This is a genomic window from Nocardia sp. NPDC127526, assembly GCF_042672265.1.
Lineage (GTDB): Bacteria > Actinomycetota > Actinomycetes > Mycobacteriales > Mycobacteriaceae > Nocardia.
This window is the reverse complement of record NZ_JBHXVO010000007.1, coordinates 1-230686: the sequence shown is the minus strand read 5'-3', so window position 1 is coordinate 230686 and position 230686 is coordinate 1. Positions and strand designations below refer to the sequence as shown.

At 68.8% G+C, this 230686-nt stretch carries 182 protein-coding genes, 1 tRNA gene and 1 pseudogene (1 of these 184 cut by a window edge); 92 read left to right on the top strand and 92 right to left on the bottom strand.

Translation table 11 applies throughout. From position 1 onward, the window contains the following. The 4 genes in view from ACFVIV_RS15785 to ACFVIV_RS15770 are tightly spaced (at most 11 nt apart) and all read left to right on the top strand, a layout consistent with a single transcriptional unit that may run on beyond the window. Positions 1-233, top strand: the 3' portion of a protein-coding gene (locus tag ACFVIV_RS15785) for an acyl-CoA dehydrogenase family protein (RefSeq protein ID WP_379196715.1). 928 nt of this gene lie to the left of the window's left edge; only the last 233 of its 1161 coding nucleotides appear in the window; its start codon lies beyond the left edge, outside the window; its stop codon occupies positions 231-233. Beyond that, positions 230-715, top strand: a complete 486-nt coding sequence (locus tag ACFVIV_RS15780; protein ID WP_379196713.1) for a MaoC family dehydratase — start codon at positions 230-232, stop codon at positions 713-715. Before ACFVIV_RS15785 ends, ACFVIV_RS15780 begins: the two co-directional genes overlap by 4 nt. Continuing rightward, positions 712-1539, top strand: a complete 828-nt coding sequence (locus tag ACFVIV_RS15775; RefSeq protein ID WP_379196711.1) for an HpcH/HpaI aldolase/citrate lyase family protein — start codon at positions 712-714, stop codon at positions 1537-1539. Before ACFVIV_RS15780 ends, ACFVIV_RS15775 begins: the two co-directional genes overlap by 4 nt. Positions 1540-1550: 11 nt before the next feature. Then, positions 1551-3485, top strand: a complete 1935-nt coding sequence (locus ACFVIV_RS15770; RefSeq protein ID WP_379196709.1) for an acetoacetate--CoA ligase — start codon at positions 1551-1553, stop codon at positions 3483-3485. A 22-nt stretch (positions 3486-3507) separates the two neighbouring features. Here the strand turns inward: ACFVIV_RS15770 and ACFVIV_RS15765 are convergent, their stop codons facing one another. Together ACFVIV_RS15765 and ACFVIV_RS15760 are read right to left on the bottom strand one after the other, a co-directional pair. Beyond that, positions 3508-4146 (bottom strand): LuxR C-terminal-related transcriptional regulator, encoded by a 639-nt coding sequence (locus ACFVIV_RS15765; protein WP_379196707.1) that lies wholly within the window; start codon positions 4144-4146, stop codon positions 3508-3510. Next, positions 4143-5339, bottom strand: a complete 1197-nt coding sequence (locus ACFVIV_RS15760; RefSeq protein ID WP_379196705.1) for a sensor histidine kinase — start codon at positions 5337-5339, stop codon at positions 4143-4145. The genes ACFVIV_RS15765 and ACFVIV_RS15760 overlap by 4 nt, the downstream gene beginning before the upstream one ends. Before the next feature lie 92 nt (positions 5340-5431). Here ACFVIV_RS15760 and ACFVIV_RS15755 point away from each other — a divergent pair, with 92 nt between their 5' ends. Further along, positions 5432-6481 (top strand): ABC transporter permease, encoded by a 1050-nt coding sequence (locus ACFVIV_RS15755; protein ID WP_379196703.1) that lies wholly within the window; start codon positions 5432-5434, stop codon positions 6479-6481. Between the two features lie 26 nt (positions 6482-6507). Continuing rightward, positions 6508-7239, top strand: a complete 732-nt coding sequence (locus tag ACFVIV_RS15750) for an ABC transporter ATP-binding protein (RefSeq protein ID WP_379196701.1) — start codon at positions 6508-6510, stop codon at positions 7237-7239. 2 nt (positions 7240-7241) lie between these two features. Here the strand turns inward: ACFVIV_RS15750 and mraY are convergent, their stop codons facing one another. After that, positions 7242-8303 carry a phospho-N-acetylmuramoyl-pentapeptide-transferase gene (gene mraY, locus ACFVIV_RS15745; protein WP_379196699.1) on the bottom strand — a complete coding sequence of 354 codons (1062 nt, stop codon included), beginning with the start codon at positions 8301-8303 and terminating at the stop codon, positions 7242-7244. A 76-nt stretch (positions 8304-8379) separates the two neighbouring features. Continuing rightward, entirely contained in the window at positions 8380-9342 is a 963-nt protein-coding gene (locus ACFVIV_RS15740; RefSeq protein WP_379196697.1) for a helix-turn-helix transcriptional regulator, read from the bottom strand. 62 nt (positions 9343-9404) lie between these two features. On the opposite strand from ACFVIV_RS15740, the gene ACFVIV_RS15735 reads away from it, so the two are divergent. The 3 genes from ACFVIV_RS15735 (at position 9405) to ACFVIV_RS15725 (ending at position 11893) form a co-directional block, all read left to right on the top strand. Continuing rightward, positions 9405-10547 carry an epoxide hydrolase family protein gene (locus ACFVIV_RS15735; protein WP_379196695.1) on the top strand — a complete coding sequence of 381 codons (1143 nt, stop codon included), beginning with the start codon at positions 9405-9407 and terminating at the stop codon, positions 10545-10547. A gap of 30 nt (positions 10548-10577) precedes the next feature. Beyond that, complete coding sequence (locus ACFVIV_RS15730; protein ID WP_379196693.1) at positions 10578-11339, top strand: SDR family NAD(P)-dependent oxidoreductase; 762 nt, start codon at positions 10578-10580, stop codon at positions 11337-11339. Between the two features lie 128 nt (positions 11340-11467). Next, positions 11468-11893 (top strand): DUF4254 domain-containing protein, encoded by a 426-nt coding sequence (locus tag ACFVIV_RS15725; RefSeq protein WP_379196691.1) that lies wholly within the window; start codon positions 11468-11470, stop codon positions 11891-11893. Between the two features lie 275 nt (positions 11894-12168). On the opposite strand, the gene ACFVIV_RS15720 is transcribed toward ACFVIV_RS15725, so the two are convergent. Next, a complete protein-coding gene (locus ACFVIV_RS15720; protein WP_379196689.1) occupies positions 12169-12753 on the bottom strand; it encodes a Uma2 family endonuclease in 585 nt (194 codons plus the stop codon). 105 nt (positions 12754-12858) lie between these two features. Between ACFVIV_RS15720 and ACFVIV_RS15715 the strand changes: the two genes are divergently transcribed. The 3 genes and pseudogenes from ACFVIV_RS15715 to ACFVIV_RS15705 all read left to right on the top strand — a co-directional run. Further along, positions 12859-13284, top strand: coding sequence for a PPOX class F420-dependent oxidoreductase (locus tag ACFVIV_RS15715; protein WP_379196687.1), 426 nt, complete (start codon positions 12859-12861; stop codon positions 13282-13284). Between the two features lie 35 nt (positions 13285-13319). Continuing rightward, positions 13320-14078 (top strand): precorrin-4 C(11)-methyltransferase, encoded by a 759-nt coding sequence (cobM, locus tag ACFVIV_RS15710; RefSeq protein ID WP_379196685.1) that lies wholly within the window; start codon positions 13320-13322, stop codon positions 14076-14078. 239 nt (positions 14079-14317) lie between these two features. Beyond that, positions 14318-37177: pseudogene (locus tag ACFVIV_RS15705) on the top strand (non-ribosomal peptide synthase/polyketide synthase); the annotation flags it as partial. Between the two features lie 75 nt (positions 37178-37252). Here the strand turns inward: ACFVIV_RS15705 and ACFVIV_RS15700 are convergent. After that, positions 37253-37390 carry a hypothetical protein gene (locus ACFVIV_RS15700; RefSeq protein ID WP_379196882.1) on the bottom strand — a complete coding sequence of 46 codons (138 nt, stop codon included), beginning with the start codon at positions 37388-37390 and terminating at the stop codon, positions 37253-37255. On the opposite strand from ACFVIV_RS15700, the gene ACFVIV_RS15695 reads away from it, so the two are divergent. Then, positions 37337-59203: a non-ribosomal peptide synthase/polyketide synthase gene (locus ACFVIV_RS15695; RefSeq protein ID WP_379196880.1), complete on the top strand. Its 21867-nt coding sequence runs from the start codon at positions 37337-37339 to the stop codon at positions 59201-59203. The genes ACFVIV_RS15700 and ACFVIV_RS15695 overlap by 54 nt on opposite strands. A 57-nt stretch (positions 59204-59260) precedes the next feature. Here ACFVIV_RS15695 and ACFVIV_RS15690 read toward each other — a convergent pair whose 3' ends face one another. Further along, on the bottom strand, positions 59261-59542 hold the full coding sequence (locus ACFVIV_RS15690) for a GNAT family N-acetyltransferase (RefSeq protein WP_379196684.1): 282 nt from the start codon (positions 59540-59542) through the stop codon (positions 59261-59263). 509 nt (positions 59543-60051) lie between these two features. Between ACFVIV_RS15690 and ACFVIV_RS15685 the strand changes: the two genes are divergently transcribed. Beyond that, positions 60052-61470, top strand: a complete 1419-nt coding sequence (locus ACFVIV_RS15685; RefSeq protein ID WP_379196682.1) for a hypothetical protein — start codon at positions 60052-60054, stop codon at positions 61468-61470. 15 nt (positions 61471-61485) lie between these two features. Here the strand turns inward: ACFVIV_RS15685 and ACFVIV_RS15680 are convergent, their stop codons facing one another. Continuing rightward, entirely contained in the window at positions 61486-62619 is a 1134-nt protein-coding gene (locus ACFVIV_RS15680) for a GDSL-type esterase/lipase family protein (protein ID WP_379196680.1), read from the bottom strand. A 110-nt stretch (positions 62620-62729) separates the two neighbouring features. Between ACFVIV_RS15680 and ACFVIV_RS15675 the strand changes: the two genes are divergently transcribed. Then, the gene (locus ACFVIV_RS15675; RefSeq protein ID WP_379196678.1) at positions 62730-63203 is read left to right on the top strand and encodes a MarR family winged helix-turn-helix transcriptional regulator; all 474 of its coding nucleotides are present in this window, start codon (positions 62730-62732) and stop codon (positions 63201-63203) included. 1 nt (position 63204) lies between these two features. Here ACFVIV_RS15675 and ACFVIV_RS15670 read toward each other — a convergent pair whose 3' ends face one another. Continuing rightward, positions 63205-64155, bottom strand: coding sequence for a helix-turn-helix transcriptional regulator (locus ACFVIV_RS15670; RefSeq protein ID WP_379196676.1), 951 nt, complete (start codon positions 64153-64155; stop codon positions 63205-63207). Positions 64156-64218: 63 nt separating this feature from the next. On the opposite strand from ACFVIV_RS15670, the gene ACFVIV_RS15665 reads away from it, so the two are divergent. Beyond that, complete coding sequence (locus tag ACFVIV_RS15665; RefSeq protein ID WP_379196674.1) at positions 64219-65379, top strand: epoxide hydrolase family protein; 1161 nt, start codon at positions 64219-64221, stop codon at positions 65377-65379. 1 nt (position 65380) lies between these two features. On the opposite strand, the gene atzF is transcribed toward ACFVIV_RS15665, so the two are convergent. From atzF to ACFVIV_RS15640, 5 genes are all read right to left on the bottom strand, one after another. Then, on the bottom strand, positions 65381-66997 hold the full coding sequence (gene atzF, locus ACFVIV_RS15660) for an allophanate hydrolase (RefSeq protein ID WP_379196672.1): 1617 nt from the start codon (positions 66995-66997) through the stop codon (positions 65381-65383). Between the two features lie 214 nt (positions 66998-67211). Continuing rightward, a complete protein-coding gene (locus ACFVIV_RS15655; RefSeq protein WP_379196670.1) occupies positions 67212-69518 on the bottom strand; it encodes a 5-oxoprolinase/urea amidolyase family protein in 2307 nt (768 codons plus the stop codon). Next, a complete protein-coding gene (locus ACFVIV_RS15650; RefSeq protein WP_379196668.1) occupies positions 69515-70126 on the bottom strand; it encodes an urea amidolyase associated protein UAAP2 in 612 nt (203 codons plus the stop codon). Before ACFVIV_RS15650 ends, ACFVIV_RS15655 begins: the two co-directional genes overlap by 4 nt. Further along, positions 70123-70872 carry a DUF1989 domain-containing protein gene (locus ACFVIV_RS15645; protein WP_379196666.1) on the bottom strand — a complete coding sequence of 250 codons (750 nt, stop codon included), beginning with the start codon at positions 70870-70872 and terminating at the stop codon, positions 70123-70125. Before ACFVIV_RS15645 ends, ACFVIV_RS15650 begins: the two co-directional genes overlap by 4 nt. A 77-nt stretch (positions 70873-70949) precedes the next feature. After that, complete coding sequence (locus ACFVIV_RS15640) at positions 70950-72479, bottom strand: amino acid permease (protein ID WP_379196664.1); 1530 nt, start codon at positions 72477-72479, stop codon at positions 70950-70952. A 213-nt stretch (positions 72480-72692) separates the two neighbouring features. Here ACFVIV_RS15640 and ACFVIV_RS15635 point away from each other — a divergent pair, with 213 nt between their 5' ends. Then, positions 72693-73346 (top strand): TetR/AcrR family transcriptional regulator, encoded by a 654-nt coding sequence (locus ACFVIV_RS15635; protein WP_379196662.1) that lies wholly within the window; start codon positions 72693-72695, stop codon positions 73344-73346. On the opposite strand, the gene ACFVIV_RS15630 is transcribed toward ACFVIV_RS15635, so the two are convergent. Next, a complete protein-coding gene (locus tag ACFVIV_RS15630; protein WP_379196878.1) occupies positions 73343-74851 on the bottom strand; it encodes a TerD family protein in 1509 nt (502 codons plus the stop codon). The genes ACFVIV_RS15635 and ACFVIV_RS15630 overlap by 4 nt on opposite strands. Before the next feature lie 86 nt (positions 74852-74937). Beyond that, positions 74938-76671 carry a thiamine pyrophosphate-dependent enzyme gene (locus ACFVIV_RS15625; RefSeq protein WP_379196660.1) on the bottom strand — a complete coding sequence of 578 codons (1734 nt, stop codon included), beginning with the start codon at positions 76669-76671 and terminating at the stop codon, positions 74938-74940. A 247-nt stretch (positions 76672-76918) separates the two neighbouring features. Between ACFVIV_RS15625 and ACFVIV_RS15620 the strand changes: the two genes are divergently transcribed. After that, the gene (locus ACFVIV_RS15620; protein ID WP_379196658.1) at positions 76919-78598 is read left to right on the top strand and encodes an MFS transporter; all 1680 of its coding nucleotides are present in this window, start codon (positions 76919-76921) and stop codon (positions 78596-78598) included. Between the two features lie 20 nt (positions 78599-78618). Here the strand turns inward: ACFVIV_RS15620 and ACFVIV_RS15615 are convergent, their stop codons facing one another. The 7 genes from ACFVIV_RS15615 to ACFVIV_RS15585 all read right to left on the bottom strand — a co-directional run bounded on the left by ACFVIV_RS15615 (position 78619) and on the right by ACFVIV_RS15585 (position 83792). Continuing rightward, the gene (locus tag ACFVIV_RS15615) at positions 78619-79017 is read right to left on the bottom strand and encodes an NUDIX domain-containing protein (RefSeq protein WP_379196656.1); all 399 of its coding nucleotides are present in this window, start codon (positions 79015-79017) and stop codon (positions 78619-78621) included. A 31-nt stretch (positions 79018-79048) separates the two neighbouring features. After that, the gene (locus ACFVIV_RS15610) at positions 79049-79579 is read right to left on the bottom strand and encodes a hypothetical protein (RefSeq protein ID WP_379196654.1); all 531 of its coding nucleotides are present in this window, start codon (positions 79577-79579) and stop codon (positions 79049-79051) included. 618 nt (positions 79580-80197) lie between these two features. Then, the gene (locus tag ACFVIV_RS15605) at positions 80198-80995 is read right to left on the bottom strand and encodes a family 1 encapsulin nanocompartment shell protein (RefSeq protein WP_379196652.1); all 798 of its coding nucleotides are present in this window, start codon (positions 80993-80995) and stop codon (positions 80198-80200) included. Between the two features lie 3 nt (positions 80996-80998). Further along, positions 80999-82000, bottom strand: coding sequence for a Dyp-type peroxidase (locus tag ACFVIV_RS15600; RefSeq protein ID WP_379196650.1), 1002 nt, complete (start codon positions 81998-82000; stop codon positions 80999-81001). Positions 82001-82070: 70 nt separating this feature from the next. Then, entirely contained in the window at positions 82071-82397 is a 327-nt protein-coding gene (locus ACFVIV_RS15595; protein ID WP_379196649.1) for a cupin domain-containing protein, read from the bottom strand. A gap of 82 nt (positions 82398-82479) precedes the next feature. Beyond that, a complete protein-coding gene (locus ACFVIV_RS15590) occupies positions 82480-82965 on the bottom strand; it encodes a dihydrofolate reductase (RefSeq protein WP_379196647.1) in 486 nt (161 codons plus the stop codon). Beyond that, on the bottom strand, positions 82962-83792 hold the full coding sequence (locus ACFVIV_RS15585) for a thymidylate synthase (RefSeq protein ID WP_379196645.1): 831 nt from the start codon (positions 83790-83792) through the stop codon (positions 82962-82964). The genes ACFVIV_RS15590 and ACFVIV_RS15585 overlap by 4 nt, the downstream gene beginning before the upstream one ends. Before the next feature lie 20 nt (positions 83793-83812). Here ACFVIV_RS15585 and cobF point away from each other — a divergent pair, with 20 nt between their 5' ends. Together cobF and ACFVIV_RS15575 are read left to right on the top strand one after the other, a co-directional pair. Then, positions 83813-84586 (top strand): precorrin-6A synthase (deacetylating), encoded by a 774-nt coding sequence (gene cobF, locus ACFVIV_RS15580; RefSeq protein ID WP_379196643.1) that lies wholly within the window; start codon positions 83813-83815, stop codon positions 84584-84586. Between the two features lie 51 nt (positions 84587-84637). Continuing rightward, positions 84638-85504, top strand: a complete 867-nt coding sequence (locus ACFVIV_RS15575) for an Fpg/Nei family DNA glycosylase (RefSeq protein ID WP_379196641.1) — start codon at positions 84638-84640, stop codon at positions 85502-85504. Positions 85505-85508: 4 nt separating this feature from the next. On the opposite strand, the gene ACFVIV_RS15570 is transcribed toward ACFVIV_RS15575, so the two are convergent. The 4 genes from ACFVIV_RS15570 to ACFVIV_RS15555 are packed head-to-tail and all read right to left on the bottom strand — an operon-like array spanning position 85509 to position 89939. Next, positions 85509-87020, bottom strand: a complete 1512-nt coding sequence (locus ACFVIV_RS15570; RefSeq protein WP_379196639.1) for a carboxylesterase/lipase family protein — start codon at positions 87018-87020, stop codon at positions 85509-85511. 46 nt (positions 87021-87066) lie between these two features. Further along, positions 87067-87312: a DUF2630 family protein gene (locus tag ACFVIV_RS15565; RefSeq protein WP_379196637.1), complete on the bottom strand. Its 246-nt coding sequence runs from the start codon at positions 87310-87312 to the stop codon at positions 87067-87069. After that, a complete protein-coding gene (locus ACFVIV_RS15560) occupies positions 87309-88718 on the bottom strand; it encodes a PLP-dependent aminotransferase family protein (RefSeq protein ID WP_379196635.1) in 1410 nt (469 codons plus the stop codon). The genes ACFVIV_RS15565 and ACFVIV_RS15560 overlap by 4 nt, the downstream gene beginning before the upstream one ends. A gap of 57 nt (positions 88719-88775) precedes the next feature. Beyond that, a complete protein-coding gene (locus ACFVIV_RS15555) occupies positions 88776-89939 on the bottom strand; it encodes an alpha/beta hydrolase family protein (RefSeq protein WP_379196633.1) in 1164 nt (387 codons plus the stop codon). An 82-nt stretch (positions 89940-90021) separates the two neighbouring features. On the opposite strand from ACFVIV_RS15555, the gene ACFVIV_RS15550 reads away from it, so the two are divergent. Next, a complete protein-coding gene (locus tag ACFVIV_RS15550; protein ID WP_379196631.1) occupies positions 90022-90711 on the top strand; it encodes a pyridoxamine 5'-phosphate oxidase family protein in 690 nt (229 codons plus the stop codon). Between the two features lie 22 nt (positions 90712-90733). On the opposite strand, the gene ACFVIV_RS15545 is transcribed toward ACFVIV_RS15550, so the two are convergent. Continuing rightward, positions 90734-91984 (bottom strand): hypothetical protein, encoded by a 1251-nt coding sequence (locus tag ACFVIV_RS15545; RefSeq protein ID WP_379196629.1) that lies wholly within the window; start codon positions 91982-91984, stop codon positions 90734-90736. 30 nt (positions 91985-92014) lie between these two features. After that, complete coding sequence (locus tag ACFVIV_RS15540) at positions 92015-92788, bottom strand: crotonase/enoyl-CoA hydratase family protein (protein WP_379196627.1); 774 nt, start codon at positions 92786-92788, stop codon at positions 92015-92017. A gap of 53 nt (positions 92789-92841) precedes the next feature. Here ACFVIV_RS15540 and ACFVIV_RS15535 point away from each other — a divergent pair, with 53 nt between their 5' ends. Together ACFVIV_RS15535 and ACFVIV_RS15530 are read left to right on the top strand one after the other, a co-directional pair. Then, a complete protein-coding gene (locus tag ACFVIV_RS15535) occupies positions 92842-93468 on the top strand; it encodes a TetR/AcrR family transcriptional regulator (protein WP_379196625.1) in 627 nt (208 codons plus the stop codon). Positions 93469-93476: 8 nt separating this feature from the next. After that, positions 93477-95099, top strand: coding sequence for an acyl-CoA dehydrogenase family protein (locus tag ACFVIV_RS15530; protein ID WP_379196623.1), 1623 nt, complete (start codon positions 93477-93479; stop codon positions 95097-95099). A gap of 16 nt (positions 95100-95115) precedes the next feature. Here the strand turns inward: ACFVIV_RS15530 and ACFVIV_RS15525 are convergent, their stop codons facing one another. After that, positions 95116-95304 (bottom strand): DNA-binding protein, encoded by a 189-nt coding sequence (locus ACFVIV_RS15525; protein WP_379196621.1) that lies wholly within the window; start codon positions 95302-95304, stop codon positions 95116-95118. Between the two features lie 101 nt (positions 95305-95405). On the opposite strand from ACFVIV_RS15525, the gene ACFVIV_RS15520 reads away from it, so the two are divergent. Beyond that, on the top strand, positions 95406-96482 hold the full coding sequence (locus ACFVIV_RS15520) for a CaiB/BaiF CoA transferase family protein (protein ID WP_379196619.1): 1077 nt from the start codon (positions 95406-95408) through the stop codon (positions 96480-96482). A 54-nt stretch (positions 96483-96536) separates the two neighbouring features. Here the strand turns inward: ACFVIV_RS15520 and ACFVIV_RS15515 are convergent, their stop codons facing one another. The 5 genes from ACFVIV_RS15515 to ACFVIV_RS15495 all read right to left on the bottom strand — a co-directional run bounded on the left by ACFVIV_RS15515 (position 96537) and on the right by ACFVIV_RS15495 (position 102594). After that, positions 96537-97796, bottom strand: coding sequence for an SGNH/GDSL hydrolase family protein (locus ACFVIV_RS15515; RefSeq protein WP_379196617.1), 1260 nt, complete (start codon positions 97794-97796; stop codon positions 96537-96539). Between the two features lie 61 nt (positions 97797-97857). Continuing rightward, entirely contained in the window at positions 97858-99318 is a 1461-nt protein-coding gene (locus ACFVIV_RS15510) for an ABC transporter ATP-binding protein (protein ID WP_379196615.1), read from the bottom strand. Further along, positions 99315-100148, bottom strand: a complete 834-nt coding sequence (locus ACFVIV_RS15505) for an ABC transporter permease (protein WP_379196613.1) — start codon at positions 100146-100148, stop codon at positions 99315-99317. Before ACFVIV_RS15505 ends, ACFVIV_RS15510 begins: the two co-directional genes overlap by 4 nt. After that, positions 100145-101134: an ABC transporter permease gene (locus ACFVIV_RS15500; RefSeq protein ID WP_379196611.1), complete on the bottom strand. Its 990-nt coding sequence runs from the start codon at positions 101132-101134 to the stop codon at positions 100145-100147. Before ACFVIV_RS15500 ends, ACFVIV_RS15505 begins: the two co-directional genes overlap by 4 nt. Beyond that, positions 101131-102594: an ABC transporter substrate-binding protein gene (locus ACFVIV_RS15495; RefSeq protein ID WP_379196609.1), complete on the bottom strand. Its 1464-nt coding sequence runs from the start codon at positions 102592-102594 to the stop codon at positions 101131-101133. The genes ACFVIV_RS15500 and ACFVIV_RS15495 overlap by 4 nt, the downstream gene beginning before the upstream one ends. A 192-nt stretch (positions 102595-102786) precedes the next feature. Between ACFVIV_RS15495 and ACFVIV_RS15490 the strand changes: the two genes are divergently transcribed. From ACFVIV_RS15490 to ACFVIV_RS15480, 3 genes are all read left to right on the top strand, one after another. Further along, complete coding sequence (locus ACFVIV_RS15490) at positions 102787-103767, top strand: epimerase (protein ID WP_379196607.1); 981 nt, start codon at positions 102787-102789, stop codon at positions 103765-103767. A gap of 98 nt (positions 103768-103865) precedes the next feature. After that, positions 103866-104216 carry a DoxX family protein gene (locus ACFVIV_RS15485; RefSeq protein ID WP_379196606.1) on the top strand — a complete coding sequence of 117 codons (351 nt, stop codon included), beginning with the start codon at positions 103866-103868 and terminating at the stop codon, positions 104214-104216. Positions 104217-104326: 110 nt separating this feature from the next. Beyond that, entirely contained in the window at positions 104327-105472 is a 1146-nt protein-coding gene (locus ACFVIV_RS15480) for an NAD(P)/FAD-dependent oxidoreductase (RefSeq protein ID WP_379196604.1), read from the top strand. 21 nt (positions 105473-105493) lie between these two features. On the opposite strand, the gene ACFVIV_RS15475 is transcribed toward ACFVIV_RS15480, so the two are convergent. Both ACFVIV_RS15475 and ACFVIV_RS15470 read right to left on the bottom strand, forming a co-directional pair. After that, positions 105494-108202 carry a LuxR C-terminal-related transcriptional regulator gene (locus tag ACFVIV_RS15475; protein WP_379196602.1) on the bottom strand — a complete coding sequence of 903 codons (2709 nt, stop codon included), beginning with the start codon at positions 108200-108202 and terminating at the stop codon, positions 105494-105496. Positions 108203-108258: 56 nt separating this feature from the next. Continuing rightward, entirely contained in the window at positions 108259-111018 is a 2760-nt protein-coding gene (locus tag ACFVIV_RS15470; RefSeq protein ID WP_379196600.1) for an AAA family ATPase, read from the bottom strand. Positions 111019-111180: 162 nt separating this feature from the next. On the opposite strand from ACFVIV_RS15470, the gene ACFVIV_RS15465 reads away from it, so the two are divergent. From ACFVIV_RS15465 to ACFVIV_RS15455, 3 genes are all read left to right on the top strand, one after another. Beyond that, positions 111181-112773, top strand: a complete 1593-nt coding sequence (locus tag ACFVIV_RS15465) for a cytochrome bc complex cytochrome b subunit (protein ID WP_379196598.1) — start codon at positions 111181-111183, stop codon at positions 112771-112773. Beyond that, positions 112770-113009 carry a hypothetical protein gene (locus ACFVIV_RS15460; protein WP_379196596.1) on the top strand — a complete coding sequence of 80 codons (240 nt, stop codon included), beginning with the start codon at positions 112770-112772 and terminating at the stop codon, positions 113007-113009. Before ACFVIV_RS15465 ends, ACFVIV_RS15460 begins: the two co-directional genes overlap by 4 nt. Positions 113010-113094: 85 nt before the next feature. Continuing rightward, the gene (locus ACFVIV_RS15455) at positions 113095-115791 is read left to right on the top strand and encodes a LuxR C-terminal-related transcriptional regulator (RefSeq protein WP_379196594.1); all 2697 of its coding nucleotides are present in this window, start codon (positions 113095-113097) and stop codon (positions 115789-115791) included. 21 nt (positions 115792-115812) lie between these two features. Here the strand turns inward: ACFVIV_RS15455 and pgi are convergent, their stop codons facing one another. Beyond that, positions 115813-117450, bottom strand: coding sequence for a glucose-6-phosphate isomerase (gene pgi / locus ACFVIV_RS15450; protein WP_379196592.1), 1638 nt, complete (start codon positions 117448-117450; stop codon positions 115813-115815). Between the two features lie 130 nt (positions 117451-117580). On the opposite strand from pgi, the gene ACFVIV_RS15445 reads away from it, so the two are divergent. Then, a complete protein-coding gene (locus tag ACFVIV_RS15445; protein WP_379196590.1) occupies positions 117581-119032 on the top strand; it encodes an NAD-dependent succinate-semialdehyde dehydrogenase in 1452 nt (483 codons plus the stop codon). 82 nt (positions 119033-119114) lie between these two features. Here ACFVIV_RS15445 and ACFVIV_RS15440 read toward each other — a convergent pair whose 3' ends face one another. Continuing rightward, positions 119115-119474, bottom strand: coding sequence for a chorismate mutase (locus ACFVIV_RS15440; RefSeq protein WP_379196589.1), 360 nt, complete (start codon positions 119472-119474; stop codon positions 119115-119117). A 319-nt stretch (positions 119475-119793) separates the two neighbouring features. On the opposite strand from ACFVIV_RS15440, the gene pcrA reads away from it, so the two are divergent. The 3 genes from pcrA to ACFVIV_RS15425 all read left to right on the top strand — a co-directional run bounded on the left by pcrA (position 119794) and on the right by ACFVIV_RS15425 (position 124741). Continuing rightward, positions 119794-122253: a DNA helicase PcrA gene (gene pcrA, locus ACFVIV_RS15435; RefSeq protein WP_379196587.1), complete on the top strand. Its 2460-nt coding sequence runs from the start codon at positions 119794-119796 to the stop codon at positions 122251-122253. A gap of 278 nt (positions 122254-122531) precedes the next feature. Then, positions 122532-124037 (top strand): mannitol dehydrogenase family protein, encoded by a 1506-nt coding sequence (locus ACFVIV_RS15430; protein WP_379196585.1) that lies wholly within the window; start codon positions 122532-122534, stop codon positions 124035-124037. Then, positions 124034-124741 (top strand): HAD family hydrolase, encoded by a 708-nt coding sequence (locus tag ACFVIV_RS15425; protein ID WP_379196583.1) that lies wholly within the window; start codon positions 124034-124036, stop codon positions 124739-124741. Before ACFVIV_RS15430 ends, ACFVIV_RS15425 begins: the two co-directional genes overlap by 4 nt. Before the next feature lie 145 nt (positions 124742-124886). On the opposite strand, the gene ACFVIV_RS15420 is transcribed toward ACFVIV_RS15425, so the two are convergent. Further along, the gene (locus ACFVIV_RS15420) at positions 124887-126263 is read right to left on the bottom strand and encodes a M23 family metallopeptidase (RefSeq protein ID WP_379196581.1); all 1377 of its coding nucleotides are present in this window, start codon (positions 126261-126263) and stop codon (positions 124887-124889) included. Between the two features lie 508 nt (positions 126264-126771). Here ACFVIV_RS15420 and sucC point away from each other — a divergent pair. From sucC to purH, 6 genes are all read left to right on the top strand, one after another. Then, a complete protein-coding gene (sucC, locus tag ACFVIV_RS15415; RefSeq protein ID WP_379196579.1) occupies positions 126772-127938 on the top strand; it encodes an ADP-forming succinate--CoA ligase subunit beta in 1167 nt (388 codons plus the stop codon). 14 nt (positions 127939-127952) lie between these two features. Further along, positions 127953-128867, top strand: a complete 915-nt coding sequence (gene sucD / locus ACFVIV_RS15410) for a succinate--CoA ligase subunit alpha (RefSeq protein WP_379196577.1) — start codon at positions 127953-127955, stop codon at positions 128865-128867. A gap of 433 nt (positions 128868-129300) precedes the next feature. Continuing rightward, positions 129301-130269, top strand: a complete 969-nt coding sequence (locus ACFVIV_RS15405) for a DUF5336 domain-containing protein (protein ID WP_379196575.1) — start codon at positions 129301-129303, stop codon at positions 130267-130269. Between the two features lie 163 nt (positions 130270-130432). Beyond that, positions 130433-131959, top strand: a complete 1527-nt coding sequence (locus tag ACFVIV_RS15400) for a DUF6350 family protein (protein ID WP_379196573.1) — start codon at positions 130433-130435, stop codon at positions 131957-131959. A 214-nt stretch (positions 131960-132173) separates the two neighbouring features. Beyond that, positions 132174-132806 carry a phosphoribosylglycinamide formyltransferase gene (gene purN, locus ACFVIV_RS15395; RefSeq protein WP_379196876.1) on the top strand — a complete coding sequence of 211 codons (633 nt, stop codon included), beginning with the start codon at positions 132174-132176 and terminating at the stop codon, positions 132804-132806. Continuing rightward, complete coding sequence (purH, locus tag ACFVIV_RS15390) at positions 132803-134386, top strand: bifunctional phosphoribosylaminoimidazolecarboxamide formyltransferase/IMP cyclohydrolase (RefSeq protein WP_379196571.1); 1584 nt, start codon at positions 132803-132805, stop codon at positions 134384-134386. Before purN ends, purH begins: the two co-directional genes overlap by 4 nt. A gap of 126 nt (positions 134387-134512) precedes the next feature. Here the strand turns inward: purH and ACFVIV_RS15385 are convergent, their stop codons facing one another. Continuing rightward, the gene (locus ACFVIV_RS15385) at positions 134513-134980 is read right to left on the bottom strand and encodes a hypothetical protein (RefSeq protein WP_379196569.1); all 468 of its coding nucleotides are present in this window, start codon (positions 134978-134980) and stop codon (positions 134513-134515) included. A 218-nt stretch (positions 134981-135198) separates the two neighbouring features. Between ACFVIV_RS15385 and ACFVIV_RS15380 the strand changes: the two genes are divergently transcribed. After that, on the top strand, positions 135199-135753 hold the full coding sequence (locus ACFVIV_RS15380) for a LysM peptidoglycan-binding domain-containing protein (protein WP_379196567.1): 555 nt from the start codon (positions 135199-135201) through the stop codon (positions 135751-135753). A gap of 72 nt (positions 135754-135825) precedes the next feature. Here ACFVIV_RS15380 and rpsR read toward each other — a convergent pair whose 3' ends face one another. From rpsR to rpmB, 4 genes are read right to left on the bottom strand one after another with little or no spacing between them, the layout of a single operon-like run. Then, positions 135826-136080, bottom strand: coding sequence for a 30S ribosomal protein S18 (gene rpsR, locus ACFVIV_RS15375; RefSeq protein ID WP_040695439.1), 255 nt, complete (start codon positions 136078-136080; stop codon positions 135826-135828). 35 nt (positions 136081-136115) lie between these two features. After that, positions 136116-136421, bottom strand: coding sequence for a 30S ribosomal protein S14 (gene rpsN, locus ACFVIV_RS15370; RefSeq protein ID WP_379196565.1), 306 nt, complete (start codon positions 136419-136421; stop codon positions 136116-136118). A 1-nt stretch (position 136422) separates the two neighbouring features. Then, positions 136423-136593, bottom strand: coding sequence for a 50S ribosomal protein L33 (gene rpmG, locus ACFVIV_RS15365; RefSeq protein WP_067533445.1), 171 nt, complete (start codon positions 136591-136593; stop codon positions 136423-136425). A 12-nt stretch (positions 136594-136605) separates the two neighbouring features. Then, the gene (gene rpmB, locus ACFVIV_RS15360) at positions 136606-136842 is read right to left on the bottom strand and encodes a 50S ribosomal protein L28 (RefSeq protein WP_201947482.1); all 237 of its coding nucleotides are present in this window, start codon (positions 136840-136842) and stop codon (positions 136606-136608) included. A gap of 112 nt (positions 136843-136954) precedes the next feature. On the opposite strand from rpmB, the gene mrf reads away from it, so the two are divergent. The 3 genes from mrf to rpmF are packed head-to-tail and all read left to right on the top strand — an operon-like array spanning position 136955 to position 138717. Then, entirely contained in the window at positions 136955-138259 is a 1305-nt protein-coding gene (mrf, locus tag ACFVIV_RS15355) for a ribosome hibernation factor-recruiting GTPase MRF (RefSeq protein ID WP_379196562.1), read from the top strand. A gap of 4 nt (positions 138260-138263) precedes the next feature. Then, the gene (locus tag ACFVIV_RS15350) at positions 138264-138542 is read left to right on the top strand and encodes a type B 50S ribosomal protein L31 (RefSeq protein WP_379196560.1); all 279 of its coding nucleotides are present in this window, start codon (positions 138264-138266) and stop codon (positions 138540-138542) included. Between the two features lies 1 nt (position 138543). After that, positions 138544-138717 carry a 50S ribosomal protein L32 gene (gene rpmF, locus ACFVIV_RS15345; RefSeq protein ID WP_379196558.1) on the top strand — a complete coding sequence of 58 codons (174 nt, stop codon included), beginning with the start codon at positions 138544-138546 and terminating at the stop codon, positions 138715-138717. 61 nt (positions 138718-138778) lie between these two features. Here the strand turns inward: rpmF and ACFVIV_RS15340 are convergent, their stop codons facing one another. Both ACFVIV_RS15340 and ACFVIV_RS15335 read right to left on the bottom strand, forming a co-directional pair. After that, the gene (locus tag ACFVIV_RS15340) at positions 138779-139003 is read right to left on the bottom strand and encodes a hypothetical protein (protein WP_379196556.1); all 225 of its coding nucleotides are present in this window, start codon (positions 139001-139003) and stop codon (positions 138779-138781) included. Between the two features lie 229 nt (positions 139004-139232). Continuing rightward, on the bottom strand, positions 139233-140267 hold the full coding sequence (locus ACFVIV_RS15335) for a DUF1906 domain-containing protein (RefSeq protein ID WP_379196554.1): 1035 nt from the start codon (positions 140265-140267) through the stop codon (positions 139233-139235). 217 nt (positions 140268-140484) lie between these two features. Here ACFVIV_RS15335 and ACFVIV_RS15330 point away from each other — a divergent pair, with 217 nt between their 5' ends. After that, positions 140485-141267 (top strand): VOC family protein, encoded by a 783-nt coding sequence (locus ACFVIV_RS15330; protein WP_379196552.1) that lies wholly within the window; start codon positions 140485-140487, stop codon positions 141265-141267. Here ACFVIV_RS15330 and ACFVIV_RS15325 read toward each other — a convergent pair. Genes ACFVIV_RS15325 through ACFVIV_RS15305 form a run of 5 tightly spaced genes read right to left on the bottom strand, consistent with a single transcriptional unit; the run spans position 141211 to position 146505 of the window. Further along, positions 141211-142047 (bottom strand): hypothetical protein, encoded by an 837-nt coding sequence (locus ACFVIV_RS15325; protein WP_379196551.1) that lies wholly within the window; start codon positions 142045-142047, stop codon positions 141211-141213. The genes ACFVIV_RS15330 and ACFVIV_RS15325 overlap by 57 nt on opposite strands. A 59-nt stretch (positions 142048-142106) precedes the next feature. Further along, positions 142107-142814, bottom strand: a complete 708-nt coding sequence (locus tag ACFVIV_RS15320) for an ATP/GTP-binding protein (RefSeq protein ID WP_379196549.1) — start codon at positions 142812-142814, stop codon at positions 142107-142109. Continuing rightward, entirely contained in the window at positions 142795-143169 is a 375-nt protein-coding gene (locus ACFVIV_RS15315; RefSeq protein WP_379196547.1) for a DUF742 domain-containing protein, read from the bottom strand. The genes ACFVIV_RS15320 and ACFVIV_RS15315 overlap by 20 nt, the downstream gene beginning before the upstream one ends. 10 nt (positions 143170-143179) lie before the next feature. Beyond that, positions 143180-143587 (bottom strand): roadblock/LC7 domain-containing protein, encoded by a 408-nt coding sequence (locus ACFVIV_RS15310; protein WP_379196545.1) that lies wholly within the window; start codon positions 143585-143587, stop codon positions 143180-143182. Continuing rightward, positions 143584-146505, bottom strand: coding sequence for an ATP-binding protein (locus ACFVIV_RS15305; RefSeq protein ID WP_379196543.1), 2922 nt, complete (start codon positions 146503-146505; stop codon positions 143584-143586). The genes ACFVIV_RS15310 and ACFVIV_RS15305 overlap by 4 nt, the downstream gene beginning before the upstream one ends. Positions 146506-146834: 329 nt before the next feature. On the opposite strand from ACFVIV_RS15305, the gene ACFVIV_RS15300 reads away from it, so the two are divergent. From ACFVIV_RS15300 to ACFVIV_RS15260, 9 genes are all read left to right on the top strand, one after another. Continuing rightward, positions 146835-147521 (top strand): response regulator transcription factor, encoded by a 687-nt coding sequence (locus tag ACFVIV_RS15300; protein WP_379196541.1) that lies wholly within the window; start codon positions 146835-146837, stop codon positions 147519-147521. A 74-nt stretch (positions 147522-147595) separates the two neighbouring features. Then, positions 147596-148987 (top strand): ATP-binding protein, encoded by a 1392-nt coding sequence (locus ACFVIV_RS15295; RefSeq protein WP_379196874.1) that lies wholly within the window; start codon positions 147596-147598, stop codon positions 148985-148987. 553 nt (positions 148988-149540) lie between these two features. After that, a complete protein-coding gene (locus ACFVIV_RS15290; RefSeq protein WP_379196872.1) occupies positions 149541-150725 on the top strand; it encodes a S1C family serine protease in 1185 nt (394 codons plus the stop codon). Positions 150726-150751: 26 nt separating this feature from the next. After that, a complete protein-coding gene (locus ACFVIV_RS15285) occupies positions 150752-151318 on the top strand; it encodes a molybdenum cofactor biosynthesis protein B (protein ID WP_379196870.1) in 567 nt (188 codons plus the stop codon). Next, a complete protein-coding gene (locus ACFVIV_RS15280; RefSeq protein ID WP_379196539.1) occupies positions 151315-151530 on the top strand; it encodes a hypothetical protein in 216 nt (71 codons plus the stop codon). The genes ACFVIV_RS15285 and ACFVIV_RS15280 overlap by 4 nt, the downstream gene beginning before the upstream one ends. Before the next feature lie 342 nt (positions 151531-151872). Next, positions 151873-152550 (top strand): MspA family porin, encoded by a 678-nt coding sequence (locus tag ACFVIV_RS15275; RefSeq protein ID WP_379196537.1) that lies wholly within the window; start codon positions 151873-151875, stop codon positions 152548-152550. A 61-nt stretch (positions 152551-152611) separates the two neighbouring features. Then, the gene (locus ACFVIV_RS15270) at positions 152612-153286 is read left to right on the top strand and encodes an MspA family porin (RefSeq protein ID WP_379196535.1); all 675 of its coding nucleotides are present in this window, start codon (positions 152612-152614) and stop codon (positions 153284-153286) included. 338 nt (positions 153287-153624) lie between these two features. Beyond that, a complete protein-coding gene (locus tag ACFVIV_RS15265) occupies positions 153625-154305 on the top strand; it encodes an MspA family porin (protein WP_379196533.1) in 681 nt (226 codons plus the stop codon). A gap of 61 nt (positions 154306-154366) precedes the next feature. Beyond that, a complete protein-coding gene (locus ACFVIV_RS15260) occupies positions 154367-155038 on the top strand; it encodes an MspA family porin (protein WP_379196531.1) in 672 nt (223 codons plus the stop codon). Positions 155039-155107: 69 nt separating this feature from the next. On the opposite strand, the gene mscL is transcribed toward ACFVIV_RS15260, so the two are convergent. From mscL to ACFVIV_RS15240, 4 genes are all read right to left on the bottom strand, one after another. Then, on the bottom strand, positions 155108-155515 hold the full coding sequence (gene mscL, locus ACFVIV_RS15255) for a large conductance mechanosensitive channel protein MscL (RefSeq protein WP_379196529.1): 408 nt from the start codon (positions 155513-155515) through the stop codon (positions 155108-155110). Positions 155516-155618: 103 nt separating this feature from the next. Beyond that, a complete protein-coding gene (locus ACFVIV_RS15250; RefSeq protein WP_379196527.1) occupies positions 155619-156278 on the bottom strand; it encodes an SAF domain-containing protein in 660 nt (219 codons plus the stop codon). 204 nt (positions 156279-156482) lie between these two features. Further along, positions 156483-156782: an FmdB family zinc ribbon protein gene (locus ACFVIV_RS15245; protein WP_379196525.1), complete on the bottom strand. Its 300-nt coding sequence runs from the start codon at positions 156780-156782 to the stop codon at positions 156483-156485. Between the two features lie 70 nt (positions 156783-156852). Next, positions 156853-157503, bottom strand: coding sequence for a 5-formyltetrahydrofolate cyclo-ligase (locus tag ACFVIV_RS15240; RefSeq protein ID WP_379196523.1), 651 nt, complete (start codon positions 157501-157503; stop codon positions 156853-156855). A gap of 98 nt (positions 157504-157601) precedes the next feature. Between ACFVIV_RS15240 and ACFVIV_RS15235 the strand changes: the two genes are divergently transcribed. From ACFVIV_RS15235 to glpR, 5 genes are all read left to right on the top strand, one after another. Further along, complete coding sequence (locus ACFVIV_RS15235; protein WP_379196521.1) at positions 157602-158039, top strand: hypothetical protein; 438 nt, start codon at positions 157602-157604, stop codon at positions 158037-158039. Positions 158040-158280: 241 nt separating this feature from the next. Next, complete coding sequence (locus ACFVIV_RS15230; RefSeq protein WP_379196519.1) at positions 158281-159234, top strand: UTP--glucose-1-phosphate uridylyltransferase; 954 nt, start codon at positions 158281-158283, stop codon at positions 159232-159234. A 51-nt stretch (positions 159235-159285) separates the two neighbouring features. Beyond that, positions 159286-160545: a gephyrin-like molybdotransferase Glp gene (gene glp / locus ACFVIV_RS15225; RefSeq protein WP_379196517.1), complete on the top strand. Its 1260-nt coding sequence runs from the start codon at positions 159286-159288 to the stop codon at positions 160543-160545. A 9-nt stretch (positions 160546-160554) separates the two neighbouring features. Beyond that, positions 160555-161205, top strand: coding sequence for a GNAT family N-acetyltransferase (locus tag ACFVIV_RS15220; RefSeq protein WP_379196515.1), 651 nt, complete (start codon positions 160555-160557; stop codon positions 161203-161205). Positions 161206-161376: 171 nt separating this feature from the next. Beyond that, the gene (gene glpR, locus ACFVIV_RS15215) at positions 161377-162525 is read left to right on the top strand and encodes a gephyrin-like molybdotransferase receptor GlpR (protein WP_379196513.1); all 1149 of its coding nucleotides are present in this window, start codon (positions 161377-161379) and stop codon (positions 162523-162525) included. Between the two features lie 59 nt (positions 162526-162584). On the opposite strand, the gene ACFVIV_RS15210 is transcribed toward glpR, so the two are convergent. From ACFVIV_RS15210 to ACFVIV_RS15200, 3 genes are all read right to left on the bottom strand, one after another. After that, positions 162585-162968, bottom strand: a complete 384-nt coding sequence (locus tag ACFVIV_RS15210; RefSeq protein WP_379196511.1) for a hypothetical protein — start codon at positions 162966-162968, stop codon at positions 162585-162587. Between the two features lie 210 nt (positions 162969-163178). Next, positions 163179-164063 carry a hypothetical protein gene (locus ACFVIV_RS15205; protein ID WP_379196509.1) on the bottom strand — a complete coding sequence of 295 codons (885 nt, stop codon included), beginning with the start codon at positions 164061-164063 and terminating at the stop codon, positions 163179-163181. Next, positions 164063-164809 (bottom strand): ParA family protein, encoded by a 747-nt coding sequence (locus ACFVIV_RS15200; RefSeq protein ID WP_379196507.1) that lies wholly within the window; start codon positions 164807-164809, stop codon positions 164063-164065. Before ACFVIV_RS15200 ends, ACFVIV_RS15205 begins: the two co-directional genes overlap by 1 nt. Positions 164810-165100: 291 nt before the next feature. Between ACFVIV_RS15200 and ACFVIV_RS15195 the strand changes: the two genes are divergently transcribed. Next, positions 165101-166012, top strand: coding sequence for a C40 family peptidase (locus ACFVIV_RS15195; RefSeq protein ID WP_379196505.1), 912 nt, complete (start codon positions 165101-165103; stop codon positions 166010-166012). Between the two features lie 9 nt (positions 166013-166021). On the opposite strand, the gene ACFVIV_RS15190 is transcribed toward ACFVIV_RS15195, so the two are convergent. Next, the gene (locus ACFVIV_RS15190; RefSeq protein ID WP_379196503.1) at positions 166022-166645 is read right to left on the bottom strand and encodes a TetR/AcrR family transcriptional regulator; all 624 of its coding nucleotides are present in this window, start codon (positions 166643-166645) and stop codon (positions 166022-166024) included. Positions 166646-166894: 249 nt separating this feature from the next. Between ACFVIV_RS15190 and ACFVIV_RS15185 the strand changes: the two genes are divergently transcribed. From ACFVIV_RS15185 to ACFVIV_RS15175, 3 genes are all read left to right on the top strand, one after another. Beyond that, positions 166895-167605 carry a helix-turn-helix domain-containing protein gene (locus ACFVIV_RS15185; RefSeq protein WP_379196501.1) on the top strand — a complete coding sequence of 237 codons (711 nt, stop codon included), beginning with the start codon at positions 166895-166897 and terminating at the stop codon, positions 167603-167605. A gap of 63 nt (positions 167606-167668) precedes the next feature. Beyond that, on the top strand, positions 167669-168535 hold the full coding sequence (locus ACFVIV_RS15180) for an alpha/beta fold hydrolase (protein WP_379196499.1): 867 nt from the start codon (positions 167669-167671) through the stop codon (positions 168533-168535). Next, positions 168522-169121, top strand: a complete 600-nt coding sequence (locus tag ACFVIV_RS15175; RefSeq protein WP_379196497.1) for a TetR/AcrR family transcriptional regulator — start codon at positions 168522-168524, stop codon at positions 169119-169121. Before ACFVIV_RS15180 ends, ACFVIV_RS15175 begins: the two co-directional genes overlap by 14 nt. An 8-nt stretch (positions 169122-169129) precedes the next feature. Here ACFVIV_RS15175 and ACFVIV_RS15170 read toward each other — a convergent pair whose 3' ends face one another. From ACFVIV_RS15170 to ACFVIV_RS15150, 5 genes are all read right to left on the bottom strand, one after another. Continuing rightward, positions 169130-169948: a hypothetical protein gene (locus ACFVIV_RS15170; protein WP_379196495.1), complete on the bottom strand. Its 819-nt coding sequence runs from the start codon at positions 169946-169948 to the stop codon at positions 169130-169132. 63 nt (positions 169949-170011) lie between these two features. Next, positions 170012-171637, bottom strand: coding sequence for a flavin monoamine oxidase family protein (locus ACFVIV_RS15165; RefSeq protein ID WP_379196494.1), 1626 nt, complete (start codon positions 171635-171637; stop codon positions 170012-170014). A gap of 153 nt (positions 171638-171790) precedes the next feature. After that, entirely contained in the window at positions 171791-172024 is a 234-nt protein-coding gene (locus tag ACFVIV_RS15160; protein ID WP_379196492.1) for a hypothetical protein, read from the bottom strand. Positions 172025-172070: 46 nt separating this feature from the next. After that, positions 172071-172946, bottom strand: a complete 876-nt coding sequence (locus tag ACFVIV_RS15155; protein ID WP_379196868.1) for an alpha/beta fold hydrolase — start codon at positions 172944-172946, stop codon at positions 172071-172073. Positions 172947-173025: 79 nt separating this feature from the next. Beyond that, positions 173026-173829: an SDR family oxidoreductase gene (locus ACFVIV_RS15150; protein WP_379196866.1), complete on the bottom strand. Its 804-nt coding sequence runs from the start codon at positions 173827-173829 to the stop codon at positions 173026-173028. Positions 173830-173895: 66 nt separating this feature from the next. Here ACFVIV_RS15150 and ACFVIV_RS15145 point away from each other — a divergent pair, with 66 nt between their 5' ends. Next, positions 173896-174723 carry an SDR family NAD(P)-dependent oxidoreductase gene (locus tag ACFVIV_RS15145; RefSeq protein ID WP_379196490.1) on the top strand — a complete coding sequence of 276 codons (828 nt, stop codon included), beginning with the start codon at positions 173896-173898 and terminating at the stop codon, positions 174721-174723. Here ACFVIV_RS15145 and ACFVIV_RS15140 read toward each other — a convergent pair. Together ACFVIV_RS15140 and ACFVIV_RS15135 are read right to left on the bottom strand one after the other, a co-directional pair. After that, positions 174720-175673, bottom strand: a complete 954-nt coding sequence (locus ACFVIV_RS15140; RefSeq protein ID WP_379196488.1) for an endonuclease/exonuclease/phosphatase family protein — start codon at positions 175671-175673, stop codon at positions 174720-174722. The genes ACFVIV_RS15145 and ACFVIV_RS15140 overlap by 4 nt on opposite strands. A gap of 26 nt (positions 175674-175699) precedes the next feature. Continuing rightward, positions 175700-176266: a TetR/AcrR family transcriptional regulator gene (locus ACFVIV_RS15135; RefSeq protein WP_379196864.1), complete on the bottom strand. Its 567-nt coding sequence runs from the start codon at positions 176264-176266 to the stop codon at positions 175700-175702. 100 nt (positions 176267-176366) lie between these two features. Between ACFVIV_RS15135 and ACFVIV_RS15130 the strand changes: the two genes are divergently transcribed. Continuing rightward, positions 176367-176801: a DoxX family protein gene (locus ACFVIV_RS15130; RefSeq protein ID WP_379196486.1), complete on the top strand. Its 435-nt coding sequence runs from the start codon at positions 176367-176369 to the stop codon at positions 176799-176801. 60 nt (positions 176802-176861) lie between these two features. Here ACFVIV_RS15130 and ACFVIV_RS15125 read toward each other — a convergent pair whose 3' ends face one another. Both ACFVIV_RS15125 and ACFVIV_RS15120 read right to left on the bottom strand, forming a co-directional pair. Further along, entirely contained in the window at positions 176862-177851 is a 990-nt protein-coding gene (locus tag ACFVIV_RS15125) for an alpha/beta hydrolase (protein WP_379196862.1), read from the bottom strand. A 114-nt stretch (positions 177852-177965) separates the two neighbouring features. Beyond that, the gene (locus ACFVIV_RS15120; protein ID WP_379196860.1) at positions 177966-178502 is read right to left on the bottom strand and encodes a TIGR00730 family Rossman fold protein; all 537 of its coding nucleotides are present in this window, start codon (positions 178500-178502) and stop codon (positions 177966-177968) included. 78 nt (positions 178503-178580) lie between these two features. Here ACFVIV_RS15120 and sigJ point away from each other — a divergent pair, with 78 nt between their 5' ends. Further along, on the top strand, positions 178581-179468 hold the full coding sequence (gene sigJ, locus ACFVIV_RS15115; RefSeq protein ID WP_379196484.1) for an RNA polymerase sigma factor SigJ: 888 nt from the start codon (positions 178581-178583) through the stop codon (positions 179466-179468). 69 nt (positions 179469-179537) lie between these two features. After that, positions 179538-180668, top strand: coding sequence for an NAD(P)/FAD-dependent oxidoreductase (locus ACFVIV_RS15110; protein WP_379196858.1), 1131 nt, complete (start codon positions 179538-179540; stop codon positions 180666-180668). Between the two features lie 22 nt (positions 180669-180690). Here the strand turns inward: ACFVIV_RS15110 and ACFVIV_RS15105 are convergent, their stop codons facing one another. Beyond that, positions 180691-181548, bottom strand: a complete 858-nt coding sequence (locus ACFVIV_RS15105; protein WP_379196482.1) for a helix-turn-helix transcriptional regulator — start codon at positions 181546-181548, stop codon at positions 180691-180693. 156 nt (positions 181549-181704) lie between these two features. Here ACFVIV_RS15105 and ACFVIV_RS15100 point away from each other — a divergent pair, with 156 nt between their 5' ends. Continuing rightward, the gene (locus ACFVIV_RS15100) at positions 181705-182349 is read left to right on the top strand and encodes a TetR/AcrR family transcriptional regulator (RefSeq protein ID WP_379196480.1); all 645 of its coding nucleotides are present in this window, start codon (positions 181705-181707) and stop codon (positions 182347-182349) included. A 37-nt stretch (positions 182350-182386) separates the two neighbouring features. Here the strand turns inward: ACFVIV_RS15100 and ACFVIV_RS15095 are convergent, their stop codons facing one another. Both ACFVIV_RS15095 and ACFVIV_RS15090 read right to left on the bottom strand, forming a co-directional pair. Continuing rightward, positions 182387-182533 (bottom strand): hypothetical protein, encoded by a 147-nt coding sequence (locus tag ACFVIV_RS15095; protein WP_379196478.1) that lies wholly within the window; start codon positions 182531-182533, stop codon positions 182387-182389. A gap of 69 nt (positions 182534-182602) precedes the next feature. After that, positions 182603-182675 (bottom strand) — tRNA-Ala (locus ACFVIV_RS15090). A 105-nt stretch (positions 182676-182780) separates the two neighbouring features. Here ACFVIV_RS15090 and ACFVIV_RS15085 point away from each other — a divergent pair. Beyond that, positions 182781-183734 carry a phosphotransferase family protein gene (locus ACFVIV_RS15085; protein ID WP_379196476.1) on the top strand — a complete coding sequence of 318 codons (954 nt, stop codon included), beginning with the start codon at positions 182781-182783 and terminating at the stop codon, positions 183732-183734. On the opposite strand, the gene ACFVIV_RS15080 is transcribed toward ACFVIV_RS15085, so the two are convergent. Beyond that, complete coding sequence (locus ACFVIV_RS15080; protein WP_379196857.1) at positions 183710-184342, bottom strand: TetR/AcrR family transcriptional regulator; 633 nt, start codon at positions 184340-184342, stop codon at positions 183710-183712. The two genes, ACFVIV_RS15085 and ACFVIV_RS15080, sit on opposite strands and share 25 nt — an antisense overlap. A gap of 171 nt (positions 184343-184513) precedes the next feature. Further along, positions 184514-185230: a uracil-DNA glycosylase gene (locus ACFVIV_RS15075; protein ID WP_379196474.1), complete on the bottom strand. Its 717-nt coding sequence runs from the start codon at positions 185228-185230 to the stop codon at positions 184514-184516. Between the two features lie 114 nt (positions 185231-185344). Here ACFVIV_RS15075 and ACFVIV_RS15070 point away from each other — a divergent pair, with 114 nt between their 5' ends. From ACFVIV_RS15070 to ACFVIV_RS15040, 7 genes are all read left to right on the top strand, one after another. After that, entirely contained in the window at positions 185345-186007 is a 663-nt protein-coding gene (locus ACFVIV_RS15070) for a trimeric intracellular cation channel family protein (protein WP_379196472.1), read from the top strand. Positions 186008-186243: 236 nt separating this feature from the next. Then, positions 186244-186687, top strand: a complete 444-nt coding sequence (locus ACFVIV_RS15065) for a GyrI-like domain-containing protein (RefSeq protein WP_379196470.1) — start codon at positions 186244-186246, stop codon at positions 186685-186687. Then, entirely contained in the window at positions 186684-187124 is a 441-nt protein-coding gene (locus ACFVIV_RS15060; RefSeq protein WP_379196468.1) for an effector binding domain-containing protein, read from the top strand. The genes ACFVIV_RS15065 and ACFVIV_RS15060 overlap by 4 nt, the downstream gene beginning before the upstream one ends. Before the next feature lie 254 nt (positions 187125-187378). Then, positions 187379-188125: a hypothetical protein gene (locus ACFVIV_RS15055; RefSeq protein WP_379196466.1), complete on the top strand. Its 747-nt coding sequence runs from the start codon at positions 187379-187381 to the stop codon at positions 188123-188125. After that, positions 188122-190266: an Rv1355c family protein gene (locus tag ACFVIV_RS15050; protein WP_379196464.1), complete on the top strand. Its 2145-nt coding sequence runs from the start codon at positions 188122-188124 to the stop codon at positions 190264-190266. Before ACFVIV_RS15055 ends, ACFVIV_RS15050 begins: the two co-directional genes overlap by 4 nt. 67 nt (positions 190267-190333) lie before the next feature. After that, the gene (locus ACFVIV_RS15045; protein WP_379196855.1) at positions 190334-192139 is read left to right on the top strand and encodes a putative bifunctional diguanylate cyclase/phosphodiesterase; all 1806 of its coding nucleotides are present in this window, start codon (positions 190334-190336) and stop codon (positions 192137-192139) included. Between the two features lie 160 nt (positions 192140-192299). Next, positions 192300-193160 (top strand): SDR family oxidoreductase, encoded by an 861-nt coding sequence (locus tag ACFVIV_RS15040; protein ID WP_379196462.1) that lies wholly within the window; start codon positions 192300-192302, stop codon positions 193158-193160. 136 nt (positions 193161-193296) lie between these two features. Here ACFVIV_RS15040 and soxR read toward each other — a convergent pair whose 3' ends face one another. After that, a complete protein-coding gene (gene soxR / locus ACFVIV_RS15035; RefSeq protein ID WP_379196460.1) occupies positions 193297-193821 on the bottom strand; it encodes a redox-sensitive transcriptional activator SoxR in 525 nt (174 codons plus the stop codon). Positions 193822-193896: 75 nt separating this feature from the next. Here soxR and arcA point away from each other — a divergent pair, with 75 nt between their 5' ends. Beyond that, positions 193897-195126, top strand: coding sequence for an arginine deiminase (arcA, locus tag ACFVIV_RS15030; protein ID WP_379196458.1), 1230 nt, complete (start codon positions 193897-193899; stop codon positions 195124-195126). Positions 195127-195132: 6 nt separating this feature from the next. Continuing rightward, positions 195133-195507, top strand: coding sequence for a GntR family transcriptional regulator (locus ACFVIV_RS15025; protein WP_379196456.1), 375 nt, complete (start codon positions 195133-195135; stop codon positions 195505-195507). Positions 195508-195605: 98 nt separating this feature from the next. Here ACFVIV_RS15025 and ACFVIV_RS15020 read toward each other — a convergent pair whose 3' ends face one another. Continuing rightward, positions 195606-197213 (bottom strand): dolichyl-phosphate-mannose--protein mannosyltransferase, encoded by a 1608-nt coding sequence (locus ACFVIV_RS15020; protein WP_379196454.1) that lies wholly within the window; start codon positions 197211-197213, stop codon positions 195606-195608. 270 nt (positions 197214-197483) lie between these two features. Here ACFVIV_RS15020 and rsmI point away from each other — a divergent pair, with 270 nt between their 5' ends. Further along, the gene (gene rsmI, locus ACFVIV_RS15015; protein WP_379196453.1) at positions 197484-198338 is read left to right on the top strand and encodes a 16S rRNA (cytidine(1402)-2'-O)-methyltransferase; all 855 of its coding nucleotides are present in this window, start codon (positions 197484-197486) and stop codon (positions 198336-198338) included. Between the two features lie 227 nt (positions 198339-198565). Here rsmI and ACFVIV_RS15010 read toward each other — a convergent pair whose 3' ends face one another. From ACFVIV_RS15010 to ACFVIV_RS14980, 7 genes are all read right to left on the bottom strand, one after another. After that, positions 198566-200710, bottom strand: coding sequence for an MMPL family transporter (locus ACFVIV_RS15010; RefSeq protein WP_379196451.1), 2145 nt, complete (start codon positions 200708-200710; stop codon positions 198566-198568). Positions 200711-200771: 61 nt separating this feature from the next. Continuing rightward, a complete protein-coding gene (locus ACFVIV_RS15005; protein ID WP_379196449.1) occupies positions 200772-201959 on the bottom strand; it encodes a peptide synthetase in 1188 nt (395 codons plus the stop codon). Between the two features lie 25 nt (positions 201960-201984). Then, positions 201985-203028, bottom strand: a complete 1044-nt coding sequence (locus ACFVIV_RS15000) for an NAD-dependent epimerase/dehydratase family protein (protein ID WP_379196447.1) — start codon at positions 203026-203028, stop codon at positions 201985-201987. After that, complete coding sequence (locus ACFVIV_RS14995; RefSeq protein ID WP_379196445.1) at positions 203025-203294, bottom strand: hypothetical protein; 270 nt, start codon at positions 203292-203294, stop codon at positions 203025-203027. The genes ACFVIV_RS15000 and ACFVIV_RS14995 overlap by 4 nt, the downstream gene beginning before the upstream one ends. Then, positions 203291-205114, bottom strand: coding sequence for a fatty acid CoA ligase family protein (locus ACFVIV_RS14990; RefSeq protein ID WP_379196443.1), 1824 nt, complete (start codon positions 205112-205114; stop codon positions 203291-203293). Before ACFVIV_RS14990 ends, ACFVIV_RS14995 begins: the two co-directional genes overlap by 4 nt. Next, positions 205111-206022, bottom strand: a complete 912-nt coding sequence (locus tag ACFVIV_RS14985) for a hypothetical protein (protein WP_379196441.1) — start codon at positions 206020-206022, stop codon at positions 205111-205113. The genes ACFVIV_RS14990 and ACFVIV_RS14985 overlap by 4 nt, the downstream gene beginning before the upstream one ends. Positions 206023-206030: 8 nt before the next feature. Beyond that, positions 206031-207083 (bottom strand): 3-oxoacyl-ACP synthase III family protein, encoded by a 1053-nt coding sequence (locus ACFVIV_RS14980; protein ID WP_379196439.1) that lies wholly within the window; start codon positions 207081-207083, stop codon positions 206031-206033. A 286-nt stretch (positions 207084-207369) separates the two neighbouring features. On the opposite strand from ACFVIV_RS14980, the gene ACFVIV_RS14975 reads away from it, so the two are divergent. After that, a complete protein-coding gene (locus ACFVIV_RS14975) occupies positions 207370-208299 on the top strand; it encodes an SMP-30/gluconolactonase/LRE family protein (protein WP_379196437.1) in 930 nt (309 codons plus the stop codon). A 4-nt stretch (positions 208300-208303) separates the two neighbouring features. Continuing rightward, positions 208304-209086 carry a helix-turn-helix domain-containing protein gene (locus ACFVIV_RS14970; RefSeq protein ID WP_379196435.1) on the top strand — a complete coding sequence of 261 codons (783 nt, stop codon included), beginning with the start codon at positions 208304-208306 and terminating at the stop codon, positions 209084-209086. 235 nt (positions 209087-209321) lie between these two features. Here the strand turns inward: ACFVIV_RS14970 and metG are convergent, their stop codons facing one another. After that, positions 209322-210893, bottom strand: a complete 1572-nt coding sequence (gene metG / locus ACFVIV_RS14965) for a methionine--tRNA ligase (RefSeq protein WP_379196433.1) — start codon at positions 210891-210893, stop codon at positions 209322-209324. A gap of 66 nt (positions 210894-210959) precedes the next feature. Between metG and ACFVIV_RS14960 the strand changes: the two genes are divergently transcribed. Together ACFVIV_RS14960 and ACFVIV_RS14955 are read left to right on the top strand one after the other, a co-directional pair. Next, entirely contained in the window at positions 210960-211787 is an 828-nt protein-coding gene (locus ACFVIV_RS14960) for a TatD family hydrolase (RefSeq protein ID WP_379196431.1), read from the top strand. 232 nt (positions 211788-212019) lie between these two features. Further along, positions 212020-213147 (top strand): transglycosylase family protein, encoded by a 1128-nt coding sequence (locus tag ACFVIV_RS14955; RefSeq protein ID WP_379196429.1) that lies wholly within the window; start codon positions 212020-212022, stop codon positions 213145-213147. A gap of 18 nt (positions 213148-213165) precedes the next feature. Here ACFVIV_RS14955 and ACFVIV_RS14950 read toward each other — a convergent pair whose 3' ends face one another. Next, positions 213166-213930 (bottom strand): SDR family NAD(P)-dependent oxidoreductase, encoded by a 765-nt coding sequence (locus ACFVIV_RS14950; RefSeq protein WP_379196853.1) that lies wholly within the window; start codon positions 213928-213930, stop codon positions 213166-213168. A gap of 136 nt (positions 213931-214066) precedes the next feature. Between ACFVIV_RS14950 and ACFVIV_RS14945 the strand changes: the two genes are divergently transcribed. The 4 genes from ACFVIV_RS14945 (at position 214067) to rsmA (ending at position 217533) form a co-directional block, all read left to right on the top strand. Then, positions 214067-215230, top strand: a complete 1164-nt coding sequence (locus ACFVIV_RS14945) for a lipase family protein (protein ID WP_379196427.1) — start codon at positions 214067-214069, stop codon at positions 215228-215230. An 84-nt stretch (positions 215231-215314) separates the two neighbouring features. Then, a complete protein-coding gene (locus tag ACFVIV_RS14940) occupies positions 215315-216475 on the top strand; it encodes a lipase family protein (RefSeq protein WP_379196425.1) in 1161 nt (386 codons plus the stop codon). A 13-nt stretch (positions 216476-216488) separates the two neighbouring features. Next, a complete protein-coding gene (locus ACFVIV_RS14935) occupies positions 216489-216623 on the top strand; it encodes a hypothetical protein (RefSeq protein ID WP_379196423.1) in 135 nt (44 codons plus the stop codon). Between the two features lie 28 nt (positions 216624-216651). Further along, positions 216652-217533, top strand: a complete 882-nt coding sequence (rsmA, locus tag ACFVIV_RS14930; protein ID WP_379196421.1) for a 16S rRNA (adenine(1518)-N(6)/adenine(1519)-N(6))-dimethyltransferase RsmA — start codon at positions 216652-216654, stop codon at positions 217531-217533. Between the two features lie 58 nt (positions 217534-217591). Here the strand turns inward: rsmA and ACFVIV_RS14925 are convergent, their stop codons facing one another. The 5 genes from ACFVIV_RS14925 to ACFVIV_RS14905 form a co-directional block, all read right to left on the bottom strand. Further along, positions 217592-218122: an LpqN/LpqT family lipoprotein gene (locus tag ACFVIV_RS14925; protein ID WP_379196419.1), complete on the bottom strand. Its 531-nt coding sequence runs from the start codon at positions 218120-218122 to the stop codon at positions 217592-217594. A gap of 306 nt (positions 218123-218428) precedes the next feature. Continuing rightward, positions 218429-220669 carry a heavy metal translocating P-type ATPase gene (locus ACFVIV_RS14920; RefSeq protein ID WP_379196417.1) on the bottom strand — a complete coding sequence of 747 codons (2241 nt, stop codon included), beginning with the start codon at positions 220667-220669 and terminating at the stop codon, positions 218429-218431. Position 220670: 1 nt separating this feature from the next. Then, a complete protein-coding gene (locus ACFVIV_RS14915) occupies positions 220671-221576 on the bottom strand; it encodes a hypothetical protein (protein ID WP_379196415.1) in 906 nt (301 codons plus the stop codon). Next, positions 221577-221783: a heavy-metal-associated domain-containing protein gene (locus ACFVIV_RS14910; protein WP_379196413.1), complete on the bottom strand. Its 207-nt coding sequence runs from the start codon at positions 221781-221783 to the stop codon at positions 221577-221579. It lies immediately after the preceding gene. Between the two features lie 122 nt (positions 221784-221905). Next, on the bottom strand, positions 221906-222517 hold the full coding sequence (locus tag ACFVIV_RS14905) for a TetR/AcrR family transcriptional regulator (RefSeq protein WP_379196411.1): 612 nt from the start codon (positions 222515-222517) through the stop codon (positions 221906-221908). A 79-nt stretch (positions 222518-222596) separates the two neighbouring features. On the opposite strand from ACFVIV_RS14905, the gene ACFVIV_RS14900 reads away from it, so the two are divergent. The 3 genes from ACFVIV_RS14900 to ACFVIV_RS14890 all read left to right on the top strand — a co-directional run bounded on the left by ACFVIV_RS14900 (position 222597) and on the right by ACFVIV_RS14890 (position 226340). Then, on the top strand, positions 222597-223349 hold the full coding sequence (locus ACFVIV_RS14900) for an SDR family oxidoreductase (protein WP_379196409.1): 753 nt from the start codon (positions 222597-222599) through the stop codon (positions 223347-223349). 64 nt (positions 223350-223413) lie between these two features. Then, a complete protein-coding gene (locus ACFVIV_RS14895) occupies positions 223414-224352 on the top strand; it encodes a 4-(cytidine 5'-diphospho)-2-C-methyl-D-erythritol kinase (RefSeq protein WP_379196407.1) in 939 nt (312 codons plus the stop codon). A gap of 185 nt (positions 224353-224537) precedes the next feature. Continuing rightward, complete coding sequence (locus ACFVIV_RS14890; protein ID WP_379196405.1) at positions 224538-226340, top strand: ABC-F family ATP-binding cassette domain-containing protein; 1803 nt, start codon at positions 224538-224540, stop codon at positions 226338-226340. Between the two features lie 6 nt (positions 226341-226346). Here ACFVIV_RS14890 and ACFVIV_RS14885 read toward each other — a convergent pair whose 3' ends face one another. Both ACFVIV_RS14885 and ACFVIV_RS14880 read right to left on the bottom strand, forming a co-directional pair. Further along, positions 226347-227219: an Abi-alpha family protein gene (locus tag ACFVIV_RS14885; RefSeq protein ID WP_379196403.1), complete on the bottom strand. Its 873-nt coding sequence runs from the start codon at positions 227217-227219 to the stop codon at positions 226347-226349. After that, entirely contained in the window at positions 227216-228493 is a 1278-nt protein-coding gene (locus ACFVIV_RS14880; protein WP_379196401.1) for a hypothetical protein, read from the bottom strand. Before ACFVIV_RS14880 ends, ACFVIV_RS14885 begins: the two co-directional genes overlap by 4 nt. A 390-nt stretch (positions 228494-228883) precedes the next feature. Between ACFVIV_RS14880 and ACFVIV_RS14875 the strand changes: the two genes are divergently transcribed. Together ACFVIV_RS14875 and ACFVIV_RS14870 are read left to right on the top strand one after the other, a co-directional pair. Then, complete coding sequence (locus ACFVIV_RS14875; RefSeq protein ID WP_379196399.1) at positions 228884-229765, top strand: DUF4393 domain-containing protein; 882 nt, start codon at positions 228884-228886, stop codon at positions 229763-229765. 128 nt (positions 229766-229893) lie between these two features. Further along, on the top strand, positions 229894-230418 hold the full coding sequence (locus ACFVIV_RS14870) for a nuclear transport factor 2 family protein (RefSeq protein ID WP_379196398.1): 525 nt from the start codon (positions 229894-229896) through the stop codon (positions 230416-230418). Positions 230419-230686 lie beyond the last annotated feature (268 nt).

Here is a 230686-nt window from a genome sequence, read left to right as displayed (position 1 = left end):
CCGCGCTCATGCTCACCGGAAAACCGTTCAAGAAACAGGCCGCCATCGCGAAACTCGTCGCTTCCGAGGCCGCCATGGACAATGCCCGCGACGCCACCCAGATTTTCGGCGGCTACGGCTTCATGAACGAATATGCTGTGGCGCGGCACTATCGCGACAGCAAGATCCTGGAAATCGGTGAGGGCACCACGGAGGTGCAGTTGATGCTGATCGGGCGGGAGCTCGGGCTGTGACCGACGACAGCCCGCGCCGAGTCGTACAGCGCGGCCTCTGGTTCGAGGAATTCGAAACCGGCGTGGTGTACGAGCACCGGCCCGGCCGCACCATTACCGAGGCCGACAATGTGCTGTTCACGACGCTGACCATGAATACCCAGGCGCTGCATCTGGATGCCGCGTTCGCCGACGCGCTGCCGCCGTTCCACGCGCGGCTGGTGAATTCCATGTTCACGCTCTCGACGCTGGTCGGGTTGTCGGTGGCGCAGCTGACCCAGGGCACCATCGTCGCCAATCTCGGCTTCTCCGAGATCGCCTTCCCCAAACCGCTTTTCCACGGCGACACCCTGTACGCCGAAACCGTGGTGACGGAACTGCGGGAATCCAAGAGCCGTCCAGGCGAGGGCATCGTGTCCTTCGCACATACTGGACGCAATCAGCATGGCGATATCGTCGCCACCGCCGTTCGCAAAACCCTCGTCAGGAAGCAGCCTTCATGAGCTGGGAAATGCCCGGACCCGCCTGGTTGTTCTGCCCCGCCGATCGCCCCGAACGCTATGGAAAAGCCCTCGCGGCAGCCGATGTGGTGATCATCGATCTGGAGGACGGCGTCGCTGAGGCGGACAAGGCCGCGGCCCGCGAGGCGTTGATCGCCAATCCGCTGGATCCCGAACGCACCGTGGTGCGCATCAATGCCGCGGGCACCCTCGACCACATGCTCGATGTGGACGCCCTGGTGCGCACCGAATACCGGCGCATCATGCTGCCGAAATGCGAATCCGCCGAACAGATCACGCGCCTGTCGGACTACGAGGTGATCGCACTCGTGGAATCCCCGCTGGGCGCCATGGCGGTCGGGCGCGCGGTCATGGTGCGCAATGCCATCGGCGTCATGTGGGGTGCGGAGGACCTGGTGGCGGCGCTCGGCGGCAATTCCAGCCGGCACGCCGACGGCAGTTATCGGGATGTCGCACGGCATGTGCGCTCGCAATCCCTGCTGGCGGCCAAGGCCTACGGGAAATTCGCGCTCGATTCGGTGTATCTGAATATTCCGGATCTCGACGGGCTGGCCGCCGAATCCGAGGATGCGGTCGCCGTCGGCTTCGACGCCAAGGTCGCCATTCATCCCAGCCAGATTCCGGTCATTCGCCGCGCCTACGCGCCCGCCGCCGCGGAGGTCGACTGGGCGCGCCGGCTGCTGGCGGAGGTGCCGAATCAGCCGGGTGTGTTCACCTTCGAGGGCAGGATGGTGGATATGCCGGTCATCCGGCATGCCGAGCGGATCGTGGCGCGGGCGCAGCGCGCCGGCAGTCCGGCATCGTAGGAGGTAGCGCGATGGAACCACAGTGGACGCCGACCGATCTGGACATTATCGAGGCGGATGTCACCAGCTTTGCCCGGTTCGTGGAGAAGCGGACCGGGGAGTCCCTGCCGGATTATCAGGCGCTGTGGCGGTGGTCGGTCGACGACCTCGCCGGGTTCTGGGGTGCGGTGTGGGACTACTTCTATCTCGGTGAGCGGCCGGACCAGGTATTGGCCGGTACGGAAATGCCTGGAGCACAGTGGTTTCCGGGTGCACGGCTGAACTACGTCGACCAGGTCGCGCGGCAGGCGCGCACGGATCGCCCGGCCATTGTCGCCGTCGACGAGGACGGCACGATTGCCGAACTCTCCTGGGCCGAATTGCTCGGCAGCACTGTGGCTTTCGCCAAACGGCTGCGCGAGCTGGGTGTCGGGCCGGGCGACCGCGTGGCCGGATACCTGCCCAATATTCCGCAGGCCGTGATCGCCTTCCTCGCCACCGCGAGCCTGGGCGCCATCTGGAGTGCCTGCGGCCAGGACTATTCCGCCCAGGCGGCACTCGACCGGCTCGGTCAGCTGGAGCCGACGGTGCTCGTCGCCGCCGACGGCTACCGCTTCGGCGGCAAGGTGCACGACAAGACCGCCGATATCGAGGCGCTGCGGGCCGGGCTGCCGACGCTGCGCGCCACCGTGCTGGTATCGCGCTTCGGCGGCACGCTGCCGGAGGTCTCGTCCTGGGATGATCTGCGACCCGACCTCGATGTCACCGACATCGATTCCGCACAGGTGGATTTCGATCATCCGCTGTGGGTGCTGTATTCCTCCGGCACCACCGGCAAGCCCAAGGGCATCGTGCACGGCCACGGCGGCGTCCTGCTCGAACACCTGAAAGCCGTTGCCCTGCAATCGGATATCGGGCCGAGCGACACCTTTTTCTGGTACACCAGCCCCAGCTGGATGATGTGGAACTTCCAGATCGCCGGGCTGCTGGTCGGCGCCACCGTCGTCTGCTACGACGGCAGTCCCTCGGCGCCCGCCACCGACGCCCTGTGGTCGATTGCCGCGCGTGTCGGCGCGACGGTCGTCGGCACCAGCCCCGGATACGTCCTGGCCTGCGCCAAGGCCGGTTCGGTGCCGCGCGCCGATCACGACCTCTCGGCCGTCCGGCTGGTCGGGATCACCGGGTCCGCGCTGCCCCCGTCGTCCTCACTCTGGTTGCGCGACAATGTCGGCGAGCACATTCCGGTGGCCTCCATCAGCGGCGGCACCGATGTGGTCTCCGCCTTCATCGGCGGCGTCCGGACCGTGCCCGTCTGGCCGGGCGAACTCTCCGCGCCCTACCTCGGCGTCGCCCTCGACGCCTGGGACGAGCAGGGCAATCCGGTGCGCGGCGAGGTCGGCGAACTGGTCATCACCAAACCCATGCCCTCCATGCCGGTGCGATTCTGGAACGATCCGGACGGCTCCCGCTACCACGACGCCTACTTCGACATGTTCCCCGGCGTGTGGCGGCACGGCGACTGGATCACGCTGACCGAGCACGGCAGCATCATCGTGCACGGTCGCTCGGATTCCACGCTGAATCGCCACGGCATTCGCATGGGCAGCGCCGATATCTACCAAGCGGTGGAGCGGCTGCCGGAAATCGCGGAAGCCTTGGTCATCGGTGCGGAACAACCCGACGGCGGGTACTGGATGCCGTTGTTCGTGGTTCTCAGCCCGGGAGCGGAACTCACCGAGGAGCTGAAGACCCGCATCAACGCCACCATTCGCACCGAGGTCTCGCCCCGGCACGTGCCGGACGAAATCATCGAAGCGCCGGGTATTCCGCACACCCGCACCGGCAAGAAACTGGAAGTCCCGATCAAGAAGATCTTCCAGGGTGCGGAGGCGTCGAAGGTCGTGGCGCCGACCGCGGTTGACGCCCCCGAACTCCTCGAATGGTACTCGGCGCAGCGCTCTCGATAACTGGGGCAACCCCTTTGGTTGGTCAGATGGCGCCGCGTTCGCGGGCTCGGGCCACTGCTGAAGTGCGGGATTTGACGTCGAGTTTCGAATAGATGTGCACGAGATGGGACTTCACGGTGGTTTCGCTGAGGAAGAGGCGTTTGCCGATTTCGCGGTTGGAGTGGCCGTCGGCTACCAGGCGGAGGACTTCGATTTCGCGGGGGCTGAGGGTGGTGTCGGGTTTGCGGACTCGGGTCATGAGTTTGGAGGCGATGGCGGGGGAGAGGACGCTTTCGCCCTCGGCGGCCGAACGCACGGCGGCCAGGAGGTCGGCGGGCGGGGTGTCCTTGAGGATGTAGCCGACCGCACCGGCCTCGATGGCGCCGAGGATGTCGGCGTCGGTGTCGTAGTTGGTGACTACCAGCACATTGGGCGGGTCGGGCAGGGCGCGCAGGGCGGCGGTGGCGTCCGCGCCGGACTTGCCCGGGCCGAAGCGCAGATCCATGAGGACCAGGTCGACCGGGGTGGTGGAGCAGTAGGCTATGGCGTCCTCGGCGGTGGCGGCCTCGCCGATGACCTCGATATCGGCGGCGGAATCGCTTTCGGCCACACCGGAATCCAGGAGGGCGCGCAGTCCGGCGCGGACGATGGCGTGATCGTCGGCGAGCAGGATGCGAATCATTCCTGGTCCTCCAAGGGGAACGAGACGGTGACGGCGGTGTGGCCGGGTTCGGATTCCACGTTCATGATGCCGCCCTGCTGCTCCACCCGGTTGCGCATGGCGTTGAGACCGAAACTGCCGGAAGGGTTCCGGGCCAGCACGACCGGATCGATGCCGACGCCGTCGTCGACCACGTCCAGGTGGACGGCGTCGTCGGCGTAGGTGAGGGTGATGCGCATGCGCTCGGCCTTGGCGTGGCGCACCACATTCGAGACCGCGCCCTGGGTGATGCGCACCAGCGCGGCCTCGATCGGCATGGGCAGGCGCTGCGGATCGCCCTCGACGAGTACCTGGGCGTCCAGGCCGGGCGCGGCGGCGCGGCGGGCGACGCGCTTGAGCGCCTCGCTGAGGGAGTGCCCGTCCAGCGGGGCGGGGGTGAGTTCCGCGATGACGTGGCGGGTTTCGACGAGGGAGTCGGCGGCGGTCTCGCGGGCCAGCCGAATCTGGCTCAGGGCGGGGTGATCCGGGGCGGCGCGCTCCACCGCGTGCAGCAGCAGTTGAATGCTGCTCAGGCCCTGGGCGACCGTGTCGTGGATCTCCTGGGCCAAGCGCTCGCGCTCGGCCAGTTTGCCCGCGGTGCGTTCCTGTTCGGCGAGCGTGTTCCGGGTGGCGAGCAATTCGTCGATGAGGCGCTGGCGTTCGCCGGCCTCCCGGAACAGCGCCTCATAGCCGAGGCCGATGGCCACGGCCACCAGCGCGCCCAGCACCGGCCCGATGACCGCGCCCAGGGACCAGCCGCGATGCGCCGCGAAGCCCACCACCGACACCGCCGTCGCGACGGTGACCGCCAGCAGACCCCAGTAGCGCGGCAGCAGATGGAGATAGAGGAAGAAGAGCCCGAAGACCAGATAGACCGCGTCCGGGACGAAGGCCACCAGGCCCAGCCACAGCGCGGTGAGGACGAGCAGCCACACCCGGGCCGCGGTCAGATTCCGCCGGAAGCGAGCGCCCAGGAAGTAGACGCCGAGGAAGACCCCCGCCAGCACCACGATCGCGGCCGGGCGCTCCGCGGAGACGATCGCCCGCACGGCCACGACCACCGTCAGCGCCGTCACCAGCGCGTGCAGCCCCAACTGCAGGGCGGAGAAGACAGGGGTGAGCGGCGAGCGGTGCACGCCGACCAGCTTATGCCCGGCTATTCCAGCGGCATCCATCGAAAGTAGGAAACGCCGACCGTCCGTTGGCTGGTGTGCGAATGGTTCCGCGGCGCGATGGAGCCCGGGAAGATCAACGACAGAGTGGAGTCATGTTCGTCGCACTCCGAGATCTGCGGGCCGCCCGCGGCCGTTTCCTGCTCATCACCCTGGTGGTGACCCTGGTCGCGCTGCTGGTGACCTTTCTCAGCGGCCTCACCGCCGGGCTCGCGCACCAGAACATCTCGGCGATCCAGTCGCTGCGGACCGACACCGTGGTGTTCGCCGATACCGGATCGGAGCCGTCCTTCGACGCGTCCACGCTGGGCGTCGATCAGGTCCGGGCCTGGCAGCAGACCGGCGGCACCGTGGACCCCATCGGCATCAGCCGGACCCGGGCCACGCACGACGGCGGCTCGGCCACTCAGGTCGCGCTGTTCGGGGTCAGCGGGACACCCTTCGGCAATCGCACGGCTACCGAATCCGGCTCGGTCGTCTTGAGCAGCGCCGCCGCGCAGGAGCTCGGCGCCGCGGCCGGTGACACGGTCGCGCTCGGTTCCGGGAACTTCACCGTGCAGGGCGTGACCGGCGACGACTGGTACGCGCACACACCGGTGATGTGGATGACGCTTTCGGATTGGCAAGCGCTGAACCCGCGTTCGGGGGCCGCCACCATCCTCGCCGTCTCCGGTGCGGACGATCTCGCGGCCGTGAACGCCGCGGCGCACACCACCACGACCAGCACCTCGGGCTCGCTCTCGGCCATGGCCTCCTATCAGGCCGAGAACGGTTCGCTCACCCTCATGACGGTCATGCTGTTCGCCATTTCGGCGCTGGTGATCGGCGCCTTCTTCACGGTGTGGACGGTGCAGCGGCAGCCCGATATCGCGACCTTGAAAGCGCTCGGCGCGAGCACCGGGTCACTGGTGCGGGACGCACTGAGCCAGGCGCTGGTGGTGCTGCTGGCCGGGGTCGGCATCGGGGTCGGCGCGACCGCGGTGGCCGGCGTATTCCTCGGCGACAGCGTGCCTTTCGTCCTCAGCGCCGCCACCACCCTGGTTCCGGCCGCCGCCCTGATCCTGCTCGGCCTGCTCGGCGCGGCCTTCGCGCTGCGCTTCCTCGCCACCGCCGATCCGCTCACCGCGCTCAACCAGGCGCGCTGATCACCATGTCTCCCAGGAGTTTCGCCATGACCAATCAGCTCGACGTCACCGGCCTCACCCTCACCTTTCCCGATGGGGCCGAGCGCATCACGGCGCTGAACGAGGTGGGGCTGCGGGTGCGCGGCGGTGAGATCGCGGCCATTACCGGACCGTCCGGCTCCGGCAAATCCACGCTGCTGGCCGCGGTATCCACGCTCATCCGGCCGGATTCGGGGCGCATCGAGCTCGAAACCGCCTCCGGGGTCCTCGATCTGACGGGACTGAGCCGGAAAGCGGCCACGGCGTTGCGGCGCGACCACATCGGGATCGTGTTCCAGCAGTCCAATCTCATTCCCGCGCTGACGGCTGTGGAACAGCTCGAGGCCATGGTTCATCTGGGCCGGACCTGGTTCGTCTCCCCCTCCCGGCGTCGCGAAGCCCGCTCCCGCGCAAGGGATCTGCTCGCTGCGGTTGGCCTGTCCGATCACGAGCACAAGCGGCCCGCCCAGCTGTCCGGCGGTCAGCGGCAGCGGGTCAATATCGCGCGAGCGCTCATGAACGACCCGTCGCTGCTGGTCATCGATGAGCCGACCAGCGCCCTGGATCAGGAGCGCGGCGCGGCCATCATCGAGTTGATCATCGACATCGTGCGCGAGCACCACGCCGCCACCCTGCTGGTCACCCACGACAGATCCCATCTGCACCAGATGGATTCGGTGTACCGCATGGTCGACGGCGTCCTCACCCGGGAGACCCCGGCACTGGCCGCCAGCGCCTGAACTCAGGCGACCAGGTACTCCCCGTAGAACAGCAGCAGCCCCAGGGCGGCGGTGATCCCGGCCAGCACCCAGAATCGGATCACCACCGTGGTTTCCGCCCACCCGGCGAGCTCGAAATGATGATGGAACGGGGCCATCCGGAACAGGCGATTGTGCGTGGTGCGGTAGACGGCCACTTGCAGTACCACCGAGAGGATCTCGGCGACGAACAGCCCGCCGATGACCACCATGAGCAGTTCGGTGCGGGTGGTGACGGACAGCCCGGCCAGCAGCCCGCCCAGCGCCAGCGATCCGGTATCGCCCATGATGATCTTCGCCGGAGCCGCGTTCCACCACAGGAATCCGATGCACGCGGCCGCCCCCGCCGCGCACACTATGGCCAGATCCAGCGGATCGCGCACGTCGTAGCACCCCGCGCTGGGCTTGGTCCCGCACGCCTTGGTGAACTGCCAGAAGGTGATCAGCGTGTACGCCCCCAGCGCCATCCCCATCGATCCGGCCGTCAGCCCGTCCAGCCCGTCGGTGATGTTCACGGCATTGGACCAGGCCACCACCAGCAGGCACACCAGGGCCACGAACGCGAGCACGCTGAACGTCACCATTGTCATATCGCGCATATCCGATAGATGACGGCTGCCCGGAGTCCGCCCGCGCGAATCCGGGAACCGCAGCACCAGCACCGCGAAAACCAGTGCGGCGGACAGCTGCCCGATGTATTTGCCCACCGCGGTGAGCCCCAGATTGCGCCGCTTGCGGATCTTGATGAAGTCATCGGTGAACCCGACCGCCCCCAGCGCCGTGGCCAGCCCGAGCACCAGCAGACCCGAGACCGAGATCCCCGCTGACTCGTCGAACAGGTGCGAGCCCAGATATCCGGCCCACATCCCGATCAGGATCGCGATCCCGCCCATGGTCGGCGTCCCGCGCTTGGCCAGATGGCTCGCCGGCCCGTCGACCCGGATCTCCTGCCCGAACCGCTTCCTGGCGAAGATCATGATCAATACCGGCGTCACCGTGATCGACACCGCCAAGGCGATCATCGCCGCGAACAGCACTTGCCGCATACCCACCCCCATCGAACCGCCGAACCCGAATCCGGCAGTCACACCGAGACGTCGGCTCTTGTGAGCCAGTCGGATGCTAACCCGTGAGGAGGCGCTCGAGGCGAGTGTGAATGGCGCGCAGTTCGGTGATCAGTTCTGGGGGACTGTCGATTTCGAAGTCGTATCCGAGTTCGAGGAGGCGGTGGGCCAGCCAGGCCGGGGAGTCCTCCCGAGTGGATTCCAGCAGGCAGGTGCGGTCGTCGACGGCGGTGAGATCACTCGGATCCTCGCCGAGCCGGCCGGCGATCTGATCGATGGGAGCCCGAATGGTGATGCGGTAGTGCAGCGTTGGGGCTCCCCAGTCGGTTCGTTCGCCCGCCACATAGGCGGCGGGGTCGGCGGCGGGGAGGGGACGGGGGGTGAAGCGGGCTCCGGTGGGGTGGGGGCGCTCGATTCGGTCCACCCGGAAGATGCGCCAGTCGTCGCGGTCGAGATCGAAGGCCACGAGGTACCACCGGTGGCGGAGCGGGACGACGCCGAGAGGTTCGGTATTGCGGCGGGATTCGGCGCCGGAGGCGGAGAGGTAGGCGAAGCGGACGCGTTCCTTGTTGGTGATGGCCGCGGCCAGGGTGGTGAGAATCTCGGGATCGACCGCCGCGTCCCGCGCGCTGTAGCTCACCGTGGCCGCGCCCAGCACGCGGACGCGGCGGCGCAGCTTGGTGGGCAGCACCTGCTCCAGCTTGGCGAGCGCGCGCACCGAGGCTTCCTCGATGCCCGAGATCGCGGAGCCCGCCGCCGCGCGCAGGCCGACGGCTATGGCCACGGCCTCGTCGTCGTCGACGAGCAGGGGCGGCATGGCGGCGCCGGCGACCAGACGGTAGCCGCCCGTGGCACCGAGCGTGGCTTCTACCGGGTAGCCGAGTTCGCGCAGGCGGTCGATATCGCGGCGGACGGTGCGGTCGGTGACGCCCAGGCGGTCGGCGAGTTCGCGGCCGGGCCATTCGCGCGGGGTTTGCAGCAAGGACAGCAGGCGCAGGAGTCGTGCCGGTGTGTCGGTCATACCGAAAGGCTCCTCTCCAATTAGGACCAGAACAGTCCTACTTGGTTCCTAACGTAGCCCATATGACATTCCAAGCGATTCGCCCCTTCCGCATCGACGTACCGCAGGCCGATATCGACGATCTGAACGACCGCCTGGGCCGGGCCCGGTGGGCGGCGGCGCTGCCGGGCGAGGACTGGAGCCAGGGCGTTCCAGTGGGCTACCTGCGCGAGCTGGCCGAGTACTGGCGCACCGAATTCGATTGGCGGGCACAGGAAGCGGCACTCAATGAGTTTCCGCAGTTCGTGACCGAGATCGACGGCCTGGATGTGCATTTCCTGCATGTGCGCTCGCCCGAGCCGGACGCGCTGCCGCTGATCCTCACCCACGGCTGGCCGAACACCTTCGTGGAGTTCAGCAAATCCATTCCGCTGCTGACCGATCCGCGGGCGCACGGGCTGGAGTCGGCGCAAGCGTTCCATGTGGTGATCCCGTCGGTGCCCGGATTCGCGTTCTCCGAGGGCCCACGCGAGCTCGGTTTCACGACCGGCGATGTGGCGCGGATGTGGATCGAGCTCATGTCCCGGCTCGGCTATGCCCGCTACGGTGTTCAGGGCGGCGATCTGGGGGCCTATGTGGTGCAGGAGATGGCGCTGGCCTGCCCGGCCCGCATTGTCGGCGTCCACATCGACGGCGGCCTCGGCATGCCCTCGGCCGCCGACGTGCCCACCATGACACCCGAGGAGCTGTCCGAATGGGAGCTCATGCAGAAATGGCAGACGGGGGTGAACCACCATGTGCTGTTGTCCTCGGCCGCACAGACTTTCGCGCACGGCTGGACCGATTCACCGGTCGGGCTGCTGTCCTGGTTGGTGCACAAGTTCAACGAATTCTCGCCGCTGGCAGAACATCTGGAAGACGCGGTCGAGCGGGATCACCTGCTGACCAATATCTCCCTCTACTGGTTCACCAATACCGCCGCCAGCTCCTCGTGGCCCATGTACAACGGTCTCGGCGACGGCGGGTTCGTGTGGCCCGCGGACCAGAAGCTCGTCCCCGTGGGCGTGTACGGCGGTGGCTCGCCCCTCATGCGCCGCCTGGCCGAGCGCGGCAACCGCATCGCGCACTGGCCCGAGGGCAATACCGGCAATCATTTCGTCGCCATGGAACTCCCCGCGGCCCATACCGCCGATATCCAGTCGTTCTTCACTGGACTGATGGAATAGCGCGGCGCGCTCGCGGCATTGATCACCGTCATGAGCGCACGTTTCGACGACAAGGTCGTCCTGATCACCGGAGGCGCCGGCGCGATCGCCGGCGCCACCGCACAAGCCTTCGCCGATGCGGGGGCCACGGTCGTGCTGGCCGGCCGCACCGCCGAACAGCTCGCCGAGGCGGCCGCGAAGATCCATGCCCCGGCGGGCCGGATCGATTGGCTCACAGCCGATGTCACCGACAGCGCACAGGCGGCGAACATGGTCGCCGAGGTGGTGCGTCGCCACGGCGGCCTGCATATCGCCTTCAACAGCGCGGGCGTTTTCGGAAAGGCCGCTCCGGTGGCCGATTTGGACGAGAACGTCTGGCAGTCGGTACTCGATGTGAATCTCACCGGCGTCTTCCTGTCCATGAAACACGAAATCGCCCATATGCGAGCCAATGGCGGCGGCGCGATCATCAATATGGCCTCGAATATCGGTGCGCACGGCCGCCGCCCGGGGCTGTCCGCATATGCCGCGTCCAAAGCCGCGGTGAGCGTTCTGACCCAGACCGCCGCCCGCGACCACATTGCCGACGGCATTCGCATCAATGCCGTCAGCCCCGGCGCCAGTGATACCCCGATGTCTTTCCGCCCGGGGGAAACCCGGGCCGATCGCGATGCCCGGGTCGCCACTACCGTACCGGCCGGTCGAGTTAGTTCTCCGTCCGAAGTCGCCGCCACCGTTGTCTGGCTGGCCTCGCCCGAATCGAGCTTCGTGGTGGGTCACGATCTGGTCGTGGACGGCGGCGCAACGGCCTGATCCGAAATACCTGCGCGCCAATTGAATTGTGGATAACACGCAGATTGTTGCTCCGCAATACACGTTCTCGTCATCTGCGCTGGCTAATCTCCTCGGAATTCGCAGTTCGTGGTACAGGAGTAGTCGCGATGAGGGACACGCTGCCATCGAAAAACGAAGTCCTCCGGGCCTGCCGGGGAACCGGCTTTCCGGGCCATCCGCTATTGCGGGCGGCCAATCACCTGGCCGAGGTCCATGAGCGCCGATTGGCAGCGGCCCCGGAACAGCTGGTCGAACTCGAGCTACTCCGCATGGATTTGATGCACGAGATCGACCGCTGGGTCACCGCGCAACTACCGCCCTCGCACGGCGCGGCCCGGGTGCACACCGAAACCCTCGGAGCGGTCATCGACCGGCTGGCGCAGCTGACCGCCCACGCGTTCTCGGCGTTGGCCGATGCCTCCGGCCGGGAATTGACGACGGTATGGGAGCGGTTGGCCGAATTGGCCATCGGCTATGAGGATTTGGCGTCCGAAGTGCGCACCGGGCACCGCCGCCTGCCCGGTGGCCACTGAAACCAATAGTGGGACATGGCATAAGGATTCCCGCCGACTGCCCGCCATCATGTCCCACTCGTATGTCTAACGGTCAGGTCGCTGCGGACAGTCGTGTTTCACCGAACGTTCGCATAGTGCACTTGAACCTCCGGACATTCGAGGCGCTCGCGGAAGGCACGGCTTCGTCGAGGTCGGAGAACAATGGGACGACGAGGACGGCCTCGAGATCATCTACGAGATGGCCGTAGACAAGTGCTGGTGAAAGGTGATGCCGCGCGGATGTCTATCAGCGGTCAGTCGACCCAATCCTGGAGCGGTGTGGTGTCGAGGGTGATGTTCAGGGGAGCGGGAAGTGGTACCGGCCGTCCGAAGGCGAAGCGGCGGGCCTCCTCGTAGCGGGTGCCGTCGGGCTCGCTGTACACGATCACCTCGGCCTTGTCCCGATCGATCAGGAGATAGATGGGAATCTTGGATTGGGCGTAGGCGGTGGGCTTTTCGACTCGGTCGCGCTTGTTCGTGTCCGTGTCGCGGGAGGTGATCTCGACGGCCATGACTACAGGTTCGACCGGGGCCCATTCATCGGTTCCGACGAAAGCGTCCAAGGGGGCCAGAGCGCCATCGGGGCGGGCTCGGCCCTTGCCGTATGTCGCCACTTTCAGGCCCTGACCGGGATGCAGGATCAGTCCGGGACTGAACGGCATCAGGAGCAGCATCAGCCACAGGAAGATGCGATTGTGGTCACCGTCCGGCACAGCTTTGACCCCCAGTCGTCCGCCGATGTACTCGAGCTGCACACCTTCGGTTTCGCGCTCGGCCGCGCGCGCGAGGGCCTCGAAATCGTCGGTTGTGAGGTCCGGTTCCCGGTCGATGGCTGTCATGGCCTGCCTCCTGCGTCGATTCTACGGGTGGCCGGGTTCGGTGGTTCCTGTCTGGCGCGGTGTGGTGTGCGGTTGCTGAACATTCGGAGTCGTACGGTGTCGGGTATGGCCTCGCTTTCAGATCCGCGTGTGCGGGAGTTTTTGTCCGACGGGACTCGGACGGGCAAGTTGGCGCTGGTGGCGGGGGATGGGCGGCCGCTGGTGGTCCCGGTCTGGTTCATCGTCGATGGGGACGACCTGGTTTTCAATACCGGCAAGACCTCTGCCAAGGGCAGGCGGATTGCGCGGGATCCGCGGCTGAGCCTGTGTGTGGACCTGGAAGAGCCGCCCTATGCCTACGTGCAGGTGCAAGGAGTGGCCGAGGTCTCCGAGGATCTCGATGAGCTGGTGCGCACGGCCACTCTTATCGGGGGCCGCTATATGGGCGCGGATCGGGCGGAGGAATTCGGCAAGCGCAATGGGGTCCCGGGTGAGCTGGCGGTGCGGCTGAAGCCGGCGAAGGTGATCGCGCACTTCGACGTCACTGGCTGACGGTCCGGGCGGGACCGCATGACAGACTCGGCCCCATGACAGTGCACTTCATCGGGGCCGGGCCGGGGGCGGCGGATCTGCTGACCGTGCGCGCGGTCGAGCTGCTGCGGAACTCCCCGGTGTGCCTGTATGCGGGGACCTATCTGGATCCGGAAGTGCTCGGCCACTGCGCGCCGGAGGCCGAGCTCATCGATACCCAGGGCCTGGACCTGGACCAGATCATCGCGCACTGTGCGCGGGCGCACGCCGCGGGCAAGGACGTGGCGCGGCTGTGCTCGGGGGATCCCTCCATATATTCAGCGCTCTCGGAGCAGACCCGCAGGCTCGATGCCGCGGGCATCCCCTGGGATGTGACGCCCGGCGTGCCCGCCTACGCGGCGGCCGCGGCGCTGGTCGGCGCGGAGCTGACGGTGCCGGAGCTGGTGCAGTCGGTGGTGCTCACGCGCACACAGGCGCGCTCGACGGCCATGCCGGAATCGGAGGCGCTGGGCACCTTCGCCCGCACCCGGGCCACCCTGGCATTGCATCTGGCTATCACTCGAATCCGGACACTTGCGGACGAACTGGTCGCCTCCTATGGCGAAGATTGTCCGGTTGTCGTGGTCTATCGGGCGAGTCAGCCCGAACAGCGGGTCCTGCGCGGCACTCTCGCGGATATCGCCGACCAGGTCGAGGCCGCTGACCTGCGGCAAGCCGCCGTCATCCTGGTCGGCCGGGCGCTGGCGAAATCGGTGGATTGTGCGCAATCACATCTGTACGACCCGGCCCGTGACAGGACGCACATCACTCGCTGAAAGAGCGAAATGCGGTGATAGCAAAGGGCTATGGCCCTTTCTGTTTGCGGAGCCGAGGCTGGCGGTAGATTGGAGCGGGTGTGCATCCACAAGGTTCCGAGAACGGCTCGCTCCGTGCCGCTGGGCGTGACCACGCCCATGTAACAAGACTGCGCGGCTGGGCGGTACCCCAGAGGATCTCAAGAACAACAAATTACGTGAAGTGACTCCCGAACCACGGACGCCACGCTGAAGCAGCGGTGGCGTCCTGTTCGGGTTTTTCGGCGGGGAGCGCTCTGCGTGGTGTTCCGGAAGCGAGGTTAGTGTTGGACCGGCTGGATTTCGGCGGCAACGGCGAAGCTGGCAGCGAAATCGCACCGGGTTCGGGCGCGCTTTTCCCGCTGTCGCCTGCGCAGCTCGGCATCTGGTACGCCCAGCACGTCGACCCGCAGGTGCCGATCAATATCGCCCAGTTCGTGGAGCTGCGCGGTGAGCTGGACATTCCGCTGCTCGAACAGGCCATGGTGCGCGGCTCGGAGGAGTTCGGCTCCGGCTTCCTGCGCATTGTGGAACGCGACGGCGAGCCCATGCAGATGGTCGATCCCACGCTGGACCGCACCATCTACCACGTCGATCTGAGCGAGGCCGCCGATCCGGTCGCCGCGGCCCACGAGTGGATGCGCGCGGACTACTCCGCGCCGCTGAACCTCACCGCGGACCGTCTCATCAAGACCTGCATGATCCGGGTGGGTGACGGCCATTACTACTGGTACGCGCGCATCCACCACATCGTGCTGGACGGCTTCGGCGCGGTCACCTACATGCAGCGCGTCGCCGAGCTGTACACCGCCTCCGTGCGCGGCGAGGAACCCGCCCCGCACAAGCTGACCGATCTGCAGACGCTGGTCGAGCAGGAATTCGCGTACCGCGACAGCACCCGCTTCGCCGCCGATAAGGAGCACTGGGCCGAGCGCATCGCCGGTCTCGAGGACGGCACCAGCCTCGCGGGCCGCTCCGCCCCGCCCGCCGCGGTCAACCGGGTGGCCACCGCCGCCCTCAGTCAGGACCAGTCCAGCCTGCTGGACGAGGCTGTGGCCCGCCATGATTCGTCGCCCGCGGCGCTGCTCATCGCCGGTTTCGCCGCCTACCTGGCGCAGTGGACCGGCTCCGCCGACGTCATTCTCAGCCTGCCGGTGACCGCGCGCACCACCGCCATCATGCGGCGCTCCGGCGGCGCGGTGTCCAATATCGTGCCGCTGCGCCTGCACGTCGGCCCCGAGACCACGGTCACCGAACTGCTCAAGCAGGTGGCGGTCGAGGTGTCCGGCGCACTGCGCCACCAGCGCTACCGCCACGAGGACATTCGCCGCGATTCCGCCGGCGAGGGCGTGGTGACCCGGGAGTTCTTCGGCCCGTGGGTCAACATCATGCTGTTCCACAACGAGGTCGTGCTCGGCGACATCACGGGTGAGTACAGCGTTCTGTCGACCGGTTCCATCGAGGACCTGGGCGTCAACTTCTACCAGTCGGTCAAGGGCACCCGGAATCACATCGATTTCGAGACCAATCCGAACCTGTACTCCGAGGACGAGACCCGGCAGCATCACGCCCGGTTCCTGGAGTTCTTCGACCGCTTCCTGGCGGCGGGGGAGGGCCAGCCCGTGTGGGGGCTGCCCATCACCACCGCGGCCGAGCGCACCCGCACCCTGCTGGAGTGGAACGAGTCGGGCCACGAGGTGCCGACCACCACGCTGCCGGACCTGCTGGACGCGCAGATCCCGCTGACGCCGGACAATATCGCCCTGGAATTCGAGGGCGAGCAGCTCACCTACGCCGAATTCGGCGCTCGGGTGAACCAGCTGGCCCGCCACCTCGTCGCCGATGGCGTGGGCCCGGAATCGCTTGTGGCCCTGGGCATGCGGCGGTCTCTCGAGCTGGTGATCGGCATGCACGCGGTGCTGCGCGCCGGTGGCGCGTACGTGCCCATCGACCCGGACCACCCGGCCGATCGCACCGCCTACATCCTGGAATCCGCGGCCCCGGTCTGCGTGCTCACCACCGCCCGCGACGAGCTGGAACTCCCGGAGTCGGTGCGGCGCCTGGAGATCGACACCCTCGATGTGTCGGAGTACTCGGCCGAACCGCTCACCGACGCGGACCGCATCGCCCCGCTGCGCCCGGACAACACCGCCTACGTCATCTACACCTCGGGTTCCACCGGCCGCCCCAAGGGCGTCGCGGTCACCCACCACGCCATCGTCAACCAAGAGCTGTGGATGCTGGACGAGTACCAGCTCACCGCCGACGATGTGTACCTGCAGAAGACCGCGCAGACCTTCGACGTCTCGCTGTGGGGCTACTTCCTGCCGCTCATGGTGGGCGCCAAGCTGATCGTCGCCACCCCGGACGGGCATCGCGATCCGTTGTACGTGGCGGACATGATCCACCGCCACGGCGTCACCGTCACCGACTTCGTGCCGTCCATGCTGACGGTTTTCGTGGCGCATGCTTCCGCTGCGCAATGCGCCACGCTGAAGCACGTTTTCGTGATCGGTGAGGCGTTGCCGCCGGAGACCGGCGCGGGCTTCCGCGCCATTACCGGTGCGGGACTGCACAATCTGTACGGCCCCACCGAGGCCGCGGTCTCGGTGACCTACTGGGAGAACACCGCCGCCGACACCACCCACGTGCCGATCGGCGTGCCCGAGTGGAATGTCGAAGTCTACGTACTGGATTCGCGGCTGCGCCCGGCCGCCGTCGGCGCGTTCGGCGAGCTGTACCTGGGCGGACGCCAGCTGGCGCGCGGCTACAAGGGCCGCCCCGACCTGACTTCGGACCGCTTCGTCGCAAACCCGTTCTCCACCACCGGCGAACGCATGTACCGCACCGGCGACCTGGTGCGCTGGATGGAGAACGGCGCGCTGGAGTACATCGGCCGCACCGACTTCCAGGTGAAGTTCCGCGGCCAGCGCATCGAGCTCGGCGAGATCGAGACCGATCTGCTCGCGCATCCGGCCGTCAGCCAGGCCGCGGTGCTGGTCATGGACACCGCCACCGGCCAGCAGCTGGTCGCCTACGTGGTGCCCGCGCCCGGCCACACCGTGGACCCGGCGGAGCTGACCCGGTTCGTGGCCGAGAAGCTGCCGTCCTACATGGTCCCGGCCTCGATCATGGTGCTGGACGCGTTCCCGCTCAACACCTCCGGCAAGCTGGACCGCAAGGCCCTGCCCGAGCCGGTGTTCAGCGCCGACGCCGCCGGCTACCGCGCGCCGCGCACCGCCGCCGAGGAGATCGTGGCGGGCGTGTTCGCCGATGTGCTCGGCCACGAGCGGGTCGGCATCGACGACAACTTCTTCGATCTGGGCGGCAACTCGCTGGTCGCCACCCAGGTGGTGGCGCGCATCTCGGCCGCGTTCGGCACCCGCCTGGGCGTGCGCGCGCTGTTCGAGACGCCGACCGTGGCGGGCCTGGCCGCGCGCGTGGAATCCGCCGGGCCGGCCGATGTTTCGCGGCCGCCGCTGGTCGCGCAGGAGCGCCCGGACCGGGTGCCGCTATCGCTGGCCCAGCAGCGCATGTGGTTCCTCAACCAGTTCGATCCCAGCGTCCCGACCTACAACCTGCCCTTCGTGGTGCGGTTGCGCGGGCGCGTGGACATCGAGGCGCTGCAGCTCGCGCTCACCGATGTGGTGGCGCGGCAGGAATCGCTGCGCACCGTCTTCCCGGAGTCCGGGGACGGCGGCTTCCAGCGCGTGCTGCCCATGGACGAGGTCGATCTGGGGATCGAGCTCGTCGCCATCGACGAGGCCGGGCTGCACCAGGCCCTGGCCGAATTCGCCTCGCGCGGTTTCGATGTCACGCGCGAGCTGCCCATTCGGGTGCGGGTGTTCCAGGTCGGCGCGGCCGACGGCGACACCGTCGACTACGCCGTCGCGTTCGTGGTGCATCACATCGCGGCGGACGGCTTCTCCTTCGGCCCGCTCTCGCGCGATATGACCGCCGCCTACCTGGCGCGGGTGGCCGGGGAGCAGCCCGGCTGGGCCCCGCTGCCGGTGCAGTACCAGGACTTCAGCATCTGGCAGCGCGAACTGCTGGGCTCGGAATCCGATGCCGAGTCCATGGCCGCGCGCCAGATCGCCTACTGGCGTGCCGCGCTGGCGGGCCTGCCGGATCAGCTGGACCTGCCCGCCGATCGCCCGCGCCCGCCGGTGCAGAGCTTCCGCGGCAACCGCGTCACCTTCGACATTCCGGCCGACCTGCACACGCAGCTCGCCGGACTCGCACGCGCCCAGGGCGTTTCGCTGTTCATGGTGATGCACTCCGCGCTCGCGGTGCTGCTGGCCCGGCTCTCGGGCACCACCGATATCGCCATCGGCACCCCGGTCGCCGGACGCGGTGAGCAGGCCCTCGACGACCTGATCGGCATGTTCGTCAACACCCTGGTGCTGCGCTCGGAAGTGGATGGGGCCGAACGCTTCACCGACTTCCTGTCCCGCACCCGGGAAACCGATCTGGCGGCCTTCGCCAATACCGACGTGCCCTTCGAGCGCCTCGTGGAGGTGCTCAACCCGACCCGTTCGCAGGCGCGGCATCCGCTGTTCCAGGTCATGCTGTCGTTCCAGGAGATGTCGCACGGCTCCATGGAGCTGCCCGACCTCACCGTCTCCGCGGACGAGCTCGAGGTCGACATCGCCAAGTTCGACCTGCAGTGGACGCTGACCGAGCAGCGCGGCCTGAGCGGCGAGCCCAACGGCCTGTCGGTGGTGCTGTCCTACGCCACCGACCTGTTCGACGCCCGCACCGTCACCGAATTCGGCCGGCGCTACCTGCGCGTGCTCGAAACCGCCGTCGCCGCACCGGAAACCGTGGTGCGCGATATCGACATCCTGGACGAGGGCGAGCGCGCCACCGTCCTGACCGAGTGGAACCACACCGCGCGCACGCTGCCCGAAGTGGTCTCGGTGCTGGACCTGTTCGAGGAGCAGGTCCGCATCCGCCCGAACGCCACCGCCCTGATCTTCGATCCGGGCGAGCGCAGCGGCGGCATGTTCGGCCCCGCCGCCGAACTCACCTACGCCGAGTTCTCCAGCCGGGTGAACCGCCTGGCGCGCAAGCTCATCGCCGAGGGCGTCGGACCGGAATCGCTGGTGGCGGTCGGCATTCGCCGCTCGGTGGACATGCTGGTCGCCATTTACGCCACCCTGGCCGCGGGCGGCGGCTATGTGCCGGTCGATCCCGATCACCCGGCCGAGCGCACCGATTACGTGCTGGCCAGCTCCAAGCCGGTGGTCCTGCTCACCACCACCGACGATGCCGTGGAGAGCGCGGATTGCCCGGTCCTGCACCTGGATCGGCTGGAGCTGTTCGAGTTCGACGACTCCCGCATCACCCCGGCCGAGCGCCTGGGCGAGCTGCGCCCGGAGAACGCCGCCTACGTGCTCTACACCTCCGGCTCCACCGGCCGCCCCAAGGGCGTGGCCATCCGGCATTCGGCGGTGCTCAACCAGATCGCCTGGATCACCGCCGAATACGGCATCGACGACACCGATGTGATCCTGCAGAAGACGCCGGTCACCTTCGACGTGTCGGTGTGGGAGCTGTTCGGCACCCTCGCCGTCGGTGCGCAAATGGTCATCGCCGCCCCCGATGGGCACCGCGATCCCCTGTACCTGTCCGAGGTCATCGGCCGGCACCGGGTCACCATGACCTCGTTCGTGCCGTCGATGCTGTCGGTCTTCGCCTCCAGCGCCTCGGCGGCCGAATGCCTGTCGCTGCGTTCGGTTCTGGTCGCCGGCGAGGCGCTGCCGCCCGCCACCGTGACCGCCTTCCGGAAGTTCTCCACCGCGGCCGTGCACAACCTGTACGGCCCGACCGAGTTCACCGTGCACGCCACCTACGCGCCCATCGACAAGCCGGTCGTCACCTCGGTGCCCATCGGCCGGCCGGTGTGGAACGCGCAGACCTACGTCCTCGACGGCGGCCTGCGCCCGGTCCCCGCCGGTGTGCCGGGTGAGCTGTACCTGGGCGGCGCGCAGGTCGCGCGCGGCTACTACGGCCGCCCCGATCTGAGCGCGGAACGCTTCGTCGCCAACCCCTTCGGCGCACCCGGCTCCCGCCTCTACCGCACCGGTGATCTGGTGCGCTGGAGCCAGATCGAGCCCGGCGTCGTGGAATACATCGGCCGCACCGACTTCCAGGTGAAGTTCCGCGGCCAGCGCATCGAGCTCGGCGAGATCGAGACCGCGCTGCTCGACCACCCGGCGGTCAGCCAGGCGGTCGTGCTGGTCATGGACACCGTCGCCGGCGATCAGCTGGTCGCCTACCTGGTGACCGGCGGCCCGGTCGACCTCGACAGCGTCAAGACCTGGCTGCACCGCACGCTGCCCGCGTACATGGTGCCCTCGGCCTTCGTGGTGCTGGATGCCTTCCCGCTCAACGCCTCCGGCAAGCTGGATCGCAAGGCGCTGCCCGCGCCGCGCTTCGAGGTGCGCGAATTCCGCGCCCCCACAACGCCGATCGAGGAGATCGTCGCCCAGATCTTCGGCGAGGTGCTCGGCATCGCCCGCGTCGGCGTGGACGACGACTTCTTCGAACTCGGCGGCAACTCGCTCATCGCGACCCAGGTCGCCACCCGCCTCGGCACCGCCCTCGACACCCGCGTCCCGGTGCGCATGCTGTTCGAGGCCGCCACCGTGGCGGCCCTGGCCGCGCGCGTGGAATCGCATGTCGGCGACGGCGGCCGCAAGGCCCTCGTGGCCCGCGAGCGTCCGGCCGATATCCCGCTTTCCCTTGCGCAGCAGCGCATGTGGTTCCTCAACCGGTTCGACACCGCCTCGGCGGTCAACAACATCCCGGTCGCCATCCGGCTGTCCGGCGAGCTCGATATCGCGGCCCTGCAGGTCGCCGTCATCGATGTCATCGACCGGCACGAGTCGCTGCGCACCGTCTTCCCGGAGACCCCGAACGGACCGGTGCAGCGGGTCCAGGACGCCGCGCAGATCGTGCCCGACCTGACCCCGGTGCCGGTCACCGAGTCCAACCTCATCGAGCACCTCATCGAGCTGGCCACCATGGCCTTCGACGTCACCGGCGAGGTGCCGCTGCACGCCCGGCTGTTCGAGATCAGCGAGACCGAATACGTGCTCGGCATGGTGGTGCACCACATCTCCGCCGACGGCTGGTCCATGGGCCCGCTGGCCCGCGACGTCATGGTCGCCTACGCGGCCCGCACCTCCTGGGAGGCCCCGGCGTGGGCCGAACTGCCGGTGCAGTACGCGGACTACGCGCTGTGGCAGCGCGAGGTGCTCGGCTCCGAGGACGATCCGAATTCGCTGATCTTCAAGCAGATCCGGTACTGGAGCGAGGGCCTGGCGGATCTGCCGGACGAGCTGGTGCTGCCCTGGGACCGGCAGCGGCCGGCCGTGGCCAGCTACCGCGGCGGCACCTACCCGTTCGCCATCTCCGCCGAAACCCAGCAGCGCCTGCTGGATCTGGGCCGCCGGCACAATGCCTCGCTGTTCATGGTGCTGCACTCCGCGCTGGCGGTGCTGCTGGCCCGGCTGTCCGGCACCAGCGATATCGCCATCGGCACCCCGGTGCACGGCCGCGGTGAGGCCGCGCTCGACGACCTCATCGGCATGTTCGTCAACACCCTGGTGCTGCGCACCGAGGTGGACAATGACACCACCTTCGCCGATCTGCTCGCCACCGCGCGCGATACCGACCTGCACGCCTTCGCGCACGCCGATGTGCCGTTCGAGCGCCTCGTCGAGGTGCTCAACCCGGCGCGCTCGCAGGCGCGGCATCCGCTGTTCCAGGTCATGCTGACCTTCCAGAACACCCGGCAGGCCAGCCTGGAACTGCCCGGACTCTCGGTCAACGGCATCGACTACGACCCGGGCCTGGCCAAGTTCGACCTGCAGCTGACCCTGCAGGAGACCCAGGACGCGCACGGTGAGAACGCGGGCATGTCCGCCGAGTTCTCCTACGCCCTGGATCTTTTCGACGAGTCGACCGTCGCGGCGTTCGCGCACCGGCTGGATCTGATCCTGGACGCGGTCGCGACCGATCCGGAGCGGCCGATCGGCGATATCGACCTGCTGATCGGCGACGAGCGCGAGCGCGTGCTTTCGGGTTGGAACGGCACGGACTTCGAGCTGGCCCGGGTGCTGCCCGCGCTGCCCGGAACCGAGGCGGCGACGCTGGTTTCGCTCTTCGAGGCACAGGCTCTGAACAGCCCCGATGCGCCTGCCGTCAGCTTCGAGGGGACAAGTCTGTCCTACGCCGAGTTCTCGGCACGCGTGCACAAGCTGGCCCGCAAGCTCATGGCCGACGGCGTCGGCGCGGAATCGCTTGTCGCGCTGGCCATCCGGCGCTCACTCGATCTCGTGGTCGCCATGTACGCGGTGCTGGAGGCCGGCGGCGCGTACGTGCCGCTGGATCCGGACCAGCCGGAAGAGCGCATCGACTACGTGCTGGACACCGCCCGCCCGGCAGCCATTCTCACCACCGGGCGCGACGACTTCGTGACCGGCCGGAATGTGCCGGTGCTCGAGGTGGATTCGATCGATCTCGACGCCTACTCGGCCGAGCCGATCACCGATGCGGAACGCGGACAGGCGATCTCGCCCGAACACACCGCCTACGTCATCTTCACCTCCGGTTCGACCGGCCGCCCCAAGGGCGTCGCGGTCGAGCACGGGGCGATCGTCAACCGCCTGCTGTGGATGCAGCACGAGTACCCCATCGGCGCGGACGACGCGGTGCTGCAGAAGACCCCGGCCACCTTCGACGTATCGGTGTGGGAGTTCTTCTGGCCCTTGCAGACCGGGGCGCGCCTGGTCGTCGCCAAGCCCGACGGGCACCGCGATCCGGTCTACCTGGCGCAGGTCATCGCCGAGGAAGGCATCACCACCGCGCACTTCGTGCCGTCGATGCTTGCGGTGTTCGTGACGGCCCTCGGCGACCAGGCCACCTCCGTCATTCCGGCGCGCTTTTGGCCGGAATCTCGCGATGGATCCCGGCCAAATGCACGCCGGGATGACGAGGGCGGGGACTCGGGGCTGCGGCTGCGGCAGGTGTTCGCCTCGGGTGAGGCCCTGCCCGCGCCGACGGCACAGCGGTTGCGCGAGCTGACCGGCGCGCGCCTGCACAACCTGTACGGCCCCACCGAGGCCGCCGTCGACGTCACCTACCACGAGGTCACCGACGCCGACACCGTGTTCGTGCCGATCGGCCGTCCGGTGTGGAACACCCGCACCTACGTCCTCGACGCCCGCCTGCGACCCGTCGCACCGGGTATCGCGGGTGAGCTCTATCTGGCGGGCGATCAGCTGGCCCGCGGCTACCTCGGCCGCCCGGACCTGTCCGCGGACCGCTTCGTGGCCAATCCGTACGGCGCGCCCGGCGCGCGCATGTACCGCACCGGCGACCTCGTCACCTGGACCGCCGACGGCGAGCTGAACTACCTGGGCCGCACCGACTTCCAGGTCAAGCTGCGCGGCCTGCGCATCGAGCTGGGCGAGATCGAGGCCGCGCTGCTGGCCGAGCCCGGCATCGCGCAGTCGGTCGTGGTGGTGCGCAACGACCCGCACGCCGGCGATCAGCTCGTGGGCTACGTGGTCCGCGAGCAGGACGCCGCGGTGGACGCCGATGCGGTGAAGGCCGCGCTGGGCCGCTCGCTGCCCGCGTACATGGTGCCCGCGGCCCTGGTGGTCCTGGACGCCTTCCCGGTCAATGCCTCCGGCAAGCTGGATCGCAAGGCGCTGCCCGCACCGGTCTTCGAGGCCAAGCGTTTCCGCGCGCCCTCGACCCCGATCGAGGAGATCACCGCGCAGATCTTCGCCGACCTGCTCGGCGTGGAACGCGTCGGCGTGGACGATGACTTCTTCGAGCTCGGCGGCAACTCCCTGGTCGCCACCCAGGCCGTGGCGCGGCTGTCGGCCGCGCTGAACGCCGAGATCGGCGTGCGCGTGCTGTTCGAGGCCCCGACCGTGGCGGCGCTGGCCGCCCGGGTGGAATCGCATGCCGGAACCGGTGTGCGCCAGGCCCTTACCGTGCAGACCCGCCCGGAGCATCCGCCGCTGTCGCTCGCACAGCAGCGCATGTGGTTCCTCAACCGGTTCGACACCGACTCGGCCGCCAACAATATCCCCGCGGCCGTACGCCTCACCGGCGCACTGGATCTCGACGCCCTGCGCGGCGCCGTCGCCGATGTGATGGCGCGGCACGAATCGCTGCGCACCGTCTACCCGTCGCACGAGGGCGTCGCCTACCAGAAGGTGCTGCCCACCGCGCGGGCCATTCCGCAGCTCGACGTGGTCGAGGTCGACGAGGCCGAACTATTCGGCGCGATCTACGAATTCGCCGGTCGCGGCTTCGACGTCACCGCCGAGCTGCCGGTGCGGCTGCGGGCCTTCCAGGTCGCCGCCGACGATTACGTGCTCGTGCTGGTGGCGCACCACATCGCCGCCGACGGCTTCTCGATGAACCCGCTGGTGCGCGATCTCATGACCGCCTATGTGGCGCGCAGCAACGGCGAGGCCCCGGGCTGGCCGGAACTGCCGGTGCAGTACGCCGATTACGCGCTGTGGCAGCGGGAAACCCTGGGCTCCGAAGAGGATCCGCGCTCGCTGGTCACCGAGCAGCTCGACTACTGGCGCACCGCCCTCAACGGCCTGCCGGACGAGCTGCGGCTGTCGAGCAAGGCGCGTCCGGCCGTCGCCTCCTACGGCGCGGGCACGCACCGCTTCCAGGTGCCGGGTGAGCTCATCACCGGCCTGAATCGTGTCGCCCAGCAGCACGGCACCACGCTGTTCATGGTGGTGCACAGTGCCTTCGCCGCCCTGCTGGCGCGCCTGAGCGGCACCGACGACATCGCCGTCGGCATTCCGGTCGCGGGCCGTGGTGAGCAGGCGCTCGACGATCTCGTCGGCATGTTCGTCAACACCCTGGTGCTGCGTTCGCAGGTGGACACCGGCGACACCTTCGCCGAGCTGCTGCAGCAGGTGCGCGAGCGCGACCTGCAGGCCTTCGCCCACGCGGACGTGCCGTTCGAGCGTCTCGTCGAGGTGCTCAACCCGGCGCGCTCGCAGGCGCGGCATCCGCTGTTCCAGGTCATGCTCTCCTTCCAGAACCTGGGCCGCACCGCCCTGGAACTGCCGGGCCTGCGCGTGGCCGAGCTGGGCGTGGACCAGCAGACGGCCAAGTTCGATCTGCAGCTGACGCTGAGCGAGATCGCCGACGACCGCGGCATGGCCGCCGAACTCGTCTACGCCACCGACCTTTTCGACGGCGCGTTCGCCGACACCTTCGCGCAGCGGTTCGTGCGCGTGCTCAGCGCCGTGGTCGCCGATCCGGTCATGCGCGTCGGCGATGTGGAGCTGCTTGACTACATCGAGCGCAACCAGGTGCTGCACGCCTGGAACGACACCGCCTTCGATCTGGACGCGGCGCTGCCCGAGGTCGCCGAAGGCGCTGCCGCCACACTGGTCTCGCTGTTCGAGAACCAGGTCGCGCTGACGCCCGACGCCATGGCCGTCACCTTCGAGGGGACGAGTCTGTCCTACGCCGAGTTCGCCGGTCGCGTCCGGCAACTGGCGCGGCACCTCATCGCGCAGGGCGTTGGGCCGGATTCGTTTGTCGCCCTGGGCATGCGCCGCTCGCTCGACCTGGTCGTCGGCATGTACGCGGTCATCGCCGCCGGCGGCGCGTACGTGCCGCTGGATCCGGATCACCCGGAGGAGCGCAACCAGTACGTCCTGGATGTCGCGCAGCCGGTGTGCGTGCTGACGACCGCCCGTGACGGTTTCGAGCTCGATTCCTCTCGTCATCCCGGCGCGCTTCTTGGCCGGGATCCACACAATGCCGGTGATGCCGTTGCCGGTATGGATTCCGGCCAAACCCACGCCGGAATGACCGGTGGGGTACTGCGCATCGATGAGATCGACCTGTCGGGTTACTCGGACGCCCCCATCACCGATGCCGAGCGTCACACTCCGCTGCGCCCGCAGAACACCGCGTACGTCATCTTCACGTCCGGTTCCACCGGCCGCCCCAAGGGCGTGGCCGTCTCGCACGCCGCCATCGTCAACCGCCTGGTGTGGATGCACGCCCAGTACGCGCTGGCCGCCTACGATGTCGTGCTGCAGAAGACCCCGGCGACCTTCGACGTGTCGGTGTGGGAGTTCTTCTGGCCCTTGCAGGTCGGCGCGCGCCTGGTGGTCGCCAAGCCGGACGGGCACCGCGATCCGGCCTACCTGATCCGCCTCATTCAGGCCGAGCAGGTCACCACGCTGCACTTCGTGCCGTCCATGCTGGCCGTATTCGTGGCCGAGGACGGCGTCGCCGGGTGCACCTCGCTGCGCAATGTCTTCGCCTCCGGTGAGGGCCTGCCCGCGCCGACCGCGCAGCAGCTGCGCGCACTGACCGGCGCCCGCCTGCACAACCTGTACGGCCCGACCGAGGCCGCCGTCGACGTCACCTATCACGAGGTGACCGAGGCCGATGCGGCCTCCGTGCCGATCGGCGCGCCGGTCTTCAACACCCAGGTGTACGTGCTGGATTCGCGGCTGCGGCCGGTTCCGGTGGGTACCGCGGGTGAGCTCTATCTGGCGGGCGATCAGCTGGCCACCGGCTATGTGGCGCGCGCCGACCTCACCTCGGATCGCTTCGTGGCCAACCCGTTCGGCCACGGCGAGCGCATGTACCGCACCGGCGACCTGGTGGTGTGGACCCCGGCCGGTGAGCTGGAGTACCTGGGCCGCACCGACTTCCAGGTGAAACTGCGCGGCCTGCGCATCGAGCTCGGCGAGATCGAGTCGGCGCTCACCGCGCTGCCCGCCGTCGCGCAGTCCGTCGTCGTGGTGCGCCAGGACGAGCGCACCGGCGATCAGCTGGTGGCCTACCTGGTCGCGGCCGACGGGCATCTCGACACCGAGGCCGTGAAGGACGCGCTCGCGCAACAGCTTCCGGCCTATATGGTGCCCGCGGCCTTCATGGTCCTGGATGCCTTCCCGCTCAATGCCTCCGGCAAGCTGGATCGCAAGGCGCTGCCCGCGCCGACCTTCGCCGTCGCCGCCTACCGCGCCCCGGAGACCCCGGTGCAGCAGACCGTGGCCGGCGTCTTCGCCGACGTCCTCGGCAGCGAGCGGGTCGGCCTGGACGACGACTTCTTCGAGCTCGGCGGCAACTCGCTCATCGCCACCCAGGTGATCGCGCGCCTGTCCGCCGCCCTCGACGCCGATATCCCGCTGCGCAGCCTGTTCGAGGCCACCACCGTGGCCGGCCTTGCCGCGCAACTGGAATCGCGCGTCGGCACCGGCACGCGCGCGCCGCTCGTGCCGCAGGAACGCCCGGAGCTGGTGCCGCTGTCCCCGGCGCAGCAGCGCATGTGGTTCCTGAACCGCTTCGACAACCGCACCGCCGTCAACAACATCCCGGTGGCGCTGCGGCTCACCGGCGAGATCGACACCGCGGCCTTCGCCGCCGCCATCGGCGATGTGCTGGCCCGGCACGAGGCGCTGCGCACCATCTACCCGGAGGTCGAGGGTGACGGCTACCAGCGGGTGCTGGCGCTGTCCGAGATCGACTTCGAGGTGCGCGCCGAGAACGTCACCGCCGCCGAACTGCCCGCGCGCATCACCGCGCTGGCGAGCGTCTTCTTCGACGTCACCCGCGAACTGCCGTTCCGCGCAACGGTGCTCAGCCTGAGCGAGACCGAGCACGTGCTGGTCCTGGTGCTGCACCACATCAGCGCCGACGGCTTCTCGCTGCGCCCGCTGCTGCGCGACGTGGTCGCCGCCTACTTCGCCCGCAGCGGGGGAGAGGCCCCGGCCTGGACGCCGCTGCCGGTGCAGTACGCCGACTACGCGCTGTGGCAGCGCGAGGTGCTCGGCGCGGAGACCGATCCGGAATCGACGGCCGCCGAGCAGATCGCCTACTGGACCCGGCAGCTGGCCGACCTGCCCGAGCAGATCGAGCTCCCGGCCGACCGGCCGCGACCGGAGATCGCCACCAATGCCGGTGGCACCCACGACTTCTCGATCGACGCCGAGCTGTACCGGAGCCTGACCGCGCTGGCCCGCGAGCACGACGTCACCCTGTTCATGGTGCTGCACGCCGCGCTGGCCACCTGGTCGGCGCGCCTGTCGCGGTCCACCGACATCGCCATCGGCACGCCCATCGCGGGCCGCGGCGAGAAGGCCCTCGACGATCTGGTCGGCATGTTCGTCAACACCCTGGTGCTGCGCACCGAGGTGCGGCCGGACGCACCGTTCCGCGAGCTGCTCGCCCAGGCGCGGCGCACCGACCTGGCCGCCTTCGCACACGCCGACGTGCCGTTCGAGCGGCTGGTCGATGTGCTCAGCCCGGTGCGCTCGCAGGCGCACCACCCGCTGTTCCAGGTCGCCCTCACCTTCGAGGCCGCCAGTGCCAAGGACGCGGGCGCGGTCTCGCTGCCGGGGCTGGATATCGAGGCGGTCGAATTCGACGCGGGCACCGCGAAATTCGATGTGCAGCTGACCGTGGGCGAGCGCGCCGACGGCACGCTGGGGCTGTCCTGGAACTACGCCACCGACCTGTTCGACCCGGAGACCATCGCCTCCTTCGCCGAGCGCCTGGTCCGCATCCTGCGCACCGTGGCCGACGATCCGGCCGTGCTGGTCGGCGATATCGATCTGCTGGGTGAGGCCGAGCGCCACGATGTCTCGGAGCGCTGGGTGTCCGCGGGCGATGACATCGTCGCCGTGGCACGGGCCGCGCGCAGCACCGTCGAAGCGGCCGCGCGGGCGCTGGCCGAGGACGGCAACCGGGCCGACGGCGATCGGGCGAGCACGGTCGATCCGGCCGCCCTGACCGCCGCGGGCGTGGAGAGCGCCGCCGCGGCCCTGGCCCACGCCACCCGTCTGCCCGTCGGCGGTTCCGCGCTGTCCGCCGCGCGACTGAACCAGTTCGTGGATCCGGACGCCACGCTGTCCGGGCTGTTCGACGCCGCCGTGGCCGCCTACCCGGATCGGGTCGCGGTGCGCTTCGGCGAGGAAGAGCTCACCTACGCCGACCTGGACCGCCGCGCGAACGTGCTGGCGCGCAGGCTGATCGCCGACGGCGCGGGACCGGAATCCCTCGTCGCGGTGCTGCTGCCGCGCTCCGCCGATCTGGTGGTGGCGCTGCTCGCGGTGATCAAGACCGGTGCGGGCTATGTGCCGGTCGATCCGACCTACCCGGCCGATCGCATTGCCTACGTGCTGTCGGACGCGAAGCCGACCAGCGTGATCGTCGATTCGACGGTTCAGGTCGAACTGCCTGCCGAGCTGCCCGCCGTGTCCCTGGACGGCTTCTCGCTCGAGGCCGGCGATATCGAGGACGCGGCCGACGCGCCCATTACCGATGCCGACCGCCGGGCCGCGCTGCGCCCCGACCACGTCGCCTACGTCATCTACACCTCCGGCTCCACCGGCCGCCCCAAGGGCGTGGCCGTGGCGCACCGGAATGTGGTGCGGCTCATGGCCAATACCGATCGCGAGTTCGGTTTCGGGCCCGACGACGTGTGGACGCTGTTCCACTCCTACGCCTTCGACTTCTCGGTGTGGGAGCTGTGGGGCCCGCTGCTCTACGGCGGCAAGCTCGTGGTCGTCGACTACTACGTGTCGCGCTCGCCGGAGCAGTTCCTGGAACTGCTGCGCCGCGAGCAGGTCACCGTCCTCAACCAGACCCCCTCGGCGTTCTACCAGCTCGCCGAGGCCGATCGCATTGCCGCCGCGGCGAGCCGCGAATCGCATACCGCGGCCGGTGCCGACCAGGCCCTCGCCCTGCGCTACGTGGTCTTCGGCGGCGAGGCGCTCGAACTGCGCCGCCTCGCCGATTGGGTTGCGCGCCACGGCGACGGCTGTGTCGATGCGGCCACCGGCGTGCGGGCCGGCGGTCCGCAGCTGGTCAATATGTACGGCATCACCGAGACCACCGTGCACGTCTCGCACCGCGTGCTCGATGCCGAGACCATCGCCGCGGCAACGGGTTCCGTGGTCGGCCGCGCCATCGCCGGTCTGCGCGTACATGTGCTCGACGACCGCCTGCACCCGGTGCCGGTGGGTGTCGCGGGCGAAATGTACGTCGCCGGACCGCAGCTGGCGCGCGGCTACCTCGGCCGCCCGGATTTGAGCTCGGCCCGCTTCGTCGCCAGCCCGTTCGGCGAGCCGGGCAGCCGCCTGTACCGCTCCGGTGACGTGGCGCGCTGGAACCGCTTCGGCGAGCTCGAATACCTCGGCCGCGCCGACGATCAGGTCAAGGTGCGCGGCTTCCGTATCGAGCTCGGCGAGATCGAGGCCGCCGTGCTCGGCCAGCCGGGCGTGGCCCAGGCCGCCGTCATCGTGCGCGAGGACCAGCCGGGCGATCAGCGCATCGTGGCGTACGTGGTGCCGGAGGAGGGCGTCGCGCCCGCCGTCGACGCCATCCGCGATGGGGCGGCCGAACGCCTGCCGTCCTACATGGTGCCGTCCGCCCTCGTGGTCATGGACCGCATCCCGCTGACCGTCAACGGCAAGCTGGACCGCCGCGCCCTGCCCGCCCCGGCGGTGCAGGCCCGCGCCTTCCGCGCGCCGGAGACGCCGACGCAGGAGACCGTGGCCGCCGTGTTCGCGGAGGTCCTCGACCTGCCGCGGGTCGGCCTGGACGACGACTTCTTCGAGCTGGGCGGCAACTCGCTCATCGCCACCCGGGTGGTGTCGCGCATCGGCGCGGCGCTGGACACCACGGTCGCGGTGCGCACCCTGTTCGAGGCCACCACCGTGGAGGCCCTCGCCGCCCGCATCGAATCGCACGCCGACGGCGCGTCCCGCGCCAAGCTGGTCGCGCGCCCGCGCCCCGCCGGTGAACTGGTGCCGCTGTCGTTCGCGCAGCAGCGCATGTGGTTCCTCAACCAGTACGACACCTCCTCCGCGGCCTACAACCTGCCCCTGGCCATCCGCCTCACCGGCGAACTCGACACCGCCGCACTGGAACTTGCGGTCGCCGATGTGGTCCGCCGGCACGAGTCGCTGCGCACCCGCTACCCGGAGCACGGCGGCACGCCGATGCAGGTGGTCGTCCCGGCCGAGCAGGTCGCGCTCGACCTGCGCCCGGTCACGGTCGCGCCGGAGGCGCTGACCGAGGCGGTGACCGCCTTCGCGACGCTGGGCTTCAATGTCGCGGATCAGGTTCCATTGCGCGCCCGCCTGTTCCGGGTTGCCGCGCCGGTAGCGGCAGTGGCGCCGGACGACGACCCTCGTCATTCCGGCGCGCTTTTGGCCGGAATCCACACCGGCGAGGGAGATCCCGGCCAAAAGCACGCCGGGATGACGAACGGGGCTGCCGTCCATGGGGCTGTGGCCGATGGGGCTGTGGCCGATGGGGCTGTGGCCGATGGGGCTGCCGCCAACGGTGCCGCCGCTGAGGCCGAGCCTGCCACTCGCGAGCATGTGCTCGTCGTGGTCGTGCACCACATCGCCGGTGACGGTTTCTCCATGGCCCCGCTGACCCGCGATGTCATGACCGCCTACACCGCGCGCACCCTGGGCGCGGCGCCCGGCTGGGCCCCGCTGGCCATCCAGTACGCCGACTTCGCCATCTGGCAGCGGGAAGTGCTGGGCTCGGAAGAGGATTCGTCCTCGCTCATGGCCCGCCAGGTCGCCTACTGGCAGCGCGTGCTCGACGGCGTGCCGGACGAGCTGGCGCTGCCGACCGACCGGCCGCGGCCCGCCGTCGCCTCGCATCGGGGCGCGACGCTGCACCGCAGCCTGTCGCCGGAACTGCTCGCAGCGCTGGAAGACGTTGCCCGCCAGCGGGGTTCCTCGCTGTTCATGGTCATGCACAGCGCCCTCGCGGTGCTGCTGGCCCGGTTGTCCGGCGGCGACGACATCGCCATCGGCACGCCGGTCGCCGGTCGCGGCGAGGCCGCGCTGGACGACCTGGTCGGCATGTTCGTCAATACCCTGGTGCTGCGCACCGGCATCGATCCGGCCGAATCCTTCTCGGATCTGCTCGATCGGGCCCGGCACGCCGACCTCGACGCCTTCGGCAATGCCGATGTGCCGTTCGAGCGCTTGGTCGAACTGCTCGCGCCCGAGCGCTCGCAGGCCCGCAACCCGCTGTTCCAGGTCATGCTGGCCTTCCAGAACCTGGATCGCGCCAGCCTGGAACTGCCGGGGCTGACGGTCTCCGCGCTGGATCTCGAGGAGAACATCTCCCGCTTCGACATGCAGTTCACGCTGTCGGAACGGGACACGGGCGGGAGCGGGGCGGGATCCGGCACAGGCATGGCGCTGGCGCTCACCTACGCCACCGACCTGTTCGACGAGACCACCGCCGACGGCTTCGCGCAGCGCTGGCTGCGGGTGCTGGAAGCGATCGCCGGGAATCCGGAGATCGCGGTCGGGGCCATCGACATCCTGGATCAGGACGAGCGCGCCGATCTGGTCAGCCGTTTCGGCCGCCCGGCCGTTCCGGCGCGCACGCTGCCGCAGCTGCTGGCCGACGCTGTTTCGCTCAACCCGAACGCGCCCGCGGTCGTCTTCCAGGGGACGAGTCTGTCCTATGGCGAACTCGACGAGCGCTCGAACCGTTTGGCGCGCCTGCTGATCGAGCGCGGCATCGGCTCGGAGAACCTGGTCGCCATCGCGGTCCCGCGGTCCGCGGATTCGTACTTCGCCGAATGGGCGGTGTCCAAGACCGGTGCGGCCTTCGTGCCGGTGGACCCGAACTACCCGGCCGACCGCATTGCCCACATGGTCACCGACTCCGGCTCGCCGGTCGGCCTGACCGTGGCCTCGGTGCGCGCCGATCTGCCGGAATCGGTGGAATGGCTGGTCCTGGACGAACTCGACCTGGACGCCTTCGCGGCCACCGCCATCGCCGACGCCGACCGGGTGCGGCCGCTGCGGCCGGAGCATCCGGCCTACGTCATCTACACCTCCGGTTCCACCGGCGTGCCCAAGGGCGTCGTGGTCACCCACGCCGGCCTGGCCAACTTCTGCCTCGAGCAGACCATTCGCTACGAGCTCGACTCCGGTTCGCGGGCACTGCATTTCGCATCGCCGTCGTTCGACGCGTCCATGCTGGAATTCCTGCTCGCCATCGGCGCGGGCGGCACCCTCGTGGTAGTGCCGCCGGGTGTGTACGGCGGCGAGGAGCTGTCCGAGCTGATCAAGCGCGAGCGGGCCACGCACGCCTTCATCACCCCCGCCGCGCTGTCCACTTTCGGCCCGGCCGGACTGGACTCGCTGCGGGTGCTGGTCGCCGGTGGTGAAGCTGTTCCGGCCGACCTGGTCGAGAAGTGGGCGGTTCCATTGGCGGACGGCACCATGCGTGCCTTCCACAATGGCTACGGTCCGACCGAGACCACCATCATGACCAATATCAGCGAGGCGCTCGAGCCGGGTGATCTGGTCACGATCGGCGGCCCGATCCGCGGCATGCAGTCGCTGATCCTCGACAACCGTCTGCGCCCCGTGCCGGTCGGTGTCGCGGGTGAGCTGTATCTGTCGGGCATTCAGCTGGCGCGCGGCTACCACGCCCGCCCGGGGCTGACCGCCGATCGGTTCGTAGCCAACCCGTACGTCGAGGGTGCGCGCATGTACCGCACCGGTGACGTGGTCCGCTGGACCCCGGCCGGTGAGGTCGAGTACGTCGGCCGCTCCGACTTCCAGGTCAAGGTGCGCGGTTTCCGCATCGAGCTCGGTGAGATCGACGCGGCCCTGGCCTCGCACGAGACCGTGGACTTCGCGGTCACCGTCGGCCACAAGAACGCCGCGGGCGCGGTGTCGCTGGTGTCGTATGTGGTTGCCACGCCGGGTCATACGATCGATGTCGCCACCGTCACCACACACGTCGAGCAGCGTCTGCCCGCGTACATGGTGCCGTCGTCGGTGATGATCATCGACCGCGTGCCGCTGACCCCGGTCGGCAAGCTGGACCGCAAGGCCCTGCCCGAGCCGGTGTTCGCGACCGAGGTCACCTTCCGCGCGCCGCGCAATGCCGTCGAGCACACCATTGCCGAGGTCTTCGCCGAGGTGCTCGGCGTGGAGCGGGTCGGCATCGACGATTCGTTCTTCGCCCTGGGCGGCGACTCCATCGTCTCCATTCAGCTGGTGTCGCGGGCCAAGGCGCGCGGGGTGGTCTTCAGCCCCCGCGACGTGTTCGAACAGCGCACCGTCTCCGGACTGGCCGCCGTCGCGGAAACCACCGACGGCCAGGGCGATTCGGCTCCGCAGCTGACCGAGCTGCCGGGCGGCGGCGTGGGTGTCATGCCGCTGACGCCGGTCGTGCGGTTCATGGTGGAACGGCCGGGCTCGTTCGGGCGGTTCAACCAGACCATGGCCTTGGAACTGCCGATCGGCATCGATCGCGCGGGCATCGCGGCCACCGTCGGCGCGGTCATCGACCGCCACGACATGCTGCGCTCCCGCCTGCGCCGGGTGCCCGGGGCGGACTGGATCGTGGAGACCGTCGAGCCCGGCACCATCGAGGTGGACGCCCTCATCGACCGCGTCGAGTTCGATGCGGCCGTGAGCGACGATCAGCTCGTCGAGATCGCCTCCGCCGCACTGGATACCACCCTCGATCGACTGGATCCCGCTGCGGGCGTGGTCATCCGGTTCGTCTGGCTGGAGCCGACCACGGCGGGCCGTGAATCGGGCGCCGATCAGAGCCGCGCCGGTCGCCTCATCGTCGCCGCCCACCACCTCGTGGTCGACGGCGTCACCTGGCGAATCCTGGTGCCGGACTTCGTCACCGCCTGGGGTCAGCTGTCCGCCGGACAGACCCCCGAGCTCATCGCGCCCGCCACCAGCATGCGCACCTGGGCGCACGCCCTCGAGCGCGAGGCCGCCACCGACGCGCGCCTGGCCGAACTCGACTACTGGCACACCGTCGTCGACGGCCCGGACCCGCTGCTCACCGAGCGGCCCATGGACCCGGCCGTGGACGTCACCGCCGTCATCGAGAAGCATCGCGTCGAGGTCTCGGCCGAGACCACCAAGGCGCTGCTCACCACCGTGCCCGCGCTCTTCCACGGCGGCGTCAACGACGGTCTGCTGACCGCGCTGGCGCTGGCCGTCGCGAAGTGGCGCGCGGACAAGGGAATCGGTGCGGGGGAGAAGTCCGCCCTCGTCCGCCTGGAGGGCCACGGCCGCGAGGAAGAAGTCGTGCCGGGCGCGGATCTGTCCCGCACGGCCGGCTGGTTCACCGCCATCTTCCCGGTCCGCTTCGACCTCACCGGAATCGACGTGGACGCCGCCCTGGCCGGCGGCCCGGCCATGGGCCGCGCCATCAAGGCCATCAAGGAGCAGCTGCTCGCGGTGCCGGACAAGGGCATCGGCTACGGGCTGCTGCGCTACCTGAATCAGGCCACCGCCGATCAGCTGCCCAAGCAGCTGCCCGGCCAGGTCAGCTTCAACTACCTGGGCCGCGTCAACGAGGGCGATGTGCCCGAGGCGCTGCGCGGCTTCGGCTGGATCCCGGCCGCCGAGCTGGGCGACCTGGGCGGCGCGTACGACGCCGATATGCCGGCCATGGCGCCGATCGATATCAATGCCATCGTCACCGGCGACAAGCTGACCGCCAATATCGGCTACCCGAGCACGCTGCTGTCGGCCGCCGAGATCGCGGAGTTCGCGGCGCTGTGGACCAATGCGCTGTCCGCTGTCGCGCACCATGCGGAATCGGCCGAGGCGGGCGGGCACACGCCGTCCGACTTCGGTCTGGTGCACGTCACCCAGCGCGATATCGACGGCTGGGAACAGCGTTTCGGCGGGCTCCAGCAGGTGTGGCCGCTGTCGGCCCTGCAGGGCGGTCTGCTCTTCCACGCCCAGCTGGCGGCCACCTCGGTGGACGTCTACACCGCGCAGGCCGTGCTCACCCTCACCGGCCGCGTCGACGCCGACCGCCTGCGCGCCGCCGCGCAGGCCCTGCTCGACCGGCACGAAATCCTGCGCACCGCCTACGTTTCCGATGCCTCCGGCACTCCGGTGCAGCTGGTCATCGACGGCGTGCGGGCGGCGTGGTCGCAGCACGATCGCACCGCCACCGGCGATGCGAGCGACATCATCGAGGCCGACCGCATGCAGCGGTTCGACCTCACCGAGCCGCCGCTCATCCGCTTCACCCTGGTGCAGACCGCCGCCGACTCCTGGCAGCTGGCCGTGGCCAACCACCACATCCTGCTGGACGGCTGGTCCATGCCGCTGCTCATGCAGGACCTGCTGGTGCTGTACGCGACCCGCTCCGACAGCAGCGCGCTGCAGCCGGTCCGGTCCTACCGCCACTTCCTGGAATGGGTTGCGCAGCAGGATCGTTCGGCCTCACTGGAATCCTGGAAGCGGGCGCTGCGCGGCGTCTCCGAGCCGACCCTGCTGACCCGCCCCGATGCGGGCCGCGAGATCGCCACGCTGTCCGGCGAATACTTCTTCGATCTGGACGAGGCCGCGACCGCGCGCCTCACCGCCCTGGCCGCGGAGCTCGGCGTCACGCCGAACACCGTGCTCCAGGTGGCGTGGGGCATCCTGCTCGGCCGCCTCACCGGTCGCGACGACGTGCTGTTCGGCACCACCGTGTCCGGCCGTCCCGCGCAGCTGGCCGGGGTCGAATCCATGGTCGGCCTGTTCATCAACACCGTTCCGGTGCGGGTCGCCTTCGACCCGTCCGAATCGGCGCGCTCGCTGCTCGCCCGCACCCAGGGCGAGCAGGCGGACCTGCTCGACCACCACTACATCGGCCTGGCCGACATCCAGACCGCGGCCGGCATCGGCGGCCTCTTCGACACCCTGGTGGTGTTCGAGTCCTACCCGGTCGACGCCGAGGGCCTGCAGGCCCAGGCCGCCGATATCGACGGCATGGGCGTCACCGGCCTGGACGCCGCCGACGCCACCCACTACCCGCTGACCCTCATCGCCCAGCTCGACACCCGCCTGCGCATTCGCGCCGGCTACCTGCGCGACCTGTTCGACGAGGAGACGGTCCGCCGCATTGCCGACCGCTTGATCCGGGTGCTGACCGCCATCACCACCGAACCGGCTGCGGCCGTGGGCGATATCGAACTGCTCGATGCCGCCGAGCGCGAACTGGTCGTGAAGACGTGGAACGAGACCACCTTCGACGTGGACGCGGCGCTGACTGCCGCCTCGACCTCGACCGCCGCCTCGACTGCGGCCTCGACCTCGACCGCCGCCTCGTCATCCCGGCATGCTTTTGGCCGGGATCCACTCGACGCGGATGATGTCGTTGCCGGTGCGGATTCCGGCCAAAAGCGCGTCGGAATGACGGAGGGCGGCGCCCCGCAGACTGGTGCCGCGAAGACTGGTGCCCCGCAGGCTGGTGCCGCGAAGACCCTGGTGGCGCTGTTCGAGGCGCAGGCCGCGCGGACTCCCGACGCGACCGCCGTCAGCTTCGAGGGGACAGCTCTGTCCTATGCCGAGTTCGGCGACCGGGTGCACCGCCTGGCGCGCTGGCTCGTCGAGCGCGGTGTCGGCGCGGAATCATTTGTGGCGCTTGGTATGCGGCGCTCCATCGATCTGGTGGTCGGCATGTACGCCGTGACCGTGGCCGGTGGCGCGTACGTGCCGCTGGATCCGGATCACCCGGCCGAGCGCACCGAATACATCCTGGCCACCGCCGATCCGGTCACCGTGCTGACCTCCGGCGAGGACCTGGAGATCGAGACCGCGCAGGTGCGCATCGACCTGCTGGATCTGTCCAGCTTCTCGGGCGCGCCGCTCACCGATGCGGATCGCCTTGCGCCGCTGCGGGAGTCGAACAACGCCTACGTCATCTTCACCTCCGGTTCGACCGGCCGCCCGAAGGGTGTGGCGGTGCCGCACTCGGCCATCGTCAACCGCCTGGTGTGGATGCAGTCCGCGTACGGGCTCACCGCCGCGGATGTGGTGCTGCAGAAGACGCCGTCCACCTTCGACGTATCGGTGTGGGAGTTCTTCTGGCCGTTGCAGATCGGCGCGCAGCTGGTCGTGGCCAAGCCGGAAGGCCACCGCGATCCGGCGTACCTGGCCGAACTCATCGCCCGCGAAGGCGTCACGGTCACCCACTTCGTGCCGTCCATGCTCGCGGTGTTCGTGGCCGAGCCTGCCGCCGCACAGTGCACCAGCCTGCGCATGGTCTTCGCCTCCGGTGAAGCGCTGTCGCCCAAGCCCGCGCATCGCCTGCGCGAGCTGACCGGGGCCGAACTGCACAACCTGTACGGCCCGACCGAAGCCGCGGTCGACGTCACCTACCACCAGGTCGCCGACACCGATATCGACTCGGTGCCGATCGGCCGCCCGGTCTACAACACCGAGGTCTACGTCCTCGACGCGCGGCTGCGGCCGGTTCCGGTCGGCGTCGCGGGTGAGCTGTACCTGGCGGGCGATCAGCTCGCCACCGGGTACGTGGCACGCCCCGACCTGACCTCGGATCGGTTCGTGGCCAACCCGTTCGGATCGGGCGAGCGCATGTACCGCACCGGCGATCTCGTGGTGTGGACCGCCGACGGCGAGCTCGACTACATCGGCCGCACCGACTTCCAGGTGAAGCTGCGCGGTCTGCGCATCGAGCTCGGCGAGATCGAATCCGCGCTCACCACACTGGATTCCATTGCCCAGTCGGTGGTCGTGGTCCGCTCCGACGTGCACACCGGCGATCAGCTGGTGGCGTATGTCATTGCCGCGCAGGGCCGCAGCGTCGACATCGACGCCGTGCGCGCCGAACTCGGCGAGGCGCTGCCGTCGTACATGGTGCCGTCCATCCTCATGGTGCTCGACGAGTTCCCGCTCAATGCCTCCGGCAAGCTGGACCGCAAGGCCCTGCCCGCCCCGGTGTTCGAGGCCGCGGTCTTCCGCGCCCCGACCACCCCGGTGGAGCAGATCGTCGCGGGGGTCTTCGGCGAGATCCTCGGCCTGAGCCGGGTCGGCCTGGACGACGACTTCTTCGCGCTCGGCGGCAACTCGCTCTCCGCCACCCAGGTGGCGGCGCGCCTGTCCGCCGCACTGGACACCCAGCTGGGCGTGCGCGAGATCTTCGAGGCCGCCACCGTCGCCGCGCTGGCCGCGCGCGCCGAAACCCATTCCGGCGCGGGCACCCGCCTGGCGCTGACCGCGCAGCAGCGACCCGAGCGGCTGCCGCTGTCGCTGGCGCAGCAGCGCATGTGGTTCCTCAACCGGTTCGATCCCGAATCGGCCGTCAACAACATCCCGGCCGCCGTGCGGCTGTCGGGTCTGGTGGACCGCCAGGCCCTGCAGATCGCGGTCGCCGACGTCCTGGCGCGGCACGAGTCGCTGCGCACCCGGTACCCGGAGATCGACGGCCAGGCCTTCCAGGAGATCGTGCCGACCGCCCAGGTCATCCCGGACCTGACGCCGATCGAGATCACCGAAGCCGAACTGCCGCAGGCGCTCTCGCGGCTCATCGGCGCCGGCTTCGACGTCACCGCCGAGGTGCCGTTCCGGGCCGGGCTGTTCGAGATCACCCCCACCGAGCACGTGCTCGCGCTGGTGGTGCACCACATCTCCGGTGACGGCTTCTCCATGCTGCCGCTGACCCGGGATGTCATGACCGCCTACGCGGCTCGCGTCGACGGCGGCGAACCGGCCTGGCAGCCACTGGAAGTCCAGTACGCCGACTACGCGCTGTGGCAGCGCGAGGTGCTCGGCCGCGAGGACGACGAGACCTCGGTCATCGCCCAGCAGATCGCCTACTGGAACCGGACGCTGCGCGGCCTGCCCGAGCAGCTGGACCTGCCGTCGGATCGCCCGCGTCCGGCCGTGGCCTCCGGTCGCGGTGCGGTGCACCACTTCCGGATCGACGGCGACACCCACGCCAAGCTGGCCGAACTGGCGCGCGCCAATGGCACCACGCTGTTCATGGTCGCCCACGCCGCGCTGGCCGCCCTGCTGTCCCGCCTGTCGGGCGAGCAGGACATCGCCATCGGCACCCCGGTCGCCGGTCGTGGCGAGCGCGCGCTGGACGATCTGATCGGCATGTTCGTCAACACCCTGGTGCTGCGGACCCGGATCGACGGCGGCGAATCCTTCACCGATCTGCTGAACTCGGTGCGCGCCACCGATATCGCCGCCTTCGGGCACGCCGACCTGCCGTTCGAGCGCCTGGTGGAGATCCTCAACCCGGCCCGCTCGCAGGCGCGGCATCCGCTGTTCCAGGTCATGCTGTCGTTCCAGAACACCGGACCGGCCGAACTGGAACTGCCGGGTCTGACCGCCAGCGGCGTGGACCTGCGCATCGACACCGCCAAGTTCGACCTGCAACTGGTGCTCACCGAGCAGTCCGCCGTCGCCGACGCGACTGGCAACGGCTCGGCCGCGCCCGCCGGTCTGGCCGCCGAATTCATCTACGCCACCGACCTGTTCGACGCGGCGACCGTCGAGCGCTTCGCCAAGTGGTTCAACCAGTTGCTCAAGGCCGTGGCGCTCACCCCGCACCGCCCGATCGGCGATCTCGCGCTGCTCGATGTCCTCGGGGTGGCGCAGGAGGTCCGCGACTGGAACCTGACCACCATCGATGTGGCGGCAGGGCTGCCCGCCGGCGCCACCGACACGCTGGTGTCGCTGTTCGCGGCTCAGACCGAGCGCACTCCGGACGCTCCCGCCCTCGTCATTCCGGCGCGCTCTTGGCCGGAATCTCGCGATGGATCCCGGCCACAAGCACGCCGGGATGACGAAGGGGTGGCCGGCCGCGATGAGGTCGCGACGGACCGGGAGGTCCTGACCTACGCCGAGTTCGCCGACCGGGTGCACCGCCTGGCCCGGCACCTGGTCGCGACCGGTGTCGGACCGGATTCGCTTGTCGCCCTGGGTATGCGGCGCTCGCTCGACCTCGTGGTCGCCGCGTACGCGGTGCTCGAGGCCGGTGGCGCGTACGTGCCGCTGGACCTGGATCAGCCGGAAGACCGCATCGCCTACGTTCTCGAGACGGCGGCGCCGGTCTGCGTGCTGACCACCACGCGCGACGGCTTCACGGCCGCGGGTGCGGACACGCTCGTCGTCGACGCGCTGGATCTGTCGGAGTACCAGGCTGTTCCGGTCACCGACGCCGAGCGGATCGCTCCGCTGCGGCCGTCCAACGCCGCGTACGTGATCTTCACGTCGGGTTCGACCGGCCGCCCGAAGGGTGTGGCGGTGCCGCACTCGGCGGTGGTGAACCAGATCCGCTGGATCACCACCGAATACGGCATCGACGCCGACGATGTGGTGTTGTTCAAGACGCCGCAGACCTTCGATGTGTCGGTGTGGGAGTTGTTCGGGCCGTTGGCGACCGGTGGTCGCATGGTCGTGGCTACGCCGGATGGTCATCGCGATCCGCAGTATCTGGCGGAGGTGATTGCCGCCGAGCGGGTCACCATGACCTCGTTCGTGCCGTCCATGCTGACCGTGTTCGCGGGCAGTGCGAATGCCGAAGCCCTCGCCTCGCTGCGGGCGCTGCTCGTCGCCGGTGAGGCCTTCACCTCCGACAATGTCGCCGCGTTCCGGCGGATCAGCCCGGCGGAGCTGCACAATCTGTACGGTCCGACGGAGTTCACGGTGCACGCCACGTTCGCGCCGGTCGCGGAGGATGTGCAGGGTGCGGTGCCGATTGGTTTGCCGGTGTGGAATGCGCAGGCGTATGTGCTGGATTCGCGTCTGCATCCGGTGCCGCAGGGTGTCGGGGGTGAGCTGTACCTTGCGGGTGATCAGTTGGCGCGTGGTTATGTCGGTCGTGCGGATCTGACCGCGGATCGGTTCGTGGCCAATCCGTTCGGGACGTCGGAGCGCATGTATCGCACCGGTGACCTGGTGCGGCGGGCCGCTGATGGTTCGATCGTGTATCTGGGTCGCACCGACTTCCAGGTGAAGTTGCGTGGTCTGCGGATCGAGCTGGGTGAGATCGAATCCGCGCTCACCGCACACGATTCCGTCGCCCAAGCCGTCGTCGTCATGCGGTCGGACGACCGCACCGGTGACCGCCTCGTCGGCTACGTCGTGCCGTCCGCCGGCGACATCGACGTGGACGCGCTCAAGGCGCACCTGTCGGCGCAGTTGCCGTCCTACATGGTCCCGGCCGCCTTCGTGGCGCTCGACGAGTTCCCGCTCAATGCCAATGGCAAGCTGGACCGCCGCGCCCTGCCCGAGCCGGAGTTCGAGGCGCGCGAATTCCGCGCCCCGTCCACCCCGGCCGAGGAGATCGTCGCGGGCGTCTTCGCCGAGGTGCTCGGCGTGGACCAGGCCATCGGCATCGACGACGACTTCTTCGAGCTCGGCGGCAACTCGCTCATCGCCACCCAGGTCGTGGCGCGCCTCGGCGCGGCCCTCGACACCCGGGTGCCGGTGCGCGTGCTGTTCGAGGCCCCGACCGTGGCCGCGCTGGCGGCCCGCGTCGAAACCCACTCCGGCAGCGGCGCTCGCCGCGAACTGGTCGCCCAGCAGCGCCCGGCGGAGATCCCGCTGTCGCTGGCGCAGCAGCGCATGTGGTTCCTCAACCGCTTCGACACCGCCTCGGCCGTCAACAACATCCCGATGGCCGTGCGCCTGGCCGGCGAGCTGGACGCCGACGCGCTCATCGCCGCCGTCGGCGATGTGATCGAACGCCACGAGGTGCTGCGGACGGTCTACCCGCAGAACGACGAGGGCCTCGGCGTGCAGGTCATCCTGCCCGCCGACCAGGTCCGGCTGGATCTGGCGCCGGTCACCGTGCCCGAGGCCGAGCTGCGCGAGCGGATCGCCGAGATGGTCCTCACCGGCTTCGACGTCACCGCGGCGGTGCCGGTGCGCGCCGGGCTCTTCCGCGTCGCCCCGGATGGCTCCGGAAATGGGCACAGCGCCGAAGAACCCACGCACGTGCTGGTTTTCGTGGTCCACCACATCTCCGGCGACGGCTGGTCGGTGCGCCCGCTGGCCCGCGACGTCATGGTCGGCTACCTGGCCCGCGCCAATGGCGAAGCCCCGCAGTGGACTCCGCTGCCGGTGCAGTACGCCGACTTCGCGCTCTGGCAGCGCGAAACCCTCGGCTCCGAGGACCAGGCCGACTCGCTCATCTCCCAGCAGGTCGCCTACTGGTCGGACTCCCTCGCAGGCCTGCCCGACCAGATCGACCTGCCCTCGGATCGCCCGCGCCCGGCCGTGGCCTCCAACCGCGGTGGCGTGCACGAATTCGCCATCGACGCCGACCTGCTCGACGGCATGAACGCGCTGGCGCGCGCGCACGGCGCCAGCCTCTTCATGGTCGTGCACGCGGCCTTCGCGGCCCTGCTGGCGCGCCTGTCCGGCGGCGACGACATCGCCATCGGCACCGCCGTCGCGGGCCGCGGCGAAGCCGTACTGGACGATGCCATCGGCATGTTCGTCAACACCCTGGTGCTGCGGACCGCCGTCGACTCGGGCGCGCGGTTCGACGAACTCCTCGCCCGCACCAAGGACACCGACCTGGCCGCCTTCGGCCACGCCGACCTGCCGTTCGAACGCCTGGTGGAGATCCTCAACCCGGCCCGCTCGCAGGCCCGGCACCCGCTGTTCCAGGTCATGCTGTCGTTCCAGAACACCGGCGCGGCCACCTTCACCCTGCCGGGGCTGGAAGTCACGGGCGTGCCGCTGGACGTGGTCACCGCCAAGTTCGACCTGCACCTCAACCTGACCGAACGGGTCGGCGCGGACGGCGCGGTCGAGGGCATGGCCGCCGAATTCGCCTACGCCACCGACATGTTCGACGCGAACACCGTCGCGGGCTTCGCGAACCGCCTGGTGCGCATGCTGAACGCGGTCGTCACCGAACCGGATGCCATAGTCGGCGATATCGAGCTCCTGGATGATCTCGAACGCCGTCGCGTGCTGCGCAATTGGAACGCCACCGAATACGACGTGACCCGGGTGGCCCTGGGCGGCCGCACCGCCGAGGCCGATGTCACGCTCGCGTCCATGTTCGAGGCCCAGGCGCTGACCAGCCCGAACGCGCCCGCGGTCGTCTTCGAGGGGACAGGTCTGTCCTACGCCGAGTTCGCCGCTCGCGTGAACAAGCTGGCCCGCCACCTCATCGCACAGGGCGTCGGACCGGATTCGCTTGTCGCCCTGGGCATGCGCCGCTCGCTCGACCTGGTCGTCGGCATGTACGCGGTCATCGCCGCCGGCGGCGCGTACGTGCCGCTGGATCCGGATCACCCGGAGGAGCGCAACCAGTACGTCCTGGATGTCGCGCAGCCGGTGTGCGTGCTGACGACCGCCCGTGACGGTTTCGAGCTCGATTCCTCTCGTCATCCCGGCGCGCTTCTTGGCCGGGATCCACACGACGCTGGTGTGGATTCCGGCCAAACCCACGCCGGAATGACGGGGGCGGTGCTGCGCATCGACGAGCTGGACCTGTCGGACTACTCCGACGCCCCTGTCGCTGATGTGGATCGCGTTGCCCCGCTGCGCGAGTCGCACACCGCGTACGTGATCTTCACGTCGGGCTCGACCGGCCGCCCCAAGGGCGTCGCGGTCACCCACGCCGCCATCGTCAACCGCCTGGTGTGGATGCAGGCCGAATACGGCCTGTACACCGACGATGTGGTGCTGCAGAAGACCCCCGCCACCTTCGACGTGTCGGTGTGGGAGTTCTTCTGGCCCTTGCAGGTCGGCGCGCAACTGGTGGTCGCCAAGCCGGACGGGCATCGCGACCCGGCCTACCTGGCCGACCTCATCAGCGCGCACGGCGTCACCACCGCGCACTTCGTGCCGTCCATGCTCTCGGTCTTCGTCGCCGAGCCCAAGGCCGCCGAATGCACTTCGCTGCTGCACGTTTTCGCTTCCGGTGAGGCGCTGCCCGCGCCCACCGCGCAGAAGCTCATCGAGCTGACCGGCGCGCAGCTGCACAACCTGTACGGCCCCACCGAAGCCGCGGTCGACGTCACCTTCCACGAGGTCACCGCCGCCGACACGGTCACCGTGCCGATCGGCGCCCCGGTGTTCAACACCCAGGTGTACGTGCTGGATTCGCGCCTGAACCCGGTCCCGGCCGGGGTCCCGGGCGAGCTGTACCTGGCGGGCGTCCAGCTGGCGCGCGGCTATGTCGCGCGTCCGGAACTGACCGCGGATCGCTTCGTGGCCAACCCCTTCACCGCCGGACAGCGCATGTACCGCACCGGCGATCTGGTGAAGTGGACCGGCGCGGGCGAGCTGGAATACCTGGGCCGCACCGACTTCCAGGTCAAGCTGCGCGGTCTGCGCATCGAGCTCGGCGAGATCGAGGCCGCCCTCACCGCCCTGGACGCCATTGCCCAGTCGGTGGTCGTGGTCCGCTCCGACGATCGCCTCGGCGATCAGCTGGTCGGCTACCTCATCCCGGCCGCGGGTCACACCGTGGACCTGGACGCCGTGCGCACCGAACTGCACGACGCGCTGCCCAGCTACATGGTCCCGGCCGCCTTCGTGCTGCTGGAGTCCTTCCCGCTCAATGCCTCCGGCAAGCTGGACCGCAAGGCGCTGCCCGCCCCGGTGTTCGAGGCCAAGGTGTTCCGCGCCCCGTCGACCCCCATCGAGGAGATCGTCGCCAATACCTTCTCCGACGTCCTCGGCGTCGGCCGGGTCGGCCTGGACGACGACTTCTTCGAGCTCGGCGGCAACTCGCTCATCGCCACCCAGGTCACCGCTCGCCTCGGCGCGGCCCTGGACACCCACCTGGCGGTGCGCGATCTGTTCGAAGCCTCCAGCGTCGCGGCCCTGGCCGCCCGCGTGGAGCGCAATGCCGGCTCCGGCCGCACCCGCCCGCGCCTGGTCGCCGGCGAGCGCCCGGACCTGCTGCCGCTGTCCCCGGCGCAGCAGCGCTACTGGTTCCTCAACCAGTTCGACACCAGCACTTCCGCGGTGGACAACATTCCGCTGGCGGTCCGGCTCACCGGCGCGCTCGACCTGAACGCGCTCGAGCAAGCCATCGGCGATGTGATCAGCCGCCACGAGGTGCTGCGCACGGTGTACCCGCGCACCGCCGACGGGCCGCACCAGGTGATCCTGCCCGAATCGCAGACCGATCTGCTGCTGGTCCCCGAGGCGGTGACCGAGGGCGATCTGCTCGGCAAGGTCATCGAATTCGCCATGACCACCTTCGATGTCACCATCGAGGTGCCGCTGGCGGTCAAGCTGTTCCGCATCAGCGATGCCGCCACCGAAGAGCACGTGCTGGCCTTCACCATCCACCACGTCTCCGCCGACGGCTCCTCCATGGGCCCGATGGCGCGCGACATCATGGTCGCCTACGCGGCCCGCGTCACCGGCGAGGCCCCGCTGTGGGCCCCGCCGGCGGTGCAGTACGCCGACTACGCGCTGTGGCAGCGCGCGGTGCTCGGCGACGAGAGCGATCCGGAATCGCTTGCCGCCCAGCAGGTCTCCTACTGGAAGCGGGCCCTGGCGGAACTGCCGGATCAGCTGGAGCTGCCCACCGATCGGCCGCGCCCGCCGGCGCAGTCCTTCCACGGCAAGGCGCTGCGCTTCGATATCGACGCCGACCGCCACGCCAAGCTGCACGAGCTGGCGCGCGCCAATAACGCGTCGCTGTTCATGGTCGTGCACGCCGCGCTCGCGGTGCTGCTGGCGCGCCTGTCCGGCACCGACGACATCGCGGTCGGCACCCCGATCGCGGGCCGCGGCGAACGCGAACTCGACGATCTCATCGGCATGTTCGTCAACACCCTGGTGTTCCGCACCAAGGTGGACGCGAGCCAGACCTTCGCCGACATGCTCGCCGAGGTGCGCGAACGCGACCTGGAAGCCTTCGCCAATGCCGAGGTGCCCTTCGAGCGCCTGGTCGAGGTGCTCAACCCGGTCCGCTCCACCGCGCGCAATCCGCTGTTCCAGGTCGGCCTGTCCTTCCAGAACCTGGCCGAGACCGCCTTCGAACTGCCGGGCCTGCACGTGGCCGCGGTGCAGTTCGAATCGCAGCTGGCCAAGACCGATCTGCACGTGACGCTCTACGACCGGTACGCCGAGGACGGCACCCCGGCCGAGATCCTCACCGAATTCGGTTACGCCACCGACCTGTTCGACGAAGCCACGGTGCGCGCCTTCGCGGACCGGTTCGTGCGGGTGCTGGACGCCATCCTGGCGCAGCCGGGCATTACGGTCGGCGAGATCGATCTGCTCGACGCGGACGAGAACGAGCGAATCCTGCGACGGTGGAACAACACCGCGCAGGACATCGACTCGGTCGTCGACGGCGGATCGCAGGCCACGCTGGTGTCGCTGCTGGACGCCTCCGTCGCCGCCGATCCGAAGTCGGTCGCCATCGTGGCCGATCGGGCCGACGGCGAGCCGGAGTCGCTGACCTACCGGGAGCTCGACGCTCGGGTGAACCAGCTGGCGCGCGAGCTGATCGCGCGGGGTATCGGTGCGGAAGATCGTGTGGCGCTGGCCATCCGGCGCTCCACCGACCTGGTCGTCGCCATGTACGCGGTGGCCAAGGCGGGTGCGGCGTATGTGCCGATCGATCCGGATCAGCCTGCCGAGCGGACCGGCTACATCCTGGAGACCGCTGCTCCGGCGTGCGTGCTCACCACCGCGCGGGACGGATTCGATTCCGACCTCGCCACGGTGCTGCGCATCGACGAACTGGATCTGTCCGCGCATGCGGATACGCCCGTCACCGCCGACGAGCGAGTGCGGGAGCTGACCGCAGCCAACACCGCGTACGTCATCTTCACCTCCGGTTCGACCGGTCGCCCGAAGGGTGTCGCGGTGCCGCACGGTGCCGTGGTGAATCAGTTGCTGTGGAAGATGACCGAATTCGGTCTCGATCCGGCCGATGCGGTGTTGTTGAAGACGGCCGCCACGTTCGACTTGTCGGTGTGGGAGTTCTGGTCGGCTGTCGCGTGTGGTGGTCGCTTGGTTATCGCGACGCCGGATGGGCACAAGGATCCGGCGTACCTGAACGAGCTGATCGCGCGGGAGTGGGTGACCACGCTGCATGTGGTGCCGTCCATGCTCGATGCGTTGCTCACCGACGGGTTGCCGGATTCGCTGTGGCGCATCCTCGCCATCGGTGAGGCGCTGCCCGGTCCGCTGGCGCAGCGGGTGTTGCGAGAGAGCCCGCGTACCGAGCTGTTCAACCTGTATGGCCCGACCGAGGCCGCGGTCTCGATCACCAACCACCGGGTCACCGAAGCCGACGCCGTGTCGGTGTCCATCGGTGCGCCGGAGTGGAACAGCCAGGTCTACGTCCTCGACGCCCGCCTGCGGCCGGTGCCGGTCGGTGTTTCCGGTGAGCTGTACCTGGCCGGTGCGCAGCTGGCGCGTGGTTACTTCGGGCGTGCGGACCTGACTTCGGATCGTTTCGTCGCGAATCCGTTCGACAGCAACGGTTCTCGTATGTACCGGACCGGTGACCTGGTGGCGTGGAATGCCGCCGGTGAGCTGGAGTACCGCGGCCGCACCGACTTCCAGGTGAAGATCCGCGGCTTCCGCATCGAGCTCGGCGATATCGAATCGGCGCTGCTGCGCCGGGACGCCGTCGTCTCCGCCGCGGTTGTCGCGCACAATGATCCGGCACTGGGCGACCGCTTGGTGGCCTACGTCGTCGGCGTCGACGGCGAACTGGACAAGCAGGCGCTGCAGGCCGCACTGGCCGCGGAACTGCCGTCCTACATGGTCCCGTCGGTCTTCATGCAGCTGGATGCGCTGCCGCTGAACGCCAATGGCAAGCTCGACCGCAAGGCGCTGCCGGAGCCCGTCTTCGAGAAGGCGGTCTTCCGGGCGCCCGTCACCCCGATCGAGCAGATCGTGGCCGGCGTGTTCGCCGATGTGCTGCGCGTCGAGGCCGGTCGCATCGGCCTGGACGACGACTTCTTCGCCTGGGGCGGCAACTCGCTGCTCGCCACCCAGGTGGCGGCCCGCCTCGGCGAGGCGCTCAACACCCGGGTGCCGGTGCGCCTGATGTTCGAGGTCTCCACCGTGGCCGCGCTGGCCGCGCGCGTGGAACTGGATGCCGGGGCCGGTGGCCGCAAGGCGCTCACCGCCGCGCCGCGACCGGAGAACATTCCGCTGTCGCTGGCGCAGCAGCGCATGTGGTTCCTCAACCGCTTCGACACCGAATCGGCCGCCTACAACGTGCCCGTCGCGGTGCGGCTGTCCGGCCACCTCGATGTGGACGCGCTGCGCGCCGCCGTCGCGGATGTGGTTGCCCGCCACGAGATCCTGCGGACCATCTACCCGCAGACCGAGACCGGGCCGGTGCAGGTCATCCTGCCGCCGGCGCAGGCCATGCCGGAGCTGCCGGTGCACACCGTCGGCGTCGACGAGGTCGCGGCGGCGGTGCTGGAGCTGACTTCCACCGCCTTCGACGTGACCACCGAGGTGCCGCTGAAGGTCGCGCTGTTCCGCATCGAAGGGGCCCCGGGCGCGTTCGCGCAGCAGGCGGCGGACGACCACAGCGAACTGGACGCGCACGCCGCGGCCTACACCTTCGCGGCGGCCGATCCGTACGCCACGGCCACCTTCGCGGCCATCGATCCGACCGCCATGACCGCTCCGGCCGCCGAATACGTGCTGGCGCTGGTGACCCACCACATCTCCGGTGACGGTTCCTCGGTGGCCCCGCTGACCCGCGACATAATGACCGCGTACGCGGCCCGGTCCATGGGACTGGAGCCCGCGTGGTCGCCGCTCGCGGTGCAGTACGCGGACTACGCCATCTGGCAGCGCGAAATCCTCGGCAGCGAGGACGATTCCGAATCGCTCGCCGCCAAGCAGGTCGCCTACTGGAAGCAGGCCCTGGCCGATCTGCCCGATCAGCTGGATCTGCCCGCGGATCGCCCGCGTCCGGCGGTGCCGTCCTTCCGCGGCGGGAAGGTCGAGGTGCGCATCGACGCCGAGCTGCACCGTCAGCTCGTGGAACTGGCGCGCGCCGAGGGCGCGACGCTGTTCATGGTCGTGCACACCGCGCTCGCGGTGCTGCTGGCCCGCCTGTCCAGCACCGACGACATCGCCATCGGCACGCCGATGGCCGGCCGTGGCGAGGCCGTGCTCGACGACCTCATCGGCATGTTCGTGAACACCCTGGTGTTCCGCAGCCGGGTGGATGTCGGCGAGGCGTTCACCGAACTGCTGGCGCGCCAGCGCGAGACCGACATCCAGGCCTTCGCCAATGCCGATGTGCCGTTCGAGCGCCTGGTCGAGGTGCTCAACCCGGTGCGTTCCACCGCGCGGCACCCGCTGTTCCAGGTGGGCCTGGCCTTCCAGAACCTGGGCCGCACCAGCCTGGAACTGCCGGGCCTGACCGTCTCGGGCGTGGATGACGAGGTCACCACGGCGCAGTTCGACCTGAACCTGATCGTGGGCGACCAGTACGACGAGAACGGTGCGCCCGCGGGCATCATCGGCAACTTCGTCTACGCGACCGATCTGTTCGACGAGTCGACCGTCGCCGTGTTCGCGCAGCGCCTGCTGCGCGTGCTCACCGCCGTGGCCGCGCAGCCGCAGCGGCCGGTCGGCGAGATCGACCTGCTCGACGCGGCCGAGACCTCGCGAATGCTGGTGGACTGGAACGACTCTCGCCACGAGATCGCTCCGGAGCTCCTGCTCGACGGCTACCGTCGCGCGGTCGCGCAGTACCCCGACAAGACCGCCGTCGTCTACGAGGGCGCGTCGCTGACCTACGCCGAGTTCGACGAGCGGGTGAACAAGCTCGCGCGCCTGCTCATCTCGCAGGGCGTCGGCGCGGAATCGCTGGTGGGCTTGGCCATTCGCCGGTCGCTGGACCTGGTGGTCGGCATGTACGCCATCGTCACCGCCGGCGGCGCGTGGGTGCCGCTGGATCCGGATCACCCGGCCGAGCGCATTGCCCACATCCTCGACACCGCGCAGCCCGCATGCGTGCTCACCACCACGGCGGATGCGGTCGAGGTGCCCGCGGGCATCGACCTGCTGCACCTGGATACCGTTGCGCTGGAAGAGTTCTCGGGTGAGCCGGTGACGGCCGCCGAGCTGCTGCGCCCGCTGCGCGCGGACAACCCGGCGTACGCCATCTTCACCTCGGGCTCCACCGGTAAGCCCAAGGGTGTGGCGATCACCCACGGCGCCATCCACAACCAGACGGAGTGGATGCTCGCCGAGTACCCGATGGGTCCGGAGGACGTCTACTTCCAGAAGACGGCCACCACCTTCGACGTGTCGCTGTGGGGCTACTTCATGCCGCTGCGGGCGGGCTCGACCTTGGTCGTGGCCACCCACGACGGTCACCGCGACGCCGACTACATCGCGGAAACCATTGCGGCGCAGGGCGTGACGGTCACCGACTTCGTGCCGTCCATGCTCACCGTGTTCGCGACCCACACCACGCCGGGCGCGCTGCCGACCCTGCGCGACGTGTTCGTCATCGGTGAGGCGCTGCCGCCGGAGACCGTCACCCAGGTGCTGGCGCTCGGCGACGGCATCAAGGTGCACAACCTGTACGGCCCCACCGAGGCCACGGTGTCCATCACCTACTGGCAGGCCGACGGTTCCGACACCCGGACCACGCCGATCGGCGTGCCGCAGTGGAACAGCACCGTGTACGTGCTGGATTCGCGCCTGCGGCCGGTCCCGGCCGGGGTGCCGGGCGAGCTGTACCTGGCCGGTGACCAGCTGGCGCGCGGCTACGTGCGCCGCCCGGACCTCACCTCGGATCGCTTCGTGGCCAACCCGTTCGAGCCGGGTGCGCGCATGTACCGCACCGGCGACCTCGTGGTCTGGCGGAGCGCGAGCGAGGGTCGCCCGCAGCGGCTGGAGTACATCGGCCGCACCGACTTCCAGGTGAAGTTCCGCGGTCAGCGCATCGAGCTCGGCGAGATCGAGACCGCGCTGCTGGCGCAGCCCGCGGTCAGCCAGGCCGTGGCGCTGGTGCTGCCCACCTCGCTCGGCGATCAGCTGGTCGCCTACGCGGTGCCCGCGCCGGGGTACTCGATCGATCAGGAGTCGCTGCTCGAGGCCGTCGGCGAGACGCTGCCGACCTACATGGTCCCGGCCGTGATCGTCGCGCTCGACGCCTTCCCGCTCAACACCAGCGGCAAGCTCGATCGCAAGGCGCTGCCCGAGCCGGTCTTCGCCGCCCGCGAATTCCGCGCTCCCACGGGCGAAGTCGAGATCGCCATCGCCGGGGTCTTCGCCGAGGTGCTCGGCGTGGAACGCGTCGGCGCGGACGACGACTTCTTCTCCCTCGGCGGCAACTCGCTGCTGGCCACCCAGGTGGCGGCGCGCCTCGGCGCGGCGCTGGACACCCGGGTGCCGGTGCGCGCCCTGTTCGAGGTCTCCACGGTCGCCGGTCTCGCCGCGACCCTGGCTCCCGATGCGGGAACCGGTGGCCGCCGGGCCATTACCGCGCAGGAGCGGCCGGAGAACCTGCCGCTGTCGCTGGCGCAGCAGCGCATGTGGTTCCTCAACCAGTTCGACACCGCCTCGGCGGCCTACAACGTGCCCGTCGCGGTGCGCCTCACCGGCGAACTCGACGTGGACGCGTTGCAGCAGGCCGTCTACGACGTGGTCGACCGGCACGAGACCCTGCGCACCGTGTACCCGCAGCGCGACGGCGCGGCCGTGCAGGTGATTCTGGCCGCCGCCCAGGCGGTTCCGGATCTGACGCCGGTCCCGGTGGCCGCGGCCGAACTGCGCGACCGCGTGGCGGCCCTGGTCACCACGGGCTTCGACGTGACCGGCGAGGTGCCCCTGCGCGCCACGCTGTTCCGTGTCGAAGACGCGCAAAGCGCTGGGGTGGAGGACGCCGAAAACGCCGAATACGTCCTGGTATTCGTCGCCCACCACATCAGCGCGGACGGCTGGTCCATGGGCCCGCTCACCCGCGACGTCATGATCGCGTACGCGTCCCGTGCCCACGGCTCGGCGCCCGCCTGGGAACCGCTGCCGGTGCAGTACGCCGACTACGCCATCTGGCAGCGCGCGGCGCTCGGCTCGGAAGAGGATCCGCAGAGCCTGATCTCGGCGCAGGCGCAGTTCTGGCAGCAGGCCCTCGCGGACCTGCCCGACGAGCTGAACCTGCCCTCGGATCGCCCGCGTCCCGCGGTGCAGTCCTTCCGCGGCGGCCGGGTGCTGTTCCCGATCGATCAGCAGCTGCACCGCGGCCTGAAGCGGATCGCCCGCGAGGAGGGCGCGACGCTGTTCATGGTCGTGCACACCGCGCTGTCGGTCTTCCTGGCGCGCCTGTCCGGCACCGACGACATCGCCATCGGCACGCCGATCGCGGGTCGCGGTGAGGCCGAACTCGACGGCCTGATCGGCATGTTCGTGAACACGCTGACGCTGCGCACCAAGGTCGAGGGCGGCGCCTCCTTCCGGGAGCTGCTGGCCGCGAACAAGGACAGCGATCTGCGGGCGTTCGCGCACGCGGACATTCCGTTCGAGCGCCTCGTCGAGGTGCTCAACCCGGAGCGGTCCACGGCTCGCCATCCGCTGTTCCAGGTGGCGCTGTCGTTCCAGAACCTGCCCGACAGCAGCTTCGAACTGCCCGGCCTGAAGGTCGCGGCCGTCGACTTCGACGTCGAGACGGCCAAGTTCGACCTGATGCTGACCGTGCAGGAGGCCGAGGCCGAGTCCGACGCCGGTATGCACGCCGAATTCGGTTACGCCCGTGACCTGTTCGACGAGGACACCATTCAGGTGTTCGCGCAGCGGTTTACCCGCCTGCTGGGCGAGATCGTGGCGCAGCCGCGCACGGCCGTCGGCGATCTGGAGATCCTGGCGGCCGGCGAGCGCACCGATCTGACCGCCCGCACCGGCGGTCCGGCCGTCGCGCCGCGGGTGCTGCCCGAGCTCATGGCCGAGGCCGTCGCCGCCAACCCGGTGGGCGAGGCCGTGGCCTTCGACGGGCAGGCGCTCGGCTATGCCGAACTCGACGCGGCATCCTCGCGTCTGGCGCGCATGCTCATCGAGCGTGGCGCCGGACCGGAAACCCGTGTCGCCGTCGCCATCAAGCGCTCCTTCGAGTCCGTGCTCGCGGTCTGGGCCGTGGCCAAGTCCGGTGCGGCCTTCGTGCCGGTCGATCCGTCCTACCCGGCGGATCGCATCGCGCACATGGTCAATGACTCCGGCGCGGTGCTCGGCCTGACCGTCGAGGCCGAACTCGAGGGCCTGCCGCCGGTCAAGAGCCTGGCCGGGTGGATCTCCCTGGACGATCCGATGGTCATCGCCGAGGTCGAATCGCATTCGGCCGCACCGGTCACCGATGCGGAGCGCTGGGCGCCGATCCGGCCCGAGCACGTCGCGTACGTGATCTACACCTCCGGCACCACCGGCATGCCCAAGGGCGTCGTGGTCACCCACTCCGGCCTGGCCAACTTCAGTGCCGAGCAGGTCGAGCGCTACGGCCTCGACTCCGCCTCGCGCGCACTGCACTTCGCCTCGCCGTCGTTCGACGCGTCGGTGCTGGAGTACCTGCTGGCCATCGGCTCCGGTGGCACCCTGGTGGTCGTCCCGCCGGGCGTCTACGGCGGCGACGAGCTGTCGGATCTGATCAAGCGCGAGCGGGCCACGCACGCCTTCATCACCCCGGCGGCGCTGGCCACCTTCGACGCCAAGGGCCTCGACAGCCTGCGGGTGCTGGTCGCCGGTGGCGAGGCGGTGCCCGCCGATCTGGTCGCCAAGTGGGCGATTCCGTTGGCGGACGGCACTGTTCGCGCCTTCCACAATGGTTACGGCCCGACCGAGACCACGATCATGACCAACATCAGCGATGCGCTGCTGCCGGGCGATCTGGTCACCATCGGCGCACCGGTGCGCGGTATGCAGTCGCTGATCCTGGACGCGCGCCTGCGGCCGGTTCCGGTCGGCGTGGCGGGTGAGCTGTACCTGTCGGGTATTCAGCTGGCGCGCGGCTACCATGACCGGCCGGGTCTGACCGCGGATCGGTTCGTCGCGAATCCGTTCGCGGCGGGTGAGCGCATGTATCGCACCGGTGACGTGGTTCGCTGGACTCCCGCCGGTGAGGTGGAGTATGTGGGCCGCAACGACTTCCAGGTGAAGGTGCGCGGCTTCCGCATCGAACTCGGCGAGATCGACGCCGCGCTGGCGTCGTTCGAGACGGTCGACTTCGCGGTCACCGTGGGCCACAAGACCGAGGCGGGCGCGACCATCCTGGCCGCGTACGTGCTGCCGGTCGCGGGCCGCTCCATCGATATCGCCGCTCTGACAGAGCATGTCGCGGGCCGCCTGCCGGAATACATGGTGCCGACGGCCATTACGGTCCTCGACGCCATTCCGCTGACCCCGGTCGGCAAGCTGGATCGCCGGGCGCTGCCCGAACCGGTGTTCACCGCTCGCGATTTCCGGGAGCCGGTCACCGAGCTGGAGGCGACCCTCGCCGAGGTCTTCGCCGATGTGCTGGGGCTGGAGCAGGTCGGTGCGGACGATTCGTTCTTCGCGCTCGGCGGCGACTCCATCCTGTCGATTCAGCTGGTATCGCGGGCCAAGGCGCGCGGCATCGTGTTCACCCCGCGCGATGTGTTCGAGCGGCGGACCGTCGCGGGGCTGGCCGAGGTGGCCGCGCTCGGCGGCGAAACCCAGGTGCAGCAGCTGGAAGAGCTGCCGGGTGGTGGTGTCGGCGACATTCCGCTGACGCCGATCATGCACGCCATCCTGTCGAGCGGCTCGTCCTACGATCGCTTCTCGCAGACCATGGCGCTGCGCCTGCCGGAGAACATCGACCGGGACGCGCTGGTCGGCGCCATTGCGGCGGTCTTCGACCACCACGATGTGCTGCGAACCCGACTGCGCGGCAACGCATCCGAGGGCTTCGAATTCGAGGCGCTCGCGCGCGGGGCCGTGGATGTGGACGCCCTGGTGCATCGGGTCGACCTGCCCGCCGACATCTCCGACGAGGAGCTGGCGCGTCTGGGCACCGTCGAATTCGACGCCGCCCTGGGACGTCTCGATCCGGCGAATGCCGCCATGGTGCAGTTCGTGTGGTTCGCCTTCGATGGAACGCGCCGCGACGTGCTGCTCATCGTCGGCCACCACATGGTCGTGGACGGCGTCTCCTGGCGCATCCTCATTCCGGACCTGGGCCTGGCCTGGTCGCAGCTGGCCTTCGGGCAGCCGGTGGCCCTGCCCGAGAACGGCACCTCCATGCGGCGCTGGGCGCACGCCCTCGTCGAGGAGGCCCGCGCGCCGGAACGCGTTGCGGAGCTGCCGTTCTGGAAGAAGGTCGTGGAGACCCCGGATCCGCTGCTCGGCTCCCGGGCCTTCGATCCGGCCGTCGACACCTTCGCCACCGTGGAGCGGGTCGAGGTCACGGTGCCGGCCGATGTGACCGATGCCGTGCTCACCTCGATTCCGGGGCTGTACCGCGGCGGCGTCAATGACGGTCTGCTGGCGGCGCTGGCCCTGGCCGTCGCACGCTGGCGCGGCGAGACCACCGGCAGCGCGGCGCTGTTCAAGCTCGAGGGTCACGGTCGTGAAGAGGACGTCGTCCCGGGTGCGGATCTCTCGCGCACCGTGGGCTGGTTCACCGCGGCCTTCCCGGTGCGCCTTGACCTGCACGGCGCCGATCTGGCCGATGCCTTCGACGGCGGAAAGACGCTGGGCGACATCGTCAAGTCGGTCAAGGAGCAGCTGCTGGCGGTGCCCGACAAGGGTCTCGGCTACGGCATGCTGCGCTACCTGAACCCGGAGACGGGCGCGCAGCTGCGCGACGCCGGCCAGATCAGCTTCAACTATCTGGGCCGCGTCTCCGCCGGCGAAGTGCCCGAGGACCTGGCCGAAATCGGCTGGACCCCTGCGGACGACCTGGGCCGCCTGGATGCCGAGATGGACGCGGACATGCCCGCGAACGCCGTCATCGACATCAATGCCATCGCCACCGACGGCGCGGACGGCCCGCAGCTGGGCGCGGCCTTCGCCTACCCGGCCGGCCTGCTGGACCGGGAACAGGTGCAGCGCTTCGCCGACCTGTACGTGGAGGCGCTGACCGCGCTGGCCCGCCACGCCCGGCGCTCCGACGCCGGCGGCTTCACGCCGTCGGATATGGCGCTGGTCAAGGTGACTCAGCCGGATCTGGATGGGTGGGAGCGGTCCTACCCGGCCATGACCGAGGTGTGGCCGCTGTCGCCGCTGCAGTCCGGTCTGCTCTTCCACGCGATGCTCACCCAGCACACCGTGGACGTCTACACCATTCAGGCCGTGCTGGACCTGGGCGGACAGGTGGACGTGGAGCGGCTGCGCGCAGCCGGGCAGGCCATCGTGGACCGGTATCCGTCGCTGCGGACCGCCTTCGTCACCGATTCCAGCGGGCAGGCGCACCAGATCGTGCTGGACAAGGTGGAAGCGCCGTTCCGATTGGTGGACCTCACCGATCTCCCCGCGGCGGACCGCAATCCGCGCATGCGGGAGCTCATTGCCGAGGACCGGGCCGATCACTTCGACCTGGCCACCGCGCCGCTCATGCGGTTCAACCTGTTCAAGATCGACGACGAACAGTGGCACCTGGTCATCACCACCCACCACATCCTGGTGGACGGCTGGTCCATGCCGCTGCTCATGCGCGATCTGCTGGTGCTGTACGCGGTGCGCGGCGATGTCTCGGCGCTGCCGCGCGTCGCCTCCTACCGCAACTACCTGGCCTGGCTGGCCGGGCGGGACCGGGCGGAATCGCTGAAGGCCTGGACTCGTTCGCTCTCCGGCGTTTCCGAGCCCACCCAGCTCGCGCCCGCCGCCCGCAAGGACGAGCAGTACGAGGTGGGCCGCCACGCCCTGGAGATCGACGCCGAACGCACCCGCCAGCTGACCAAGCGCGCCGCCGAACTCGGCATCACGGTCAACACGCTGATGCAGACGGCGTGGGCCATCCTGGTGGGCCGCCTCACCGGCCGCGGCGACGTGGTCTTCGGTGCGACGGTCTCCGGCCGCCCCGCCGACCTGCCGGGCGTGGAGTCCATGGTGGGCCTGTTCATCAATACGGTGCCGGTGCGCATTCGCGTCGACGACCGCCTCACCATCGAGGGTTTGCTGGAGCGCGTTCAGCGTGAACAGGCCGATCTGCTGGATCACCACTACATCGGCCTCACCGAGATCCAGCAACTGGTCGGCGCCGGTTCGGAATTCGACACCCTCGTGGTGTTCGAGTCCTACCCGGTCGACAAGGACGCCATCGCGGCCGCCAGCTCCATCGACGGCATGTCGGTGAGCGGCGTCGGCATCAACGACGACACCCACTACCCGATGACGCTGGTGGTCATGGCCTCGGAGACCATCGAGGTCTCCATGCGCTACCTCGACTCCCGCTTCACCGCGGAAGAGGTGGAAACCCTGGCCGCCCGCCTCGACCGGGTCCTGGACGCCCTGCTCGGCGAACCGTCGAGCCTGGTCGGTGACATCGATATCCTCGACGCCACCGAGCGCGCCCGCATCCTCGCCGAATCCGCTGTCACCCCGGCTGATTCGACCGTGGAACCCGCCCGCGTCGGCGCCCGCACGGTAGCCAACGTGCTGGCCGAGGTCGTCGAAGAGGATCCGCAGGCCCCCGCCCTGCTCGACGACGGCCAGGAGCTGGCCTACCACGTCCTGGACCGCCGCTCCTCCCAGCTGGCCCGCCTCCTCATCGACCGCGGCGCGGGCCCCGGCGACATCGTCGCCGTGGCCCTCCCGCGCTCCGCCGATGCGGTAGTGGCCGTCTGGGCCATCCAAAAGGCAGGCGCCGCAGCCCTGTTCGCCGAAGGCATGTCCTTCGGCGACATCCTCGCCGCCGGCGCCGGCTTCGGCATCGCCCAGGAACCGGCCGCCAGCTCCGTCCGCTGGCTGGTCCCCTCCGACCCGAAGGTCCAAGCCGACCTGTCCACCCGCCCCGCCCACCCGGTCACCTACACCGACCGCGTCCGCCCCCTGACCGAGGCCGACCCGGCCTTCGTCTACCGGACCTCCGACGGCACCTGGGCCACCCTCACCCAGACCGAGGCCCTGGACCGCGCGACCACTCTGCGCACGGACAACGACGTGGACTACGAGTCGACCACCTTCACCACGGCCGCCACCGGCCCCGCCGCCATCGACGAATTCCTGGTCGCCGCAACGGCAGGAGCCCTCTCGGTCCTCCCGACCGGCGATGTGGAAGCAGACCTCGACGAGGGCGAGGTAACCCACTGGTTCACCGCCCCCGGCGAACCGACGGACGCCGCCGGCGACGGGGTGAGAATCGTGCCCAGCGCCTAGGCGAATGTGCGGATGCCGGGGTTCCGAAGCGAACCCCGGCATCGATCACCACAATTCCTATGCGGCGGTGGCTGGTTCGGGCAGGTGTGCCGCAACCATCTCCGAGTCGACCTGCCACCCGAGTGTTCGGTACAGGTGACGTCCTTCGACGGTGCTGACCAAGACCGCGGTCGTCGCGCCATGAGCCGCGGCGACCGTGCGAAGCTCGTCCATCACCACCCGCCCCAGCCCGCGCCGCCGATGATCCGGTTCGGTCACAACCTGATCCATCACCGCCGTATCGCCGTGCACCGCGACCAGACCGCGCGCGGCGTGTGCGCCGTCCTCCCGGCGAACCACGACCTCATGAAACCCGCGCTCGGCCACGACTTCACTCGAATACCCTGCGGGCGCGGGGATTCGAGCATCCCCGCCCGTGACCGGAACGCTCATCAAATACTCGGGTTCGCCAACCTGCCACGCCGAGTCCAATAGCGGCAGCACCTCATCTCGGCGCCCACATACCTTGAGCCACGTCCCCGGCTCGGTCAACGACTCCGCCCGCCGCCGCACCGACGCCGTCCCGGTCAGCACGAACCGAACCCGATGCCCGTGTTTCCCCACATCGATACGAAATCCATCGGGCTCCGCCACCGGTTCCCCGGTATCCCTGCACAACGACCATCCCCACACCCAGCCCCGTACCCGTTCCTCAACCAGCTTCATAGGTTCGATATCTACCGGCGGCCACGGATGCTGTCATGTCCCGACTGCCATTCCCGGCTACTCACACCGGATGTGCGTGCACGGGCGGATTCGGGTAGTGGACTACTGGGGCCGGGAGCGGGTTCGGCACGCAGGCTGGGGTTGTGGATCAAATACTGTATTGGAATGCGGTGGCCTTGGAGTCGGATCGCATGGCGCACACCGAGATCAAACCCGTGGAGCGGGGGGTGCGCGGGCCGGTTGGGAGTTCGCGGGCGCTCGCTATCACGCATCTGGCCATGCATGACGCCTACTTCAGCATTATTGGTGCGGCGCATGGGACTTGGCTGACGAATCCGCCGGTGGCGGCCAATGGGGCCTCGTTCGATGCCGCTATTGCTGTGGCTGCGCATACGACGTTGACCGCGTTGTATCCGGCGCAGACGGCGCGGTTGGATAAAGCGTTGCGGGAGGCCGGGTTGCATGGGCCGGGAACCGGGCGGGGTGGGGCGCACGGGCAGGCCGTGGGGGCGGCGGTGCTGAAGGTGCGAAGGGGGGATCCGGGGTTGGATGATCACGATTATGTGCCCGATGTGGGTGCGCCGAATCATCGGCCGGATCCGGTCAATTCGAAGCAGGGGCACTATGCGCCGCATTATGGGGCGCGGGCTCGATGTTTTGCCGTGACCAGCAGGTATACCCTCGATCCGCCGCCCAAGGGGAATGATCCGCGGTATTTGGCGGCCTTGCGGGAGGTGCGGGGTAAGGGGATCGCGCCGGAACCTGTTGTGGGGCTGCCCTCCGGGGTCGCCGGGCGTACTGCGGATGAGACGCTGATCGGCGTTTATTGGGCGTATGACGGGGCCAAGCAGTTGGGGACGCCGCCTCGGCTGTACAACCGGATCGTGCGTGAGATCGCGGGTGCTCGCGGTAATGACGTCGAGCAGAATGCTCGGCTGTTCGCGCTGGTCAATGCGGCGCTCGCGGATGCGGGGATTCTGTGCTGGGACGACAAGTATCGGCACAATCTGTGGCGGCCGATTCTCGGGATACGCGAATACGATCCGTCCATGGGGCCGGATGCGAGTCCGGGGCACGGGCTGGATCCGGATTGCGATCCGTTCTGGCAGCCGTACGGGGCGCCGCGTAGCAATGAGATCGCCTTCAACTTCACCCCGCCTTTTCCGGCCTATCCGTCGGGGCATGCCACCTTCGGCGCGGCGGCCTTGCAGATCGTCCGGCGCTTCTATGGCGTGCATGCCGACGGGCCCGACAATCTCACCGACGGAATGGGTTTCGTGTCCGAGGAACTCAATGGGAGCACGTCCGACAACTACGGCGTGGTGCGCAGCCGGCACAGCCGGAAGTTCCCGGGCGGGCTGTGGCAGATGATGGAGGAGAACGGCCGGAGCCGAGTATTCCTCGGCGTGCACTGGTCGTTCGACGCCTTCGCCGCCGATTCCACGGGTGGGATGGACCTTTCGCAGAACGTCGGCGGGGTGCGGCTCGGGCGGGATGTGGCGAACGACCTGTGGACGAACGGGCTGAAGCAGGCGGCGGGGGCCGGGCCCAGGCTGGCCTGAACCCGGGGGGACGGATCAGTGCAGGGCCGCGGCGACCAAGGCGAGATTCACGGACTCGGCAATGGCGCGATGACCGTCGTCATCGAGATGCATGCCGTCACTGTCGAATTCGGGGCGGATGAAGTCCGGGCGGTCCGGGTCCTCGACGGCGGCGGCGACATCGAAGACGGCGTCGAAGACATCGGTGGTGCGGAGCCAGGCATTGAGCTCGCGGCGGACCGGAATGCCCTCGGCCACATTCAATCCCGGGTAGATGGCCCCCGCGAACGGGCCGATGGTATTGATGTAGATCGGCAGGCCCGCATCATGCGCCCGGCGTGCCAGCTCGGTGTAGCCGGCGATCATGTCCGCGGCGGTCGCGGTGGTCTCGCCCAGGATCAGGTCATTGATCCCGAAGTTGGCCCACACGGCCCGCACGCCGGGCACCGACAGCACATCCCGCTCGAACCGCGACAGCCCGTGCTCGCCGACCTGATCGGTGAGCAAACGGTTGCCGCCGATGCCCTGATTCACCGCCCAGCCGTGCTCCAGCCGCGCATTGAGCCGATCCACCGACCGCCGGTTCGCGCCGTGCGTGGAACCGACCCCCTCGAACCAGGAGTCACCGAAGGCGACCAGTACCGGAGCATCGCCGTCGACGAGGACGTCGATGCCGGTCAGGAAGAAGCGCGAGGTGGTCTCCTCGGCGTCGGGCAGGGCAGCGTCGCCCGTCCGATCGCCATCCACGATCCAGCCGGTCTCCACCGGCATGTGCGCGAACGCCGGAAAACCGGTCCGCTCCGGCAGATACAGGCTCACCGCCAGTTCCGCGCCCGCCGGCACCGCCAGCTCGACCGGATCGCTGACGATATCGCCGTATGCCGCGACCTTGGCCTGCGCGGAGCCGTCGAACAGCACCGGGGTATCGGTCTCGCGCACAATCGCGCTCCCCGCCGCGCGCACCGCGATGCGGACCGCGCCGAGCACCAGCTCCTCCGCCGAGTACCGATTCGTCAACCGCACCCGCAGCCGGGATCCGCCGCCCGCCACCCGCACGACCTGCCGAATCGTCTCGTCGCCGAAGCCGCGCGGCTCGGCCAGCCGGATCTCCTCGGCCGGATTCACCAGCGGCGCACGGAAACCCGCCACCCACTGCTGCTGCGTCGTCATCGGGACCTCCATTTAGTTGCTATGCGGAATATTGCGATGACAAAAAGATACTCCATTTGTTCCGCGTGTCAACTATCCCCGGTGCAAACGATTGGTTTAGGCTGCTCAGCGTGGATCCCAAGCATCTCTTCGACGACCCCCGGCTCACCGCGGTCGGCATTCTCTTCGAGGCGCACGACGGCGTGGTGGCCCGCCTCGAACCCACGTGGAAGGACAATGGGCTCTCCGGTCTCGACCTGAATGCCCTTATGCGCCTGAGCCGTTCGCCCGGCCGCAAACTCCGCATGACCGATCTGGCCGTGCAGACCAGCCTCTCCACCAGCGGCGTCACCCGGCTGGTCGACCGCCTGGAACGCAACGGCTTCGTCCGCCGCGAACCCGATCCCCGCGATCGCCGCAGCTCGTACGCGGTCCTGACGGCAGCCGGCGCGACCCGCGTGGCCCGCATCCTGCCCGCCTATCTGGAGGGTGTGGAGCGCTGGTTCACCGGCCTGTTCACGCCCGCCCAGCTCGACGACCTCATTGCCGCGCTGCGCGTGGTTCGCGATACCACCAATCCCGAGGCCACCCACACCTCGGACTGAGTCAGCGGGTGGCGCGGTCCAGTCGGACCGAGATCTCGCGGATGCGCTCGACGAGCTCCGGCGGCTCCTCGACTCGGAAGTCGAAGCCGAAAACGCCTAGATAGAAGGCGATTTCGTCGAGCGAGTTGGCGCCGGTGTGCAGGATGCAGCTGTGCTCGTCGACGGCCTCGATGGCGCCCACCGTGGGTGCGATGCGTTCGGCGGCCCGCTCGGCCGAGGCATGCAGGGTGACGCGGGCGCGGTAGTGGTACGGGGCCGACGAGATGGCCTGGGACACAAAGGATGCGAGGTCCGTGGCCGGGGCCTCGCGCGGGGTGAAGCGCGGGCCGGTCGGAATCTTCGGCGTGAGCCGGTCCACGCGATAGGTACGCCAGTCGTCGCGATCCACATCCCAGGCGATGAGATACCAGCGGCGGCCGGTGTGCACGAGCTTGTGCGGTTCGGCGGTGCGGCGGCTGGAATCGCCTGTGTGCGTGCGGTAGTCGAACCGCAGCCGATGACGGTCGCGAATGGCCGCCGCGATGGCGGTGAGGGTTTCCGGATCGACCACCGGCCCGCCCGCGGGCAGGGCGACCGTGGCCGATTCCAGGGCCGACACCCGATGCCGCAGCCGGGACGGCAGGACCTGCTCGAGCTTGGCGAGGGCGCGCAGGGAACTCTCCTCGATACCCGCGATGGTGCCGCCCGCGGCGGTGCGCAGACCCATGGCCACGGCAATCGCCTCGTCGTCGTCCAGCAGCAGCGGGGGCAGCTGCGCGCCCGCACCGAGCCGATAACCGGCCGCACCCGCGACGGCATGCACCGGATAGCCCAGATTGCGCAGCTTCTCGATATCGCGGCGCACGGTGCGGATATCGACGTCGAGGCGTTCGGCCAGGTCGGCGCCGGACCAGTCGCGCGGGGTCTGCAACAGCGACAGCAGCTTCAGAAGTCGAGCCGAGGTTTCCAACACGGGAAATATTCTGCCGGAAAGCTAGGGCAGAGCCTGTCCTAGGTGCTTCCTATCGTGAAAGTCATGAGCACTGAAATCACACCCTTCCGAATCGACATTCCCCAGCAGCAGCTCGATGACCTCCGCTCGCGGCTCGACGGTGCGCGCCTGCCCGCGCCGCTGCCCGGCGACGATTGGGACACCGGGGTGCCGGTGCACTGGCTGCGCGAGCTGGTGGACTACTGGCGCGACGAATACGACTGGCGGGCAGCGGAAGCGGAATTGAATCGCTATCCGCAGTTCACGACCGAGATCGACGGACAGCGCATCCACTTCCTGCACGTGCGCTCGCCCGAGGAGCACGCGACACCGCTCATGCTCACCCACGGCTGGCCCGGATCGGTCGCCGAATTCCTGGATGTCATCGGACCGCTGTCCGATCCCCGGGCGCACGGCGGCGATCCCGCGGACGCGTTCCACCTGGTGATTCCCGCGCTGCCCGGCTTCGGATTCTCCAGTCCGGTCGGCGATTCCGGCTGGACCACGGAGCGGATCGGCCGGGCCTGGGCCGAGCTCATGAACCGGCTGGGCTACGAACGCTACGGCGTCCAGGGCGGAGACATCGGCGCGTCGGTGAGCCCGGAGGTGGCCCGCACCGCGCCGGATCGGGTGATCGGCGTGCACTGCAACGGGGGCCCCGCGCCCATTCCGCGCGTGCCGCTGCCGGAGGACGAGTTCGCCCGGCTCACCGAGGTCGAACAGGATCGCGTCCGGCGCATCGAGGCCTTCATGCACGAGGAGTTCGGCTACATCGCGATCCAGTCCACGCGCCCGCAGGCGCTGGCCTACGGGCTGGTGGACTCGCCGGTCGGGCAGCTGGCCTGGATCATGGACAAGTTCCGGGAATGGACCTATCCGCGGAACGTGCTGCCGGACAAGATCATCGACCGGGACCGGCTGCTGACCAATGTGATGTTCTACTGGCTGACCGGCACCGCCGGCTCGGCGGCGTACGTGGGCTACGCACAACGCGGGTCCGGTCCCTGGGGCCGGGAGCTCGTGAATTCCGGGGTGCCCACCGGCGTCATCGCCTTCGCGCACGATATCGGCATCCGGCGCTACGCCGAGACCGCCAACACCATCACGCACTGGGTCGATGCCGATCGCGGTGGGCACTTCGCGGCCATGGAGGAACCGGAACTGCTGGTCGCCGATGTGCGGGAGTTCTTCCGCTCCCTGCGCTGAATCACACCGCCCCGGCCGCCAGCGCCGCCCGCCAGCCGCCGTATTCGCTGATGTCCTTGGCGGATTCGGCGGCCGCGCCCGCGGCGCTGAAACCGGTCCGCCAGCTGCCGTCCTCGAGTTCGACCGCGCCCAGCTGCATGGGCGCGGGCAGCGCCGCGAGGAAACGGCCGAGGGCGGCGGGGGAGAGGAGCCAGCGTTCACCGGCGACGGAAACGCCTGTCTCGCCGTCGGATACGCGGGTGACGGCGGGCTTGGGCGGGATCGTGTCGAGCGCCCCGAGCCGGTACCGCGGCGAGGTTCGCACCGGACCGGCCCAGCGGGCGCCGAGCTCGATCAGCTGATGCTCCAGCGGCTGCCCGCGCAGATGCGCCCCGAAGACGATGAGCTCCTGCACGGGTGCGACCTCCGGCGGCCAAGCCGACTCTTGCGAATCCGGCTGTCCGGCAATGAGAGCGGCCACATCGAAAGCCACGGCATCCTCGAAGGCGCGCGCCAGCACGGTGACGCCGAACCGGGCCTCGCCCACCGTCCCGGCGGGAACCGCGACCGCGCACAGGTCGAACAGATTGCAGAAGTTGGTGTAGGTCCCCAGGCGGGAATTGACCCCGATCGGGTCGGCGGCCACCTCGGCGATCGTCGGGTGGCCGGGCACCGTGGGTGTGAGCAGCACATCCGCGCCCTCGAGACTTGCGAGAGCGAGCGCGCGCAACCGTTCCAGCTCGGCCAGGTCCGTAACCAGCTGGTGGGCAGGAATATCCCTGGCGGCGCGGATGATCGCACCCACGGTGGGATCGACCGCATCGGCGTGCGCATCGATGAATTCGCCTACAGCGGAGTACCTCTCGGCAACCAGAGCGCCGCCGTAGAGCAGCTTGGCAGCCGCCAGGAACGGCGCGGGATCGACCTCGGCAATGCGTGCGCCCCGATCCCGCAGCGCGGCGACCGTCCGATCGAAGGCAGTGCGCCACTCCGTATCCAGATCCGGCAACTCGCTGAAGACCGCCACTACCGGCTGCGGCGGCGCGGCCAGCCGGGTATCCACAGGCCACGGCCGCCCCGGCGCACCCGCGGCCAGCACCGCCATGGCGCGGCCCGCGAGCTCGAGATCGGCGGCGAAGACGGTCACGCAATCATAGGAACGACAAGCCGGAACCACCCCCGCCGTGGACACCACACCCACCGTCGGCTTGATCCCGACAATGCCGTGCAATGCCGCCGGAACTCGACCGGACCCGGCGGTATCGGTGCCGATGGCGATATCGGCCTCGCCCAATGCCACGGCCGCCGCGGACCCGGAACTCGAACCGCCCGAAACGAATCCGGGCCGCAGCGCGTTGTCGACCACGCCGTACGGAGAGCGTGTGCCGACCAATCCGGTCGCGAACTGATCCAAGTTCGTCTTGCCGACGACCACCGCACCGGCTGCCCGCAATGCGGCGACCGCGGCCGCATCGTCCACCGGCGTGTACGCGTAATCCGGACAACCCGCGGTGGTTGGCACGCTCGCGACGTCCACATTGTCTTTGACTGCCAGCCGCAATCCCGCGAGCGGCCCGGCCGCGGCCGCAATCTCCGCCGCCACCTCGTCCTCGCTGCGTCGGTGAATCCACACGGTCATCGAAGCCCTCCTGAAGTTCTGTGACGGCCGACAAGGTCGCCGCCGTTGCGCCGCCGCCGTTGCGTCCTGCCCATTACTCTGCGGTGCGTCACGGTGCCTCTCACTCCGAGCCCGCACGTGGTTGCGGGCCGGTTCCACCGTGCCGGTCCCGCCGCCGTCCCGCCCCGCAGGCGGCGGCCGGCAGGTGCGAGGCGGATGCCCTCATGGTCGGCTCTCACGTCGCCCGCGCCGCGAACTCGCCTGCCGCACGCCATGATTCGCGCTCGGCCGCGAACGACACGGCTTGCCGGGACCGGAATTCGGCGATCGAATCGGCGTTCTCGGCAAGGAAGCCGCGATAGTCGGCGAGCCGGAACTCGCCGTCCTCGGCTTGGAGCTCACCGCGTCCGGTGGCGAAGTCGGCGCGCATATCCGTGAGCTCTTCCGTGCTCACCGGGTACCAGCTGATCCGGTCGAAATAGCGCAGCAGCCAGGGATCTTCGCCGAGCCCGGAGGAGGCATGGTTCCACACCTGGGTGGTGCGGCCGACGAACTGGTAGCCGCCGGGGCCCTCCATGCCGTAGATGCACAGGTACGCGCCGCCGATGCCGACCGCGTTCTCCGGGGTCCAGGTGCGCGCCGGGTTGTACTTGGTGGTGACCAGGCGATGTCGCGGATCGGTCGGGGTGGCGACCGGTGCGCCCAGGTAGACATCGCCGAGCCCGAGCACCAGGTACTCGGCGGCGAACAGGATGTCGAAAACATCGTCTACCGAGGACAATCCGTTCATCCGCCGGATGAACTCGATATTCCACGGGCACCACGGGGCATCGGCGCGCACGCCGTGCATATAGCGGGTGATCGCCTCGCGCGTGGACGGGTCGTCCCAGGACAGCGGCATGCGCACGGTACGACTGGGCACCACCAGTTCATCGGCCGACGGCAGCTCCGACTCCACCTCACCCAGCAGATCGAGCAGCTTTCCGGTGGAAAGCCGATCCGGATCGGTGCGCACCTGCAAGGAGCGCACACCCGGCGTGAGTTCGGTGACACCCGGCTCGGAGCGCTCCAACAGCGCCTGGTGCAGGGCGTGTACGCGCGCCCGCAACTCCAGATCCAAAGTCATATCGCCGTACTCGATGAGCACGCCGTCATTGCCCGCCCGCCGATAGGTGACCGCGGTATCCGCGCCGTCGCGACGGCCCAGCACTCCGTCGTCCCCATCGCCGCCGGAGGACAGCACCATGGGGAACGACGCCCGGCGCGCGGCCCCCACTGCCCGCAGCGAGGCCGCCCGCTCGGCCCGCACCGGCACGAATCGCACCGAATCACCGGGAGCCAGCTGCCCCAGCTTCCAGCGATCCGCCGCCACCACCGTGACCGGGCACACGAATCCGCCCAGACTGGGCCCATCCGGCCCGAGCAGAATCGGCGTATCCCCGGTGAAATCCAGCGCCCCAACGGAATACGCCGTGTCATGGATATTCGACGGATGCAGCCCGGCCTCACCGCCGTCCGCGCGCGCCCACTGCGGCTGCGGCCCGATCAACCGCACACCGGTCCGATCGGAGTTGAAATGCACCTCGTAATCCGTGCCGATGACGGTCTCGAAATCACCGCGCGTGAAGAACTCCGGCGCACCATGCGGCCCCTCCGTCACGGCGAGCTCCCACCGCCGGGTCAGCACCGGCTGGTCGTCTCCGGTTATCCCCGCCGTCACCTTCCCCGGTACACCCAGGGCCAGCACATCATCCGCGCGCAACGCCCGGCCGCTGCCGCCGCCGAACTTGCCGAGCGTGAAAGTCGAACGGCTGCCGAGATATTCGGGCACATCGATCCCACCGGCAATGAGGATGTAGCACCGCATCCCGGGCCCCCGCACCGCGCCGACATCGAGAACGCCCCCCGCGGGCACGAGCACACTCCGCCACTGCCGCACCGGTTTCCCGTTCACCGTCACCGGCACCGGTGCACCGGTGACACACACCCACGCCGCGCTCTCGAACCGCAGCGACGGCCCACCCAGCGTGCACTCCAAGCCGGCCGCCCCCTCGGCATTCCCGAGCGCCCGATTCCCCAGCCGGAACGACAGATCATCCATCGGCCCCGACGGCGGCACCCCCACATGCCAATACCCCACCCGCCCGGGCCAATCCTGCACGGTCGTCTGCACACCCGGCCGCAGGACCGTGACGGTGGCCGAGTCGACTGCCGCGCCCGGCGGTGCGGCGCGCTCCGATGCGATGCCCGGCAGATCGACGCGGCCGTCCAGGACAGCACCGTCACCCCGGTCGTTGTCGCGGCCGTCGCCCCTACCGCCCGGAGCAGCGGTAGCGGCAGCGACCGAGGGGATTTCGGCCGTATCTCTCTGCGCCGGGCCATCGCCGCCGCCGGGCGCGCCGCTATCGCTGCTGCCGTGGGCCGACTCGGCGGCGCTCTGGTCCAGAGCCGCGGCTGAAGGCTCTGCCGCAGCCCCGGACAGCGCCGCCGTGTCGCCGGCGGTGGGTGTGCTCTGAGCGCCGTGGGACAGTGCGGCTGTCATCGGGTGACCACCATGCGGATGGGGGTGGGGTCGAAGCCGTTGCAGGGGTTGTTGATCTGGGGGCAGTTGGAGATGAGGACGAGGGTGTCGGTTTCGGCGCGGAGGGCGATCTTCTTGCCGGGGGCGGAGAGGCCGTCGACTATGCCGAGGGTGCCGTCGGGTTCCACGGGGACGTTCATGAACCAGTTGATGTTGGAGACCAGGTCGCGTTTGCCCAGGCCCCATTTCATGCCTTCGGCCAGGAAGTTCTCCACGCAGGCGTGCTGGTGGCGGGTGTGGTGGCCGTAGCGGAGGGTGTTGGATTCCTGGGAGCAGGCGCCGGCGACGGTGTCGTGGTTGCCGACTTCGTCGGCGACGACCGTCATGAGGGGGGTTCCGGTGTCGGTGAGCAGGATGCTGCCGGTGGTGAGGAAGATATTGCGCTGGGCGGTGATGGTGGTCTGGGCGCTGTAGCGGTCGGTGTGGTCGGCGGCCGAGTAGAGCAGGCAGTCCACCGCCTGATTGCCGTGCAGGTCGATGATCTCCAACTGCTCACCGGCGTGCACCACGGCCGACCAGGGCGCGCGGGCGGGGACCGTTTCGTCGCGGACGACGGTGCGGGTGATCATGCGAGGGCCTCCAGAGTGCGGGCGTGCCAATCGGTTTCGGTGTTCCGCACCGCGCGCAGGTATTCCGGATCGGTGTTGTGCTCGAGGGCGAGGTCGCCGGGGGCGGACCAGGCCACCACGTCCAGATCGGTGACGGGGGTGGGGTCGAGCGGGTGTTCGGCATTGGCGATGAGCAGGGTGACCGGGAGATGGACGAGCAGGTCGACCGTGCCGCCGGGGCCGGAGCTGCCGGTCGCGGTGAGACCGCCGTCCGGCTCTACCCGCACGCCGCGGAAGAACGAGACAGTCGGGCCGATATCGCGGGGTTCCAGGCCCTGTTTGGCGCCGGCCATGCGCAGTTGCCGACGGGCAATATCCGAAGGGCCGCAGAGGGTGTCGTGGTGGGCGGACGAATCCTCGACGACGGTGGCGAGGATGCGGCCTTGATCGGAGAGCAGGGGGTGGCCCTTGCCCAGGTAGGCCTGCCAGGGCACCTTCACGGTATCGGCCACATTGAGCCGCTCCCACGGAGATTCGGCCCGCAGGAGCAGCAGGTGCGCGCAGGCCGCGCCGTCCGGATCCGACAGCCGGACCCGAGTGCCCCGGCCGAGCACGACATTGGCGTAGCCACCCGCCGGAATCCGCTGCGCGAAGCCGACTCTCGCGGCGCTGATGTCTTCCGGAAGCACCGGCCCGCTGATCGTCGCGGCGGCCGCCTGCGATCTCGCGTGTGCCCGTGCACTCGTGGTGTCCGCTGTGCTTGTCATCGATACTCCCGTGTCTCTCGGTCTCTCGGTCTCTCGGGTCATTCCGGCGTGCTTCAGTCGGTCCGGGATGACGGCCTTCAGGCGGGTTGGGTGGCCGGACCGGCGGCGGCGTCTGCCCGGGCCGGGGTCACCGCGCGGTACACCAGCGCGCCGATCACCACGGTCAGCAGCACGAACAGCGGTGCGGCCCAGAGCATCCACCAGCCGCCGCCCGCGGGTGTGTAGATCTCCGTGCGCGGCCAGGCCAGGTTGATCGCCATGGCGAAGCCCCACAGCACGGCCCCGATATTGACCGGAATGCCCCAGCGGCCCAGGCTGAACAGCGGTGTGCCGTCGGTATCGGTCTCGGCGAAACCGGTGGTGCCCTTGATCCGGCGGATCAGCAGCGGCGTCGTCACCAGCGCGTAGGCCAGGTAGATCGTCACGATGCAGACGCTGGCCAGCGTGGCGAAGATGGCGGCATTGCCGAGGTTGACCGCGAGCAGCCCGATTCCGGCCACGCCGATCACCACGGCCGGCAGCACCGGCGTGCCATAGCGCGGGTGCACCGCCGACAGCTGCTTGCCGAACGGCAGCTTGCCATCGCGGGCCATGGAGAACATGAGCCGCGACCCCGCCGTCTGAATCGCCAGGGTGCACACCGTGACCGCCACCGCGACACAGGCGAGCACGACCTTCCCGGCCGTGGTGCCGAGTTTGGCATTGATGACGTAGGCCAGGCCCTCGGTGGCCAGCGCGCCGTCGGACAGGCTCGGCGCGGCCATGAGCGCGCCCAGCAGAATCAGCCCGCCGCCCAGCGCCGAGACGCTCAGCGCGCTGAGAATGGTGCGCGGCGCGACCTGCCGCGGATTCCGGGTCTCCTCGGAAAGCTCTCCGGCGGAATTGAATCCGACCATCACATAGGCCGCCATCAACCCGGATACCAGGAATGCCGCCCAATACGCCCCGGGCACGGCCTGATCGGTCTGCAGCACCACGGCCGGCCCGCGCTCGGCGCCGCTGAAGAACAGCGCGATCACCGCGGCCACGCCGACGATCTCGATGGTCACGCCAATGGAGTTGATCTTCGACATGATGTCGATGCCGATCACATTGATGGTGGTGGTGAACACCAGCAGGATGCTGCCGAGCAGCACCGCGTTGGAGGCCCCGTCGCGCGAGGTCAGCGCGGTATCGGTGCCGATGATCTGGAACCCGCTCCAGATGGACGGCAGCACGACCTGCAGCGCGATGGCGGCCGCCGCGGCGGTGACGATCTGCGCGATGATCATCATCCAGCCCGCGAACCAGCCCACCGCCTCCCCGCCGAGGCGGCGGGCCCACTGGTAGATGGCTCCCGAAATCGGATACCGCGCAGCCAGTTCCGCGAAGTTCAAGGCCACCAGCAGCTGGCCGAGGAAGACCAGCGGCCAGGTCCAGAAGAAGGCGGCGCCGCCGAAAGAGTAACCGAGCGCGAAGAACTGGAAGATCGTGGTGAGGATGGAGACGAAGGAGAAACCGGCCGCGAAGGAGGCGAAGCGGCCCAGTTTGCGGTGTAGGACGGGTTGATAGCCGAAGCGGGCCAGATCGTTCCCATCGGCGGTGACGTCGGGGGCAGAGGCAACCATGGCGAATCTTTCGCGAGGATGAATATCTATCGACTGAAAGTTTTGCGGGCACGATCGCCTGGGCGGTGACGCCCGTGTATCCGTCTGGTGGCCGGGCGTAACTTCTGCATTGCGGGAGTTTCTATCGAGTGACAGAAACCTCACGGGATTCCTGACATCCCTGTGACCAGCGCGGTTGGTAGGCCCCCGCGGGCGGTAGGACAGAATGAACCCGTGACCCAAGTCGGACCCGGACGTCCCCGCCTCGAACCCCGCCGCCGCGCGGGCCAGACGCCGCGGGCCGAGATTCTCGACGCCGCCGCCGAACTGCTCACCGAGAAGGGCTACGGCAGCACCTCGACGCGGATGATCGCGGACGCGGTGGGCATCCGGCAGGCGTCGCTGTACCACCACTTCGGGGCGAAGGACGATATCCTCGACGCGCTGCTCGGCGGAACCGTCGGCGCGCCACTGGAATTGGCGGAGCGACTGGCCGGGCTCGCGGAACCCGCGGCGGTACGGCTGTACGCGCTCGCCTGGTTCGACGTCAGCCAGCTCTGCGACGCGCGCTGGAATCTGGGCGCGCTGTACCTGCTGCCGGAGCTGCGCACCGAGCGTTTCGCGAAATTCCGGGAGCAGCGCGACGAGCTGCGCCGGCACTACGAGACGCTGGCGGCTGCGGTGATCGCCGAGGCGGGGAACAATGCCGTGCCGGGCGCGGAACTGATGCCGTTCCGGCTGGTCGAATCGGTGATCAATATCCGGTCCGACGAAGGGGCCGCGCCGGAGTACGCCGAGCGGCTGATCCCCGACGCGATGCTGCGGCTGCTCGGGTGGCAGGGAGACCTGGACCGGACCCGGGCAGCCGCACTCGCGCTCGTCCCTTAGGACTTGCCTTTCGACGTGCCCCACTTCAGATCCCAGCGGTAGGCCTGATCCACGGCCAGCTTGCCCCAGTAGCGGTGCCCGTCCGGCGGCCGCACGAAGACGCCCTCGCGCCGCACCACCAGTTCACCATTGATGTTCTCGATGAGCGCCAGCACCATCTCGCGCGAATCGTCCACGCAGCCGCTGACTTCCATCTCGATGGGCGGCGAATTGCGCGGGTAGAGCGTGGCGGTGGCGTGCACGCCGCGGAAGTCCTGCGCGCCTTCGTAGAGCGAGGCGAAGACCAGGATGCGCTTGAACTTGGCGGTGTGATCGAGGTTGATGGACAGGTTCTCGCCCCCGGCGCTCGCGCCGGTGCGGTCGTCCTGGTCCAGCTCGATGAACGGCGCGCGATGCAGATTGCCGAAGGTATCCAGGGGGCTGATGCTGCCCTTGGTGCCGTCGCTGAGTTCCCAGAAGCAGCACAGGTCCAGATCCAGGCCGCCATTGCCGCCGCGCTTGCGGCCGAACAGGCCGTGCGAGGCGCCGGGCACCGACCAGTTCAGGTTGACGCGCATGATGCCGCCGGTCGCGCCCTGCTTGGTCAGCGAGACCGAGGGGGCTTCCTTGGTCAGCGAGATCTTGCCCAGATTGACCGGCGGGTTGGCGGCCGGCGGGGGAGTCTGCTGGAACGGCTGCGGCGGAACCTGATTCGGGATCTGCTGATAGGGCTGCGGCGGCATCGGAGGCTGCTGGTAGCCCTGCTGCGGCGGGTATCCCGGCGGAGGCGGCGGCGGGTAGCCGCCCTGGTTGTACTGGCCGGGCGGCGGCGCGTACCCGGGCGGGGGCGCGTACTGGCCCGGCGGGGTCTGATACTGCTGGCCCTGCGGCGGCGCGAACGGCTGCTGCGGGGGCGGGGTGTAGCCCTGCGGCGGAGCGTAATTCGGCTGCGGCGGCGCGGTGTGCGACGGCTGCGGGGGCGCGGTGTGCGACGGCTGCGGGGGTGCGGACTGCGCCGGGGCGTCGTCGACGGTAATGCCGAAATCGGTTGCCAGCCCCGCCAATCCGGAGGCATAGCCCTGACCGACCGCGCGGAACTTCCAGGCCCCCTGGCGGCGGTACAGCTCACCGAGCACGTACGCGGTCTCCGAACTCGCGTCGGTGGGATCGAAGCGCGCCAGTTCCGCCCCGGACTGCGCGTCCACCACGCGCACGTGCAGCCCGCGGAACTGGGCGAAGGTGCCGCCGTCCGCGGACGCCGCGATGACGATGGTCTCGATCTGCGGTTCCACCTGCGCCAGCTGCACCGACAGCGCGTCGACGACCTGCGGCCCCTGCCGCTTGCCCTCGTGCCGCACCGCGCCCGAGGCGTGCGCCGGCTGGTTGTAGAAGACGAAATCCGCGTCCGACCGAACCCTGCCATTGACCAGCAGCAGCGCCGACGCATCGGCATCCGGACCTGATTGCCACCCCAGTTCGACCCGGACCGCAGACGCCGCTACCGGTACGTTGGAACCCTTCATCATCGACACGCACACAAACGTAACCGATTCGGACACCCGCTGTCTGCGGGCTGCGTGCGGAACCGGAACGGGCCGGGTCACCCGCGCGATCAGAGCAAACGCACGTTGTGCGTGATGTTCTTCAGCACGCTGTGGCCGTCACCTTCCATGAGCTGCTTGGCTTGGCTGAGCGTGAAGCCCATCACGGTCTCCGCCTCGACATGCTCGGGCAGTGCCAGCGCGTAGCTGTCGACCAGGACGTCGAGCACCACCGGTCCGGCCCGGTGTGACAGGGCGGCGCGCACCGCGTCCCGCAGGTCACCGGGCTCCTCCACGCGAATGCCCTTGGCGCCCATGGCCTCGGCCACCTTGCCGAAGTCCGGGTTCTGGAAATCGGTGCCGTAGGGGACGAAGCCCGCCTCCTGCTGTTCGATGTGCACGAAATCCAGGCTGCTGTTGTTGAGGATGATCATGACGCACGGCGTCTTGCGCTGCACCTGGGTGAGCAGATCGCCCAGGCCGAGCATGGTGAATCCGCCGTCGCCGCACAGCGCGATGGTCTGACGGCCGGGCATGGCCAATTGCGCGCCGAAGGCATTGGGCGCGGCATTGGCCATGGACGCCCAGGAGAACGAGCCGAACAGGCGGCGATTCGGGCCGTAGTGGATATGGTGCGAAGCCCAGATCACCGCCGTGCCGGTATCGGCGAAGAACAGGGCGTCGTCATCGGCCTCCTCGTCGAGAATGGCGGCGAGGTATTCGGGGCGTATCGGTTTCGTGGTGGGCCCGGCGTCCACGTAGTGCCGCATGCGTTTGGAGGAGCGCTCGCTGATCTTGCGGCATTTGTCGAGGAAGGCGCTGTCGTCCTTGGCCTTGACCATGGGCAGCAGCGCGTCCAGGGTGGCCGCCACATCGCCGATCACGGCCAGTTCCAAGGGAATCCGGCGGCCCAGATGGCGCGGATTGCGGTCGACCTGGATGACCCGCACCTTGCTGTGCGGCAGGAAGTTGGTGAACGGGAAGTCGGTGCCCAGCATCAACAGCACATCGCATTTGTTCACCGCGTCCCAGCAGCCGCCGTAACCGAGCAGGCCGGTCATGCCGACGGCATTGGGGTTGTCGTGCTCGAGCCACTGTTTGCCCTTGAGCGAGAAGCCCACGGGGGCATGGAGTTTGCGGGCGAGCTCGCGTACCTGCGCACCGGCCGCCGCGCAGCCGTCGCCGCCGAAGATGGCGATCTTCTTGCCGGAGTCGATGAGCGCCGCCATGGTGCGCAGATCACCGTCGACGGCAGCGGCCGCCCGGGTGGCCGGAAGCGGAACGCGCAGCTGGATTTTCGGCGCTTCCCGGACCGCCACATCGCCCGGCAGCGCGATCACCGTCGGCCCGTGCTCGGCGAGCGCGATGGTGACCGCATTGCCGACCACATGGTGCAATTGCTGCGGATTCACGATCCGGCCGATGTACTTCGCGGCGGTCTCGAAGAACCGGTACGGGTTGAGCTCCTCCAGGGCGCCGCTGTCCTGCAGCAGCGTCTCGCTGTCGCCCGCGATGGCGATGATCGGCGCGCCCTCCTTGCGGGCGTCGAGCAGGCCGTTGATGAGGTGCGTGACGCCCGGTCCGGCGGTGCCGCACACAGCAACCGGGCGGCCGGTCAGCCGGGCGTCCGCGACCGCGGCGAAGACGCCGTACTCCTCGTGGCGCACGTGCACGAAATCGATGGAACCGTTGCGCCGCAGCGCGTCGATGGTGGGATTCAGCGCGTCGCCCACAATGCCGTAGCACCGCTGCACGCCCGCCGAGACCAGCATCTCCCACATGCCGTCGGCCACGTTCTTCGCCATCAGCGCTCCTCGTGAGTCGGGCGATGAGCCGATGCGTCAAGGAGGGCAAACAGTCAGCATCGGCGGAAATGAATGATTCGACGCGCCACGCCGAGGGTGGATCCTTCTCGGATACTACCGTCGGATCGAGGCATTCACGGCACAGTCGTTGTAGGTCCGTGATCTTGAATCAGGTTTCGGTCGGTTGACCGTAGACTGAAACAGGTTTGCGGCATATGTCTGGCTAACTTGCTGGCGGGAGTGACGAATGACCGAAGCAGAGCTCGACCAGGCCCCCGAACAGGGGCGCAAGCGGTGGATCACGCTGGCCGTGCTGGCGCTCGGCCTGTCCATGGTGGTGCTCGACGGCACCATCGTCGCGGTCTCGCTGCCGGTCATCATTGCCGACCTCCAGCTGAATTTCACTCAGGCGCAATGGATCACCAGCGTCTACGCGGTGGTGCTGGCGGCGCTGCTGATCACCAGCGGGCGGCTGGGGGACCGGCTCGGGCGACGTAATCTCTTCGCCCTCGGTGTGCTCGTCTTCCTGGCGGGCAGCGTGCTCGCCGCCTCCGCCACCAGCGCCTGGCCGCTCATCTGGGGCCGGATCGTGCAGGGCATCGGCGCGGCCGGGGTGATGCCCGGGACGCTCGCCACCATGAACGCCCTCTTCCGCGGGCGGGACCGGATCATCGCCTTCGCCGTCTGGGGATCGGTCATCTCCGGCGTGGCGGCCATCGGGCCGCTGCTCGGCGGCTGGCTCACCACCTACTTCACCTGGCCGTGGATCTTCCTGGTCAATATTCCACTCGGCGTGCTGGTGCTCATCGGGCTGCTGCTGTTCGTGCCGGAAACCCGCATGGGCAAGGCCGCGCCCGGACTCGACGTGGACGGATTCCTGCTCAGCGCGGCCGGTTTCGCACTGCTGGTGTTCGCGCTCATCGAGGGCGCGACCTACGGGTGGTGGAAGCCGCTGCGGGAATTCCCCATGCCCGGATTCACCTGGTCGGCGGACGCGCCGGTCTCGCCGATCCCGGTCTTCCTCGCGCTCGGCGTGCTCGCGCTGGCGGTGTTCATCCGCTGGGAGAAGCACCGGAAGCTCATCGGTCGATCGGCGCTGCTGGATCCGGCATTGTTCAAGATCCCGAGTTTCCGGTGGGGCAACATCACCGCCTTCGCGGTGGCGCTCGGGGAATTCGGGCTGCTGTTCGTGCTGCCACTGTTCATGGTCAATGTGCTCGGATTGTCCACGCTGGGAGCGGGTTACGTGCTGGCCGCCATGGCGGTGGGCGCGTTCGCCGCGGCCGGGATCGCCGAAGGACTCGTGCGGAAATTGGGGCCGGTGCGGGTGGTGCAGCTGGGCCTCGCCCTCGAGGCGATCGCCATTGCGCTGGCGGCGCTGTTCGTCACCCCGCACATCTCCGGCTGGTGGCTGGCGCTGCTGCTCGTCGGCTACGGCATCGGGCTGGGCATGGCCTCCGCGCAGCTGACGGGAACCGTGCTCGCCGATGTGCCCGCCGCCTTCTCCGGGCAGGGCTCCGCCACCCAGAGCACCGTCCGGCAAGTCGGCGCGGCGTTCGGCACGGCGCTCATCGGCGCGCTGCTCTCGGTCGCCCTCGGCAACGATCTGCCCAAACGGCTGGACGAGGTGCGCGAACTCCCGGATCAGCCCGCGGACACCCTGGCTACCGCTACCCGGGAATCCGCTGGTGGGGCCATCTCCAGTCTGCGCGAACACGGTGTGGTCGAGCCGGTTCTGGACGCGCTGTGCCGCGGGTTCACCGATGCCACCCGGACCACGCTGCTCGCGGCGGCGTTGTTCCTCCTGGTGGGCTTGGCGGCGGCCACCCGAATCCCTTACCGCCCGGGCACTGCCGTCATCGCGCCTGCCGCGCCGGAGGACTCCGGCGCCAAGGCCGCGGACGAGCCGACGGCAGAGGACGATTAGCCGCAGCGCCTTCTCGGCGGCTATTCGTCGATCAGGTCGAGTTCGCGGAGGCGCTGGAAGACCAGCAGGGAGCCGGGGGCGACGTGGGGCATGGCCCGGTATTCGCTGAGGGTGAACCAGCGGAGTTCGGCGATTTCGCCGGACGGGGCCGGGTCGGCGGTGAGTTCGCCGAGGAAGGCGGTCATGTGCAGGCGGGTGCCGGGGGCGTGGCCGTAGGCTTCGGCCTCGAAGATGCCGAGGCGGGTGACGGCGGTGGCGCTGACGCCCAGTTCCTCGCGGATTTCGCGGTGCAGGGCTAGTTCAGGGGTCTCGCCCGGGTCGATTTTGCCGCCTGCCATGTAGAAGACGTCCTTGCCGACCGGACGGGTCTGGAGCAGACGGCGATCGCGGACATGAGCCAGAGCAGCTGTGCGAATCACCCGGATCAGCCTAGAGATCGGAGGGGGCGGGTCAGCGGGCGGGTGGGGCCAGGCGCCAATGCTGTTGCAGGGCTTCGGCGATTTCTGGCAGGACGGTTACGGGGATGCGCTTCTGGCGGAGCATGGCCCGGATTTCGTTGACCTGCTCGCGTTTGCGGTGGTCGTAGGCGTTGGCGATGGGGCGGACTACCGGTGGAATGGACAAGAGCACCAGTTCGCCGTGTAACTCGTCGCCGCCGTTCAGATCCAGGGCTAGTGACCAGCGGGCCTTGTCGTCCAATGCGAACCGGCCCGCCACCACTCGGTTCCATGCGATGGTGTCGGCGTGCCAGGGGGTTCGGCGGATGATGGAGCGGTCGGTCAAGACCACTCCATCGCGCCCGAACAAGAGCAGAAGCAGGGCCACACCCGCGGCGATCCCCAGCAGCAGCCCGGTGAACAACCGATTCAGGCCGAATACGCCGACAATCGCCAGGCAGATCAACGCTGCTACCAAGAAACCGGCCGCCCCGTACCAGGCAGCCCGCCGCCCCGGCACCACCCCGGCCCGCACCGTCGTCATACCGCCTGCACCGCCATTGAACTGCCTCCCGCTTCGTGCTGGGCGTCACCGTACCTCTCGGTGCGCTATGGCTCCAGCGGTGGCTCAGCGTGGCATCGACGGGCAGCGCTCGGCTGTCGAGGGGGAAGACGGGTTGGTCTGCGCTAGAAACGCTCGTGGCTGTGTTTAATTTGCCTCCGCTTCGCTCCGGCGGGGTTCGGGGCCTGACGGTCTCGATTTTTCCCTCCCTCCGCGCACGCCGGAGCTCCTCCGCTTCGCTCCCCCGCTCCGACGCACGCTCCACTCAGTCCAAAATCGAGACGGCCCCGAACCCACACAGTTGATGCACCGACTGTCTTCCCTGCCGTTAATTGACAGTTCGCCTGCGGCGGACCAACACACAGGCACACGGGCTGGTGACCAGACGGGCTGGTGCCCGGACCGGCCGACAATCGCACCGGCCGACAATCGCACCGGCTGGCGACTGCACCGGCTGGCGACTGCACCGGCTGGCGACCGCACCGGCTGGCGACTGCACCGGCTGCCGGCCGGACGGGCTGGGGTTGGTTTGGGGCACGGTACTCATGGGTGTGCCCCGCGCACGTCAGTGCGCGGGGCACGAGAGTTCCGAGAGGCGGCCTATGCCTCCAGGGGGACTGCGGCTTCGGCCGTGTAGACCAGGAAGGTCAGGCTTTCCTGGAAGTAGAGCTGGACCTGTTCGGCGTCGTGGGCCAGGTAGCCGATGGAGAGGTCTTGGCCGATCTGGAGGTCGAAGTCGCCGCCTCGGGTGGAGAGGACGAAGGCGCCGTCTATGGCGGGGGCCCAGATGATTTCGCCGTCGATGAGGCGTTCGATGTGGGTGCGGATGGGGTGGCCGTGGTCGGAGGTTTCGCTGACGGCGGTGTAGAGGTCGGCGGAGAGGAGAACCGAGTAGGGGCCGTCCACGCCGGCCAGGCGGAGTTTGGAGAGGGCCTGGGCTACGGCTTCGGGGGTGAGGCGAGGGTCGCCGGGGAGTTTGACCGGTTCGCAGTTGGTGGCGGCGCGGATGCCGGTGATGCCGGCGGCGGGGTAGCCCTCGAAGATGGCGCGGTCTTCGGCGAAGGCGATCTTCTTGGCGGCGTCCTTGACCGCGTCCAGGTCGGTGTCGCGGGCGCCGCGCTCGACATTGTCGAGTTCCTGGCGGGACAGGATGAAGGGGACGCGCAGTTCCACCAGGGGGACCACGATGCGCTGGCTGGCCAGGACGCCCTCGCCGGGGGAGGCGATGATCTGGGTGCGGCCCAGGCCGACGGCATTGAAATCGGCGCCGTGCGGGCCGGAGACGTCGACGACGCGGCGACCGGCGATGTGGCGCTTGAAGGTTCGGGTCGCCTCCTCCTCGATGGCCGCCCAGGCCTCGGAGGTGATCGGCGCGAGTTCGCGGTGGAGGTTGTTCATTCTTTAGCTCCTTTTCAACGTGCCGATACCGAGAGAACCGCTAGTGACAACACCGTTCGTGGCCGGAGATTCCCGGACTTCGGCCGCCGCCGGAGCATCCGGCAGGGCGTCGAAGAATCCCTCGGGCGGGGTGAAGAACAGGGTGCCGGTGACGGCTGTGGAGAAATCCAGGATGCGGTCGTAGGCCGCCTCGTCACTGCCGAGGAACATGCGCTCCAGCATCTTCTCCGGCACCGACGGGCTGGCCGCGTAAGCGATGTAATAGGTACCGAATTCGCCGTCCTTGACGCTGCCGAAGGGCATATTGGCGCGCACGATCTGGCCGAGCTCGTCTTGATCGTTCACGGCCACATGCGAATTCAGCGGCTTGTCTTCCTCGGGCAGCTCGAAATCATCGAGTTTGGTGCGCCCGATGACCTTTTCCTGCTCGGCGGTGGACAGCGCCTTCCACTCGGCCAGCGGATGCACGTACTTCTGCACGATGACATAACTGCCACCGGCGAATTCGGCGTCCTCGTCCCCGATGGTTCCGGCGGTCACCGCCAGCTTTCCCTCGGGATTCTCGGTGCCGTCCACGAATCCGAGCAGATCGCGCTGCTCGAAATAGCGGAACCCCACGGTCTGGTCGACGATGGTCGCGGCCCCGGTGAGCCTTTCGCCGATGGTCATGGCCAATTCGAAACAGGTGTCCTGCGCTTCGGCCTTGATGTGGAAGAGCAGATCGCCCGGCGTGGCGGGCGCCTCGTGCACCTCGCCCTTGTATCCCGGAAATTCGTGCAGCTCTGCGGGTTTCGGTCCGGTGAAAAGCCGGTCCCAGGCCTGCGAGCCGATGCTCGTGATACAGGCCAGCCCGGCGCCGGGAACCCGGAATCCCACGGATCGGCGCAGTCCCGGCAGGTCTGCGAGTAGATCGCGCACCACCGCCTCGCCACCCTCGTCGATGGTGACGACGAGGAAGATCGCGGCGGGTGTCAGCGGATCGAGAAACGGCTGCGGCTCACCCATGAACTCCAGCCTAGAACTCGCCGCAGACCGATCGGTCGATCAGGTAACCCTGTGTCTGCTGCGCGGCCGGCTACTTGGCGACCGTGAGCAGGAATGCCACATCGTCGATGGCCTTCACACTGTGCCGCGCGTTCGGGATGACCAGCAGGTCACCGGCCGATCCCTTCCATTCATTGGCGCCGCTGATGAGGGTGAGCACGCCGCTGAGCACGATCATGGTCGCCTCGCCGGGATTCTCGTGCTCGGCCAGCGTGTGGCCGGCCGTGAGAGCGATCACCGTCTGGCGCAGGCTGTGCGCGTGGCCCCCGTAGATGGTCACCGAACTGCGCCCGCTCGAGGCGGTGGCGGCCAGCTTCAGCTGCTGGCGGGCGACCGCGGTCAGCGATTTCTTGTCCATGGACTGCCTTTCGCCGGAGTATCCGTGAGTATGCCGGACGGGCTTCGGGCCGATCGCCTGTTTCAGCGCTTCGTTATCGGGCTTACCTCGTATAACGAAGGAACCGATATTTCAGACCGGACGAGGACTGCTGCCACGGTGCGTCCTCCGCACTCCATTCCGGGCCGATGGCGGGTGCGAAACAGTCGCCCGCAATATCGGCGCCCACTTCGGTCACTCGCAACTCGGTCGCCAAAGGCATTGCCGCCCGGTAGATTTCCCCGCCGCCCATGATCCACACCGGACCGTCGCCGGCCAGTTGCAGTGCCTCGTCCAAGGACCCGGCGCGTTCGGCGCCCTCGGCGGACCAGTCCGTTTGCCTGGTCACGACGATATTGCGGCGGCCTTCCAGCGGCCGGAAACGCGCGGGCAGCGAATCCCAGGTGCGCCGGCCCATCACCACCGGATGCCCCATGGTGACGGTCTTGAAATGCGCCATATCCTCGGGAATCCGCCAGGGAATGGCATTGTCGAGCCCGATGACCCCCGCCGAGGTCTGGGCCCACACCAGCCCGATCGTGCGGCTCACACCGCCACCGCGGCCTTGATGGCCGGATGATGCTGGTAGCCCACGATTTCCACATCCTCGTACGCGTAATCGAACAGCGTCGGCGCGGGCCGCAGCCGCAGCTCCGGGAACGGATACGGCTCCCGGGTCAGCTGCTCGCGCACCTGCTCGACGTGATTGTCGTAGATATGGCAGTCGCCGCCGGTCCAGATGAAATCACCGGGCAGCAGCTCGGTCTGCTGCGCCACCATGTGCGTCAGCAGCGCATAGCTGGCGATATTGAACGGCACGCCCAGGAACAGATCGGCGCTGCGCTGATACAGCTGGCAGCTCAGCCGGCCGTCGGCCACGTAGAACTGGAAGAAGGCGTGGCAGGGCGCCAGCGCCATGCGATCCAGCTCGGCCACATTCCACGCCGAGACGATGATGCGCCGCGAATCCGGATCGGTGCGCAGCGTCTGCAGCACCTGCGAGATCTGATCGATGTGGGTGCCGTCCGGCGTCGGCCAGGACCGCCACTGCACGCCGTAGACCGGGCCCAGATCGCCATTGCGATCGGCCCATTCGTCCCAGATGGTGACGCCGTGCTCCTGCAGCCACTTCACATTGGAATCGCCGCGCAGGAACCACAGCAGCTCGTAGACGATGGACTTCAGATGCACCTTCTTGGTGGTGATCAGCGGGAAGCCCTGGGACAGGTCGTAGCGCAGCTGATGCCCGAAGACGCTGCGGGTGCCGGTGCCCGTCCGATCCGCTTTCGGGGTACCGGAATCCAGTACCAGCCGCAGCAGGTCCTCGTATTGGGTGTCGGGGGCCGTGCTCTGGGTATCGCGAGGGGCGCTGTCCACGCCTGGTTAGCTTACGCACCGTGCGGAAGCTCTTCGTGATCGGAATCGGCGCCGGTGATCCGGACCAGGTGACGGTGCAGGCCATCAAGGCCCTGCGCCGGGTCGACGTGTTCTTCGTCATCGGCAAGGGGGCCGAGAAGCAGGAGCTCGTGGATGTGCGCGCCGCGATCCTGGCCGAGTACGCCGAGCAGCCGCACCGGGTGGTGGAGATAGCCGACCCGCCGCGGGACCGGAGCGTGCCGGGCACCGGGGCGGATGCCGCCTATCAGGGCGTGGTGGCCGACTGGCACGAGCGGCGCGCGGAAATCCTGGAGCAGGCTTTTGCCGGAACCGAGGGCGTGGGCGGGATTCTGGTCTGGGGCGACCCGTCGCTGTACGACAGCACGCTGCGGATGGTGGAGCGGGTGCTGGACCGCGGCCGGTTGACCTTCGACTACGAGGTCATCCCGGGGATCACCAGCGCGCAGTCCCTGGCCGCCGCGCACCGCATGGTGCTGCACGAGATCGGCGAGCCGGTGCACATCACCACCGGGCGCCGGATTCGCGAGGACGGCGTGGCCGCCGGACAGTCCACGCTGGTCATGCTGGACGGCGACTGCTCGTTCACCCAGGTGCCCGGCGACGATCTGTACATCTGGTGGGGCGCCTACCTCGGCATGCCCGACGAGGTGATCGTCGAGGGCCCGCTGCGCGTCGTCGAACAGCGCATCGTGCGCCGGCGTGCCGCCCTGCGCGAACGCAAGGGCTGGATCATGGACATCTACCTGCTGCGGCGCGGCGCCGATCGAGGTTGAGCGCGTTTCGGTGATCAGCGGGTGTCACCGGTGGTCGGTAGGGTGGTGGTTGTGCCTGAGCTACCGGAAATCGTGGCGCTCGAGCAATTTCTCGCCGAGCACGCGGTGGGTGCCGTTGTCGGGCGGATCGATGTGGCGGCGCTGAGCGTGCTGAAGACCTTCGATCCGCCGGTGACCGCGCTGTCCGGACGCGATGTGACCGGGGTGGGGCACTGGGGCAAACACCTCGGAGTCGACTGCGGCGGGCTGTGGTTGATCACCCACCTGTCGCGCGCCGGATGGTTGCGCTGGATCGACGAACCGGGCGCGGCGCCGCCGAAACCGGGCAAGGGGCCGCTCGCCCTGCGGGTGCACCTGTTCACGCCCGAGGGCGCGACGCCGGCATTCGACCTCACCGAGGCGGGGACCAAGAAGCGGCTGGCGGTCTGGATCGTGCGGGATCCGCTGTCCGTGCCCAGCATTGCCCGCCTGGGACCCGATGCCATGGCCGTGAGCGAAACCGAATTCGCCGAACTGCTGCACGGCACCTCGCAGCGGGTGAAGAACGCGCTGACCGATCAGACCGTGCTGGCGGGCATCGGCAATGCGTACTCCGATGAAATCCTGCACACGGCCAGGCTTTCGCCGTTCGCCACCGCCTCGGGCCTGGACGCGGAGCAATTGGCGCGGCTGTTCTCCGCCCTGCGCGCCACGCTCTCCGATGCCATCGAACGCTCGGTCGGCGAGGACGCCGCCCGCCTCAAGGCCGAAAAGCGCTCCGGCATGCAGGTACACGGCCGCACCGGCGAACCCTGCCCGATCTGCGGTGACACCGTGCGCGAAGTCGCCTACGCCGACAAGTCCTTCCAGTACTGCCCCACCTGCCAAACCGGCGGCAAGATCCTCGCCGACCGCCGCATGTCGCGACTGCTCAAATAGCCCCTCAGACCAGTGCGGGCAGTTGAATTCCCTGCCAGGCCAGGCGTTTTGCCTTGTCGGGGTCGTATTCCACGCGTGGCGGATAGTCGATGATCAGTGTGGCGCGTTTGTCCTCGGTGTAGGCCGGCCAGGACGGCAGCGGTGCGCCGGTGCGGGCGAAGGACAGCCAATTGTCCTGGAACTGCCGAGTCACCGAGCGGAGACCGCGCCGCCCGCCCGCGGCGGTGAGCGCGCGGCCGATCGGGGTGTCGGTCGCGCCGAAGACCGGAATCAGATCCAGGGCGTGGGTCGCGCCGAAGCCCGCGAGTCGTATTGCGCGCGGGGCGAAGTCGAAGCGATACGCGTAGGTGGGCGCATGGTGGCTGTGTGCGGCCATGACCGTCGTGCACGGGCGGAAGAAGGTGAAGTCGCCGCCCATGCGCACCGCCACCTTCGGATCCGGAAATCCGGGATAGGCTGCGACGACCCGGGATTCGAACTCGCCGCCCGCCTGCTGGAGGATGCGGCGCAGGCGCGCGGGGGTGGTGGCCAGCACATCGTCGAAGCGGGTGAACAGGGTCCCTTCGTCGCGATTGGATCCGATGATGAGCGGCACCTTGTGCGCGGTGCCGGCAACGAAGGCGTTGATCGGAGACTTCGGCAGGAAGTCCCCGTCGATGTGCGGCGCCACGGGGAACAGACCCGGCTGATAGCGCAGCACATCCTGCACCGCACGGTCCACGGCGCGGCGAATATCGTTCGGGGCGGCCGTGAGCAGGGCCTCGGCGGCCTCGTCGGGAGCCGCGCCGAGCCGTTCGACACAGCGCTGGGCGAAGAGTTTGGCGTCGGCGGGGGAGGTGCCCCAATCGGCGGGCGGACTCTGCGCTATGCCCCGGTGGAAGAGCCCGGCCGCGGCCGGCGCGGCGAACAGGGCGAGCACGGCGTGCGCGCCCGCGGATTCGCCGAAGACGGTGACATTGTCCGGATCCCCGCCGAAGGCGGCGATATTCCGCCGCACCCATTCCAGCGCCGCCACCTGATCGCGCAACCCCAGATTCGAGTCGAATCGATGTGCGGGCGTGGAGAATTCCCCGAAATCGACATACCCGAACGCGCCCAGCCGGTAGTTGATCGACACCACGATCACATCGCCGGTCGCCGCCAGCCGCGCACCGGAATACAGGCCCAGCGCGGAGGTCCCGATGATGTACCCGCCGCCGTGAATGAACACCATCACGGGCCGTGGTGTGGCCGAAATCTGGCTCGGCGCGGTCACATTGAGCGTCAGGCAGTCCTCACCCGTCGGCTGCTGCGTGCGCGGTCCGATGCGCGCGCCGCTGCGATGCTGCATGGCGGCGAATCCGAATTGGGTGGCCTCGCGCACCCCGCGCCACGGCCGCACGGGTTGCGGGGCGCGGAATCTGAATTCCCCCACCGGGGGAGCCGCGAAGGGAATGGACCGCCAGCGTGAAACGCGGCGGCCCCGGGAACCCCGGACGACGCCGTCCGAGGTAGTGATATCAACCGTAGCCACCATTCACAAAGGGTAGTGCAGGCGGCTGCCAGCAGTCGATGGCGCAGAACTACTGCAGGTAGCCCTCGACCTGCCGGGCGGTATTCGGCTGGGCCTCGTCCGGATTGCGGCCCTGATCCATGCGGGCGCGGCGCTGGCGCAGCAGATCCCAGCATTGGTCCAGCATGACCTCGAGCTCGGCCAGCTGACGCCGTTCGGTCTCCGGGTCGAGCTCGCCCTGGATGGTCTTGGCGCGCAGCTCGTGCTCTTGATCGACCAAGGTCTTGATGCGCGCGAGAATGTCCTGTTCGCTCATGCGGTCGAGTCTACGACCCTGCGCAGCGCATCCCCGGCCAACCGGACGGCATGCGGCAGCTCCGCCCCGGGCAGGGCGGCGTAACCCAGGGCGATGCCGAAGGTGTGTCGCGGGCCGATGTGATGGCGGCCCAGACCGTCCAGGTAGACGCCGTACTCGCGGGCCAGCGCGATGGCCCGGTCCTCGTGCCGCTGTGCGGGCAGCGGCACGGCGATATGCGATCCGGCGTCGTCGCCGATCACATCGAGTCCGCGGCCCCGCAGTTCGCCGACGACCAGGGCGCGGCGCGCCGGCATCTCCCGGCGCAGGCGGCGCAGATGCCGGGACAGATCACCGTGCCGGGCCAGCTCGGCCACCACCTGCTGCCCGGCCGGCGCGGGACTGGTGCCGGTGAGTTCGCGATAGTCGAGCACCGCGTCCGTGACCGCCGGGGCGGCGACCAGCCAGCCCACGCCGAGGGTCGGGGTCAGGATCTTGCTGGTGGTGCCCAGATGCACCACCAGATCCGGCGCGAGCGTGGCCAGCAGCGGCAAAGGCGCGGTGTCGTACCGCAATTCGCCGTCATAGTCGTCCTCGATGACGAGTGCGCCGGTGCGGCGCGCGAATTCGATCAACTCGACCCGCCGGGCCGCGGGCATCCGCGCGCCGAGCGGAAACTGATGCGCGGGAGTGCAATACACCGCTTTGGCCGTCGGCGGCAGCAGGTCGACCCGCAGCCCCTCCGCATCGCAGGGCACCGGCACCAGTCGCACTCCCGCCGCCCGGAACGCCCCGGCCGCCCGCTGATATCCGGGATCCTCCATGGCGACCACATCACCCGGCCGCCACAGCGCGGCCGCGAGTTCCGCTACGGCGGAACTGGTTCCGGCAGTGGCGAGCACGGCCGTCCCGCTCCCCGCCCCCAACCCGCGATGCCGCAGCAGATGCTCCACCACGGCCTCCCGGAATTCGGGTTCCCCGGCCCGATCCCGCCGGATCAAGGGCGGGCGATCGGAGGCGACCCGCCACGCCCGCCGCCACGCGGCCCGGTCGAGGGTCTCGATATTCGGCGCTCCCGACCCCAGATCGAGCAGCCCGGCCATGGGGTTCGAACGCAGCCCGGCAGCAGCGGGCGCCGCCACCGGCTGCGGCGCGGCCGTCAGAAACGTGCCCGACCCGTGCCGCCCGCTCAACCACCCCTCGGCATGCAACTGGTCATAGGCCGCCGTCACCACCGTCCTGCTCACCCGCAGCCGTGCCGCCAGCTCCCGCGAGGACGGCAGCCGATCCCCGGCCCGCAATGCCCCCGTGGCCGCCGCACCGCGCAACCCATCCGCCACCTGCACCGCGAGCGGCGTCTCTGCCTCCCGGTCCACGGTCAACGGCAGATCATCGACCGCCACCGCCCGCTTACCGGCCGCGCCCATACAGTGGCCTCCTGATCGTCCCGAAATCCGATCACATCAGGATGCCACGCCCGTGAACTACTTCAGCACGGTGATCTCCGGATCCCCGACCGGCCGATCGAGCACCGTATCCGTGCGATCGCGCAGGAACTTGTCGAACATCGCGGCCACATAGGTCCGCACCAGACTCGACCCGCGCTCGGCGGGAATCGCGCCGATGTACTTCGCCGCCGCCGAGCGGGCCACGGCGGGAACCAGCAAAGGCATATCGGTGAAGTCGTAGTGCGCGGCGTCATTGAGCACCAGATGACGTTTCCACCCGGTGCTGTTGCGCCAGAACGCATCCAGCGACGGATTGCCGTCTCCGGCCTCTTCGATCTGCGCGCTGGTCATCACCAGCACCGGCTCCCGGGTGCCCTCGGTGACCGATCGCCCGAAGTTCTCGTCGACCCCGATCTGCCCGTCGAGATCGACCGCGGCGTCGATCCGCTCATCGTCGTGCATGGCTTCGACCGCGATGTACCCGCCCAGCGAATGCCCCACCGCGCCAATGTGTTCCAGATCGAGCGCCGTGCCGAGGCCATTCGGCAGCGCCCGGTTCCCGGCGTCGGGATTCGCGCCGCTCGCCAGCCGCGTCAGCGAGTCCAGGACGAACCGGAAATCACCGAGCCGGGCGTCGGTGTACTGCTGCCGGACCTCCGGGGTGAAGGCGGGGAAGGGTTTGCTCCGCACCAGCCGTCCGCCCGGAAACTCCACCACCGGGGCCTCGTAGGTGGGGTCCACGGTCACCACCACGTATCCGCGACTGGCGAGTTCCTCCGCCAGCCCGGTGCCCAGCAACCGGGTGACTCCAGCCCCCGGCGAGTAGAGAATCACCGGATAGCTCGCCCCGGCGAGGGCGGGTGCATCCGTATACGAGTTGGTGAACAACCCGGGCGCCTGGAATCCGATCTGTTTCTCGAGATCCGGAATCAGCTGCGTGGACAGGTACCGAGCCCGCGACGACTGCTCGGTGCCGGTGGCCGGATAGAACACCGACACCATCAGCTCACGTGCGCGATCCGGCTGGAAGGGATCCGCTCTCCCATGATCGACCAGGTGCAAAGTTGTTGTCCCCACCGGTAATTCGCCGGCCGGTCGCGGTAGCACGGTAACGCCGATGGGCGCGGCGGCGGTTACACCCGTACCGGTGGTGAGCACTGCGGCGGCGCTCAGCGCGGCAACGGCAAGCCGATTGAACATCTGTCCCCTCCCTCAAGTGGTCTTTCATTCTTATCGAGAATTGGCTATTTGAGAAGACCATTCGCCGCGCGATGCTGGTTTCATGACCGAGCCAACCCCGACCCGGACCCCCTTGTCCTCCACTCCACGCAGTACCTTGACCCGCTCGAAGGAGCGCGGCGTGATCGATCGCGCCGCCCTCGACGCCGTCCTCGACGCGGGCCTGCTCTGCCATCTCGGCGTGGTCCTCGGCGGCAGCCCGGTCGTCATTCCGACCACCTACGGCCGCGACGGCGACACTTTGTACCTGCACGGTTCCACCGGCGCCGGAAACCTGCGCGCCGCCATGCGCGGCGAGGTGTCGGTATCCGTCACTCATGTCGACGGTCTCGTCTACGCCCGCTCCGCCATGCACTTCTCCATGAACTACCGCTCGGCCGTAATCCACGCCCGCCCAGTGGAAGTCACCGATCCGGAGACCCGCATGCACGCCCTGCGCGTCATCGTCGAGCATGTGGCGCCCGGCTCCTGGGATGTGGTGCGGTCGCCGAACAAGAAGGAAATGGCCGCCACCATGGTCCTGGCCATCGACCTGACCGAGGCCTCGGTGAAGATGCGCACCGGCGGGCCGCGCGACGATGCCGCGGATATCGAGGCCGGCGGCGTGTGGGCGGGGGTCCTGCCCATTCGCCAGGTCTTCGACCCGGCGATCTCGTCCGCCGATCTGGAGCCGGGCATCGAAATCCCCGAGCACGTCCGTGCCCGCTACGCCGAACCTGTCGTAGTGCGGTGACCGATTGCCCGCGAACTCCCCGTCACCAGCTGGTGACGGGGAGTTCGTAGGTGTTGAGGGCGTTGCGGGCGAGGGTGGTCAGGGCGGTGTGGGTGGGGATGGCGTCCGGATCGAGGCCGACCAGGGAGAGGGTGTAGATGTCGGCTATGCGGGTCAGGTAGGCGGACAGGCGGGTTCGGGGGAGGGCGTCGGGGCGGAGGCCGGGGTGCAGGGCGCGGGCTGCTACGCCGGTGCAGGGGTGCGGGCCCAGGGACAGCAGGGAGTCGGGGAGGGTTCCGATATTGGAGCACAGGATGTCTCGTTCGCCGGCGCCCTTGGAGAGGGTGTGTGCCCAGCGGTCGGGGATGACCTGGAGGAGTTCTTCGGGGATGCCGCCGGGGCTGGTCATGCGGTGTTCGTAGGCCGCACGGGCCTTCTGGCGGATGGTGGCGGGGGTGTCGTCGCGGGTGACGGCGATTTCGGTCATGGACATGTCGTTGTCGACGCGGGGTTCGTCGCGGGTGTCGACGGGGAGGCTGGCGGCGATGGCGGGGGAGCGGAAGCCGCTGTCCCACAGCATGTTCGCCACCAAGTGGATGAACAGGCTGTTGGCGGTGCCGCCGTGGGCCACCGCCACGCGCGTCCACGAGCGGGCGGGGATCTGGAGGATGGCGCTGGTGGTGAGCGGGGGCGGGATATCGGTGGCGGCGGGGAGCGTTACCGTGCGAGGGGCGGAAGGGGTTGGGCGGGAAGGGATGCCATTGCGCAGCGCGCGGGCGGTGCCGCCCAGGACGGTGGCCCACTGGCGGCGGGCATCGGCCCAATCCGAGTGTCCGGCAACGGGCGCCGCGAGGGGGGTCCCGGCCAGGGCGTGATCGACGGCGAGCGCCAGGGCGCGGCCGTCGGCCAGGGCGTGCGAGCAGGTCAGCGAGAGCAGGCAGCCGCCGTCGGCGAGGGCGGCGGCGGACAGCCGCCAGCCCGGACCGAACTCCGGATCGAGATCCCCGGCCTGGCCGTCGGCCCAATCCAGCAGTGCGGCAGGGGCAATCGGCTGCTCGGCGACCAGCAGCGGATGCGCCTGGGTGTTGTGCCGCCAGCGCGGGCGGGCGCCGGGCACCCGCGTGCGCACGACACGGCGGCCCAGCGGTCCGATGCGCAGCCGGTTGTGAATGCCCCGCAAGAGCTTCTCGTCGAGCGGATCGGCGGTACGCCACAGCCCCTGCAGGGCGATCGGGGTGCCCATGCCCCGATGCGCCCGCAGGAAGATCTCGTCCACCACGCTCAGCCGATTCATCAGAGGGGCAGCGTACTGCGCCGCCTGTCGTCAGGCCGGGCGGCCGTGGCGGCCCGCGCCGGAAGCGAAGCGCTGCGCGCCGTCCAGCGCCCCGTCCATCAGCGCCTTGACGCCGTGCTTCAGTTCATTGGCGATCGCGGCGGGTTCGTCCAGGCCGTCCTGTTCCAGCAGCGACATGCGGTCGGAGCGCAGGCAGGTCTGCGGGAGGGCGGACAGCTCGGCGGCGAGTTCCTCGGCGGCGCGGCGGGATTCGCCGGCCGGGACGACGCGGTTGACGAGGCCGATCTGGAGCGCCTCGGTGGCGCCCACGGCGCGGCCGGTGAGAATGAGATCCATGGCGCGGCCGGTGCCGATGATGCGGGGCAGGCGCACGGTGCCGCCATCGATGAGCGGCACGCCCCAGCGGCGGCAGAAGACGCCGAAGGTGCTGTCCTGCTCGGCGATTCGCATATCGCACCACAGCGCCAGCTCCAGGCCGCCCGCCACGGCATAACCGGAGACGGCGGCGATGACGGGTTTGGACAGCACCATGCGGGTGGGGCCCATCGGCCCGTCGCCGTCCTCGGTGACCTGATTCGAGCGCTCGGTGCCGAGCGATTTCAGGTCCGCGCCGGCGCAGAAGGTGCCGCCCTCGCCCCACAGCACCGCGACGGAGGCGGCGGGGTCGGCGTCGAACTCGCGGAAGGCCTCGGCCAGGGCCGCGGCGGTGGGTCCGTCGACCGCATTGCGGGCCTCCGGACGGTGCAGGATCACGGTGGTCACGGGGCCGTTGCGTTCGACTCGTACGCTCACGACCCCGACCATACGCCGTAAATCCGTCATTGCGTCAAGAAATGAATTCATGGTTCACTTCTTGCGTGGCCTACCGCAGAACCCCTGCTGTCCAGGCCCGCCTCGACGCCCAGGCGGGCGCGATCGTGCGGGCGGCGATGACCGTGCTCTCCCGGGACGGGTTCGCCGGACTGTCCATGGCCGCCGTCGCCGCGGAGGCGGGCGTGGCCACCGGCACCGTCTACAAGAACTTCAGCGGCAAGTCCGAACTGGTGACCGCGGTGTTCCGCGAGGTCGTCACTCGCGAAGTGGAGGCGGTGGCCGTGGCGGGCGGCGTCACCGCCGATGCGTCCGCCGCCGCCGAACGCGGTGTGGTGGAACGGGTTACGGCCGCCGTGGAGACCTTCGCCGGCCGTGCCCTCAAGAATCCGAAGCTCGCCTACGTGCTGCTGGCCGAACCCGTGGACACCGCCGTCGACACCGAACGCCTGCGCTTCCGCCGGGCCTTCGCCGAGACCTTCGAATCCGCCATCGCCGACGGCGTCGCCAATGGTCAACTGCCGCCGCAGGATCCGCGCACCAGCGCCACCGCCCTGGTCGGCGCCATCGGCGAGGTGCTGGTCGGCCCGCTCGCCGAACAGGTGGACAGCGAATCGGTGGTGCCCGAACTCGTCGCCTTCGCCCTGCGCGCACTCGGCGTACCTCAGAAATAGGAGTCCCCATGCACACCCACGACGTGTTCAATCAGGTGCCGTACATCGTCCCCTTCGACAATTCCCGCAATCCCGCGCTCCTGGAGGGCCTGCACCGGGAGGGCGCGGGCTGGGCCGAGGCCGAGGTGCGCGAACTCGGCGCCCTGGCCGGCGGCGCACGGGCGCAGGAGTGGGGGCGGCTGGCCAACGACTACCCGCCGAAGCTCATCACCCACGACCGCTACGGCCATCGCGTCGACGAGGTGGAGTTCCACCCGCACTGGCACGATCTGATGGAAGTGGCCGTGCGCCACGGCCTGCACGGTTCGCCGTGGCAGGACGACCGGCCCGGTGCGCATGTCGCCCGCGCCGCCAAGTTCTACACCTGGGGGCTGGCCGATGCCGGTCACATGTGCCCGATCTCCATGACCTACGCGGTGGTGCCCGCCCTGCGCCACAATCCGGAACTGGCCGCGAAATACGAACCGCTGCTGGCCTCCCGCGTCTACGACTACGGGCTGCGCGAACCGTCCACCAAGGCCGGTCTCATCGCCGGCATGTCCATGACCGAGAAACAGGGCGGCTCCGACGTCCGCGCCAATACCACCACGGCCACACCGCAATCCGATGGCACGTACCGGATCGTGGGCCACAAGTGGTTCACCTCCGCGCCCATGTCGGATATGTTCCTGACCCTCGCGCAGGCCCCGGGCGGCCTGTCCTGCTTCCTGCTGCCGCGCGTGCTGCCCGACGGCAGCCGCAATCCCCTTCGCCTGCAACGGCTCAAGGACAAGCTGGGCAACAAGTCCAATGCCTCCTCGGAGATCGAGTACGAGAACGCGGTCGGCTGGCTGGTCGGCGCGGAGGGCGCGGGCGTGAAGACCATTATCGAGATGGTCAATATGACCCGCCTGGACTGCGTGATCGGCTCCGCCACCGGCATGCGCGCCGGCGTGGTGCACGCGGTGCATCACGCCCGGCACCGGAAGGCATTCGGCGCCAACCTCATCGATCAACCCGCCATGCGCAATGTGCTGGCCGATCTGGTGATCGAATCCGATGCCGCCACCACCGTCATGATGCGGCTGGCCGGCGCCACCGATCGCGCCGCCACCGATGCGGCCGAGGCGAACTTCCGGCGCATCGCGCTGGCGGTCACCAAGTACTGGGTCTGCAAGCGCGCCCCCGCCCATGCCGCCGAAGCCCTGGAATGCCTGGGCGGCAATGGATATGTGGAGGAATCCGGTATGCCGCGGCTGTACCGGGAGGCCCCGCTCATGTCCATTTGGGAGGGGTCGGGCAATGTGGCGGCGCTGGATGCCTTGCGCGCCATGGGCCGTCAGCCCGAGACCGTCGAGGCATTCTTCGCCGAGGTGTCCCTGGCCCGCGGCGCGAACAGTCACCTGGACGCCGCCATCGACCGGATCGGCAAGGAGCTCACCGATCTCGGCGAGATCGAATACCGCGCCCGGCGTGTGGTCGAGCTGATGGCGCTCGTGCTGCAGGGTTCACAGCTGGTCCGCCACGGTCACCCGGCGGTGGCGGATGCCTTCTGCGCCACCCGGTTCGGCGGTGACTGGGGCATCGCCTTCGGCACCCTGCCCACCGGCGTCGACACCGCGGCCATCCTGGAACGCGGCTACGTCGCCTGAAGCCCGGAAATGCTTGTCAGCCCAGGTCCAAGCCCTGGGCCGACAGGGTCTCCTTCAAGATGCGTACGGCCTTGGGTCCCACGCCGTGCAGCGCCAGGAGCTCGCTCTCCGGGACGCCGGCCAGCTGTTCGAGATGCCGGTATCCGGCCGCATTGAGCGCGCGGGTGGCGGGTGCGCCGATCTTCGGCAATGGAGAATCGGTCATGTCCCGAGCGTACTGATCTTCACCGACGCTCGACTGGCACGACGTTTTAGAACGTGTTCTACTCCTGGTATTCGACCGAGAACCGACAGGGGGTTTGCAGGGTGAACGCGAGCAGGGGTCCGCTGGAAGGCATTCGGGTCGTCGAGCTGGCGAGCATCGGACCCGGTCCGCATGCCGCGATGATGCTGGCGGACCTGGGCGCGGATGTGGTGCGGGTGCAGCGGCCCAAGGATTCGACGGCCTTCCAGGCGCAATTGCGCGGGCGCACGCTCACCACGGCCGATCTGAAGAATCCCGCGGATGTGGCGGCCGTGCTGGCGCTGATCGGCAAGGCCGATGTGCTGATCGAAGGCTATCGGCCGGGCGTGGCCGAACGCCTCGGCCTCGGCCCCGATATCGCGCTGGAGCGCAATCCACGGCTGGTCTACGGCCGCATGACCGGTTGGGGTCAGGAAGGACCGCGCGCGCAGCGGGCCGGGCACGACATCAACTACATCGGTCTCACCGGTGCGCTGAACGGCATCGGCCGCAAGGGCGAACGGCCGGTGCCGCCCATCAACCTGCTCGGCGATTACGGCGGCGGATCGGTCTTCCTGGTGCTCGGCATCATGGCGGCGCTGCTGGAGCGGCAGCGTTCCGGACAGGGCCAGGTGGTGGACGCGGCCATGGTCGACGGCGTGCTGACGCTGGCGCACACCATGGTGTCGCTCAACCAGCTCGGTCTGTGGTCCGATGAGCGCGGCACCAATGTGCTCGACACCGGAATGGCCTGGTACGACACCTATACCACCGCGGACGGCAGGCACATGGCCGTCGGCGCGTTCGAACCGCAGTTCTACGCCGAACTGCTGCGCGTGCTCGAGCTGGACCCGGAAACCCTGCCGCAGCAGAATGATCGGGCCGGACAGGAGGTGCTGCGCAAGGTGTTCACCGAGCGCTTCGCCGCCAAGACCCAGGCGGAATGGTCCGAACTCTTCGACGGCGTGGACGCCTGCGTCACGCCGGTGCGCACCTTCAGCGAAGCGCTCACCGATGAACACCTGACCGCGCGCACCGCCCTGGTCGACGTGGGCGGCATCCAGCAACCCGCTCCCGCGCCGCGATTTTCGCGGACGCCGCCGCCGATCCCGGCTCCCGCTCCGAGCGTGACGACGCCCCTCGGGGATGTCTGGGCGTAAGGAAAGGCCACCGGCACGAACGGATTCGTACCGGTGGCCCGAGTGATCACTGGGTCACAGCGCATTCAAATCGATGGTCTCGGCCATGAGCCGGTATCCGGCGTCATTGGGGTGCAAGTGATCTCCGCTGTCATAGGCCGGCGCGAGGGCCTCGGGATTGCTCGGATCGGCCAGCGCCGCAGCCCAATCCACCACCGCGTCGTACTCGCCGGAGGTGCGGATCCAGTCGTTCACGGCGTGCCACTTGGCGGCCGCGCGGGCGCTGTAGTGATCCGAACCGGCCAACGGCAGCAGGGTCGCGCCGATGACCCGGACGCCCTCGGCCCGCGCCCGGGCGATCAGGGTGCGGTAGCCGGCGATGATCTGCTCTGCCGACAGATCGGGCCCGGGCTGGTAGGTGGGCTGCCCCGGCGCCTCGCTGAATCCGATGTCGTTGACGCCCTGGAGCAGGATGACGGTGCGCACGCCCGGCTTGTCGAGCACATCGCGCTGGAAGCGGACCGTGGAACGTTCGCCGTACCACGCGGAATCATTGAGCACCAGATTGCCGCCGATCCCGAGGTTCAGCACCGCGCGCTGCCGGTTCGCGGCCGCCAGCCGATCGGCCAGCGCATCGGGCCAGCGGCGATTCGCGCCCGGGGTGGCGCCGAATCCATCGGTAATCGAATCGCCGAAGGCCACCACGGTGTCGTCGCGCGGGGCAACGCCCGCGACCTCGACATCGGTGAGGTAGTACCAGGAATTGGTGCGGTCGGTGAAAGCCGTTGCCGCGGAATCGGAGAGGTGGTCGCCGGTCGCCCGGTAGCTGTCGGTCCAGGCCTGGGAGTGGAAGGTGGCCGGTCCGGTGGCGCCCTTCAGGTACAGGGTCACCGCCACGGAATCCAGCGCCTCCACCGGCAATCCGACCGCGTCGCTGGCGATTTCGCCGCCCGCGGGGATGACCGCCGTGGCGTCGTCGGCGAAGGTCAACGCCCGCACCGATTCCGGATGTACGGCGGCGCCTTCCTTCGACTCCGCGACGGTGGCTCCGGCGATCTCCAGCGGGCTCGCGCCGAACCGGTTGGACAACTTGATGCGCACGCTGTCGCCGCCATTGGTGACCCGCACGACCTGGCGCAGGGTCTGATCGGTGAAACCCGCCTCCGACCAGTTCGGCCCGAACCCGGCGCTCGGACGCTGGGCCGCCGCGGACCAGGCGGCCGACCATGCGGGACCGCTCGCGGGTTGCCCGCCGTCGATGGCGTAGGCCGCCCCGGCGACGAGGGTGAAAGCTGCCACGGCAGCGGCTGCGACGGCGTGCTTCGAAATCTTCATGTACGCACTAACGGCACTGGAGTTCCGTTAATTCCCGCCGGGTTGGATACGACCTCGAGCGCTAGCCGATCAGCGCCAGGGTCGCACCGTGCTGTGGGGCGTCCAAAAGGTCCGCCACCGCACCGGATTCGACGATCCGGCCGGATTCCAGCACGGACATGCCGGTGCAGTAGCGCGCGACCAGACCCATGTCGTGGCTGATCACCAGGAGCGCGAGCCCCTGCTCACGGCGGAGTCGGTCGAGCAGCGCCATGATGGCCTCGGCGGTGACAGGATCCAGCGCCGAGGTGATCTCATCGCAGACCAGCAGCCCCGGATCCGTGGTGAGAGCGCGCGCGAGCGCCACGCGCTGCCGCTGCCCACCGGACAGCTCGTGCGGATACCGCTGGGCGAGTTCGGGATCCAGCTCGACGCTCCGCAGCGCGGCGGCCACATCCGGGGCCTTGCGCAGCGTCTGGGCAACCGTGCGGCGGGGATTCAGCGAACCCGTGCTGTCCTGCGGGACGAAGCCCACCCGCCCGGCTATCTCGACGGATCCGCCCGCGGTGCGCTGCAATCCGACAATGGCGCGCGCCAAGGTCGATTTCCCCGCACCGGAGGGGCCGACGACGGCAACCGCTTCCCCGGCTCCGACGGCCAGGTTGATGCCTTCCAGCACTGCCCGGCGGTCTCGGCTGACCCGTAGATCGGTCACGGTCAGCACTGCTTCGGCCGCTTCCCTGGTCATCCCGGCGTGCTCTTGGCCGGGATCCACCTCGGGCGAATACGGATTCCGGCCAAAAACACGCCGGAATGACGAGGGCGATGACGAGGGCGATGACGAGGGCGAGGGCGATGACGAGGGCGAGGGCGATGACGAGGGCGAAGGTGATGACGAGGGCGCTGTGGACGAGCCGAGCGCACGGACCTCGTCGGCGATCTCATGGAGTATGTCGTGATGGTGGCCCGAGACGATGAGCGTCGTCCCGTCCTCGGTGACCATGGTGCGCAGCAGCCGCGCGATCGAGCGTTGCAGGCGGCCGTGCAAACCCGCAAAGGGTTCGTCGAGGATGAGCACGGGGGTACGGCGAGCCAGGGCGCGAGCCAGGGCGACTCGGCGCTGCTCGCCACCGGAGAGTTCGACGGGGCGGCGGCGCAGGTAGGAATCGGGGAGTTCGACGGCGGCCAGGGCCTGTTCGGCGTGCGCCGGTTCGGCGCATTCGGTGAGCAGGGCGCGGACCCGCATGGTGGGGTTGAGCGCGGCGGCCGGGTCCTGACCGGTGTAGGTGATGTGATGCCGCCGGAATGTGCGCAGCGCCTGGGGGTTCAGGGTCAGCGGGCTGTGGTCGCCGACACGCACCGAGCCCGAGACGACCGCCGCCGCGGGCACGTGGCCCAGCAAGGCGCGCAGCAGCGTGGACTTGCCGCAGCCGGACGGCCCGGTGAGCGCGGTCAGCGTGCCGGGACGCGCGCACAGTGAAATCGGTTGCAAGAGCGTGCCTCCGCCGGGCGCGGTGACGGCGAGGTCGGTGATCTCGATCATGGGCGCGGCTCCGATTCCCGGCCGGTTGCGGGCAGTCCGGCGCGGCCGAAGGCGCTGGCGGAGATGTTCACGCCGACCGCTACCACGGCGATGGCCAGGCTCGGTGCCAGCACTGCCCAGGGGTTGAGCAGCATGCCGGTGGCGTTCTCGCGCACCATGATCGCCCAGTTGGCCGCGCCGAGCGTGCCGGGCAGTTGCAGGAAGGCGGCGGCGGCCGCGATGTACATGCCGGTCACGAAGCGCAAACCCAGTTGAGCCCAGCAGAGTTCGCGCATGTTCGGCAGCATTTCGCGGAACACTATGTGCGTGGTCGATTCCCCGCTCACCCGGGCGGCCTCGACGTAGCCGGTGGCGGCCACCCCGGCGGCTGCGGCCGCGAAAACGCGAGTGCAGTAGGGGATTCCGAACAGGACGGCGACGGTGATCAGCCCGAACACCCCCGACTCCGGCCAGGACAGCATGACCAGCAGTACGCCCAGGACCGGTGGCATGAGCACGGCCAGATCGGCGCCGCGCTCGACGACCACGCCGATGCGCGGCCGCAGTGCCGCCAGCGCGCCCAGCACGCTGGACGGCCCGGCCACCAGGATCGCGATCACGCCCGCGAGCACGATCAGTCCCCACCCGCCGTGCAGCAGCTGGGTGAACACATCTCGGCCCAGCCGGTCCGTGCCCAGCCACGCCGCCGAATTCGGCTCGGCGAACGGCAGTCCTGCCGCCGCGTCCACATCCCGGCTCGTTACGAACGGGCCGATGAGCGCGGGCAGTGCCACGGCCATCGCGGGCGTCGCCCGCAGCCACGGCCGGTTCCGCACCGTATCCCGGATCATCGGACCGGCACCTCCTGCTCCACTGGTCGCCGGGCGAGCCACCGGACCGGATCGGACGAGCGCAGCCCGCGCACCGACCAGCTGCGGATGGCATCGGCGAGGATCAGCACCAGCATGATGACCGCCCCGGCGATGGCGGTGACGGCGGCGGCCACCGCGGTATCGCGTTCGCCCACCGAACCCGCCAGCAGCGCGCCCAGACCCGGGTAGTTGAACAGGGTTTCGACCACCAGCGCGCCGCCGATCAGCATGCCGATACTGGTGGCGAAGGAGGCGGCGATGGTGGGCAGCGCCACGGGCAGGATGTGGCGCAGCATGATTCGCGCCGGCGGCAGGCCCGCCAGCCGGGCGTATTCCACATGCGGAGTGCGCTCGGCGTCGGCCAGGGCGCTGCGAATCACCCTGGCATTCCAGCCGATCTGGGGGAGGGCGAGGGCGAGCACGGGCAGGATCAGCATGTCGGCGCTGGCCGGATAGCCGGAGGAGTCGACCACGGTGACCGCGGGCAGCCACCCGGTGGCCAGCGAGAACAGTGCGATGAGCAGGGCCGCGAGCACGAACTCCGGCAAGGCGACCACGGTGGTGGTAACCGGTTGCAGAATGCGGGCGAGCAGGCCGGAAGGCCGTGCCGCCCACGCCATTCCGGCCGCGAGCGAGGCGATGACGGTGAGCGTGAAGGCGATGCCGCCGAGCAGCAGTGTCGCGGGGGCGGCGGCTGCCAGCAGGTCATTGACCGAGCGCCCGGTGGCGGTGACGCCGAAGTCGCCGGTCGCCACACCGGAGATCCAGTCCCAGAAGCGTGCCGGCAGCGGCCGATCCAGCCCGAGCTCGCGGCGTTTGGCGGCGAGCAGTTCCGGATCGGCATTGCGGCCGAGGGCGGCGCGGGCCGCGTCGCCCGGGAGCAGGGCGACCGCGGCGAACACCAGGGCCAGCAGCGTGACCAGCAAGGCCAGCCGCCGCGCCACCAGTCCCGCGAACCCGATCACGCCAACCAGGTCCGTTCCAGCTGCATGCGGCCGAATCCGCCGAGCGTGGGCAGATCACGGACGCGGGCGGAGGCCACGTCGATGCCGTCGCCCATGCCCCACACCAGGTACCCGCCGCGGTCGTACTGGATGCGCTGCAGGGCCTTGCAAGCGGCGGTGAGGTCCGCGTCATTGCCCGCGGCCAGGGCGGCGGCGGTCTCGGCATCGAATTCCGGGTCGCGGAAGGCGGTTTCATTGCGGCCGCTGGAGGACACCATGAGCTTGGACGCGTAGAACAGCGTGGAATCATTGGTGCCCCAGGACACGGTGTACAGCGGCGCGTTCAACCAGGTGCGGTCGTAGAACGTATTCGACTCCTGGACAACCACTTCCAGCTGCATTCCGGCCTCGCGGGCCTGTGCGGCAATGAGCTTGGCCGACTCCACCTCGCCGGGCGCCTCGGCCTTGGTGACCAGCTCGTAGGTGCGGCCGGTGTCGAAGCCGGCCTGCGCCAGCAGGGCGCGAGCCCGGTCCAGATCGCGTTTGCGCTGCGGAATTGTCTTGTCGTAGCGGGGATCTCCGGTGCCCATGATGTCATTGGAGACTTCGCCGTAACCGGAATAGACCTGCGTGACCAGGGCGTCGCGGTCCACCGCCAGCCGCAGCGCCTCGCGCACCCGGGCATCGGCGAACGGGCCGTCGGCGGTGCGCATGGCCAGCGACAGCGCGGTGTCGTTGGGACGCCGGACCACCTGGAGCCCACCGCGGCCCTCGGCGGTGCGGCCCGCGATCGCGCCCACATTGGAGGCCAGATCGATCTGCCCGCCGATGACCGCGTTGGAGAGCGCGTCGACGCTTTCGAACAGCGTCACCTCGATGGCGTCCAGCTTGGGCGCGGGCCCGTGCCAATCGTCATTGCGCACCAGGCGGGCATTGCCCTGCCGGTAGGACTCGAGCTTGAACGGACCGGTGCCGATCGCCCTGGTGAAGTCCGTGGTGCCCTGTTTGACGGTGAAGGTCATCAACCGGGTGAGCAGCGGAATCTGGGTATTGGGCGCGGCCAGGCTCAGCACGACCTTGTTCGCGCCGTCCGCGGCGATGTCCTCCGGCTTGGCCACCGGCATCTTGGATTCGCCGCCGATCTCGCGCAGCCGCCGCAGCGACCACACCACATCGTCCGCGGTCACCGGCGACCCGTCGTGGAAACGAGCCTCGTCGGCGAGGGTGAAGGTCCAGCGCGTCCGATCCGGATTGGACTCCCACGAAGAGGCCAGGCGCGCAGCCACATTCGGATCGGCGCCGGGCACCGTCAGTGCGTCGTAGACCAGCGAGATGATCAGGAAGTCGCTGTCATTGGGGATATTGGCGTGCGGATCCTGTTCGAGCTTGGAGACCCGCCCCAGCGCCCCGACCCGTAGCGTGCCGCCGCCGGAGGAATCCTTGGAGCAGGCGGCGAGCGCCAGCAGAGCGCCCAAACCCACACCGGCTCGCAGTATTTGACGTCTGGTCGCCGTCACAATCGGACCCTCTCGACAATTCGGATAGCTCGCACGACATTGCTGCGCGTGAGCGGAGGCTACCCTAACTATGGAGCGCCGTGGTCGGCGGCGACAAGAACCACTGCGATCGAGACCACCCTTTGCCTGCGTGTCCGGCGGTAATAGCGTGGTCATATGTCTCGTGCAACGACGACCGGCCAGGGGCCGCAGCCGGGCGAGGACGCGCTCACGGTGGTCATCGCGGGCGGCACCGGCGCGCTGGGCCGGATTCTCGCCGCCGATCTCGCCCGCCGTGGGCATCGGGTCGGCATTCTCACCCGCCGCATCGATCCCGCCCTGCCCTACGACCAGTACGAATGGGATGGCAAATCGGTCGGTGATTGGGTTGCCGCGCTGCGCAATCCCGGTCGCACCGCGCTGATCAACCTCGCGGGCAAGCTGGTCGACTGCCGGCCGACCGACCGCAATATCGCCGAGTTGCGCAGCAGCCGGGTCGATTCGACCGCCGCACTGGTTGCGGCGGCCAAGACGCTGGACCGTCCGCTCGACTACTGGGTGCAGGCCAGCACCACCGCCATCTGGGGCGATGCCGGTGAAATCCGTTGCACCGAGAGCACTCCGCTGCCCCGGCCGGGCCTGCCGCAGATGACCGGGGTCGCGCAGCCCTGGGAAGCGGCTTTCGAGGGCGCGAATGCCACGCATCGCACCATCCTGCGCACCTCGATCGTGCTGGACCCCGACGCTCCCGCCATGAAGCGCCTGGTCGCCCTCACCAAAGCGGGCCTGGGCGGCAGCGTGGGCAATGGCCGTCAGTGGGTCAGCTGGATTCACCCGGAGGACTGGCTGGCCATCGTGCGCGCCGCCCTGGGGCTGGATCCGCACGTCACGCTGCCGAACGGAATCGTGGTGGCCGCCACCGATTTCCCGGTCCGGAATGCGGAGCTCATGACGGCATTGCGCCGCCGCCTGCACCGGCCGTGGTCGCCGCCCACCCCCGCGCCCGTGCTGGCGCTCGGCGCGGTAATCCTGCGCACCGATCCGGCGCTCGGACTGACCGGCCGCCACGCCACCTCGGAGGTATTGGGCCCGGCCGGATTCCGGTTCCGCTATCCGACCCTCGACGAGGCCCTCGCGGATCTGCTGCCGGATTCATAACCGTTGGTTATGCAAGCGGGTATTGGAGGCGGCCGACGACGTCGGCAAGGCTGGAATCGAGGGCGGGACCACCGCCGGACGCCAACCGAGAGATCGTCATGTTCGTTGCTTATGTCTTCGTCGCCGTGATCACCATCCTGATCAATACCGCCGAGGCCGTGGCCAACTACGCCAAGCATCCGATCGTGCTGCGGAATATGGACGAGGTGCGGGTGCCGCGGCCGATGCTGCCGCTGCTCGCCACCATCAAGGCCGCCGGATCGATCGGCATCATTGCCGGGCTGCTGTGGTGGCCCGCGCTGGGAATCGCGGCCGCGGCCGGATTCACGCTGTTCTACGTGCTCGCCGTGGCGCGGCACATCCAGACCGGGGTGCTGCACAATATCGCCTTCCCGATCTTCTTCCTCCTCACCGCCGCGGGCACCGTCGCGCTCGGCCTCGCGCACTGAGCCACCGCGGCTCCCGGTGAGCCGGGCCACGGACCCGGGAACCACCGGCACCAGAAATGGGGGCATATGCCCGATACCCCGGCCGGGCCCGGGTCCATAGCGTTCTTCGCATGATTCAGCACCACATCGTCGTACTCGGCGGCGGTTACGCGGGCATGATGTGTGCGCTGCGACTGGACCGCCGGCTGCGCCATCGCGACGATGTGCACATCACGCTGGTGAATCCGTCGCCGAGATTCACCGAGCGGCTGCGGACCCATCAGCTGGCGGCGGGGCGGCGGCCGGAGGAGTACCGGATCGAGGACCTGCTCGAGCCCACGGCGATCGAATTCATCTGCGGCACGGCCACCGTCATCGACACCGAGACGCGAATGATCGCGGTGGAGACCCTGGGCCAGAAGCGGCACCTCGACTACGACGTGCTGGTCTACGCCTTGGGCAGCATCGCCGATACGCGCGCGGTGCCGGGCGCCGAACGGTACGCGCACACGCTGGACTCGCCGCAGCGAGCCGAACGGCTGGCGCACCGGCTCGGCGAACTCGGGGCGGGCGCGACGGTGACGGTGTGCGGTGGCGGGCTCACCGGGGTGGAAGGGGCCGCCGAGATCGCGGAAGCCTATCCGTACCTGCGGGTTTCGCTGGTGAGCCGGGGCGAGCCGGCGGCCGCGCTCGGGCCGCGGGCGCGCGGGCACGTGCGGGCCGCCTTCGACCGGCTGGGGATCACGGTGCACGACGGCTCCGTCACCAAGGTCTCGCCGGTCGCGGTGGAACTGGACGGAGGCGAACCGCTGGGCTCCGATGTCACCGTGTGGACCGGCGGGGTGCGGGTGCCGGAGCTGGCGGCCGACTCCGGAATCGGCACGGACGAGCGAGGTCTGGTCACCGTCGATCCCACGCTGCGGGCGCGCACCCATCCCGACATCTACGCGATCGGCGACGCCGCCGCCATCCGGCAGCGCTGGGGCCAACTGCACGGCACCTGCCAGAGCGCGCTGCCGGCGGGCGCGCACGCCGCCGACCAGATCGCGCGGGAGCTGCGCGGGCTGGAGCCGAAACCGTTCCGGTTCGGGTACTTTCACCAGCCGGTCAGCCTCGGCCGCCGGGATGCGGTGATCCAATACGTGCATCAGGACGCCCGGCCCCGCCGGTTCGTGCTCACCGGCTCGCGGGCCGTGCGCTACAAGGAGTACGTCAGCCGGCGGCCGGTGCGGACCTATCGGAAGGTGCCGGGCCTGCTCGGCCTGCTGGCCTCCTAGCCTGCCCGGAGGCGGCCCGCCTCAGTCGAGTTCGAGGCGCGGCAGTTCCACCCGGCTCGATACGCCCAGCTTGCGGAAGGCCCGGGACAGGTGGTGGCCCACCGTCTTCGGGCTGAGGAACAGCCGGGCCGCGATCTCCTTGTTGGTCGCGCCGGTCGCCGCCAGCCGCACCACCTGCAGCTCCTGCGGGCTGAGCGCCGCCGCCGGTTCGGGCCGGGTCTCCGGGACCGCGCCCGCGGCCCGCAGTTCCTCGCGCGCCCGGCCCGCCCACAGGTGCGCGCCCAGCCGCTCGAAGGTGATCAGGGCGTCCCGCAACTCGGCGCGGGCGTCGGCGGTGCGCCGCTCCCGGCGCAGCTGCTCGCCGTAGAGCAGGCCGGTGCGCGCCCGGTCGAACCAACGGCCTTGGCGGGCATGCAGTTCCATGGCCCGCGCATAGGAGCCGGACTCGTTCTCGAGCAGGGCGGTGGCGCGCAGCAGCAGCGCTTCGGCCCACGGCTCGCCCAGCGCGTCCGACCACAGCCGCAGCTCCGCCAGCGCCATCTCGGCGCGGCCGGGCTCATTGTTGCGGACGGCGGCCTCCACCCGATCCGCATGGGCCGCCAGCCATTGCGCGTGCCGGGTGGCGGGTGAATGCTCCAGCGCCTCCAGATGGTCCAGCGCCGCACCGTAGCGCCTGCGGCCCAGGTCCAGCATGCCGAGCGCCCAGTCGAAGTAGCGTCGATGAACCAGGCTGTGCCCCGGCCGCGCGAGTCCGTCGCGGACCAGTCGCAGGCACCGCTCGTCGTCACCGGCGACGGCGGCCAGCATGGCCAGATTGGCGTCGGCGTGCATGATGCGCACCGGCTGATCGATATGCTCGGCCAGGCGGCGGCCCTCGGTGGAGAGGATCTCCGCCTCCCGGAACCGGCCGCTGACGAATTCCACCGTGCCCAGCCACAATTCGACCGCCGCCAGGAAACCCGGCCGCCCCCGGGTCCGGCAGTACTCCTCGAGCTCGGTGAGGATCTCCCGGCTGATATCCATATCGCCCAGCACGAGGGCCTGGGTGGCCAGGACGAACCGCACCGCGGGTTCGCGATGCCGGATGTACTCCGGCAGGGCCACATTCCGCCGCAGCAGCGCGATCCCCGCGGTCGGATCGTCGGCGAACAAGGCCGTGGTCGCCTCGAAGATCCGCAGATAGATGGTGCGATCGGTGCTGGGCGGCAGGCCGGAGAGCACGGTGAGCGCGGTCCGGAACCCGGCCACATCGCCGATGGCCCAGGCGATCCGGCCCGCGTCCAGCAGCAGGACGGCGGCCCGATCGGGTTCCTCCGGCGCCGCCAGCGCCGCGGCATCGAGCAGCAGCCGGTGCGCCGCCTCCGGTGCGCCGTTCTCCAATTCGATCGTCGCCAGCACCGCGCAGGTGCGGGCGCAGTACAGCCGTTCGACACGGTGCTGCCCGTCCTCGGCGGCCAGCCGCTCGCCGAGCCGCCTGCCCTCGGCGGCCAGCCGCCGGGCGCGCGCGTACTGCCCGGCGGCAGCGGCGTTCTCGAGGGCGTGCACCAGTCGCCGCGCCCGCTCGGACCGGTCCGGGGTGAGCTGCGCGGCGCGCTCCCAGGCGCTGGCGGCGGCGCCGTGACCGGTGCGCTCGCCCGCCCGCTCGGCGGCGGATTCCAGTGCGGCCGCGACGGTTTCATCCGGTTCGGTGGCCGCGGCGGCGCGATGCCAGGCGCGACGGTCCGGATCGAAGAGCAGGGTGTCGGCAATGGCGGTGTGCACCGCGCGGCGCTGGGCGTCGGTGGCGCTGCGATAGGCGGCCGCGCGCATGAGCGGATGCCGGAACCACACATGCTGCCCCGAAACGCTCAGCATGGCGGCGCGTTCGGCCTCGGCCAGGGCGCGCGCGTCGTGGCCGAGCGCGGCCAGCACCCGCAGCACCAGCCCCAGATCACCGGTTTCGTCGGCCGCGGCCACCAGCAGCGCCAGCCGGGCCGCTGCCGGCAGGTCGGCGATATGGCCCTGATAGCCCGACCGCAGCCGATCCGGCAGGTCGAGCGGACCCACCGGCGGGGCCTCCAGATTCATGCCGGGCAGTTCCAGCAGGGCCAGCGGATTGCCCGCCGATTCGGCCACCACCCGATCGCGCAGTTCGATGGGCAGCTCCGGAACCCGCTCCGCCAGCAGGGCTCTGGCCTCCTCGGGCGACAGCGGGGTGGGCTGCAGCCGCGGCACCCCGGGCGCCTCGAAATCCGGGCGGCCCGCGAACAGTATGACGAGGCCCTCGTCGCCGAGGCGGCGGGCGGCGAAGAGCAGGGCGTCGGCGGAGGGCTGATCCAGCCACTGCGCGTCGTCGACGAGGCACACCACCGGGCCCTCCGCCGAGAACTCCGACAGCAGCGTCAGCGTCGCCAGGCCGATCAGGAAGCGTTCGGCGTGCTCGCCGGTCTCCTCCATGCCGAGCGCGACGCACAGCGCCCGGCGCTGCGGTTCCGGCAGGACATCCTTGTGCTGCAGGACCGGGCCCAGCAACTCCCGCAGCCCCGAGAAGGGCAGTTCCGCCGTGCACTCCACACCCGTGCAGCGCAGCACCCGCCACGCCGGGTCCGCCAGCTCCGCCGCGCGCTCCAGCAGCGCCGACTTCCCTTCACCCGCACCCGCGATGATCGCCAGCGCACCACTGTGCCCCGCCGCGGCGCCGGACATCAGACTGCTGATCCGCCGCTCTTCCTCCAACCGGCCGTACAGCATCGTTCGAACTTAGCGGCCCGGATCGGCGGCGCGGAAATCCCTTGTGACCTGGGTCATCAGGCCACCTCGCCGATCGTGAGCCGGGCCAGTTCGACCCGGCTCTTGACGCCCAGCTTGGGGAAGGCCCGATACAGGTGGTGGCCCACGGTTTTCGGGCTCAGGCACAGCTGTGCGCCGATCTCGTTATTGGTCGCGCCCCCGGCGGCCAGGCGGACCACCTGGAGTTCCTGCGGTGTGAGCAGGTTCATCGGGTCGCCGGGTGCGGTCGGCGAGTGGCCCGTGGCACCATCCGGTCCCGGCGTCGTCTCGGCCGGGCGGCGCGGATCACCGCCCGCCGCACGCAATTCGGCTCGCGCGCGCTCCGCCCAGGGCTGCGCGCCCAGGCATTCGAAGGTGGCCGCCGCCGACTCGAGCCGGGTGCGGGCATCCAGCTGCCGGCGCTCGCGGCGCAGCCATTCGCCGTACAGCAGTTCGGTTCTGGCGTGATCGAAGCGGCGGTGCGCGCCGGCGTGCACCTTCAGCGCCTGCTCGAAGAGTTCGGCGTCACCGGCGAGCTGGGCCTCACAGCGCAGCAGCAGGCCGCGCATCCACGGGTTTCCGGCGGCCTCGGTGTAGCGGCGCAGGATATCCAGCGGTTCGGTCGCGCGCTCGGGCTCCCGCAGGCGCAGCGCGGCCTCCACCCGATCCGCCAGCAGATGCGGCCACTGGCCCAGCGGGCGGTGCGGGCTGAACCCCAGCGCCTCACCGCGATGCACCGCGGCCTCGTAGCGGCCCTGCGCGAGATCCAGCAGCAGCAGCGCCCATTCGCCGTGCGCGGTGTCGACGGTATTGACATCCGGGCGGGTCCGCCGCAGCAACCGGTCCGACAGCGTCCGGCAGCACTCCTCGTCACCGCGCAGGGCGGCCAGCACCGCGAGCACGGATTCGGCCTGCCGCACCCGATTCGGCTGCGCGGTGCTCTCGGCGATCCGCAGCGCCTCCAGGCCGGTGGCCCGCGCCTCCCGGAAATGGCCGAGCAGCAGCTGCATGGTGGCGAGGGAGGCGTGCACGGCGGGCAGCCGGCCCACCATGCCGAGCCGCCCGTACTCGGCGGCCACCTCGGTCAGCAGATCGAGGGCGTCCTCGGTATCGCCGGACAGCGCGCACAGCAGGGCCAGCAGGAACCGGGCCGCGGGATCGGAGGTGCCCCGCGCGGCGGCGACGCCGCCGCGGATCAACCGCACCCCGGCGTCCAGCTCCATGGCATAGAGCCGATTCGGGCCCTCCACCGCCGCCAGCAGTGGCGCCCACGAATCATCAAGGGCCAGTGTGGAAATGCGTTCGTGCGCCAGCTGCGCACCCGCCAGATCGCCGACCGTCCACGCCGCGCGGGCGGCATCCATGAGCGCCAGGGCGGCGCGCTCGGGATCCGTCTCGGCGAGGTCCGCGGCGGTGGCCAGCCACAATTCGTAGGCGGTGGCGAGCGCGCCGTTCTCGAAGGCGATGTGGGCGCGCAGATTTCGCAGGCGCGCCCGATCGGCGGTATCGAGGGCGGTGGTGTCGATGCGATCGGCCACGGCGATGGCCTGCTCCGGCCGCCCGGCCACGAACAGCGAGGCCGCGGCGCGGGTCAGGCGGCGGGCCTGGCGGAACCGGTCCGGGGTGAGCTGCGCGGCGCGCTCGATGGCGGAGGCGGCCGCGCCGTACGCGGCCCGGTGATAGGCGCGCTCGGCCGCGGCTTCCAATGCGGCGGCGACCCTTTCCTCCGGCACCGGGGTGGCGAAGGCCAGATGCCAGGCGCGGCGGTCCGGATCGTCCTCGCCGAGGGCCTCCGCAATGGCCGCGTGCGCCGCGAGCCGCTGGGTGAACGGGGCGAGCTGATAGGCGGCGGCCCGTTTGAGCGGATGCCGGAACGCCACCGACGACCCGGAGATCGTGATCATGCCCGAGTCCACCGCCGCGGTCAGCGCCTCCTCGCCCTGATCCAGGCGAGCCAGCGCCGCGCGCACCACCGCCACATTCCCGGTCTCCTCCGCGGCCGCGACCAGCAGCGCCCAGCGCGCCGAATCCGGCTGTGCGGCAATGTGCTCCGCGTAGCCCGAGCGCAGCCGCTCCGGAATCGGAATGGGGCCGACCGGGCGGCACTCCAGGTCCATGCGCGGCAATTCCACGACGGCCAGCGGATTTCCGGCCGCCGCGGCCAGCACCCGGTCCCGCACCTCCGGGGCCAGCTCCGGGAAACGGTCGCGCAGCAGCGCCCGGGAATCGTCCGCGCTCAGCGGCGCCAGCCGCAACTGCGGCACCACCGGGCCGACCCGGCGCGGGTCCAGGCCGGTCATCTCCGGGCGCGTCGCGAACAGCAGCACCGCCGACTCCTCCCCGAGGCGGTGCGCGGCGAAGCGCAGGGCATCGGCGGAGGAGCGGTCCAGCCATTGCGCGTCATCGATCAGGCACAGCGTCGCACCGGTCGCGGCGAGCTCGGCCAGCAGCGAGATGGTCGCCAGCCCCACCGTGAAACGGTCGGCCGCGGCCTCGGCGGACATGCCGAACGCGGCGCGCAGCGCCTGCCGGTGCGCGTCGGGCAGCGCGTCCACCCGATCCAGCACCGGGCGCAGCAGCGATTGCAGCCCGGCGAAGGGCAGCTCCGATTCCGACTCCACCCCGGTGCAGCGCAAGATCTGCCCGGGCGCGGACGGCAGCGCGGCGGCGGCGTCCAGCAGCGCCGTCTTGCCCTCACCGGTATCGCCGATGATCACCATGGCCCCGCTGCGCCCGGACGCGGCGGCCTCGAACAGCGCGCCGACGCGGCGCAGCTCCTCAGCTCGGCCGTACAACATGAGCGCCAACGTGATTCAGACCGATCCTGGACATGGGTCGCGCGTCTGTTCCGTTTCTCACATCAGGGCGATCGTTCGGGACCGGGTGTCACGTTTCATCGGTCCGAATTGTCTAGAGGTCAGCAGGTCTTCGCCTGCGCTCGATCCGCAAGGAGGATGACGATGGCCCTGGCCGACGCCACCGACCAGAGATATCACCTGGCTGCCGGTGTCAAACGATCCATCAACAAGGTCTTTCCGACGCACTGGTCGTTCCTGCTCGGGGAGATCGCGCTCTACAGCTTCATCATCCTGCTGCTGTCCGGGGTGTACCTGACGCTGTATTTCGATCCGTCCATGAGTGAGGTCGTCTATCAGGGCGCGTATCAGCCACTGCGCGGGGTGACCATGTCCCGCGCCTACGAGACGGCGCTGAACATCTCCTTCGAAGTGCGCGGCGGACTGTTCGTGCGCCAGGTGCACCACTGGGCCGCGCTCATGTTCGCGGCCTCGATCATCGCGCACATGCTGCGGATCTTCTTCACCGGCGCGTTCCGCAAACCCCGCGAGGGCACCTGGGTGCTCGGCGCGCTGCTGCTCATCCTGGCCATGTTCGAAGGATTCTTCGGCTACTCGCTGCCCGACGATCTGCTCTCCGGCACCGGTCTGCGCGCGGCCTTCTCCGGCATCACCATGGGAATCCCGGTGATCGGCACCTGGCTGCACTGGCTCATGTTCGGCGGCGACTTCCCGGGCACCATCATCCTGCCGCGGCTCTACATCACCCATGTGCTGCTGTTCCCGGGCATCATGCTCGCCTTGATCGCGGCGCACATCGGGCTGGTCTGGTACCAGAAGCACACGCAGTTCCCCGGACCGGCGCGCACCGAGCGGAATGTGGTGGGCGCGCGCATCGTTCCGGTGTTCTCCCTGGATCAGGGCGCGTTCTTCGCCTTCACGCTGGGCACCATCGCGCTCATGGGCGGGCTGTTTCAGATCAACCCCATCTGGAATCTGGGTCCCTACAACCCCTCTCAGGTCTCGGCCGGTTCGCAGCCGGATTTCTACATGATGTGGACCGACGGCCTGGCCCGGCTCATGCCGCCGTGGGAGATCTACATCGGGAACTACACCGTGCCCGCGTCGACCTGGGTGGCGCTGCTCATGGGCCTGTTCCTGGCGGTCATCGTGATCTACCCGTGGATCGAGAAGCGCCTGACCAAGGACACCGCGCACCACAATCTGCTGCAACGGCCGCGCGACGTTCCTGTGCGCACCGCCCTCGGCGCGATGGCGCTCACCCTGTACCTGGTGCTCACGCTGGCCTGCGTCAACGACATCATCTCGCTGCAGTTCAGCATCTCGCTCAACGCCACCACCTGGGGCTTCCGCATCGGGGCGCTGGTGCTGCCGCCGGTGGCCTACTTCCTGGCCTACCGCTTCTGCATCGGCTTGCAGCGCAGCGATCGCGCGGTCCTCGAGCACGGCATCGAGACCGGAATCATCAAGCGGCTCCCGCACGGCGAGTACATCGAGGTGCACCAGTCGCTGGGACCGGTGGACGAGCACGGCCATCCGATTCCCCTGGAGTACCAAGGGACCGCGGTGCCGAAGAAGATGAACCGGCTCGGGTCCGCGGGCCAACCCGGAACGGGCAGCTTCCTGCGCGCGGATCCGGCCGCCGAACAGGAGGCACTGGCGGCGCAGCACCATGCCGAGGAGCGCGCGCAGCTCGACATGCTGAAGACCAAGCAGGACACCGGGAGACAGGCATGAGGGGCTGGTTGCGGCGGGAGCCGGGCGCGGGCGAATACGGTCTGCTGGTTCCGGCGGCCACGGTGTTCGACGAACCGGCCGCGCACACGGTGCGGCAGCTGCTGCACGCCTACGGGGTGCGGGCCACCACCGGACGCGACCGCCGCCGGCGGCAGAGCCGGGATCGGTTCCGGATCCTGGTCTTTCCCGAGGACGCCGTGCGGGCCTACGACGTATTGTGCCGTCACACCCGCTGACGTGCTGTGTCGTCACACACGCCGACCCGATACGGCTATCGAAGCCGTTTTGCCGATGCGCTGCCCGGCGCATAAGTTATCGCGTGTGCTGTACGGTCGTGCGAACGAAGTGCAGCAGATCGGAACCCTGCTCCGGGCCGCGCAACGGGGACGCAGCGGCGCCTTGGCGATTACCGCCGAGGCGGGCGAAGGCAAATCCGCCCTGCTGCTCTCCGCCGAGGAACAGGCCGGAAACGGCTGGCGGGTACTGAGGTGTTCCGGGGTCGAGAGTGAATCCGAGCTGCCCTTCGCGGGTCTGCATCAACTGCTGAGCTCGGCGCTGGACCGGCTCGACGCGCTGCCCGCACCGCAATTCGGTGCGCTCGGCGGCGCGCTGGGCCTGTGCGCCAGCGATGGCGCCGACCGCTTCCTCATCGGCGTGGCCACGCTCAACCTGCTCTCCGAGCTCTCCGGAGACGGGCCGGTGCTCTGTCTCATCGACGACGCCCAGTGGCTGGACCGGCCCTCGGCCGACGCGCTGCGCTTCGCCGCGCGCCGGCTCGGGGCCGAAGGCATCGTCATGCTCTTCGCCGGGCGCAAGGGTTTCGAGCACAGCGGGCTGCCCGGTATGCGACTGGCGCCGCTGGACAGCGCCGCCGCCACCGCCCTGCTCGCCGAACGCTGGCCCGGTCTCAGCCCGGACCAGCGCGAACGGGTGCTCGCCGAGGCCGCCGGAAACCCGTTGGCGCTGCTGGAATTCCCGTGCATGGGCCAGGAATCCTCACCGGCGGAACCGCTGCCGCTGCCCATGCGGCTGCGCAGCGGCTACGAACGGCAGATCGCCGAGCAGTCCGAATCCGCCCGGATGGCCATGCTCGTCGCGGCCGCGGAGGAGACCGGCGACCTCGGTATCGCGCTGCTGGTCCTGCAACGGCTCGGCTACACCGCCGAGGCGCTCGCCGCGGCCGAGCAATCGGGCATGGTGGTGATCGCGGGCCAGACGGTGACCTTCCGGCATCCGCTGCAACGCTCGGCCGCCTATCACGGCGCCACCTTCACCCAGCGGCTCGCGGTGCACGCGGAGCTGGCCGCGGTGCTCGCCGGCGATCTGGCCCGCAGCGCTTGGCATCTCGCCGCCGCCAGCACCGAACCCGACGAAACCGTCGCCGCCGCCCTGGAGGCCGCCGCCCAGCAGGCGCGTGAACGCACCGGGCACGCCTCGGCCGCCGCCGCCCTGGAACGCGCCGCCCGGCTCACCCCCGATCCGGACCTGCGCGCCCGCCGGCTGGTGCTGGCGGTGGAAACCGCGACGGAGGCGGGTCACACCGAGCGGGCGCTGCGCTTGGCCGAAGCGGCCGAACAACTCGCCCTCGGACCGGTCGAACGCGCCCGCGTCACCGGCACCCGGGCGCTGATCGAATTCGAGCACGGCTCGCTGCGCCGGGCGCACCAGCTCATGCTGGAGGCGGCCGTCCCCGTCACCGATATCGAACCCGCCCGGGCCGCACAGCTTTTGATCGAAGCCGGGCGCATCGCCTGGACCAGCGGCGACCTCGAGAGCGTGCGTTCGACCTTCGCCCGCCTGGAGGCGCTGCCGCTGGACGACGCCACCCGCCCGCTGCTGTCCGCCCTGCGCGGGCCGCTGGACCTGTGCGACGGCAAGCTCGCCGAGGGCATCGCCACCATTCGCGGCACGGTCGAATTCAGCCGCTTCGTCCCGCTCGAAATGATCTCGCTGCGACTGGGTTTCGCACTGCACTCGGCCCTCATCGGCGATATGGCGGTGGCCCGGGAGCGACTCACCGAGCTCTCCGATCTGGCCCGCGAACGCGGCATGATCGGCTGGCTCCCGGCCGTCGACGCCACTTTGGCCAATGTGCATTTCGTCCTCGGCAATATGCGCGAAGCCAAGGTGATCGCGACCCAGACGGTCCGCATCGCCACCGATATCGGCCAGCCCAACCGGGTGGCCGGCGCCGAATCGATCCTGGCGCTGGTCGCCGCCGTCCAGGGCGACGAAGCCGAATGCCGCGAACTCGCCGGACGCACGCTGCACGCCGCTCCCGGCCGCTCACACGGCGACCACAATGCCATCGACGTCGGCAATTCCGAATGGGCGCTGGGCCTGTGCGATCTGGGCCTGGGGCGCTACGAGCAGGCCCTCACCCGCCTCGAAAGCCTGTATCAGCGTCCCGCCCAGGCCCGCGGCCACTGGACCGACCTGCTCTCCGATCTGGTCGAGGCCGCCGTCCGGGCGCGCCGCCCCGATCGGGCCGCCGCCGCCATGGCCGAAATCCAGGAGTGGGCCACGGCGCTCGACACCCCCTGGGCCGACGGCCTCATGCTGCGCTGCCAGGGCCTGCTGCGCGCCGACGGCGCGCTGATGGCCCGCGCCCTGGCCGCGCACAGTGCCGCCGACCGCTGGTACGACCACGCCCGCACCGCCCTCAGCTATGGCGAATGGCTGCGCCGCGAACGCCGGACCACCGAGTCCCGCGTATACCTCCGCCATGCCCTGGAAACCTTCGACCGCCTCGGCGCCCAGCCCTGGGCCGACCACGCCCGCGTCGAACTCCGTGCCGCCGGCGAAGGCGCCGTCCCCGAACCCGAGACCGATATCGCCGCCCGCCTGACACCGCAGGAACTCCAGGTGGTCCGCCTGGCCGCGGCCGGCGCCACCAACAAGGAGATCGCCGCCCAGCTGTTCCTCAGCCCCAAAACCGTTGGCCACCATCTCTATCGGGCCTTCCCCAAACTGGGGGTCAGCAACCGCGTCGAACTGGCCCGGCTCAGCCTCGCTTGAGCCGGGCCTTCGCACCGGAATTCAGCGGTTGGCGCGGTACCAGCGGATGAGCGCGTCGGTGGACGAATCCGCCTGGGGGGCAGGGTCTTCCGCCGCGGTGAGCAGCGGCTCCAGCGCGAGGGCCTGTTGCTTGCCGAGTTCCACGCCCCACTGATCGAAGCTGTCGATGCCCCAGATGGCCCCTTCGGTGAACACGATGTGCTCGTAGAGGGCGATCAGCTGGCCCAGGACCGAGGGCGTGAGCTGGGGAGCGAGGATGGTGGTGGAGGGGCGATTGCCCGGCATCACCTTGTGCGGCACCAGATTCGGGGCCGTGCTCTCCGCGGCGATCTCCTCGGCCGTCTTGCCGAAGGCGAGCACCTTGGTCTGGGCGAACAGGTTGCTCATGAGGATGTCGTGCATGCTGCCGGCGCCGTCGATGGTGGGGAGATCGTCGGTGGGGCGGGCGAATCCGATGAAATCGGCGGGCACCAGGACGGTGCCCTGGTGCAGCAGCTGGTAGAAGGCGTGCTGGCCATTGGTGCCGGGCTCGCCCCAGAAAATCTCGCCGGTGGTGGTGGTCACCGGGGTGCCGTCCGCGCGAACGGATTTGCCGTTCGACTCCATGGTCAGCTGCTGCAGATACGCCGGGAAGCGGGCCAGGTCATTGGAATACGGGAGCACCGCGCGGGACTGGGCGCCGAAGAAATTCGAGTACCAGACGCCGAGCAGGCCGAGCAGGGCCGGGCCGTTCTCCGCCAGCGGCGCGGACCTGAAATGCTCGTCCACCCGGTGCATTCCGTCGAGGAACTCGGCGAAACGCCGCTTGCCGATGACCGCCATGACCGACAGGCCGATGGCGGAATCCACCGAATAGCGGCCGCCGACCCAATCCCAGAAGCCGAACATATTGGCGGTGTCGATGCCGAAGGCCGCGACGCGCTGCTCATGGGTGGAGACCGCCACGAAATGCTTGGCGACGGCGTCCTCACCGAGCGCCGCCACCAGCCAGCGGCGGGCCGCCGTCGCATTGGTGAGCGTCTCCAGCGTCGAGAAGGTCTTGGAGGCGACGATGAACAGCGTGGTCGCCGGATCCAGGCCATCGAGCTTCGAAACCAGGTCCGCCGGATCGACATTCGAGACGAACCGCGCCGAGATGCCCGCATCGGCGTAGTGCCGCAGCGCCAGATACACCATGGCCGGCCCCAGATCCGAGCCGCCGATGCCGATGTTCACCACCGTGGCGATGCGCTCGCCGGTCGCGCCGCGCCACTGCCCGGACCGCAGCGCATCGGTGAACTCGCCCATGCGATCGAGCACCTCGTGCACCTGCGCGCCCGCGTCCACACCGTCGACCAGGACCGTCCGCCCGGCGGGCACGCGCAGCGCCACATGCTCGACCGCGCGGTCCTCGGAGGTATTGATGTGCTCACCCGCGAACATGGCGTCGCGATGCCGCGCCACCCCCGCCGTCTCCGCCAATTCCACCAGCAGATCCAAGGTCTCGCGGGTGACCCGGTGCTTGGAGTAGTCGATGTGCAGATCCGCCACCCGGACGGTCAATTCGCGCCCGCGCGCCGGGTCCTCGGCGAAGAATTCCCGCAGATGGCGTCCGGCGATGGACGCATGATGGTCGTGCAGTTTCCGCCAGGCCGCCGATGCGGTGATGTCGCTGCTCACGTCCGCCGAGGTTACAACCCTCGGATCCGACGCGCAGGTAACAGCCGGTACTTCCCGGCAAGCCCACAGCGCCCTGCCGGATTCGCCCGGACCGCCGAAAGCCCCGGACCAGCGGCCTAGGCTGGATCGCATGGTGTCCGAAACCGAACTACTCGAGTCCATTCCCACACAACTCTGGATCGGCGGACCGGTGGACGCCGCGGGCGGCGCCACCTTCCCGGTGCACAATCCGGCCACCGGCGAGGTGATCGCGAATGTCGCCGACGCCACCCCCGCGGATGCCGTGCGCGCTCTCGACGCGGCCGTCGCGGCCCAAGCCGAATGGGCGGCCACCCCCGCCCGGCAGCGCGGTGAGATCCTGCGCGCCGTCTTCGAGGCCATTACCGCCCGCGCCGAGGAATTCGCGCTCCTCATGACCCTCGAAATGGGCAAGGCCCTGCCCGAGAGCCGCAATGAGGTGAAATACGGCGCGGAGTTCTTCCGCTGGTTCAGCGAGGAGGCCGCCCGCATCCACGGCCGCTACCAGCCCGCGCCCGCGGGCACCGGCCGCATCCTGGTGCACAAGCAGCCCGTCGGCCCCTGCCTGGCCATCACGCCGTGGAACTTCCCCCTGGCCATGGGCACCCGCAAGATCGGGCCCGCACTGGCGGCCGGCTGCACCATGATCGTGAAGCCCGCGGGGGAGACCCCGCTGACCATGCTGCTGCTGGCCCAGCTGTGCAGCGCGGCCGGGCTGCCCGACGGCGTGCTGTCGGTCATCACCACCAGCCGCTCCGGCGCCGCCACCGCACCGCTGCTCACCGATCCGCGGCTGCGCAAGCTCACCTTCACCGGCTCCACCCCCGTCGGCAAGAAACTGGTGGAGAGCTCCGCGCACGGATTGCTGCGCACCTCCATGGAATTGGGCGGCAACGCACCCTTCGTGGTCTTCGACGACGCCGATATCGACGCCGCCGTGCAGGGCGCGGTGCTGGCCAAACTCCGCAATGGCGGCGAAGCCTGCACCGCCGCCAACCGCTTCCACGTGCAGAACTCGGTTCGCCGGGAATTCACCGAAAAACTGGTGGCCGCCATGGCCGAGTACAAGCTCGGGGCGGGCACCGATCCGGCAACCACCCTCGGCCCGCTCATCAACGAGAACCAGCTCGACACCGTCAGCGAACTCGTGGACGACGCCGTCGCCGCCGGGGCGCAGGTGAAGCTGGGCGGCAAGGCCCCGGGCGGGCCCGGCTGGTACTACCCGGCCACCGTGCTCACCGATATCCCCGCCCAGGCCCGCATCCTGCGCGAGGAAGTCTTCGGCCCGGTCGCCCCCATTGTCGGCTTCGATACCGAGGAAGAGGGCCTCGCCGCCGCCAACGACACCGAATTCGGCCTGGTCGCATACGTTTTCACCCAGAGCCTGGACCGCGCCCTGCGCATTGCCGAGGGCCTGGAGACCGGCATGGTCGGCGTCAACCGCGGCGTCATCTCCGATCCGGCCGCGCCCTTCGGCGGCGTGAAGCAATCCGGATTCGGCCGCGAAGGCGGCTTCGAGGGCATCGAGGAGTACCTCAACACCAAGTACATCGCGCTGCCCTGAGCACAGATGCGAAGAACCGCCCCGGGCGTGGATACACCCGGGGCGGTCTCCGAAACGCAGTTAGCGGCCGAGTCGAATGCGGCTAGTGGCCGAGGCGCCCGCGGCCGAGGCGGAGCAGCAGCATGGCGAGGGTGTGACCCTCCTGGCCCAGCTCGCTGAAGCGCTCCAGCACCTTCATTTCCCGCGAGTGCACCAGCTTGGGGCCGCCATTGGCCATGCGCGTGCGGCCGATGATGCGCGATACCTCGGTGCGGCGCTTGATGGCGGCGAGGATCTCGGCGTCGAGCTTGTCGATTTCCTTGCGCAGCTTGTCGATCTCGACCTCGGAGGGCAGCGCGGTCTCCTCGGGCAGGGCCGTCTCCGCAGGCACTGCAGCGTCCGATTCCAAGGCGGTGTCCGAGCCGGTGGCAGGCTCGGATTGTCCCGTCGCAGAGATGCTCATACTTTCAACTCCTCGTGGTCCAGAACGTGGATCGGCCGGCGGTCCCGACCCGTTACCGATCGGTTCTTCACCAAGAATCTGACCCGTTGGGCCTTCATTGTCTCCCCAAGTGCGCGCTGCTCGTGAATCGTTTAGCAACAGCGCCGGTCATGTGGCCAGTGTGCCACGAGTGATGAGCCAAGCAAAACGACTTCGTTTGTGAATCTCCTGAGTTTCCGGCCGGCCGGGTTCACCGGGCGTTCGCTCCACCGGCACTAATCGGACACCTGAGCCGCCGGGCTACATGCCTGTCGGTGCGCGCCGGTAGCGTGGATGGGCGATGAACACGACGGTGGAGCAGGTGGAGCAGAAGGCCGAGCAATTGCTCGAGGGGTTGAACCCGCAACAGCGTGCCGCGGTGGTGCACACCGGGTCTCCGCTACTCATTGTGGCGGGCGCCGGATCAGGCAAAACAGCCGTGCTGACCCGTCGCATCGCCTATCTGCTCGCCGCCCGCGGCGTGCGGCCCGGGGAGATCCTGGCCATCACCTTCACCAACAAGGCCGCCGCCGAGATGCGCGAGCGCGTGTCCGGTCTGGTCGGCCCGCGCGCGGCCGGCATGTGGGTGTCCACCTTCCACTCCAGCTGCGTGCGAATCCTGCGAACCCAGGCCGGGCTGGTGGCCGGGCTCAACTCCAACTTCTCCATCTACGACGCCGACGACTCGCGGCGGCTGCTGGCCATGATCAGCCGCGATTTCGACATCGACGCCAAGAAGTACACGCCCCGCTTGCTGGCCACCGCCATCTCCAACCTCAAGAACGAGCTGATCGATCCCGAGCAGGCGGCCGCCGACGCCGAGACCGAGGACACCGAACTGCCCAGGCTGGTGGCCAAGGTCTACGACGAGTACCAGCGGCGGCTGCGCGCGGCCAATGCCCTCGACTTCGACGACCTCATCGGCGAGACGGTCGCGCTGCTGCAACGGCATCCGCAGGTGGCCGAGTACTACCGGCGCCGGTTCCGGCACGTGCTGGTCGACGAGTATCAGGACACCAACCACGCCCAGTACGTCCTGGTGCGCGAACTGGTCGGGCATCACCGCGGCAGCACCTGGGGCGAGGACGACATCCCGGTCGCCGTCGATGACCGGGTGCCGCCCAGCGAACTGTGCGTGGTGGGCGACGCCGATCAGTCCATCTACGCCTTCCGCGGCGCCACCATCCGCAATATCGAGGAGTTCGAGCGCGACTTCCCGGATGCGGAAACCATTCTGCTGGAACAGAACTACCGCTCCACCCAGCACATCCTGACCGCCGCCAACGCGGTCATCTCGCGCAATGAGGGCCGCCGCGAGAAGAAGCTGTGGACCGACTCCGGCGACGGCGACCTCATTACCGGCTACGTCGCCGACAATGAGCACGACGAGGCGTCCTTCGTGGCCCGGGAGATCGACAAGCTGGTCGACCAGGGCGACGCCAACTACAACGATGTCGCCGTCTTCTACCGCACCAACAACAACTCCCGCGCGCTGGAAGAGATCTTCATCCGCATGGGCCTGCCCTACAAGGTGGTCGGCGGCGTCCGCTTCTACGAGCGCAAGGAGGTCCGCGACATCGTGGCCTACCTGCGCGTCCTGGAGAATCCGGACGATGCGGTGAGCCTGCGCCGGGTGCTCAATACGCCCCGCCGCGGCATCGGCGACCGCGCCGAGGCCTGCGTCGCCGTGCACGCCGAACAGCGCGGCATCGGGTTCGCGCGGGCCCTGCGCGACGCCGCCGACGGCAAGGTGGCCCTGCTCAATACCCGCGCCCAGCGCGCCATCGCCGGCTTCCTCGACCTGCTCGACGAGATCCGCGCCGCGGGCGCCCAGGACGATGTCGACTTCCCGGATGTCGGCAATGTGGTGGAGGCCGTCCTCGACCGCACCGGCTACCGCGCCGAACTCGAGGCCTCCGACGACCCGCAGGACGGGGCGCGGCTCGACAACCTCAACGAATTGGTCAGCGTCGCACGGGAATTCAGCTCCGAGGCGCGCAACAATGTGGAGGCCGCCCGGGCCGAGGGCATCCTGCCCGAACCCGCCGAGGGCGAACCCGATCCCGGCTCCCTCGCCGCCTTCCTGGAACGGGTGTCCCTGGTCGCCGACACCGACCAGATTCCGGACGAGGGTTCCGGCGTGGTCACCATGATGACCCTGCACACCGCCAAGGGCCTGGAGTTCCCGGTCGTGTTCGTGACCGGCTGGGAGGACGGCCAGTTCCCGCACATGCGCGCCCTCGGCGATCCCACCGAGCTCGCCGAGGAACGCCGCCTCGCCTATGTGGGCATCACCCGGGCCCGCAAGCGCCTCTACCTCACCCGCGCGGTGGTGCGCTCGGGCTGGGGGCAGCCGGTCTCCAATCCGGAATCCCGCTTCCTGCAAGAGATCCCGACCCACCTCATGGACTGGCGCCGCCTGGAGCCGGCCCCGTCGCAGACCGGGCGCGGCATGCGCCGCCGGGGCGATGACGAAGGCTTCGAGCGGGATTGGACCCGCGGCGACGGCTGGAACTCCGAACCCCGTCCCGGCGTCCGCGGCGACCGCCGCCCGGCCCCGTCCGCGAGCGGCACGGGTAAGCGCAACAACACCGGTCTGGTGCTGGCGGTGGGCGACCGCGTCAGCGATGACAAATACGGTCTGGGCCGCGTTGTCGCCGCGGAGGGTTTCGGCGCACTGGCAACGGTGACAATCGATTTCGGCACGGCGGGCAAGATTCGGCTCATTCCGCAATACAGCCGCACCCTGGTCAAGCTCTGAGTATTTTCGGTTAACGCGCGATGAACGGCGCTGAGCTGGGTCGATGAGCTCCACGCCACCGTGAGGGATTTCACTTTACGGTGGCGTGGAGCTTTTCTTTTCCCGTTTTCGCACCGACGGAAGTGCGCCTTTACGAATTATCTACGCCCCCTTTCGGATAACCCTGTATTCCGCGGCACATCGAAAACTCCCCGATCTTGTTCTAGATTCTGGGCAGTGCCGAGCTCAGCGTCGATTCGGTGCATTCGAATTTCCTTCCGAATACGCGGAGCGCCGCCATGGACACCTTGATATCGCCTCGGCTCGGCGTGGGAACGCTGCCGAGACTGCCGCGGAACGTCACCCGGCCCGACTACATCCCGCGCCAACTCGGCACCGGCATCGTGCATCTGGGCTGCGGGGCCTTCCACCGGGCGCATCAGGCGCTGATCACCCAGCACGCCATGGCCGCCACCGGCGACCAGCGGTGGGGGATCGCCGCCGTGGCCATGTCCCGCCCGGACGTCGTCACCGCGCTGCGGGCCCAGGACAACCTGTACACCACCCTGCTGCGGGACAGCGCCGGCGATCACGCCGAGGTGGTCGGCGCCATTACCGCCGCCGTGCACGCGCCCTCGGACCGGATCGGCGTGGCGCGCCGCATTGCCGATCCGCGCGTGCGCATCGTCACGCTGACCGTCACCGCGGGCGGCTACTGCGTCTCACCGGTCACCGGGCAGCTGGACGTGAGCAGCGATCCGGTCCGGCACGATCTGCGCTGCGCCTCCAATCCGTGCACGGCCATCGGCATGCTGGTGGGCGGGCTGCAGGCGGTGCGGCGGCGCGGGGGCGTGCCGCCCGTGGTCATCAGCTGCGATAACCTGTCCGCCAACGGCCGCCAATTGCGCAGTGCCGTAATCGGTTTCGCGGCCATGCGGGACGATCGGCTGGCCGACTGGATCGCGCGCAATGTGCAATTCCCGTGCAGCGTGGTGGATCGCATCGTGGCCCCGGCCGGTCCCGCCGACGAGGCGGCGGCCCGCAGCCGGCTCGGCGGCGTGGACGATCGCGCCCCGGTATCGGCCGAACCCTTCCTGACCTGGACCATCGAGGACTTCACCGGGGACCGCCCGCACTGGGAGCTGGCCGGGGCGCGCTTCGTCGGCGATGTCACCGACCACGAACTCGCGAAGCTGCGGCTGCTCAATGGAACCCACATGCTGCTCGCCTACCTCGGCGCGCTCGCCGGGCACGCCACGGTGGCGGAGGCCAGTGCGGATCCGGTACTGGCCGCCCTGGCACGGCAGTTCATGCTCGAGGAACAGGGCCCCACCCTGAACCTGCCGCCGGAGGACCTGCACCGCACCGTCGACGAGCTGCTGCGCCGGTTCCGCAATCCCGCCATCCGCCACGATATGCGCCGGGTCGGGCGCAATGGCTCGGAGAAGATGATGCCCCGCGTCACCGACGCCATGCGCGAGAACCTCGCGGCCGGACGGCCCACACCGGCCGCCGTACTGCTCATCGCCTCCTGGATCCGCTGGTTCGACCTGTGCGGCACCGGCAATGCGGTCACCGAGGTGATCGATCCGCACGCCGAGGCGCTCGCCGGCCTGGCCGCGATCGCACACCCGCAGCTGCGGGCGCGCGCCTTCCTCGCGCGCACCGACATCTTCGGCGAGCTGCCGCAGCTGGACCGGGTCCGGCGCGAGGTGGGTGCGGCCCTGGCCGAGCTCGACCGGGATCATGTCATCGATGTGGTGCGGCGGCGACTGTCGCCGAACGGGAACGGAAGGGCGGCATGAGCAACGAGCATCCGGTGCACGCGGTCGTCTTCGATATGGACGGCCTGCTGCTCGACTCCGAGCGCCTGGCCGTCGAATCCCTGCTCGTCTCCGGCGACCGGATCGGCTACCGGCTCTCGAACGAGTTCTGCCACAGCCTGATCGGCATGCCCGCCGATCGCTGCCGGGAACTCGCCGTCGCCGCCTACGGACCGGACTTTCCGCTCGACGCCTTCTTCCAGCGGCACGAGGCCACCATTGCCGAACTGGTCGACGCCGGGCGGCTCACCGTCAAGCCCGGTGTCACCGAACTCCTGGACGAACTCGATCGCCGCGGCCTCCCGCGCGCCATCGCCACCTCCTCCGGCCGCGATCGCACCCGCCACCATCTGCGCGCCGCCGGTATCGACCAGCGCTTCGACGCCGTGGTGACCCGCCAGGACGTCCAATGCGGAAAGCCGCATCCGGAGCCGTACCTGACCGCGACCGCGGCGCTCGGCGCAGTCCCGGAATACACACTGGCCTGCGAGGATTCGCCCAATGGCCTGCGCGCCGCGCACGCCGCCGGACTGCGCTGTGTGCTGATTCCGGACCTGGTGCCGGCGACCGCCGAAACCCGGGAACTCGCGCACCGTGTCTATCCGGACCTGCTGCACGTCATCGATTACCTCGCGACGACCGACAACTCCGCCCTGCCGCCGCGGGCCGGATGCACAGGGACTTGATCGGAAGATCTCCTCGTCATTCCGGCGCGCTTTTGGCCGGAATCCACCACGTTCTCGGAGATCCCGGCCAAGAGCATGCCGGGATGACGGGAAGAGCATGCCGGGATGACGGGCAAAAGCATGCCGGGATGACGGGCGGGACTTCTCAGTCGCGCTGCGGGCCCAGGCCGATACCGCGGGAGGCCAGCCAGGGCACCGGGTCGATCTTGTCGACGCCGTTCAGCCAAACCTCGAAATGGCAGTGCGGGCCGGTGGAGAAGCCGCGGTTGCCGACGGTGGCGATCTGGTCACCGGCCATGACCCGCTGGCCCTGGGAGACCGTGGCGGTATCGATGTGGCCGTAGATGGTGACCGTGCCGTCGTCGTGCAGCAGGCGCACCCACATGCCGAAACCGGAAGCGGGACCGGCCTCGAGCACGGTGCCGTCCGCGACCGCGTAGATGGGCGTGCCGATCGGCGCGGCCACATCGATGCCGGTGTGCTGCACGCCCCAGCGAATGCCGTAGCCGGAGGTGAAGTTTCCGGCGGCGAACTTGGCGAACAGCGGGCGGAGCTTGGCGGCTTCCTGGGCAGCGAGATCCGCGGCGTACTGCTGGCCCTTGCGCAGAATGTCGTTGAACTGATTGATGTCCACGGGGGCGGACACATTCAGCACCTGCGGCGAGCCCTCCGGGGCCGTCTCGGCGAGGCCGACGGTCTCGGCGCCGGCCGCGATATCGCGAACCTGGGCGGCGGCCTGGAAGTCGACATTGTCGGTGTGCGGCGTGGCGGTGGTCTCCATGCCCGTCTGCCCCGCGGCCACCACGGCGCCGGCGGCCACCGCCACCACGGCGGCGCGGCCCTTGAGGGCGGTCGGGGGAGCGGGCAGGCGGTGCGCGCCACCGGCGCGGCGCTTGCCGCCGGAGCGGGACGGGCGCGACTCGTCGGCCGAATCCGCTTCCGGTTTCTTGCGATCGATGCGGGCGCCGTCACCGGCGAAGTCGAGACGCTCGCCCGAGGCGGTGCGGAAGCTGTAGGCCGGACGGTACTGATCCGACGGGGTCGGGTCGGCGGTCGGATCCCAATTGGTGCGGGACTGACCGGCCCAGTGATCCGGATTGGGGGCGGCCCAGCCATTGGTGGTGGGGGTGGGCTCGAAATCGGCGGGGGCGGAATTCCATTCGGAGTTCTGGGCATCCCAGCCGTCGTTGTTCCAGGCGGCCTGATCGTTGTCGTGCCACGCGGAGTCGCCGTCCCACGCGACCGCGGTGTCCCAGCGCTCGTCGCCGTGGGCGGCTTCCCACTCGGCCGCGGTCGCGGGCGGGGCGTCCCACCGCTGGGCGTTGTTCCAGTCGCCCGCGCCGTGGTTCCAGTCGTCGCCGGCGTCCCAGGAACGCGCCGCACCCCAATCGCCGTGCGCGACATTGGCGCGGGCGGACTGAGGGGCGTCGTAATTGGTGGCGCCGCCGTAGTTCTCGGATTCCTCGCGGTATCGGTGGCCGTGTTTGGCGCGATGGCGGGAGGGGAACGGACCTTCGCTCATCGGAGCTGGTCCGGGAGGTGGAGCTGGGCCGACGCATCCTCTGCGGAGCGGCTCTTCACCTGCGGAGCGCTGTGCTGCGTCAAGCCTGCCGTCCTCCTGTCGTGACCGGGTTGTGACATCGACCGCATCGACGGTAACGAAACGATTGCGGGTCAGCAAGCGATGGACATGGTTCCGCGCAAACGTGTGACATTCATCACGTTGTGCCCTCGGATTGCCTCACTGTGCTTCGGGTAACCAAGTGAGGCTTTTCAACGACAATATGTAGTAGTTCGCATGGCTATCCGGGGTTCGTGTGTCCCACCTGGCGTGCGGTCAACAAGCTACCGGCCAGTAGGGTTTTCCAGCGGTTTTGGGGCCGCAGAGACAATACCGTGACCTGCGCCACTTAGGCTGTATGCGGCTGATTTCGGCTCCATGTGACTGATTAGAGTCCGATCGACCCGCCTCCGACGACGGGCCGCCAACACAGACGTTGTCACAACAACGCAGACGAGACGGTGAGTACATGGATCTCTTCGAATATCAGGCGAAGGAACTCTTCGTGAAGCACGGAGTGCCTTCGTCGGAGGGCCGCGTCACGGACTCGGCCGAGGACGCCCGTGCGATCGCGGTGGAAATCGGCAAGCCGGTGATGATCAAGTCGCAGGTCAAGGTCGGTGGCCGCGGCAAGGCCGGTGGCGTGAAGTACGCCGCCACCCCGGACGACGCCCTCACCCACGCCCAGAACATCCTGGGCCTGGACATCAAGGGCCACATCACCAAGAAGATCCTGGTGGCCGAGGCCAAGGACATCGCCTCGGAGTACTACATCTCCTTCCTGCTCGATCGCTCCAACCGCACCTACCTGGCCATGTGCTCGGTCGAGGGCGGCATGGAGATCGAGGAAGTGGCCGCCACCAAGCCGGACCGGCTGGCCAAGGTTTCGATCGACGCCGTCAAGGGCGTGGACCTCGCCTTCGCCCGCTCCATCGCCGAGCAGGGCCACTTGCCCGCCGACATCCTGGACGCCGCGGCCGTGACCATCCAGAAGCTGTGGGAGGTCTTCATCAAGGAAGACGCCACCCTGGTCGAGGTCAACCCGCTGGTCCGCACCCCCGACAACGAGATCCTGGCCCTCGACGGCAAGGTCACCCTCGACGAGAACGCCGAGTTCCGCCACCCGGACCACGCCGCGTTCGCCGATATCGACGCGACCGATCCGCTGGAGCTCAAGGCCAAGCAGAACGACCTCAACTACGTGAAGCTCGACGGCGAGGTCGGCATCATCGGCAATGGCGCCGGCCTGGTCATGTCGACCCTCGACGTGGTCGCCTACGCCGGTGAGAACCACAACGGCGTCAAGCCCGCCAACTTCCTCGACATCGGCGGCGGCGCGTCCGCCGAGGTGATGGCCGCGGGTCTGGACGTCATCCTGGGCGACGCCCAGGTCAAGAGCGTGTTCGTGAACGTCTTCGGCGGCATCACCGCCTGTGACGCGGTCGCGAACGGCATTGTGAAGGCCCTGGAAATGCTGGGCGACGAGGCCAACAAGCCGCTGGTCGTCCGTCTCGACGGCAACAAGGTCGAAGAGGGCCGCAAGATCCTCGTCGACGCCAACCACCCGCTGGTGACTCTCGCTCAGACCATGGACGAAGGCGCCGACAAGGCCGCTGAGCTGGCTGCGGCCAAGTAAAGGACAGAACCAACATGTCTATCTTCCTGAACAAGGACAACAAGGTCATCGTCCAGGGCATCACCGGCGGCGAGGGCACCAAGCACACCGCGCTGATGCTGAAGGCCGGCACCAACGTGGTCGGCGGCGTCAACGCCCGCAAGGCCGGCACCACCGTCAAGCACGTCGACAAGGACGGCAACGAGGTCGAGCTGCCCGTGTTCGCCTCCGTGGCCGAGGCCATGGAGAAGACCGGCGCCGACACCTCGATCGCCTTCGTCCCCCCGGCCTTCTCGAAGGACGCCATCATCGAGGCCATCGACGCGGAGATCCCGCTGCTCGTGGTCATCACCGAGGGCATCCCGGTGCAGGACACCGCCTACGCGTGGGCCTACAACCTGGACAAGGGCAACAAGACCCGCATCATCGGCCCGAACTGCCCCGGCATCATCACCCCGGGTGAGGCGCTGGTCGGCATCACCCCGGCCAACATCACCGGCAAGGGCCCGATCGGCCTGGTCTCCAAGTCCGGCACCCTGACCTACCAGATGATGTACGAGCTGCGGGACTTCGGCTTCTCCACCGCCATCGGCATCGGCGGCGACCCGGTCATCGGCACCACCCACATCGATGCCATCGAGGCGTTCGAGAAGGATCCCGAGACCAAGCTCATCGTCATGATCGGCGAGATCGGCGGCGACGCCGAGGAGCGGGCCGCGGCCTACATCCAGGCCAATGTCACCAAGCCGGTCGTCGGCTACGTCGCGGGCTTCACCGCCCCCGAGGGCAAGACCATGGGCCACGCCGGCGCCATCGTCTCCGGCTCCGCCGGCACCGCCCAGGCCAAGAAGGACGCCCTCGAGGCCGCGGGCGTGAAGGTCGGCAAGACCCCGTCCGAGACCGCCGCCCTCGCGCGCGAGATCCTCGAGAAGGCCAGCATCTCGGCCTGATCCGAACTCTCCGGAACTCTCAGGGGCTTGGCCCCCGAACCCCCAAGAGCGGGAATCGGGGGCTCCGCCCCGAAGAGTTCGGGGCCTGGCCCTGAAGGGGGCCGGGGGCCTCGCCCTGAAGGGCCGGGCGCAGCCCTAAGGGGGTTCGGGGGCTTAGCCCCCGCCTTCCTTACCTGGTCGAATGAAGACCGCCTCCCGAATTGGGTGGGCGGTCTTCGTATTTCGCGGCGAGTGTGTCGAGTCGCACACGCGGTGAGGGTTCGGGGCACCGCCCGTTGGGTACACGCCCCTTGACGTTTGCGCTGCTGGGCGTATCGCTCGGCGGAATCCCGGGTATTGCGTTCCGGCGTCGGTCGGTGGTACATCGTGACCCCGGCCGTCCGGTGCAGTAGCGTCGTGGGAGTTCGTGAACGACTCGATAGGAGACGACGACATGTCATACCCGACCGGGGGCTCGGGCTCGGGATACAACTCGCCCGCGCCGCAGCCCTCCTCCGCACCCGGCTACGGCGCTCAGCCCGCGGGCGGCCCGGCCGCCGGGTCGAGCACGACGCCTGCCGCGGGCAAGGGCCTGCCCTTCTTTCTCACCGTGGGCGTGGCCGCCCTCGGTGTCCTCAACTTCCTGCTGGGTTTCGCGCCGGCCAAGGGCAGCTCGGATATCGATCTGAGCTTCAACCTGTTCGAGTCCGCGCCGGCGCTGCCGGCGTTCCTGCTGTTCGCGGGCCTGCTCGCGGGCCTGTCGCTGCTGCCCAAGCAGGACTGGGTCGGCGCGGCGGCCGCCGCCTCGGCGGCCGCGTTCCTCGCGGTGCTGTTCCACTCGTTCGCCGGTGAGCTGAACAACGAGTGGGGCGCCTGGGTGATCCTGTTCCTGTCGTTCGTACAGGCCGTGCTCGCCGTGCTGGCGGTGCTGTTCGAGACCGGCATCATCAAGCCGCCGGCCCCGAAGCCCGCTGCGCCGCAGGGCGGTTTCGGCCAGCCGCAGCCGTTCAGCTCGACCGGCCCGCAGGGCTACCAGCAGCAGGGTTACGGCCAGCAGGGCGGCTACGGCCAGCAGTCCTTCGGCCAGCAGGGCGGCCAGCCGTCCTACGGTCAGCAGGGTGGTTTCGGCCAGCAGCCGCCGTCCTACGGTCAGCAGCCGGCCGGATACAGCAGCGGCTCCCAGCCGACCTACGGCCAGCAGGGCGGCCAGCCGTCCTACGGTCAGCAGCCGGGCGGCTTCGGCCAGCAGAGCGGTTCGGAGCCGACCTACGGTCAGCAGCAGCCGGCCGGGAACGACGCCGCCACCCAGCACTTCGGCGCGGCCCCGCGCCAGTCGCAGCCCTTCGGCGGCGAGCAGAACGCCGACCCGTCCGCGGACGCCACCCGCGCGTTCCGTCCGGGCCAGGACGACGCTAACAAGTAGTCCGCACGGGATTACCGATCGAATCGCCAACGGCCCCCGGGTTTCGCACCCGGGGGCCGTTCCCATTGCCGCGCCGCTCCGGTCGCGCGCCGTCTGTCGATGTACGGCCCGGCCCGGCGCGCCTGACCCTCTGGTTTCGGTGAAGATGCCACGCTGGAATGCCATGAATGCCCCCAGAACCGCCCTGGCTCGCCTGGACGATGAGGACGTGCGGGACGCCCCGCGCGCCCGCGTCCGGCGTCCCGGCGGCGGGGGCGGATTCGGATCGCTGACGCCCGAACGCGCGCGAATACTGCTCATCGTCGCCGCGCGGGCGTCGAGCGTCACGCTGCTGCTCATCCTGGCGCTGGTCTTCGCCACCCTGCTCGCCGCGGGCAGCGGGATGACCGGCGCCCCGGGCGGCGTCGCCGCGAGCTGGCTTGCGGTGCACCAGGTTCCGCTCACCATCGGCAAGGCCGATGTGGGCCTGTGGCCACTGCTGCCGACCGCGTTCCTGCTGTGGCTGGTCGCCAAGGACTGCGCCCGCGCCACCGAACCCGACAGCACCCCTGCCGATCTCGGCTGGATCGCCGGCGCGGCGGTCGGCGGGCCGCTGCTGGTCACCGCGGTCTGCCTGGCCGTGGCCGACGACGCCTCGGCGGTGGTGGCGCTGCGCGCGCCCAATACCTCCCTGGCCTTCGCCTGGGTGATCGGGCTGCACCTGCTGGCCGTCGCCGCGGGCGTGGGCTCGCGGCGCTGGCGGGAGCTGCTGGACCTGCTGCCGATTCCGGTGCCGGACTGGGTTATTCCGGGCATCCGGGCGGGTGCGCTGGCCCTGATTCGGCTGCTGGCCGTGGCCGCGGTGCTGACCGTCGTCTCCTTCCTGGCGCACTGGTCGCGCATCGGCGACACCTATGCCACGGCCGGAAACTTCGTGGGCGTCCTGGGTTTGACGCTGCTCTCGCTGGCCTACCTGCCGAATGTGACCGTCGACGCGGCGAGCGTGCTGCTCGGCGGACAGGCGCACATCGGCCCGGGCTCGCTGGGCCTGTTCGGCATCGAGGGCGCGCCCGTGCCCGCGGTGCCGATCATGGCGGCCGTCCCGTCCGGGCCCGCGGCGGCCTGGTGGGCGGTGCTGCTCATCGTGCCCGCGGCCGTGGGCGTGCTGAGCGGCCTGGACTGCGGCCGCAAGGCCGGCGACCACGCCCGGGCGCCGTGGGCCATGCTGACCGCCGCCGGTGTGGCGGCCGTCCTGCTCGCCGGGCTCGGCCTGCTCGCGGGCGGCGAACTGGGCAGCTTCGGCTGGATCGGCCCGAATGTCCCGCTCGCCCTGGCCTTGACCTTCGTCTGGCTGGCGGTGCCCGGCTATGTGGGCGTGCTGGCCGCGCGCTTCTTCGCACCCGCCGGGGCGGGCGCGGCGGATGCCGACGACGACTACGAATACGACGAGTACGACGAGTACGACGACGATTACGCGGACCACGACTACGAAGACGAGTACGAAGACAACGAGTACGAACCGGATTACGACAACGAGTACTACATCGACCCGGACGGCGATCCGGATCGCGAAGACGCCCTCGACGGCGAACTGGTCGAAGAGCAGCCCGCCCTAACCGCGGAACCGCACTACGATTCCGGCGGGGATCCCGACATCGTCGACGCCGAGGTGGTGGAGGGTCCGCGCTCGGCCACCCAAGGTGACAACTGATCTCGTACGGGCTGGGTAACTCGTCGGGTACGTCCGAAATCGGCTCGGCTCCCAACCGGCGGCACGCGTTGCCAACGGTCAGCGGCACTCTGCCGGGCGCTGAAGGTTCGGGGAGGCGGCACAGCTAGTCTTTAGGGCGGCGACGGTGATCCCTCGCCGTTCCTTCCCGCTCCGACACACAGGGAGTAGTGCGCTGACCACGCCAGCCCAGTTGTTGCCGCCGACCGCGCCCGCGACCATTGTCGTGCTGGCCTCCGGCACCGGCTCCCTCCTGCGTTCCCTCCTGGAAGCGACTCGGCAGCCGGGATATCCGGCCCAGGTCGTGGCCGTCGGCGTGGACCGCGACTGTGCCGCCGCCGACCATGCCGAGGAATTCGACATCTCCTCGTTCAAGCTGGAGCTGAGCGAGTTCGCGAATCGCGCGGAATGGGACAAGGCGCTCACCGAGATCGTCGACGCCTTCGCGCCCGATCTGGTGGTCTCCGCCGGCTTCATGAAGATTCTCGGCCCGGCCTTCCTGGACCGCTTCGGCGGCCGCATCATCAATACCCATCCCGCGCTGCTGCCCGCCTTCCCGGGCGCGCACGGGGTGCGCGACGCGCTCGCCTACGGGGTGCGGGTCACCGGCTCCACCGTGCATCTGGTCGACGCGGGCGTCGATACCGGGCCGGTCCTCGCGCAGGAGGCGGTCACCGTGCTGCCCGGAGACGACGAGGCCACCCTGCACGAGCGCATCAAGGTCGTGGAGCGCCGGCTGCTGGCGGAAGTCGTCGCGGCCGTCGCTGAACGAGGCATTGTCTCCGATGGACGAAAGGCAGTAATTCCAGATGAGCAGGTTCTCCGGTGAGTGAACGCAAGCCGATCAAGCGGGCCCTGGTAAGCGTCTACGACAAGACCGGTCTGATCGAACTGGCGACCGGTCTGCACCAGGCGGGCGTCGAACTGGTGTCGACCGGTTCCACCGCCGGCAAGATCGCCGACGCCGGCATCCCGGTCACCAAAGTGGAAGACCTGACCGGTTTTCCGGAGACCCTGGACGGCCGGGTCAAGACCCTGCACCCGCGCGTGCACGCCGGCATCCTGGCCGACACCCGCAAGGACGAGCACCTCGACCAGCTGGTCGAGCTGGGCGTCGAGGCCTTCCAGCTGGTCGTGGTGAACCTCTACCCGTTCACCCAGACCGTGGCCTCGGGCGCGAGCATCGACGAATCGGTCGAGCAGATCGATATCGGCGGACCGTCCATGGTGCGCGCCGCCGCCAAGAACCACCCGTCGGTGGCGGTTGTGGTGGACAGCGGTGAATACGACAAGGTGCTCGCGGCCGTGCAGCGTGGCGGTTTCACCTTCGCCGAGCGGACCGCCCTGGCCGCCAAGGCTTTCCAGCACACCGCGTCCTACGATGTGGCCGTCGCGAGCTGGATGACCAGCGTGGCGGCTCCGGCCGCCGCCGCGGCGGATGCGGAAGCCGAAGCGCCGCAGCAGTTCCCGGCCTGGATCGGCGCCACCTGGACCCGCGACGCGGTGCTGCGCTACGGCGAGAACCCGCACCAGAACGCCGCCGTGTACAGCAGCGAGGCCGGTCCGGCCGGGCTGGCGCAGGCGAAGCAGTTGCACGGCAAGGAAATGTCGTTCAACAACTACACCGACGCCGATGCCGCCTGGCGCGCCGCCTACGACTTCGACGAGCCGGCCGTGGCGGTCATCAAGCACGCCAACCCCTGCGGCATCGCGGTCGGCGCGGATATCGCCGAGGCGCACCGCAAGGCGCACGCCACCGATCCGGTCAGCGCGTACGGCGGCGTGATCGCGGCCAACCGCGAGGTGTCGGTGGAGATGGCCGAGCAGGTCGCGGAGATCTTCACCGAGGTCATCGTGGCGCCCGGGTACGCCAATGGCGCGGTGGAAGTGTTGCAGCGCAAGAAGAATGTGCGCGTGCTCGTGGCCGAGCCGGCCCAGCGCAAGGGCCCGGAACTGCGTCCGGTCAGCGGCGGCGTGCTGCTGCAGGAGCGCGACATCCTCGACGCCGAGGGCGACGACCCGGCCAACTGGACCCTCGCCGCCGGCGAGGCCGCCGACGCGAAGACCCTGGCCGATCTCGAATTCGCTTGGCGCGCATGCCGGGCCGTGAAGTCGAACGCCATCCTGCTGGCCGATGAGGGCGCCGCCGTCGGCGTCGGCATGGGTCAGGTCAACCGGGTGGACTCCTGCAAGCTGGCGGTCGAGCGCGCCGGTGACCGCGCCAAGGGCTCGGTCGCCGCCTCCGACGCGTTCTTCCCGTTCTCCGACGGTCCGCAGATCCTGGTGGCCGCGGGCGTGCGCGCCATCGTGCAGCCGGGCGGGTCGATTCGCGACAAGGACACCATCGAGCTGTGCCGCGAGGCCGGAGTGACCCTCTACCTGACAGGTTCGCGCCACTTCGCCCACTGAGGTGAGGAGGTAGGTGGGGGCTGCGCCCCCACACCGCCCCCACACCCCCGGAAGGGTAGTGGGGCAAGGACTTTCGAGGGCCGGTGCGCAATCGCGCACCGGCCCTCGGCTTGTCCGCGAGCGAAACTACTCGGCGTTCACGACTTTGCGGTCGCCCAGCGGGGCTTTCAGCTGGATTTCGAGGCTGCCGAAGACCAGGCTCTGGACGCACATCCGGCCCACCGCGTCGGCGCGGGTGCCCGCGCGCAGGGCGACGGTGATGGTGGTGTCGGTCTCGGCGGTGGTGGCGTCCACGCCGTAGCACTCCGGGACGCCGGTCTGGAAGTTGACGGCGATCTTGTCCGGCGCCACGCGGGTCCAGCTGTCGAACTGGATCGGGCGCGGATTCACCAGGTTCGGGTCGGCGGTGAAGGGGCGGCCGAGCTGATCCGCGGGAGCCTCGGTCGGGTCGGGGGCCGCCGAAATCGTTGTGGCGGCGGTCGTGGTGGTTGAGTGACCACTGTGGTCTTCAGTGTTTCCACATGCCGTGACGGCCAGGCTCAGCACCGCGGCTCCGGCGGTGGCAATCAGGCGGCGTCGCCAAATCCCGTACATGGGCTCAACCCTAGTGTCAGAGGACGGTACGGCCGGTTCGAAGCCGTCCTTTTGTTGATCTAGCGAATTTCTGGCGAAGACACGCCGAAATGTCTGAGTCGTCCGGCGCGTATCCCCCCGAGTGTCGCGCGATCGTCGGTAGTCTCGAAGGTAGATGTGCGAATGCGGTTCTCGTGCCATCGATTTACCGAAGATCCCCCCTCCGAAAGGACACCACCGTGGGCGATTCGTTGAAAGTCGGCGAAGAACTCGGTCTGGGCCAGTCGCTCCAAGGCGGCGCCTACACACTGACTCTGCAAGATGACGGCAACCTGGTGCTGTCCCAGCCCGATGGCAAGGTGCTGTGGAGCACCCTCACCCACGGCCAGGGCGTGCAGCGCGCCGTCCTGCAGGACGACGGCAACTTCGTCGTCTACAAGGCCGACGGCGCGGCCTGGTCCACCGAAACCAACGGCAAGAGCGCCGATCGCCTGGTCGTGCAGTCCGACGCCAATGTCGTGCTCTACGGCACCGACGGCAGCGCCCTGTGGTCCAGCGGCACCAATACCGACAACCCCCTCCCGGCCCCCGAGCCGGTAACCCAGGCCGCCGCCGTCGAAGACGCGCCCCCGCCCCCGGCCGCCCAGACCTACACGGTCGAACCGGGCGACACCCTGTGGGCCATCGCCGAGCGCTTCTACGGCGACGGCAACCGCTACCAGGACATCGCCAACGCCAACGGCATCCCCAACCCGGACGCCATCAACGCCGGCCAGGTCCTGACCATCCCGTAGGGCAACGTAAAGCGCCCCCGATGCGAAAGCATCGGGGGCGCTTGGTTTTTGGCCCCTCGGGGCGCAGCGACCCTACCGGCTGGTGAAGGGGAGCAACGCCATTTCGCGGGCGTTCTTCACGGCGACGGCGACCTGGCGCTGCTGCTGCGGGGTCAGGCCCGTCACGCGGCGGCTGCGGATCTTGCCGCGGTCGGAGATGAACGTGCGGAGCAGGTTCACGTCCTTGTAGTCGACGGTTTCCACGCCGGCGGCGATGAGGGGGTTCTTCTTGGGCCGGCGGGCCTGCTCGGCGCGGACCTTCTTCGACGGTGCTCGCTTCACTGCCATGTCAGCGGTTCCTTACTCACGAGATCTGTGGGTGCTTACCAGCTCGATTTGTGTACACCGGGCAGTTCTCCCCGGTGAGCCATCTCGCGCACGCGAACTCGCGAGAGACCGAACTTCCGGAGATGTCCGCGCGGGCGTCCGTCCGCGGCGTCCCGATTGCGCAAGCGTACCGGACTGGCATCGCGCGGCATCTTCTGCAGGGCGCTCTGCGCGGCGGCCCGCTGCTCGTCGGTGCTGGACGGCTTGCGGATGATCTCCTTGAGTTCCGCGCGGCGCTCGGCGTACCGGGCGACGACCAGCTTGCGGGCCTCGTTCTTCTCGATCTTCGACTTCTTGGCCATGTCAGCGGTCCTCGCGGAAGTCGACGTGCTTGCGGACGACCGGGTCGTATTTGCGCAGCACCATGCGGTCGGGATCATTGCGCCGGTTCTTGCGGGTCACATAGGTGTACCCGGTCCCGGCGGTGGACTTGAGCTTGATGATCGGCCGGATATCGGTCGACTTGGATGCCATCGGTCAGCCTCCTCAGATCTTCTCGCCGCGGGCGCGCAGCCGGGCGACGACCGCCTCGATGCCGTCGCGGTCGATGGTCTTGATGCCCTTGGCGGAGACGGTCAGGGTGATCCGCCGGCCTTCGCTGGGCAGGTAGTAGGTCTTGCGCTGGATATTGGGGTCCCAGCGGCGGTTGGTCCGCTTGTGCGAGTGCGAGACGGACTTTCCGAAACCCGGCTTGCGCCCCGTGACTTGGCAGATGGCCGACATGATGCACTCCTTCCCGGCCGTAGATGTAGATGACAATCGTTTTCGACAACGGCCTCGGAACAATGTACCGTTACCTTCCGGTAAATGAAAATCGTTGTCGAAAGGGGTACCGGTGGTGTCCGAATCCACCTCGCCCGAGCGCACCCCGGTGCTCATCGTCGCCGGACTCCCGGGCCGCGCCGCCGACGGCGTGGACCAGGTGGCGCGCCTGCTCGGCGCGGAGCCGGGCACCGTCGTCGTCCGCCACGACCTGAAGGAACTGACCGAAGGCGTGGTCCGCCGGACCGTGATCGCGGACGGCAGGGTGACCGGCGCGGTCCTGGAACTCGCCCACGGCTGCGTGTCCTGCACCCTGCGCGCGGATCTGCTCCCGTACCTGTGCGTACTGGCGCAACGGGATTCGGTGCGGCGCATCGTGCTCGCCCTGGATCCGGCCTTCGAGGCCGAGGCGGTCTGCCAGGCCATCGAGAATGTCGTGGTGACCGGTGTGCACGGCCGCGTGGACGGCCCGGCCGGCCGCAGCGTGCGCATCGAGAACGTGCTCACCTGCCTGGACGCCCGCGACTGGCTGGCCGACGCCACCGGTGACGAGACCCTCGCCGAGCGCGGCCACGCCACCGCCGAGGACGACCGCACCATCGCTCAGCTGGCGGTGGGCCAGACCGAATTCGCCGACGCCCTCATCGCTTTCGACGCCGGCGCCGATCTGCTGGAGCGCGAGCGCACCGCCGCGGTGCTGGCCCGGCTCGCCCCCGCCGCGCCGGTGGCGTGGGTGGCCGAACCCGCCGCCCTCGATACCGGCGACCTCACCTGGCTGCTGCGCCGCATTCCGGAGCACGCGCGCCGCGGGGCGTCGTTCGACCCGCACGCCTCGCTGCTGCGGGGCCAACCGCCGCTGAACTCGGATTGCGGTGTGACGCTGGTGGAATTCGCCACCGACCGCCCGTTCCATCCGGATCGGCTGCACTCGGCCATCGACGTCCTGCTGGAGGGCGTCGTGAGCGCCCGCGGCCGGATCTGGCTGGCCACCCAGCCCGAGGATGTGGTGTGGCTGGAGTCCGCCGGCGGCGGACTGCGCGTCGGCGGCGCCGGAAAGTGGCTGGCCGCCATGACTCCCGAGGAGCTGGAGCAGGTCGATCCGGAGCGCCGCACCATGGCCGCGCTGCACTGGCACGAGCAGTTCGGCGATCGCCACAACTCGCTCGTCATCCTGGTGCACGACGCCGACGCCGAGGAGATCCGGCACGCCCTGCACTGGGCGCTGGTCGACGAGGACGAATTCCGGCAGGTCCGATTCGCGCCGGAGCGGGTGGCCCAGTGGGCGGACCCGTTCGGCGATCAGCACGAGGAGCCGTGCGACACAACCCGATCCACGCCGGTGACCGGCGACGGCGGTTCCCGCCAGAACGAAAGGTGACGCCATGAAACAGGGAATCCACCCCGACTACCACCCGGTGGTCTTCGAGGACGTGAGCACCGGCAAGCGCTTCCTCACCCGCTCCACCGCGGTGTCCGAGCGCACCGTGGAGTGGGAGGACGGCAATACCTACCCGCTGCTGGTGGTGGACGTGACCGCCGACTCCCATCCGTTCTGGACGGGCAATCAGCGCGTGCTGGACACCGCGGGCCGGGTGGAGAAATTCGAACGCCGCTACGGCAAGCGCGTGCGCGGCGGCGCGACCGAGCAGAAGGAGAACTGAGATGGCGGTTCCGAAGCGAAGGATGTCGCGGGCCAATACCCACGCCCGGCGCTCGCAGTGGAAGGCGACGGTGCCGGATCTGGTGCCGGTCAAGGTGAACGGTGTGGTGCACAACGTGCCGCGGCGGCTGGTTCGCGCCGTGCAGGCGGGGCTGATCGACCTCGACAAACTCTGACGGAGCAGAGGGGACAAGGAGCGCCGGGCGCCGATCGGGCACCCGGCGCTCCCGTTCTCACTCAGCCCTCTTTGGCCTGCAGCTCCACCAATGTGGCGGCGAGCTTGAAGTACTTGTTCTTGCCCAAATCGGCAATGGTTTTCACGCCGAGGGCCTCGAGCAGCTGGGCATCGGCTTTCTCCGTGAGTCCGGCCAGCGCGGACGGGGGAGCGGAGAGGATCTCGGAGAGGGATTTGTCTTCGTATGCTTTGTCGAGAGCTTTGTCTAGCACAACGCTGACGGCCACGGGAGCCTCCTTCGATTGAGCACGATCGGACGCTTTCGACCGTAGGTCCGGTTTGTACCCGGTGCTTCAAAAAGTCTTCTCAAAGTTGTGAATTCGTGCTCTTGCGCCGGTATTCTCGTGGCCGAGGGCGGGTTCTCCTGATCACAGGAGAACCCGCTCATCGCCAGTTCAGGGGCGGTTTACCGGCCGTTTCGAGCATCGTTGCCGGATTCGAATAAATTCCGACAAATCAGCCAATTCGACTGTCCGATGCGGCATTACGCCCGTTAGATCCCGGGATTTGTCCGATTTCGGTGGTTTCCCGCGCGCGCCCATCCGGACCCTCACCCCAACCGGGCAGTGGCAGATCCGGCAGCATCTGCTCGAGCCGCGCCAGCTGTTCGGCGAACAGCGTCGCGGGCCCCTCGATGAGCGAGAACGGCCACGGCCAGCGATGCCCGCTCAGCCGCGCCACCTCGTCGCTCAGCTCCGCGGTGGTCGCCTCCAGTTCGCTGATCTCGGTGCGTAGTTCGTCGATCTTGGTCAGCGCGGCGGCCAGCCCGTCCACCACGGTCCGGTTGCGGCCGTCGGGATCCTGGCCGAGCTGCGGCCAGCCCGACAGCCCCGGCCCGCGCAGCTGGATCTGGACGTCGCGCAGTATCTCTTCCTGTTCGGGCGTCATGTCCTGTTCCTCTGGTTGGAAGTCCCATTGGCCGAAATCGAGGCGGTCGGTTTCGTTGACATCGCACACCACGCCGTCGACCATCACCTGGCGCGCGGTCTGCAGGATGTGCATGCGGGGATCGCGATTGGTCCCGGACCAGGCCACCGTCTGCCAGCCCCAGACCGCGGTCCCGGCGTCCAGGGCCCGGCTGAGCGGCCAATATCCGCCGTAGATACCCACATTCGCGCGCCCGATGACCGTGGCCGCGCCGTCCAGATAGGCGTTGATGGGCTCCTGCTGGGCGGGGGTGGCATCGAAATCGGCGGAGAAGTAGATGGGCCGGTCCTCGCGGCCGCCGCAGCGCAGCACCTGCGCCAGCGCGGCGCGGGCGTCGGTGACCCCGGCGCCGTAGCCGTCGAGCATGCGGGCCGCGGTGGTCTCCCAATTGGAGACGATCGAAATATCGTGTGCGCGCAGGTCGTCCGCTTCGGCGGGGGTGAGCAACTTGCCGGGCAGACCGGGACCGCCGGGGGAGAGGTAGCGGACCACGAAATCGAAACCGGCCGCTCGGATGGCACTCGCGGCGGGACGACCTCCGGCGTAATCCAGCCCGAAACGCATGACACTCACTGTAATTCGCGCGCCTCGCTGTGTCCGTCGTTCTCCTCGCATAGCTCCGGACGGTTCTCGGCCCCCGAAGTCCCGCAAACATCGGGCATTTCGGTCATGGTGTTCCAGGTTGGCAGACGCGGTGGTTGACTGGGGACTGCTGTGTGATCGGCGTCACTTCGCCTTAACCCGATTTGCTTGTGCAGTACTTCAGAAACGGAGATGACCGATGCCTGTACGCGACGAGGCCTGGCCCGCGGGCACACCGTGCTGGGTCGACTGTCAGGTCGACGACCCGGCCAAAGCCGGTGAGTTCTACGCGGAGCTGTTCGGCTGGGACGTTGTGGGCGGTGGGGAGGAATCCGGGGGATATCTGATGGCCTTCAAGGCCGGGCAGCCCGTGGCGGGCGTGGGGCCGAAACCCGAAGCGGGCGTGCCCTCGGTGTGGACCACCTACTTCGCGGTCGCCGATGCCGACGCCGCCGCCGCACAGGTGCGCGCCGCCGGCGGCAGCATGCTGGTGCCGCCCTTCGACGTCATGGAATTCGGCCGCATGTTCGTCGCCGCCGACCCCGCAGGCGCGCCCTTCGCGGTATGGGAGGCGCGAGCCCACAATGGCGCCGCCGTCCACAACGAACACGGCGCCTACGTCTGGAACGATCTGCAAACCGGCGACTACGAAGCCGCGAAAACCTTCTACGCCCAGGTATTCGGCTTCGCCCTCACCGAATTCGACGACGACGCCATGCGATACGCGACCCTCACCCCGCCCGACCGCGCCGAGGCCGTCGCCGGCATCAACGACGACACCCGCAACGGCACCGCCCCCGACCACCCCTACTGGCTCACCTGGTTCCAATTCGACGGCCTCGACGACGGTCTCACCCGCGCCGCCGAACTGGGCGCCAACGTCCTGCTCCCCGCCCAGGACGGCCCCTTCGGCCGAATGGCGATTCTAGCTGCGCCCCAAGGAGAATTGTTCGCCTTGCTCGACCCCGCCCCGAAGCCCTGACGCGACCGCCAGCGAAGGGCTGTGCGCCATATCGAAATCCGGGGTGGTCGTGGGCTGCCGAGCCTCGCGACGATCCGGCGCCACCAGGATGGCCGTGATCGGAATCGCCAGCGACAGTGAGCCGATGACGAAGAACGGCACGAAGAAGTCGAACAGATCCGCGCCCTTGGGCAGGGGTGCGGACTGGTCGATGTGCGCGTCCAGCCCGGTCAGCCCGGCGTAGTGCATGCCGGTCACCAGGATTCCGTAGATCAGCGACCCGGTGAGCAGCACCGGCACCGACGTCACGGTGAGGCTGAACCACAGCGTCAGCGCCGAGATCACCAGTGCGAGCACGAAAACCGCGATCATCGACACGCTGTTGTGCTCGGTCGTCCCCTGCACCCGCACCGCCGACAGCACCATGAGCTGCACGATGCCGAGCCCGGCCGCCATGATCACCGAGCCCGCGACCAGCCGCGCCCAGTGCAGCCTCTTGCCGACCATGAGCAGCGCGATGAACGTGGTGAGCGCGGCCAGCCCGGCGGCCACGCTGATACTGGCCGGGTCGTAGCGCAACTGGCTGCCCTTGACCTCGAAACCGAGCAGGGAGACGAAGGTGGCCAGGCCGGTGCCGACGCCGCCGATGGATCCCGACGCCACGAACAGCCACACCACCCGGAACCGGGCGGTCACCGATTTGGTGGACTGGCGGATGCACGCCAGCCCGCACGCCGCGCCGAGCGCAGACACGATCAGAGCCAGCCCGATGACCCAGTAGCCCATCGAGAAGTAGATCACCAGTACCCCTGCCTTCGTAATCCTGCTCGGTGCGTTATCCCTGCTCGACCCGAAATCTTTTAGCCGCGGGCCGTTTCGCGCTGTGACTTCATGAGACGTTCGATGGCGTATTCGGTGACCGCCGCCAGTGACCGCCGGACTTCACCCGCATCGCGGGCGTCGATATCCACGATGGGCACGCCCTCGCGCACGCTGAGCGCCTCGCGCAATTCGGCGACCGGGAAGCGCGGCGCGTCCGGGAAACGGTTCACCGCAATGAGGAACGGCAGCGATTTGGCTTCGAAGAAATCGACGGCGGCGAAACTGTCCTCGATGCGCCGGGTGTCGACCAGCACCACCGCGCCGATGGCGCCCTTGATGAGGTCGTCCCACATGAACCAGAATCGGCGCTGCCCGGGCGTGCCGAACAAATAGAGCACCAGATTGCCCGGCAGGATGATGCGCCCGAAATCCATGGCCACCGTGGTGGTTTCCTTGCCCGGGGTGGCGGCGAGGTCGTCCACGCCCTCGGAGGCGCCGGTCACCATGGCCTCGGTGCGCAGCGGCACGATCTCCGAGACCGCGCCCACGAAGGTGGTCTTGCCCGCGCCGAAGCCGCCCGCGACCACGATCTTGGTGGAGGCGGTGCGGGACTCGTCGCCGGGGCGCGGCGGAAACTGCTGCCCCAGATTCGGCTGGGGCAGGCTCGCGCCCGGTATCTGGGGTCCGCCGTTCGGGTACGGCGGACCGCCGTTGTAGGCCCCGCCGTCAAAGGGCGCGGAGTCCATGCAGGGTCCTCTCCATCAGAGAGCGGCGCTCGTCGAAAGTCGCCTGGTCGCTCAGGGTCGAATGCACGCGAAGGGTCCCGGCGACGACGAGATCGCCGATCACGACCCGGATCATGCCCAGCGGCCGCTGCAGATGCGCCGCGATCTCCGCGACCGACAGCCGGGCGGTGCCCAGCCGCAGGATCTCGGTGCGGATGTCACCGGCGGGCCAGTCGAAATGGGCGGTGTAGGACAGGGTTTCGACGACCGCCTCGAGCGGCAGATCCACTGCCGGTTCGGTGCGGCCGGAGGTCAGCGCATAGGGGCGTACCCGGCTCGTCGACCGGTTCGAGCCGACGCCGTTGGGATTGGTCATCGGCGGCTCATCAGGCTGTGCGGGCGGTGGCCTGCACCACCGACCCGACCCGGTCGACGAGCAGCGCCATCTCGTAGCCGATGCGGCCGATATCGTGCTGCTTGTTGGCCAGCACCGCCAGGTGCGAGCCATTGCCGACGCTCATGACCAGCAGATAGCCGCGCTGCATCTCGACGATGGACTGCATCACCTTGCCGCCGTCGAACAGCTGTGCGGCGCCGGTCGACAGGCTGGCCAGACCGGCGGTCACCGCGGCCAGCTGCTCGCCCCGATCCGAGGGCAGGTGCGGGCTGGTCGCCTGCAGCAGACCGTCGGCGGAGACCAGGACGGCGTGCGAGACGCCCGGCACCTCCCGGGTGAATCGGGTGACCAGCCAGTTCAGGTTCTCGTCGGTCGTGGTGCGCTGAGTGTCGGTCATGCATGCCCTCCGTCGTTGTACTGCGAGTCGGCCCGTCCGGAGCGGACGCCGCTCAAGTGCCTGGTCAGGCTGCTGCGGATCTCCTCGGGATCGCGGGCGCCGCCCTCGTCCTCCTGAGTGACCGCGCCGGGGACCAGCTGGGCGCCGGGCCGGCGAATCGGCAGCCCGCCCTGGGTGCGATCGCTGGTGGTCGGATTGGCGGCCTCCTCCGCGGCCGCCCAGCCGGCGTCGGAGGCCGAGGACCACACCTCGGTGGACGCGCCACCCGAGGCCGGTTCCACCAGCCATTCCGAAACCATGCGCTGGTAGATGGGGCTGTGGTCGTCACCGCCCGGGCGCTGCCCGGCCGGTTCGGGAGTGCTGTCGGCGCCATTGCCGTTGGCGCCGTTGCCGCCGACACCGTTGCCATTGCCGTTGGCGCCGTCGTCGGCGCTGTTGGCGTTCGAGCCATAGCCGTTCGAGCCGCCGCCGAAGGCGTTGAAGCCGGTGTCGAAGGAGCTGCTGTCACTGCCGCTGTCGTCGTAGCCGTACCCACCGGCGTTACCGCCGTTGGTGACCGGCGCCAGGGGCTCGAACCGCTGGGTCGCGGGCTCGGGACGCCGGGATGCCGGCTCTGTGTACCGCGGTTCCTCGGGCCGGGCGAACGGCGGCTCGTCCTGCCGTCCGGATTCACCCCAGAAGTCGACCGGCGCCGGGTAGACGCTGGTGTCCTGTTCGGCGAACACATCGCTGAACAGATCCGAGTTCTGCTGCTCGCCACCGAATTTCTGCTGCTCGGCACCGAATTTCTGCTGCTCGCCACCGAATCCCGGGAGCGCGGGCAGCTCGCCGGTGTCCGCGCCCGGCGTCTTGCGCTGCGGCAGTCCGGAACTGGTGACCCCGAATCGCGTGCTGGATTCCGGGAATCGCGCGATTTCCGGCGGATTCGGCACCGGCATGAGCCGCGGCGGCGCGACGGCCGGCTGCGGCGCGGAGATCGGCGCGGGGCTGCCGGCCGGCGGGGCGACCGGCAGCGCGGTGCCGGTGATCGGGTACTGGCCGGTGCTGTCGCCGGTGCGTTCCGGCGCGGGTGAGACCAGCGAGCCCGGCAGGTGCACGCTCGCGGTGATGCCGGGCTGCTGCACCATGGCGGAGGTGCGGCGCAGGCTCACGGTGATGTTGTGCCGCTTGGCGAGGCGGCCGACGACGAACAGGCCCATGCGGCGGGCGGTTTCGACGTTGACCTCGCCGCCGGAGGCGAGCCGGTCGTTGATGGCCTGCAGGTCCTCGGCATTCATGCCGAGGCCGCGGTCGGTGATCTCGATGAGGTAGCCGCCGTCCACGGCGCGCGCCACCGACACCGCCACCGGGGTGGTGGGCGGCGAATAGCGCAGCGCGTTGTCGATGAGCTCGGCGAGCAGGTGCTCGATATCGACGGCGGGCTCACCGGCCACGATGCCGTCGGGCACGGTGCCGATCTCGACGCGCTGGTAGTCCTCCACCTGGGAGACCGAGGACCACAGCATGTCCGACAGCGGCACCGGCGCGAGATGGCCACGGCGCAGCGCGGTTCCGGCCAGCACCAGCAGGTTGTCGCCATTGCGGCGCATGCGGGTGGCGAGGTGGTCGAGGCGGAACAGCGATTGCAGCCGCTCGGAGTCGTCCTCGTCGCGTTCCAGTTCCTCGATCAGGTTGAGCTGCTGCTCCACCAGGGATTGGCTACGGCGGGAAAGCGTCTCGAACATATTGCCGATCTGCAGGCGCAACCGCGCCTGTTCACCGGCGAGGTGCAGCGCCTGGGCGTGGATGTCGTCGACGGCGCGGGCCAGCTGGCCGATCTCCTCGGTGGTGTGCACGTCGACCGGGGTGATCTCGGGGGCGGTGCCGCCGCCGCGCACCACCTCGAGTTCCCGCGGCAGGTCGATATGGGCCACCTGCAAGGCATCTCGCCGCAGGCGGCGGACCGGCACCACCAGCGAGCGCGCCACCACCAGGGCGAGGGCCAGACCCGCCAGCAGCATGCCGATGACGACGGAGGTATCGCGGAGCACCGTATTGCGGGCCTCGGTGGTCAACTGCGCCAGCCGGTCGTCCAGCGCGCTCGCCAGGTGATCGGATTCCTTGGCGTAGGCGTCGAGGCTGGCATTGACCGCGTCGGTCATGGCCGGCACCGCGGCGGGATCCGGGACGTTCTGCGACAGCACGCCGATGCGAATGCCCGCCGCGTCCTTGAGCTGGGTGAAGTTCTGCGCCTGGGTGCTGTTCAGCCCGGCGTACACCTCGAGCATGGTGATCTCGGCGCCGATGGAGGTCAGCAGCCGCGCCCGCAGCGCCGGGTTCTTGGCCAGATCCGGCGAGGCCAGCATGACGCGTTCCTGGGTGAGCAGGCGCCCGCCGGTCATGATGGTGCCCAGCTGCAGGAACAGCTGCTGGGTCTGCAATTCACTGATCGACTGCGAGGTCGACAGCGCGGCCTGGATCCGGGTGGACACCGTCTCGGCCTGCTCGGCCAGGGTGGCGGGGGAGCCGCTGCGCAGGCTGTTGCGCATGGTGCGGGCGATCCCGATGGCCTGCGTCATCTCCTGGGTGATCTCGGGTTCGGCCTTGGAGGAGCGCAGCCGGGTCTCCAGATCCGCCACGGTCTGATCGAATTTCCCGGTGGCGGCGTCGAGCACCGGATCGGCCTCGGTATTGCCCCAGCCGGTGATGGCGGCGATCGCGAGATTCTGCGTCGCGGTCTCGAACTTGGTGGTGCTGCGCATGATTGCGGCCTGTTCGGTACCCGCGCTCAACTGATTGATCGTCTGCAGCTCGCTGTTGATGCGCAGGACCGCGAAGGTCGAGGCGAGCAACACCGGCAGCACCAGTACGATGCCGACCTTGCGCGTGACGGGCCAGTTGGACAGGCTGAATTGCCAGGACCGGGGCGTTGCTTCCATCCCGCTTCCGTCGCCTCCGCTTTCAGAAGAGACCCCCGGGTCGTATGCGGTTGTACGGTTCGGGGATCGAACCCGCGCGGAACCAACTAGAGGTCTTTTTGTACGGCCTGCAACATACCGCGTGGGGTGAGTAACGGCAATTCGGACAACTCGTTGTACGAGACTCCGAATGCAGCCGCGCGCAACGTCTTTCGAATAGGCATAAGTGTTTCCATGACAACCGTTGGTAAGGCTTCCGCAAAAGCCCCAGGTCACCCCTGCATGTCTCTCGGCGTGTCGAAGGCAACCTTCTCAGTCACCTCTCAGTCGCTGTGGGCAGACTGGAGCCCATGCGCATTCTGGTAGTCGACGACGACCGCGCGGTCCGGGAATCGTTGCGTCGCTCGCTCACCTTCAACGGGTACACCGTCGACCTCGCCGTCGACGGCGTGGACGCCCTGGAGAAGACCGCCAGCCAGCGTCCCGACGCCCTCGTTCTCGATGTGATGATGCCCCGCCTGGACGGCCTGGAGGTGTGCCGCCGGCTGCGCAGCACCGGCGACGATCTGCCCATTCTGGTACTCACGGCACGGGATTCGGTCTCCGAACGCGTCGCCGGCCTGGACGCCGGCGCCGACGACTACCTACCCAAGCCCTTCGCGCTCGAGGAATTGCTGGCCCGGTTACGCGCCCTGCTGCGGCGCACCACCGCCGATGTCGCCGACTCCTCGGAGACCATGAAATTCGCCGACCTGTCCCTGGACCCGGTCACCCGCGAAGTGTGGCGCGGCGAACGCCAGATCAGCCTCACCCGCACCGAATTCTCGCTGTTGGAAATGCTCATGGCCAATCCGCGCCGCGTGCTCACCCGCAGCCGCATCCTGGAAGAGGTGTGGGGCTACGACTTTCCCACCTCCGGCAATGCTCTCGAGGTGTACATCGGCTACCTGCGCCGCAAAACCGAGGCCGACGGTGAACCGCGGCTCATCCATACCGTGCGCGGCGTCGGCTACGTGCTGCGCGAGACACCTCCGTAGGAGCCGGGCTCGTGGGTAGAACCGTTCCCCGGCGCACCGTGGTCGCCGGACTCACGCAGCGGTCCGAACCAGACATGCGCCCCCCGATGCCGCTCACCCGGTCGGTCTCGCTGCGCTGGCGGGTCACGCTGCTGGCCGCCTCGGTGGTGGCCGTGGCCGTCGCCTTCACCTCCATCGCCGCCTATGCGATGGTGGCGCGCTCGCTGTACGCCGATGTGGACACCCAGCTGCGCGCCCGCGCCTCGCTGATGATCGACAACAACTTCGACTCGCTCGGCTTCCAGTCGATCGTGCTCGCCGGCCTGTACTCCAGCGACGTCGGCGTGGCGCTCATCTTCCCGGACCTGTCGCCGTATGTGCCGCCGCAGAGCACCAATCCGCCCATCGGCAGCCAGGAACTGGCGGTGGCGCGCGGGGAGATCGGCTTCTCGCTGCGCACCGTCGACAATCAGCGCGTGCTGGCCCGGCGCACCCATTCCGGGTCCACCCTGGTGGTCTCGCAGCGCCTGCAACCCACCCGCGAAGTCCTGGACCGGCTCGCCTGGCTGCTGTTCGTGGTCGGCGGCTGCGGCGTCATGCTGGCGGCCGCCGCCGGAACGGCCGTGGGCCGCACCGGTTTGCGGCCCATCGCCCGGCTCACCGCCGCCACCGAGCGGGTGGCCCGCACCGACGATCTGACCCCCATTCCGGTGACCGGCGACGACGAACTCGCCCGGCTCACCGACAGTTTCAACACCATGCTGCGCGCCCTGGCCGAATCCCGGGAAAGGCAACGGCGATTGGTGGCCGACGCGGGCCACGAGCTGAAAACGCCGCTGACCTCGTTGCGCACCAATATGGAATTGCTCATCGCCTCCTCGCGCCCGGGCGCACCGCGCATTCCGGACGAGGACATGGCCGAACTGCGCTCCGATGTGATGGCGCAGATCGAGGAATTGTCCACGCTGGTGGGCGATCTGGTGGACCTGGCCCGCGAGGACGCCCCGGACACCGTGTACGAGGTGGTCGATATCGGCGATGTCACCGAGCGCGCCCTGGAACGCGCGCGGCGGCGGCGCACCGGCATCGAATTCGAGGCGCGCCTGCGCCCGTGGTTCGTCTACGGCCACGAGGCCGGGCTGGAACGCGCCATCCTCAATGTGCTCGACAATGCGGCCAAATGGAGCCCGGCGGGGGCCAAGGTGCTGGTCACCATGACCGAGAACCGCGGCCTGCTGGAGCTGTCGGTCGACGACGCCGGACCCGGAATCCCGCCCGCCGAACGCGAGCTGGTGTTCGAACGCTTCTACCGGACCACCGCTTCGCGCTCCATGCCCGGCTCCGGCCTGGGCCTGGCCATCGTGAAGCAGGTGGTGACCAAACACGGCGGCACCATCACCATCGACACCTCCGAACGCGGTGGTGCGCTGATCCGTATCGTTCTGCCCGGAGAGGGTGCGCCGCCCGCGGTCGCGGAGGAAAGTTAGAACCCTCCGGAAAAAGCAAGCACGGTCTCAGTCCGCTCTCAGTCGTCACCGCCAGTCTTGGCCAGGAGACTCGAGGAGAAACGAGAAAATGACCGAGGATTCGAAGGACACGCGGGACGCAGCAGGCTCCCAGGGCAATGCGGCAGGCTCCCAGGACAACAATGCCGCTCACGGCACTCCGGCCGATCCGGCCGCGCAGTCCACTCCGGCCGCCGCGGGTCCGGACGCCGGCGCGGACCACGGCCCGGCGAACTCGGCTCCCGGCGGTTCCGCCGATCCGGCCCCCGGCGCCGCGGCCCCGTCGCCGTACGGCGGCCACGGGTACGGCCCGGCCGGGCAGGGCTACGGCCCGGTCGCCGGTCACCCCTACGGTGCGCAGCCCTACGGCGGGGCCCCGGCCGGATACGGATCTCCCGAGACCTCGGGTGCGCATGCGACCCAGCAACTTCCGGCCGGTCCGTACGGGCCCGCGTATGCGGCGTCGGGGGCCGGATACGCCACCGGACAGCATCAGACGGGTCAGCACCAGACCGGGCACCATGCGACCGAGCCGATCTTCGGCGCGGGCGGCCCGGGTCAGCCGGGCGGTCCCGGCGCCGGATACCCGGTGCCGGGCGCACCGGCCCCCAAGCGCAACACCAGGACGGCGCTGGTCGCCGGCGCCCTGGCCCTGGCCCTGCTCAGCGGTGGCGTCGGCGGCGCCGTCGGCGCGCTCGCCACGCGCGACGGCGACGGCCATTCGACCGTCACCAATGCCCTCGACGCGCCGCGCAAGGTGAACGAGGTCGCCAATGCCCCCGAGGGTTCGGTGCAGGCGGTGGCCCAGAAGGTGCTGCCGAGCGTGGTCATGATCCAGGTCGCGGGCAACCGGGCCGCGGGCGAGGGCTCGGGCGTGGTGCTGTCCTCCGACGGGCTGATCCTCACCAACAATCACGTGGCCAATGGCGCGGGACCCAACGCCAAGATGGAGGTCTCCTTCAGCGACGGCTCCACCGCCTCGGCCACTCTGGTCGGCGCGGATCCGATCTCCGATCTGGCGGTCATCAAGGTCACCGACAAGAAGGACCTGACCCCGATCGAGCTCGGCTCCTCGGACAATCTGCAGGTCGGCCAGGCCGTGGTGGCGGTCGGCTCGCCGCTGGGCCTGGCCGGGACGGTCACCACCGGCATCGTCTCCGCGCTCAACCGCCCCGTATCCACCAGCGGTGAGGCGGGTTCGACCGGCACCGTCATCGACGCCGTGCAGACCGACGCCGCCATCAACCCGGGCAATTCCGGTGGTGCGCTGGTCGATATGAGCGGCAAGCTGATCGGCATCAACACCGCCATCGCCACCCTCGGCAGCGCGGAGGCCGCGGGCGCGCAGAGCGGTTCCATCGGTCTCGGCTTCGCCATTCCGGTCGACACCGCCCGCCGCGTGGCCGACGAGCTGATCAAGACCGGCAAGGCGACCTACGCGCAGATCGGCATCAAGGTGCGCGGCGAGGACGATGTCAACGGCGCCCGCGTGCTGGAGGCCACCCCGGACGGCCCGGCCGCCAAGGCGGGCATCCCCGGTGGCGCCATCATCACCAAACTCGATGACCAGCCGATCGATTCGGGCAATGCGCTGATCGCCGCGGTGCGGTCGCACAAGCCCGGCGACAAGGTCAAGGTGACCTACACCGACGAGCAGGGCCAGAACCAGAAGACCGTCGAGGTGACCCTCGGCGAGGCCGCAGTGGAGGGCGGACGATGATGATGCACGAGAGTGGGCGGGTCCCGATGCCCGCGATCCGGGTTCGTCCGGACGGGGAGTGGGAGCTGTTGTCGGGCAAGGGCGCTACGGTGAGCACCATGGAAATCGATGCCGCTGTGGCGGGCCGTGCTCTTGTCGTTGTGGTCGACGACCGAACCGCCCATGGCGGGGTGGACTCGCTGGGCCCGCTGGTGACCGAACTACTGACCGAGGCCGGGTTCCTGGTGGACGCCTCGGTGTCGGTGTCGGCCGATGAGGTCGAGATCCGCAATGCCCTCAATACCGCCGTCATCGGCGGCGTGGACCTGGTCATCTCGGTCGGCGGCACCGGTATGTCGCCGCGCGATGTGACGCCCGAGGCCACCGAGGAGGTGCTGGACCGGGTGCTGCCGGGCATCAGCGAGGCGCTGCGCTCGTCCGGTCTGGCCTCCGGTTCGCTCGATGCGGGCCTGTCCCGCGGGCTGGCCGGCGTCTCCGGCAGCACGCTCGTGGTGAACCTGCCGGGCTCGCGCGCCGCCATCCGCGATGGCATGGCCACCCTCGGCCCGCTCGCGAGCCGGGTCATCGATGAGCTCTCCGGCCTGGCGGAATGACCGCCGAGTCCGGGCAGCATCCCGATCAGCCCCGTCCGGCCGCGCGCCGGGCGGGGTCTCGTCGTCTCTCCGCCGCCGAGGCGGCGAAACTCGCGCGCATCTTCGGTGATGCGCTGCCTTCCACCACCTCCGACGAACGCACCCCCGAACCGGATTCGGGACAGTCCTCCGACGACTGGCTGCGTTCCCAGGTGCCTCCCCATCACGGCTGAGCCGTTCCCCCTTTTCCGTGCCTTTTCTGAGCACGCTCATTTTCGAGTCCGCTCACGGCCGAAGCCATTTCGTTATCACTTTCCCCGGTCGTGGGCGTTAAACCGATTCCCCGTAAATCATGGCGATTTCCGCATGTGCGCCCTGCTGTTGCCAAGCAATTGCTGATGTGGCTAGGGTCTCGATCGGGTCAACAAACCTACTAGTCCAAAGGGTTTGAGACGGCTGCTCGGGTATTGCGTGCAGGCAACTCGAGCGTTGCTCATTTGGGGATTGGCCTTGTAGGCGACCCAACCAGCTTCGGTGGTCGGAGCTGGTCGGTAGACAACCTGATGAGGGAAAGAATGAGCGAGAACCGCACCAGCGGTATCCGTCGCGCCGGCCGCGTCGCGGTCTTCGGCGCAGCCGCTTCCGTGGCCGTGGGTCTGCTGTCGACCGGCGCCGCGAACGCCGACGCCTTCGTGCCGTTGCCGGACGGCCAGAAGGCGAGCCCGGCGGGCGTCACCATCAGCCGCGTCGGCGAGCACGCCGTCATCTCGCCGTCGCTGGCCGCCAATGGCGCCGGTCGTACCGCGTGGGTGTCGGGCAAGGTCTTCGCCGACGTCACCAACACCCCCGAGGGCGAGGTCGGCCCCTGGAACGGCGCCACCAACGCCCCGGGCACCAACAACTCCTCCACCCACGGCGCGTCCCGCCTGACCACCGGCTACATCGTCGGCTGCCAGGTGTCCATCGCCGACGACGCCATCGGCGCCAAGGTCGGCGCCAGCGTCGATACCAGCGGCTTCGGCCTCAGCGGCGGCCTGAGCCTGAACCTCGGCCCCGGCCAGGTCAAGTTCGTCGCCATCCAGGGCAAGGACATCCTGAAGAACGGCACCTACGCGGTCGAATACCAGGACACGCCGATCGAGGTCAACGGTTGCGCGGGTTACGCGCAGGCGCGTGCGTACACCGTCGTCGAGATCATCGGCGACCACTACTCCAAGACCACCCTCTACGGGCAGCCGTTCAGCATCGGCTGACGTTTGGTCGCGACCAATTCAACTCTCGCGTAAGCGAATTCGACCCTAGAGGGAAATGCTCATGAACATTCGCAAGACTGCGGCCCGGGTCGCCGGCGTCGGCTTCGCGGCCACCGCCGCGCTGGGCCTGTTCTCCACCGGTGCGGCCAATGCCGACACCTTCGTCGCCCTGCCCGGCGGCGCGATCACCCAGACACTCTCCGACGGCACCGTGGTGACGGTTCGCCTGGTCGGCGAGTCCGCCAATATCAACCCGTCGATGGGCTCCACCCCGCTGCACCGCAACGCCTGGGTCTCCGGCTCCGCGCAGGTGCAGATCTCCGGCAACAACAGCAGCGTCGGCGGCAAGATCCTGCCCGGCTACGTGGTGGGCTGCCAGGTCAACATTGCCGGCGGCGGCGCCGAGGGCGGCGTCGAGGGCGGCGGCGCCTGGGAAGGCAACAGCGCGCCGACTGTCGGAGCCAGCACCGGCGGCGCTCTGACCCTCGGCCCGGGCCAGTCCAAGGCGTTCTACGTCCTGGACCTGGAGGCCGCGGACGACTACGGCAGCGAGGACCACTCGGCCAACAACAAGTTCAAGGGTTCGAACGGTTCGGTCACCTGGGCCGACGAGACCATCGGCCTGAACGGTTGCGGCGGATACGCCCAGGCGCGTGCGTTCGTGTCCGTGAAGGTCGAGACCGACAATGTCGTCGGCACGGTCACGCTCTGGGGTCAGCCCTTCAGCCTCGGCTGATTCGACTGCCTCCCGGCTGATTCGAGAACCGCTTCGGCGGATTCGTTCCAGCTCAGCGGATCTTCAAGGGGTCCGGTGCTTTAGCACCGGGCCCCTTTTGCTATTCATAGCCTTCTCGGCATAGCCGCGGGTAGTTGTAGATCCGTCCAACTTCTCTTCTCTCTCACGAGTCAAACGTCACACTTGTGATGTAAAGTGCCCACCGTCGCTACGTGAAAAGAATTCGTTAGCAGTAACACAGCGGCAACAATGTGGCGACAAACTTACCCGGGTTCCTCGAGAACCCATTTCAGCTCCGGTGGTCGGGGCTGACCGCAAGAAACCTGATGAGGGGAAGTATGAGCGAGAACCGCACCAACGGTCTGCGTTCCGGAGCCCGTTTTGCGGGTGTCGGCGCGGCCGCTGCCGTGGCCATCGGCCTGTTTTCGACTGGTGCTGCAAGTGCCGACACCTTCGTGCCGTTGCCGGACGGCCAGAAGGTGGCTCCCAGTGGGACCGTGACCATCACCCGTACCGGTGAGCACGCCATCGTGTCGCCGTCGCTGGCTGCCAATGGCGCCGGCCGTACCGTCTGGGTCAGCGGCAATGCCGTTGCCGACGTCGCCGAAACCCCCGAGGGTGAAGCCGGTCCGTGGAACGGCCCGACCAATAACCCGGGCACCAATAACTCCTCCACGCACGGCGTTTCGCGCCTGAGCACCGGCTACATCGTCGGCTGCCAGGTGTCCATCGCCGATGACGCCATCGGCGCCAAGGTCGGCGCGAGCGTCAACACGGAGGGCTTCGGCCTCAGCGGTGGCCTGAGCCTGAACCTCGGCCCCGGCGATGTGAAGTGGGTTGAGGTCCAGGGCAAGGACATTCCGAAGGCGGGCGTCTACTCGGTCGAGTACATGGACGCCGAAATGGAAATCCAGGGTTGCGCGGGGTACGCCCAGGCACGGTCGTACACCGTCGTCGAGATCATCGGCGACAACTACTCCAAGACCACCCTCTACGGCATGCCGTTCAGCATTGGCTGACGTGGTCCGACCCGCAAAAACTCTTCTCGCGCAAGCGAATTCAACCCCTGAGGGAACAAGAATGAACATCCGTAAGACCATGGCGCGGGTGGCCGGTGTCGGTGCCGTCGCTACCGCCGCTCTCGGCCTGTTTTCCGCCGGCGCCGCCAACGCCGACACCTTCGTGCCGCTGCCGGGCGGCGAGATCACCAAGACCCTGTCCGACGGCACCGTGGTGACGGTCAAGCTGGTCGGCGAATCGGCCCTCATCAGCCCGTCCATGGGTTCCACCCCGGTCCACCGCAACGCCTGGGTCTCCGGCTCCGCGCAGGTCGAGCTGTCCGGCGCCAATGGCGAGGTGGGCGGCAAGATCCGTCCCGGTTACGTCGTCGGCTGCCAGGTGAACATCGACGGCGGCGGCGTCGAGGGCGGCGTCTCCGCCAGCGGTAAGTGGGAAGGCAACGGCGGCGACGTGGGAGCCTCCACCGGCGGCGCGCTGAGCCTCGGCCCCGGCCAGGCTGCCAAGTTCTACCTGCTCGACCGCGAGGTTGCCGATGACTACGGCAACGAGGATCACTCCGGTAAGAACACCTTCAAGGGCACCCACGGCTCGGTGACCTGGGCCGACTCCACCATCGGCCTGAGCGGCTGCGGCGGGTACGCGCAGGCGCGCGCCTTCGTCCAGGTGCAGGTCGAGACCGACAACATCATGAGCTGGGTGACCCTGTGGGGCGCCCCGTTCAGCCTCGGCTGATAGTCACGGCGTAAGACGAATGGGCCCGGCGCTTTTCGCGCCGGGCCCATTCGCTTTTTCTGTGGCGCTTCAGCTTTCGTGCTTTCCGCCGCCGCTGGCATTGCCGCCCGCGGCGAGAAGATCGCGAATCTGGTGCAGCAGTTCGTTATCGGTGAGGGCCGTATCGGACTTGCCCCAGCGCTGCCTGGCGCGGTTGGCCGGAGCCACCAGGATGAAGTACAGCAGCGCCGCGATGATGACGAAGTTGAGGGCCGCGGTGATGATGGGTCCTATGGCGATGAAGGTCGCCGGTTTGTCGGCCACCAACTGGAAACCCAGGCCGAGTTCGTCGGACCCGCCGAATACCGCGAGCAGCGGATTGATCACGCCCTCGCTGAAAGCGGTGACGATGGCGACGAACGCGGTACCGATGACCACGGCCACCGCCAGATCGACGACATTACCGCGGAGTAGAAAATCCTTGAAACCCTTGAGCATTGCCGGAAACTCCTCTGCGTGATAGCCGGTGGAGCCTTGGGGTGCTGCGATAGAGCTCGGGTAACTGCGAATATCGGCGATGCTAGTTCACCCCGCCCGCACGTCAATGGAACACCACGGTCAGCGCGCTGCGCAGCGATGCCGCCGCCACCACGGTCGCATGCCGCGCATCCATGGCCACCAGTACCACCCGCTCCCGTTCCCCGGCGCCCTCCCGCCCCCGTGCCCCGCCATCCCCCGGCGCCAGCACGACCGCGGCATCCGACACCAGCAACCGCGCCCCCCGCCCCCCGTTCCCGCCCTCATCGAACGCCACCACATCCACCCGATCCCCGGCCCGCAGCACATCCGCAACAGCATTGTCCGCCAACCGAATCGGAACAATCCGACCATCCGCCACCCCCGCGGCCACCGCCGCCAACCGCGGCCCCACCACCCGCAACTCGGTGACGATCTCCCCTTCGGCCACCGCCCCGCTCAACGTCGCCCCACGCAGCCGATCCGACTCCCGAACGGCCCCGGCGGGCAGCGCATCCGTCTCCCGCGGCACCCGCCGCAAATCCCCCTCCGCGAGGACATGCCCCGGCGGCAACTCCCGCGCTGCCACCACCACCTCGGTCCGCTGCTCCCCGGGATCCCCCCGCACCGCGACAACCGCCGCGACCACCAATAACCCCACCGCCGAAACCCGCCGCGCCAGCACACTATCCACCCGGCCGCAGAACCCCGCACCCCCGAATTCGAACCGACGAAGTCGTTCCATGTCACGCACCCTACGGCCACGCCGATACCCCCAGCCGCAGCAATTCACGCACCTGTGGACAACCAAACAGATGTGAAAATCCCCCCACCGCGCTGCCGACCAGAGCCGGGTTTCCGGGGCTCGGCCGCGCCCAGCTCTTCGAACTACGCGGGTTCCGGGGGCCTGGCCCCGCCCTCTTTCTTTTCGCGCCGACGGCGCGGGTGCTCAGGCCGCGGAGGTGCTGGAGGTGCTCGCCGTGGCGGCGGCGGGGGTCGAGGTGCTCGACGCGGAGCTCGCGCTGCTGCTGTCCGAGGTGGACGGCTTGGCCGGCTCGGCGGAGGTGGACCCGTTGCGGCTGTCGGTGCGGTAGAACCCGCTGCCCTTGAAGACGATGCCGACCGAGTTGAAGAGCTTGCGCAGCTTGCCGCTGCACTGCGGGCACGTGGTCAGCGCGTCATCGGAGAAGGACTGCACGATGTCGAACTTGTTGTCGCACTCGGTGCACGCATACGAGTAAGTAGGCATCGGGTAACCTCCACAGTCTTCGTCGATTTAGCACTCTACAGCTGACAGTGCCAACACTGTCAATCGGGTGTCAATTCCCGGCGCGTTCGCCGAGCTCGAGCAACCCGCCGCCGGGCGTCAGCGCCCACCCCATTCGATGGTCGTGCGCCTCTTCCGGCAAATGGTCGACGAGCTCATCGTCGCGCACCACGGCGATCAATCGCGCATCGGCCCGGCAGGCCCCCAGACTGCGGTCGTAATAACCCGCCCCGCGGCCCAATCGCACACCCCGGTGATCGACCGCCAATGCGGGAACCAGAATCACCTCGGCTTTCGCCAGGGCATCGGCCACCGACTCCCCATCGGGCTCCGACAATCCGAACCGCCCCCGCCGCAACCGCTCCGGCCCCAGATACTCCGCCCAGTCGAGCGGCCCCGGTTCCCCGGTCACCGGCAGCAGCACCCGCGCCCCGCCGGCGCGCAGCGCGTCCAGCATGGCCACCGACCCCGGCTCACCGCCGACCGGCACATACGCGCACACCCAGGCCGCGCCGATCGTCCCGGCGGTCGCCGCCAGCGCCGCGGCCTCTCGCTCCCGCACGGCCGCGGGCACCGCCTTGCGCCGCGCCAGGATCTCCTCCCGCCACGCCTTCTTGTCCTCGCCGCCACCGATCACGCCCCAACGATATGCGCCCGCACGCCGGCGCCGACCGAACGGTTCGCCGAGAGTGCGCTTCGTCATGCCGATGCGATCCTGGCCGGAATCCACCACGCCGCCCGGAGATCCCGGCCCCGAGCACGCCGGGATGACGGGGCGGAGGACCACCGCTGCTGGCGCTGGTGGCATTGCGGGCGATCGCCGGGCAGGTCTTCCAGCCCGCCCGCGCTGCCACGGCCACCGCCGACCCCGCAGCGGCCGAATCTGCTCCCGCACGGGCTGATTCCGTGCCGGCGGAGGCCGAGCCCGTTCCGGCCGAGCCCGTTCCGGCAGGGGCGGAGCGCAATGCCGCGGAGCGGAGCCCAACGCCGCAGGGGACGCGGATCGCGGCCATGGATGTGGCCGCCAATACGCTGATTCAGCGTTCGGTTCCGGCGCGGATGCTGGGCCGGGTCTTCGGAAGTCTGTACGGCGCTATCGGTGTCGCGGTGGCGCTGTCGTATCTGGGCGGCGGTCTGCTGCTGGATCTCACCGATCCGCGCACGGCGCTCGTGGCGGCGGGTGCGGGCGGGTTGATCGCGACCGCGGCGACGGCGCTGGCGTTGCGGCGTTCCGGCTGATTGCGCAGGTTGTGGGGTTTTGCACGGTTTGCGGGCGGCACAAAGGGGATAACAACCAGAGTGTGGCGCTTTGCACTATTGGCGCGGTTGCCGCGGGTGCGCACCCGCTTCGGGGGTGCGAAGTTGCCCGCTACCGTGCCGTTCGATGCGCTCCGAACGGGCGCGCCGCTTAGGCTTCCTGGGAACTCGGAGCGGCGATGACGGACGCTCCGGTGCGTAAACGGATGGATAGGGTGAGTTCATGACAGCTAATGGCGGCGGAACCGAGTCGTGCTTCCGCACCGCGGTGGTGCCCGCGGCGGGGCTCGGCACGAGGTTCCTGCCCGCGACCAAGACGGTGCCCAAGGAGCTGCTACCGGTGGTCGACACCCCGGGCATCGAATTGGTCGCCGCCGAGGCCGCGGAGTCCGGCGCCAATCGGCTGGTGATCGTGACCTCGCCCGGAAAAGACGGCGTGGTCGCGCATTTCGTCGAGGACCTGGTGCTGGAGAGCACCCTGGCCGAGCGCGGCAAGTTCCATCTGCTGGAGAAGGTGCGCAAGGCCCCGGCCCTGCTGGACGTGACCTCGGTGGTGCAGGAGGAGCCGCTCGGGCTGGGTCATGCGGTGGCACAGGCGGAATCGGTCCTCGACGCCGATGAGGACGCCATCGCGGTGCTGCTGCCCGACGATCTGGTGCTGCCCAGCGGCGTGCTCGGCGTCATGGCCAAGGTGCGCGCCAACTACGGCGGTTCCGTGCTGTGCGCCATCGACGTGCCGAAAGAGCAGGTCAGCGCGTACGGCGTCTTCGATGTGGAGGTGCCCGAGGGCGCGCCCGCGGATGTGCTGAAGGTCAACGGCATGGTCGAGAAGCCGGCCCTGGCCGATGCGCCGTCCACCTATGCCGCGGCCGGCCGCTACCTGCTCGACCGCGCCATCTTCGACGCGCTGCGCCGGATCACCCCGGGCGCGGGCGGGGAACTGCAGCTGACCGACGCCATTGCCCTGCTGATCGCGGAGGGCCATCCGGTGCACGTGGTGGTGCATCGTGGGTCGCGACACGATCTGGGCAATCCGGGCGGTTATCTTCGTGCTGCGGTCGATTTCGCTTTGGAACGAGAGGAATACGGTCCGGCCCTGCGCGAGTGGCTCGAGCAGCGGCTGAGCCCGGGCTGGCAGAGTCACTGGACCGATCCGCAGCTGCCCTCTTGCGAATAACGAAGTACGCCGTGTCGAGGTGTGCAGTGTGCGAGATCAGGGAAGGGCGGCATGCGCTCGGTTGAGGATCAGCAGATCAAGGTGACCGCGGCGGCCGTCGCGCCGCGGCCGGTGCGGGTGGCCATTTCGGAGGCCCAGGGACTGCTGTGTGCCGAGGACGTGGTGACCGAGCAGCCGCTGCCCGGCTTCGATCAGGCGGCCATCGACGGCTACGCGGTGCGCAGTGTGGACGTGGCCGGCGCGGGCGCGAACATCCGTGACGAGGACGGCAATGCGGTCGACCTCTCGCTGCCGGTGGTGGGCGAGGTGGCGGCCGGTTCCCGGCAGCCGATCCGCCTGCAGCCGCGTCAGACGGTCCGGGTGGACACCGGCGCGCCGCTGCCCACGCTCGCCGATGCCGTGCTGCCGCTGGATTTCACCGATGGCGGCCGGGCCCGGGTCAAGGTCTACGAGCCGGTGCGTTCCGGCGATTACGTGCGCCGCATAGGCGATGACGTGCAGCCGGGTGATCTGGCGGTGCGGGCGGGCACCATTATCGGCCCGGCGCAGGTGGGCCTGCTGGCCGCGGTGGGCCGGGACAAGGTGCTGGTGCATCCGCGGCCGCGGCTGTCGGTGCTGTCGGTGGGCGGCGAGCTGGTCGATATCGACCGCACGCCCGGTCCGGGCCAGGTCTACGACGTGAATTCCTACGCGCTGGCGGCCGCCGCGCGCGACGCGGGCGCCGATGTGAATCGCGTCGGCATTGTCAGCGGCGATCCCAAGCGGCTGCGAGATGTGGTGGAGGGCCAGCTGGTTCGCTCCGAGGTCGTGGTGATCGCGGGCGCGGTCGGCGGCTGGGCCTCGGAGCAGATCCGGGAGGCCCTGGAGGGCCTGGGCGAGCTGGAGATCACCCGGGTGGCCATGCATCCGGGTTCGGTGCAGGGTTTCGGCCTGCTCGGCCGCGATGAGGTGCCGACCTTCCTGCTGCCGTCGAATCCGGTTGGCGCGCTGGTGGTTTTCGAGGTGATGGTGCGGCCGCTCATTCGCATCGCGCTGGGCCGCCGCCATCCCATGCGCAGGGTGGTGCGGGCCCGCACGATTCTGCCGATCGCCTCGATTCCGGGCCGTCGCGGCTATCTGCGCGCCCAGCTCATGCGGGACGAGCAGACCGGCGACTATCTGGTGCAGCCGCTGGGCGGGCCGAACGGCGCGTCCTCGCATCTGCTGGCCACCATGGCCGAGGCCAACAGCCTCATCGTGATCGATCCGGATGTCACCGAGGTGCGCACCGGTGACGAGGTGCGGGTCGCTTTCCTCGCGCAGCGCGGGTAGGGCATGGACATGAACGTCTTCCGGGCCGGCCAGCATCCGGGGTGGCCCGCGCATCTGGGGCCGGTCCGGGTGGGCGCTGGTCAAGTCACCTTGCGCCCCATCAGATTGCGGGACGCGGCGGCGTGGAGCCGGATCCGCACCCGGGATCGGGAGTATCTGGAGCAGTGGGAGCCGACCGGCCGCGGGGCCTGGGAGGCGCGCAATCATGCCGGGAACTGGCCGTCGTTGTGGTCGAGCCTGAAGGCGGAGGCCCGCCGGGGCGCGATGATTCCGCTGGTGATCGAGGTCGACGGGAATTTCGGCGGGCAGCTCACGGTGGGCAATATCGTGCGCGGCGCGCTGCGGTCGGCGTGGATCGGCTACTGGGTGGCCCGGGATCTGAGCGGCCAGGGCGTGGCGACGGCGGCGCTGGCGCTGGGGCTGGACCATTGCTTCGGCGAGGTGGGCCTGCATCGGGTGGAGGCCACGGTGCGCCCGGAAAACCTTGCCAGCCAGGCGGTTCTGCGCAACGTTGGCTTCCGTGAGGAAGGGCTGCTGCGCCGCTACCTGGATGTGGACAATGCCTGGCGGGATCATCTGCTGGTGGCCATGACGGTGGAGGAAGTCTCGGGCACGGTGGTGGACAGGTTGATTCGCTCCGGCCGCGCGGCGAAGTCTTGACACACCCCAATAACAATCCACCCGGTATGTAAATCGTGTGACTACTGTGGCAGGTGTTGACGGCGCGCCTGCGGGTTATTCCTGAGGCATCGAATTAACCTACGCACGTCGGTGGTGTGTCCACATGACGTCGAAGGGATACTGCTGGCGGGGACTGGAGGTGTGAGCACGATGCCGAATTCGATCTTGTGGATCGGGTTGGTCGTGCTCTGGGTGTTCGTCTTGTTCCCGATGCTGGCCGACCGGCATCCTCGTATTCGTCAGCACACCGAGGCCGCGCTGAGCACCAGGGTGTTGCACCGCGGGGATGCCAAGCGACGCACCAGAAAAGGTCCGGCCACCGGACACGACACCGACCCGGACTACGTGCCGGTTCGCAGGAAGCATCACCACGATGATCCGGAGGATCGGATGACCAGATCGGACGACAGCCGCACAGCTGAATCGGACGACGAGGATTTCGACACCGCCCGCGAACGTGATACGGAGAGCAGCACTTCCGCGACCGCGGACGCCGGGGTGAGCGCCGAAACCGCCGGGGAGCCGGAAGCGGCGGAGACCGAGCCGGAGACCGCCGAGCTCGACCATGATGCCGACGACAGCGAATCCGAGTCCGAGACAGCCGAATCCGACCGGGACGACCAGCGCGAGGACGATCTCGCCGAGGAGCCGGAATTCGCCGGCGAACCCGAGGAGCCGGAGGAGCCCCGCAGATCCGAAGCCCCGCTGCGGGCCCGCATTCCCGCTGTGCGCGACGAGGACTCCGAGAATGACGAGCGCGAGGCCCGCGACGACCTCGACGAATCCGAGGAGGACGACGAGGATTTCGTGCCGACCCGGCGCGGCCGCGGCGGCTACGACCCGGAGGCCGATGCCATTGCCCGCGCGGCCCGCTACACCTTCCGCCAGCGCGCCGTCCTGGGCCTGGTGCTGAGCACCGTGGCCTTCGCCGCGGGCGGGTTCCTGCTCTCGGCCGGATTGTGGTGGCTGTGCGCGCTTTCCGGCGTCGTACTGGTCGCCTATATGGCCTATCTGCGCCGCCAGGTGCAGCTGGAGGAGGACATCCGCCGCCGCCGCGCCGAGCGCCTGTCCCGCCGCCGCAAGCGGCAGGCCGAGGACGAGGAGCAGGCGCGCCGGGCTCCCGAGCGCCCGGTCTTCGACCGCGAGTCGGCGCGCACCCAGCTGCGCCGGGCCGTCCTGGTCGAACCCGATGACGAGGATCCGTCCTTCGAACATCTGGAACTGTTCGACGCCGCGACCGCGCGCGCGGCCCGCACCCGGGCTTCGGGCGGCCGGGAACGCCGTGCGGTGGGCGAATAACCGCTGACACGAGAACGGGCGCCCGATCGAATCGGGCGCCCGTTTCGTGTTCGTGGTGCCTACCAGTGCTGGGCGATCAGCACCTGTGCGCCCGGATCGACGGGGCTGGCGGGATTGAGGACGACGATGGCGGATTGCCCGCCGTGCGCCGCGGCCTCCGCGATGATCTGCTGATCGCTGGCGTAGGTGCTGCCGTCGGGCAGCGCGAGCTGTGATTCCGGATCCATTTCCACGCGATGCCCGGTCGGGGGGACCAGGGCGTCGATGGCCCCGGGGACGGGGCTGTTGGCGAGCGCGGCGGTCTCGGCGGGATTCAGGATGAGGCCGATGCCGTTGTCGGTGCTGACGGGTGCGACGGCGGCCGCGGTGCCCGCGCCGAGGGTGAGGGCGGCGGCCAGGCCGAGGGTTCCGGTGGCGGCGACTGCGAGGGGATGGATGCGCATGAAGTGCTCGCTTTCTCGGATGGGATGGAACGAGCCGGCTGTGCACCAGTTTGCATAGCTAATTGCTATTGAAGGAAGGGCTTGTACCCGCAATCACGAATTGCGGAACGAGTGAGGTGGATCGCAATCGCGCGGCGGAAACGGTGGCTGAACGGGGTGTAAACAGCGGAAGGGCCCGGCCGTGGCCGGGCCCTTCTGGCAACCCCAGGGCTACCGCGTGGCTACGGGAATTTGCTTCTCGATGAGTTCGGCCATGGTCCGGAGTTTGGCCGCGAATTCGCGGGCGGCCGCCGGATCGTCGGTCGAACCCTTGACGACCTTCTGGGTGAGGGCGGTCAGGCGCGATTCGGCGGTGCTGAACAGATCGGGGGTGCGCGAATTCTCCTCGGGCAGGTCGCCGCGCAGCCAGGACCGCAGCCGGTCCACCACATCGCCCTCGTCGTAGTCGTCGGGGAGCAGCGCCACGGCCTCCCGCAGCTTGCCCGCGGTCACCTTCACATCGGCGGCGAGGGTGGTGTAGACGGTGACCGCGGCGTCCTCGCCGTAGGCGGCGGCGACCGGGAGCAGTTCCCGGATCTGCCCCTCGTTGATGGACGGCGCGAGCGGATGCAGCCGGGCCGCCAGCGGCCAGGCCCGGATCAGCTTGTGCGCGTAGGAGCGCTGCATATCCCAGCGCTTCTCCACATAGTCGTCGAAGCTGGCGTGGTCGGCCCGGTAGAGGCGGCCGTCGCGCACGATCTGCAACGCGCGCCCGGCGGTCCAGAAGGCGACCCGCAGGGCGTCGATGGAGGATTCGCAGACCTCGAGCTGTTCGAGTTCCCCGGTGCTGAGCGGTCCGTCGCCGGGTGCGGGCAGCGGCATGGTCAGCACGCTGGGCGGCGGATCGGCGGGCGCGGACTCGACGACCGTGCGCGCCGGTGCGGGTGCCGCCGCCGGTTCGGCGCTCTCGGGTTCGTCCATTCGCGTTGCGCCCGGCCGCCATTCGGCGTCCCGCAGCGGGGAGACCGGGGGAGTGTGCTCGGCCTCGTCGGCCAGCGGATTGCGCGCGGGTGCGGCGGTGCCGCCGATGGAGCTCTTGCGTCGCTGCGGCGGCATCAGGCGGGCACCTCCACCGGAACCCGCTCGGCCAGTGCGGCATCCAGATATGGCTGAATGAGTTCATCGCCGACCTGGCGGTATTCGCCGAGATCCTCCAGGGGATTCTCGGCCCCGTCGCCGACCTCGCCGTCGGCGGCCTCGCGATACCACTTCCACGCGCTGACGTAGGACTCGAAGACGTCGTAGCCGGCGTCTTCGAGATTGCCGCGCTGGGAACGGTATTCGGTGGAGACATTGACGCCGTTCTTCATGGTGACCGGCACCTTGGTCATGAGCACGCGCACGCGGATGGCGCGGTCGCTCGCCGCGGCGGCCTCCTCGGCGGCCCGGTAGGTACTGGGCACGCGTTTGACCTCGGAGGGGCTCACGCTGGTGACCAGGATGAGCTCATCGCTCTGCGGGACGGCGGCTTTGAAGATGTCGGCGGATTCACCGCCGGCGTCGACAATGATGACGTCGTATTTCCCGGCATTGTCGGTAATGCAGTCGTTGACGTGCCGGGAGGGAAAGGCGATGAGTTCGAAGGGGACCGGGATCTCCGCCTTCTGCAGTCGCCGATACCAGGAGTAGCCGGTCTGGCTGAGCGGGTCGGCGTCGATGACCAGCACGCGCTGCTGGTGGGCGGTGGCGAAATACGAGGCCAGGAAGAAGGCCGAGGTCGTCTTGCCGACGCCGCCTTTGAGATTCCCGAGGGTGACCACGAGGGGGTCGGGGAGTTCGGGCAGTGCAACGGAATTCGTCATTGATCCTCCGGGTGATGAGGAGGGCACTTGAACGCGATCAGTCTCACACGGGGCCGACCGCGGGGCCCGGATTGCTCCGCTGTTTCGCGCGCATTTCTCCAAAATCGAGCTGTGTCCAATTGGACACAGCCGTAAATGTTTACGATTCCGTTATGAATAACATGTGTGTCATTCGTTGCAGCCCATGCAAAACGGGCGTTCCATGCAACGTGGATCTGCTGGGAGTACCGAGATGTTCGTGATTGATGAACGGAAACCGAAGAGCTTCACGCTGAATCGGAGGACCGCATCATGGAAAGCATCGGTGACAGACAGTCGGTTCGTTTTCTTCCGCGACTGAGCTGGAAGGGCCTGGTGACGGGCTTGCTCGGCACAGCGGCCGTCGGTGCGGCGCTGGTGTTCACCGCAGGTGAAGCCGAGGCCGGGCCGGTGACCGTCCCGGGTATCGGCCAATTCGATATTCCCGAGGGAATCGAATTCCGTCCCGTGACGATTCCGGGCGTCGGTAATTTCGAGGTGCCGCAGCTGGTTTCGATCACGGAACCCGCCGCACCCGAAACCCTTCCTGTCACCCCCGGAGAATCGATTCCGGCCGGCGCCCCGGAAATCATGCCGAGCGCGCCCGCGGATTTCGAGACCGCGCCCGGAACCATTCCCGTGGCGGCCCTGCCCGAATCGATGCCCGCTCCCCGGACCGGTTCGGTCCCCAACTCCGCGCCCGCGCCCGCGGCTCCGGAATTCCGCTCGGTGACCGTCGAGGGTCTCGGAGTTTTCGCGGTGCCGAACAGCCTGCCCCCGCTGACCGGAATTCCGGGCGTCACCGATGCCGCCACCATCGCGCCGGCTCCGCTCGCGCCCAAGACGACCGGCGAGCGCGCGGTCGAGGCGGCCTACTCCAAGCTCGGCGCCGGCTACAGCTCCGGCGCGGTCGGCCCGGATTCCTTCGACTGCTCCGGCTTCGTGCAGTGGTCCTACGCGCAGGCCGGTGTGGATCTGCCCCGCACCAGCTACTCGCAACTGGATGCCGGAACCCCGGTCGCCATGGACGAATTGCAGCCGGGCGATCTGGTCTCCTTCTACGGCGGCGGCCACTCCGCGCTCTATGTCGGCGACGGTCAGGTCATTCACGCCACCACCTACGGATCGGGTGTGCAGGTCTCGCCCATCGAGAACATGCCGGTGACCGGAGCGCGCAGGTTCTGAGCGCCGGCCCTATCCGGACGTGCGGACCGCGACCCCCTGGGTGAGCATGCCGACGAGCATGGCAACGATATTGTCCTGCACCTCGATTCGCTCGGCCGCCGTGTCGAACCGCTGCCGCTCGTAGTCGGCGAGCAGAGCGAACATGGCGGTGCTCATGGCGGTGAGGCGATAGCGGCGCAGCGCGGGCGGCAGCGGTGGCATGGTGCGGTAGATGCGGTCGATCAGGGTCAGTGTCGCCGGCCAGACCGTCTTGTCGTGCAGGTTGCGGATGCCGACGGCGGGGTGGGTGCGGGCCTGTTCCAGGAAACGCGCGTAATGCGTGGAGCCCGCGGCGTAGGGGATATCGAACAGCGGGCGGATCAGCATGCCGACGAGTACATCGACGGAATCCGGTGCGCCGGAACCCTTGTGGGCGGCGAGCAGGGCGGTGCGGCGGTTCTCCAGCGCCGGTTGATGGCGTTCGATGATGGCGGCGATGAGCCCGTCCCGATTGCCGAAGTGGTAGTGCACCGCGGAGTTGTTGCGCTGTCCGGCGGCGACGGCGATATCGCGCAGGGCGACATCGGGTCCGTGTTCGGCAATGGCCCGTTCACCGGCGAGCAGCAGCAGTTCTCGGGCGTCGGGGCTGGTCACCCGGGAACTATAGCGCTGCCCCGGGGAGCGGCCCCATTGTTCGAGGCATAGCGAACGCTACGTTGCGTTCGCAAGCTCGAATACGTCGGATTGCATTCGAAATCTTTTGACTGACAACAAGTTTCGTAACACTGCCAGGGCAATGATTGCGCAGCCTAGTACAGGCGGGTTGGTGCTGTGTTGCAATAAACGAAGCGGTTGCGTCGATCGGGGCCGCACGCGGGAGCCGAGACGGAGGAGGGGTGCCGCATGCCGGGTGGAAGACTCACGCCCGATGACCGCCGGCTGATCGCCACGGGTTTGTCGCAGGGGCTCGGATACGCGGAGATCGCCCGTCGGCTGGGCCGCCCCACCTCCACCATCAGCCGCGAGGTGAGCCGCAATGGCGGTCCGGGCCGCTATCGCGCGGATCTCGCGCACGCCGCCACCGTGGTGCGCTCGCGGCGGCGGGTGCCCCGGGTCAAACGCGTCGAAAAGCCCGCCGACGCGGATCAATTCGGCCGCAGCCCCGAGGTCGTCGCCGAATTCAGCGCCCAGCTGGGGGAATTGTTCACCCGGACGGGCATGCCCAAGATGGCCGCCATGGTGCTGGCGCGCATCTACGCCGCCGATTCCGGCAGCGTCACCGCCGCGGATCTGGTGCGGCACTTGCGGGTCAGTCCCGCGACGGTCTCGGCGGCCGTGGGTTATCTGGAGGGCCAGGAGCTGATTCATCGCGAGCGCGACGCCGGTACCCGCCGCGACCGCTACTTCATCGACGAATTTGCTTGGTACAGAACAACTCTCGCAGTCGCCAAAGTCAATGAACTACTGGCGGCGAAGGCTCGGGAGGGCGCTGCTTCGCTCGGTGCGGATACACCGGCGGGCACCCGGCTGCTCGGTATGGGGGAGTACCTGGAAAAGGTCGGTCTCGACCTGATCCGGTCCGCGGAACGCTGGCGGGCGCAACTCGGCGGGTGAGTATTTACATACATACGGTATGTATGTAACAGTGGTCGGGTACCTCCGGCATTGGAGCAAGTAATGGCAACAAGCACAGCACTCGGCCGCGTCCACGAAGTCGACCTTCCGGGCGGCCGCATCAGGTACCACGACACCGGGGAGGGCGCGCCCGTCGTCTTCGTGCACGGCCTCCTCGTCAACGCCGATCTGTGGCGCAAGGTCGTTCCGGGCATCGCCGCGGCGGGCCACCGCTGCATCACCCCGGACTGGCCGCTCGGATCGCACGAAATCCCGGTCCCCACCGCCGATCTCACGCCGACGGGCCTTGCCGACCTGATCGCCTCGTTCCTCGAGCGCCTGGATCTGCGCGATGTCACGCTCATCGCCAACGACACCGGCGGCGCGATCACCCAGGTATTGCTGACCCGCGACCGATCCCGCATCGGCCGCGTCGTGCTGGCCTCGGTGGACAGCTACGAGGGCTTCCTGCCGCAGCCCTTCACGGCGCTGCCGCTGCTGGCCCGCATCCCGGGGTCCATTCGCCCGCTGACCGAGGCGCTGCGCATTCGGGCCCTGCACCGGCTGCCCCTCGCCTTCGGCTGGATCGTCAAGCGCAATCCGCCGCCGGAGATCGTCGACTCCTATCTGCTGCCCAGCCGCAGGTCGGGGGCCATTCGCAAGGACCTGCGCCGGGTGCTGAAGACCCTGCACCGCCGCTACACCCTGGAGGCCGCGCGGCATTTCGGCGAGGTGGACATTCCGGTGCTGCTGGCCTGGGCGCGGGAGGACAAGGTCTTCCCGGTGTCCTTCGCCGAGCGGTTGGCCAAGGATCTGCCGAACGCCACCCTGACTCTTATCGACGATTCCTACACCTTCCTCCCGGAAGACCAGCCCGAGTTGCTTACCAGCGCGATCCTGGAGTTCACTCGCCTGCATGCCCCGTCGTAGCCAAGAGGATCGCTCGCGCGCCACCCGTGCCGCGCTCGAGGCAGCCGGCCGTCGGCTGTTCACCGAGCGCGGCTTCGCGAGCACCTCGGCGCAGGACCTGGTGGCGGCGGCCGGGGTGACCCGCGGCGCGCTGCACCATCATTACGGCGACAAGCGCGGCCTGTTCCTGGCGGTGCTGGAGGAGATCGAACTCGAATCCACCGCCGAGGTCGAGCAGGCCATTGCCGCGGTCGATCCCGAGGACGTCCTCGGCGGCATGGCCGCGGGCATCGCGCTGTTCATGGAGATCTGCACCCGTCCCGATATGCTGCGCATCGTCCTGGCCGACGCCGTCTCGGTGCTGGGCTGGGAAGCCTGGCGCGAATTCGAACTCCGCCACGGCCTGGGCCTCATCACCGCACAACTCGAGCGTGCCCGCGACGCCGGCCTGATCAATGACGCCCCCATCGCCATGCTCGCGCAACTGCTGCTCAGCGCGGTCAGTGAAGCCGCGCTGATCGTCGCTCACGCCGCGGATCCCGAGGCCGCCAAACAGCAAGCGCTGCAATCGCTCCTGCTGTTGCTCGCGGGCATCGTGCGCACCTGACCGAGGGATCAGGAGGTCAGCGGCAGTTCGTAGTTCTCGAATCGCGCGGCGAGGGTGAGGCCGCTGAGTTCCAGTGCGGTGCGGGCGGTTTCGTCGTCGAATTCGATGACGGTCAGCAGCCGGACGCCGGGCGCCTGGCGGCGCAGTTCGGTGACGAGGGCGCCGAACAGGGCGGCGAGCACGACCGGGTCGATATCGGCCGGGTGGGACAGGGCTTCGCCGATATTGACGTAGGCGTCGCTGTCCATGATGGCGGCGCTGATGCTGGCGGTGGGGGTGTCGACGGTCAGTTCGAGGGGCGTGGTCTCCGGGCCGTCGCCGGTGTCGGCCAGGGTGCTGACCGGTTCGAGGGGCGGAAGAGTGTGCGGCGCTTGCCAATCGGCGGGAACGACGGTCCAGGTGCGGGCGTATTCGGCGGCGGTCTGCGCGTCGAGGGCGACGGCGGCCTGGCCTTCGGGGCCGGTGTTCTGGCCCTCCCAGCGCAGCACCGTATAGCCCTCGGAGCGGGCGTAATCGGCGCACTGCTCGATGAGCTTGCCGATGATGGCCGTCTCCTCCGCGGTGGCCGGGTCCATATCGTAGTAGCCCGCCACCATGGCCCGGATGATCCGCGGCGCGTACGCGGCCTGTACCCAGGCGGCCGTGGGCGAGGTGGCGTGCACTTCGGCGAAGCCGAGCAACTCCCCGTCGCGCCGGGCGCAGACCGCGCCCAGCAGATCCGGGTCCGGATCGTCGATGCCGTCGGCGGTCGCATAGCCGGGCATGAGCTCCTCGGCGTAGCAGTTGCCCGCCTCGGAGCCGTAGGTCCACTGGAATTCGATGGCCACACCTGGACTCTAGACAGGTGATTGCCTCGCGGTAGCGGTTCCGGCGGCCCGGCGCGCCGTGTTTCAGATTGCGCGCACGCCCAGATCGCGGCAGGCGCGGGCGGCGCTCTCCAGCGCTCCCTCGATCCAGGCGCGGCCGCGGGTGGAGGTGCCGTCGCCGGCGAAGGCGAGGCGGCCGTCCATTTCCGTGGTGCGGGTGTCGGGTCCGATCTCGACGGCCTGGCCGGGCAGGTAGACCGCGGCCTCGCCGTCGGCCCAGCGGTCGGAAGCCCAGGAGTGCGAGGCGAATCCGCCGGTCCAGGTCTCGCGCACGCGCGGGCCGTGCACCTCGGCGAGATGGTCGAGGCATTCGGCGGCACGCTCGGCGGGCTGCAGTGCGTCCCAGGCGCGGGCATCGTCGGACCAGGTGTAGGAGGCGATGATGACACCGCCCGCACCCTCGGGATGGGAGGGATAGACGGTCAGCCGGGGCGGCGCGTCGGTGACATCGGTGCCGCCGTGGCCGGGCCACCAGCGTTCGGAGAACTCGAGGAAGGTCTTGGTCGCGGCGTCGTAGTGCAGTTCGGCGATGGCGCGCCGCTTGCCGTAGGACAGGGCGGGTTCGAACGACATGTGCCGCAGCAGCGTGAACGGCGCGGTCACCAGCACCCGGTCGGCGTCGACGGTCGCCGCGTCCGGGCCGTAGGTGACGCGCATGCGGTGCCCGCGGCCGTCGATGGCGGTCACCTCCGCGCCGGTCCGGATGTCCGCGCCCGCGGTGCGCGCGGCGTCGGCCAGGGCGGTGGTCAAACCCTCTGTGCCGCCGACGATTTCGACCAGCTCGGTATTCGGCGCGAGGTTGTACGCGGTCATCAGGTTGTGCGTCATGCTCAACCCCATGCGGGCGGTGAGCCCCTCGGTGGAGCCCACGTAGTCGAGGTGCGCCTCCGAATGTCCTTGTCCGAGCAGCCATTCCCGCAGCGACATCTCGTCGTAGCGGGCCAGGTAGTCGGCCCATTCGTCGACGCCGGCCCCCGGGCCCACGCCGGTGCGGGTGAGCGCGTCGTCCAGGATGGCCCGGCCGCGCTGCGGCTCGATGCCGAACAGGTCGGTGATCGGTTCGGGGTCCTTGTCGTATTCGGTTCTGGTCACCGACACATGGCCGACGGTGACCCGCCGCTCGGCATGGTGCATGAGGAACGGGCGGGTGGCGACGCCGAGCTTGTCCAGCACGCCGGTCACCAGGGTGTGCGAGGAGGGAATGCGCATGGCTCCGGCCTCGCCGTGCCCGCCGGTGCGGGCGAAGGGTTCGCGCAGGGTGCGGATGCGGCCGCCCACCCGGTCCGACCCTTCCAGGACCCGCACCCGATGGCCGGCGCGCGCCATGATCCAGGCCGCGGCCAGCCCGGAGACGCCCGCGCCCACGATGACGACCTCGCCCGCGTTCGGCTGATGCCGCGGTCCGGCTCCGGTCAGCAGTTTCTGGTACCGCGCCCGCAGATTGCGGCCGTCATCGTCCACGCCGACGATGTCCTGGGCCACGAGCCGGGCGCGTTCGCGCCTGTAGACGGGCACCTCGGCCGCTGTCGTCCGTACCTCGTGCTGCCGATCGGTGACGAACGCGCCGCCGGCCGCGCCCAGCGCCACGCCCATCGTGCCGATGGCGGCCATGCGCAATACGTCCCGCCTGGTGCGGGTGTCGTCGCCCACGAATGCAACTCCTCGGACGGAGGAACACGAATTTGCTGTTAGTTTGCAGCAAATCGGGGGCGGATGGGTTCATTGCGCACCGGGGAGTCGCACCGGAACGGGGGCGCGAGCGCGGACCACAGCGCGCCGGGCAATCCGGATCCGGCGGCGTCGTCAGGACGGCGGCCGGGCCGGCGTGATTCCGGGAAATCGGCGGTGCAGGCGCTCGACATAGCGGCGCACCGCGGAGAGTTCGGCATTGAGGGCACGGCGCGCATCGGCGGTCGGCGCCGTCTGAATTCTCCGCGTGAGCGCGGCAATGTGTCTTTCCAGTTCACCCAGAAAGATCCGGGCCTGCGCTAACTCCGGATCCTCCGGGTTGTCGTGCATATCGCCGAAGTATTCCACGCGCCCGCCTTTCACGCTGTCCGAATGGTTTGCCGCCATACGGAATTCACGGGGCGTGCCGGCGCAGGAACGCGTGCGCCGCCGCGAATACCGCCTGCGGCGCTTCGAGCTGCGGCCAGTGGCCGATATTGTCCAGGCTCACGATGTCCGGGCCGGGCACGAGTTCGCGGTAACGCGCGGCCATATGCGCGCCCGAATTGGGGTCGACCGGACCGTTGATCAGGCGCATGGGAACGATATTGCGCACCAATGGTTCTCCCCAGCGTTCGCGATAGGTCTTGCGTTCGGCATTGAAGCGGCCGACCCGGTGATTGACGAATCGGCCGTTGCCGGAGAACAGGACTTCGAGCAGCAGCCGCATCTCGTCGCCGGTGGGTTTGGTGCCGGGGCCGAACATCTCCCGGACCGCGGCGGCCGCGACGGGACGCGGGGTGAGCGGGCCGAGGACATCGCCCAGGGGGGACTCGAGAATGCGCTGCACCAGCCGGGGCCGGTAGACCTCGATGAAAAGACCGCCATTGAGGAATATCACCGCGTCGATGGCCGGGGACCGCGCCGGGTCCTCCAGGCGGCGGGCCAGCATTTCCTGTGTGACGCTCACCCCGAGATCGTGAGCGAGCAGCAGCGTGTGCTCGATGCCCAAGTGCCGCAGCAGGGCCTCGTGCATATCGGCGTGCTCGAACACGCTGTAGCGATGCCGGATGGGTTTGTCGGAGAAGCCCATTCCGAGCATGTCCGGGGCGATCACATCGTAGTGCGCGGTCAGATCGCACCAGATCCGATGCCAGTCATAGGAGTTGAACGGATAGCCGTGCACCAGCAGCAAGGCCGGGCCGCTGCCTTCGCGGCGGTAGAAGATGCGATGCCCGCCGTGGTCGAAATAACTGCCGCGCGCCCGCCACCGGTCGAGTTCGGGTCTCATCATCGATCTCCCAACGCCGTGCCGCCGTCTCGATCCTGCCCTATCCGCCGTGCCGGTGCGATGACAATCGCGCCGTCGTTCAGCGCTTCAGGCCCATCGACGCGGCAATGATGCGTTCCATGACCGAGCGCGGCAGCAGGCGGCGCACCGCGAACAGCACCGGGGCATTGCTGCCGACCGCGTAGAGCGGCTGCGGGCGCTCGGCCTCGATCGCCTTGCGGATGGTCACCGCGACCTTCGCCGGCGTGATGCCCTTGGCCTGCTGTTCATCGAGTTTGGCCATGAAGCGGGTGAAGTCGCCGAGGTGCGGGGAGTCCTCGCCCACGTATTTGGTGCGGCGCTCGCGCAGGCCGGAATCGACCTGACCGGGTTCCACGGTGGTGATCCAGACGCCGAACGGGGACTCCTCGAAACGCGCCGAGGTGGCGAAGGCGCGCAGCGCGGCCTTGGTGGCGACATAGGACGAGCGATAGGGCATGGGGAAGCTGCCCAGCATGGATCCGACCATGACGACCCGCCCGTAGCCGCGTTCGCGCATGCCCGGCAGCACCGCCCCGGTGAGCGCGACCGGGCCGAGGACATTGAGCCGGAACAGCCGCTCCACGGCCTCGGCGGGCAATTCCGCCAGCGGACCCGCCTGGCTCTCGCCGGCATTGTTGACCAGCACGTCGACCGTGCCCAGCCCGGCGGCGAATTCGTCGATCGAGGCGGCGTCGGTCAGGTCGAGGGCGCGGTAGTCGACGCCCGGGATGCGATCGGCCTCGGCAATGGATTCCGGTTTCCGGCTGGTGCCGATCACCCGGTAGCCGTGATTCGCCAGCTCCGCGGCGGTGGCCTTGCCGATTCCGGATGATGCGCCGGTGACGACGGCGATACGGGCCATGAGAGCTCTCTCCTCGAGGTCGGTGTAGTTCACTGGATGGGTACTTCCTCTGAAAGGAACTCTCCCATGGGAACTCTCGATGGCAAGGTCGCCATTGTCTCCGGGTCCGGTCGCGGCATCGGCCGGGAGATCGCGCTGAAACTGGCCTCCGAAGGCGCGTCGGTGGTGGTCAACGATATGGACGCCGATCCGGCCAAGGACACCCTCGCCGCCATCGAAACCGCGGGCGGGCGGGCGGTTTCGTGCATCGGCAGCGTCACCGAGGAGGGCTTCGCCGAGCGCTTCGTGCAGACGGCCGTCGATGAGTTCGGCGGGCTCGACATCATTGTGAACAATGCGGGCTACACCTGGGATTCGGTCATCCAGAAGATGACCGACGAGCAGTGGGACGCCATTCTCGACGTACATCTCAAGGCGCCGTTCCGGATTCTGCGCGCCGCCCAGCCGGTCATCTCCGCGGCGGTGAAGCGGGCCCGGGAGGCGGGGGAGCCGGTGCCGTGCCGCAAGGTCGTCAACATCTCCTCGCTGGCCGGCACGGGAGGCAATGCGGGACAGGCGAACTACTCCGCGGCGAAGGCGGGCGTCCTCGGGCTCACCAGGGCCATGACCAAGGAGTGGGGCCGCTACAACGTGACCGTGAACGCGGTGGCCTACGGCATGATCCGGACCCGGCTGACCGAGGCGCCCGCCGGTGGCAGCACCATCGACGTGCAGGGCAAGGAGATCAAGATCGGCGTGAATCCGAACCTGCTCGCCGCCATGGAGCAGATGATCCCGCTGGGCCGCGCGGGCACGCCCGCGGACGCGGCCGGGGCCGTCTACCTGTTCTGCATCCCGGAATCCGACTACATCAGCGGGCAGACGCTGATCTGCGGCGGCGGCTTCAACCTCTAAGCGGCCCGCAGCCGCACCTCGGCGACCAGGGCGCGGTGGTCCGCGCCGGGCATGGGCACCGTTTCGACGGCGGTCGCGCGACCCTGGGCGACGAGGATGTGATCGATGCCGACGAGGGGCGGGAAACGCTTGTCCGTCGGATAGGTCGCCAGATGCCCGGCCCCGGACTGCTCGGCGGCATCGCCGAACCGCCCGGACAGCATTCGGCGGAACTGGGCATGGTCGTAGGTGGCATTGAAATCGCCGCCGGCAATGGCGGGCCGATCCGCGGGGGATTGCTCGAGAATTCTTTGCAGGCGGGACAATTCGTCGTTCCAGACCTCGGTGCCGTACACCGGCGGCACCGGGTGGAAGGCGTACACCGTGACCGGGCCCGCGCCCGGAATGGTCGCCGTCGCCGAGAGCTGGTTCAGCACATACCCGTCGTATTCGACAGTGTCGGACAGCGGATAGCTGCTCCAGATGCCGGTGCCCGTCGCGGTGCGGCCGGGCGAGAGATACCGGTGGGGCAGCAGCTGATCGAGTCCCGCGCGCCCGAGCTCCTCGATCGCGGCCGGGGTGAGTTCGTTGACGGTGAGCAGGGTGATCTTCCGCTCGCGCACCTCGTCGACCAGGACCCGCGGGTCAGCCCCGTCGAACAGCAGATTGGCCTGCATCACCGTCACCGCGACGCCGTCCGCGCTCCCGCGATCGACGTAGAGCGGAGCCTGGGTCCATATGCCGAGGCCGAGCACCAGCATCGCGACGCCCGCGCCGATCCACTGCCGCAGCCCCGCGAACACGACCGCGCCGACCAGCGCGCCGATCAGCAGATAGGGCGTCATCGAGGCCGCCAGCACCAGCAATTCGGCCGACGACCGGCTGAAATGCAATGCGACCCCGAGGAGCCCGGCCGCTGCCGCCATTCCCGCGAGCACAACGGCACCGACCCGAACCACCTTCGATTTCACGATCACCAGCTTGTCAGCAGCCGCCGTCAGCGGAAATCGATGGTGGCGACCATGCGGCGGGCCAGGGCTTCGGGGGTGTCGTCGGCGAGGCTGGAATCGACGAGCGCGCCCTCGTGCCAGAGCGAGGCGAAGCCGTGCACCAGCGACCACGCCGCGAGCTGTGCGTCGCGGTGGTGCTGGGGCGTGTCATCGGGGCGCAGGGTGGTGACGCCGTCGCGCAGGGCGGCGCCGGAGCGTTCGCGCGCGGCCGTCAGCTCCGGATTGTCGGCGTGCAGGAGTTCGCGGCGGAACATCACCTCGAAGTGGCCCGGATAGTGCAGCGCGAAGGTGATATAGGCGACGGCCACCTCGCGGAAGTCGCCGGCGGCGGCCTCCAATCGCGTTGCCAGCAGGCCGAATCCGTCGATGGCCAGGGCGGTCAGCAGTCCGGCGCGGTCGCCGAAGTGGTGGGCGGGGGCGGCGTGCGAGACGCCGGCGCGCCGTGCCAGGCCGCGCAGCGAGAGGGTGTCCACGCCTTCGGTGGCTATCTGGTCGGCGGCGGCCGCGAGGATGGTCGCCCGTAGATCTCCGTGGTGGTAGCCGGTTTTCGCCATGGGTCGATACTGGCCGAGAATCTTGTCATTGACAAGTTTCACGGTGCGCGCCTAATCTAGCCACTGTCAAGATTGAGCGTTTCACCGCAGGGAGTTTCCGATGCAACCGCTGGTCGTACTCGTCGTCGTCACCGGAGTCACCAGGCTGATCGGCCAGTTGGCCGATATCGCGTGGCTGGATTCCTGGGCGCATGCCGCGCAGCTCGGGCTGGCGGCCATGTTCCTGCTCACCGCCACGGCGCACTTTCTGGAGCCGCGCCGCAGCGGGCTGATCGCCATGGTTCCGCCGCGGTTCCCCAATCCGGCCGCGTGGGTCACGCTGACCGGGGTGCTGGAGGTGGCGGGCGCGATCGGGCTGCTGGTGCCGCTCGCGCCCGAGCTGGCCGCGGCCTGCCTGCTGGCGCTGCTGGTGATCATGTTCCCCGCCAATGTCCGCGCCTACCGGGTCGGTGGCATCAAGACCATGCCGCTGCCCGTGCGGGCGGTGGTGCAGGTGGTCTTCATCGGCGCCTGCGTGCTCGTCATCGCGGGCTGAACAAGACGAGAGGCTCCCGGCCGGATGTCCTGGCCGGGAGCCTCTTCGCGTTCTTCGGTCTCAGTGCGCGCCGAGCGCGTCGAGGATCATCGGGCGCGATTTCGCGAGCGCCTGTCCCCAGTACGGCCAGGTGTGCGTGCCATTGCCGATCTCGATGCGCGCGGGAATCCCCAGTGCCGCTACCCGATTGGCGAAGATCTGGGCGGCGGTCTGCGTCATCGCCTCCAGGCCCATGGCATTGAGGGTATTGCCGAGCCCATTGGTCAGATCGGGCAGGCCGGGCACGCCATTGCCGGACCAGACGTAAATCGGCAGCCCGCGCAGCAATTCGGCCTGCAGGGTGGCGTCATTGCGCGTCCAGGCGGGATCGCCGACCGGGCCCCACATATCGTCCACATTGAAATTGCCCTCGTCCCGCATGGCGGCGCGCATGCCCTCGTTCCAGGCCGGGAAGGTCGGGTTCACATAGCCCGAGAAGGATCCGGCGAAACGGAACTGATCGCGATGGTGGCCCGCCAGGATGAGCGCGGCATTGCCGCCCATGGACGCCCCGACAATGCCGTTATTGCTGCGCGAGACGCCGTATCCCGCAAGGAAGTCCGGCAGTTCCCGGGTGAGGAAGGTCTCCCACATGTACTTCGTGGTCTGGCCATTGGTGCTGCTGGGCCGGTACCAGTCGCTGTAGAAGCTGGAGCGCCCGCCGACGGGGAACACCAAGGTCACGTTGTCGCCCCCGAACTGGCGCAGCGCGTCGGTATCGGAGACCCACTGACTGTGGTCGTTCGGCGCGCGCAGCCCGTCGAGCACGTACAGCGCCGCGCTGCCGCCCCGGGACGCCCACTGCACCTGGACCTTGATCGGCCCCATGCTGGACGGCACCCAGAGTTCCTCGAATCCGCCCGCCGGGGCCTGTTTCACCGGCCCGTACCCGGGTGCTGCGGTAGCCACCGCCGCCCCGATTCCGGATACCAGCGCCGCCGCCGCGACGACGGCAACGCCCTTACGCAACCACCCGCCAATGATCCGCCGGTTTCCGAACCGCGCACCGATTTCCACCCGAATACCTCCTCCGTACCCGAGTAAGTTACCGAAGCCGTTCCAATCCCGCTGTGGCTCATGCCGAGTTGGCGCATTTGCGCGCTATCGTGCGGTCGCGCGCTCCAGTTACCGCGCGGTCGCGCGCTCCAGGTAGGCGATCGCTTCGGCCCCGTCATCGGCGAACCGCACCAACTCCGCGAGCGGCCGCGGCAGGAAGCTCTCCGCCTCCATGCGCTCGAGTTGTTCGCGCAGCCCGTCGTAGAACCCCGCGGTATTCAGCAGTACGACCGGTTTGTCATGCAGCCCATGCTTCTTCAATTCGAGGATCTCGGTGGCCTCGTCGAGGGTCCCGGTCCCGCCCACCATGATCACCACCGCATCGGCGCGCGCGAGCAGCAGCGCCTTCCGCTCGGCCAGGTCCCCGGCGATGACCATCTCATCGGCCCGCGCCCGCGCCTTGTGCCGCAAGAACTCCACCGACACCCCCACCAGCCGGCCGCCGGCCTCCTGCACCCCGTCGGCGACGACCTTCATCAGCCCCACATCGGACCCGCCCCACACCAGCGTGTGCCCGCCCTTGCCGATCAATTCGGCGAACTCCCGGGCGGGAGCGGTGTATCGCTCATCGAGATCCGCAGCGGACAAGAAGACGCAGATATTCACCCGCCAACTGTAGCGATCCGGGCTCGGCGGCTCGTCGAATACCGATGTCACACAACGACAGTGTGCGTCGTCTTGTCGATGACATCGTCGAATCGGGAAGGCGGGCAGGCCATGACGGACGCCGAGTGGGAAACGCATCGGCCTGCGGTTTTCGGTGCGGCCTACCGAATTCTGGGGACCGTGACCGAGGCCGAGGACGTGGTGCAGGAGGTGTGGCTGCGCGCCGCCGCCGCGGACCTGTCCGAGGTGCGGGAGCTGCGCGCCTGGCTGGTGACCCTGTCCGCGCGAATGTCGTACAACGTGCTGAAATCGGCGCGGGTGCGGCGGGAGAGCTATGTCGGTCCCTGGCTGCCCGAGCCGCTGCTGACCGGGCCCGATACCGCCGTCGGGGTATTGCTGGACGAGTCGGTGAGCACCGCGCTGCTGGTGATCATGGAAACGCTCGGTCCCGCCGAGCGGGTCGCGCTGGTATTGCACGATGTGTTCGATTTTCCGTTCGATCGGATTGCCGAAGTCCTGGGCAATACGTCGGCCGCCAGCCGCAAACTCGCGTCCCGCGCCCGCAGCCGGATCGCCCGGGCCGACGTGCCGGCCCGGGGATCCCGGGCGGAGACCGAGCGGGTGCTCAGGGCGTTCAAAGCGGCTGCCGACGAGGGAGATATGACCCGGCTCGTCGAGTTGCTGCACCCCGAGGCCGTCTATGTCGCCGACGGCGGCGGCCGGGTGACCGCCGCGCGCCGGCCGGTGCACGGCGCCGCCGCCATCGCCCTGCTGCTACTCCGGCAGACCGAGATCAGGCGTCCCGAGGCGTTCCGGATCATCGAGGTGAACGGGTGCGCGGCGCTGGCGACTTATCAAGGCGGCGAACTGGTCTGGCTCGACACCATCGATATCGCCGGCGGACGGATCGTGACCTTCCGCCGCTTGGTCAATCCCGAAAAGCTCGTCCCGCTCGGTCACATTTGACGCCGCTGTCTTGTCTGCCTGCCGAGCCCTCCGATCACGGCGGGCCGAGCAGGGAGAGGACGAACAGTGATGTCGCACATTGTGATCATCGGAGGCGGTTTCGCGGGCGTGTGGAGTGCGGCCGGTGCCGCACTGGCCCGTGCGGACGCGGACCTGCGCATTACGCTCATCGCGCCGGACGAGGACCTGGTGCTGCGGCCGCGGCTGTACGAACCCGAGCCCGGCCTGGCCACGGTGCGGCTGGAGCGGATTCTCGGCCCGATCGGCGTCGAGCACCTGCGTGCGGCGGTCACCGAGATCGACACCGACCGCCGCACGGTGGTAGCCGATGGGAGGGAGATCGAGTACGACCGGTTGGTGCTGGCCGCGGGCAGCGAGCTCGTGCGTCCTCGTGATCTCCCCGGCGCCGATCGCCTCTTCGATATCGACACCCTCGGCGGCGCGCTCCGTCTCACCGACCACCTCCGCGGCCGCGAGGACTTCTCCATCGTGGTGGTGGGCGCCGGGTTCGTCGGCCTGGAGGTCGCGACCGAACTGGCCGACCGGGCCCGGGTCCTGCTGGTCGACCGATCACCGTGCGTCGGTGACCAACTCGGCCCGGGGCCGCGCGCCGAGATCGAGGCGGCGCTGGATGCCCTCGGCATCGAACGCCGGCTCGCCACGACCGTTACCGAGGTGGGCGACGACTACGCCATCCTGTCCGACGGGACCAAAGTCGCCGCGGACGCGGTGATCTGGTCTGCCGGCATGCGAGCCAATCCGCTGACCCGCCAGATCTCCGATGAACTCGACCATCTCGGCCGCGTGCCGGTGGATCGATGGCTGCGCGCACTACCCGAGGTGTTCGCCGCCGGCGACACGGCGGCGGCTCCCTTCGACGCCGACCACACCGTCTTGCAGGCCTGCCAGCACGCCACCCCCATGGGCAAGGTCGCGGGCTACAACGCCGCCGCCGACCTGCTCCGGATTCCCCTGCGCGAGTTCACCCCCGGCCCTTACGTCACCTGTCTGGACCTGGGAGCCGCCGGAGCGATCTTCACCCGGGGCTGGGACCGCCGGGTCATGGCGAGCGGTGCGGCGGCCAAGGACGTCAAGATCCGCATCAACCAGCACATCCACCCGCCGGTCGATGACGCCGGTCAGATCCTCGCCGCCGCGGACCGCGTCCATATCGAACTGCCCTTCTTCCCCAGGCACTGAGGGAATTCCGGCCCTCGCCGGTTCAGTGGGTGTGGTCGAGTGCGGGCGCGTCGGCGTGGGCGAGCAGCCAGTCCAGGCGGTCGCGGCTGGGGGCGTCGACCGGGGTCCACACGGTGATGAAGGTTTCGGGGATGGCGGGCAGGTCCATGCGGGTCAGGGTCAGCGAGAGTTCTCCGGCCGCGGCGTGCTGGTAGGTCATGGTCTGACTCGGGGGCGCCGCCACGTCGTGGGTGGCCCACAGACGTGCGAAATCGGTACTGGCGGAGGAGAGTTCGCGAACCAGGCCGGTCCACGCCGGATCGTCGAGGTGCTGTCCGAACGCGGTCCGGAACGAGGCGACCATATGGGGCAGCCGGGTGTCGCGATTGACGAAGCAGCGGCAGCACTCGGGAGTGGTGAACAGCTCCCACAACACATTCCGGGAGCTGTCGGGTGCGGTCAGCCGCGGCCAGACCGCGGCGGCGGGGGCATTCCAGCCCAGCAGATCCCAGCGACTGTTGAGGGCGGCCGCCGGGTAGCCGGTCATGGCGTCGAGAATGCCCTGCACGGTGGGCGTGATCCGATCGGCGCTGGCCGGTGCGGGGGACAGCGGCACCTCGGCCAGGCGGTAGAGGTACTGGCGCTCGGTGCTGTCCAGGCGCAGGGTGCGGGCGATGGCGTCGAGGATCTGGCCGCTGACATTGATCGGGCGGCCCTGTTCGAGCCAGGTGTACCAGGTGACGGAGACCCCGGCGAGCTGGGCGACCTCCTCCCGCCGCAAACCCGGTGTCCGGCGGCGCATTCCGGGCGCCATACCGACCTCGGCCGGGGTGAGGCGGTCGCGGCGGCTGCGCAGGAAGGACGCGAGTTCGGTGCGGCGGGGGGAGAGGGCGGTGGTCACGCACCCATCATCGAGCACCCCGCAATCGGCTGCCAGGTGGTGCCGGCACCACTGTCCGCAGCTACGAACTCGACACCAACCATCGCCTACGAGGGCACCCGCCGACCATCGAGGGTTACAGTCTGGCCGTGTAACGCAACATCGAATGGGGAGGCCATGACACCGCAGCGCACCGAATCCGCCGAGGGCTCGCCGACCCGCAGGTCCGGCCCCCGCGGCGGCCGTCCCCGTGATCCGGCGGTGGACGAGGCCATCATCCTCGCCACCCGCCGCCGCCTGGTCACCCACGGCTACACCCAGATGGCCCTCGGCGATATCGCCGCCGACGCCGGAGTCACCCGCCCCACCCTCTACCGCCGCTGGCCGAACAAACTCGAACTGGTCATAGACGCCCTCGACTACGGCTTCCGCGCCCAAACCGCCGCCACCCCGCCATTCCCGGTCGAAGACATGGAACCCCGCGAGGCCTTCACCGAAGCCATTCGACGCGTGGACCCCTGCTACCACAACCCCGACGCCATAGTCCTGCAGGGCGGCTTCATCAGCGAAGCCGACCGCGTCCCCGAACTACTCGCCCACGTGGTGGAACGAGCCGTGGAACCCCGGGTCTCCCAAGTGGAAAACGTTCTCCGCCAACTGATAGCCCGCGGCGCCGTCCACCCCGCAATCGACACCCGCACCATCGCCACCATGGTCTTCGGCGCCTACTTCGGCGCCTTCCTCCGCGGCGACGACGCCCCCACCCGCGCCGCCCTCGCCGACAAACTCACCGCCACCCTCTGGCCGGCCCTGGCCACCTGACCGCCCCGCCCGGCCCGTAGTGAGCTGAATGGACCCGCTATGCCGACTCGTTCCGCGGGTCGGCTCCGGAATCGAAAATCTTTCCAGCGGAGTCCACGACCAGCACCAGGTCCAACCAGTGCATCAGCTGCTCGAGATCCGCGGCCAGTTCCTTCAGCTCACCGCCTCGTCCGAACATCGGCATGTGCGCGCTCTCCTCCTGGCCAAGAGACACAAAGATCCCCAGGCCAACGGCCTGGGGATCTTTGGTGTGTGGAGCTAAGGGGAATCGAACCCCTGACCTCTTCGATGCGAACGAAGCGCGCTACCAACTGCGCTATAGCCCCGTGCTGGTCGTTTCCGGCCTGCGTTGGAAGACTCTAGCAGGTGGCTGGGCGGGAGACCGAATCGGCTGGTTGACGGGGGTTTTTCCTAGGATGGGCGGGGTGGATATGACTGCGCATTCGGAGATTGTCGGGGATTGGGCGGAGCGGGTGGCGGGGATGCTGGCCGGATCGCCGCGGCCGAAGCTGGCCTCGGGGCGGGTGCGGATGCTGGGGGAGGGGATGGAGAGTGTGGCGGTGCTGGTCACCGTGGGGGCGGAGGATTTCGTGGTGCGGATGCCGAAGGGGGTGGACGGGGCGGAGGGGATCGCGCAGGAGGCGCGGTTGCTGCCGGAGCTGGCGGGGCGGGTGTCGCTGGAGATTCCGCGGTTCGCCTTCCTGGCGGAGAATCCGATCGGGCCGGGGGAGTGCTGTATTTATCCGGCGGTGCCGGGGGAGTCGGTGGGGGAAGCGGAGTGGCGGGCTCGGGGGCTGCTGGAGAAGAAGGAGACGGCGCGAGCCATTGCCGGGTTCATGGCGGAGGTGCACGCGTTTCCGGTGGAGCGGGCGCGGGAGCTGGAAGTCGAAGAACGCGATATGCGGGCGGAGTACGCGGAGGATCTGGAACTGATTCGGGCGCAGGTGGTTCCCTTGCTGCCCGCGGCGGAGGGGCGGGAGCTGCTGGCGCGGTGGGAGGGATATCTGGCCGAGGACGCCAACTTCGCGTACCCGCCGACGCTGATCCACGCGGATATCAGCGTGGATCATCTGCTGCTCACCGGCGATCGGATCAGTGGAGTGATCGACTTCGGAGATGCGCAGATCGGGGATCCGGACTACGACCTGTGCTATCTGTGGCCCGAGGCGGGCGCGGAATTCGTTCGGCGCGTGCAGGAGTGCCGGGGGCTGGAGCTGGATGGCCGGCTGGCCGCGAAGCTGAATTTCTGGGCGGCAACGGATTCGGCCATCGATGTGCTGCATGCGATCGAGCACGATATGCCGGAGTTCCGGGATGTCAGCGTGCGGCGGGTGTGCGAGGCGCTGGCGCGGTTCGGCGGTCAGGGTTCGATGGGCTCGCTGTAGGCCTCGACGACGTGCAGGAACAGGTCGGTGCGATGGGCGCGGACGGCGGCGTCGTCGGGTTCCAGCAGGCATTGGGTCGCGGTGCCGTCGTGGACGGCGATCAGGGCGCGGCCCATGGCGCCGGGATCGGGGACGCGGCGGCCGGTGCGCTCCAGCAGGGTCACCGCGACCGGCATGAGGGCATTGCGGATGGCGTCCTCGCGGGCCACCATCATCCGGCGTAGGTCCGGATTGCGTAAAGCGTGCGCGGTGAACTCGTAGGTGATGCGAAACCACTTGTCGTCCACCGGGACCGCGCTGAGCAGGTACTCCACCGCCTGCCGAGGATCGCCGATATCGATATCGGGGTCGAGGAAGGCCCGCACGCCCTCCAGCAGTTGCGCCGAGCGCTGCTCCCACATGGCGAGGAACAACTCCTCCAGGGAGCTGAAGTTCGAATAGAACGCCCCGCGCGTGAATCCGGCGCGATCGCAGATCTGCTCGACGGTGGTGCGGCCCAGCCCGTCCTCGGCGAAGGCGTCGAAGGCCGCGTCCAGCAGGCGCTGGCGGGTGTCGGCGCGGCGGCGTTTGGCGCGGGCGGGCGCGCCCGGCTCGTTCGTGGCCACCATGCTGGACGAGGCATCCGCGCCGGTCGCGGGTTCGGTACCGCCCGCGCCGGATTCCGGCTGATCGGTTCGTGCAGCGGCAGCCGCGTCCCGGGAGCCGACGCTGCCGTGTGTGGTGTTATCGGCCCTGCTCACGACCGCATCGTATCGGGTGGCGCGCGGCGGGCGCCCGGCTCACCGCCGGCGCAGCCCCGCGGCCCGGGCCGCATCGCCCAGGACCGCCTCGAGCATGGCGGGGGTGAGGCGGCCGGTGAAAGTGTTCTGCTGACTGGGGTGATACGAGCCGAACAGGTGCAGTTCGGCGCGCCCGGGCGCGACCGGATCCAGCGGGTACCGCACCCCGTGCCCGAACTTCGGCCGCGGTTTCGGTACCCGCCAACCGGATTCGATCAGCGCCGGCATGAGCGCCTGCCAGCCCCACGCGCCCAGCACGACGATGGACCGCAGGGTGGGCGCCAGCAGACCGAGTTCGATATCGAGCCAGCGGCGGCAGGTATCGCGTTCGAGGGGAGTGGGTTTGTTGTCCGGCGGCGCGCAGTGCACGGGCGCGGTGACGCGGGCGCCGAGCAAGCGCAGGCCGTCGTCGCGGTGCAGGCTGGTGGGCCGATCGGCGAGTCCCACCGCGTGCATGGCCGCGATCAGCACATCGGCGGCGCGGTCTCCGGTGAACATCCGCCCGGTGCGATTGCCGCCGTGCGCCGCCGGGGCGAGCCCCACCACCAGCAGCCGGGCATCCTCGGGCCCGAATCCGGGAACCGGTTTGCCCCAGTAATTTTCATCACGAAACGCCGCCCGTTTCTCCCGCGCGACCTGCTCCCGCCAGGCCACCAGTCGCGGGCAGGCGCGGCAGGCGGCAATATCCCCGTCCAGCTGGGCAATTGTGCGGCACACGAAGCGACTCAACCATATCGGCGCCCCGACCGGCCTGCGATGGCCCGGCGTGGCGACCGGGCATACTGAGCGCCGGTAGCCGAGTGTTTGCGACTGCGAAGGGAAGCGGCCCCCATGAGTAACCTCGTCGAGCTCGGCACCGCCGTCGACGGCGCCCAGCGAGCCGGAAATGTGGTGGGCGTGTTCGCATTCGGCGTGTCCGGCGCGCTGCTCGCGGTGCGGCGCGGATTCGACGTGGTGGGCATTGCCGTGCTGGCGATCTGCACCGCCACCGGCGGCGGCATCATGCGGGATCTGATCATCGGGCGCATCCCGCCCGCCGCGTTCGTGCAGCTGAGTTATGGCGCCACCGCACTGCTGGCCGGGGCGCTCATCTTCTTCTGGCATCCGCCACGACGGCTGGTGCGCACGCCGCTGCTGGTGGCCGATGCCGTCGGGCTCGGCATCTTCTGCGTGACCGGTACCGTCACCGCCTTCCAGCACGGGCTCTCGGCCACCTCCGCCGCGGCCTTGGGCGTGGTCACGGCGGTCGGCGGCGGCGTGGTGCGCGACGTGCTCGCGGGCGTGACGCCCAGCGTGCTCAGCGACGGCGAGCTGTACGCGGTCCCGGCCCTGCTGGGCTCGGTGGTCACCGCCCTGCTGCTGCACTACGGCCAATACACGTTCTGGACAGGAGGTTTGGCGGGCGCGGGCGCGGTGGGGCTGCGCCTGCTGGCGCTGTGGCGGCACTGGCGCGCTCCGCTGGCCCGGCCGCACCGCCGCCGCGATTCGGTGTAGCGGCCCCGCGCGAGCGGGTCATGCGGTTCGCAGCAGCCACCCACCCGGCTCGCAGCGCCTCCGCTGCGATGCGTCAGCTCACCGGCAGCCGGCGCACAGCTCCATCGCAGCGCGCGTGCAGCGCCGAGCGGAACGACCTGAGTCGTGTCGCGGGGTGTCGCGAAGTGCGGTTGATAGCATGGCGAAGGTTGGCCGACGGGCTGTGCGTTCCACAACCTCCGAGAGAGTTCCTACCCATGCAGTTTGAGATCGTCGAGCGAGACGAGACGTGGGTTGCCGGGCTGCCGGTACGCAGCCCGAAACGAGCCCTCGGGGAACTGCGCGACCACGATCTGGAAGTGGCCTGGGCGGCCGTCCTGCACCAGGAGCTGGGTGGCCCGCTGGCCTCGGCCTACACCGACTACGCGGCCGAACTGGGCACCTACAACACCCAGATCGTCGGCTACCAGTGCGGCTCCTTCGACGCGGTCACCCGCGGCCACGTGGTGGCCCGCCTGCCGCGCGGCACCTATGCCCGCTTCTCCTCGGTCGGCAATTTCCCCCAGGTCATGACCGATCTGTGGACCCAGATCGCCTTCGCGGAGGAGCACAAGCAGATCAAGCGCACCTACACGGGTGATTTCGAGACCTACCCGCACGCCTACAAGATCGACCTGTACCTGGCGGTAGAGGCCCCATGACCTACTCGATAGTGGTGCGCCCCGGCGGCGTCTACGGCGGCCTCGTGGTGCCCCGCGTCCGCCCCTCCTTCAAGGTGAGCAACAGCGAGCTCATCGAGTTCCTGCGCGACCGCCTGCGCGACCGCAACAGCAGCGCAGCCGACCGCCCACTGGCCACCGTGTACGTCCCCGACCCGGCCGGCAACTACAACGTGCTCGTCTCCTACGAATACCGCGAGCCCGAGGACGCCCCCGTTGGAGACGTCCTGATCCGGGTACCCAAGGGCGTGTACGCCCGCTTCCGGCCGAACGGCGACTACCACGACCCGGCCGAGGACGTCTGGGCGCAGGTCGACGACGCGACGGCCTCCGCGGAGATCACGCGGGCCTATCGCGAGGAGATCGAGATCTGGTCCGGACCGGCCGATCTGGAACTCTTCATCTCCATCCTGGTGTGATAGCTGATCGGTAACTGAACCGAAACCGACCGGTCTCCCGATTGTGTTTCATGACTGTTAGCAATGGTTTGACCGGGGTGGATTTCCGTACAGGCATCCGGGTTTCGGAAGGTTTGCCAGACGCCTGGACAATTTCTGTGGCGTGACGGATACTCCCCTAGGTGCCTGCGCCGGACAGACTTGATACGCGACCGTATCGAGTGAGATCCGGAAGGCGCGCAGAGTACCGCGCAGCAACGGAGTGGGGAACTTGTATGGCTGTCGAAGTGATTGCGACAATCCCGGGAGAACGGCCCGGAGAGCATGCGCTGCGATTTGCTGATGCGCACTCCGGGTGCTTTGTCCTGATCTGTACGCCGCGGTCGCATCCCGAGCTGTGGCAGCAATTCATGGACGGTGCGTTGCGGTCCTATCAGCGCTTCGGTGTCGAGGAAGTGCTCGCCTACGACTCGGTGGTCGACGGCCTGTCGACGTCGGCGTTCGTAGTCGCGCTGGACGAAACCGGGAAGGTCGTTGCTGGAACCCGGGTCCAAGGCCCTTACCAGCACGTGGACGAGGCGCATGCGGTCACGGAGTGGGCAGGGCATCCGGGTGAGTTGGCTCTGCGACGTGTGATCGCCGATCGAATTCCCGAAGGTGTCGTGGAGTTCAAATCGGCCTGGATCGATCACAAGTCCGAGCACCGCGGTGCATTGCGCAATGCGCTGGCTCGCACCACGATCCACATCCCCCAGGCGATCGGAGTGCGCTACGCGCTCAGTACGGCGGCCGATACCGTCGCCGAAGGCTGGCGAGTAAGCGGCGGGACTGTGGCGTGGTGGATTCCTTCTGTGCCGTACCCCAACGATCAATACGCAACAGTCGCACTCTGGTGGGATATGCGCACCTATGAACGATTCGCCGTCGAATCGCAGCTCCCGCTGATCGAAGCGGAGCAGGCCGAGCTTGCTGCACAGCGGGTTTCGGCGTGGAACAGAGCCGCCGGGTTGGCGCAGGCATGACGCTCGATCACCTCGCGGCGAACGATTACCGGCCGCAATTGTTGGATGCATCCGATGCTGGTGATGCCCGGACTCTGGCAGGCCTGCGCTCGGACGGGCGGATCGAGTTCACCGATCTACGTTCGTCGTTGCGGGCCGAATTCGCTGCTCTCGTAGCGCATCCGGAGCTCGATGAAGGTCCGGATGCGGACCGTTGGGCCTTCTATCCATGGCGGCGTGCGGTAGTCGGGATACCCGGGCCAAGGCTTTTGCGGGCGGTTAGGTTGGATCGCAATCGCAACAAGATCACCCGACTCGAGCAAGATGAATTGGCAAAACAAACGGTTGGTGTAATCGGGCAGAGCGTCGGGCACGCTGTCGCGCATACCTTGGCGATGGAGGGCAGCTGCGGCCGAATTCGTCTTGCCGATTTCGATGCGATCGAACTCACAAATCTGAACCGAGTGCCCGGCACGCTATTCGACGTCGGCGTCAACAAGGCGGTAGTCACTGCCCGCCGGATTGCCGAGCTGGATCCCTATCTCCCGGTAGAGGTTTTCGCCGATGGCATCACCGATGCGAACATGGATACCTTCCTCGATGGCTTGTCGCTCGTCGTCGAGGTCTGTGATTCGCTCGATATCAAGCTATCCATCCGCGAAGCCGCTCGCCGCCATCGATTGCCGCTGCTCATGGAGACCAGCGATCGTGGGCTCCTCGATGTGGAGCGTTTCGATCTCGAACCGGATCGGCCACCTTTCCACGGACTGATGGGTGATATCACCGCTGCCGATCTGCGTGGGCTGTCCACTCGTGAGAAGACGCCCTTCGCACTGCGAATCGTGGACGGCAGCAACGTATCCGATCGCCTTGCCGCGAGTCTCGTGGAGATCGGGCAGTCCTTGAACGGCTGGCCGCAACTGGGCGGAGACGTGCAGCTCGGCGGCGCCAGCGCAGCCGCAGCCGTTCGCCGCATCGGATTGGGGTTGAAACTGCCATCAGGACGCACCCGAATCGATCTGGACAGCGGGCTCGACTCGCTCGCCGAACCGGCACCGGTCGCCGAACTGGCGTGGCCGGAGGAATCGATTGCCACGCAGATTCCGCAAGCAGGCGTCTCGGCCGTCCTGGCGAGCGCGCAGCAGGCGCCGTCCGGCGGCAACACGCAGCCGTGGGCGCTGCATGCAGATACGGACAAAATCACAATTTCGCTTGCGCCCGAGCGCAGCTCGCTCATGGACATCGGTTACCGCGCGAGCGCTTTGGCGGTGGGTGCTGCACTCTACAACGCGCGTGCCACCGCTGCTGCGCTCGGCCTGCTCGGCGGCGATGAACTCAGCACCGGCGGGGTGGTACCGCTCACCGCGACGCTGAGGCTGAGCGATGGCAGCGATCCGGCGTTGGCTCGCGACTATCCGGCGTTGCTGGATCGGCATACCAACCGCAACTTCGGTTCTGGCGAGCCATTGGCCCCCTCGGTGCTGGAAGCTCTCGCCGAGGTAGCGATTGCCGCGGGCGGGAATGTTCGCGCGGTCATCGATCGACCCGGTATAGAATCCGCCGCCGCTATTCTCGCCGCATCGGATCGCACGCGCTATCTCACACCCCGGATGCACGCGGAGATGTTCTCCGAGTTGCGTTTGCCGGGTGAGGATTCCCGTACCGGTTTGGACTTGCGCACTCTCGAACTCGCACCCGATGAGCTGGCCAAACTCGATATCATTCGGCGCGCCGAGGTGCTGGCACAGGTGCGCGCCGTAGGCGGGGGCGCCGCACTGGGCGAAGGAACTCGGGTCCGGACGGCATCGGGTTCGGCGGTCGCGGTGGTGACGTTCCCGGCCCCGGCCCTGGACACGAGTGATCTGGCTGATTATGCGCGTGCGGGAGAGGTACTTCAGCGAGTGTGGATCGAAGCGCAACGTCAGGGGTTGGCCGTGCATCCGACATCGCCGATTTTCCTGTTCGCTCGACGTCCCGAGGAGTTGGGCGCGGTTTCCCCGGAGTTCGCCGATACACTAACGTCACTTCAGGGTCGTTTTCTGGACTTGTTGGGAGTGCCCGATACCGAAGTCGCGGCGCTGGTGCTGCGCCTGAGCTACGCGCCGGCCGCCACACTGCGAAGTCGGCGGCTCCCCGTACCGGAACCCGCCCCGCGCAGCTAGTGCGATCGGAGACAGAGTGCCTCGGCAGACGCTCGACTCACTGGTGACTCAGGTCGCCGCAGAGTTGATGGGGGTCGACGCCACCGCGATGGTGGCGGCGAGTGAGCGGGTGCTGTCATGGCTGGTCGAGCACTTCGATGTCGACGTGTGCTACTTGCGTCATACCGATCCTGACCGCCGGGCGTCGGAACTTGTCGCGGAATGGCCGCTACGACCGCCTATAGATCCCGACCCGTTGCGGGTCATCTACTTCGATGAGGCATCGGACTCGGTGTTCGCGCAGCTCGAGCATCGCACCGAGCCGATCGTTGTACGTCCTACTCCGGAATCCACGGATTACCAGCACACCATCGAACGCACGGTGGGTATTCCCGAGGTCTCGATGGCTGCGGTGCCACTGGTGTCGCGCGGCGTGCCCACCGGCGTGCTGGGCTTCATCAAGAAGGGTGACCGCGAGTGGAGTACGCGGGAACTCAATGTACTCAAGGCGATTGCCGCGTTGTTCGCCCAGCTCCAGGCGCGCGTGGTAGCCGAGGAACGGCTCAGATACATCGCCATGCACGACGATCTGACCGGGCTCGCCAACCGGCGGGCATTACTCGAACATATGGAAGAACGGCTCAGAACCGGCAATCCGGGACCTGTGGCCGCGTTCTTCCTCGATTTGGACCGACTCAAGGCTCTCAACGATTTTCTCGGGCATACAGCTGGAGACAACTTCATTCGTAAGCTGGCGGCACGGCTACGCGAGAATCTGGAGCCCGGTGACATGATCGCGCGGCTCGGCGGTGACGAGTTCGTCATTGTGCCGGCCAAGCCAATGGACGCGGCAGCCGCGGAAGCGGTGGCCATTCGGATCCAGCAGCTCATCGCCCGGCGGGTGACAGTCGGGGGAGAAACCGTCAGCCGTGGCGCGAGTGTCGGTGTCGCCCTGGGCATTCCAGGCGAGACCACGGTAGCAGATGTACTACGTCGGGCCGACCACGCGCTGCTGTCGGCCAAGTCCAGCGGTGGCAACGGAGTTGCGGTGTTCACCGATGCGATGCGGGCGCAGTTCGAGCTGCAGGACGATGTGGAGTTGAACCTCCGCAGCGCCGTTTCGGACGGGTCGTTGCTGCTGCACTATCAGCCCGAGGTGGATTTGCGGACCGGGCGGGTGGTGGCGCTGGAGGCGCTGGTGCGCTGGCAGCATCCGACGCGGGGGTTGTTGCCGCCCGGGGCGTTCGTCGGGGTCGCCGAGGCTACCAATTTGGCGGGGGAGTTGGGGCGGTGGGTGATTCGGTCGGCGTGTGAGCAGTTCGCGCAGTGGCGGCGGCGGGGGCTGGCGTCGAATGTGGTGATTCGGATCAATGTGTCGCCGGTGCAGTTGGTGAGCCTCGATTTCGTGGAGACCATGGAGGGGGTGCTACGGCGGTTCGGGATCGACGGGTCGTCGGTGTGTCTGGAGATCACCGAGCATGTGGTGGTGCAGGATCTGGCGCGTACGCAGGTGACCCTGCGGGGGCTCAAGCGGATGGGGGTGCAGATCGCCATCGACGACTTCGGGACCGGGTATTCGTCGCTGTCGCATCTGAAGGCGCTGCCGGTGGACGCGGTGAAGATCGACCGCGGGTTCGTGCAGCGGCTGGGCGCCAGTGCGGATGATCTCGCGATTGTGAAATCCATTGTGGGGCTGGCTGGTTCGTTCGGGCTGGGCGTGGTGGGGGAGGGTGTGGAGACGACCGTGGCGGCGCGCACGCTGGTGGCGCTGGGCTGCTATCGCGCGCAGGGGTTCCTGATCGCGCGGCCCATGCCCGCCGATGAGGTGGAAGCGCATCTGGCGGCCGGGCGGATCGCCCTGGACCTGGACCTACCCGGTTCGGGCCGACCCTGATCACGCGGGGTTTCGGTCCGGCGTCACCGGGCAATACGACCTGCGGAGAAATCGATCGACGCCCCGGGAAATAGGGGCGCGCCGGACCGTCCGCCGACTCGCGAACAATAGTGTTCGCGTAGTAGCGTGCCGACTGACAAAGCTGTCAATTTGAGGATGGATGCGCGTGGCCAAACGAAGCCTGAGTGGCAAGAAGACCCTGATCACCGGCGCGGCGAGCGGTATCGGCCGCGCCACCGCCCTGGCGGCGGCGCGCAAGGGTGCGCGACTGGTGCTCACCGACGTGAACGCCGACGGACTCGCCGAGACCGTCGAATCCGTCCGCGCCACAGGCGGAGTCGTCGACTTCGCCCAAGCCCTCGACGTCAGCGACTACGACGCCGTCACCGCCTTCGCCAAGCAGGTGCACGAGCAACTCGGCTCGCTCGACATCGTCATGAACATCGCCGGCATCTCCACCTGGGGCACGGTCGAAAACCTCGAGCACCGCCACTGGAAGCGCATGATCGACGTCAACCTCATGGGCCCCATCCACATCATCGAGAACTTCGTCCCACCCATGGTCGAAGCCAAACGCGGTGGCGCCCTGGTGAACGTCTCCTCCGCCGCCGGCCTGCTGGCCTTCCCCTGGCACGCCGCCTACAGCGCCAGCAAATTCGGCCTCCGCGGCGTCTCCGAAGTCCTCCGCTTCGACCTCGCCCGCCACGACATCAAGGTCCACCTCGTGGTTCCGGGTGCGGTCGATACCCCCTTGGTGCACACCGTCGACATCGTCGGCGCCGACCGCGACGACCCGCGAATCCAAGCCTGGATCAAGCGATTCCGCCGCCACGCCAAGAAACCGGAAGAGGTGGCCGACGCCATCCTCCGCGGCGTCGAAAAGGGCACCTACCTGATCCACACCCAATTCGACATCCGCTTCGGCTACTGGTGGGCCCGCAAATTCGCCTGGCCCTACGAATTCACCATGGCCCGCGCCAACGACCTGTTCACGACGTTCCTGCCCAAAGACCAGAGATAACAACTCTCCGAACTCTCAGGGGCAAGCCCCTGAAACCCGGGGGTTGGGGAGGGGCGGGGCGCTCAGGGGCCAGCCTCCGAAACCCCGACGGGAGGTTGGGGATGAGCGGGGTGACCGTGAAACTCGGGTGGAGACTCTAGGCCGAGGTGGCTTTGGGGGTGGTCGGGTAGCAGGCGTCCGCTTGCGGTTTGGTGCAGGTTTCCAGCGCGTGGGTGTCCAGGACGCGGGCGCCGGGGCCTTCGTCGCCGAGGTGGTCGTGGGCGTTGACGATCTTGCAGGTGCCCAGGGACAGGCAGCCGCAGCCGATGCAGCCGGTGAGGTTGTCGCGCAGGCGGATCAGTTGCTCGATGCGGTCGTCGAGTTCGGTGCGCCAGGCGGTGGAGAGGGTCTCCCAGTCGCGGCGGGTGGGGGTGCGGCCGTCGGGGAGGTTGTCGAGGGCCTCCCGGATATCGCTCAACGGAATCCCGACACGCTGTGAGATCCGTATGAACGCCACCCGCCGCAGGGTTTCCCGGGGGTAGCGGCGCTGGTTGCCGCTGGTTCGGCGGGCTGTGATCAACCCCTCACGCTCGTAGAAATGCAAGGCGGACACCGAAACTCCCGCACGTTGTGCCAGCTGGCCCGGTGTCAGCTCCTTCGCTTGCCAGGACGCGGTCTGCATACCTCAACACTAGTCGAGGTTTTTCGCCGCCGCGAATTGCATGCCATCTTTGCCGCTACGAACTACCGTCAGGATATGGGAACCAAGGCTGCGCCCCCGGCGCGACCGTTTTCCGTGACCTCGGAGGTCGGTACATTGCGCACGGTGCTGCTGCACCGGCCCGGTGACGAACTGCGCCGGCTCACCCCGCGCAACAATGACCAGTTGCTGTTCGACGGCATCCCCTGGGTGGAGCGGGCACAGCAGGAGCACGACATCTTCGCCGGTGTGTTGCGGGAGCGGGGCGTGGAGGTGTTGCTGCTGGCGGATCTGCTCACCGAGACCCTCGCGGTCAGCGGCGCCGCCCGCATACAGGGCATCTCCGGCGCGGTGGATGCACGGCGGCTGGGGCACGCGCTCGCCGACGAACTGGCCGCGCACCTGCGCACGGTGCCCGCACCGGAGCTGGCGCAGATCCTCATGTCCGGCATGACCTTCGATGAGCTGCCGTTCGGTCCCGACCACCACTCGCTGGTCGTGCGCATGCATCACGGGCACGATTTCGTCATCGACCCGCTGCCGAACCTGCTGTTCACCCGGGATTCCTCGTTCTGGGTGGGCCCGCGGGTGGCCATCACCTCGCTGGCCCTGCGCGCCCGCATGCGCGAGACCTCGCTCACCGACCTCATCTACGCCTTCCATCCGCGGTTCCTGAACGTGCGCCGCGCCTACGAATCGCATACCGCGCCCATCGAAGGCGGTGACGTGCTGCTGCTGGCCAAGGGCGTGGTGGCGGTCGGCGTGGGCGAGCGCACCACACCCGCGGGCGCGGAAGCCTTGGCGCGCAGCCTGTTCGAGGACGATCTCGCGCACACCGTGCTGGCGGTGCCGATCGCGCAGAACCGCGCCACCATGCACCTGGACACCGTGTGCACCATGGTCGACACCGATGCGGTGGTGATGTACCCGGCCATTCAGGATTCGCTGTGCGCGTTCACCATTCATAAAGAGGGCGACGGCACGGTGAGCATGCACGGCCCGGACCCGTTCCTGCCCGCCGCGGCCAAGGCCATGGGCATCGGCAAGCTGCGGGTCATCGACACCGGGCTCGACGGCGTCACCGCCGAACGCGAGCAATGGGACGACGGCAACAACACCCTGGCGGTCGCACCGGGCGTGGTCGTCGCCTACGAACGCAATGAAATGACCAATGCGCGGCTCGCCGACGCCGGAATCGAAGTCCTGCCCATCCCCGGCTCCGAATTGGGTTCCGGCCGGGGCGGCCCGCGCTGCATGTCCTGCCCGCTGTCGCGTGACGAGGTGTGAAAAGCCATGCTGGACATCCCGGTTGACCACCACTCGACGGTCCCCCCGTACGAGCAGCTGCGCCAGGGCATAGTCGCCCGCGTCCGCTCCGGCGAACTGGCCGCGGGAACCAAGATCCCCACCGTCCGCGCCCTCGCCGCCCAGCTCAAACTCGCCCCCAACACGGTGGCCCGCGCCTACCGCGAACTCGAACAGGACGGCGTCCTCGAAACCCGAGGCCGCCTCGGCTCTTTCATCGCCTCCTCCGGCGACCCCACCCGCGACGTAGCCGGCCGCGCCGCCACCGAATACGTCGCCGTAATCCGCCGCCTCGGCTTGGACGACGACGCCGCCCTCCGCTACCTACGCGCCGCCCTGGGCGAAACCCGCACCGCCCCTTGACCTTCTCGGTCTCACTTCGCACTCCGCCCTTGGGGGTTCGGGGGCTTTGCCCCCGAATTTCCCCTTCTCTTGGGGGTGTGGGGGCGTAGCCCCCACGACTACCTCCAGCTCGGGAGCCAGAGGTGTTCGTGCCAGCTTCCGGGGGTGATCGGCATCGCCGTCAGAATCGGCCACAGCCAGATGTAGTTGGCGATCACCAGGGCGAGGTAGAGGCAGACGAGCAAGAGCCCCAAGCCTTGTCGCTCACTGGGCGGTGAAAGGTGTTGCCAGTCGGGCATACCCGATAGTCGCCGCCCGCTGGGTGGGGCGTGGCCGAGCACATCGCCGAGCACCAGGGCGATGGCCATCACGAGGAAGGGGGCGAGCGGCACGGCGTAGAAGAAGTACATCTGCCGGTCCAGGGACAGGAACCAGGGCAGCAGCCCGGCGGCGTACCCGACCAGCACCGCCGCGTACCGCCAGTCCCGGCGCACGAAGCTCCGCCAGATGGCCCAGCCGAGCACCGGGAACGCCAGCCACCAGATGGCCGGCGTGCCGATCGCCATCACGGCTTTCACGCACTGCGACTGCCCGCACCCGGTCACATTGGTGTCGGCGTAGTAGTAGAGCATCGGCCGCAGACCCATCGGCCACGTCCACGGTTTCGACTCCCACGGATGGTGGTTGCCCGCCGAATTGGTCAGCCCCTCATGGAAGGTGAGCACCTCACCCCCGTAGAACCACAGCGAGCGGAAGGCATCCGGCACCCAGGAGAACATGCCGTCCCGCCCCACCCGCACGCCCACCGCGTACCGGTCGTACCCGCTCTCGGAGGCGAACCAGGCCGACCAGGAGCCGAGGTACACCAGCAGTGGAACCGCGACCAGCGCGTACACGGTCGGCCCGAGATCGCGGAGGGCGGTGCCCGCCCAGGGCCGCCTGATCCGGTATCCGCGCCGCGCCGCCAGGTCGAAGGCCAGGCTCAGTGCCGCGAACGCGACCACCCAGTAGATTCCGGACCATTTGGTCCCGCAGGCCAGTCCGAGCATGACGCCCGCGCCGAACCGCCACCAGCGCACCCCGAAGCGCGGCCCGAATTCGCTGTCGTCCAACCGTCCTTCGGCATCGACCTGAGCCATGCGCATCCGCATGTCGTCGCGATCCACAATGAGGCAGCCGAAGGCCGCGACCACGAAGAAGGCCTGGAAGATATCGAGCATCCCGAGCCGCGACGAGACGAAGGTGAGCCCGTCGCAGATCAGCAGAATGCCCGCGAACGCGCCGATCAGCGTGGATCGCGACATCCGCCGGACAATGCGAATCACCAACAGCACCATGAGCGTTCCGCACACGGCCGAGGCGAACCGCCACCCCCACGGCGTGTATCCGAAGATGGCCTCGCTCAGCGCGATCATCTGCTTGCCGACCGGCGGATGCACCACCAGCCCGTACCCGGGGTTGTCCTCCACCCCGCCATTGGTGAGCACCTGCCAGCCCTGCGGCGCGTAATGCTTCTCGTCGAACACCGGCGTCTTGGCATCGGTCGGATACCCGAGCATGAGGAACCGCGTGAGCCCCGCCACCGCCGTCAGGAACAGCGTGACCACCCACCCGCGTGCCCAGTCCGTGGGCCCGAAGTCGGGCGAGGGCCGCAGCGGCGCGGGACTGGACAGTACCGGTCCGTTCTCCACCGGAACTGCCGGTCGCACGTCGCTCACCTGGGTCACGCAACCGATCCTAAGCGGCGCGCGCCGCCACTTCCGCCTCTGGCCGATGCCCGCGCGTATCCCGAGACGGGGATCTGCGGACGCCACAAGGGAGTCGGGTCGGCCGTATGACGCCGCATTCCCCGGGGCGGCATCCTGGTGGCGGCTCGGCGGTCCGAAGCGGCGACCAGCATCTCCCGCTCAACCGCGCATTGCCCTCACGGCCGCGCGGGTGCGCTGTGCGGCGGCCGTATGCTGGGCGGACGGTGGGGCAGAGCGGATAGGAGTGCGATGAGCGGCGAGCCGAGGGCGGCCGGACGACTGGTGCTGGCGGCGACCCCGATGGGGGATATCGGCGACGCCTCGCAGCGCCTGCGCGACGCCCTGGCCTCGGCCGATGTGGTCGCCGCCGAGGACACCCGCCGCACCCGCTCGCTCGCGAAGGCGCTCGATGTCGAGATCGCCGGCCGCGTCGTCAGCTTCTACGACCATGTCGAGACCGCCCGCATCCCCATGCTGCTGGAGGAGATCGAATCCGGCCGCACCGTCCTGCTGGTCACCGACGCGGGCATGCCCTCGGTCAGCGATCCCGGCTACCGCATGGTGGCGGCCTGCGTGGAACGCGACCTCCCCATCACCTGCCTGCCCGGCCCATCCGCGGTGACCACCGCCCTCGCCCTGTCGGGCCTCCCGGTCGAACGCTTCTGCTTCGACGGCTTCGCCCCCCGCAAGTCCGGCCAGCGCAAGGAATGGCTGCGCACCCTCGTCACCGAACCCCGCGCCTGCGCCTTCTTCGAGGCTCCGCACCGCCTGGCCGACTGCCTGGCCGACGCCGTCGAAATCCTCGGCCCCGACCGCCGCGCCGCCGTCTGCCGTGAACTCACCAAGACCTATGAGGAAGTAGTCCGCGGCACCCTCGCCGAACTGGCCGCCTGGGCCGTCGAGGGCGCCCGCGGCGAGATCACCGTCGTCCTCGAAGGCGCGCAACGAGTTTCCGCCGACCCGGCCTCGCTGGTCGACCGGGTGGAGGCCCTGGCAGCAGCGGGCCTCCGCCTCAAAGACGCCTGCGCGGAGGTCGCCACCTCCACCGGAGCATCCCGAAAAGAGCTGTACGACGCCGTCCTCGCCGCCCGTTCGGCCGACTGATCCGGTCTATGCCGAACACTGGCCTAACACGTTGCCAGTCATTCCGGCATGTTCTTGGCCGGAATCCACACGGCGGAGCGAGATCCCGGCCAAAAAAACGCCGGGATGACAAGTGGAACTTCACCCCACCAGCGGCGAACCCTGTTGTCCCAGATGCGGTATCCGCCGGGGACACCGCGGGCGACGTAGCGTCGGCGGGTGATCGGGCACTCCTCGCGCCGTTGCGGTCAGGATGCAGAGACGGTATCGGCGGTATCAGTGCTGCGGGTAGTGGTTTTCGCAGGAGGGGGGTCGCGGCGGCCGGTGGGGGTCCACCAGTTGGCCGGGCCCATGAGTTTCACAAGGGCCGGGACCAGGAGCATGCGGACGAGGGTGGCGTCGATGATGAGGGCGATGACCATGCCGAGGCCGAGGAAGCGCATGGGGGTGAGGGGGGAGATGGTGAAGGCGCCGGTGATGAGGACGAGAAGGGTTGCGGCGGCGGTGATCACGCGGGCCGTTTGGATGGTTCCGGTGTGGACGGATTCCTCGGTGCCTGCGCCGGCTTCGTGGGCTTCGACCATGCGGGAGAGCAGGAAGACCTCGTAGTCGGTGGAGAGGCCGAAGACCACGGCGATGATGAGGACCATCATGCCGCCGGAGAGGGGGCCCACGCTCACGCCGAGGAGATTTGCCAGGTGACCCTGGTCGAAGATCCAGGTGAGGACGCCGAAAGTGGCTGCGAGGCTGAGAAAGGCCATGAGGACGGCCTTGAGGGGCAGGACCAGGGAGCGGAAGGCCAGGGTCAGCATCAGCAGGGTGACGGCGACCATGACCACGAGCATGAGGGGGAGTTTCGCGAGGACTGCGGTGACGCTGTCGACCGTGGCGGCGCTTTCGCCGCCGACGCGGAGCTCGATGCCGTCGAAGTCGAGATCGCGGACGTGGCGGACGATGTCCTGCGCGGCGGGGGAGCGGTCAGGGGCGGCCAAGGCGAGGTGAATGACGGCGGCGTCGTCGCGGGTGCCGAGGTGCACGGCCTGGCGAACACCCGGGACCGCGCCGAGTTCGCGCAGGGCGGTGCTGATCGCCGAGGATTGCGGCGGCTCGCCGGAACCCGTCTGCACCAGTACGGTCGCGCCGCTGTTGGCGGCGGGGAACTTCGCGGCCAATTCCTCGACGGCCGCGCGGGTTTCACTGCCCGCGGGCAGGGCGGTGTGGTCGATATCGCCGAGGCGGACGCTCGCCAGCGGCGCGGCCAGGACCAGCAGGATCGCGCCGACGGCGATTGCCACCGCACCCGGGCGGCGCATGACGGCGGTGACCACGCGACCCCAGAACCGCTGGGCGCGCAGTTCGGAGCGCTCGAAAGCGTCGGCGCGCCAGCTCCATTTGGAGATGCGCGGACCGAGGATCGCCAGGATGGCGGGCAGGGCGGTGATCGACAGGGCGGCGGCCAGGCCCACGGCGGCGATCGCACCGAAGCCCAGGGAGCGCAGGACCGCTTGGGGGAAAACGAAAGTGCCCGCGAACGCGCACATGAGCAGGAGCGCGGAGAACAGGACGGTGCGGCCGGCGGTGTTCAGGGTGCGGGCAATGGCCTCGGGAGCCGGGCGGCCCTGGGCGAGTTCCTCGCGGAAGCGGCCGACGATGAAAAGCCCGTAGTCGATGGCCAATCCGAGACCCAGCAGGGAGACCACATTGACGGCGAAGATGCTGACTTCGGTGAATCGGGCGATGAGGCCGACCGCGCCCATGGCGCCGATCACCGCGAGCGTGCCGACGAGCACCGGCAGCGAGGCCGCCACGATGCCGCCGAAGACCAGGATCAGGACGATCGCCGTGAGCGGGATCGAAATGGCCTCGGCGACAATCAGATCCTCGCGGGACTGCGCGGCAATGGCATCGGCGAGGGCGCTGTAGCCGGTGAGCCGGGTGCCGAGGCCGTCGACCCGCAGGGCATCGGCGATTTCGGGGAAGACCGCGATGCGATGGTTGTCGTCACCGGCCGCGAAGACCACCGCGACCGCCTGCCTGCCGTCTGCGGACCGCAGGAGTTGCTGTCGCGAACTGTTCCAATAGGTTTCGACGGGACGACTCAGCAGCGCCGGATCGATGCGCTCGACGGCCTGCTGCACGCGCGGCCCGATATCGGCGAGCGATTGACCGTCCGGCGCGGTGTAGATGGCGATGACGTCGGGGTTCTGCGGGCCGAGCTGGTCTTTGACCCAGGCGTCGACTCGGCTGGATTCGGCTCCCGGATCGGTGAATCCGGCCGCGCTCACCCGCGCGGCCAGCCCGGTCGCGAACAACCCGCAGGCCAGGGCGAACAAGACGGCCGCGATGACTACCGTCTTCGGTCGCGCGACGATGACCCGTGCCCAGTACGTCATGAGGATTCCTATCGACCCGCATCAGCCGCCGCGCGGGTGGGCCGCCGTCGGCCCACCGATCTCACTTCGCGGCTGAATCCGTTTGGGGTAGTTCGTTTTCGAGCGTCTTCACAATGCGATCGAGCAAGGCGTCCAAGCGCGCCGGAATACCGCGCCCGCTGCGCGCCGACACCGTGAGCTCGGTGCGGCCACCGCATTCGGTCAGGCCGAACAGCAGCGGCATGGCCACGCTGTGCTGGGGCAGGATGTAGATCGAGGTGGGTGCGAAGTGCGGGCTCGCGAGTTCGTCGAGGTCGTAGCGGCCCATATGGGAAACGGTGGCGGAGGCGAGGTTCCGGCCCAGGCGCGACCCCATCCAGTTCAGCCCGCGCAGCAGCGTGCGGCCGACGGCGGGCGGGAGCTTGGTGAGACCGCTGTTGTCCATCTGATTGAGCTCGCGGCGCTCCTGCAGGCCGATCTTCTTGTCGGCATTGAGCTGCTGCCAGGTCACCCCCGGGCGGGCGTCGAGGAACAGCGGCAGTGCCAGATTCCCGGTGGAGCGCAGATCCGGATCGTGGCGGCGCAGATCGACCGGGATCATGATGCGCGAGACCGGACCGCCTTCATCGGCCAGGATGGCCGCGACCCGCACCATGGCGCCCGGTCCGGTGGCGTGAATGGTGCGGTGGCGCAGCAGATGCCGGTGTTCGCCCGGATCCTGCGGGCCGTGGCCGACGGCGGAGCGGAAACGCGGCTGCATGAGGGTGGGGCGGCCGGGTGCGCCGACCTTGGCGACCAGTTCGGCATCGGCGACGGGGTCGGCCGCGCCGATCGGTTCCAGGCCGCGCAGGGCCCGGAACACATCGGTCACCCACATGATCATGCCCATGCCGTCCATGACGCCGTGGAACACGCGGAACACGATGGTGGTCGGCGCGCCCGTGAGCAGCAGCACCTCGACGGTCGATTCCGGAGTCGGGCCGATGGGGGTGGTCAGCACCGGATCGGCTTCCAGCTCCGGATTGTTCAGCGTGTGCTCGACCGCGCGGACCGCCGGCGCGACGCCGCTGTCCACCCAGTATCCGCCGTCGCGCCGCAGCCGCGCGCCCGGATTCGCCTCGGACGCAACGGCTACCGCGCGCCGCAGCTCTTCCGGCGCCAGATCGCCCGTGCCCTCGACCACCAGCTGCATGAGGAACGGCGGCGCCAGTTCCCGCATCGGGAAGTAGATGAGTTCGGTGGGCGAAATGGGTCGCCGGAAGGTGTTCATGCGCGCCTCTACTGCTCTGCTGCGGTCACCGCAGGTTCTTGGTCAATTCGACGACGCCGCCCTGGGTTTCGAGCCAGGCCAGGAACTCGGCCAGCCCGCGATCGCGGTCCACGATCGGCTGGTAACCGAAATCCCGTGCGGCCGCTCCGGTGTCATAGGTGGCGGTGCGGGTCATGAGCGCCACCACGTAGCGCGACAGCGGCGGCGAGTAGCGCGTGGCGATGAACGGTATGCGCCAGATGGTTTCGATGATCTCCACCACCGCGTTCAGGACGCGCGGATTCGGCTGCCGGGACGGCTTCTCGTACCCGAGCCCGGTCGCCACCTCGCCGAGGAAGTCCCACACATTGGTCTTCTCGGCATCGGCGACGAAATACGCCTTACCGCCGACCTTCTCGGAGGCCGCCGCCCGCACGCACGCCTCGGCGATATTCTCGACATGGCAGAGCGAGGCGTACACGTCCTTGCCGAACGACACGTCCGGCAGCGAGCCGGCGGCGGCGCGGCTGAGCAGTCGCACGATCGGCCCGGATCGGTCGCCCGCGCCCCAGATCGCGCGGGGCCGCAGCGCGCAGGTGGTGAAATCCTTGGTGTCGGAATCCAGTACGAAGCGTTCGGCGGCCGCCTTGGTCTCCGAGTAGTAGTTGAGATAGCGGTGCGGGTACGGCACCGACTCGTCGATATCGATCTGATCGCCGCCGTCGCGGTCCATCATGGCGCTGGGGCTGGAGATGAATACGAAGCGCGAGGCGCCGTTGTTGCGCGCCGCCCGCAGCAATCGCTGAGTGGCCGTGAGGTTCTCGGCCACGAACTGCGCGCGGGTGCCGCGATCGTCCACCCGGGCGGCGCTGTGGAACACCACATCCACGCCCTTGGTGGCGTGCACCAGCGAGGCGAGATCGGTGAGGTCGCCGTGGCGCACCTCCACCCGGTCGATCACATCGGCGAGATCGCGCAGATTGCTGGTGGGCCGCACCAGAATCGCCACCTCGTAGTCGCCGTCGCGGACCAGGCGGCGCACGATGGCGCCGCCCAGGAAGCCCGACGCGCCTGTGACAAGGGCCTTCACGCCGCCTCCTGCGTCTTCCACCAGGTGAGTCCGAAGATCTGGGTCATGACCGCGGTCTCCAGCGGGGACCGGTCACTGCCCTGGGCGGCACGCAGCGCGGCCGGAATCTGCGCCGCGTGCACGATGATGCTCAGGAAGGCGTCGATCCAGAAGACGATGCGCAGGAACCGGTTGGCGGGCGCGTGCCCGGCCAGGACCAGGAGCAGTCCGACGGCCAGGTAGAGCCAGCCGAGTACCGGAACCGCCCGCAGTGCAGTGGTTTTCATCGTGGTGTGTCCTCTCCGAGCTGCTGTGCCGACCAGACCGCGAGCTGTTCGCGGCCGATCTTGGCATTGTGTCGGATGTCGACCGGGAACTTCGGGTGGAACAGGAACTCCGAGATCTTCGCGGTGATCTCGAATTCGGCTGCCCGCGTGCGCAATCGCAGGGCGATGCCGACCTGGTCCGCGCCCGGCTCGGCTTCGACGCACAGCACCGGCCGCTGCGCGCCGCGCGGGCCGACCCCGACCAGCGCCGTGCGCGCCACGCCGGGAAGGGTGTTGAAGACCTGCTCGACCTGCACGCTGAACATGGGGCCGTCCGCGGTCTGCACACGCTGGCTCTTGCGGCCGCAGAACCAGATCCGGCCCTGATCGTCGATCCAGGCCAGATCGCCGGTGCGGTGCCAGATCACGTCGCCGTCGGCGATCTTGCCCGCGGCATTGGCCTGTTCCGGCCAGTAGTAGCGAGTGCTCACATTCGGCCCGGCGACCACCAGTTCGCCGATGCCGCGGGTGGCGGCCAGTTCGGCCTCGCGTGCCTGCGCGTCCGCCCAGGTCGGGATCGGCTCATCGGTAATGGCGACCAGCCGCGCCCGCACGCCCTCGGCCGGGCGTCCGATGCAGGTGCCCTCGCCGTTGTGGGCGCGCTCGACCAGTCCGTCCAGCAGCTCCCGCGATTCGATGGTCGACATGGGCAGCGCCTCGGTGGAGCCGTAGCCGGCGTGCACCTCGGCGTCCTCGGCCAGGACGTCGCGCAGTCCGGCAATGCACCAGTCGGGCACGGGCGCGCCGCCGGAGTAGATGCTGTGCAGCGTCGGCACCGTCGTCTTGTGCTTCTCCAGGTGCCGCAGCAGGGGGATGAGCACGGCCGGGGAGGCGAACATGGTCCGCACGCCGAATCGGTTGATGGCATCGACCACGTGCGCCGGTTCGGTGGAACCCACCTGGCTCGGAATCAGCGGCGGCAGGACGCAGCGTGAGCCGAGCAGCATGTCGAGAATGCCGACCAGCGGCAGGGTGATCAGTGAGGTGCCGGGCTCGACCCGATTGCGGGCGGCATGCACCTGATCGACCATGGCGGAAAGGTTTCCGTGGGTCATTTCCACGGCCTTGGCCGGGCCGGTGCTGCCCGTGGTGAAGGCGATGAGCAGCACTTCATCGGCGGGGGCGGGCACGCGGTCGGCGAGCGTTGCGGCGTCGAACCGGGGATCGGTGACCGCTGTGGCGGCGCTACCGGAACGTGCGCCTTCCAAGGTGGTGAGCAGTTCGTCCAGTCGCGCGGCGACTTTCGGGCTCACATGCTCGCGAACGCGATCGGCCGCGGTGCCCGGGCGCGCCGCTGTGGGCGTTCCCCAGCTCTGCAAGGTCGGTCCGCCCCAGAACCAGCGCGGGCCGACCGTGATGGCCACCCGCACCTGGCGGAAGTAGTTGCGGAACAACACCCGTGCCGCATGCGCTTGCGGAATGCCGATGAAGGCTTCGGCATTCGCGGCGCGCAGGCAGTTGAGCATCTTGCGCAGGCCCATGCCCGGATCGATGACCACCGGCACCGCGCCGATCTTCAACAGGCCCAGCATGATCGCGTACAGCTCCGGGCTCGGCAGCACCAGCACGATGGTGCGGGTGCCGCGCCCGACACCGGCCGCGGTGAGCCGCAGGGCGATGGTGTCGGACCAGTCGTCGAGTTCCCGGTAGGTGAGATGCCGGTATTCCGGCAGACCGGAGGCGGCGATTCCGGCGGGGAAGATCACCGCCTCCCGGTCCGGATCGGCGGCCACGACCGCGCGGAAGCGGTCGATGGCCTGCCAATAGGTCGCGGTCGTCACGCCGCGGCTCCCACCGGGGCGGGCAGCTGGTAGAGCACGGCGGCCGCCGACGGGCCCGCGCCCGCCGCCACGAACAGCACCCGGGTGAACTCGCGCAGCGAATCATCGGCCGCCGCACGGTCGTACGCGAGCGGCAGGGCGGCGGTGTGCGGATCGCCCTGGGACAGATCGGGAGTGCGCACCGAGCTCGCCGCAATGCCGAGTTCGGCGGCCAGCCGCTCCGGGAAGCCGGGCGTCACGGTGGAGGCGATGAGCGCGGTGCTCACCAGGTCGATCTCGGCCTCGGCCAGCGCCTGCCGCGCCACATCGGCGGCGAGGGCGACCAAGCGGTCCTCGGCCCCGGGCTCGCGCACCACGGTCATGAGCTCGCGGCCCCGCGCGCCCATGGTGGCGACATCGACATAGGACTCGATGGCGGGCGAGCCGGATTCGGTCGCGGTGTGCACCCGCCCGAAGCCCTCGGGATCCTCGGTGCGCTCGAGCAGGAGCGCGGCACCCGAAGTGGCATAGGGAAATTCGTCATCGGCGGCGGCCCGCTTCAGCGAAGGGTGGGTGTCGCCGGAGACGACCAGCACGTGCTCGGCGCTGCCGGTCGCCAGGATGGACTGCGCCACCTGCACCGCATTGAGCACGCCGACACCGGCGTTCATGAGATCGAAGGAGAACGACCGCGGATCGTTCTTCTCGTAGTCGAGCCCGATGCCGGCCGCCTTCTGAATCAACGCCGAGACAGCGGGTTCCACGGTGTTGGAGTCGCGGAAGATGCCGGCATTGATGAGCACGCCGACCTGATCGGGCCGCACCCCGGCCCGCTCCATGGCCTGCCGCGCCGCCGCCGCGCTGTGCTCGACAATGCTGAAAGTGTCCCCGGCCCGGCTGGTTCCGGTGGATTTGATGCGCACGCCCATGGCAGACCTCAGACCTTCAGAGACGAAATCGTGGTGGACAGGAACCCCGCGACGACGCCGGAGGCGGCGGGGACCATCAGGACCTTGGATCCGGACGGAATGGCCTGCTGGCTCAGCTGATCGTGCAGGACAATGAAATGCGAAGTGGTGGACGTGTTTCCGTACTTCTCGATGACGTTCAGGTCGGGCGGCATGGGCACGCCGAACTCGCGCTGGGCGATGGCGTTGATGAACGGGATCGCCCCGGCGCCGAACTGGTGGTGGATCATGTAGTCGAACTGCTCGTCGGCGAAGGTGGTGCCCTGCTTGTCGAGGTATCCGCCCTGCGTATCGGTCCACAGCAGGAAGCGGGACTCGTTGTGCATCTTGCGGTTATCGGTGTACAGCGCCACGCCCTGCGATTTGTCGCTCGGCATACCGAGGCACAGGTGCGAGTACTCCGAGGCGGTGGTGAGCTCGATGTAGTGGATCTTGTCGTTGTCGTCGACGGCCTGATCCAGCACCACGGCCGCGCCGGAGTCGCCGACGGTGAGTGAGGCGAATTGCAGATCGTACTTTTCGGAAATTTCCGCGACGGCGGTTTCCGCAATGGGCGTGATCGCCTCGCCGGAGACGACAATTCCGCGGCGCACCGCACCCGAGCGAATCATTCGATCGAGAATGTAGGTGCCGGTGAGCATTCCGGCGCACGCATTCGACAGATCGAAATGAATGACATCCGCGCGAGCGCCGATGGCCTTTGCGATGGAGCCCGCGAACGAGGGCTCCATATACATCTTGGTGCCCTCCTTGCTGCGCGTGATCGAGGTGGAGATGATCACGTCCAGATCGGCGGCCGAGTACTGTGACCTGGACAGACAGTCTTCGACGGCATTGATGGCCAGGGTGAACGAGTCTTCGGTGTTCTCCGGGGAGGTATCGCGGAAGCGACGTTCCTTGACGCCCGTGATTCGTTCGAGATCGAAGCCCGGCGCCTCCTTCAATTGCGAGACGAGCTCTTCGGTGGTGACGCGTTTCGACGGTAGATAGGCGCCGATCGCCTCGAATCGAGAATGCAGCACAGGGACTCCTGAAAGGGCGAAGAAATGCAATCCGAAACGGTGATGAACTGAGGCTACCCGACGGTAACTACGCATGCGACCGGGCCGATGGCGGCGAATCGTCTGAGACATCCGTGCCGACGCGGGTTTCGGCCGGTGAGGGCCCCGGTTTGTGAACGATCACTGTGAGGGACTTCACCCGCTGAGCTGGCCCGTAATGCTGTTACGCAATGTGCACTGATACTTTCATTTGAAACTGTCTGAGCGACAGTAGATTTCGCTCGCCACCAGCGGTTAGGTTGAATCGATGCGCATTCGGAAGGCACTCACCGGCGGCCTCGCCGCGACTCAACTCGGCATCCTGCTCACCCTCATCGCCCCGGGAACCGCCGGTGCTACACCCGAAATCGCCGAGTGCGGCGTCTGGGCCAAATCCACCATCGCCTCCGGCCACGGCACTCTCGAGAACCTGGCCTTCGACGGCCGCGGCGGCCTGCTGCTCTCCGAACTGTCGCTCACCGGCAGCGGCGGCGCCCTGCGACGCCTCACCCCCGACGGCGCCCTCTCCACCGTCGCCCCCATCGAATCCCCCGGCGGCATAGTGGTTTCCGGCGCCACCGCCTACATCAACTCCGGCAACACCCTCCGCAGCGGCCTCACCGACACCCCCGACGGCTCCATCCAGTCCGTAGACCTCACCACCGGCACGGTCACCACCGCCGCCTCCGGCCTCCGCATGCCCAACGGTCTCGCTCAACTCCCGGACGGCAGCTTCGTCGTCAGCCGTGACCTGGGCTCCTCCACCGCCCTGACCCGCATCGCCGCCGACGGCACCGGAGCCCACCCCCTGGCCCCCGACCTCACCTTCACCAACGGCCTGGCCTACGACCCTTCCCGCCGAAAGCTCTTCGTCTCCACCACTTTCGACTCGACCACCACCATCGCCGCCATAGCCATCGACAACCCTTCGGCCGCCCCCACCCGCATCACCCTCCCCGGCTTCGGCCCCCTCAACTCCGCCGACGACCTCACCCTCGGCCCCGACGGCGCCGTCTACGTAACTCTCAACGTCGCCGGCCAAGTCGTGAGGGTCGACCCCGACACCGGCCACCACTGCACCATCGCCGACAACCTCCCCTTCGCCACCTCGGTCCGCTTCGGCCAGGGCCCCGGCTGGGACCCGAACTCGGCTTACGTGACCAGCTTCCTGGGCACCGTCACCCGTCTGACACCGTAGATACGTGACCGATCCATTCGACCTTGCGGAGTTTCTGCCCGAGCAGCCGATGCTCGGGATGTACATGCGGCACCGGCGGGAGAGCCTGGGGATGACGCAGGAGGAAGTGGCGCGCGGGATGTTCGTGAGCGTGTCGCTGTATCGGAAGCTGGAGAGCGGGGAGCGGCCGATCTCGGTGGATCGGCTGGAGGACTGGTGTGCGGTGGTGAGCGCACCGGTGTGGATGCTGCAGAAGATGGTGTCGCTGGCGGTGCCGAAGATGTTCCCGCGGGCGGTCGGGGCCTGGCCGCCGCAGTTGCGTCAGGAGGACCTGGACCATATCGAGAGCTTTCCGTTTCCGGCCTACTTCCACCGTTTCCCGGAGTACGAGATCCTGGCTGCCAACAGCGTTGCACGGGAGATGATTCCGTGGCTACAGCCGACCGAGCCGGATGCCGACCGCCCGGCGAATGTCATCGAGCGCATGATGACCGAGCCGCTCGCCCGCGAGGTGCTGGGCAATTGGGAGGAGATCGTGCATCGGCTGCTGTTCATCCTGCGGGTGAACTCCCCGGGCGTGGTGGCGCCCGAGCGGCTCGCCCAGATCATTGAAACCTGCCGGACCAATCCGGATTTCGAGCGGCTGTGGCGTACCGATATGGACGAGGCCGTGTACAACAACTCGCTCGCGACGGTGCGGAATCCGGAGACCGGCGAGCTGCACCGCTTCACCATGCGGTCGTACAACTCGTTCCACCCGGACAACTGCAACTACCAGTTGTTCACGCTGACACCGCGCCCCGAATGACGCCCGGTGGCGCGGAGTGCCACAAATAGTGTGACCCTCGCCGGTTGACCGTCCGCGCTCGGAAATGGATGCTGCTCCAGCGAGGATGCGGTGGATTTTGGAGGGGAATCTCCAGCGCTACGGTGCTGCCCCCTTCCGGGACGCGATGTGCCCCTCGTCCCCGCGCCCACACTCACCGTCGCGTGTGGTTTACGGTGCTGCACGGCCTTGTTCGGTCGTGCAGCACCCGCTGGGGTTACTTGGCGGCGGTTGTCTTGGGTTCCACGTACTTCGGGAAGACGACCTCAGGCTCCGGCAGGGCGGTGCCCGGCTGGAGGGGGGTGGCGATGTCGGCGAAGGTGCGGCCGGTCTGGCCGAGGAGGTCCAGGATCTTGCCGGCGGAGCCCGGAATGACCGGCTGAACCAGCAGGGTCACGATGCGCAGGACTTCCATGGTCACGTAGAGGACGGTGGCTTCGCGGGCCACGTCTTCCGGGGTGCCGGACTTGGCCAACGTCCACGGGGCCTGGGCGGAGAAGTAGCGGTTGGTTTCGCCGAGGGTGAGCCACAGCTGTTCCAGCCCGAGATGGAGTTGCTGCTGGTCGAATTCGGAGCGGACCTTTTCCAGCAGGCCGTTGGCGCGGTCCAGCAGTTCGCGGTCCTCGGGGGTGAACTCGCCGGGAGTCGGGGCCACGCTGCCGAAATCGCGCGCGACCATCTTCAGGCAGCGCTGCGCCAGGTTGCCGTATTCGTTGGCGAGGTCGGTGTTGATGCGGCCGACGATGCCCTCGTGGCTGTAGGAGCCGTCCTGGCCGTAGGAGATCTCGCGCAGCAGGAAGAAGCGCACGGCGTCGAGGCCGTAGGTGTCGACGAGGTCCATGGGGTCGACGACATTGCCGACCGACTTCGACATCTTCTCGCCCTTGTTGTACAGGAAGCCGTGCACGAAGACGCGCTTGGGCAACTCGACGCCCGCGCTCATCAGGAACGCCGGCCAGTACACGGTGTGGAAGCGGGTGATGTCCTTGCCGATGATGTGCAGATCGGCCGGCCAATACTTCTGGAAGGCGGCCGAATCCGTATTCGGGAAGCCGGCGCCGGTCAGATAGTTGGTGAGCGCGTCCACCCACACGTACATGACGTGCGCCGGATCGCCCGGCACCGGCACACCCCAGTCGAAGGTGGTGCGGGAGATGGACAGATCCTTCAGCCCGGCCTTCACATACGAGACGATCTCATTGCGCCGCGTGGCGGGCGCGATGAATTCCGGATGCGTCTCGTACAGTTCGAGCAGCTTGTCCTGGTACTTCGACAGCCGGAAGAAGTAGTTCGACTCCTCGGTCCACTCCACCGGGGTCTTGGTGTCGGTGGAGATGCGGGTGCCGTCCTCCTGAAGAGTGGTCTCCTCCTCGGTGTAGAAGGCCTCGTCGCGCACCGAGTACCAGCCGGCGTAGGTGTCGAGGTAGATGTCGCCATTGGCGGCCATCTTCTCCCAGATCGCGATGGACGCCGCCTGGTGATCCTCGTCGGTGGTCCGGATGAACCGGTCGAAGGAGACGTCGAGGGCCTTGTCCATGCGCTCGAACACGTCCGAGTTGCGGGAGGCGTACTCCTGCTCGGGCACGCCCGCGGCCTTGGCGGCCTGCTGCACCTTCTGGCCGTGCTCATCGGTGCCCGTCATATAGAACACGTCGAACCCGTCGAGCCGCTTGAAGCGGGCCAGGGCATCGGACGAGATGTACTCGTAGGCATGTCCGATGTGCGGCGCACCGTTCGGGTACGCGATGGCCGTGGTGATGTAAAAGGCGGGGCGGTCGGATGCGCTCATGGTGTGTCTACTCTATCTGCGTGCCTCTACACGCTCGCGTGAATATCCCCGTGGCCGGTGTCGCCCATGAGTAGCCGCCGACCTGCGCCCGAACCGCCGGAGCCGCTGGCGCCGCTGGTGGACGCGCACACCCATCTGGACGCCTGCGGGGCCACGGACGCGGAATCGGTTGCGGCCATTGTGGACCGGGCCGCGCGCGTGGGCGTGCGCGAGGTGGTGACCGTGGCCGACGATCTGGCCGCCGCCCGCTTCGCGGTGCAGGCCGCCAACTGGGACTTCCGGGTGTACGCGGCGGTCGCGCTGCATCCGACCCGCGCCAATGCCCTCGACGATGCTGCCAAGGCGGAGCTGGAGCGGCTGGCCGCGGATCCTCGTGTAGTCGCGGTGGGTGAGACCGGGCTCGATTACTACTGGCCAGGGAAGCTGGACGGATGTGCCGATATCGAGACCCAGATCGAGGGTTTCCGCTGGCATATCGACCTGGCCAAACGGCTCGGCAAACCGCTCATGATCCACAATCGTGAGGCCGATCACGACCTGCTCACCGTGCTGCTGGACGAGGGCGCGCCGGAAACGGTGATCTTCCACTGCTTCTCCTCCGATGCCACCATGGCCATGGCCTGCGTGGATCAGGGCTATGTGCTGAGTTTCTCGGGAACCGTGAGTTTCAAGAATGCTCATGAATTGCGGGAAGCCGCGAAACTCGTACCGGATGAGCAGATTCTGGTCGAAACGGACGCGCCGTTTTTGACCCCGCATCCGTTCCGGGGTGCGCCCAACGAGTCGTACATGCTGCCGTACACCCTGCGTGCGCTGGCAGAACTGCGGGAGCAGGAACCGGCGGCGCTGGCCAAGATCACTACCGCGAATGCGCGCCGGGTCTACGGAATCTGATTGCCACGCATTGCCTCCCATTGCGGGACGCGCCAACCATCGCGCCATTGTTCACATTTCGAACCAACCCCCCGGGTTGGCGATTGTGCGCTACCTCACTATGATCCAGTGCGATCGTGATTAACCTGCGGTTCGATATCACCTCGTGATTTTCGTTGCCGCAGTTCGGCGCGTATCGGTTGTCAATTCATGACCCCCTCGTTATCGTACTGTGACCATGCCGGGATTTCCGATGAACGCTCTTGCGAAGATCAACTCGTCGCGCTCGCCGCTGCTGTACGGCGCCATCGCGGCGATGCTGGTCACGTTGATCGTCGGCGCGGGCCTGGCCATCGTGAACAAGAAGAGCGTCACGGTGGTCGTCGACGGTCAGAAGCTCACGCAGCACACTATGTTCGGCGATGTGCGCGGCGTGCTCAAGGACGCCGGCTACGCGCTGTCGGACCGCGACGATGTTTCCCCGTCCGCGGGTGAGCGGGTCGCCGACGGCGCCACCATCACGCTGAACCGGGCGCGCGAGGTCGCGCTCGTGGTGGACGGCAAACCGTCCAAGGCGTGGACCACCGCACTCACCGTCGCCGAGGCCGTCGTCAAACTGGGCCTGCCGCACGATGTGTGGACCTCGCCGTCGCGGCCGAGCCCGCTGCCCCTCGAGGGCGCGGCCATGCTCATCACCAACCCGCGCACCGTGGAGCTATCCGATATGGGCGGACCGCTCGGCCTGGTGCGCCTGGCCGCGCCCACCGTCGGCCAGCTGCTCGAGGTGCAGGGCGTCCCGCTGGCCAATCAGGACTCCGTGGTCCCGGCCGCCGACACCCCGCTCACCGACGGCATGAAGATCACCGTCACCCGCAAGGTCGTCGAGAACCGCGTCGAGCGCCTGCCGCTCGATCCGCCGGAGAACATCATCGAGGACCCGACGCTCAATATGAGCCGCACCATTGTGGAGAACCCGGGCGTGCCCGGCGTCCACGACGTCACCTTCGCCGTGTCCATCGTGAACGGGCATGAGGCGGGCAAGGATCCGATCAACTCCACGGTGATCACCCCCGCCGCGCCCAAGACCGTCCGCAAGGGCGCCAAGCCCGGCACCGAGGTGCCCGAGGTCAAGGACGGCGCCACCTGGGACGCGCTGGCCAAGTGCGAATCCGGCGGCAACTGGGCCATCAATACCGGCAACGGCTACTACGGCGGCATCCAGTTCGACGAGAGCACCTGGGCGCGCCAGGGCGGGCTGCGCTACGCGCCCCGCGCGGACCTGGCGACCCGCGAGGAGCAGATCGCCATCGCCGAGGTGACGCGCGCCCGCCAAGGCTGGGGAGCCTGGCCCGCCTGCACCTCCCGCTTGGGTCTGAGTTAGCCCAACGGGGCGCGGTCGCTACATCAGCGCTCCACCGTCCACGCGCAATTCGGTGCCGGTCATGTAGCGGCCGTCGTCGGAAGCCGCCATGGCCACCACGCCCGCGATGTCCTCGGGCTTGCCGAGCATGCCGCCCTCCAGCCAGCCGGGGAGGCGGGCCAGCAGGGTCCAGTCGGCGTCGGCCGGGAGGTTCAGGCCCGAGGTGATGCCGGTGCTGATGCCGCCGGGGACGATATTCACCGCGCGCACACCCTTTTTCACGTATTCCAGCGCGAGGGCGTGGGTGAGGGCGTTGACGCCCGCCTTGGACGCGGCGTACGCGGCCATATAGGGCACGGAGCCGAAGGCCGAGGTGGAGGAGAAGTTCACGATCACGCCGTGACCGGAGTCGACGAGGGCGGGCAGGGCGGCCTGGCACATGAGGAAGGTGCCGGTGAGGTTGACCGTGATCACCTGATTCCAGGTCTCCAGCGGCATCTCATGGGTGTGGGCGGCGCGCATGATGCCCGCGGCATTGACGAGAACGTCCAGGCCGCCGAGGAATTCGAGGGCCGCGGCGGTGGCGGTGCGGACGGATTCGGGATCGGCGACGTCCAGGGGGACGGTGTGCAGCCGGTCGCGCTGGTCGGCGGGAACGGCCTCCACGGTGGCGGCCAGGCCCGGTTCGTTGATATCGGCGGCGACCAGTCGCGCCCCCTCTTCGAGGAGCCGGAGGGCGACCCCCTGCCCGATGCCGGAACCGGCACCCGTGACTAGTACTCGACGGCCGTCGTATCTGCGCAACATGGCGAGAAATTAGAACAAGTTCCAACGATCGTCAATCGCATTGCCAGAGTTTTCTCAAACTGGGCAATTGATCAGATCTATAAACTCGGCCCGGCACGCAATTTGTCTGAGGGTCGGGCCTGATGGAGGATTCATGCGGTTGTTCGATTGGCGCACGCGGATTTTCACCGCGGCCGTAGCGGCGACGGGGGTCGTCCTGGCGGCCCCCGGCGCTCCGGCTCAGGCGGCCCCGGCGGGCGCGGTGATCGAGGCAAGCGCACAGAGCGGCTTCCGCGGAATCTCCAACGCCTACATCGTCGACTACTGGACCACCCGCTCGAACGGTGAACCGGTGCAGGCCAGCGGCGCGCTGTACCTGCCGGATGGGCCGGCGCCCGCGGGCGGCTGGCCGATCCTGGCCTACGACCACGGCACCTCCGGTCTCGGCCCGGGCTGCGGCGGGCAGACCGACCTCACCACCGCCAATGGCGGCCGCGACCGCGAGAGCGCCATGCTGCGGAAACTGGTCGGCAAGGGATTCGCGGTCGTGGCGCCCGACTATCTCGGGCTGGGGCGCTTCGACACCGGCCCGCACCCGTATCTCGAAACCCGGACCGAGGCGAGCGCGACCATCGATCTGGTCAAGGCCGCCCGCGCGGCCCGGTCCGACCTCTCGCGCACCTGGTCGGTGATCGGGTTCTCGCAGGGCGGGCACGCGGCGCTGAGTGCGGCGCATCTGCAGCAGTTCACCGCGCCCGATCTGGATTTCCGCGGCGTCATCGCCTCCGATCCGGCCTCCGATGTGGAGAAGGTGCTGCCGTACCTCGGCCCGGCCGTACCCGCGGTGCCGGGCGAGAACGGCGCTGCCGTCAACGGTTTCGTGGTCAGCATGCTGGTGGGCTTGCGTGAGACGCATCCGGAACTCGATGTCGACAGCTACCTGACTCCGCGCGGACGGCAGGTGCTCGACGACTCCTCGGCCCTGTGCTTCCTCGACATCATGAAGTCGGTGGAAGGGATGTCCATCGGGGAGATGCTGAGCCGCCCGCTCGACGATCCGCGCTTCCGCGCCGCCGTCGACGAGTACATGATGCTGCCGACCGCCGGCTATGACGCGCCGATATTGTTGCTGCTCAATGCCACCGACATCGTCGTGCCGTCGCCGCTGCACGCCGCGCTGGCCGCGCAGCTCGCCGCGAATGGTGTGCAGTACGAAACCGTCGTGGGCATGGGGCAGCACACGGAGCTGAACCCGCAGATGTGGGCGGCCATCGACGCCTTCACCGCGCGCGTGCTGGCCACACCGGTTACGCCCTGACTGGCAATTCATTAGCTAATCGGCCCGCCGTTAGACTCGCCCGGAGATCAAATCTGTTTCCGGGGTGGGACCGATGGAGGTCGAATGCGTTTGAACAGTGTCGTCGCTCGCAGCCTGATTGCGTCCGCCGTGGCCGCGAGTGCGCTGGCAGTCCTGCCGGTGGGCCCGGCGCACGCCGATGCGCCGGGCACGCTCATCGCGGCAACCGCGCAGCCCGCCGGATTCCACGATCAGCCCAATGGTTCGGTGCTGACCTACTGGACCACCCGCTCCAATGGCGAACCGGTGCGGGCCAGCGGTGCGCTGCTGATTCCCGAGGGTCCCGCCCCGGCGGGCGGCTGGCCGATCATGGCCTACGACCACGGCACCTCCGGGCTCGGCGCGGGCTGCGGCGGCATGAGCGGGCCGGATCCGGTGAGCGGCCGGAACACCGATGACCGGATCCGGTATCTGCTCTCGCGCGGATTCGCCGTCGCCGCACCGGATTACCTCGGGCTGGGGCTGTTCGACACCGGGCCGCACCCGTATCTGGAGCTACGCACCGAGGCGACCGCCACCATCGATATGGTCAAGGCCGCGCGGGCGGCCCGGCCGGATCTCTCGCGCACCTGGGCGGTCACCGGGTTCTCGCAGGGCGGGCACGCGGCGCTGGGCGCGGCGAATCTGGCGGGGAGCCTGGCGCCCGAGCTCGACTTCCGCGGGGTCATCGCGGTCGATCCGGCCTCGGATATCGAGAAGTTCGTGCCGCTGCTCGGGCCCGGCGTGCCGGCGCTGCCGGTGGCGCAGAGCAATGAGGCCGTCGGGCTGATCGTCAGCATTCTGGCCGGTCTGCGGGAGGTGCATCCGGAACTCGATGTCGACGGCTACCTGACGCCGCGCGGCCGCGACGTGCTGGATGCGGCCGCGAGCCAGTGCTACTACGACATCGCCCGCACCGTCGGCGGCTCCGCCATCGGCGAACTCCTCGCCCGCCCGCTCGACGATCCCGGCTTCCGGGCCGCCGTCGACGCCTACATGCGGATTCCTACCTCCGGCTACACCGCGCCGATCCTGTTGCTGCTCAATGCCGCCGACTATGTGGTGCCCTCGCCGCTGCACGCCGCCCTCGCCGCGCAGTTCAGCGCCGCCGGCGTGAATTACGAGACGGTCGTCGGCACGGGGCCGCACGTGCAGCTCTCTCCGCAGATGTACGCGGCAATGGACGAGTTCACCACCCGTATGCTGGCAAGCCCCACCGTGTCCTGAAAGGAATCCATTCATGTGTCAGCCTGTCCGCTGTTCCTGCGGTAAGACCACCTGGTCCGGTTGCGGCGAGCACATTGCCGAAGTCCAGGCGATCGTGCCCGCCGAGCAGTGGTGCGCGGGCCATCAGGACGCCACCGAAGACAACTGACCGGGCGGTGCTTGATAGGTTTCGGAGAATGTCCGACACCGAAATCGCTGGTCGAGGTAAAGCCGCCCTGCTGGGTCCCGCCGAAGTACGGGAGCTGGCGGAGCGATTCGGCGTACGCCCGACCAAGCAACTCGGGCAGAACTTCGTCCACGACGCCAACACCATGCGGCGGATCGTCACCACCGCCGGCGTCGGCCGCGACGACGTGGTTCTCGAGGTCGGGCCCGGCCTGGGTTCGCTGACCCTCGCGCTGCTCGACGTGGTCGACCGCGTGGTCGCCGTCGAGATCGACCCCACCCTGGCCGGGCACCTGCCGCAGACCGTGCGCGACCGCGCCCCCGAACTCGCCGACCGGCTGCACGTGGTCGGCATGGACGCCATGAAGGTGACCCGCGCCGACCTCCCCGCCGGGCCCACCGCCCTGGTCGCCAACCTCCCCTACAACGTGGCGGTCCCCGTCCTGCTCCACCTCATGGCCGAATTGCCCACCATCCGAACGGCTCTGGTCATGGTGCAGCTCGAGGTCGCCGACCGCCTGGCCGCCGAACCCGGCGGCCGCATCTACGGCGTCCCTAGCGTGAAGGCCGGCTTCTTCGGCACTGTTCGCCGCGCCGGCACGGTGGGCCGCCAGATCTTCTGGCCCGTACCGCAAGTCGAATCCGGCCTGGTCCGCATCGATCGCTTCACCGAATCCCCCTGGCCGCAGGACATCGACTTCCGCCGCCGCGTCTTCGCCGTCGTCGACGCCGCATTCGCTCAGCGCCGCAAGACCTTGCGCGCCGCCCTCGCCACCTGGGCCGGTTCCCCCGCCGAAGCCGAAAAGCGCCTCGTGGCAGCCGGAATCGCCCCCACGGCCCGCGGTGAAACCCTGGACACCGCGGCCTTCGTCCGCCTGGCCCAGCAGTCCTAGCGCACGAAAAGGGCCGCCCGAACCGAAATCCGAGCGGCCCCACCGGGATTCCCCCGAATCAGCCTTCTCGCGCGGAAATCGTCAGCCCGTTCACAATGGCCGCCGCATCCCCACCGTCATGCTCTTCCTTCGTGGTCACGGTCAACTGCACCAGATACTGTTCCGCCCCAACCCCCACCACGATGTACCGGTTGTAAGCCCACAACGTCAACGGCTCCACCACATAGGTCCCGGTGATCGCACTCGACGGATACCCCGCGAACTCCCCACTGTCGGTATCGATATCCCGCCACTCCGGCAGCCGCCGCGCATCGGTGAACCCGCACTCCAACAACTCGACCGCATTCACCGTCTCCGACAACTTCCCCAGCAGCAGCACCGCATTATCGGCCCACCCGCCCTCCGGCGCGGTAGCCCAAACCCCGTACGCCCCCGGAAAAGCCGCCGCCGGCACCTCCTGCCACCCCTCCGGCACCGGCATAGAAATCACCGGCGCCCCCGGCGCCCCCGCCTCCACAGCGGCAACCTCCACCCCCGCGGCAGCCAGATACTCGGCAAGACTCGGTACAGCACCGGTAGCAGACGTCATGAACTCTCCTCCTCGGCTTCGCATGACAGGCTGTCGCGCGTCCGCAGTGTAGGCGTCCCGAACCAAACCCTCGCATCCGGGCAGCACCTGACGACGCATGATCAGCCGGGCGGCGCCGAGAGCATCGCTTCCAATTGTTCAGGTGTCACGGTGGCACGAGCCTCCGGGTTGTCCACCATGAAGGTGATGGTGGAGAGCAGCGCGTTGGCATCCAGGTGGCAAAGTCCGGGGATCAGATCCCAACGCAGTCTGTGGTCAAGGGCCGTCCGGATACCAAATGAGACCGACGGGCCGCCTGGTGGGGGCTCAGCCGCGGAAGCGGCGCAGGCGCAGGCTGTTGCTGACTACGAAAACGCTGGACAGGGCCATGGCGGCACCGGCGAGCATGGGGTTCAGGAGGCCGGCGGCTGCCAGGGGGATGGCTGCCACGTTGTAGCCGAAGGCCCAGAACAGGTTGCCCTTGATGGTGCGGAGGGTGGCTCGGGACAGGCGGATGGAGGTGGGGACGGCGCGGAGGTCGTCGCGGATCAGGGTGAGGTCCGCTGCCTGGATGGCCACGTCGGTGCCGGTGCCCATGGCCAGGCCGAGGTCGGCTTGGGCGAGGGCGGCGGCGTCGTTGACTCCGTCGCCGACCATGGCGACCACCTTGCCCTGGTCCTGGAGCTTTTTGACCACGTCGAGCTTATCGCTGGGGAGGACCTCGGCGATGACCTCGTCGATGCCCACCTGGTCCGCTACGGTGCGGGCGGTGGCGGCGTTGTCACCGGTCAGGAGGACGGGGGTCAGGCCGAGGGCGCGCATTTCCGAGATCGCTTGGGCGCTGGTCGGTTTGATGGCGTCGGCGATCACGAGGATGCCGCGTGCTTCACCGTCCCAGGCGACCACGATGGCGGTCTTGCCTGCCTGCTCGGCCTCGGTTTTGGCCGCGGCCAGCGCCTCGGGCAACTGGATGGACCAGTCGTCGAGGAGTTCGGTGCGGCCGATGACGACCGCGCGGTCGCCGACCAGACCCTGGACGCCCTTGCCGCCGTGGCTGACGAACTGGTCGACCTGTTCGGTGTCGAGGTCGCGGTCCTTGGCACCGTTCACGACGGCCTTGGCGACCGGGTGCTCGGAGCCGTGCTCGACGGCGGCGGCCACGCTGAGCAGCTCGTCGGCGTCCACGCCCGCGGCCGGGATCACCTCGGCGAGAGTCATTTTGCCGGTGGTGACGGTGCCGGTCTTGTCCAGGACGACGGTGTCGATGCGGCGGGTGGACTCCAGCACCTGCGGGCCCTTGATCAGGATGCCCAGTTGCGCACCGCGACCCGTGCCCACCAGCAGCGCGGTCGGAGTGGCCAGGCCCAGAGCGCAGGGGCAGGCGATGATGAGCACCGCTACCGCAGCGCCGAAGGCGGTGGCCACGGCCGCACCCGTGCCGAGCCAGAAGCCGAGGGCGGCAACGGCAATGGCGATGACGATCGGGACGAAGATCCCGGCCACCTGATCGGCCAGGCGTTGCACCGGAGCCTTGCCGTTCTGGGCTTCCTCGACGAGCGAGGCCATTTGGGCGAGCTGGGTGTCCGCGCCGACGCGGGTGGCGCGCACGGTCAGCAGGCCGCCGGCATTGACGGTGGCGCCGACCACCTGGTCGCCGGGGCCGACCTCGACGGGAACGGACTCGCCGGTGAGCATGCTCATGTCGACGGCCGAATTACCGTGCACCACAACACCGTCGGTGGCGACCTTCTCGCCGGGGCGGACCAGGAATTCCTCGTCCACTCGGAGATCGCCTACGGGGATGCGGGTTTCGACGCCGCCGCGCAGGACCGACACGTCCTTGGCGCCCATTTCCAGCAGGGCCCGCAGGGCGGAGCCGGCCTTCTCCTTGGAGCGCGTCTCGAAGTAGCGCCCGGCCAGAATGGCCGTGATCAGGACCGCCGCCACCTCGAAGTACAGGGCGGAGGACGAGTCGCCGCGGGTAATGGCAAGGCTGAAGGGGTGTTTCATGCCGGGGTGACCGGCATCGCCGAAGAACAGCGCGTACACCGACCAGCCGAAGGCGGCCGCGGTGCCCAGCGAGATGAGGGTGTCCATGGTGGCCGCGCCGTGCTTGGCATTGACCCAGGCCGCGCGGTGGAACTGCGCGCCGCCCCACACCACGATGGGCGCGGTGAGGGTCAGCGACAGCCACTGCCAGTTGGTGAACTGCAGGGCCGGGATCATGGCCATGGCGACCACGGGGATGGCCAGCGCCAGGCTCACCAGCAGGCGGTGACGCAGCTGCTGGGTCGCCGTGGGAACCGAATCACCCTCGGGTTCAGCGGACTTCACCGGTTCGGTGTGGTGCACGCTGGCGGTGTAGCCGGTGTCGACGACCTTGGCGATCAGGTCGTCGGGCGTCACCGAGTCCGGGAAGCTGACCTTCGCCTTCTCGGTGGCGTAGTTGACGGTGGCGGTCACACCGTCGATCCGGTTGAGCTTCTTCTCGATTCGAGACGCGCAGGAGGCGCACGTCATGCCACCGATTTCCAACTCGATTGACCGCTCCGGGGCTGGTGCGCTCATGTCAGTGACCTCCTCCGTGCTCTCCGTGCCCGCCCGGCTCACTGGATACCGGTGCGGCAGTGGTTGTCTCATTGGTGAATTCCGCGGTGTGCACCTTGCCGCCGTGCTGGAAGTCCAGGTACAGGCGGTACTCGCCGTCGCTCGGCGCTTGCGCGTGGAAGGCGACGTCCGGTCCGGGCGCGGTCTTGCCGACCTCGCCTTCGGGGTGCACGTGCAGGTAGGCGAGATCGCTCGCCCGCAGCGCCACCAGGTGCGCGTACGCGCCCAGGTAGGGCTGCAGGTCGGTGACCGGCTTGCCGTCGCGGGTGACGGTGAACGTCAGTTCGCTGCCCGCTTTCGTGAGATCACCGGTGAGGGTGACCTGGTAGCCGTCCACTTCGGCGGTCTTCGAAGGTGCCGGAAGCGGTTTGCCCGCGACGTTTCCCGCGACATTGACGATCCGGCTCAGGGTGAGTTCACCGGGACCGCCGGCGGGGGAGAAGTCGGCGAAGACCCGGTAGTCGCCGGGCTCGGCCCACTTCCAGTCGATGGACCAGGTGCCGTCCGCGGCGAGTTCGGGATGCACGTGCCGGAACTGGCTCGCATCCGAACGCACCACGATCAGGTGCAGGTTCTTGTCGTGCAGGGTGTTGTACTTCGTGACCGCGCCCTGCGGTCCCTGGATCCGGAACCGAAGCGCGCCCTGTTGATTCGGGGCCGTCGGGGCGGTGATCTCGCCGAGCGAGTATCCGGACTCGCTGTCGAGCAGTCCCGGCCCCGTCTCGGTGGCGGCGTGTTCGCCGTGCGCGGTGGTCGTGGCCGGAGCCGGCCCGGTCGGATCGCCCACGAGGGCTCCGATGCCGAGCGCGGCCCCGAACAATACGACCAGTCCGCCGCCGAACGCGGCGAACTTCAGTCGATCGTTCATTCAGCCCACCACCTGGTATCCCGCTTCGTCCACGGCGGCGGTCACATCGGCATCGGCGATCGGGGCGCTGGACTCGACCTTGACCAGGCCGCTGGCGAGGTCCACGTCGACACTGGTGACGCCATCGATCTTGCCGATCTCCTTCTTGACCGACCCGACGCAGTGGCCGCAGGTCATTCCGGTGACGGTGTAGGTGCTGGTGGCCATGTCGACTCCTTCTCGCGGTTGATACGGTGTGGGGGTATCCCCGACACCCAGAAACATACCCCCCATGGGTACCTGGCGCAAGTAGTTCGCCGGAGGAATTCCCCGTCGCGGCCCGGTCGAACTCAGTCGCGGGTGTCCGCGGGCCGCGGCAGAGCCTGAAGTGCCAGTTCGGCGACCCTTTCCAGGTCCTCCCGGCTCGCCCCGTCGCGCGCGGATTGCGACATGCCCTGCATCATCGAGGCGGTGAAGCGCGCCAGCACCCGCGCATCGGTTTCGGCGGGCAGCGCCCCGGCGGCGATATCGGCCCGCAGCGCCTCCTCGAAGGCGGCCACATTGTTGTTGCGCATCTCCTCGAGGCGCGCCGCCACCTCGGCATTCGTGGTGTTGAGCCCGGCGCTGATGATCATGCAGCCATTGGGCTGGCCCGGCTGGGTGTACTCCACGGCCGCCTCGCGCAGGGTGCGCCGGATGGCCGCGATACCGCTCGGCTCCTCGGTGAGCGCGCGCCCGGCGAAGCCGCCGTAGCGCCCGCCGTAGAGATCGATGATCTCGTCGAACAGCGTCTTCTTGTCCCCGAAGGCCGCGTACAGGCTCGGCGCCCCGATGCCGAGCTCCGCGGTGAGGTCGGCAATCGAGGTCGCCTCGTACCCCTTGCGCCAGAACAGCCGTAATGCCTTGTCCAGTGCGGTATCTCGATCGAAGGACCGGGGGCGGCCCCGGGTGGGAGTGGCCATACCTGCAATTTTATAGCGCTCACTAAATTATGTGCTACGGTCCCTTCTGTAACGATCACTAGAGAAATGGAGCGGGCTCATGGGCGCACTCACCGGCAAGACGGCACTGGTCACGGGCAGCGGACGCGGCATCGGCCGGGCCATTGCGGAACGACTCGGCCGGGACGGCGCGCGCGTCGGCGTGCACTACAACGGCAATACCGCCGCCGCGAAGGAGACGGTCACCGCCATCGAGGCCGCGGGCGGCTCGGCCTTCGCCATCCAGGCCCCGCTGGGCGTGCCCGGTGACGCCGAGGCGCTGTGGGCCGCCTTCGACGCCCACGCCGACGGGCTCGACATCCTGGTCAACAACGCCGGCATCGACGGTGTGCGGGAACCCATCGGGAGTACCGAGGAGGCCGAATTCGACCGCGTCTTCGCCGTCAACACCAAGGCCCCGTTCTTCGTCACCAAGCTGGGCCTGGACCGCATTCGCGACAACGGCCGCATCGTGAACATCTCCACCGGCCTCACCAATGGCGCGCACATGCCGGAGCTCATCGCCTACTCGATGACCAAGGGCGCGATCAATGTCTTCACCTCGACCCTCGCCAAGGAGGTCGGCGCGCGCGGCATCACCGTCAATGCCGTCGCCCCCGGCGTCATCGACACCGATATGAACGCCGGCTGGCTGCGCAATGACGAGGCCTGGGCGGCCGTCACCGCCATGTCCCCGCTGCGCCGCGTCGCCGATGCCGGCCATGTCGCCGATATCGTGGCGTTCCTGGCCTCCAACGACTCCCGCTGGGTCACCGGTCAGTGGATCGACGCCACCGGCGGCGCCCTGCTCTGAAAGGCGTTCGGGGGTGCGGCCCCCGAGCACCCCGGGAGTCGGCTTCCCCGATTAGGCTTGGGCCGTGCTGTCAGTTGTGCCCAGTCCCGTCGTCGTGCGCGCGCCCTCGAAGGTGAACCTGCACCTCGGGGTGGGCGACCTCCGCGACGACGGATACCACGACCTCACCACGGTTTTCCAAGCGCTCTCGCTCAGTGACGATCTGCGGATCTCGCCGGCCGCCTCCCTCACGGTGAAGGTGTCCGGCGAGAGCGCCGATCAGGTGCCGACCGATCGCGGCAATCTGGTGTGGCAGGCCGCCGTGCGGTTGGCGCCGCTCGGCGGGCGGGCGCCGCTGGTGGAAATCGCCATTGCCAAAGGCATTCCGGTGGCGGGCGGCATGGCGGGCGGCAGCGCCGATGCCGCGGCCGCGCTGGTGGGCCTGAACGATCTGTGGGAACTGGGCCTGGGCCGCACCGAATTGTCCAATATCGCAGCCGAACTCGGCAGCGACGTGCCCTTCGCCCTGCACGGCGGCACCGCACTGGGCCGCGGTCGCGGCGAGAAGCTGCTGCCGGTGTTGTCCCGCAACACCTTCCACTGGGTGCTCGCCCTCGCCAAGGGCGGTCTGTCCACCCCCGCCGTCTTCCGCGAACTCGACCGCCTGCGCGAAGCCGGCGACCCGCCGCGCCTGGGCAGCCCCGAGGACCTCATGCAGGCGCTGGCCTCCGGTGACGCGAAACAGCTGGCCCCCTTGCTCGGCAACGATCTGCAAGCCGCCGCCCTGTCGCTGAAGCCGGAACTACGGCGCACCCTGCGCGCGGGCGTCGCGGCCGGAGCGCTGGCCGGAATCGTCTCCGGCTCCGGGCCCACCTGCGCCTTCCTCTGCGACAGCGAGGAATCCGCGGTGACCGTCGCCGCCGAGCTCTCCGGCGCGGGCGTGTGCCGCAGCGTCCGCACCGCCCACGGCCCGGTCCCCGGCGCCCGCGTGATCACCGACTCCCCCGAACCCGCCAAGCACTGACCACTCGAGATCAACGGGAACTGGTGGCGGCGTCTCCCGAGTAGCGACCGCCACCAGTTCCCGGTCGGCGCGTTTTCACTTCGCGGGGCGGGCGGGGCGAGCGGATCGGGGGCGATCCTCGGCGATCGGTACGCTTGCTCGGGGCAAACATCTTCGTTTCGCCTGGCATCGACTACAGAGGACCCATGGCCAACCTGATCAACCTTGAAGCGGTCAACAAGAGCTTCGGCATCAAACCGCTGCTGGACAACGTCTCCCTCGGCGTGCAGGAGGGTGAGCGGATCGGGGTCGTGGGTCTCAACGGCGGCGGCAAGACCACGCTGCTGGAGGTGCTGACCGGGCTCGAACAGCCGGACAGCGGCCGGGTCAGCCGGGTCGGCGGACTCCGGATGGCCGTGGTCACCCAGCGCGGCGTGCTGCCCGAGGGCGCGACCGTCGGTGAGGTCGTGCTGGCCGGGCTCGCCGCCGATGCCATGACCGATGGCGTGGCCGAGCACGAGTGGGCCTCGAACCAGCGCATCCGCTCGATCGTCGAGGGCATCGGCATCGCCGACCTCGGCATGGACACCCCCGTCGCCAACCTCTCCGGCGGCGAGCGCCGCCGCACCGCCCTGGCCGCCGCCCTGGTGCGCGAACTCGATCTGCTCGTGCTCGACGAGCCCACCAACCACCTCGATGTCGAAGGCGTGCAGTGGCTGGCCGAGCACCTGCTCGCCCGCCGCAGCGCCCTGGTGGTCGTCACCCACGACCGCTGGTTCCTCGACACCGTCGCCACCCGCACCTGGGAAGTCCAGGGCGGCAAGGTGGAGACCTACGAGGGCGGCTACAACGACTGGATCTTCGCGCGCGCCGAACGCGCCCGCCAGGCCGATGCCAGCGAGGCCCGCCGCCAGAATCTCGCGCGCAAGGAGCTGGCCTGGCTGCGCCGCGGCGCGCCCGCCCGCACCTCCAAGCCGCGCTACCGCATCGAGGCCGCCGAGGCGCTCATCGCCAATGTTCCCGAGCCGCGCGACTCGGTCTCGCTGGCCTCCTTCGCCCGGAAACGCCTGGGCCGCGTGGTGATCGAGCTCGAGGACACCACCCTCGCCACCCCCGACGGCCGCGAGCTGGTGCGGGATCTGACCTGGCGGCTGGCTCCCGGCGAGCGCGTCGGCCTGGTCGGCGTGAACGGCTCCGGCAAGACCACGCTGCTGCGCGCGCTGGCCGGAGACGCGGACCTGAAGGCCGGCAAGCGCATTCAAGGCCAGACCGTCAAGATCGGCTGGCTCCGCCAGGAACTCGACGACCTGCCCCTGGATATGCGTGTGCTGGAAGCCGTCCAGGACGTGGCACAGCGAACCATGCTCGGCGACAAGGAGATCACCGCCAGCCAGCTGGCCGAACGCCTGGGCTTCACCCCCGCCAAACAGCGCACCCCGGTCGGCGACCTCTCCGGTGGCGAGCGCCGCCGCCTGCAGCTGACCCGGATCCTCATGAGCGAGCCCAATGTCCTGCTCCTCGACGAGCCCACCAACGACCTGGACATCGACACCCTGCAGCAGCTGGAGGATCTGCTCGACAACTGGGCGGGCACCCTCGTGGTCATCTCCCACGACCGCTACCTCATCGAGCGCATCTGCGACTCCACCTGGGCCCTGTTCGGTGACGGCAAGCTCACCAACCTGCCCGGCGGTATCGAGGAGTACCTGAAGAAGCGCACGGCGCTCATCGCCGCGAAGTCGGGCGCCGTCGCCAAGGCCGCCCCGGCCGCGAACACCGCTGCCCCCGCGACGGATTCGGCCGCCTACCGGGCGGCTCGCAAGGAGCTGGCCAAGCTGGAGCGCGCGATCGAGAAACTCACCGAGCGCGAGGAGAAGCTGCACGCCAAGCTCGCCGAGGCCGCCACCGACCCGGACAAGCTCATCACCCTGGGCGCGGAGCTCAAGCAGGTGCAGGCCGAGAAGGAGTCCACCGAAGAGCGCTGGCTGGAACTGGCCGACAACGCCTGATCCGGTTCAGCCGTGCTGTTCGAGCGTCCCTTGATCCAGCACGGGCACCGGCAGGCAGGTCCGGACGAATCCCGCTCCGAACGAGGTCAATTCGATGGTGCGGTAGAGCACCTTGGTGCCGAACGAGGTGCGCTTGAGTAGTCGGCGCACCTCGGGCAGCGCCTCCAGCAGCTGATACCGGTTCGGATTGCCGAGCGGTTCGCGCGCGATATCGGTGAGGCCGAGGCGGTCCAGATTGGTGAGGTACTCCTCGACGCGATTGGGGTAGCGCAGCCCCGCGTCCTCGCCCAGCAGCGTGAATTCGCCACGGCTGCTGGTGCGGCCGGTGCGGACGGCCAGCAGCGGCTGCGGCCCGTCCAGATAGAGGAAGCGGATGATGCGCGCTTCATCGGGCGCCAGCTCGCCCAGGATCCGGGCGTAGGCGGGATGCAGGTGGGTGTCGTCCTCGGACTGGAAATCGGCGGAGCGGCGCAGCAATTCGGCGCCGCGGGCACGGAGATCGGTGGGGGAGCAGGGTTCCGGTGCGGCGACGGCCGTGCTGACCGGGGCGGTGACGCCGAGCGCCTCGCGGACCGAATGCCGCACCTGCGCACCGGCTTCGGAGAGGATCTCGCGCGGGGCCCGACCGGTCATGCTGCCGCGCAGCACCACCGAGGTGACGCCGAGGGTGGCGCGCAGGCTCCAGAAGCCGGCCTCCACCGCGGCCGATACGGCCACGCGCGCAACGCCGGTCGCGGTGCGCACGGTTCCGGTCAGGGCTGCCGAAGACCGACCGGGCGTCCGCTCCGAGACCGGCACCGGCAGCGGCGCGGGCTCGAGCAGCGCGAGTTCGGTGGAGGTATCGACGGGATCATCGTCGCCCGAGTCGGTTTCGGTCATATCCATGTCGTTGCCACTCCTGTGCCGAAGATCAGGATGTGAGCGTAACCGGCGAAGAGCCCCAGCACGCCGCCATGGACGAACAAAAGCCATTCGTCTTGTTTGATGGCCGATCGCAGCATGTCCACGAAGTCCGGCGGCTCCAGCGCCGACATTTGTTTGGCGATGAACTCCGAGACCTGCTTGCCCTGCTGGGCGTTGAAGGCCGGGTCGGCGAAGGCGATGGGCGCGATGTTCTTGGCCTCGGCGGTGAAAGACGCCTGCAGCGAGTCGTATTCGCGCCCGCCCAGCATGAACTTGACCGCGCCGCGGGCCGGCCCCAGCGCCCGGTCCGCGGCGGGTCGCAGGGTGTCCTCCAGCATCTGGATGGTGCGGTCCGAGCGCGGGCCGTTGAGCATCTCGTCGCCGATATTGGCGACGGTCATGACCTGACTGGAGACCATGTCCGCGTACCCCTCGGTGATCTCCGACTGCCGCTTCACGAGCAGCCCCTGCCGCCACGGGCACCACCACTTGGGATAGGCGGGCACGAAGATCAGGTTGATGCCGACCCAGTTGACCACCCAGCCGATGATCACCCCGCCCAGCGGCAGCACCAGCAGCGCCGACCATCCGGTCCAATGCAGGATGCCTACCAGTACCAGGCCCATGGGTGCGCCGAAGTAGAAGCCGAAGTTCTGCATGAACTGCAGTTCCTTCTGGCCCAGCACCTGGAACAGACTGTTCAGCAACTGCGGCCGCGCCTGGAAGTAGCGAATGACCATCTGCTTCACGTCGACCAGTTGATCGATGTTGTCGGCGATTTCCTTGGTGAGTTCCCGGAGAATATCGGGGAGTTGCTCCTTGACTCGCTGATGCACCATCTCGCGGACTCCGCTGGGCAGGTTGTACCAAAGCTGCGGATGCTCGCGCTTCAGGATGTCTTCGACGATGTCGCGAATCTGTAGTTCCGCGGTTTCGGTGAAATGCTCGGCGAGCTTGTCGGGACCGAGTTCGCGAAAGAAGTCCCCGACGTTGCCGAGTTTCGCGAGCCCTTTGTCCACGGCGATGGACGCCATCTTGTCCGCACGTGAGGGCACGATCCCCTGCCAGCCCATCCGCCCGTCGTACTGGAGCAGCGGCAGCACTTGAATTCGTTTGGGCAAGTACGGAAACAGGGCCGCGAGTCCCGGAACCCGGATGCCGTGGAAACCGATCGGCTTGAACAGCATGAGCACGCCGGTCCAGTTGGTGATGTAGCCGATCACGCCGGTGAACAAGGGAATTGTGATCAATTCCAGCAAAATTGTCGGGTGAACTCCGAAGACGCTCTCTAGCACGACACCCTCCTGCCGACCCTGCACCGGTACTGCCGCCGGCGTACACACCCCATCGGCATCCCGGACCTTACTGTGCGTTCAGGAATCGAGTCCAGTGGTGTCTGGGTCGGAGATCTCGGTCACACTGCTTCATCCTGATGTTCCGATCCCACGATGGGACCACGAGAATGGCGGGGACCACATCCATATCGCGCGCGGTTTGGGGGTTGGGGGTCACATCGGACGGCGTGTCGTCGGTTGTGGACGGGGTAGCCTTCGCATGGCTTACCGGGTTCGAGGTGCCTGGGGTCTGTCGGCGGCATAATCTGTGAACGGTTTGTTCACCTGGCGATATTCGGAGATGACGTGGCAGACGACAGGACCGGACAGGAAGTGGTTCGTCCGGGTTCCCGTGCCGTGGAACGCAGCTCGGATGTGGAGAAGCGACAGATCAGCAATGAGGCCCGGCTGATCCGGGGGGCCTTCCGGGCCGCCGGGCTGGCCGTCGGCACCGCGGTGCGGGGTACCGAATGGGCGGTCGGCACCAGTTTCGAGATCACCAAACAGCTGACCCAGGCGGCGCTGGACGGGGAGTCGTCGGCCGATATCGCGGAGCGCACCGGGGCGGCGCTGCGGTCCATCGCGCGCAGCGCGCTCGGGGTCACCGAGGGTTCGGTGCGCGAGATCGTCAGCTATGTGCCGACCCCCATGAACGGCCCGACCGCCCAGCACGCGATTCCGTCAGGGGCCCTGGTCCGCTCGGCCAGCTCCGAGGAACTGCGCCGCCGCGGCGACGCACTGCTCGCGCGGTCGGCCGATGTGTACTTCACCGAGGACGTGCATCCCGCCTACGACCGCATCCTCGACCAGCTCGCGCCCGATGAGGCGCGCATCCTGCGGTTCATGGCCTTGAACGGCCCGCAGCCGTCGGTGGATGTGCGCACCAACCGGCCGCTGGGCATCGGCTCCGAGCTGGTGCAGGGCGATCTGACCTCGGTGCCGGAGCAGGCGGGCGTCCGCTACCCGGACCGGTCGCGCCACTACCTGATCAACCTCAGCCGCCTCGGGCTCACCATGACGTCGGAGGATCCGGTGGTGCTGTCGCGCTACATGGTGCTGGAGGTGCAGCCGGTGGTCGAGCAGGCCCTGAAGAAGGCCGGCCGGGTGCCCAAGATCGTGCGAAAGAGCCTGCGGCTGACCGAGTTCGGCGAGGACTTCTGCAAAACCTGCTTCAGCATCAACGGCTGACCGACCGCCCCGCCGCCCCGCACCCCCCGCCCGAATCGGGGCGCAGGGGTACCTGGCTGATAGCGATACGGTACAGATCTGCCTCAATCGGCAAAGGATTCCGCATACCTGATGGGATTGTGGATGGTATGGATTCCGATGCGGTCGCCGCGATCAGCCGGCTGAAGTTCCGGTATCTGCGTGCCCTCGACACCAAGTCGTGGGAGGAGTTCGCCGACACCATGATTCCCGAGGCGACCGCCACCTACAGCGAGTACCTCCAATTCGAATCGCGCGACGCCTTCCTCGCCTTCATGCGCAACACCCTCGGCCCCCACGTCATCACCGAACACCGCTGCGACCACCCCGAAATCGACGTGGACGGCGACAACGCCACCGGAACCTGGTACCTGGCCGACACCGTCCTCATCCCCGGCCACAACATGCTCCTCCGCGGCGCAGCCTTCTACTCCGACCAGTACGTGAAGTGCTCCGACGGCCAATGGAGAATCGCCCACACCGGCTACGAGCGCACCTACGAAGTGGTGCTATCCCTCTCGGACTTACCGAGCCTGCGTTTGACCAGCAGCCGCTGGGGGCTGATAGCCCGCGACCCCGCAGACACACCACGCACCGAGCCCCTGCCTCCCGATGCCACGGGGACGATGGGTTGATCGTGGGGGCTTCGCCCCCACACCCCCTAAAGAAGGAGAAATTTGGGGGCAAGCCCCCAAACCCCCAAGTGGAGGGCCGGGTCCGCGACCCGGATAGTCGCGAGCGGGCCGCCCGGTGAAGCCGAGCGCCGGTCCGGGTCCCCAGCCCGTCCGGTTCCCAGCCCGTCCGGTTCCCAGCCCGTGTGCCTGTGTGTTGGTCCGCCGCAGGCGAACTGTCAATTAACGGCAGGGATGACAGTTGGTGCATCAACTGTGTGGGTTCGGGGCC

What these genes read in the sequence shown, in the direction of transcription:
- ACFVIV_RS15620 (WP_379196658.1), top strand. Translation starts at nt 76,919, where the DNA reads ATGACCGAAGCAGAGCTCGACCAGGCCCCCGAACAGGGGCGCAAGCGG.
- ACFVIV_RS15595 (WP_379196649.1), bottom strand. Translation starts at nt 82,397, where the DNA reads ATGGACAAGAAATCGCTGACCGCGGTCGCCCGCCAGCAGCTGAAGCTG.
- ACFVIV_RS15740 (WP_379196697.1), bottom strand. Translation starts at nt 9,342, where the DNA reads ATGACCGACACACCGGCACGACTCCTGCGCCTGCTGTCCTTGCTGCAA.
- ACFVIV_RS15750 (WP_379196701.1), top strand. Translation starts at nt 6,508, where the DNA reads ATGACCAATCAGCTCGACGTCACCGGCCTCACCCTCACCTTTCCCGAT.
- ACFVIV_RS15100 (WP_379196480.1), top strand. Translation starts at nt 181,705, where the DNA reads ATGACACCGCAGCGCACCGAATCCGCCGAGGGCTCGCCGACCCGCAGG.
- ACFVIV_RS15760 (WP_379196705.1), bottom strand. Translation starts at nt 5,339, where the DNA reads ATGGATGCCGCTGGAATAGCCGGGCATAAGCTGGTCGGCGTGCACCGC.
- ACFVIV_RS14870 (WP_379196398.1), top strand. Translation starts at nt 229,894, where the DNA reads ATGGATTCCGATGCGGTCGCCGCGATCAGCCGGCTGAAGTTCCGGTAT.
- ACFVIV_RS15110 (WP_379196858.1), top strand. Translation starts at nt 179,538, where the DNA reads ATGTCGCACATTGTGATCATCGGAGGCGGTTTCGCGGGCGTGTGGAGT.
- ACFVIV_RS15775 (WP_379196711.1), top strand. Translation starts at nt 712, where the DNA reads ATGAGCTGGGAAATGCCCGGACCCGCCTGGTTGTTCTGCCCCGCCGAT.
- ACFVIV_RS15445 (WP_379196590.1), top strand. Translation starts at nt 117,581, where the DNA reads ATGGTGTCCGAAACCGAACTACTCGAGTCCATTCCCACACAACTCTGG.
- ACFVIV_RS15735 (WP_379196695.1), top strand. Translation starts at nt 9,405, where the DNA reads ATGACATTCCAAGCGATTCGCCCCTTCCGCATCGACGTACCGCAGGCC.
- ACFVIV_RS15510 (WP_379196615.1), bottom strand. Translation starts at nt 99,318, where the DNA reads ATGATCGAGATCACCGACCTCGCCGTCACCGCGCCCGGCGGAGGCACG.
- ACFVIV_RS15605 (WP_379196652.1), bottom strand. Translation starts at nt 80,995, where the DNA reads ATGAACAACCTCCACCGCGAACTCGCGCCGATCACCTCCGAGGCCTGG.
- ACFVIV_RS15555 (WP_379196633.1), bottom strand. Translation starts at nt 89,939, where the DNA reads ATGTTCAATCGGCTTGCCGTTGCCGCGCTGAGCGCCGCCGCAGTGCTC.
- ACFVIV_RS15275 (WP_379196537.1), top strand. Translation starts at nt 151,873, where the DNA reads ATGAGCGAGAACCGCACCAGCGGTATCCGTCGCGCCGGCCGCGTCGCG.
- ACFVIV_RS15200 (WP_379196507.1), bottom strand. Translation starts at nt 164,809, where the DNA reads ATGACGAATTCCGTTGCACTGCCCGAACTCCCCGACCCCCTCGTGGTC.
- ACFVIV_RS15130 (WP_379196486.1), top strand. Translation starts at nt 176,367, where the DNA reads ATGCAACCGCTGGTCGTACTCGTCGTCGTCACCGGAGTCACCAGGCTG.
- ACFVIV_RS15065 (WP_379196470.1), top strand. Translation starts at nt 186,244, where the DNA reads ATGCAGTTTGAGATCGTCGAGCGAGACGAGACGTGGGTTGCCGGGCTG.
- ACFVIV_RS14920 (WP_379196417.1), bottom strand. Translation starts at nt 220,669, where the DNA reads ATGAGCGCACCAGCCCCGGAGCGGTCAATCGAGTTGGAAATCGGTGGC.
- ACFVIV_RS15040 (WP_379196462.1), top strand. Translation starts at nt 192,300, where the DNA reads ATGCGCGTGGCCAAACGAAGCCTGAGTGGCAAGAAGACCCTGATCACC.
- arcA (WP_379196458.1), top strand. Translation starts at nt 193,897, where the DNA reads ATGGGAACCAAGGCTGCGCCCCCGGCGCGACCGTTTTCCGTGACCTCG.
- ACFVIV_RS15010 (WP_379196451.1), bottom strand. Translation starts at nt 200,710, where the DNA reads ATGACGTACTGGGCACGGGTCATCGTCGCGCGACCGAAGACGGTAGTC.
- ACFVIV_RS15265 (WP_379196533.1), top strand. Translation starts at nt 153,625, where the DNA reads ATGAGCGAGAACCGCACCAACGGTCTGCGTTCCGGAGCCCGTTTTGCG.
- ACFVIV_RS14885 (WP_379196403.1), bottom strand. Translation starts at nt 227,219, where the DNA reads ATGACCGAAACCGACTCGGGCGACGATGATCCCGTCGATACCTCCACC.
- ACFVIV_RS15005 (WP_379196449.1), bottom strand. Translation starts at nt 201,959, where the DNA reads ATGAACACCTTCCGGCGACCCATTTCGCCCACCGAACTCATCTACTTC.
- ACFVIV_RS15155 (WP_379196868.1), bottom strand. Translation starts at nt 172,946, where the DNA reads ATGAGACCCGAACTCGACCGGTGGCGGGCGCGCGGCAGTTATTTCGAC.
- ACFVIV_RS15490 (WP_379196607.1), top strand. Translation starts at nt 102,787, where the DNA reads ATGTCTCGTGCAACGACGACCGGCCAGGGGCCGCAGCCGGGCGAGGAC.
- soxR (WP_379196460.1), bottom strand. Translation starts at nt 193,821, where the DNA reads ATGCAGACCGCGTCCTGGCAAGCGAAGGAGCTGACACCGGGCCAGCTG.
- ACFVIV_RS15285 (WP_379196870.1), top strand. Translation starts at nt 150,752, where the DNA reads ATGCCCGCGATCCGGGTTCGTCCGGACGGGGAGTGGGAGCTGTTGTCG.
- ACFVIV_RS15460 (WP_379196596.1), top strand. Translation starts at nt 112,770, where the DNA reads ATGAGGGGCTGGTTGCGGCGGGAGCCGGGCGCGGGCGAATACGGTCTG.
- ACFVIV_RS15465 (WP_379196598.1), top strand. Translation starts at nt 111,181, where the DNA reads ATGGCCCTGGCCGACGCCACCGACCAGAGATATCACCTGGCTGCCGGT.
- ACFVIV_RS15525 (WP_379196621.1), bottom strand. Translation starts at nt 95,304, where the DNA reads ATGACCGATTCTCCATTGCCGAAGATCGGCGCACCCGCCACCCGCGCG.
- ACFVIV_RS15695 (WP_379196880.1), top strand. Translation starts at nt 37,337, where the DNA reads ATGACGGAGGGCGGCGCCCCGCAGACTGGTGCCGCGAAGACTGGTGCC.
- ACFVIV_RS15070 (WP_379196472.1), top strand. Translation starts at nt 185,345, where the DNA reads ATGAGTAACCTCGTCGAGCTCGGCACCGCCGTCGACGGCGCCCAGCGA.
- ACFVIV_RS15720 (WP_379196689.1), bottom strand. Translation starts at nt 12,753, where the DNA reads ATGACAGCCATCGACCGGGAACCGGACCTCACAACCGACGATTTCGAG.
- mscL (WP_379196529.1), bottom strand. Translation starts at nt 155,515, where the DNA reads ATGCTCAAGGGTTTCAAGGATTTTCTACTCCGCGGTAATGTCGTCGAT.
- ACFVIV_RS15185 (WP_379196501.1), top strand. Translation starts at nt 166,895, where the DNA reads ATGCCGGGTGGAAGACTCACGCCCGATGACCGCCGGCTGATCGCCACG.
- ACFVIV_RS15420 (WP_379196581.1), bottom strand. Translation starts at nt 126,263, where the DNA reads ATGAGCGAAGGTCCGTTCCCCTCCCGCCATCGCGCCAAACACGGCCAC.
- ACFVIV_RS15715 (WP_379196687.1), top strand. Translation starts at nt 12,859, where the DNA reads ATGGCCTCGCTTTCAGATCCGCGTGTGCGGGAGTTTTTGTCCGACGGG.
- ACFVIV_RS15210 (WP_379196511.1), bottom strand. Translation starts at nt 162,968, where the DNA reads ATGCGCATCCATCCCCTCGCAGTCGCCGCCACCGGAACCCTCGGCCTG.
- ACFVIV_RS14960 (WP_379196431.1), top strand. Translation starts at nt 210,960, where the DNA reads ATGAGTAGCCGCCGACCTGCGCCCGAACCGCCGGAGCCGCTGGCGCCG.
- ACFVIV_RS14905 (WP_379196411.1), bottom strand. Translation starts at nt 222,517, where the DNA reads ATGGCCACTCCCACCCGGGGCCGCCCCCGGTCCTTCGATCGAGATACC.
- ACFVIV_RS15440 (WP_379196589.1), bottom strand. Translation starts at nt 119,474, where the DNA reads ATGAGCATCTCTGCGACGGGACAATCCGAGCCTGCCACCGGCTCGGAC.
- ACFVIV_RS15295 (WP_379196874.1), top strand. Translation starts at nt 147,596, where the DNA reads ATGCGCCCCCCGATGCCGCTCACCCGGTCGGTCTCGCTGCGCTGGCGG.
- sucC (WP_379196579.1), top strand. Translation starts at nt 126,772, where the DNA reads ATGGATCTCTTCGAATATCAGGCGAAGGAACTCTTCGTGAAGCACGGA.
- ACFVIV_RS15135 (WP_379196864.1), bottom strand. Translation starts at nt 176,266, where the DNA reads ATGGCGAAAACCGGCTACCACCACGGAGATCTACGGGCGACCATCCTC.
- ACFVIV_RS15545 (WP_379196629.1), bottom strand. Translation starts at nt 91,984, where the DNA reads ATGAATCGGCTGAGCGTGGTGGACGAGATCTTCCTGCGGGCGCATCGG.
- ACFVIV_RS15470 (WP_379196600.1), bottom strand. Translation starts at nt 111,018, where the DNA reads ATGTTGTACGGCCGAGCTGAGGAGCTGCGCCGCGTCGGCGCGCTGTTC.
- ACFVIV_RS15310 (WP_379196545.1), bottom strand. Translation starts at nt 143,587, where the DNA reads ATGACCGACACTCAGCGCACCACGACCGACGAGAACCTGAACTGGCTG.
- ACFVIV_RS15045 (WP_379196855.1), top strand. Translation starts at nt 190,334, where the DNA reads ATGGGGGTCGACGCCACCGCGATGGTGGCGGCGAGTGAGCGGGTGCTG.
- rpmF (WP_379196558.1), top strand. Translation starts at nt 138,544, where the DNA reads ATGGCGGTTCCGAAGCGAAGGATGTCGCGGGCCAATACCCACGCCCGG.
- rpsN (WP_379196565.1), bottom strand. Translation starts at nt 136,421, where the DNA reads ATGGCCAAGAAGTCGAAGATCGAGAAGAACGAGGCCCGCAAGCTGGTC.
- ACFVIV_RS15145 (WP_379196490.1), top strand. Translation starts at nt 173,896, where the DNA reads ATGGGAACTCTCGATGGCAAGGTCGCCATTGTCTCCGGGTCCGGTCGC.
- ACFVIV_RS14935 (WP_379196423.1), top strand. Translation starts at nt 216,489, where the DNA reads ATGTGTCAGCCTGTCCGCTGTTCCTGCGGTAAGACCACCTGGTCCGGT.
- ACFVIV_RS15205 (WP_379196509.1), bottom strand. Translation starts at nt 164,063, where the DNA reads ATGCCGCCGCAGCGACGCAAGAGCTCCATCGGCGGCACCGCCGCACCC.
- ACFVIV_RS15400 (WP_379196573.1), top strand. Translation starts at nt 130,433, where the DNA reads ATGAATGCCCCCAGAACCGCCCTGGCTCGCCTGGACGATGAGGACGTG.
- rpmG (WP_067533445.1), bottom strand. Translation starts at nt 136,593, where the DNA reads ATGGCATCCAAGTCGACCGATATCCGGCCGATCATCAAGCTCAAGTCC.
- ACFVIV_RS15770 (WP_379196709.1), top strand. Translation starts at nt 1,551, where the DNA reads ATGGAACCACAGTGGACGCCGACCGATCTGGACATTATCGAGGCGGAT.
- ACFVIV_RS15315 (WP_379196547.1), bottom strand. Translation starts at nt 143,169, where the DNA reads ATGACCAATCCCAACGGCGTCGGCTCGAACCGGTCGACGAGCCGGGTA.
- sigJ (WP_379196484.1), top strand. Translation starts at nt 178,581, where the DNA reads ATGACATCGTCGAATCGGGAAGGCGGGCAGGCCATGACGGACGCCGAG.
- ACFVIV_RS15550 (WP_379196631.1), top strand. Translation starts at nt 90,022, where the DNA reads ATGACCGAGCCAACCCCGACCCGGACCCCCTTGTCCTCCACTCCACGC.
- pcrA (WP_379196587.1), top strand. Translation starts at nt 119,794, where the DNA reads ATGAACACGACGGTGGAGCAGGTGGAGCAGAAGGCCGAGCAATTGCTC.
- ACFVIV_RS15385 (WP_379196569.1), bottom strand. Translation starts at nt 134,980, where the DNA reads ATGTACGGGATTTGGCGACGCCGCCTGATTGCCACCGCCGGAGCCGCG.
- ACFVIV_RS15485 (WP_379196606.1), top strand. Translation starts at nt 103,866, where the DNA reads ATGTTCGTTGCTTATGTCTTCGTCGCCGTGATCACCATCCTGATCAAT.
- ACFVIV_RS15195 (WP_379196505.1), top strand. Translation starts at nt 165,101, where the DNA reads ATGGAAAGCATCGGTGACAGACAGTCGGTTCGTTTTCTTCCGCGACTG.
- ACFVIV_RS15610 (WP_379196654.1), bottom strand. Translation starts at nt 79,579, where the DNA reads ATGACGACGGTGCGGGCCGGGGTGGTGCCGGGGCGGCGGGCTGCCTGG.
- ACFVIV_RS14955 (WP_379196429.1), top strand. Translation starts at nt 212,020, where the DNA reads ATGAACGCTCTTGCGAAGATCAACTCGTCGCGCTCGCCGCTGCTGTAC.
- ACFVIV_RS15650 (WP_379196668.1), bottom strand. Translation starts at nt 70,126, where the DNA reads ATGATCACCCGCACCGTCGTCCGCGACGAAACGGTCCCCGCCCGCGCG.
- rpsR (WP_040695439.1), bottom strand. Translation starts at nt 136,080, where the DNA reads ATGGCAGTGAAGCGAGCACCGTCGAAGAAGGTCCGCGCCGAGCAGGCC.
- sucD (WP_379196577.1), top strand. Translation starts at nt 127,953, where the DNA reads ATGTCTATCTTCCTGAACAAGGACAACAAGGTCATCGTCCAGGGCATC.
- ACFVIV_RS15560 (WP_379196635.1), bottom strand. Translation starts at nt 88,718, where the DNA reads ATGGGCGCGGCCGGTAAGCGGGCGGTGGCGGTCGATGATCTGCCGTTG.
- ACFVIV_RS15220 (WP_379196515.1), top strand. Translation starts at nt 160,555, where the DNA reads ATGAACGTCTTCCGGGCCGGCCAGCATCCGGGGTGGCCCGCGCATCTG.
- glpR (WP_379196513.1), top strand. Translation starts at nt 161,377, where the DNA reads ATGCCGAATTCGATCTTGTGGATCGGGTTGGTCGTGCTCTGGGTGTTC.
- ACFVIV_RS15245 (WP_379196525.1), bottom strand. Translation starts at nt 156,782, where the DNA reads ATGCCTACTTACTCGTATGCGTGCACCGAGTGCGACAACAAGTTCGAC.
- ACFVIV_RS15050 (WP_379196464.1), top strand. Translation starts at nt 188,122, where the DNA reads ATGACGCTCGATCACCTCGCGGCGAACGATTACCGGCCGCAATTGTTG.
- ACFVIV_RS15565 (WP_379196637.1), bottom strand. Translation starts at nt 87,312, where the DNA reads ATGAGCGAACAGGACATTCTCGCGCGCATCAAGACCTTGGTCGATCAA.
- ACFVIV_RS15665 (WP_379196674.1), top strand. Translation starts at nt 64,219, where the DNA reads ATGAGCACTGAAATCACACCCTTCCGAATCGACATTCCCCAGCAGCAG.
- ACFVIV_RS15600 (WP_379196650.1), bottom strand. Translation starts at nt 82,000, where the DNA reads ATGGGTGAGCCGCAGCCGTTTCTCGATCCGCTGACACCCGCCGCGATC.
- ACFVIV_RS15095 (WP_379196478.1), bottom strand. Translation starts at nt 182,533, where the DNA reads ATGCCGATGTTCGGACGAGGCGGTGAGCTGAAGGAACTGGCCGCGGAT.
- ACFVIV_RS15305 (WP_379196543.1), bottom strand. Translation starts at nt 146,505, where the DNA reads ATGGAAGCAACGCCCCGGTCCTGGCAATTCAGCCTGTCCAACTGGCCC.
- ACFVIV_RS15625 (WP_379196660.1), bottom strand. Translation starts at nt 76,671, where the DNA reads ATGGCGAAGAACGTGGCCGACGGCATGTGGGAGATGCTGGTCTCGGCG.
- ACFVIV_RS15350 (WP_379196560.1), top strand. Translation starts at nt 138,264, where the DNA reads ATGAAACAGGGAATCCACCCCGACTACCACCCGGTGGTCTTCGAGGAC.
- ACFVIV_RS15060 (WP_379196468.1), top strand. Translation starts at nt 186,684, where the DNA reads ATGACCTACTCGATAGTGGTGCGCCCCGGCGGCGTCTACGGCGGCCTC.
- ACFVIV_RS15250 (WP_379196527.1), bottom strand. Translation starts at nt 156,278, where the DNA reads ATGGAACGACTTCGTCGGTTCGAATTCGGGGGTGCGGGGTTCTGCGGC.
- ACFVIV_RS15655 (WP_379196670.1), bottom strand. Translation starts at nt 69,518, where the DNA reads ATGACAGCCGCACTGTCCCACGGCGCTCAGAGCACACCCACCGCCGGC.
- ACFVIV_RS15755 (WP_379196703.1), top strand. Translation starts at nt 5,432, where the DNA reads ATGTTCGTCGCACTCCGAGATCTGCGGGCCGCCCGCGGCCGTTTCCTG.
- cobM (WP_379196685.1), top strand. Translation starts at nt 13,320, where the DNA reads ATGACAGTGCACTTCATCGGGGCCGGGCCGGGGGCGGCGGATCTGCTG.
- ACFVIV_RS15630 (WP_379196878.1), bottom strand. Translation starts at nt 74,851, where the DNA reads ATGATGAAGGGTTCCAACGTACCGGTAGCGGCGTCTGCGGTCCGGGTC.
- ACFVIV_RS15055 (WP_379196466.1), top strand. Translation starts at nt 187,379, where the DNA reads ATGGCTGTCGAAGTGATTGCGACAATCCCGGGAGAACGGCCCGGAGAG.
- glp (WP_379196517.1), top strand. Translation starts at nt 159,286, where the DNA reads ATGCGCTCGGTTGAGGATCAGCAGATCAAGGTGACCGCGGCGGCCGTC.
- rpmB (WP_201947482.1), bottom strand. Translation starts at nt 136,842, where the DNA reads ATGTCGGCCATCTGCCAAGTCACGGGGCGCAAGCCGGGTTTCGGAAAG.
- ACFVIV_RS14910 (WP_379196413.1), bottom strand. Translation starts at nt 221,783, where the DNA reads ATGGCCACCAGCACCTACACCGTCACCGGAATGACCTGCGGCCACTGC.
- ACFVIV_RS15530 (WP_379196623.1), top strand. Translation starts at nt 93,477, where the DNA reads ATGCACACCCACGACGTGTTCAATCAGGTGCCGTACATCGTCCCCTTC.
- atzF (WP_379196672.1), bottom strand. Translation starts at nt 66,997, where the DNA reads ATGACCGTGTGGATTCACCGACGCAGCGAGGACGAGGTGGCGGCGGAG.
- ACFVIV_RS15475 (WP_379196602.1), bottom strand. Translation starts at nt 108,202, where the DNA reads ATGCTGTACGGCCGGTTGGAGGAAGAGCGGCGGATCAGCAGTCTGATG.
- ACFVIV_RS15640 (WP_379196664.1), bottom strand. Translation starts at nt 72,479, where the DNA reads ATGGTTGCCTCTGCCCCCGACGTCACCGCCGATGGGAACGATCTGGCC.
- ACFVIV_RS15645 (WP_379196666.1), bottom strand. Translation starts at nt 70,872, where the DNA reads ATGACAAGCACAGCGGACACCACGAGTGCACGGGCACACGCGAGATCG.
- ACFVIV_RS15085 (WP_379196476.1), top strand. Translation starts at nt 182,781, where the DNA reads ATGACTGCGCATTCGGAGATTGTCGGGGATTGGGCGGAGCGGGTGGCG.
- ACFVIV_RS15730 (WP_379196693.1), top strand. Translation starts at nt 10,578, where the DNA reads ATGAGCGCACGTTTCGACGACAAGGTCGTCCTGATCACCGGAGGCGCC.
- ACFVIV_RS15570 (WP_379196639.1), bottom strand. Translation starts at nt 87,020, where the DNA reads ATGGTGGCTACGGTTGATATCACTACCTCGGACGGCGTCGTCCGGGGT.
- ACFVIV_RS14945 (WP_379196427.1), top strand. Translation starts at nt 214,067, where the DNA reads ATGCGGTTGTTCGATTGGCGCACGCGGATTTTCACCGCGGCCGTAGCG.
- ACFVIV_RS14900 (WP_379196409.1), top strand. Translation starts at nt 222,597, where the DNA reads ATGGGCGCACTCACCGGCAAGACGGCACTGGTCACGGGCAGCGGACGC.
- ACFVIV_RS15270 (WP_379196535.1), top strand. Translation starts at nt 152,612, where the DNA reads ATGAACATTCGCAAGACTGCGGCCCGGGTCGCCGGCGTCGGCTTCGCG.
- ACFVIV_RS15480 (WP_379196604.1), top strand. Translation starts at nt 104,327, where the DNA reads ATGATTCAGCACCACATCGTCGTACTCGGCGGCGGTTACGCGGGCATG.
- ACFVIV_RS15080 (WP_379196857.1), bottom strand. Translation starts at nt 184,342, where the DNA reads ATGGTGGCCACGAACGAGCCGGGCGCGCCCGCCCGCGCCAAACGCCGC.
- ACFVIV_RS15175 (WP_379196497.1), top strand. Translation starts at nt 168,522, where the DNA reads ATGCCCCGTCGTAGCCAAGAGGATCGCTCGCGCGCCACCCGTGCCGCG.
- ACFVIV_RS15280 (WP_379196539.1), top strand. Translation starts at nt 151,315, where the DNA reads ATGACCGCCGAGTCCGGGCAGCATCCCGATCAGCCCCGTCCGGCCGCG.
- ACFVIV_RS15240 (WP_379196523.1), bottom strand. Translation starts at nt 157,503, where the DNA reads ATGACGAAGCGCACTCTCGGCGAACCGTTCGGTCGGCGCCGGCGTGCG.
- ACFVIV_RS15335 (WP_379196554.1), bottom strand. Translation starts at nt 140,267, where the DNA reads ATGCGTTTCGGGCTGGATTACGCCGGAGGTCGTCCCGCCGCGAGTGCC.
- ACFVIV_RS15025 (WP_379196456.1), top strand. Translation starts at nt 195,133, where the DNA reads ATGCTGGACATCCCGGTTGACCACCACTCGACGGTCCCCCCGTACGAG.
- ACFVIV_RS15230 (WP_379196519.1), top strand. Translation starts at nt 158,281, where the DNA reads ATGACAGCTAATGGCGGCGGAACCGAGTCGTGCTTCCGCACCGCGGTG.
- ACFVIV_RS15425 (WP_379196583.1), top strand. Translation starts at nt 124,034, where the DNA reads ATGAGCAACGAGCATCCGGTGCACGCGGTCGTCTTCGATATGGACGGC.
- ACFVIV_RS14890 (WP_379196405.1), top strand. Translation starts at nt 224,538, where the DNA reads ATGGCCAACCTGATCAACCTTGAAGCGGTCAACAAGAGCTTCGGCATC.
- ACFVIV_RS14925 (WP_379196419.1), bottom strand. Translation starts at nt 218,122, where the DNA reads ATGACGTCTGCTACCGGTGCTGTACCGAGTCTTGCCGAGTATCTGGCT.
- ACFVIV_RS15515 (WP_379196617.1), bottom strand. Translation starts at nt 97,796, where the DNA reads ATGAAGATTTCGAAGCACGCCGTCGCAGCCGCTGCCGTGGCAGCTTTC.
- ACFVIV_RS15765 (WP_379196707.1), bottom strand. Translation starts at nt 4,146, where the DNA reads ATGATTCGCATCCTGCTCGCCGACGATCACGCCATCGTCCGCGCCGGA.
- mraY (WP_379196699.1), bottom strand. Translation starts at nt 8,303, where the DNA reads ATGCGGCAAGTGCTGTTCGCGGCGATGATCGCCTTGGCGGTGTCGATC.
- metG (WP_379196433.1), bottom strand. Translation starts at nt 210,893, where the DNA reads ATGAGCGCATCCGACCGCCCCGCCTTTTACATCACCACGGCCATCGCG.
- ACFVIV_RS14995 (WP_379196445.1), bottom strand. Translation starts at nt 203,294, where the DNA reads ATGAAAACCACTGCACTGCGGGCGGTTCCGGTACTCGGCTGGCTCTAC.
- ACFVIV_RS15430 (WP_379196585.1), top strand. Translation starts at nt 122,532, where the DNA reads ATGGACACCTTGATATCGCCTCGGCTCGGCGTGGGAACGCTGCCGAGA.
- ACFVIV_RS15180 (WP_379196499.1), top strand. Translation starts at nt 167,669, where the DNA reads ATGGCAACAAGCACAGCACTCGGCCGCGTCCACGAAGTCGACCTTCCG.
- rsmA (WP_379196421.1), top strand. Translation starts at nt 216,652, where the DNA reads ATGTCCGACACCGAAATCGCTGGTCGAGGTAAAGCCGCCCTGCTGGGT.
- ACFVIV_RS14940 (WP_379196425.1), top strand. Translation starts at nt 215,315, where the DNA reads ATGCGTTTGAACAGTGTCGTCGCTCGCAGCCTGATTGCGTCCGCCGTG.
- ACFVIV_RS15300 (WP_379196541.1), top strand. Translation starts at nt 146,835, where the DNA reads ATGCGCATTCTGGTAGTCGACGACGACCGCGCGGTCCGGGAATCGTTG.
- ACFVIV_RS15405 (WP_379196575.1), top strand. Translation starts at nt 129,301, where the DNA reads ATGTCATACCCGACCGGGGGCTCGGGCTCGGGATACAACTCGCCCGCG.
- ACFVIV_RS14915 (WP_379196415.1), bottom strand. Translation starts at nt 221,576, where the DNA reads ATGAACGATCGACTGAAGTTCGCCGCGTTCGGCGGCGGACTGGTCGTA.
- ACFVIV_RS15260 (WP_379196531.1), top strand. Translation starts at nt 154,367, where the DNA reads ATGAACATCCGTAAGACCATGGCGCGGGTGGCCGGTGTCGGTGCCGTC.
- ACFVIV_RS15540 (WP_379196627.1), bottom strand. Translation starts at nt 92,788, where the DNA reads ATGGTCGGGGTCGTGAGCGTACGAGTCGAACGCAACGGCCCCGTGACC.
- ACFVIV_RS14985 (WP_379196441.1), bottom strand. Translation starts at nt 206,022, where the DNA reads ATGGGCGTGCGCATCAAATCCACCGGAACCAGCCGGGCCGGGGACACT.
- ACFVIV_RS15680 (WP_379196680.1), bottom strand. Translation starts at nt 62,619, where the DNA reads ATGACGACGCAGCAGCAGTGGGTGGCGGGTTTCCGTGCGCCGCTGGTG.
- ACFVIV_RS15150 (WP_379196866.1), bottom strand. Translation starts at nt 173,829, where the DNA reads ATGGCCCGTATCGCCGTCGTCACCGGCGCATCATCCGGAATCGGCAAG.
- ACFVIV_RS14975 (WP_379196437.1), top strand. Translation starts at nt 207,370, where the DNA reads ATGCGCATTCGGAAGGCACTCACCGGCGGCCTCGCCGCGACTCAACTC.
- ACFVIV_RS15330 (WP_379196552.1), top strand. Translation starts at nt 140,485, where the DNA reads ATGCCTGTACGCGACGAGGCCTGGCCCGCGGGCACACCGTGCTGGGTC.
- rsmI (WP_379196453.1), top strand. Translation starts at nt 197,484, where the DNA reads ATGAGCGGCGAGCCGAGGGCGGCCGGACGACTGGTGCTGGCGGCGACC.
- ACFVIV_RS15505 (WP_379196613.1), bottom strand. Translation starts at nt 100,148, where the DNA reads ATGATCCGGGATACGGTGCGGAACCGGCCGTGGCTGCGGGCGACGCCC.
- ACFVIV_RS15725 (WP_379196691.1), top strand. Translation starts at nt 11,468, where the DNA reads ATGAGGGACACGCTGCCATCGAAAAACGAAGTCCTCCGGGCCTGCCGG.
- ACFVIV_RS15320 (WP_379196549.1), bottom strand. Translation starts at nt 142,814, where the DNA reads ATGGACTCCGCGCCCTTTGACGGCGGGGCCTACAACGGCGGTCCGCCG.